The following is a 200823-nucleotide window of genomic DNA, read 5'->3' on the forward strand; positions in this document are numbered from 1 at the left end:
ACCATAAACAGGTTATGACTGCCAATCTTGGTCAGGGATTCATCCTGAACCGTCCCACGATGCACCGTACAACCTTCACGGAACACATTGTGATCGCCAATCTCTAGACGAGTGGCTTCACCAGCGTATTTTTTATCCTGACACTCTTCACCAATGGTGGAAAACTGGAAAATACGATTGTGTTTACCGATAACGGTTGGGCCTTTAATGACGGTATGTGAAGCGATTTCGGTGCCTTCACCGATCTCGACATCGTTACCTATGTAACTCCAAGGCCCAATTTTCACGCCGTCTGCGACTTTAGCACCCAGCTCTACGATGGCTCGTGGATCAATCACATTTACACCTTACGATCTGCACAAAGGATGGTTGCAGAACTAACAGTATCACCATCAACGGTCGCTTTCACAGCAAATTTCCAGATGCCGCGGCGCTCAGAGATGATAGAAGCTTCAAGCTTCAGTTGATCGCCAGGTACGACAGGGCGTTTAAAGCGCAAATCGTCCGCACCAACGAAGTAGTAGATTGAGCCGTCCTGTGGCTTTTTATCCATGGTTTTGAAGCCAAGAATGCCAGCCGCCTGCGCCATTGCTTCTACAATCAGCACGCCAGGCATAACAGGATGATCAGGAAAGTGGCCGTTAAAAAATGGCTCGTTCACCGATACATTTTTGATGGCAACTATGGACTCACCTGCGTTTAATTCCAGTACTCGGTCCACCAGCAAAAAAGGATAGCGGTGAGGGAGGTATTCCCTGATTTCTTTTACATCCATCATTCATCAAAACCTTTTGTCGAAATATCGTCGATCTGTTGTTCTAGTCGTTTAACTCGCCTTGCCATCTCATCCAACTGACGAAAGCGCACGACGTTGCGTTTCCACGTTTGGTGAGATTCTTGACCCGTTCCTGACGAGAAGGCACCACCTGGTTCGGTAATGGACTTGCTGATCAGAGACATCGCGGTGATATGAGTGTGATCTGCGATGGTCAGATGGCCGGTAATGCCACATTGGCCAGCGATGGTACAATGGCGGCCAATTTTAGTGCTTCCTGCGACAGCCGTACAGCCTGCAATTGCGGTTTGTGCACCAATTACCACGTTATGCGCAATTTGGATCTGATTATCTAGCTTAACACCGTCCTCAATGACCGTATTATCCAACGCCCCACGATCAATCGTGGTACTGGCGCCTATCTCCACATCATTACCAATGCGAACACCGCCTAACTGGCAGATCTTGATCCAACCATCACTTGAGGGCGCAAACCCAAACCCATCGGAGCCGATCACAGCACTTGAGTGTATCAAACAGCGCTGTCCCAAATGCACATTCGGGTAAAGCGTCACATTGGCTTCTAAGCGCGTGCGCTCGCCTATGATGCAATCGCGTTCAATGACAGAGTTCGCACCAATGGATACACCCGATTTGATCTCAACGTGATCACCAATCACCACACCTGCTGCAATAGAAGCATCCGCTGCGATGACCGCTGTGGGCGCAATGCTGGCCGAAGGTGAGATATGACCTGTGACGCTGGCGCGCCAATCGAACAGGTGGGTCGCCTTAGCGAACGCTCGGTATGGATGATCCACCACCAGCGCTGCACCACTGACGCTACTTGCTTGATCTTCTCGGACCAGAACCGCACCGGCGTGTGAGCTTGATAATTGGGAAGCGTACTTCGGATTAGCAAGAAAGCTAAGCTCGGATGGCATAGCTTTTTCTAAGGTGTTTAAGCCTTCAATGGTGATGTTAGCATCCCCTTGGACGGTACCGCCCAAGAGTGATGCAATTTCACCTAAGGTGTAGGCTTTTTTTTTCTGCTCGGTCATTACTGTTTGTTCAGAAGCTCAACAACTTGCTTGGTGATATCCACACCTTTGGCTGAGAAAACCGTCGCTTGCTTTGCTAATACCACTTCGTAGCCGTTTTTCTCGATGATCTGGCGGATCACGGTATCCAGTTTCGGACGCATCTCTTCTAAGAACTTCTGTTCACGCTCGATGCGTTTTTGCTGCAATGCTTGACCGTTCTTTTGGAACGCTTCAAACGCTTTTTGGAATTGCAGGCGGCTTTGGTTCAGCTCATCTTGGCTCATTTTAGAGCCGTTTTGACGAATTTTATCTTGCAGTGCTTTGGCTTGCTTCTCGAGCTCAACCACTTTCGCTTCTTCACCACTGAGCTCTTTTTTTAGGTTCTCACGGAAGCTGTTTGCGGCTTTAGAGGTCAACAACGCCTCCTGTACACCCAACACGGCAATTTTTTCAGCAGCTGCAAACGGTGCGAATGCCAGTGCAACAACGGCTAACAGGACTTTCACGGATTTCATACTAATTCGATCCTTATACAATCAATATTTAGAAGCTTAGGCCCAATGAGAATTGGAAGGTTTGGGTATCGTCGCCTTGTTTAGCGTTGAGGGCTTTACCCACAGAGAACGACAATGGCCATCCAACCGGTGATAGCCAGCTCAAACCAACACCCGCTGAATAACGAATCTCGTCAAATTCCACCCCTTCCTGACAGTTAGAGTCGCTCGAGGAGGAGTTGTAACATTCGGTGGTAAAGACGTTACCGGCATCAACGAACAGCAACGAACGCCAGCCGTTTGACTCGGTAAATGGGGTTGGGAATACCAATTCCAATCCACCCACCATCATGATGTTACCGCCAAATGAGTCCCCGTTAGAGTCACGTGGCCCCAACGAGTTATTATCAAAGCCTTTGATGGTTCTTAGGCCACCTGCAAAGAAGTTCTTAAAGAACGGATAGCTCTTATCACCCAATGCATCAGCATAACCTAAACGACCTTTCATACCGAAAGCCCAGCTTTCGTCTTCATCCAGCGGGATGTACCACTTAGATTGATATGTCGCACGGTAGTAACTCAAGTCACTGCCAGGTACCGACACCTCAAGTGCCGCGTTGTGCGAGTAACCGCTGGTTGGGAAGATACCTCGGTTAAGGTGGTTGTTATCCCAGCCAAAGGTCGCTTTAAAGTTTAAGAACTCATCACCGTTTTCGTCGATGTAACTTTCGATCTCTTCAACCGGTGAATACGGGTTGGTATTGATCGATACGTTTTCCAAACCTAACGAGAACGACAAACGCTGATAATCATCAATCGGGTAACCAAACGTGACACCACCGCCGTATTCATCCAGCGAGTAGCTACTCACATCGTCTTCTTCAAAGTCACTGGTGCGGTAGAACACATCAAAACCACGGCTCACGCCATCGACTGTGTAATAGGGGTCTAGGTAGCTAAAGCTCACTTCACGCTGAACAGCACTTCGTGTGATGTTAAAGCCAACCTGCTTACCGGAACCGAAGAAGTTATCTTGCTCGATACCAAAATCGAGGATGATGCCGTCACTTTGCGAGTAACCGATACTGGACGTAAATTGGCCCGATTGTTGCTCTTCCAATGATAGGTTTAAATCGACTTGGTCATCCGTACCTGCAACCGGCGTTGTCTCAAGATTGACAGAGCTGAAGTAACCGGTACGTTCCAGACGCTGTTTACTCTTTTCGATGTTATCGGTTGAAGCGATGGCCGCTTCCATCTGATACATCTCTTGGCGAATAACGCTGTCAGCCGTACGGCTGTTACCCTTAATGTTGATGCGGCGAACATAGGTTTTCTTACCTGGGTCCACATAGAATTTAAGGGATACAGAGTTATCTTCAGCGTGAAGCTCCGGCACAGGGCTTACATTCGCAAACAGGTAACCGGCTTCGCCTAGGCGGTCTGTCAACGCTTTTTGCGCATCCGTCATGGCCTTACGAGAGAAGGTCTCGCCCTCTTTCATATCGACCAGCTCAGTCAGCTCGGCTTCCGGAACGACCAAATCACCAGCTAAATTGATGTCACGCAGCTTATATTGATCACCTTCAGTGACGTTCACGGTAATGAATACATTTTTCTTATCAGGAGTGATCGAAACCTGAGTCGAATCAATCGAGAAGTTAATGTAACCACGATCCATGTAGTAAGAGCGAAGACGCTCTAAGTCACCGGATAATTTCTCACGCGCGTAACGGTCATCTTTCGTGTAGAACGACCAGAAGCTTGGCAGTTTTAGTGCAAACAGATCTTTAAGATCTTCATCTTCAAAGACAGTGTTGCCAATAATGTTGATGTGCTGAATCGAAGCAACACTGCCCTCTTTGATGTTGATGTCCAGAGCAACACGGTTGCTTGGTAACTCTTCGACCTCGGTTTCAATCGAAGCACCGTAACGACCTTGACTCACGTACAAGCGAATCAAATCTAAGCGAATCTGATCCAAAGTTGAGCGTTTAAAGACATCACCTTCTTGAAGGCCTGATTGTTTAAGACCTTTCAGCAGGTCTTCATCTTTAACAACCTTGTTACCGTTAAGGCGAATACGGCTAACCGCAGGGCGCTCTTTGACCTTTAAAACCAAATAGTCGCCGTCGCGCGCTACATTGATGTCGTCGAAATAACCAGACTTGAACAGAGCTCTGACCGCATCTTGAATAGCCGATTCAGTGACTCGATCGCCTGTCGCAATTGGAAAATTACGGAATACGATACCCGGTTCCACTTGCTGAACACCTTCAAGACGAATGTCTTTAACCTGAAAAGGCGCCAGTGCAGCCTGAGCCACTGACGACATCATCGCCAAGCCCAAAGCCCATCCCCATTGTTTATTCATCCAACATCATCCAACTAAATGACTCTGAGGGTTTCTCAGAGCCGCATCACATCGTTTACTAAAGCAAGCGTCATCAATGACAACAGTGCAGCCATACCAAAACGCAGCCCGATATCCTGGACGCGCTCGCTGACTGGTCGGCCTCGTAGCCACTCCAGCGTGTAAAAAAGCAAATGACCGCCATCCAATACTGGAATAGGCAGCAAATTAAGCACACCTAAGCTGATGCTCAGATACGCCAAGAAACTTATAAAGGGCTCAAACCCAGAGGCCGCAGAAGCCCCGGCCACTTTAGCAATGGTGATCGGGCCACTCAAGTTTTTTACTGAGATCGCCCCCTCGATCATTTTCCAGATCGAATCCAAGGTTAATGTGATCATGTTCCAAGTTTTTGTCACCGCTTGGGGGATCGCATCGAACACACCGTACTGAAGAGTACGCTGCATCGACTCTGGCCAAGTCGGCATTTGAACACCCGCACCAATGTAACCTTGGCGCTGATCATTCACCATCCGCTCATTGGGCGTTATGGACATCTCAACAGTATGACCATCACGTTCCACAGTGAGCATTAACGCTTGATTAGGCGAGCTTTGAATCTGTTGGACCAATGCGGTCCACTCAGTAACCGGTTCACCGTTAACGGCGGTGATCTGATCACCCACCATAAGACCTTGCGCTTGTGCGGCTCCGCCATCGACCAACTGACCAATCACAGGTTTCACTTCGGGACGATAAGGCTGAATCCCCATGGCGGTCAGTGGGGTTTCGTTCTCTAAATCAACACCCCAATTATCCAACTGCAGGGAGATCTGCTGTTCGGTGTGACGCCCTTCTGGAATCACACCTAAATGAACGGGACCGCTTTCACCAATATGGGATGCTAAAGCAAGGTTGACCTCTTCCCAACTGCGCGCTGGTTGACCATCAACGGATACAATCTCCGACCCGATTGGGATCATTGCTCGTTCAGCCACACTGTTAGGTGCTAAGCCACCTACGATCGGGGCAACCGTACTGACACCCACCAAGAACATCAGCCAGTACGCAAATACGGCAAACACCAAGTTTACTATGGGGCCTGCGGCCACGATGGCCATGCGCTGACCGACAGGTTTATTGTTAAAAGCTTGGTCTTTTAAAGCATCTGGAACGGGCGCTTCGCGCTCATCCAGCATTTTGACATAACCGCCTAACGGGATCGCTGCCACCGCATACACCGTACCGTCTTTACCAGTACGCGACCAAATGGCCTTACCAAAGCCCACCGAAAAACGCAGCACCTTAACGCCACAACGGCGCGCTACCCAATAATGACCCCATTCATGGATGGTCACTAGGATACCCAATGTAACCAGTGTCGCTAATACGGTGTAAATGAAGCCCATAAGCACCTCAGATAATTGGCATCATCAGCAAGCCCAAATAGAACAGAGGGGTTGCTGCCAAAAGACTATCAATACGATCCAACACACCGCCATGACCTGGCAGCAGATTACCACTGTCTTTTAAACCGGTGTGGCGCTTTAACAGGCTTTCAAAAAGATCACCTAAGACCGACACCAAAGACGTCAACACAGCTAAGATCAGCAAATAGACTGTTGCGACTCCCGACAGTTCATTGAACCTCGAAAAAATCAATGTAATCAATACGACAGTTGCTAGGCCACCGATCAAACCTTCGCGGGTTTTACCCGGGCTCACGTTCGGCGCAAGCTTGGTTTTACCAAAGCGCTTCCCAGCAAAATAAGCACCGCTGTCGGCCCCCCATACAATCAAACACAGCAGCAGCAACCAACCATCACCAAAGGAGAGGCTCTTGATACCCACAAGGCTTAACCAGGTCGATACAAACAAAATCAAACCAATTAGGAGTCGCACAGGCTTGAACGACCACGCCCCTTCCTCGGGGTAGCGCAACACCCAATAAAGAGCCATCAGCCATACAGCAATGGAGATCGACAGAAGAGATAGCGACAAAGAGGCAACCGGCTCAATAAGCCCAAAACCAGCAATTACCACACCCGTCACTAACGCGAACAGGGTTTTCGCCCAAGACTGTGTCGAACAGCTACTGAGCGCCAACCATTCGGTCGATGCCAGCACCATAACCGCGCCCACAAAAAGAGCAAAATAATGAACGGGTAATAAAAAAATCCCCGCTAATGCGAGGGGAATTAAAACTAAAGCGGTTGCTATACGTTGTTTAAGCACGGGCCTCGGCCTCTACCTGCTCACTGGTTTTACCAAAGCGGCGTTCGCGTGTGCAAAAATCGCGAATCGACTCACCCAGTGAGTTCTTATTAAACTCAGGCCAAAAATCGTCAACAAAGTAGAACTCAGTGTAAGCCATCTGCCAAATCAGAAAATTACTGATGCGACTTTCACCCGCGGTGCGGATACACAAATCCGGCGCGGGCTGGCCATGCAACTGAATGTAAGAATCCAATAACTCTTCTGTCAGATCTGATGGCGCAAATCGGCCTTCAACACACTCCGACGCAAAACGCTGCGCCGCCTGCATGATATCCCAACGACCACCGTAGTTCGCAGCCACATTAAGGGTCAGCAAGGTGTTGTCTTTGGTCAGATCTTCAACTTTCTGAATTTTTGCCTGAAGGGATTCGCTGAAACGACGCTTGTCTCCAATCACGTTCAAACGAATATTATTCTTATGCAGCTTTTTTGCCTCTCGGTCCAGAGCCAACATGAATAGATCCATCAGACCTTTCACTTCAAGCTCAGGACGCTTCCAGTTTTCACTGCTAAAGGCAAACAGCGTTAAGGACTCGACGCCAAATTCGACGCAGCCTTCTATGACGCTTCTAACGCTATCAACCCCGGCTTTATGACCCGCTAAGCTTGGCAACTTACGTTGCTTCGCCCAACGGTTATTACCGTCCATGATAATCGCAATGTGCTTAGGAAGAACCTTTTCCGGCGGGATATTGAGTTTCGCGTGTACAGACATAGATATGCTTCAGCGAGCCATGGACGGTCGTCCATGACCCGCGATGAGGATTAGATTTCCATCAAATCGGTTTCTTTCTTTTCAAGCAACGCATCCACTTCAGCTACGTACTTATCCGTTAGCTTCTGGACGGTGTCCTGACCACGACGCTCTTCGTCTTCAGAGATCTCCTTTTCTTTGAGAAGATCTTTGATCTGGCTGTTAGCGTCACGACGGATATTACGTACCGATACACGTGCTGTTTCAGCTTCAGCGCGCGCCTGACGGATGTAACCTTTACGAGTTTCTTCCGTCAAAGGCGGCATAGGTACACGAATAACGCCACCCGTCGTCGCTGGGTTCAGACCCAGGTCAGACTTGTAAATCGCTTTTTCAATGTCCGGTACTAAGTTTTTCTCCCATGGAGAGATCATCAGAGTACGCGCATCTTCTACAGAGATGTTACTGACTTGAGACAGAGGTACATCAGAACCGTAGTAGTTCACTTGCACTGAATCTAAAATGCTTGGATGCGCACGACCTGTACGAATCTTTTTAAAGGTTTCAACCAAAGACTCACAGCTCTTTTTCATACGGCTGTCAGCTTCTTGTGTAATCTCATTCAGCATATTTTTCTCCTTGGGCTTCGCCGTCAATCAGGGTGCCTTCGTCGCCACCGACGAGCAAGTTAACCAGAGCACCTGGGCGATTCATATTGAATACGCGAAGCGGCATACTGTGGTCGCGTGTCAGACAGATCGCAGTTAGATCCATCACGCCAAGTTGTTTTTCAATGGCTTCATCGTACGTCAAATGCAGGTAGCGTTTAGCGGTAGGGTCCTTCATAGGATCGGCGGTGTAAACACCATCCACTTTAGTGGCTTTCAATACAACGTCGGCTTCAATCTCGATACCACGCAAACACGCCGCAGAATCCGTTGTAAAGAAGGGGTTACCGGTACCCGCTGAAAAGATGACGACATCACCTTGGTTTAAATAACGCATCGCATTACGTCGATCGTAATGATCCACCACCCCACTCATGGGGATAGCCGACATAACACGAGTAGGAATATTGGAACGCTCCAGCGCATCACGTAGCGCTAAGGAGTTCATGACGGTGGCCAACATACCCATATGGTCACCTGTAACACGGTCCATACCGGCGGCACTGAGTGCTGCGCCTCGGAACAGGTTACCACCACCGATTACGATACCTACTTGTACACCAATGCCACGTAATTGACCAATTTCAAGCGCCATGCGATTCAGCACTTTGGGATCTATACCAAAATCTTCATCGCCTTGTAGGGCTTCACCGCTGAGTTTTAAAAGAATTCGTTTGTACTGGGCGTGTTTTTTCGTATCGGCAGGCATACTGTTATCTCTCCGCACTGGCGTTGGGAAGACAATGGATAATGTGTGCGTACTGTATCACAGCACGCACACACATGAGCGAGTTTTACTTGTTGTTCAGTTGCGCAGCAACTTCAGCAGCAAAATCTACTTGCTCAACTTCGATACCTTCGCCTACTTCTAGACGTACGAAAGTAACGACTTCACCGCCAGCCGCTTTCACCATGTCACCCACTTTTTGATCTGGGTTTTTAACGAAAGCTTGTTCCAGCAGGCTGTTTTCAGCCAGGAATTTGTTGATACGACCAACAACCATTTTCTCTGCGATTTCAGCAGGCTTGCTTGCCATATCTGGCTGAGCCAGGATGATCTCTTTCTCTTTAGTGATCACTTCTTCTGGCATGTCTTCTTTAGCAACCACTTGTGGGTTAACGGCAGCAACATGCATCGCAACATCGCGAGCCACTTCAGCAGAAGCACCTTTAACTGCAACCAGAACAGCAATACGGTTGTTGCTGTGCACGTATGCACCTACCGCTTCGCCTTCCAGAACAGAGATACGACGAACGCCGATGTTTTCACCGATTTTCTGAACCAGCGCTTCACGCGCAGATTCCAGATCGCCTGCCATCAAAGCAGCAACATCGTCGTTTTTCGCAGCGAAAGCAGCATCCGCTACTTTGCCAGCAAACGCCAAGAAGCCTTCGTCGCGAGCAACGAAGTCAGTTTCAGAGTTAATCTCAACGATTACGCCGTAAGAGTTGTCGTCAGCAGTACGTACAACAACCACACCATCTGCCGCTGTACGACCCGCTTTTTTAGCTGCCTTCATACCAGAAGATTTACGCAGCTCTTCAATCGCCAGCTCAATATCGCCATTGGCGTCAGCCAGAGCTTTTTTACACTCCAGCATACCCAGACCTGTGCGGTCGCGCAGTTCTTTAACCAGCTTCGCTGATACACCTGACATTTCAATTTCCTCTTGCTTTCGCGTTCAATCTAAATTCAAAAAAGGGGAGCGCGGCTCCCCTTCTGTTCGACTTTGTAGACAATAGTCAAAACAGTTGACAGTGTGATTACTCTGCCGCTGCTGCTTCTACTTCAACAAACTCACTTTTACCGCCAGCGGCTTCCAGACCTTCTGCACAAGCAGTAGCAACTGACTGTACGTAGATTTGAATCGCACGCAGAGCGTCGTCGTTACCTGGAATTACGTAATCAACGCCGTCTGGGTTGCTGTTAGTATCAACGATACCGATAACAGGGATGCCCAGTTTGTTAGCTTCGTTGATTGCGATACGCTCGTGATCTACGTCGATTACGAACAGCGCGTCAGGCAGACCGCCCATATCCTTGATACCGCCGATAGAACGCTCAAGCTTTTCCATTTCACGTTGACGCATCAACGCTTCTTTTTTAGTCAGCTTAGCGAACGTACCGTCCTGTGCAGCTGTTTCCAGATCACGCAGGCGACGGATAGATTGACGGATAGTTTTGTAGTTGGTCAGCATACCACCCAACCAGCGGTGGTTCACGAAAGGCATGCTCACGCGAGCTGCTTCTTCTTGAACGATTTTGCTGGCAGCACGCTTTGTACCTACGAACAAGATTTTGTTCTTGTTCTGAGCCATACCTTTAACAACGTCCAGTGCGTTGTTCAGAGCTGGCAGAGTGTGCTCAAGGTTGATGATATGAATCTTGTTACGAGCACCAAAAATGTATTGAGACATTTTTGGGTTCCAGTAACGAGTTTGGTGACCAAAGTGAACGCCTGCTTTCAGCAGGTCGCGCATTGTAACTTGTGCCATGATAGCAATCCTGTATATAAGTTGGGTTTAACCTCCACATATCCCAATAACCAACCGCAAAGCGGCACCCGGCTACCGTGTCGATATGTGTGTGGAATGTTCTCCGATTTGCAACGGCAATTCGGGAGCGCGATTTATACCACAAGGCCAGACAAAATTGAAGGTCAACCTTCGCGAACTGGCGATAATTCGATACAATTGCGCCGTAGTACTACGACTTTTAAAAATTAAGCCGGTTTGAAATAGCCGAGCGATAGGATTGTTATGTCTGTCATCATCAAAACCCCGGAAGAGATCGAAAAGATGCGCGTGGCTGGCCGCTTAGCCGCCGACGTACTGGAAATGATTGAGCCACACGTAAAGCCGGGTGTGACTACCAACGAATTGAATCAGATTTGTCACGACTATATTTTGGAGCACGATGCCATCCCTGCTCCTTTGAACTACCACGGTTTTCCAAAATCGATCTGCACATCGATCAACCACGTTGTGTGCCACGGCATTCCGGATGACAAGCCGCTTAAAAATGGCGACATCGTCAACATCGACATCACGGTAATTAAAGACGGCTACCACGGCGACACCAGCGCTATGTTTGGCGTTGGTAAAGTCGCTGCGCACGCTGAGCGATTGATGAAAATCACGCGTGAGTGCATGATCAAAGGCATCGAGTTAGTAAAACCCGGCGCTTTCTTGGGCGATATCGGTCAAGTCATCCAACAATACGCAGAATCGAATCACTACTCGGTTGTTCGCGAATATTGCGGACACGGCATTGGCGCAGGCTTCCATGAAGAGCCTCAAGTTCTGCACTATGGCCGCGCGGGTACCGGTGTCGAGTTGCAAGCAGGTATGATCTTCACGATCGAGCCGATGATCAACGCCGGTAAGCGTCAGGTGAAACTGAGCAACAAAGATGGCTGGACCGTCACAACTGCTGACCGTCGCCTGTCAGCACAGTGGGAACACACCATTTTGGTAACCGAAACCGGTTACGAAGTGTTAACGCTACGTACGAACGAAACCTTTTAAGCAGTAGGTATTAAATGAGTACACCATTGGAGCACCTTGTGGACATTCATGAATTTATGGATGTTAACGCTTTCGAACAGCGCCTGTTAAACGACGAACCCGCCGTTACTGTTTTTAAAGACACAATCCGCTCCGTCACGAATGAAATGAACCGGCTTTTTAAAGACGGTCATGACATTCGTCAATTGGTGTACGGCCGTGCTGCCGCGATCGACATCATTCTTCGCGCAGCATGGGCCCGGTTTGAATGGCCAAGCCAAGATCACGTCTCGTTGATTGCCGTCGGTGGCTATGGCCGCGGTGAGCTTCATCCTCATTCAGATGTGGATATCCTTCTGCTCTTTAAGAGTGTAAGTCCAGCCGACTACGAAGAGAGCATCAGCGGGTTTCTCACTTTACTTTGGGATATCCAGCTGGAGATCGGCTCAAGCGTTCGCACCATTGATGACTGCTACGCCGAAGCCCGCGAAGACATCACCATCGCCACCAACTTGATCGAGTCCCGCCCACTGTGGGGTGAGCCATCTTTGCATCAAGAGATGTACGATCGAGTTACCTCAGAAGGTGCTTGGACTGATAAAGAGTTCTTCCTCGCTAAATATCAAGAACAACAGCACCGCCACGAAAAAACCAACAACACCGAGTACAACCTAGAACCCAACCTCAAAAACTCCCCAGGTGGACTTCGTGACCTGCAAACCATTGGTTGGGTCGCCAAACGTCACTTTGGTGCCACCTACATCCGCGATTTGGTCGATCATGGTTTTTTAACCGAGTCCGAGCTTGAGACACTGAACAAAGGCGAGCTCTATTTGTGGACAGTGCGCTACGCGCTTCACATGATCACCAAGCGCAAAGAAGACCGCCTACTGTTTGACCACCAGCGCGCCTTAGCGGAGTTTTTTGGGTACGCCGACAAAGATGGCTCACTGGCCGTTGAGCAGTTCATGAGCAAGTATTATCGCGTTGCGATGGCCATGGCCGAGTTCAACGACATGCTGCTGCAGTACTTCGATGAAGCTATCCTACGCATTCATGATGAGCAGATTTTAAAGCCGATCAACAAACGCTTTCGCATCCACAACGATTACCTTGAAGCGACGTACGATTCAGTATTCGAGCACCACCCGTTTGCCTTGATGGAAGCCTTTGTACTGCTTGCTCAGAACGACGATATCAAAGGGGTTCGCGCCTCGACGATTCGCTTGATTCGTGATCATCGCCACCTCATTGATGATGAGTTTCGTAACGATATCCGTAACACCTCGCTGTTTATGGAGTTGTTAAAGTCCCCAAATGGCGTGTCCACCGAACTTAAACGCATGAACCGTTACGGCATTCTCGGTCGATATGTACCAGAGTTTGGGCAAATTGTTGGTCAGATGCAGCACGACCTGTTCCACATATATACGGTGGATGCTCACACTTTGAAAGTGATCCAGAAGATGCGACAGTTTCGCCATCGGGATCACATGGAGCAGTTCCCCATCGCCTACCGTTTAGTTAACCAGATTCCAAAAATTGAGCTCTTGTATCTGGCCGGACTGTTCCACGACATCGGCAAAGGCCGCGGTGGCGATCATTCCGAACTTGGGGCCGTGGATGCACTGGCGTTTTGCGAACAGCATCATCTGGGTAAGTGGGATTCACATCTGGTTTCTTGGTTGGTACACAATCACTTACTGATGTCGATGACCGCGCAACGCAAAGACCTATCCGACCCAGAAGTGATCCACACGTTTGCCAAGCAAGTGCAGGACGGCGTCCATCTGGATTACCTGTATGTCTTGACCGTCGCTGACATCAACGCCACCAACCACTCACTGTGGAACAGCTGGCGCGCGACACTCTTGCGTCAACTCTATATGGAAACCAAACGCGCCCTTCGTCGTGGCCTTGAGAACCCAGGCAACAAAGAAGATCGTATCGAGCAGGTTCAACATGAAGCCTTAATGATCCTGAATCGCTCTGGTGTGCGCTCAGAATCGGCCACCGAGCTTTGGTCCACATTAGGGGATGATTACTTTTTACGGGAAGATGCCAAAAACATCGCGTGGCACACTCAATCGATTCTAGAGCATCTGCCCAGTATTTTGCCCTTGGTACTGATCCAGAAAACCTCGTACCGAGTGTACGAGGGGGCGACTGAGATCTTCATCTATACCGAAGACACTAATAACCTCTTTGCAGCAACGGTGGCTACGCTCGACCAACTGGCCCTGAACATCCAAGATGCACGCATCATCGTGACCGACGACGGTAAAACACTGAACACCTTTACCGTACTGACCGATGAGAATGAGCCACTGTCTGAAAACCCGACGTATTTGGCCAGCATTCGTGACCGACTCATTGAAGAGCTGGACGACCCAGCGGACTTCCCTGAGATCATTCATCGCCGTGTGCCTCGTCAGATGAAGGCCTTTGCCTCCCCAACCCGAGTCAATTTGAGTAACGACCCAAATACTCAACTTACGGTCATGGAAGTGCGCTCACCCGACCGCCCTGGCCTACTGGCACGGATTGGCCGTATCTTCTCGGAGCTTGAGATCTCGGTACGTAAGGCCAAGATCTCCAGCATTGGTGAACTGGTGGAAGACTTTTTCTTCCTGACCGATTCGGAAGGTTTGCCCATCAGCGACCCAGCCCTTTGCGAAACCTTACAAAAGCGGGTGTGCAAAGAGCTGGATGAGCACATTCACTAACCCTGACAAGAATAACAGGATCGATCATGGATAAAGCAACACAAACTGAACTGGAAGCCGCTGCGTTTCGTCGCTTGGTTAAACACCTAGATGAGCGCAAAGATGTTCAAAACATCGACCTGATGAACCTAGCGGGTTTTTGCCGCAACTGCTTATCTAAGTGGTACAAAGCCGCCGCTGAAGAGAAGGGACTCGAAATGGATTACGAAGCGGCTCGCGAAGTCATCTACGGCGAGCCTTACAGCGAATGGAAAAACAAATACCAAAAAGAAGCGACTCAGGAACAGCTGGACGCCTTCAACAAAGGTCAATAAGCCTTTATTGCTGAGATAAAATCCACGCTTGCTGCAGCTGGTTCATATCCACCTCAAGCGTGGTCGCATAGGTGTCATCCTGAACCGGATACGTTTTCACCACACGCGCCCCTCTGACTATCCCTGCCACCGCCGATTTAAAACGATCATTCTGGATCACCATATCCTCGACCGTGGTCGTTCCGTACACATATTGACCATGAACCACCCCAGCAAGCTCTTGATAGGCGCGCAGCTTCGAGGCACGCATGGCGGTTATGACTTTTTGCTGGCGAGTTGCACCAGGCTGAAGACTGATCGGCGCGTAACCTGTGGCCTGAACATAGTTCGGCTTGCCGTTGGGTTCTTCATTCACAAAGGTTGCATCGGGCAGCGCATCGATCAACTCATTGGTTGTAATTCGAATCGTGTCGCATCCGGTTAACAGCCACGCACACAGCACGGCCAAAATGGGTTTCACCACACTTAGGGTCTTCGAGCGCACACACAAAGCCATCATCATTCCATTCCTATTGGGCCGGATCCGTTTTCGATAATATACCCGTTTCTTAAAGCTCGAACAGGGTCATAACCCGGCAATCGTCCCTCTAAGCGACGATTCGGGATGTGCGTTTGAGCACTCGCTAATACTTGTCGGGTGGTGGTATCCAAGATACGGGCGTTCATCACTACACCGTCTTCGTATTTTGCGTAGGTTCCGGTCAAGACAAAATAGATTTTGTACTGATTACGAAGCGCCGACATGTTTTGGCGAGACACAGGCGACTTGAAGGTTGTAGCCAAGCTGACGGCTCGATAATCCACCAAGTTGTAACCGCGTTGCTGCATCGGAAAGATAAAGTTTTCGGAGATACGCTCTCCAAACAGATCATCCGGCACGCTGTTGCGCAAAGACGCAAAGGGCAATACCGCAATCGGGAAGCGCTTGACTCGATTCAGTGTCAGACCACTGATCAGCTGATTGGCCATCTGATCCACCGCTTCACTGACCGGGTCCATATCGGTGAATTGATCTGTCACAAGGTCCGTTGGAACGGTGCTGGCAATTGCTTCCAAACGAGCCCGTTCAATGGCTTTATCCACAATGCGTTGGCTAGCCGCGGGGGTGAGCTGATCCACATCCAGCACGGTTTGTTCCTGCTTTGCACAACCAACAAAGAACATGACAGCCCCCAAGAGCGCCGTAAAACGCAATGCTGAAAACGGAAATGTCCTGATTTTCATCGTTTTTATCCGATCGTTATATTAAAGTCACGGTGATCTACCGCGATAACCTTATTACCTATATCGGTCAGGAAGGACGCATGTTGAGGCTTTTTCGTACATTTTGCATTTTTCAATCTCTGCTGTTGATCTTATTATCCCCTACTGTATTAGCAGGGACATGGGTCGAAGCCACCGGCCAATCCCTTTTGGTGAACGGAGATGTCAAAGCCGCGCGCGCCCGAGCGATCGACTCAGCCAAGGAACAAGCGCTGCTGCAAGTGGCCGCTTACGTGTCCACCACTCAAGAGATCGAGAACGGCGTGCTCTCGCGTGATGAGCTTAGCGTTGCGTCACTTGGGGTTGTAAAACAGGTCGAGGTGGTCGATGAAACCTTAAAAGGCGATTACTTATGGGTTCGGATTAAAGCCGAAGTCATTCCCGAAAGCATGTGCCCAAGTGGCAACGCACCCAACAACCTTAAGAAAACCGTTGCCTTTACCGCCTTTGCAATGACGGACCCATCACAAACCAATTTAGGCGCGCTTTCTCAGATTCAAAGCCGATTAGCGACCGTATTCACTGAGCGCAGCCGAGAAGCACGGGGCATTCGTGCATTAAATGCCGGTCAGTACCAAATGTTTGCCGACCCCGAAACCGCTTCCACACTTCGATTGAACACCGGTGCCTTAACTCAAACCTTATCGCACACCTCGTCACTGGATGTGCAGTACATTGTCTCGGGTGTGATTCGTGATCTCAGCATGACTTCCCCCCAAGCCCTTCGTGAAACCGACTGGCTAAAAGACACTTACAACAAGCTGGATTACAAAAGCGATAAACATCAGCGCCACTTTGTCGTGGATCTTTTCGTGCACGATGCCTTCAGTGGCGGTCTGGTGTATCAAAACCAATACCACACTCAGGGCAAATGGCCTTTGGATCAATCTTTTAGAACCGGTTTTGATACACCAGCGTTTTACAAAACCGATTACGGCCAAGCGGTGAGTACGTTAATCGACACCATGCGCGATGACATTGTCTCTGAGCTTAAATGCCAACCGTTTATGGCCTCTATTGATAAGGCGATGAACGATCAGATCTGGATTAATGCAGGCCAAAACAGCGGCCTTCAATCGGGCGACACTATGACCGTGTACCGAAAGAACATCTATTTTAACCCAACAGCGGAACCGACCACGGAACTGATTGCGACCCCACTGACTCTGACTATTGATGCGGTTCAGACGATGTCAGCGCACGGCACGGTGAATGGTCACGTGACTGAATACAATATTCAGAGTGATGATCTCGTGATCGTGCAATAAGCGGTTTACATGTGCTTTGGCGGCTCTATAATCTGCGCCTCATCACCCGTTTTTTAGTCGCAATACACCAAGGATTCATCATGCAAAACGAACTGTTCAGTCAGTTAGAAAATAAAATCGAAAATTTGATCGAAGAAGTAGAGTTACTTCGCATGGAAGTGACGGAGCTTAAAGAAGCCAAAGAAGGTTTGGAAGCTGAGCGCCAAACGACAGAAGATAACTTGAAGCGCCTGCTGGGTAAGTTTGATTCCCTAGACGCTCAAGCGTAAGTCAGCAGCGGATGACTCCGCTGCTTCAGATACAACATCCGTTACCCTTGGGTGCCGCGGATGTTGATCTCAACCCGACGGTTTAAGGCGCGCCCTGCGTCTGTTGCATTATCCGCTACCGGATAACGCTCACCATAACCGTGTGTACTGATACGGGTTGCTGTTATCCCACCGGTCGCTAAATAATTCGCCACACTTGCAGCACGTTTTTCGGACAAGGTTTGGTTGTACTCAAACGAGCCAGAGCTGTCTGTGAACCCATCCACACTGATCGCCGTATCCTTAAACTTTTGGAACACTTTAATCACGGAGTTCAACACAGGCTGAAAGTCACTGGCTACGTTAAACGAGTTGGTCGCAAAGGTAATATTGCCCGGCATGATCAATCGAATGTCATTACCCGAACGTTCCACACCAACGCCTGTACCTTCAAGCTCTTGACGAAGCAGCATCTCTTGCTGGTCCATGTAATAACCGATACCGCCACCGGTTGCACCACCGACCGCTGCACCAATCAAAGCACCACGTCCACGATCTTTTTTACTTGAAACGGCAGCGCCTAAAACAGCACCGGCCACGGCACCAATGCCCGCGCCCTTGGTCGCGTTGCTGGTTTTCTCCTCGCGGGAGTATGGGTCTAATGTGCTACAACCGGTGACCAATGTCGCGACAGCTAATGTGGCGGCTAATTTTTTCATGACACCTCCGTCAATTATTGTTTGGTTCCTGAACGAATGATGTGTAATCAGTGTTTAGACTACTCTTATTGAGTTAAAAATAAACAGCTTCTGATCACAGACTCTCAAGGTTCACGCTCTGTTTACCAAGACAACATTCCGATACGAATGGTTCAGGTTTTCTTCAAATTGGAAACATTAAAATCCTCTGAAACTTAACGGATTTACCCCTCTGATCACTGGCAAGCAGCGGGGCGAGTAGCTAAAATAGCCCGTTATACACTACATTTTTACATAGGACGGGTAATCCCCGTTTTCACCGCTGTATTTGAGACTCAACCGAGGAGTTTCCTTTTGTCACATTTACCCTTGATCGTCGGTTTTGGCGGTATCAGCCCAGCCGGTCGTAGCTCGTTTCATCACGGGTATCGACGCCTGATCCTCGATCACTTAAGCCATCAGGACCGCCAGCAAACATTATTGAGCTTGGCGACGTTAATGGGATTGGCACAGTACCAAGACGGCAATTATCTGAATGCTCACGGAGAGTCACACCCTCTGGACGATTTGCTATCGTCTATTTTGGATCAAATTCTGGATCACACCCTGATCCGACGCATCGAGCCTGAGTGCTTCGATGTAGATCATGTCATGTTCAATAAGCAGGCCTCGTTGCAACTGGAACAGCCGATTCAGTTCACGCTGAAAAAGCGCCAAATGCCTACGGTGGTGCCTGAGAACTGGCAGGTCGAGTCCGTTAATGCGCACATCGTGCAAGTAACGGTACAAGAAACATTGGAAGCGATTCTTCCGGACACCAAAACCGCGCAGGTTCAGTCAGCTGGTCAACTGCCTTCTGGGTTTAAGCCTGATGATCTGTACCAATCGCGCAACCACCCGCGCAACATTCAGATGACCGTTTACGCGGCCTCTGACGCCGTGAGCTCCACCGGTATCGACTTTACCGAGATCATGAGCAAGGTGGCACCGGATCAAGTTGCGGTCTACGCCAGCAACTCGATCGGCCAGCTGGATGATTTAGGGTTTGGCGGGTTAACCAAATACCCAGCGCTTGGTAAGCGCACCACCTCCAAGCAGATGCCACTGGGTTACGCTCAGATGCCTGCCGATTTTGTAAACGCTTACTTACTTGGCAATGTCGGTAGCACGGGTGGCTCACTCGGTGCGTGCGCTACCTTCTTATACAACCTTCGAAGCGCTGTGGATGATATCCGCACGGGCCGCCGCAAGGTGGTCTTAGTGGGCGGCAGTGATGCCCCAGTGATCCCCGAAGTGATCGAAGGTTTCCGTGCAATGGGCGCCTTGGCCGAAGACAAAGACCTTTTAGCTTTGAACAACGTCGATGCACTGACCAAAGAACACTACCAAAGCGCATGTCGCCCCTTTGGTGATAACTGTGGCTTCACCATTGCCGAAGCCAGCCAGTTCGTTATGCTGATGAGCGATGACTTAGCGCTTGAATTGGGTGCCGAAGTATACGGTGCTGTGCCAGATGTGTTTGTTAATGCCGATGGCCACAAGAAATCAATCTCGGCGCCAGGTGTGGGCAACTACATCACCATGGCGAAGTCTGCGTCTTTAATTCGCGCCATGATGGGTGAAGAATCGCTTAGGACACGCTCCTATGTGCAGGCACACGGCACCAGTACACCGCAAAACCGCGTGACGGAATCCCACGTGATCAACGAAACGGCCAAAGCCTTTGGTATTCAAGATTGGACCGTCAGCGCCATTAAGTGCTTTATCGGCCACTCGCAAGGGACTGCGGCGGGCGATCAATTGGCCTTCTCATTGGGAACTTGGGCACACGGCATCATCCCGGGTATCCGTATGACACCCAACATCGCCGATGATGTGTACACCAGCAATCTGAACTTGGCCATCCAAGATACCGATGTCGGTACCGAGGGAATGGACAGCGTTATCCTAAACTCCAAAGGGTTTGGGGGTAACAACGCCAGTGCGCCCGTGATTGCACCTCACATCGTGGAAGCTTGGTTGGCGCATAAACACGGAGCTTCAGCCGTGTCCGGCTGGAAAGCGAAACGCGAACACACGCGCGAGAAAGCGGCCGCTTATGACCAGCAAGCAACCTTGGGACTCGCCCGTCCAACTTACCTGTACGACCACCAAGTACTGGAAGGTTACGATTTAACCATCACGGACAAAGCGATTCATTTCCCAGGTTATGCACACAACGTCGATATTGATGTTGAAAACCCATTCAGCGACTTTACTCATAAGCCGAACGCCTAAAACGGCGATACATTCATAAGGGCTTCATGAGGCCTTCATGAGAATTTAAAGCAGCAGGCTTCGGCCTGCTTTTTTATGGGTTATCACAACAACTAAGGCTTAAGCCCCGGTAGTACCCGGTACGCATTACGCCGACCTTGCTCGACCCACTCATCCGCCGTGAGAGCGGTTAACGCCGCTAAGGCATTGATCACTTCGATCACCTTAAGGGGATTGTTTCGCTCCCCTTGGTGGCCAAACAAAGGCATATCCGGTGCATCGGTTTCAAAGACGATCGCCTCTTTAGGTAAGGCTTTCACCATACGCTGGACCTTTTGAGCTCTTGGATAGGTAATTGAACCACCTATACCCAAACAAAAGCCTAAATCCAGATAACGTTTGGCTTGTTGCACACTGCCGGTAAAGGCGTGAATAACCCCGCCTTGATCAAAACGCTTCTTAAGTAGGTAGCTTGCCATCTGGTCGTGGGCTTTTCGATTATGAACAATCAAGGGCTTACGATAATGCATGGCAAGCTCAACCTGAGCGTCAAATAAGGTCCACTGCTTATCGCTTTGATGATCCGCTTCGAAGAAATCAAGACCGCACTCCCCAACCGCAATCACAGAGGGACAAGACAACATCGACTCAACCTGAGTTAAGTCCGATGAATGATGTTGATCAAGAAAATAGGGATGTAACCCGACAGCCATCCGAATCAAAGGGAATTGATCGGCCAGTGCCCGTATTTTGGGAAAATCCCGAGCCACTGTGCCTGGGATAACGATGCGCTCAAAACCGAGCGCACGCGCTTTGGAGAGTAACGCCTCACGGTCTTCATCGAACGCACTGAAATCCAGATGGCAATGCGTATCGATGAGGCCAGACAACACCGGATCAGTGTTCGCGAGTCGCTCGGAACTGGACATCCGGCCAACGCTCTTCGGTGAGGCTTAAATTCACGCGTGTTGGTGCAAGATACGTCAGCAAACCACCGCCATCGACCGATAGGTTGTCGTAGGCTTTCTTACGGAAATCTTCGAGCATCTTGTTATCAGAACACTCAACCCAACGCGCGGTTTGAACCGACACAGGCTCGTACAAGCAATCCACCTTGTATTCATCCTGCAGGCGGAACATAACCACCTCAAACTGCAGCTGACCGACCGCGCCCAATACCAAGTCGTTGTTACGCATCGGCTGGAACAACTGCACCGCGCCCTCTTCCGACAACTGCTGAAGCCCTTTTTGCAGCTGCTTCATTTTAAGTGGATCTTTCGGGCGTACTTTCTTGAACAGCTCCGGCGCAAAGTGCGGAATACCGGTAAATTTAAGCGCTTCGCCTTCGGTAAAGGTATCGCCAATCTGGATGGTACCGTGGTTGTGCAAGCCGATGATGTCACCCGACCACGCTTCTTCCACGTTTTCGCGATCCCCCGCTAGGAAGGTCACCGCATCCGCAATTTTGATGTCTTTACCGATGCGCACGTGCTTCATTTTCATACCGCGCGAGTATTTACCCGAACACACCCGCATAAAGGCGATACGGTCGCGGTGTTTTGGGTCCATGTTCGCTTGGATCTTGAAGATAAAGCCCGAGAACTTCTCCTCATCTGATTCAACCGTACGCGTTTCGGTGGCACGATCAATCGGTGAAGGCGCCCACTCAACAAAGTTATCAAGCATTTCGCGCACACCAAAGTTGGCTAACGCAGTACCGAAAAAGACCGGTGTTTGCTGACCACTTAGGAAGGCTTCGGAATCAAACTCGTGTGTCGCGCCGCGCACCAGCTCGATCTCTTCAACGAAATCGTCGTACTCATCTTCCAGCAGTGCTTTTGCTTCATCTGAGTCCAAGCCTTTGATCTGGATATCTTCTGGTACAACCGCGTTTTGGCCGGCTTTAAATACATGAATCGTGTCGGTGTATAAGTTATACACACCTTTAAAGAACTTACCCATGCCAATCGGCCAGCTAATCGGCGCGGCCGCAATTTTGAGGACTTCTTCAATCTCGTCCAGCAGCTCAATCGGATCACGGATATCGCGGTCCATCTTGTTCACAAACGAGAAGATCGGCGTATCACGCAAACGACATACGTCCATCAGTTTAATGGTGCGGTCCTCGACACCTTTCGCACCATCAACCACCATCAGGGCTGAGTCCACGGCAGTCAGTGTGCGGTAGGTATCTTCCGAGAAGTCTTCGTGACCTGGGGTGTCGAGCAGGTTTACAACACGCTCGTTCCAGTAAAACTGCATCACGGATGACGTAATCGAGATACCGCGGTCTTGCTCCATCGTCATCCAGTCGGATGTCGCATGGCGATCGCTTTTCTTGCCTTTAACGGTACCGGCTTTTTGGATCAAGTTACCCAGCAGCAATAGCTTCTCGGTAATCGTGGTTTTACCCGCATCCGGGTGGGAAATGATGGCAAAGGTGCGACGTTTCGCCACTTCGTTATGAACAGCGCTATTGGACATGAGACTTCACTTTAAACTGGATCGACAAACGGCGTGCTCATTGGCACACCGTTTAAGAGAAAACGTTAATTGCTGCTTATTTTCGCTGATCTTGAGGTGTTTAACAATCAAACCGTGCTAAAGCACCGTAATACTCACACCTAAACATCAATAAGCATCACGGTAAGCCGTCATTTGCTCTTCACTCATCTTAATCAGCAGTAGGGTTTCCATCGTTTCGCTGTCTCCCCAAATTTTGGAGTGCTGTAAGACCACATAATGACCATCCTTTTGCCATACCTTCGACACACTGTCCCACGTATCCCATATCGCCTCACCATTCTCTTGCGATAACGGATGACCTAAACGTGTGATGAACACCTTAGCCATTTGATTGTAGATGGCATGGATGCGCTCCTCTTGCTCTTTATATGGAAACCCAGCGATATCAGTTTCTGTGATTCGCTCTTCAGCCAATAAGATCACTTGGCCAAACGGATAGCCCTCATCGCCCAACGCCTCTTTATCCTCTTCTGACCAAGCATTGATGAAAAGAGATTCTCCATCCCATGCGCTGGGATCAAAGAGGCGCGCTGTCGACTTAGACAGTGCATCTAGGAGTGAATCAGGGTTGGATAACCATGCTTCATCAAAACCAATCGCGTCGTTATCCGGCTCTAACCGAAAGGGAAAGTAATCCTCTTCCTGAAAGGGGGTTTTCCAAAGCACATTCCCCTCTGGGCTAACCGCTATCAAATACCCATTATCGTCATTTTTAAGCGAGAAAAGCGCTCTACCCTCAAGGGTAATGTATTCAAGCACGTGATCCTGTCTTACCATGGGGATCAACAACGCATCATCGATACGCCCCCATAGGTAATCACGGCGCAGCGGCTCGTTGTAGCGATCTGGGAACGGAGTAAAGTTTGAGTTTTTCTGATCCCAAATGCCCCACTGCTTATTCAATCGAGCAATTCCTTGGCAGTGTTCGTTCAAACTGGCCAACCAACTGATGGAGGCACCATTGGGCTCCTCATAACCGGCCAAATCAAAATCATACAGCTCTGGGTCGATCTCGGACTTAAGCAAATTGCAGTGTGGATAAAAGCGGACTTCTCGGGTGTAGCTTCTCTCAAGCGGCTCCCCTTTTGTATTAACAATCCAATGCCCATCAGTGGTTTCAGCGACAGCCAGCCCGTTTGTAAAGCTTGATAAGCCTTTAAAAACAGGTTTGATCAGCCATTGCCCTTGCTCATCAATGGCTCCCCATGGGGTATCAGATTTCACATTTTTAAGATCGCCATTAAAAAAATGCCACAAATTTTTAAGCTCCGACGCCGTATTGGGTATTTCGACCGCGGCGATACCGTCTTCATTAAACGGCTTGGCCTCAATAAATTGAGGCTCGATCACCCACTCACCTGTTCGGTTGATGTAGCCAAACAGAGCTTCCCCAACCGGTTTTACCGCCGCAAGGCCCGATGCCGAAAACGCCTCGGCTTCTTGAAAAGGCCCTGCGATGACCACGTTTTCCTGTGTATCGATGTAGGCATATGTACCGTTCTTCTTAACCGCCGCTAAACCGTGTGAAAAGTAAGAGGCATATTGATAAGCAGCCGGAATAACCGACTTGCCTTCTAAGTTGATGTACCCCCATAAAGCGCCTTGTTGATAACGCGCCAGCCCTTCATCAGTAAAGGTTTTAGCAGCCTCAAAGTCGCTCTCAACCAGAGGTTGCCCTTTAGCATCTAAATAACGGTATTGCTGGTTGGGGAGGTGAGCAACATATCGCTTAACATCCGGGTTACCGTGGGATGAGGCGACCAATCGCTGGTAGTTTAGCTCCCCAACCAAATGGCCTTTGCTGTCCACCATCCCCCAGACACTGCCGTAATACCCTTTAGGTACAGAAAACCGATAAACCGAAGGTTCGGCTAATAATGGAGAGGATAAAGAAGCACTTAAAAACGCCGTAAGGACGAGCAAACGGGATGGGCAACATCGCATAACCATCTTCCTTGATGATAAAAGTCGGCCAGTATAACGAAAAGACTCACCTCTGTTGACCTATCATCAAAAAAGAAGCCCGAAGGCTTCTTCTATCTGGAGCTGAACACCGAAGCTTAAACTCTGAAACGCCGGGTAACCGATTCAAGCTGGTTAACTTGCTCTTTAATCCTGGTCGAGATGGATAAGCAGTTTTCAGCCACCTTAGAGGCGTTCAGTGATTGCTGGTTTAGACCATTAAGGCTTCTGCTGATCTCATCGGCCACACTGCTCTGCTCTGTGGTCGCTTGTGCCGTCTGAGTCGACATTTCGTTAACGCGCAAAGAGGAACCTTGAATCGAATCCAGCATGATTGAGATAATTTTAACCGACATCACCAAAGTAAAAATCAGGGTAATGACCAAGATCGCAGGGGGGGTATCGAGCTCTTGGCACGTAAACTTTTCAACTGCATCGTGAACTCTCCAAAGTCATCAGAACTCTTAGCGACCAAATGCGCCATTTCTTAAGTTAAAACCATAAGCTAATTATGGTTTTGTCAGTGAAGTCCCTAATTAGACGATTCAACTTAGATTCATCCACTATTCGCTTTAATGCATCCCCGTTTCGGGTACTGACCGAATCGTTGTTAAAAAATCGGAAAGGAAAAAACGATGATGAAAAAAATCACCCTCTCTTTGGCGTTGGCCTCTACTTTGATCTTATCTGGCCACGCGAGTGCTCAATCGTGCAAAGGAATGTCCGAATCGAGCTGCTCCAGCAACAGCAATAGCTGTTATTGGGTCAAAGGGTATAAGCGAAGCGATGGCGTACAAGTGAAGGCTCATTGCCGAACAAAAGCGAAAAAGAAGAGCTTATCCGACGCCGCTAAGACCAGCAGCAAAACGGCTAAATCCAGCACTGAGAAAGCCAAAGTGAGCTCTACGAAAACATCGGCAACTCAATCGGTTGAAAAAGCGACAAAAAGCAGCACAAAAGTCAGCAGCCAGAAGTCCACCGCGAGTGAGAAATCCAAAAAGAAAGTGGAATCAACCACTAAGAAGTCGTCTTAACGGTTTCGAAAATGAACGTTTGGTTGCCTTTTAAGGCGACCAAACAAAAAAAAGGGCTTACCCAAAGGTAAGCCCAAACAATGACAAGAACCGTGTAATCACCTGATAAGGTTTACCAGATAATTGGGTGAAGCATATCGTTCATTAAGTAAATCCCGATATGACTTGCGAGCCATTTAAGATTAATCAAAATGAGAATTATTATCAATACTATTTTGAAAAAAATTTAATCCTTTTACACATTTTTTTCGGATAAGGCTTGGGGAAAGCTGTGGATAACCTCTTCAAATGCCCTTCTAGGCCTTGCACCATGGGCACTTGAAGAAAGTGATGAGTATCTGACCAGATACTCTTATTGTGCGGCTAGCACCAGTGATGGACGAACCGATTTCCAGTAATGACGTTTCCAGTAAGGGTTGTTCAGCTCAGAAATCATCACACCGTTGCTGGTGGATGCATGCATAAAATGCCCATTACCCATGTAGATGCCCACATGACGGGTACGACGGGACATTTTAAACAGCACCAAATCCCCTTCGGCCAGATCATCCTTATCAATATCAGCGCCAACCTCAGCTTGACCTAGGGTTGTTCTTGGCAACTTCATATTAAACACATCACGAAACGTGACTTGTACAAACGCCGAGCAGTCGATCCCCGACATGGTATTACCACCCAAACGGTAAGGAACCCCCTGCCATTTGGCAAAATGCTTTAAAATTCGGTCATTAAAAGACTCTTGTGGCGTCAGTTCTTCCCCGACGGCATAAGAATCCTGCACGATGACTGGACGCTTTGGTGCAGAACACCCAACTAAAAACAATACGGCACTTAAACAGCTACACACTAACCACGGCTTTACAGGCATGCTTTGAAGTCTCTTTTTTCTTCACCCTAGATTGGTCTAACCCAAATGGATCGAGGTAATTCGACGATATTTAACGATGTATACATGCTTTAACGGCCACATCGGTCACAAACTGTACAATAAACCTACACTATTTGTGGAGTATTTTTATAATTTCATGATATAAGCCTTTCACTTTTTCCCTTCCTGGCAGATAAATGCCTCTTTTTGGACACACATATTGCAGACGAACGCCCTCTCTGAAGAGCAGCTGGCAAACATCACGGAAGCCATTTATCAACACGGCTACGGCATCATTCCAGACTTTTTCGACACCGAATTTATTCAACAACTAACTCAACGGGTCATCGAATCCAACGCACTCAAAAAAGCCGGTATCGGGCGGCAGTTGAATCATCAGCGCAATTCGGACATTCGCCGAGACGCCATTGTTTCGCATCAATACATCGCATTCGGCCAAGGTGGACCCACCACGTTAACGCTTCGATGAAACGATCATGGTGGTACTCGATCAGAAGAAGACATACTATGCAGACATCAGTTCCAAACCAGCGACGAATATTTCGCTGTTGTTCAGCTTAAGCAACTACAATCAGTCAAAAACCAATCAACCGGAGAAACAGCATGGCAAAGCTTACTGATATCAAGGGTCTGTCTGACGCTCAAGCAGAAACACTAAAAGGTGCAGGTGTAACGACTCAGGAGAAAATGCTCGAGATGTGCGGCGACAAGAAAAGCCGCAAAGAGATCGCCTCTTCAACAGGCCTTGATGAGAAAGAGCTGCTGGAATGGTTAAACCGCGCTGATCTTGCGCGCATTAAGGGTGTTAGCACTGCGTACGCAGACCTGTTAGAGCTTGCAGGCGTTGATACCGTACCAGAGCTTGCCCAACGCAATGGCGCAAACTTGCACGCTAAAATGGTTGAAATCAACGATGAGAAATCGTTTGTCCAGCAAATGCCAAGCGCAAGCCAAGTTGAAGGCTGGGTGACTCAGGCTAAAGAGCTACCACGCGCGATCCACTACTGATCATCATTGATTGTGTTTAAGCGGAGCCTTATGGCTCCGTTTCTGTTTTTGTCTCTTAATCATCCCTGTTCTTAACGAAATCTGATAGCATTCAGCTTTGCGTTATCCCCCTTTACGTTCACGCGTTAATTAACCCGAGAGATTCCTGTGTTTAGCGATTTTCCACTTGATGAGCGCTTGCTCAAAGCCCTTGATACGTTGTCCTTCACTCAACCAACCGAGGTACAAGAAAAAACGTTACCACTGGCCCTTGAGGGCAAGGACCTCTTGGTCACCGCCGAAACCGGCAGCGGAAAAACCTTAGCGTTCAGTCTGCCGCTGTTGCAAAAACTCAAAGCGCAGGAAAAGCCAAACGCTCAAGCACGCGCACTGATTTTGGCACCAACGCGTGAGTTGGCCCTACAGATTCAAAAAGAGCTGGTGAAGTTTTCCCAGTTCACCTTTATTACCAGCGATACCGTATGCGGTGGCGAACCATTCAAGCCACAAGCGGCGCGCCTTCGCAAAAACCCAGAAATCTTAATTGCCACACCCGGTCGTTTGGTCGAGCATTTGGATAAAAGCTCCATCAGCTTGGCGGATGTCGAAGTGCTCGTTTTAGACGAAGCAGATCGTATGTTGGAAATGGGCTTCCAAGAGGATATGGAGCGCATTCTAGGCGAGCTTCCCGCAGGCCGACAGTCTCTTTTGTTCTCGGCCACCCTTGGTCATAAAGGGATGTCGTCTGTGATCGCATCATCCCTACAAGAGCCTGTTACGTTAACGCTCAGTAGCCGACGCTCTAGCCACGCGAATATCACACAGCAGGTCATCCCTGCTGCAGATAACGACTTAAAAGATAAGCAAGCTTTATGGCTTTTGAACAACGAAACATTTGATAAAGCAATCGTGTTTGTGAACACCAAAGTTCAGGCGGCACGGTTAAATGGCTATCTTCGCTACCACAAGATCCGAGCTGGGGTGATCCAAGGTGATCTCACTCAGGAGCAACGCAAGCATGTCATCGGCTTATTGAAGCAGGGCAAAATCAATGTGCTGGTCGCTACCGAAGTCGCTGCTCGTGGCTTGGATGTCGAAGGTGTCGACTTGGTGATCAACTATGAGATGGCTCGTAAAGGCGACGAACATACCCACCGCGTAGGCCGTACTGGGCGCGCAGGCAATCAAGGCCTTGCGATCTCTTTGGTAGCGCCACCTGAGTGGAACCTGATGGTCGGTATTGAGCGTTATCTCAAAGCCGCTTTTGAGCGACGCACCATCAAGGGTTTAGAAGGCAGCTTTACAGGGCCTAAGAAAACCAAAGCGTCAGGTAAGGCGGTTGGTAATAAGAAGAAAAAAACCACGACCGGTAAAAACGCTGCCAAGAGCAACAAGCCTAAGGCCAAACATAAAGCGCGTGCGGGTAAGCCATCACGTCCTGCCGCCGAAAAGGTAGTGGATCACGGCTTTGCGCCGTTTAAAAAGAAGACCAGCGAATAGCCGGTCTACTTTAACGTCAGGGAGTGAGGCGGCGTTGGCACACTGTCTGATGATTGGCAAAAAGCGATAACGCGATCCAGCGGCATCGCTTTAGCCAACCAAAAGCCTTGAACATACTCACAACCAAACGCCTTTAAGGTCTGTACCTGATCATCGTTTTCAACCCCTTCTGCGATCACGTGAATGCCCAATGTCATTCCCATTTTGATGATCACTTCCACCAGCGTCCTGTCTTGGTCATCAATCAGTAGATCCGAGATAAAGCTTTTATCGATTTTCAGATACTGGGCCGGATAACTGCGCAGGTAATTGAGTGCCGAGTAACCAGTACCAAAATCATCAATGGCAAACTGGACACCCATTTTTTGCAGAGCATTAACCACATTAACGCGTGATGGGTGCTCATCCATGAAGAGTGATTCGGTAATCTCAAAAATAATGCGATCCGGCGAAACGCCGTTCACTTTGAAGATCCCTTTCCAGCTTTCCAGCGACTGACTCGAATGGAACTCCGAAACCGACCGGTTAATCGAGATCTGCAAGTCCACCCCCTCCTCGGCGAAGGTGCGGATATCTTTACACGCTTGGCTTAAGACCCAATTCCCCAAAGCACGAATAGCGCCCGTGCGCTCCGCCACCGAGATAAAGTAATCAGGATACAAAAGCCCTTTGGTCGGATGATTCCAACGCAGAAGCGCTTCGCAGTGGTGAATCAGGTTATCTTTCAAACTTAAGATGGGCTGGTATTCTAAGAAAAACTCATTCCGCTCCAACCCTTTTAGGATATCGTTATGCACATCCAGGAAGTACTCGGCCTGCTCTTGCATATCTTCGTTAAAGAAGAAGTAACCGTTGCGCCCCGAACCTTTCGCCGCATACATGGCTTGGTCGGCATGCTGCAGGAGCGTCTCGGCGTTATCACCGTCCATCGGGAACAAGGCAATGCCCATACTGGCGGTCATCAAGTACTGACGAGACCCAATAAAGAAGGGCTGCGATAGGCGTTTTTGCATTTTTTCGGCCAGCAAATCCGCTTGAATAACATCACTGATGTTCCGCAGCACCACGATGAACTCGTCACCGGCTAGACGAGCCACAATGTCACTGTCCCGCGCTGATTGACGCAAACGCTGTGAGAACTGAATCAGTAATTCATCGCCTACACTGTGGCCAGAGGTGTCATTAATCTGTTTGAAGTGATCGATATCGATGAAGAACATCGCAAACTCTTGCTCTTCACGCTTCATCTCTGTGATCAAACCACTCAAACGCTGGCTAAAGTGGTAACGATTAGGAAGGCTGGTCAAGGCATCAAAGTTGGCGCGATAGTTCGCGGTGTGAATCGCTTTGACTTTGTCGTTGTAAATCGCGATTAACCAGTAGGCCAAACCGCCAAACACAGCGGTCACCAAGAACGACATCAACCACAAGAACCAGCGTCGTTGAACCTGAGTTTGCGACTCGCTTAAGCTGGAAGCAGCAAGAAACCACTGCGTACCAAATACGGACAAAGGCTCTATGACAGCGCTGTCTTTTACCGCTAAAGGGTTACCCAAAAAAGCCACGGGAGACTGCTCTGGGCCTACGTATTCACCCATCGCGATCAAAGAGTTTAATTCCAACGCTGAATCTTCGATCAGTGATCTAAAGGTACGTATACCTAGGGTCAGAAATAGCAAACCCGGCTTTTCGGTGCGCTCATTAAAGAAAGGGTAGATCAGATAAACTTCATCGGGCTTGGTAGCACGGTGTGATGGCGGTAACAGCACCTCAGGTTTTAAGCGCTCAAAAGCCGATTTGATCAAAGCAAACTGAGTGGGGTTATTTAAAATGGACTGCGCGCGTTGAAAGGCCTGAACATCAGGTGCAGACCAAAGCGGTTCTAGGTGCTCGGTCACGACGACGGTTGATATACTGTCTGAAACTTTCAGCAAATCCTGCATCAGCAGTTTTACCTCTTCGTCTTCCAGCGTTTGATGCGACAGTAAGGCCGATTTAAAACCTTTTACGGCGGTGAGTGTCGATTCGACCTCTTTTTCGAAGTCCGCCTTTAACACCTTAAGTTGAGATTGAAGGCGCAGCTGCTCGGTAAGCTGCATTTGACGCTCTTCGTGACCAATGAACAACGCTGATACGAAAAATACAGAAAGTGCCACACAAGACGCTGAAAGTGAGGGCCGTTGAAGGAATCGGCGTATCCCTGTCTTAATCAAACTCATATCCGTTGAGCCATCCCCTTTATATTGTGTTTATTGCCGCGTTTGGGCGCGCTGTTTTCGTAACTTACATTCGGCAATAATGGCGCGCTTTTGAACCTCAGAGCTGGCTTGCCAGCCTGTGATTTCTGCTAGGGTTCTAAAACACCCTATGCATATGTCCTGATCATCCAGACAACATTTACGGATACAGGGGGATTTTTCGATCACATCCATCTCGTTAAGGATAAAAAAAAGGTGTACAAAAAGCACAACTTTTTAGTTAAAAAGTTGCAAAACACTTATGGGTATTTGCGACTTTAGTAGCAATTTAGACTATTTCTTTAAGAGGTCTCGAATCTCGGTCAAGAGCAATTCTTCTTTAGTCGGTTCTGGCTCTTTCTCTGGTTCAGCCGGAGCCTCTTCCTCTTTACGCTTCATGGAATTCATTACTTTTACCGCCACAAACACAGCTAGAGTAATGATCAAAAAGTCGATCAGCGTTTGGATAAACTTACCGTATTTTAGCAGTACTGCTTCGGTTTCGCCTTGAGCCGGCTGTAACACAACCGCAAGGTCGGTGAAGTTGACTCCGCCTAGTAGCATACCAATCGGCGGCATCACGATATCGCCTACAAACGAGGCAACAATTTTACCGAACGCGGCACCGATAATGATACCGACAGCCATGTCGACCACGTTGCCTTTGACGGCAAATTCTTTAAATTCCTTGGCAAAGCTCACAGTGACATCCTTTATGATTTGAGTAGGGATATCCCTATTCTCACTGTGAGCCATGAACAATCTCTGAACAGTTATCGACCCATCATTCCCCGCAGTGCGGCGGGTAGATCCGCCGGTAGTACCACGGTTTTCGAGTTATCCGACTGGGCTATCTCGGTTAAGGCCTCTACGTATTTTTCACCCAAGATGTAATACACAGGTAGCTCATTACCTTGAATGGCCGAGGTCACCTTTTCGATCGCCGCTTGGCTCGCTTCAGCCAACACCACTTGGGCTTCCGCATCACGACGTGAAGCCTCAAGACGCCCTTCTGCTTCTAGGATAGCGGCCGACTTTTCACCGTCTGCTCGGGTAACACGGGCACGACGTTGACGCTCAGCCGCCGCTTGCTCCTCCATCGCCTGCTGCATGGTGCCAGAAGGGGTAATGTCTTGGATTTCAACCGTTTTAAGCGTAATCCCCCAATCGGAAATATCATCCGAGATGGCTGATTTCAGCTTCGATTTAATCTGATCACGGGAGGAAAGCGCATCATCTAAGCCCATTTCACCAATGATGGAGCGCAAAGAGGTTTGCACTAAGTTTTGAATCGCCACCTCATAATCTTCAACGCCGTATACCGCTTTTTCAGGGGATACGATGTTGATGTACGCCACTGCATTCGCAATGATCACAGCGTTATCTTTGGTGATGACCTCTTGGGATGGAATATCCATCACAATGTCTTTGGTCGTGACGCTGTACGCCACTTTATCGATGTAAGGGATGATGATTTTAAGACCTGGCCCTAACGTGCGTGAGTATTTACCCAAGCGCTGAATGACAAATTTATACCCTTTCGGAACGATTTTAACGCCCGAAAAGATGGTAATAATGACGACCGCAAGGAAAATACCATTCATAGTCTCCCAAAAGGGGCGTTGTAAAACGTACGACCCCACGGTTTTGCCCGGAGGGACGCTTAATCACTTGGCCGACTTCGCCAGCGATCGCCTCTTTCGCCATGCCCGCTTTGGTTTTGTCTTTGATTAAGGGACCAATCAACAAGAACCAGAGCGCCGTAAAGACGATGGACGAAATAGCCCAGATAAGCAGCTGCAAATTTAAGCCAAGATCAGGGAAGATCCACAGCAATGCCGAAACAATCAAACCACCCAACCCAAACCAGAAAATGGTAAAGCTTGGAATAACAATCTCGGCCACCATCAGTAGCATCGCTAAGACCAGCCAATGCCAAGGTTCAATCACAAACACATTTTGCTCCCTAGAGTGTCGTTTGATGTGGCTTTATTTTGGTGCGCTTTACCCAACCAAGCAAGTGAATCTGAAAAAGCCGCTGCGCAGGTTATAGGATCAGCCTAACCTGCGCTGCGGCATCGCTACTCACAGGGGGGCTTACGTAACGTGAGATCCAAAGTAACACTCTGAGTGGTCGCCTTTTGCTGAACAATCGGTGTATCGAGCCCTTGTTGAGCCGTGTTTACATTTTGTAATGACGTCAGCTGACCGTTTTGACGAATAAAACCGATGTCTTTCAATAAGCGATCATCAAGGTGCTCCATAGACTCGTAGGTATACTGCTTGTCTAGGTACTCGTTAAGCTTGCGATACAACCTGGCAATCAAAGGTAAAAAGGTCATTGCTGTTTCTCCTTGTCAGTGAGTCCTTTTGCTGACGGGGAGACTTCGGGTATTTTACGGGGGAAAACAAAATGACCGCGAAGACTCCGCGGCCAGTGAAGAAGATTACTGCTCGCGGACAGGCACCATCATGCGAATTCGATGATGATTCATCGAAGCCACATTGGATGTAAAAGGTTTGTTAAACGCTTTCAACATGATGCTATCTGCTGTTCGTCTTCTAAAAGGGAATATTTGATTGAAAAATGCCGATCAATTACGGCACCGATCCTCGATTAAGCGTGTTTTCGATCATTCTGTCAACAACATTTCAACACGAATGTGAGAAGCGCTGTACACAGGTTGTATGTTCAGCCACACTTACCCTCTTATTCCCGCTTTATAGCCAGCCCTTTAGTTAGTTGATCAATATCATGACGACCTTCGCCGAACTCTCTTTGTGCCCAGAACTTCAATTCACGCTCGCTGAAATGGGTTATCAACGTGCCACACCGATTCAGGAAAAGGCGATCCCACTGATTTTAGAGGGCAAAGACCTGATGGCCGAGGCCGAAACCGGTAGCGGAAAAACCGCGGCGTTTGGCTTACCCATCATTGAGCGACTCAAAGAGGCCCCAACCGACGGTCAGTACCACCCGATTCGAGCATTAGTCCTTGTGCCCACCCGAGAGCTGGCCATCCAAGTGGGGGACAATCTTTTGGAATATGGGATGGCACTTGGCATGCGCGTTGTCTCTATTTACGGCGGCGCCCGCTTTGATAATCAGATTCGTAAGATGAAGCGTGGCGCGGACATATTGATCGCCACCCCTGGGCGCTTATTGGAGATGCTCAAACAGAAAAAACTGTCGATGGAGTCACTGTCGACCCTGGTGTTTGATGAAGCCGACCGCATGTTGGATTTGGGCTTTTTGCCGGACATCAAAGCCATACTGAGCTTTTTACCTCGCGAGCGTCAAACGCTGTTGTTTTCGGCCACGTTTAACAGCTCGATTGATGCCTTGGCCGAGTCACTCTTAAACGCGCCAGAGCGCATTCAAACCGGCGTACGTAACCAAGCGGCGAAAACGGTACAGCAACGCGCCTTTGCGGTGGACAGTCGCGATAAGGCCGATATCCTTTGTTATTTTCTTGAGCGGCTTAATTGGTCTCAAACTCTGGTCTTTACCCGCACCAAACGACGTGCCGATCAAGTATGCGATTACCTAAACCAAGAGGGCATCAGCGCCACAGCACTGCACGGCGACAAGCTTCAGCGGGAGCGAAATGAAGCCTTAGCCAGCTTTGTGGGCAAGCGCGTTCGGGTGCTGGTTGCCACCGATGTGGCCGCCCGTGGTTTGGACATTGAATCGCTTCCGCAAGTGATCAATTACGATATTCCAAACCAAGCCGACGCTTACGTTCACCGTATTGGCCGCACCGGCCGTGCTGGACAAAAAGGCTTGGCGATCTCCTTTGTTGCACCAGATGAGAAGCGCTTTCTCCAAGCGATTGAAGCATTAACTCAGCAATCCCTGCACGCCGAGCCAATCCCAGTGTTGGATTCGGGTGTTTTACCGAAAGCCAGTCAACGCAAAGCGGCAGCGGTTAAAAGCACTCAAAAACCCGCCCAGAAACCCGGCCGCAAAACGGCGCGAAAAAACGATTCGTCCAATAAAACCCAATTGGCCAGAGGCAAAACCGCGAGTAAGGGAAAAGCATCGGGCAAAAAACGCCCAGCGACTGACCAAAAACCAGCGCAAAACCCAAGCAGTAAAGGCGCTTCGGCTAAGCGCTCAACACAGCGTTCTGGTAAACCCTCTTCTAGGCGCTCGCTTTTCGATTAAGATAGGCGTCCCAATCTTCGCCTAATCGGCCTTACCTAGGATAGATCATGGGTCTTTGGATTCCGTTTACCCTCTTTGCTGCGTTTATGCAGTCGTTCCGTAACGCCTTTCAAAAACAACTGAGTAAAGATGTCGATACCGCAGGGGTTACCCTTGCCCGCTTCTTGTATGCCAGCCCCATGACGGCGCTCTACCTGATTGCGTTGTATGCTTATAAGCCGGTTGAGATGCCCCATTTAAGTGGGCAGTTTGGTCTGTACATTTTACTTGCGTCGGTGGCTCAAATTTTTGCGACCGTGTTAATGGTAAGGCTCTTTCATTTGCGCAACTACGCGATTGGTGTGGGGCTTGCAAAGAGTGAGGCGGTGATTGCTGCGATTTTAGGGGCGCTGTTTTTCTCGGCCCCGCTATCGCCCTTGGCATGGTTTGGTGTGTTGGTCGGCGGCATAGCTGTCTGGTTGATGAGTAACCCTGGCAGTATTAAAGACTTGTCTCTATCTACCGTGGCGACTGGGCTTGGCAGCGGCTTATGCTTTGCCTTAACCGTGCTCTGGGTACGTGAGGGAAGCTTAATACTTGAGCTTCCCTTCCCTTACAGTGCGGCATGGGTGCTACTGTTTGTGATCGCCCTGCAAACCCTGATCTTGCTAGTGTGGCTCATGATCAAAAGCCCAAGCACGTTAAAAGCCCTTTGGAGCCGCCCAAAACAGGTATTGATCATCAGTTTGTTCAGCTGTTTAGGGTCACTCGGGTGGTTTACGGCTATGAGCTTGGAAACGGCTGCGATGGTGAAAACCTTGGGGCAAGTCGAAGTCCTTTTCACCTTGATGATCTCTGTTCTGTGGTTTAAAGAAAAGCTCGGTAAAAAGGACGTTCTGGGGTTGATTTGTATTGTTATGGGGGCCGTGTGCGTCATGATCGCTTAGCGATCAAAGCACTCCTTCTGACCATTCAGCATCACGAGCCCTCTGCGTGTAGCTCATCAAATTAGGATGAGCTTTCACAACCGTTTCACCCAATGGGGTTTGCAGTAGGTAATCCAATATCGGGATGAGTATGGCATCGGCCTCACTGAACGTATCCCCTGTTAAAAACGATTGATCTCCTAGTTGATCTCCAAGAATATCCGCCATATTGAGTACATTTGGGGTAGCTGCCTTGAGGCTCTCAAGGTTAACCTGCCCATTGGGACCTGTTGGATTTTTAATCTCCAGTAGATAGTCTTTAACGATCATCTCAAACGCATAAATAGATACAAACTGAGTCCACTGATCCACCAACGCAGCTTGATAAAGATCCTGCTCTTTAGCCTTTTCTACAGCATAAATGGATTTCAGATATCGGCAGATGACCGCCGTTTCAAATAGCACTCTGGAGCCCAGTACCAATACCGGCAGTTTACCAAGAGGGTGAAGCCCCAATGATCGATCGTATCGAAACGGCACGGTTTCTCCTTTGTAGGTTAACCCGTTCTCGTACGGTATGCGGTGGTATTGGCAGTACAAACGCGCTGCACGCACAAAAGTGCTGAACTCAGGGCCAATGATGTATGGAGTTTGAGGTGTCATCGGTGTTGTTCCTATCCTTGAGGTTGTCGTTGCAGGTTAACGCTCAGGACAATATGATCAAGAACATATTTTAAAAGATTGATAGGCTATCTCTTCAACACAGTAGGATTGGATTATGGCTTGGAGTAAAGAGCACAAAGCACAGACGCGAGACGCCATTTTAAAAAGCGCAGCCGAACTCTTTTTAAAACATGGGTACGATCATGTCGGTATTAATGATGTGATGAAACACGCTGATCTCACCCGTGGAGCGTTTTATCACCATTTTGAATCCAAGTCGGATTTGTATGCACAGGCTATTAAAGCTCAAGCCTTATCCATGGTGGATTATTTAAACCCTAACGCCCCAGGCGCTCCACCCTTCAACTCCCTTATTGAGCACTACCTTTGCCAAGAACACAAAGATGGCATGACCATTAATTGCCCACTGGCTTACCTTGTGTCGGACATCAACCAGCGGGATGCTCAAGTACGAAGCACCTACACCCAGTTATTTAAAGGTTTTACCGGCTACTTAGAGGAGCGACTGGAGCAATCCGAACAACCTTTAGATAAGCAGCACCTTCAGCAAGAAAGCTTAATGCGCGCGGTCATGATGATTGGTGGATTGTCGCTGGCTCGCGCCTTGGATGATGAGTCGCTCAGCCACCAAGTACTGGAGGCTTGCCAAGCGAATCTCAAAGCCAGAGACCTCGGATAATGTTCAAGTTTTAATCAGTTTTGCCGCCAGTAAGTTGGGAATATCGCTTGCAGAATGAACTAAACTAACTATAAACTGATCAAAATTGCTGCACTGCAACAAGAACGACAACGACGTTTCAGCAGCATCCACGATAAGAGGCCACGGGGGTTTTACAATGCTGTATCACCTACATCATGCGATCAACCAATCGGTACAACCGATTCACTTATGGGCACAAGCGTGCAGCAAACAGATTAAGCTGCCTTGGATGCTGCCCTACCGATTTAATGTGATGACCAACACGGCTTTGGCCGTGTTAGAGCTGATTGAACGCTGCACCGATAACTATGAAAAACCCGAATTTGGTTTGCATGAGACGGTCATCGATGGCGAGACCATCGGTGTCCGTGAAGAGGTTGTACACTCGCTGCCCTTTTGTGACCTGCTGCACTTTCGCCGAAGCGGTAAATTTAACCACCCCAAGGTATTGATGGTTGCGCCGATGTCGGGCCACTATGCCACCTTGCTTCGTGGCACCGTCGAGAATTTCCTGCCCGACCACGAGGTGTACATCACCGATTGGCAAAACGCGCGTGATGTCCCGACCCGTGAGGGCGGCTTTAGCTTTGACGACTACGTACGCTACCTGATCGAATTTATGGAACACCTTGGCCCAGACACCCACGTGATTGCGGTGTGCCAGCCAAGCGTACCGGCCATTGTTGCGCTCACCATCATGTCCGAGCGCAACAACCCAAACCTACCCAAGACGGTAACCTTGATGGGCGGCCCGATTGATACCCGCTTAAACCCTACCGAGGTTAACGACTACGCCTCCGGTAAGGACCTTGAGTGGTTTGAAACCAAAGTCATCAGCACAGTGCCGGGGGATTTTCCAGGGGCTGGTCAAAAGGTGTACCCTGGGTTTGTGCAATTATCCGGCTTTATGAGCATGAACATGGATAACCACATCAATAAGCACTTCAAATTCTTTGGCGATTTAATCAAAGGTGATGGCGACAGCGCCGAAGCGCACCGCACCTTCTATAACGAATACCTTGCGGTGATGGACCTACCGGCGGAGTTCTACCTCGATACGATTCGTAAAGTATTTTTGGAGCATCGACTGCCCAAGGGCAACATGATGTTTGAAGGCAAGCAGATCAACACCAAAGCGGTGAAAGCACCGGCACTGTTGACGATTGAAGGGGAAAACGACGATATCACGGGCAACGGCCAAACCAAAGCCGCGCACGATGTGTTATCCAACATCCCGAAAAGCCGTAAAAAGCATTACGAACAGCCCGAAGTTGGGCACTACGGCATCTTTAACGGTCGACGTTTTAGGCAGGAAGTCGCGCCAGTCATTAAGTCGTTCATTCAAGAGTTTGCAGAGGATTCGAAACCAAATACCTCTAAAAAGACTCCCGAAAAACCGAGCGTTAAAGAAGATGCTATCTTAGCCGCAAAGTCGACCACTGCTTCTAAAACAACCGCCGCTAAGACGAGTCGATCAAGAAAAGCACCTGCTAAGAAAACCGCATCGACCACGGTAATCCCCCCGAAAATTAATGGTGCTCAAAAGTAGAATTTAATCGCAAAGTCCGCCAGAATCGGCAAAAAGAAAAATAGAATCACAGCGCTGAACTAACCACCAAACAGGTAAGCGGTGATACACACTTTAAGTGCGCGCTCGGCTTCGCCTTTTTGGACCATTGGGTACATCAGCTATAGAAAGCCACCTTATGAATAAGATGGCTTTTTTCGAATAGGATAAATTAAGCCCAACCGAAATTATAGGCCGAGTGCTTCTTTAATCGCTTGCCAGCTCACCATCTTAAAGTTCTGATTTTCAACTTGGTATTCGTTATCAATGTTGTACCAGTCTTGGGCAATAAACATTCCCTGCGGATAATCAGGGCCCAAATTGGTAGATACAATGTGGATACCGTCAGTATCCGAAGCACCGTCAACACCAATTTCATCATCTCCTACAACGGCGAATGTACCTAATACGTTGTACTCATCATGAACATCAAAGACCACATAAGTGTTATTACCTTGGCTTGATGCAATCAAATATTTTTCGCTTCCATTGTCGAATAAGGTAAGACCCTCAACGTCAGCAACAAGAACTTCACCATCAACAGACGCTATATTCGTTGGCTCTGTTAATCCTGTTTCATGAGCATCAAACGCCCATATACCAACATCCTCTTCCCCCAAGTAAAGAATGCCGTTTTCATCATCAGCAACACAGCCCTCTGGTTGACTATTTACTTGAAGGGTTCTGACAATATCCCCTTGTGCACCAGTATTCGTTAAGGTCAGCTTCCACTGCTCTGTTGTGCCATTTTTGCCATTCACAAATACATAAGGCGTACCATCTTCACTTTGATACATGCATAGGCCATATACCTCGTCTACGGTAGAAATTAGTTCTGCCGCTCCTGAATGCACAAAGCTTCCTTCAGCAGGTAACTCTTGTATTGGATCTTGACCATTGCTGGCTGCTTGAATGGTGTAAAGTGCTACGGTGTTTAACTCGCGGTTAGAAACCGCTGCTACAGAAATACGCTCACCATTGGGCTTTATTAAATTCTGTCGAATATCAACGTTGTTGGGCATTCCATTTTCTAAGTACTGGACCTCCTCACCATCAAGGTTATAAGCCATCAGACCACCTTGTTTATTGGTCGCAATGATTAAACTATCTTGCGCGGAGGATTCATTAAGCCAAAACGCAGGGTCATCGGCCGCATCACCATCATCAGCAACTTGATCAGTTTCGGCTGTTGCAGCAACTAAACGGACCCCGTCAACATCCAAATCTCTTGGATCGATAAACGAGGCTAACGTATATCCTTGCTCTTGAATTCGCTGAATAACATCTGATTGGCTCAAACGCTCATAAACCGGAGCATCAAGCTCCGTATTGGCTATCCATAGCTCTTCGGAAGAGGCCGATAAACTTTTAACCTCATCAAAGCCTTCGATAGTGCTTTGGAGAATAAGTGTATAGTCTGATAAGCGATAGCCCAGTAGACCAGCACCTTCATCACCAACTAACAAAACGCCATCACCCGTTTCATCATGGACAAGGTCCATACCTTCAATCTCGATAAGGGCGCCTAAAGGCTCAACGCCATCAACTAAAGCTCGTTCTTTTACATTTTCGGGATCCGCGCCGTAAGCCCAAATGCCAAGATTTTGCTCAGCCAAAAATAGAGTACCTGTAATATCATCGACGGCACATGCACTTAGCTCTCCTCCAACGGAAACGGTCCTAACGGATATAGGTAAACCTTGGTTATCAGTGACTGCGCTGGTGATATTTACTCCATCGTATGACAACTTGTATTGGTACACTTCTCCAGACTCACTGAAGGTAGTTGCAGTGATCTGTCCTGTGGTCGGGTTTTTATATAAACATACACCCGCCGGTTCTACAGGAAGCGTCCAGTAGCCCAGTTCAACTAAAGGGGTTTCATCCGAACTTACGTTGAAGAAGGCAAGTGCCGACTCATTCGGTAAAGCCAGAGCCGCAATATCGATGCGGTTACCGTTACTATCGCTGAGACCATACCTCACATCGCCCCCTATCGACTCATACCCCTCATTTCGCCAAAGCTCGGTTCCTTGAGCGTCAAATACGGCTACTCCATCACCCTCCAGCGATGCAATTAGTACATTCTTACTGGAATCTGTTGGGTGCTGCCAAATAGCGGAATCAGCGATGTCGTCATAACTTGTTTCTGTCGCGGTGGTACTGGATAAAATCGTTTCAGAAGGCGTTTGTTGATCAGAAGATTCATTGCCACAACCAACCAATACAACCACAGAGCAAATGCCCGCTACGTTTTTAAGATTCATGGTTTCCGTCCCTTAAAAAAAGTCGAAAGATCCTACATCTTGTCCATTACAGTGCTGTTAAGAGATTGTGAATGCGGCAAATCGTCGCTGCGGTCGGCCAGCGAAATTCGGTATACTGCCCTTTTTAGTCGAGGGTGCTCAGCCTGTGCCGGTTAAAGAGTTTGTATCCGCTTACCAACAATCGTTACTGCAGCTAACCTACATCCGCTTTGTTATTCTGCTGGCCCAAGCCATTATTTTGCTGTTTACCGTGCGCTACCTCTCTTGGGAGCACTCCCCTTGGCCTGCCACCAGTGCGCTTGGCTTGTTAGCGGTATTAAACTTGGTGACTTACGTACGCCTTCGCGTGGCCTTACCGGTGACCGCTGTGGAGTTGGGCGCTCAGTTAATGGCGGATGTCACCATCTATGCGTTTTTGCTGTACCAAACCGGCGGCGGAACCAACCCGTTTATTTCGCTACTTTTGGTGCCCGTCATCATCAGTGTGATGACACTCAGCACCCGCTTTAGCTGGGCCATTGCGGTGGGGGTGATGCTGCTCTATGCCCTACTGCTGCGTAACTATGTACCATTACCCATGTCGGATCTAGATGCGCGGGCGATGCTCTCTCCCCACGATGGACAAAGTCATTTAGCGCACGACTTTTTTAATCTGCACACCTTGGGGATGTGGCTCAACTTCACATTAACGGTCATCATCGTGACCTACTTTATTCTGGCGATGAATCGATCCATCGCCGAGCACGAGCAAGCCCTACAAGCACAACGGGAGCAATCGGTGCGCGATCAGCAGATTTTGTCGCTCGCCACCCTGGCGGCAGGCACCGCCCACGAGCTCAACACGCCTTTGGCCACCATGCGCGTGTTATTGCACGAACTGTCACTGGATAGCCAGTTGGATACTGCGGTCAAGGAGGATGTGCGTCTTCTCCAGCAGCAAGTGGATTTGTGTTCAGACAAACTCAAAACGATGGCACGTACGGTGTCCGAAGAGCACCAAAACGCACGCATCGTATCCCTCATCGAAGGCGTTAAAGAGGTGATCCACGACTGGACGCTTGAGCGCCCCGAGGTAACCTACACCTTTGAGCACCCGCCAACGCCTGCGCCACAATTACTGCTGACCACCTCCCTTAAGCAGGCGTTATTAAACCTCTTTAATAACGCGGCGGATGCCAACCCCAAGGAGATCCAAATCCACGTAAATTGGGATGAAGATGCCCTATGGTTGCGGATTCGCGATTTTGGCCCGGGCCTTCCGATGGATAAGATGGATCAACTAGGCCAACCTTTCATCACCACGAAAGGCGGCGGATTGGGCATTGGCTTGTTTCTGACCACCACGACCATCGCACGATACGATGGCGATGTGCGTCTGTATAACGCGTCCGATCGCCACAAAGGCACCATCACCGAAGTGCGTTTAAACCGGAAAGAGTTCCATGAACACAACTGAACCCAACACGCCTACCGAACGCTTCTTAGTGGTGGATGATGACCCCACCTTTTGCCAAGTGCTTTCACGCACCCTCTCCCGCCGTGGGTTTGAGGTACGCACCTGCCAAAGCGCTGAAGCCGTCCCAGCGGTGTTAACTGAGTGGCTACCCGACTACGCAACGGTGGATCTCAAAATGGAAGGCGCCAGCGGGCTGACCGTGCTGCCGATCTTAAAAGAAGCCAACCCCGCCATGCGGATTGTGATCTTAACCGGCTATGCCAGCATCAGCACGGCCGTGGAAGCGGTGAAGCTTGGTGCCACCCAGTATCTTCCCAAACCCGCGAACGCCGATGAGATCATCGCCGCGCTTGCTCAAAGCGAGTCTGGCGATGAGTGCATTGATGTCGCCGAAAACCCGATGTCCGTTAACCGCCTGGAGTGGGAGCACATCAATAAAGTGTTGGCTGATCACGAAGGTAATGTGTCTGCTACCGCTCGTGCACTCGGCATGCACAGAAGGACGCTTCAGCGAAAGCTGGCTAAACGTCCGGTCAGGCATTGAGTTATAGGGCCTTCTTACTACTGATCATCGATGTAGGCTTTTGCGTCAAAGGTGCGAATCCAATCGGGGTAAAACACCATCACACCGGTGAGCAGAATGCCGTTTAATAGGGCTTCTGGAAACATAATCAGCGGCAAGTAGTTGATGTACTCGTGGTGGATTTTGGCCCACGGGTAGACGCCATCCAGCCACAAAAACATCACCATACACAGCCCTGACAGCGCCACAACAACCCCCGCCCCTAAAAAGCCACACCCAAAGAGGTACACAAAAAAGTTTTTCGGTAGGTAGTGTTCAACGGTCAGGCGAATCCAGTGCGTTACCAATGCAGGCAGCAAAATCAGACACAAGCCGTTAACGGTAAAACCATCCCAACTCTCTTTGCCGATGACGGTCATTGCCAGCAGTACCAAGGTGGCCGACAAAATGGCCAAATCCCACCCAAGTATCAGTGTCAGCACCGTAAGGCCCAAAAAGTGAATGCTGAGCCCTGGGGAGATCCCCGCCCGCATGCTCCAGAGCAGCATCAGAATCACGGTCACGCCAAAAAAAAGATGCTGCAAAGCACGAGTATTCAACAACACACGCCATGGCGCTTTGACGCAGGCCAAGCCAAAACCGAATGCAAAGATCAGATGCACTGACCACAACCAGACGCCATCCAGTAAACCTGCCGTTAAACTCATTGAGCTATCCTGTAAAGTCGCTTTAACACCTTCACTTTAAGACGCTTTACCCTTTGGCTAGTTGATCTAAATCATGCAAATCGAATACCTGATTTAAATCAACGCCTTTAGGTATTTAAGTAGTGCAGCGGTACCGCCGTGGTGTCCACCACTTTGCGCAACACAAACGAGGAATTAACCCCTGTCACCCCTTTTATACGGGTGATCTTGCCCAATAGGATGTCGTGATAGCTGTCCATGTCCGCCACGGCCACTTTTAATTGGTAATCCGCATCGTGACCGGTGATCAAAAAGCACTCCATCACCTCGGGAAGCTCCGCCACCGCTTGTTCAAACGCTTCGAATCGCTCGGGGATGTGTTTATCCATGCTGATGTGCAAAATCGCGATCAGATTAAGACCCACTTTGCGCTCGTTAACGCGTGCTACGTAGCGATCAATAAAGCCTTTGTCTTGCAGCTGTTTAACCCGGCGCGAGCAAGGCGCGGCCGTTAAACCTATGCGGTCGGCTAAGTCTTGGTTGGACAAGGCACCATCCAGTTGTAGCTCGTGCAATATTTTTAAATCAAAACGGTCTAAATCCACGATAATTTTCTCACTAAAAGGGTTATACGCAATATTCCACAACACTATTCAACATTTCAATAGATTTAATTGCGCACAAAACCCAATACAGGGTGTATTTCGCAACCCTTTTGCGCACCAACCGGCGTAGACTTTTCAATCAGTGGAGACACCCCTTAAGCCTGCTGCTTTATACCCTAAGGGGCGAAAACAATGGTCACTCACGCCATTGGGCTTCGTTGCTGACTTACCCGGTCAGACCAACCTGTCAGATCCACCCGGTCTTTCTGCGTTGGGGTGGTTTCCTTGCCAATAACCGTTTTCTTTTACATCAGGAATCGATCATGTTTGATCATCGCAAATACAAAGCTTTTGCTCCGCTTCGCCTGACTGACCGCACTTGGCCAGATCAAGTCATCACACAAGCACCTGACTGGTGCAGCGTAGACCTACGTGATGGCAACCAGGCGCTGATCAACCCGATGTCTGTTGAAAAGAAAACGCGACTGTTCAAGCTCTTGGTTAAGCTGGGCTTTAAAGAGATCGAAGTGGGTTTTCCTTCGGCCTCGCAGCCGGATTTTGATTTTGTCCGTAAGTTGATCGAAGAAGATTTGATCCCGGCGGATGTCTCGATTCAAATCCTGACCCAAGCCCGTGAAGACTTAATCGCCCGCTCGTACGAAGCCTTAAAAGGCGCGAAACAAGCGGTGGTGCACGTGTACAACTCAACCTCCACAGTGCAACGTGAGCAAGTGTTTGGTTTGGACCGCGACGGCATCAAAAACATCGCCGTACAGGGTGCGCGTTGGGTGCGTGAATACGCCGAACAAAACCCAGAAACCGAATGGTCATTCCAGTACTCGCCAGAGAGCTTTACCGGAACCGAACTCGATTACGCGGTGGAAGTGTGTAATGCCGTGATCCAAGAATGGCAGCCAGAAAACGGCCGCCGCGTGATCATCAACTTGCCCGCGACGGTGGAGATGTCCACACCCAACGTCTACGCCGATCAAATCGAGTACTTCTGCCGTAACGTTGCCCAGCGCGAGAAAATTTCGATCAGCTTGCACACCCACAACGACCGCGGTTGCGGTGTAGCGGCCGCCGAGCTTGGCGTCATGGCCGGTGCCGATCGCATCGAAGGCACCTTGCTGGGCAATGGCGAGCGTACCGGTAACATGGACATTGTGACCATGGGCATGAACCTGTACTCGCAAGGCGTTGACCCTGAGTTGGATTTCTCGGACATCCGCGAGATCATTGATGTGGTGGAATACTGCACCGAGCTGCCGGTTGCTGCGCGTCACCCTTGGGCTGGCGAGCTGGTGTACACGGCGTTTTCGGGCAGTCACCAAGATGCGATCCGTAAATCCATGCAGTACCACGAAACCCACAACTTACCGCACTGGGAAGTGGCTTACTTGCCCATCGACCCACGCGACATTGGCCGTGATTACGAAGCGGTTGTGCGTATCAATAGCCAAAGCGGTAAAGGCGGTGTGGCCTTGGTCTTGGAGCGCGATTACGGCATCAGCTTGCCAAAATGGATGCACGCCGAAATCAGCCGTGTGGTGCAAAAAGCCACCGAGAACAGCGGTGCAGAGATCACCTCGTTGGAGATCAAATCCCTGTTCGAGAAACACTGTAACGAGTTGGCCCAAGACTGGACCCTGAGCGGTTATGATCTGCATACCGACAACGGCAAAGTCGCAGGCACCTTCCGTATTCCGGCGGTACAGCCCCCCCTGAGCGGCGAAGGCAGCGGTGCTGTTGAAGCGTTAGTTCAAGCGCTGGAGCGTAAATTTGGTGTGAGCATCCGTGTTAAACAGCTGGATGAAAGCGCGCTAACCGAAGGCACCGATGCCCAAGCACAAGCCTGTGTGGCCTTGGAGATTGACGGCGAAACTTACTGCAGCGTCACCACCGGGGAAGACACCTCAGCCGCTATTTTGCAGGGCGTGTTAAAAGCCTTCGCTCGATGCCAAGTGGCTGAACAAGCGGCAGCGTAACCGCAAGCATATACGCTTATCCACCAGCAGAGACTCTGTTCTCTGCTGGTTTTCCTGCATTTTTCTAACCATATCCTCGACTTAAGTCGCATCTAGGCATCTAAGACGTCTAAACAGATAAGCACGCGTTCTCGTTTTCAGGTCAGCTAAAGATTCACCCGACCTTTAAGGAGAAGCACATGGCTTGGCGGACGTTATCCAAAGCACTTGGTTTTAAAACAGCAATGGCGGTCGCGGCGGCCACCGGCACGTTTATGATGCCGTATCAGGTTCTCGCTGAAACCAAGATGGACTTCTCTAACGAATACCCGCCCACCTCGATTCACGCCGAAGGCGATGCGTTCTTTATTGAGCAGGTCAAAGCCCTAACCAATGGCGAGGTGGAGATCACGCTGCACACCAGTGGCTCTTTGGGTTTTAAATCAGCCGACCACTTTTATGCTGTGGCGGATGAGGCGGTTCAAATCGCCGATACCTTAGCCGGCACGCTGGCCGGGGTGGATTCGATCTTTCTTTTATCGTCGCTGCCGTTTGTGGCCGATGACGTAGACGAGGCGTTTACCCTCTACACCATCGCCCGCCCTTACTATGAGGCGGTGTTTGAAGATAACAATCAGATTCTCCTGTATGCATCGCCTTGGCCTGCCAGCGGTATTTGGTCGAAAGATGCGGTAACCACCACCGCCGAGTTGGCCGATCTAAAAATGCGTACCTATGATAAAAACGGCACCATCACCTTTAAAGAAGCGGGTGCTGCGCCTGTGAATCTATCTTGGGCGGATGTCGTACCCCAGTTATCCACAGGCGGCATTGAAGCGGTGCTGACCTCAGCCGAGTCCGGCGTTACCGGAAGCTTTTGGGAGAACTTGGGGCACTTTTCTGAGATCCAATACGCGGTGCCACTTAACATGGTCCACATGAATAAAGAGGTGTTCGAAGGCTTGGATGAGGCCACCCAAAAAGCGGTCTTGGAAGCAGCTAAGAAAACCGACGAGCACAACTGGCAAGAGGTACGCACACGCGTCGCGAAAAACTACGACACCATCAAAGAGCATGGCATCACCTTGCACACCAAAATGTCGCCAGAACTGTCTGACTTACTGACTAAATCCGCGCAACCGGCAGTGGCTGAGTGGCTTGAAGCCACCGGCGAAGATGGCCAAGCCATCATGGACGCTTTCAACAAAGCCACTCAATAAGGCGAGCTTATGGCCTTGCTGTTTGAACGTCTTATGCATCGCATCAATCAACTCGCTGGCGCGTTAGCCGGTGTGTTGATTGTCTATATGGTGGGGCACATTCTCTTGGAGATTGTGCTTCGCTTTTTTAGCGAATCCACCTATGTGCTCGATGAGTTCATCGGCTATGCCGTCGCAACCATGACCTTTTTGGGCTTAGGGTACGCCTTAAGCCAAGATGGATTGATTCGGGTCACCTTGCTGCTGGAGCGCCTACCAAAGCCTATCGCCCATGGGTTGGATATCCTAACCACCTTGGCAACGTTAGCCGCGTTTGGCTTCTTTACTTGGTACTGGTCGATCAGCGTGATACGCAGTTTTGATCGAAACACCGTCAGCCAAACCATGACCGAAACGCCCCTTTGGATTCCGCAGGGGATGGTGCTCGTTGGCATGATTGTCTTGTGCCTCACCCTTATCAGTCGTTTATTGGTGCTGTGCACTCAAGGAACCAAGCATGGATAGTCTCTGGATGATGCTGGGCGTGATGGGGTTGATTTTCGTGGTGCTTGGGGCCGGTACGTGGATCTTCGCAGGCCTTATGTTGGTGGCCATGGGGTCACTGGTGATGTTGGGGGATTTTAGTTTTCACCGTGTGGGCGTGATCTTAAGTAAGATTCTGTTTCGTGCGGGTAACTCGTGGGAGCTCTCGGCCATCCCCTTGTTTATCTTGATGGGGGAGCTGATCTTTCGCTCGGATATCTCCGAGCGCTTATTCAAAGGCTTAGAGCCCTTTGCGAATAAAATCCCAGGCGGGATTTTGCACACCAATGTGCTTGGCTGCACCCTCTTTGCGGCGGTCAGTGGTTCAAGTGCCGCCACCACCGCGACCATCGGTAAGATCACTACGCAGGAACTCGCCAACCGCGGGTACGACCGTACTCTGTCCATCGGCTCGCTGGCAGGCGCGGGTAGCCTTGGGTTGTTGATCCCACCTTCGATTGTGATGATCGTTTACGGGGTTCAGGCCGAGGTTTCCATCAGTAAACTCTTTATGGCCGGTGTGATTCCAGGCTTAATTGTCGCCGCCTTGTACATCGGGTACTTGATGCTGCAAGCCTCCTTACACCCGGAAAAAGCACCGTGCACGCCATCCGGCCCAACACAATCGCTGCTGACCTCGCTGCGCTTATTAAGCCCAGTATTGTTGTTGATTGGGATTGTGATCGGCTCGATCTACTCCGGCATCGCCACCCCATCCGAGGCGGCCGCCGTTGGGGTAGCGGCAGCGCTCTTGCTGCTGTTGGTGGAGCGGCAGTTGACCTTTACGCTGTTTAAGGAAGCACTCAACGCCACCGTGATCAGTAGTGTGATTGTGTGTAGCATTTTGGTGTGTGCTGCCCTGTTATCCACCGCCGTTGGTTATTTACACATTCCGCAAGAGCTTGCCGCCGTCATTGCGGATCTGAACTTATCGCCCGGCGCCTTGATTCTGATTTTGGCGGTGTTCTTTGTGATCTTGGGTCTCTTTCTGGATGGGATCTCGATCACTGTGATGGCACTGCCCATCATGTTGCCACTGGTACTGCAGGCGGGGTTTGACCCGATCTGGTTCGGTATCTTTTTGGTGATCATGGTGGAGCTTGGCCAGATCACCCCGCCGGTCGGGTTTAACCTCTTTGTGCTTCAAGGCCTTACTGGCGAAAGCATGGGGCGCGTCGCGGTTGCGGCCTTCCCCTTCTTTGCTTTGATGTGCGTCGCGGCCTTGATCATCACCGTTTGGCCTAACTTAGTCACGTTTCTACCTGAACTGCTAAGTGAGTCGTAAAAAGGGATAAATTGACAACGGATTGTCACCTGAAACGCCCTAATATCTAACTTATTGAACTGCCTCAACTTTATTTTTAGATCACACAATAGACACAAAAGATTCACACAACTGTCATTTCCAGCTTCTACCGTTCGGGTACTTTCCAAGCAACCGTTAGACAAGGAGCGGTACTGTGTCTGTATCTCGATTAATGAAAAAAACGGTGAGCCTCGTCTGCGCAGGACTGTGTGCCACTACTTTGACTGTTTCCTCTGTAGCTTCGGCCGACGACGTTAAGTTGATCGGTTCAGGTGCCAGCTTCCCGTTCCCGCTTTACTCAAAATGGTTTAAGGATTTTAGCCAGCAAACCGACGGTGTGCGTATTGATTACCAAGCCAAAGGCAGTGGCGCAGGTATCCAAGATTTCATCAACGAAACGGTGGATTTTGCCGCCAGCGATGCGGCAATGAAAGACGAAGAGATGGCGCAAGTGAAGCGTGGTGCCATCCTGCTGCCAATGACCGCTGGCGAAGTGGTATTGGCTTACAACTTAGACGGTGTTGATGAGCTAAAACTGCCACGCGATGTATACCCAGAGATCTTCGCGGGCAAGATCACTCAATGGAACGACCCAGCCATCGCCAAAGCCAACCCGGGTGTTGAACTTCCGGATGAGCCGATCACCGTAGTGGTTCGCTCTGACTCGTCTGGTACGACTTACGTGTTCACAGGCCACCTGTCTGAAATCAACGCTGACTTTAAAGACACCATCGGTCAAGCCAAGTCGCCTCAATGGCCTGGCAGCGCTAAATTCGTAAAAGCACCGAAAAACGACGGCATCACAGCCACCATCAAACAAACCCCAGGCGCCATCGGTTACATCGAGTATGGCTATGCGAAGCTGACCAAAGCCAAAACAGCGATGCTGGAAAACAAATCCGGTAAGTTTGTGATGCCAGGTTCTGAATCCGGTGCGGCGGCCTTGGCCAGCGCTGAGTTCCCAGCGGGCAACCTGCCAAACAGCGATGTGCCTAACCTGATCGCATGGGTCAATGATCCAGCCGGTGAAGATGCGTACCCAATCGCAACCTTCACATGGATGCTGCTGTACAAAGATCAAGATGACGAGAAGGCCAAAGTCCTGCGTGATCTGATCGAATACTGCCTAACCGAAGGTCAAAAGAGTGCTGACGCACTGGGTTACATCCCTCTTCCTGAGAATGTAATCGAGAAAGTCCGCGCTGCGGCTCAGATGATCCAATAATGACCTTAGCAGCCGGCCCTCGGTCGGCTGTCTTTCTTACTGGCAGGGATAAGCATGATTCGTAATCCATTTTCTAACGTGCCGACCAAAAGCCCCATTTCGGCACCGCCTAGTCAGCTCGATTACTCCATCGATACGCTGTTTCGCTCACTCGCATGGACATGCGCCTCCCTGATTTTGGTCTTGGTCGCATTCATTTTGTGGCAGATCGGTAAAGAGGCGCTTCCGGCGTTTCAAGCGCACGGCTTAGGCTTTGTGACCGGCACCACATGGAACGTCAACACCGGTGAATTTGGCGTACTGCCAGAGATTTGGGGCACGCTGTACAGTTCTTTTTTAGCCCTTGTGATGGGCGGTTTATTGGGCATCGCGATTGCCCTCTTTTTAACCCAAGATTTTATCCCCGCTAATTTTGCGGTGGTGTTTCGCACCATCATAGAGCTGTTAGCGGCGATCCCATCCGTGGTGTACGGTCTTTGGGGCATCTATGTGTTGATCCCAATGCTGCGCCCAATCGCCGATTACCTACACACCGAGCTTGGTTTTATCCCACTCTTTGGTACGGACCTAAGCGGCCCAGGCATTGCACCGGCGGCCTTGGTGCTGGCCATTATGATTCTGCCCACCGTTGCGGCGATTTCGGTCGATGCGTTTCGTCGCATCCCGTACAAAGTTAAAGAAGCTGCGTACGGCATGGGCACCACAAAGTGGGAAGCCATTTTAAAAGTCATTTTACCGACCGCCTCCTCCGGCATCTTAGCGGCCTTAGTGCTCGGATTTGGCCGTGCTTTGGGCGAAACCATGGCACTGGCGATGTTGATCGGTAATAGCAATCAAATCAGTTTATCGCTGTTCTCCCCAGCCAATACCTTAGCCTCTTTACTGGCCTCTAACTTCCCGGAAGCGGGCGGTATCGAGGTGCAAGCCTTGATGTACGCGGCCATGGTGCTGTTGGCGATCACCTTTATCGTTAACGTGTTGGGCCTTGGCATTCAACAGATGACCATGCGTAAGTTTGAGGGTAAAAAATGAAAGAGCTACCAGAGATCAGCGGCCGTACGGACGCCCTCCCCTTGCCTGAAACCAAAGTACCCAACCTTGAGCGCGAGTTGTTTGAACCTCGCGCGTTAAAAAACGCGACCTTAACCGGCCTCACGTGGTTCGCAGCCTTGCTTGCCAGCGTGCCCTTGCTGTCGGTGATCTACATGCTGATCGTCGAAGGCGGTGCTCGTTTGGATTGGGAAGCCCTGACCGCAACCCCACCAACGGCGTTCGAGATGGGCGGCGGGTTTGGTAACGCCATTGTCGGTACGCTGGTGATGGTCAGTATCGCAAGCTTAATCAGCGTGCCTGTGGGCATCTTTGCTGCCATCTATTTGGCGATTTTAGGCCCAGGCAGCAAACTGGCCAGCACATCGCGCTTTTTGGCCAAAACCTTAACGGGCTTTCCCTCTATTTTGGCAGGCGTCTTCACCTATGCGGTGCTGGTCATCAGCTTTGGTTACTCGGCCTTGGCCGGTGGTGTGGCCTTGGCGGTTTTAATGCTACCAACGGTATTGCTGGCCGCCGAAGAGGCGATGGCGCAAGTACCACAGCGCATGAAAGATGCCGCATACGGTATGGGCTGCACACAGACCCAGGTGATTTTTAAAGTGGTACTGCCAACGGGCTTACCGGGCATCATGACCGGTGTATTGCTAGCGATTGCGGGGGCTGCGGGCGAATCAGCGCCGCTGCTATTTACCGCGCTCTTTAGCAGCTACTACCTATCCGAGGTGTTTGAGCCTACTGCATCGCTCTCCATCTTGATTTACAACTTCTCAGCCATGCCATTTGATAATCAGATCCAGCTTGCCTGGGCGGCTTCGCTCACCTTGGTGGTGATGGTACTGCTGATCAATATTCTGGCTCGCCTACTCGGCCAGCCCAAAGTTTAAGGAGCCCCCATGAGCGTATCTGCCGTACAACTGGCCCATGAGACCGAACACTTTACCCAGAGCAATGCGATGAACGCTGCACACTTTCTGCCGCAAGATGATGTCGTCATCGACTGCAACATCGATAAGATCTACTACGGTCAGTTTCTGGCGGTCAACAACAGCCGTATCCCGATCGAAAAAGGCAAGATCACAGGTTTCATCGGCCCATCCGGTTGCGGCAAAAGTACCGTGTTACGCAGCCTTAACCGCATGAACGATTTGATCAAAAGCTTCCGTTTGCACGGCACAGTCAACTACCACGGCAAAGATATCTACGCCAAACACGTGGACCCTGTGATTGTGCGTCGTTACATCGGCATGGTGTTTCAACAACCTAACCCATTTTCGATGAGCATCTTTGATAACGTCGCGTTTGGTTTACGCCTTAACCGCTTTAAGGGCGATGTTGAGGAGCGCGTTCAAAAAGCCTTAGAAGGTGCAGCGCTCTGGACCGAGGTGAAAGACAAACTCAAACACAGCGGCTTGTCGCTTTCCGGTGGTCAGCAACAGCGCTTGTGCATTGCGCGCGCCATTGCAACCGAACCCGATGTGCTTTTGATGGATGAGCCGTGTTCAGCACTCGACCCAATTGCAACCCGCCAAATCGAAGAGCTGATGCTGCAGCTGCGCGAAGACTACACGGTCGCGATTGTGACGCACAACATGCAGCAAGCGATGCGTGTAGCGGACAACACCTGCTTCTTTGGTGTGGATATCTCCCAAGGTGGCCGCACCGGTTACTTGGTGGAGATGGGCCTCACACAGCAGATCTTTGAAGACCCAGCCGCCGAGTTGACCAAACAGTATGTCAGCGGCGAATTTAGCTGATCTTTCAGCGGTCAAAAGCCAGCTGTTGGCTACCCAGCACTTCTTGGCCATCGACGGCTTAGAGGAGCTGGGTTGCCACGCCTTGCCCACCGACGATGTGATCTCACACTTACTGGCCGGTTATCGATTGATCAATCGATTCTTGGAAGAGGAGATCGATCTCTTCTCGATGGGGCACTCCAACGCCTTATTAGAGATCAACCTGACCGTCTTATATGGCGCCATCGACAGTCCAGAGCGCGAACAACATCGCGTTCAGATCAAGAATACCGAGCGCCATTTTTACGATGCACCGCAAGGTGGTGTACAGGAGCTGATGGAGTTTTATCAGCGCTTACTGGTGAAAGACCCGATTCAGCAAGCCGCCGAATTGTACGTTCAAACCCTGCTGCAGCCTCAGCTCTTTATTGAGGGGAATCACCGTACCGGCACCTTGCTGATGAGCTACGTGCTGCAACGCAATGGTTACCCACCCTTTGTGCTGACCCCGGAAAATGCCCATGCGTATTTTATCAGCACCGACATTGCGCGTTACCGTCGCAACAGCCTTCAGATCTACTTTAAACGCGGCGCGTTGGTTAAACGAGTGATCGCTTTGCTCAACAGCGCGTATGAGCCTGCTAACCAACCTACCGCTGTAGAGCGTTAGTTTTTACACACAACCACGGAGTCCGAACGATGGTCGTTTCGTTTCAATGGAACACTAATGAAGAGCCGATCCACACAGGCCCGACACCGCTTGAGCAAGCCGAGCAACTGTTCAAAACCTTGACCCAGCACTACGGCGAGGGCCAAGACAAGGAGCTTCGCGCCGCCTCCAAGATGCTGTTGGTCGCCTTAGATCAGTTTCGTACCCACGGTGGTCAACATTGGCAGACCTTATTTTACGAATACGTTAATCTGGCGTTGTTCGAACCGGATACGTTTGACCGTATTTTGGATAACAACCGATCCCGGCCAAAGATGTGAGTCCCGTCTCGCTGTCACACAAGACTCAACAAGCTGTCATCTGAATGCCCTACACTCGCGCCTGATCTCATTCAGTGCCACTCATAAATGCATAAGGAAATACGATGAACCGCTCGCTTACTGTGCCTCTGCTAGGCCTTTTAATCGCCTCTGCTGCCCCACAATCGATGGCGGCTGCCGGAATCAAACCGGTCGAAAACGTGCAGCTTGGCCCACGCCCTTACTTTTTGGCCGACGATTTAGAAGAAGGCCCACTCAAAGAGAAACTGCTCTCGTGTCAGGAGGGGCCGTTTAAAAAGTCCACACTTTCGATTGGTCACCGTGGCGCCCCGATGCAGTTCCCAGAACACACCAAAGAGTCTTACATGGCGGCCGCTCGCATGGGTGCAGGTGTTATCGAGTGTGATGTAACCTTTACCAAGGACAAAGAGCTGGTTTGCCGTCACTCCCAGTGCGATCTGCACACCACTACCAATATTTTGGCGACCCCTTTGGCCGAGAAATGCTCTGTGCCATTTGAGCCAGCCAAATTTAACGACAAAGGCGAGTTGGTCCAGCCCGCCCAAGTGCAGTGCTGTACCAGTGACATCACCTTGGCTGAGTTCCAAACCCTAGAGGGCAAAATGGATGCGGGCAACCCGAACGCCACCAGCGTTGCTGAGTACATGGATGCGACACCTGCTTGGCGAACCGACCGCTACAGCAGCCGCGGCACCTTGATGACCCACAAAGAGAGCATCGAGCTGTTCAAAGCCCTAGGCGTACAAATGACCCCAGAGCTTAAAGGCGCAAGCGTGGATATGCCGTTTGATGGCATGTCGCAGGGTGACTATGCACAGAAGATGATCGATGAGTACAAAGCCGCTGGCGTACCCGCGGATCAAGTGTGGCCACAGTCGTTTAACCTTGAAGATGTTAAATACTGGATCGAGCACGAAGCGGATTTTGGTCAGCAAGGTGTGTATTTGGATGACCGAGATGAAACCGCAGGCATGGATTTTCGTGATCCATCCACGTGGAAGCCCAGCATGCAGGAGCTGAAAGACCAAGGCGTACAAGTGCTGGCACCGCCATTGTGGATGTTGGTCGATGTCGAGAACGACAAAATCGTACCCTCGCTGTACGCCAAAGAAGCGAAAAAAGCTGGCCTTAAGCTGATCGCATGGTCACTGGAGCGCTCTGGCGAGCTGAACGAAGGCGGCGGTTGGTACTACCAATCCCTGAACAGCGACAACCCACCAGTCAAAGGCGGCAAAGGTGTGATTGATCGTGAAGGCGATGTCATGACTCTGGTCGATGTACTTGCAAAAGAGGTGGGCGTCATCGGGATCTTCTCCGACTGGCCTGCAACCGTGACCTACTACGACAACTGCATGAACCCATAAAGCGATCGATTAACGCCGCTTTGAACAAGCCGACCTTTGCGTCGGCTTTTTTGATCTCAAGACCCCATACTGCCGTTTTATTTCCGCGACCCCGATGGCAACTTGATCGAGGTTTCGAATTATTGAGGAGTAGCCGCTGCATGATTCGCAGCGGCGATGGCGGCTTTAAACCAGATGCGTTTTGAAAAACTGATCCAGCTTATCGAAGGGGATCTTATCCATCTGATCGTACAGATCCATTTTCGTAGGCTAACGGGAATGAGCCCTTTGCAATCTCAAAAGTGAGATCTCGCGCTTCATCGGCATCCATTCCTTGCTCGGTAAACCAGTCGCTCATCTGCCCCATCCACGCGTACAACCAGCCATTCATGCAAGCCGCCACCGAGGACAGTTCAAACGCCGCTTCGGTATCGTAGGTAACCACTTTGCCTAAAGCGGACAGCAATGTGTGAGCCTTGGTATGAGCTGGGTACAGAGGAACAACCCCCTCGTGAAACTCAGCCGTGGCCAAGGGTAAGGTGCGAACAACGCTCGCAGGCGCAAAGCGCTCAGAGAGTTGATCTAACGACACGCCCGCCAAACAGGACACGAACAAATGCCGAGGCGTGAAAGTAAGGTTTTCGGCTACCGCACCAAGATCATCGGGCCTTACTGCAAGAAACACCACATCGCTTTGATCCACCACCGCTTGGTTATCAGTTGCAATCGAGCATTGGTAATGATCGCTCAAACGTTGGCTCTGTTGTGCCCCCCGCGGCGATAGGATGATGGGGTTATCAATGCCCGCAGATCGTAAGCCCGCTATTACGTAACTGGCTAAGTGCCCAACGCCAATAAAGCCGATAGTGGGAGTTGTCATGTTAACGATTTATTCACTTTCCAAACCCGGCACCCAGGTCGCTGGCATCGCACTGAACCCGGCCAACGCATCATCAGAGCGCTGAGTGTCCAGCAAATCGGCCAGAAGAATCCGCTTGGCATCAATCGACATCACTGCCGTTTGAGCTTGCTTACCGCTGTGGATATCTTGGTACGGTGCTGAAAACACCACTCGGTTGTGCAAGTCGCTTGAGCCTAGTAGCTCAAAGAAATACGGGCGCCAACTCCAGTTAGAGCCAATGGGCGCATCGTTGATAATCCACCCGCGCTCGCTGTTTTCAAAGTTAGGGGAGATTTGATTCCCGGCAACATCGCAGATGTAGTAACGCAGGAAATACTCGCTGGGCACAAACTGGATCAACTCTTCGTTGGTTGGGGTAGTGCGCAGCACTTCGCGAAGGCTTAAGAGTTCGGCTTTGGCTTTATCGGCACGCCAGTGATTACGGGCGATCATCTCGGTGGCCATATCACGATACAGATTGAGCTGGTGCCCCACCTTGTTGATCGTGGTCTCGGGCGTCATCAGATTTTCGGTCGCTTCAGAGAACAGGTAACCTTGGGTATACACCGCTTGGCAACTGAGCGCCAAGAAGAAATCATCTTCCGTCTCGACCCCTTTGCACATCACCTTACTACCCAAGCGCGATGCGATGGCACTTAGTTGCTGCACCAACGAGATACTGCGCTGCTCACCTAAACCGCTGCGCAGATCCTGAATATTGAGCTTCACGTAATCGGGTTTTAGGATGGCGATTCGATCCAACTGGGAGAAGCCCAAACCAAAATCATCCAATGCAATCTGCATCCCTAAATCGCGGTATTTGCCCACCAGCGAAATAAGGCGATCGATTTCCCCTTCGGATTCCGTAAGCTCAATAATTACGCGCGACGGTTCAACACCCGCTTCTTTAATCATCTCTAGGGTCGGAACGGCATCGGACTCATCCAAATACTGCACCCACTCAGGGGAGATATTGATGCTGATAAAGGTGTGTTCGGGTAAGTGATCGAGCTTTTCCATGCTTTGACGGCGGATCTCCCGATCCCATTCGATGCGTTCCAGCAGTGGATAAAGCTGATCTTTAAAGGCATTACCGACCGAGACGACCTCCCCGGAATCGTCTTTCATTCTGGCCAGAGCTTCGTAACCTGCAATGCGGCCTGTGGACGTTTCAATGATGGGTTGATAATAGGGAAAGCGTTCAGATGACATGATCGGTCCTGATCTACAGCAAGGTTATTTGATGTTCAGTGTATACCCCTTTCGGCGATTTGTTTATCCTGATACATCCTTTCGTCGGCTTTTTCGATCAGTTTGGTGGCGTCAGTGCCGTCCAACGGATAGATGGATAAGCCCACACTGCAACCGATGTTGTGCTCGGTATCACGTAGGTAAAATGGCGAGGCAAACAGCTCGATAAGCTTAGCGCGCACCTTCTCGAATTCATGTTTGTGGTGGACATCGTGCACCATGATCACAAACTCATCACCGGCAAAACGCGCCACGGTATCGGTTTCGCGCACACACCCAACCAAACGCTTAGCCACTTGTTTAAGCAACTCATCCCCACCCCCGTGACCTTGGGTATCGTTGATCTGTTTGAATCGATCCAGATCTAAAAAGTAGATCCCCAGTAGAAGGCCAGATCGGCGCGTCCTTAGAATTTCCATATCCAAACGGTCAAAAAACGCCCGTCGATTGACCAAGCCTGTGAGCGTGTCGTGATTGGCCAGATGCGCCAAGCGCTGTTGCTCGCTGGTGTGCTTACTGATGTCCAGCACGGTGATCACCGTAAGGGCTTTATCCTGCATTAGGAAGGGGCGCATGGTTAAATCAATCTGGAACACACTGCCATTGCGGCGCACACCGTAACTGTTACCACGCTCTTTACGGATCAGATTATCGATCCCCGTCATCAAGAAAAGATGCGCCGGATAACCAAATAACTCTTGGCTCATCTTGTTTGCCAATACGATGCGGTTATCATCATCGACCACAATCATAGCTGTGGAGGCGTTATCGAGAAGGTCTAAAAAGTTATCGATCTGAATTTGCGCCTGTCGGGAGCGACTTAAGAACAGCCGGATGATCACCACAAAGTTTACAAACGCCAACAGCAGAGCCACCCCTTGAATCAAGCGAATCATCTGCGTTTTTTGCCCCGATAGCGCCTCCATCCGGGAGGTCAGCAAATTCACTTGCTCCAGCATGGGCAGGTTGGATTGCTCGGCCAAAAGTCGCATTTTCGTATAATCAATGATCTGACCGTCACGCAGCGCTTTGATCTGCTCTGACCAAGGGGTAAACAACTCCTTTGTGTTGATCACGAACTGCAGTGCCAGCTCATCCGTCACTTTTTTGAAGGGTTGAACACTCCCTTCGCTGTCGATCACATAACCGCTTTTTTCAAAGCTATCGAGGGTCGAGGTAAATAAATGATGGGCTTCAAACAGCTCCTCTTTGAGCTGTTCTTCAATGACAAGGGCGGGCTCGACTTCCAACTGATAGGTCACTTTGGCCATTCGTTGGGTCAACATCCGCTCACGACCGGCGATATTGATGGCGAGCGCGTCCCGCTCAAGCTGGTGAGTTAAGTAGAAATTGATACCTAGAATGAAGCAATCCAAGAAGATAAACAGGCAGATGGCGATCACCAAATGCGTGATTTTACTTGTCTTGCGAATAAGTTCCCGTTCCATGCGCCGTATTCTGGGCCCTGCTTAATGACCGAAATCGCACACACCGCACCCATCCTACTGGTGCGGGGCTGTATAAAAGATAGTCTATGTGTTTACAGCGTGCGAATCATTGAAGTGTATCAGTTAACACACACTCTAGGGATGTTTTTGACTTGTAAGGCAACTTATTTAGATCATGGCTGTGTAGGCTTCAAACGGTACAACGCCGACTCTGGGCCATCGCTGGTAAAGTAGATAAAGCCATCTGGGCCAACCGCCACACCCGCTGGGCGCGACCAACGAACCCCTTTCGCACTTTGAAAACCTGTTACCAATGGTTCCACTTGCCCAAAGGTATCTGGATTAAATGAGACTTTGACAAGCGAGGGCGGGCGACGTGACTCCGCCGCGCTGCTTATCGAAAGAGTAGCCTTTACCGATGTACTCATCGCTGCAGTTTCCGGTAATACCAAGGACAACATAGATACGCTTATCAGGACCAACTCGTACGGTACGGCTGCTGTGGCCACTGCCATCGGGCAAATCCGCAATGCGCTGTACATTTTGAAGTTGCTTGCCCTTTACGCCTTGGGCTTTATACACCCCTTCGGTGGAGGCGATGAAGATATCCTTGCCACGAAACGCAACACTGTGGGGGTAATCAAAGGTGGCGGATAGCGCGGTGGGGTTGGATCGATACGGCGGGCTTAAGCGATACACATAACCACTTTGTGACCCCATAAACAGATCCCCTTGCTCATTAAAGCTCAGCATCCTTGGGGATTTAAGGTCGGTGGTGAGCAGCTCCAGCGTGTAACCATCGGCCACCTCCGCGGTAACGGTTTTTCCGCTGATCGTTAACGTCTGAATACCCGCCCACACAGGCAGGGTTACAAAGCACCCGATACTGCCCAATACGACCGCCGTTTTAATACTGACTGGGGTGCTTTTCATGCTCATCCTGCTCTTTGGTCCTGTTTTATCTAAAGATTAAGATACCCTATTTTGTGCTCAGTTCCTTTGGCGTGCCTTTACATAAAAAAGGGGCGCACTTGGCGCCCCAACAGCTCATGCTGAGTAAGAGATCGTTTTAAGCCTTGGCAAGTGCAGCGCGCACGCCTTTGGCGTATTCAGGGTCGCACTGTTCGAACAAGGCGATTTGGCGCTCGATAATCTCATCCGGTACGCCTTGCATGGCCGCTGCAATGTTGCTGAACAAGCGTTGCTTTTGCGCATCATCGAACAAGTTAAACAGCGCCCGCGGCTGACTAAAATCGTCGTTACCTTCGCGGTGATTAAAGCGATCCATGTTGCCATCGATCTTTAGCGGCGGCTCTTTTACATCCGGGTTTTCCACAGGGCCACCAAACGAGCTTGGCTCGTAATACGCATCATCACTGCCATGTTTATGGCCGAAAAAGTTCATCGAACCGTCTTTGTGGTAGTGGTGTACGGGACACTTAGGCTGGTTTACCGGTAACGCTTCGTAATGGGTACCCAAACGGTAACGATGCGCATCGGCATAGCTGAACAAACGCGCCTGCAACACACGGTCAGGCGAGAAGCCAATCCCAGGTACCGCATTCGATGGTGAGAACGCCGCCTGTTCAATTTCAGCAAAGTAGTTATCAGCGTTGCGGTTCAGCTCCATGATGCCAACCTCAATCAACGGATAATCACCGTGCGGCCACACCTTGGTTAAATCAAACGGGTTGTATGCGGTTTTATCGGCATCGGTTTCCGGCATGATCTGCACACAAACACGCCATTGTGGGTACTCACCTTGCTCAATCGAACCGAACAGATCTTCCTGAGTTGATTCGCGGGTTTGACCGACAACACGCTCGGCTTCTTCGTTGGTCCAGTGCTTATGACCTTGCAACGTTTTAAAGTGGAACTTAACCCAGAAACGCTCGCCATCATTGTTCCAAAATGAATAGGTGTGCGAACCGTAGCCATTCATATGGCGAATATCGGTAGGCAAACCACGATCACTCATCAAAATCGTCACTTGGTGCAAAGATTCTGGCGACAAAGACCAGAAATCCCACATGGCCGTTGGCGAGCGCAAGTTGGTGCGCGGGTGACGCTTTTGCGTGTGGATAAAGTCGGGGAATTTTAACGGGTCACGGATAAAGAACACCGGCGTGTTGTTACCGACCAAATCCCAGTTACCCTCTTCGGTGTAAAACTTAAGCGCAAAGCCCCGCACATCTCGCTCGGCATCAGCTGCGCCCATTTCACCGGCCACCGTTGAGAAACGCGCCAGCATGTCGGTTTTTTTGCCCACTTCGGAGAAGATCTTAGCGCGGGTGTATTTGGAAATATCCTGAGTCACCGTGAAGGTCCCGAACGCTCCCCACCCTTTAGCGTGAACGGTACGCTCTGGTATGCGCTCGCGGTTTTGGTGCGCTAACTTCTCTAACAACTGCCAATCTTGCAACATAACAGGGCCGTTAGGGCCTGCAGTTAAACTGTTCTGGTTGTCGGCAACCGGGCTACCGGCTGTGGTCGTATGGAATGGACACTTGCTCATGGTGATTACCCTTTATTTATGCGTTTTATGTTCAAGGCGGTTCGTACTTGATCTGTTTGGATAAGAATAAACAGAGATCATTCATGTTAAAAATTTATTGTTTCTAACAGGTTAATTAATTAAACCAATAACCAAGTTCCCGAGTGTGCGCATGACCCGACACAAAGGGTTGTGCTATGGTTGCTCAAAACTCATCAACGTTAGGGATTCCATCATGAAGGGACTACTACCTGTGGCTGCGCTGTCGCTGGCCTTTTTCAGCAGCCAATCCTACGCACTGACTGGACAGGAGTTTCATGATAAGTGCCAAGGGCTCTACTCCTCCCCTGGTAAAGAAACACCACAAGAAGCCGTTTCGCGTGCTTTAAACGCCGGTTCTTGCTCGGGTTTTGTGGGCGGTATGATTGAAGGCGTCAGCCTGATTGGCCGTATGCTGGAGCACAAAGGCGCGGTTAAGCACAACTTTATCTGCTTACCACAAGGGAAAAAATCGCAACAGCTGCTTGAAGAGGTACTCCTGTATGTCGAGCAAAACCCTGAGGTCGCGAACGAGCCTGTGCAAGTGAGCATTTATAACACCTTTGCGAAAAACTACCCCTGCATTGACACTTCGGCTGAACAGCCCGCTCAATAAATAAACGCCTAGCTAACACGACCCGCTGCCCTGTGGGTCGTGTCCTCTTTTTTTACACCCATGATTAAAACACCTGTTTGACAGGTGAACTTTTCCCTATACTCTGCGACTAAGTTTCTGATTTGTAGTCTTTCATCAATGAAAGGCACATGATTTGCTTAATGGAATATGAACAAAAGCCTTTGTATAGGGAGATCCACCATGGCTAATTCTTCATACAAGGCAGAGATTTTAAAACTCACTAAAATCTGCAGTCTGTCCCTGTTGACCGCAATGACCAGCATCGCCCCTGCCCACAGCGCCCTTATTGGCGTGGATTACACCATTGATTTAGGTTCGGCAGGCCTTTTTGAAAGCGTCACCCTTCCTTCACTTGAGATTGGTTCCTTATACGGCATCTACATGTGGAACGGCAGCGAGTTTATCTACAAAACCGAATTGCCGGCCAACGTGCCTTACTATTTCACCCCAGGCACCGATGTCTTTCGTGTAGTCGGCGTCGAAAACGCCGAAGATTTTGACGAGAACGACCCAACTAATATCGACATTTCGGTTACTTATACTCAAGGCCCTCAAAACACCTACACAGCAACACCGGTGTATGACGACACGCCTGTACCCTTACCCGCCACCTTACCATTGGTGGGGCTTGGCCTAGGTATCATGTGGTTGCGACGCTTACGAAAAAGTCCGCTACAGGCGGCGTAATCCCTTTATTTTTACCCCGTTTAACGCCATGATGAAGACCTCCTTTCTGGTGGTTTCATCATGGCTTCTTCAGACCCTATTTCACCAACCTCTTCTACACAAATATCCTCTACTCTTGTGATCCGTGATGCAAAAAAAGAGGACTTGGACGCACTCGATCACATTGAAAACAAAAGCTTCCAAGGGGACCGACTCTCTCGTCGTCGTTTGCATCATTGGCTAAAAGCAAAGAACCGAGTGATGCTGGTGTGTGAGTGGCAAGGGCGCGTCATCGGTTATGGCTTGGTGCTGCTTCATAAAGGCACCCGACTTGCGCGCCTCTACTCTTTAGCGGTGATTCAAGCAGGCCAACCGAAAGGCTACGGTCGCGCTTTGCTCGAAGCTTTGGAGCTTGCCGCTTCTGAGCACGGTCGCTTTTTTATGCGCCTTGAGGTTTCCCAACATAACGCGCGTGCCATCGCTTTGTACGAATCCTTAGGGTATTGGTGTTTTGATCATTACCATGACTATTACGAAGACCACTCCGATGCGCTTCGTATGCAAAAAAGGATTCGCAAAGGGCCAGAGCACAGTCCGGTCAAAAGTACGCCTTGGTATCAGCAAACCACAGAGTTTACCTGCGGCCCATCCGCCTTGATGATGGCGATGGGAGCCTTAGCGCCCGAAACGCTTAAGCAGCCCACATTGCGGGAGCTAGAACTGGACATATGGCGCGAGGCCACCACCATTTTCATGACCTCTGGTCACGGTGGGTGTCACCCGGTTGGACTAGCCTTGGCCGCAAAACGACGAGGCTTTGAGGCCAGTGTCTGGTTGAGCACCGCAGAGCCACTCTTTACAGAAGGTGTGCGCTCGCCTCAGAAAAAAGAGGTGATCGCTCTGGTGGATCGACAGTTTAATCACCAAGCGTTCGATGCCAATGTGGATATTCACTACCAAGCACCGACACAAGTCTTGTTGGATGAGGCGTTAAGCCAAGGGGATTCAGTGCTGATCTTGATCAGTACTTATCGTTTGGATGGTCGAAAAGCGCCTCATTGGGTAACGGTGACTGCAACCGACCCTGAGTGCATCTACGTGCACGACCCAGACCCGGATGATCTATCGAAAGACCCACTGGATTGCCAGCATGTCCCGATTGCCCGTGAGGCGTTTGATTCGATGTCACAATTTGGCCGTGACAAACTGCGCACGGCCGTGGTGATCAGCGCCCGCGTTTCTCTAGACGATTCGCAAACTCCGTCATGATCAGCATGTAAAGCTCGTTACCCAAGTAAAGATCTTCCACTTTATGATCGATGCTTGGGTTATCGTTTACTTCGATCACAAACACATCGTTACCGCGCTGTTTAATGTCCACGCCGTACAGACCGTTGCCGATCATATCGCACGCTTTAAGGGCCGCTTGCAGCACCGCTCGCGGCACCTCAAAGGTAGGTAAGGTTTCAAAACCACCGGAGTTAAAGCGCTTGGATTCGTGGTTGTAGATCTGCCAATGGTTTCGCGCCATCATGTATTTACAGGCGTAGATCGGTCGGCCGTTCAGTACGCCGATTCGCCAATCGTATTCGGTAAACAGGTATTCCTGCACCAAGACCAGAGCACTCTCGCTGAACAGCTCATCCAAGCGCGCTTTTAACTCAGCACGGTCTTTCACCTTATACACACCACGCGAGAACGACCCTTCAGGCATTTTTAACACCATTGGGTAACCAAACTCGGCTTCTAAGCCATCTAAGTCCGCCTCTTCGGAGTTGATCACCACATGGGTCTTGGGCGATGGTACGCCGTTGTAGGTAAACGCATCATGCAAAAACACCTTGTTGCAGCATCGCAGAATCGAGGTGGCATCATCAATCACCACCAGCCCCTCTTTTTCGGCTTTACGCGCCAAGCGGTAAGTGTGGTGGTCAATCGCCGTCGTTTCACGAATAAACAGTGCATCGTATTGGGACAGTGGCCCTAACTCATCCGCGCTAAGGACATGCGCGTGTATGCCTACTTTTTCAGCGGCTTTTACAAAGCGACTGATCGCCACTTTATCACTCGGTGGCTGCTTCTCTTCTGGGTTAACCAGCAACGCCATGTCCCAGCGGTAACGCTTGCGGTGTTTCGGCGAGCGCCACACATCGGTCACAAACTGATTCAGCTGATCAATAAACTGACGGCGCTCATCCTCGCTCAGTTGGTTTAACGCACCACGTTCAACGTTCACTGGCTGATCGGCTTTGGCCTGAATGCTCAAGCGTAAAATCGGGGAGGCGCTCTGTTCAAACACCCGCTTGCCCATCTCGGCAACCACAGACTTATCGGTAGCATCACCGATAAATTGCCCAAAGAAGAACCAGTAATCGCCGTTGTCCGCTTCGGTTAACGCCGTTAAGTGGTTACCCAGTACGCTGTACAGATACGCTAAATCGCTTTCACGAAGATCATTAATGGCTCGCACACTAGGCAGCACGCGATGCTGACGCGCTTCGGCTAACAAGGAGCAATAATAACCGCGACTTAAGTAATGACGGGTGTCGCACAAGTTGATTAAACGCGTTTTGCGCTCGTTCTTTTTTGGGTAGTCCGCTAAATATTGTTCAAACGTGATGATGTCCGGCAGTTCAGCACCGGCCAGATCATCCGCTTGGTCAACCACAATCAATGTCTTAAACATATCCATTCCTAAACCTGTGCTGCAGGGGGGGTGGTCGACTCAAGACCGCACAAATGCGTTAATACGTGTATAAACCCAACCACCGCCGCTTTGTTCGCAGTCTCGGACATGGTGTGATAGCCCGAGGTTGGGATCTGTAATGTCGTACCGTCCACCAATCCGTTGGACGAAGCAATGATTCGGCCCATCTCGGTCGAACCGATAGAGGCGGGCTCGTCACCGCGCGCGATGGCTTCTTTATTCAGTGCTTCGACGTACTGATCTTTAAATAAATACTTCAAGCCCATTTGACCGCACAACTCGGCCAACCGATCCGTCAACGGCTGATTAAATGCCGCGTTGGCATCGCGGTAGCGCAACACCAACTGCTGACGAGACGCCGCTTCAAAATCCGGAAACGGGCTGGTATCAACCACAATTAATTGGTTGGTCGATGCGCCAAAGCGGCGGAACCACTCCAGCAAGTAACGCCAACTTTTACCGGCCTCCTCTTGGGCGGTAAAAAACGCCGTACCCTGAAAGCCCAGCTCAAACAGGTACACCAACACGGCCGCCGTCAGTACGTTATCCAACTGCCCAACCAGCGCATCCTCGGTAACGGTCAAACGATCCTGAAACGCGACCGGCGTGCCTGCAACCAAGTGGTTTAACCCACTGAGTTCAAAGATCAGGTTATTTCGATGTTCACAGATGTACGCGTTATCGATTTGGCCTTGACCTCGGTAAGCACCGGACCACGGCTCGTAGGCATACACCGACTCATTCGCAAAGCGGTGGACGATCTTTTTCATCAACTGCTCGCTGACCGAGTTGCCCAAAAGGTCCGAGCGCGCGCCAGACACAAACGCCGCATACTGAAACTCATTGGGGCCTGTGCACACCAAACCGTGTCGGTCGATGTGAGCCGAGAACATCTGGCTGGTCGGGTCATTACCTTGCGCAACCAGCACCCCTTCGTACCAACTCACGCGCGCACCGCGCTCTTCCAGCTCACGCTGTAAAACCCGAAAGAAAGAGTGTTCTGCCCCTACAACACACGGACTGCGCACAAGGGATTTTAAGAGATCGATAAAAGCACGCGGCACTTCGGGAGCAGCAGACGTACTGCCCGATCGGTCGACATCGGTCATGTATGATTCAAGCCTCGATCTTAGATGGCGCTGCTAATGATGAGCCCACTAAGACGCTTAAAAAGTGAAGGAAAAATAGGGTGGATCAAAATCGCTAATTATCACGCTTTTTAAAGCGCTGTAAATAAAAAATGGCCGTTGACCCCAATAAAAATACGCAACAGATAATGATGGCTTTTCGATGGTAACTTGGACGAAACCTAGGTAGGGTGAAACGCTTAATTGGGTCTACATTAACCACCGAGACAGGAGGCTGTCATGCAGCTAGTAGGTTCTCAAACATCCCCTTACGTGCGCCGCATTCGCCTTTACACCGAAGGTAAGCCGGTTGAGTTTGTTAACGTCAGCATCATGACACCCGAAGGTCGTGACGCCCTGCGCGAATACACACCGATTATGAAAGTGCCGGTGCTGGTTGCCCAAGATTTAACCCTGTTCGATTCACGCCAAATCCACCGCTATCTTGCGACAACCTTTAACGATGCGCCGCTCAGTTGGGAGCAGGAAAACCTGTTGACCTTGATCGATGCTGTGAACGACTCCTTGGTCACGCTGTTTATCAGTTTCCGCTCGGGGATCAATATCGATGAGCCTGATCTGTTGATTGCCAAGCTGCAAAAAGAGCGGATTGGCCAAACCATGCATGTGCTGAATGATGAGGCCGAGCGCGGGGCCTTCGATGAGTGGCATTACCCCTCCATCGCTCTGTACTGCTTATTGGATTGGGCGGTATTTCGCGGACTATTGGACCTTGAACCTTACACGGCGTTACTTAGGTTTTACGAGACCCACCGCACACACGAGCACTTAAAAGAGTCCGACCCACGTTTGGCTGATGCCTAAACGAAAAAGCCCCGCACGAATGCGGGGCTCCACGATGATGCAGTTGGGCTTATTTAGCCAGTTTCTGCATTTCATCCATGGCTGACTGGCTCGCTTGAGTGGCCAGAGCAGAGAACTGTTCGCCTTGGCTTTTCAGCAGTTCGAACAACTCTTTATTAGCGGTCATGTTGAACTTAACAACGTCTTCTGGCGTTTTCAGCTCTTTCGCTTTATCCATTTCACCTTTAAAGAAAGAAGCCAGCTCTTCGCCCGACTTTTTCTGCAGCTCGATGGACTTGTTCAGCGTAGAAGCTTGCAGCGCCATCAGAGATTTCATTGTTTCCAGCGGTTTTTGAAAATCCATGTTAGTCATGTGAGATACTCCGGTTAGGTTTTGTTGCACTGCACAATTTAAGTTCATTGTAGAGCACCTAACCGGGAAGTCAACGACTTTTTGTGCACTGCACAAAAATATTTTTACGAGGCCTGCTCGGCTTGAGTTCGCTTCTCGGAGCGATACATAATCCACCCCGCCATCAAGACCGCAAAGGACACGACACCCACAATTAAGGTGGCTAACGCGTTGATCTCTGGGCTAATCCCTAAACGCACTTTGGAGTACACCACCATCGGCAGCGTTGTCGACCCTGGGCCTGACACAAAGCTTGCTACGACCAAGTCATCCATCGAAAGCGTAAAGGCCAGCAGCCAGCCCGCCAACAGCGCCGGAGCAATCAAAGGCAGCGTAATCGCCCAAAACACTTTAAGCGGTTTAGCCCCCAAATCCATCGCCGCCTCCTCTAGGGAGACATCCATGTGCGATAAGCGACTTTGCACCACAACCGTGACGTACGCCATCGAGAAGGTGATATGAGCAATGGTAATGGTCATCTGGCCACGACCTGCGGGCCAACCAAAACTTTTCTCCAACGCCACAAAGAGCAGCAGCAACGAAAGGCCGATGATCACCTCTGGCATCACCAACGGCGCTGTCACCATGGTTTCCAGTGCGCCACGACCTTTGAAACGCTTGTAACGCACGAGAGCCATGGCCGCCAGTGTCCCTAAGATCACCGCAAAGGTCGCGTTGGTGGCCGCGATTTTGACACTGAGCCAAGCCGCCTCCAAGATTTGATCGTTCTGGAACAGCTCGCCATACCACTTAGTGCTAAAACCCGACCACACCGTCACCAAACGCCCCTCGTTAAAGGAGTAGACGATCAAGCTCACAATCGGCCCATACAGAAAGGCATAACCAAAGAGTAATACGGTCATCACGACCGGCATTTTACGCCACATCAGATTCCCTCCTCGGCACGACGCTCAAAGTGACGCAGCGCCACAAACGGAATGATCAACACACACAGCAATACCGCGGCCAGTGCCGACGCTAATGGCCAGTCTTTGTTGGAGAAGAACTCGGTCCACAGCAGCTTACCGATCATCAAGGTATCAGGCCCCCCTAACAGATCCGGGATTACAAACTCGCCCATGACGGGGATAAACACCAACATCGCACCGGCCAATACCCCCGGTAGCGAGAGCGGCCAGGTGACTTTCAAAAACTGTTTCCAAGGTGGGCATCCCAAATCCGCCGCTGCTTCAAGAAGGGTGTCGTCCAATCGGATCAGCGTGGCGTACAGTGGCAACACCATAAAGGGCAGATAGCTGTAAACAATACCGATGTAGACCGCTATCGGGGTGTGCAACATCTCGATTGGCGTATCGGTGATACCTATCCACATCAAAAACTGATTGATAAGACCTTCGTTTTTTAAGATACCGATCCAGGCATACACCCGAATTAAAAACGAGGTCCAAAACGGCAGGATGATCAACATCAAAAGCGGCAAACGCAGATGGGAAGGCGCTTTTGCGATGCCGTACGCCATCGGGTAGCCCAGTAACAGACACAAACAGGTAGATATGGCCGCCACCTGCACCGAACTCCACAGCGCATTGATGTAGAGATCATCCTCCAGCAAAAAGAGGTAATTGCCAAAGTTAAGCTGTATGGTCAAAAGACCGTCTTGAAACTCTTGAATCAGATTGGTGTACGGCGGCTGCGCTAATTGTGCTTCGGCCAGACTGATCTTAAGTATGAACAGAAACGGCAACAGAAAAAACAAACCCAGCCAGAGCCAAGGCACGCCGATGATTAGGCTGCGCCCTCTAAAGTACCGTTCTTTAAAGGCGTGCAAACGGGTCATTCGGTCAACACCCCGCAGCTGGCTTCGCTCCAACTTAAGCAGACTTTTTGCTCCCACGTCAGCGGTTGCTCGGCCAGCGCTTGAATGTTCGATTGGGTAAACTGCACACGTTTACCTGAGGCCAAGTCCACGTGGTAAATCGACACATCTCCAAGGTAGGCGATCTCTTTGATCACACCTTCAATTTGGTTGGCATCACCAGTGCGCTCTGGGATAAGACGGCATTTTTCAGGGCGGATCGCGACGGTCACTTCGGTGCCCGCCACCAGCGGTTGACTGTGATGCACTCGCAACAAGGAATCGCACTCATCGCTTTGGATCACCACGGTGTCTTTTTCCTGCTCGACCACATAACCACTCATCAGATTCACGCTTCCGATGAAGGAGGCCGCAAAACGGGTCGACGGGTATTCGTAAAGACGACGAGGAGGGTCGATCTGCTCGATACGTCCATCACGCATCAAGGCGATCCGTGACGACATGGTCATCGCCTCTTCTTGGTCGTGCGTGACGATGATAAACGTCATGCCCAAACGCTCTTGGATGTTCACCAGCTCAAACTGGGTTTTCTCACGCAGCTTTTTATCCAAGGCCCCCAACGGCTCATCCAACAGCAGAATTTTCGGTTGTTTCGCCAAAGAGCGTGCCAAAGCAACCCGTTGACGCTGACCACCCGAAAGCTGATGCGGTTTACGCTTCGCCAACTGAGAGATCTGCACCAGCGCCATCATCTCGTTAACACGTTCTCGACGCTCTGCGGCAGGCATCCCCTCTTGCTTTAAGCCAAAGGCGATGTTGTCTTCAACGCTCATGTGCGGAAACAGCGCATAGGACTGGAACATCATATTGATCGGGCGACGATACGCAGGGACTTGAGTCACATCCACGCCATCGATAAAGATACGACCTGAGGTTGGGGTTTCGAACCCTGCCAACATACGCAACAGTGTGGTTTTACCGCAACCAGAGGAGCCGAGCAGCGAGAAAAACTCGCCCTTATGAATGCTTAGGCTCACGTCATCAACGGCGTACACATTACCGAAGCGTTTAGTGACGTTTTCAATGCGGACAATTGGCTCACCCTCTGGGGCTTGCCACGGTTCTTGCGGGGTAAAGGAACGACTTTGCGTCATGAACTGCATTTGCTCCAAAAAAAGCCTCCAGTGAAGGAGGCTCGGTATTAATTACTGCCCAGTCTTCACTCGCGTCCAGAGGCGTGTCATGGTGCGCGCCTCCCGATCGCTTGGGGTCTTAATCGTGATTAATGATTTCAGTTTATCACCCGTTGGGTAGATACCCGGATCATTACGGATCTCTTCATCCACCAGTTCAGTGGCGGCTTTGTTCGCATTCGCGTATGCCACATAGTTGGTTACGGGTGCGATCACTTCTGGACGCATCAAGTAATTGATAAACACGTGCGCTTCTTTCGTGTTTGGCGCATCTTTTGGCACCACCATCACGTCGTTCCACACCACTGCGCCCTCTTTTGGCACAAGGTACGCAATCTCGACGCCGTTGTTCGCCTCAGCCGCACGGTCACGTGCTTGCAAAACATCACCGCTGTAACCGTGAGCCACACACAGATCGCCGTTGGCCAAATCGTTAATGTACTGAGAGCTGTGGAAGTAACGAATGTTGCCACGCGTTGCGTTGACCACTTCGGCGGCTTTGTCTAAGCCCGCTTTGCTGGTGTCATTCGGATCTTGCCCTGCATACGCTTGTGCCGCTTTGAACACTTCGTTGGGGTCATCCATTAAGGAGACGCCACACGCGCTCAGTTTTTTAGCCACTTCCGGATCAAAGATCAGTGCCCAGGTATCCAGCTCTGCATCGGCACCCAGAATCTCTTTCACTTTAGCAACATTGATACCAATACCGGTTGTGCCCCACATGTATGGCACGGCATATTCGTTACCTGGGTCGATATCGGACAGGGAGTTCAACAGGTCTTCATCCAAATTACCAATGAGCGGTAACTGAGCCTTATCCAGCTTTTGGTAGATGCCCGCTTTGATTTGACGGTCCACAAACGGACGCGCCGTTGGGAACACCACATCGTAGCCACTGTTGCCTGCCAGCAGCTTGGCTTCCAGCACTTCGTTGGAATCGTACACATCGTAGACGACTTTAATGCCCGTTTCGGCTTCAAAGTTCTTCAAAGTATCTTCTGCGATGTAGTCAGACCAGTTATAAACATGAACTTTACCTTCCGCCTGCGCAGTCAAGGCAGTGGCGGTGAGTAGTGCAGTCAGCAGCGCTTTTTTCGGCGAGACACTCAGCGTCATAATTGCAAATCCCCTTATTTGGAAGACAAGTCACTCCGGTATTGGAAATCTCATGATAGAACGATATGAATCGTCCTTCAAAAAACGCAAAATATGACAGGAAACTGAAAAATTACCATCACTTTTTAACCGGATGTCGCTTTTTTATGCGTGTACTGATTCTATCGGCGTACGAAGCTCAAAGTCACCAGCAATGGCACCAAGGCTTGGTCCAACACTGCCCCTATTGGGACTTTACGGTACTGACCTTACCAGCCCGCTTTTTTGCCTGGCGCATCCGCGGTAACAGCCTAAGTTGGGCATTTGGCGAGGCTCGCGCCCAACTTGAAGCCCCGTATGATTTAATCGTTGCCACCAGCATGGTGGATTTAAGCGCGCTAAAGGGCTTCGTCCCTGCGCTCGCCAATACTCCATGTTGGGTCTACTTCCATGAAAATCAGTTTGCTTACCCAACCACTGAGCATCGTCACAAAAGCGTTGAGCCTCAGATGGTTACGCTCTACAGCGCCTTGGCGGCCGATGGTATCTCGTTCAACTCCGAGTTTAATCGCACCACCTTTTTAGATGGGGTAGCCGCGCTTCTCAAAAAGCTGCCCGATCATGTGCCTCAAGGTCTGGTTGAGCGTCTCGCCGCCAGTAGCGATGTATTGCCCGTCCCGATTGATGATGCACTGCGCTTTACTCCGCCGGATACGCCCCCTACATCAAGCAAAAAGGCCGACCGACCTCTCAAGATTGTGTGGGCGGCACGGTGGGAGTACGACAAAGGGCCAGATCGTTTACTGGCTATCCTAAACACCCTTAAGGAACGTCGCGTGCCGTTTCGCTTAGCGGTGTTGGGGGAATCGTTTCGCACAAGCCCCGCTGAGTTTGAAGAGATCAGACACCGCTTTTCCAAAGAGATCGATCAATTTGGTTATGCAGCCAGTAAAGCTGAATATCACGCCTGGCTTCAACAAGCCGATGTGGTGTTATCCACCGCCACACATGAGTTTCAGGGGGTATCGGTGCTGGAAGCGGTAGCACTTGGGTGCACGCCGGTTTTGCCCAATCGCTTAGTCTACCCAGAACTCTTTGGCCCTACGGCATGTTATGCAACCCAAAGCGGTGACGGACTCAGCTTCGATCAAGAGGTCAATGCCGCTTGCGACCGGCTGGCCGCACTTCAACACGCCTTTAACTACGAGGGCAATCCGCCATCAACTGAGTTTGATGTGACGCGCTTTTATTGGCGATCACAGATAGAAAACTACACAGCGCGGATGCAGCAGATTGCTAACATCCGCGCTTAAAACGCGAGGTTATTTCAACAGCGAGCCCAGAATACCGCGCAGTAAGCTTTTACCTACGCTTCGGCCCACGCTACTGCCGATACTGCGCACCACCGATTTCACCAAGGCCTCGGTAACGCTCTGGCGGGAGCTACCGCTTGATCGACGGCTCTCTTTGCGGGCGGCTTTTTCCTCTGCTTCGCGCGCGCGCTCGGCGTTCATCTGCTCCATCTGTTTTTCCACACGTTGCTGCAGCTCTTCGTGGGCCGAATGCGGGTCGTAGCTTTCTTGATAGCGACGATGCATCGGGTCACGCTCGATGATCAACTCGCACTCGGCTTCGCTGGCAGGCCCGATGCGGGACTCAGGCGGGCGAATCAAAGTACGCTCCACCACGCTTGGGATACCGCCCTCTTGAAGGACCGATACTAACGCCTCACCCACGCCCATCTCGGTAATGGTGGATTCCGTATCCAGATTGGGGTTGGCTCTAAATGTCTGAGCCGCCACACGCACGGCTTTCTGATCTTTCGGCGTAAAGGCGCGCAATGCGTGTTGAACACGGTTACCCAACTGGCCCAGTACGTTATCCGGCAAGTCCGCCGGGCTTTGGGTGATGAAGTAGACGCCCACGCCCTTAGAGCGGATCAAACGCACCACTTGTTCGATCTTTTCAATCAAGACTTTAGAGGCGTTGTTAAACAGTAAGTGAGCCTCATCAAAGAAGAACACCATGGTGGGTTTTTCTTGATCGCCGACCTCGGGCAGGTTTTCAAATAGCTCCGACAAAAGCCACAGCAAGAAGGTCGCGTAAACGCGCGGGCTTCGAATCAGTTTTTCCGATTCAAGGATGTTGATGATGCCGCGCCCATCACGATCCACCTGAATAATATCGTCTAACTTAAGTGCAGGCTCACCAAAGAACAGATCCCCGCCTTCGCGCTCCAGCATCAAGAGTTTTCGCAAGATGGCATTAACTGAGGCTTTCGATACGGCTAAGTGCGCATCAATCTCTTTGCCGTGGTCAGCAATGAACGACAAGGTGGTGCGAAGATCATTAAGATCCACCAACAACAAGCCTTCATCGTCGGCAAATTCAAACGTTAACGTGAGGACACCTTCCTGAGTATCGTTAAGGTCCAACAGCTGGGCCAACAACTGCGGCCCCATTTCAGAAATGGTCGAGCGCACAGGCGTGCCCTTTTCGCCGAACACATCCCATAAAGAGATCGGGTAGCCTTGCTGGGTATAGCCATCGATGCCGATTTTTTCAAGACGCTCATCCACCTTAGGGTGCGGCTTACCCGCTTGTGAAAGGCCGGTTAAATCGCCTTTAACATCCGCCATAAAGACGGGGACACCCAACGCCGAAAAGCCTTCGGCCAAACACTGCAATGTGACCGTTTTACCCGTACCGGTCGCACCTGCAATCAAACCGTGACGGTTCGCGTAACGGGGGTTTAAATAGATACGACCCTGATCGTATCCGCCGATTAGAATTCCTTCGGACATTGTGTTCCTCACTGCTGTGGATATCGGGTAAGCCGTCTAGCCTAGTGTGTTAGCTGTTTATAACAGCTTAATCGGTGGATGTCTTGATGGGTGCTCAAAAGTAAAACAGGTGTTTACATTCAGTTTCGGTTAACCTGCTTGAATTGAAAATGAACATCACAATTTTTGAAGCGTACATAGACGTACAATGACAAAGTTCTCAGGTCGTATCATTCAATGGAGTGAAGAGGACGGCCGTGGTGTAATCGAAACTTACCACGAAAGTGCTACCATTCCATTTAATTTCAGCGGTATCGCCGATGGCACCTTTAAGCCCGATACCGGTGAAAAAGTTTTATTTACCCTAAAGCCCGTCTCGGGTGGTCGGTTACAAGCGTTTGATATTCGCCCAAAAGGGCTGAGTGTTGGAGCATACCGATTCTCCCGCGTACCCAGCTCCTTATGGTTTGCGGTTGGCTTTACGTTGGTATTAACCGTCGCCTTAGCCTTGTGCGGTGTGTATCTGCCGTTTGTGCTGTATGTGGTGATGTCGCTGGTGTGCTGGCTGACCATCCATCGCGACAAACAACGCCACCGCTACCGTAATCGTGTACACGGTATTGAGCTTGCGATTGCCGAGTTTCTAGGTGGCTGGGCAGGCAGCCGACTCACCCAGCAAGCGATGAACCACATCAACCTGGACCCAGCTTATCAAAAAGCCACTCGGTTGACGGTTTCTTTGCATATTTTGGCACTGGCCGCCGTTCTGGTGTACGCCGCTACACCGAAGGTCAATGATCTTTTAATGCTATTTTGATGGGGTTTCATGGCTGCGACGTCGCAGCCATATTGTTAAGCGTATTTTAAAGTTGTTCGTATTCAATTTTTGATTCATCAAAGCCTGAATTAAACATCAATTTATTTTCCTTCCATTCATCAAGACCTTTAGATGTATTATTCATCTTGATAAATTCTATTTTAGGAAATTGAGTGAATACAGGATTTTCACGATTACACCAAACTACAGAATAGATATAGCGAAAAACATCCATCAGCTCATCTCTGTCGTAGTCCCAACACTCGCCAGATAGCTCTTCAAGCAATCGATCAGTCACATGAGGGCTTGCTAACACATATTCCAAACTCAACTTTAAGTACAAAAGGTCCTCATGTTTACGAGCATACCTAACCATATCATCTATGTAGTCATCGTACTCATCAAAGCTATCTGCAGGAAAATCATGCTCTGAGAACCACATTGTGGTCACATAAGCTAAACATACTTTAATCATGCCTAAACTAATTTTAGGTATCATCATTAACTCCAATTAGTCATCATAACTTTTTGTAGACTGATTCCAGTTTTTAGCACTGGGATAATGTTGGACAACATCCCAACGACCTTTAGACTTATTCCATGTAACTGTTGTGGTCGTCCTAGTAATTCCCTCAACTTCAGTGTAATCCGGATAGACCTTTCCTACTTTTTGAGTCGCAATATCTCCAACTTTAACAGCTGTCGACTTAACACCCACATATCCATCATCTATAGCTCTTCCATGATCAACTACTTCACTATATCTAGTGGGTTCATCATGTTCAGGTGCTTTCGATAGATCAACAGAATTACGTCTACTTATTTCCGATAATGCGTCATCTCGTGTTCTCTCCCACTCTTGATACGAATTGAATCTAGTGGATGCAGGAGTTGGACTAAAAACATCATCTGAAGCTATACCAGTTTCCACTCTTCTTATTAGGTCGGCATCGGAAACCTCAGGTCCATGGCGTGCAATGCTATGGCCATCATCAAGAGCTTCGTACTTCATAGCATTATTTTTTGCTTGTTCTTCTATTCTATCTCCGAGTTTACTCGCACTCCCGACTTTTGACAGCTTGGTAACCGCACCAACCCCGGCACTTGTGATTAAATTCGCGCCAATTTCAGCTTCGTTTAGCTCGAAGATAGGGTCTATTTTGTATGGCACCGAATTACGGAACGTCTCCGTATCAGTGCCCAAAACAGAATCAGATAATAAAGAGTATCCATCAGCAGCCGTCTTCACGCCATCTGTTGCAAGGTTAAATGCTTCCGGCCCAAAGTTAGCGATACCTTTTGATATACCACTTAAACTTTCCTCAGGGTTATGTACCAGTGCATCTACACTTTGTATTACACCATGCCCTACACCGGCTAAAGCCCCCATTACTTTGCTACCCGCATATTTAGGGAAGCCCAATACGCCACCTTCTTCGACAGCACTATCAGCGGCAGCTTCCCAATAATCTTGGGCAGACTCTTGAGCACCTCTTAACGATTTAGCATTGGGTGATTGATTCACAAAACCTTTAGCTTCTGGCGCTATTTTTGGCTTTTCGACTACCTTTGCAGGCTCAAGCGGTATGGGATACTGATCCTCTAATAAAGCCTTAACCTCGGCAAAATAATCTTGCTCTTGGCGGATGTTCTCCTTCCTCGGCTGCCCCAAGAGATGGCGAACCTTAAATTCGAGCATAGAAGGCAGGAAGTTACGTACCGTTCCTTTTGAATCGACTGCGTAGTGCTGAGCGACATTCAAAATAACGGTGACTCTCCCCTCCTCAATGTCATTAGCACGCACATAGGGAAACTCTATTGAGTGGGTTTTGAACTGCTCATGTAGATGGGAAGAAGCAAAGTCTCGATGATCCGACACGCCATGTTGATGGCGCAGCGTTTGAATCGCTTTCTTAGGGTGCATGATGTAAGGCACATCACGCGCGACTAGCTGTGAAGTACGTTTGATTTTTAGCATCACTCTATCCTTGAGTTAATGCACAGATAGTATGTTTAAATAGATACCACTAACAAGAGTGGTGATTAAGTGACAGATCGACCTCGATTGGTCAGGTAAATGTACAAGCCATGTCTTCGTGCAGTTAAGGCAGCCGAAGCTGCCTTATCTCAATGCCAATTAACCGACATCAAGCCGCGTCGAGCATACCCTGCTTAACAATAAACTCGATGATCTCCGGTAGGCCTTTCCCCTCTTTTAGATTTGAGAACACATAGGGAGAGGTTGGGCGCATACGTTTGGTGTCTTGATCCATCACATTCAGATCCGCACCCACATACGGAGCCAAATCGATCTTATTGATCACCAATAAGTCCGAACGGGTAATACCTGGGCCGCCTTTACGAGGGATTTTCTCGCCTTCGGCCACATCGATCACGTAGATGGTTAAATCCGCAAGCTCTGGGCTAAAGGTGGCGCTTAGGTTATCGCCGCCGCTTTCGACAAACACAAGGTCCAAGGTTTTATGGCGTTTTGCCAGCTCTTCCACGGCGGCTAGGTTCATGGAGGCATCTTCACGGATGGCGGTGTGCGGACAACCGCCGGTTTCGACACCGATGATGCGGTCGGCATCCAGCGCTTCGGCGCGGGTCAGGATTTTGGCATCTTCTTGGGTGTAGATGTCGTTGGTGACGACGGCAATGTTGTAGGTATCGCGCATCGCTTTACAGAGGGCTTCTAGCAAAGCCGTTTTACCGGAACCGACTGGGCCACCAACACCAATGCGCAGGGGTGATTTGTACTCTTCGCTCATGATCTTTCCTTACGCTCTTATGAGCGGAATAAACGTGTGTATTGTGTTTCGTGTCGGCTACTGGCAATCGCCAATGCCGGTGTTGAGCTGCAGATGTCCATATCCTCTATGGTCATGGCACGCTCGATTAACTCTGGAATAGAACCCGAGAGCCTCAGTAACAGTTGCTGACCGGATGTCTGTCCAAGGGGCACCAATTTGACGCCAGCCATTACCGCGTTTTCGAGCCAGCTCCACGCATAGCCAGAGCACGCCGAGGTTGGGTCTATCTCAAACTGGTTCGCCGCCAACGCAAAACCGGCTACCTGCGTGGAAGGGATGGCTTCGCACCACAACTCAGGAATCTGGATATCCAGTTTAGGCAGTAATGCAGCCAAGGCCGCACCGCGCTGTTTTTCCTCTTTGCGCAGCTCTTTTGTCTCGCGCGAGGCTAATAAGCGCTCTACCCAATAAAGACCACTATCGTCCTGATTGGCCAAACTGTTCATCACACGCAGCAAAATCGGCAACTCTAGGGTGGCCAAACTGTGCTGCATCACACTGATCAACCACGCCTCAAGCGAAGCTTCATCGTTCACCCATTTAGCTTCGATCGCCCACTCCAGCCCTTGTGAGTAAGTGAAAGCACCAATGGGTAACGATGGGCTGATCAGTTGATATAAACGAAGATCAGCCAGCATGACTGTGCTCATGGATGTGCGCGTTGTGGTGTTCGTGATTATGCGAATGCCCGTGACCATGACTGCCGCCATATGCACCGGCCTCTGGCTCGAACGGGGCTTGCTCACAGATCACTTGCGCACCAAGGCCTTCGACCATCTCATCCAATACATGATCGTGTAGGTAACGCACATAATCGCCACCGACTTCTAACGGCACATGACGGTTGCCAAGGTGATACGCCACACGGGTCAGCAGGTGGGCATCGTCTGTACGTACCGTCGATACCGATTCATCAGCCGAGACAATCTTTACAACAAAACCATCATCGGTGCTCAGCAAGTCGCCACCGCGCAAGGTAATGCCACGCTGGATAAACAGCCCCGCCTCTTCGCCGTTATCCAACTCGACGCGTAGGCGGCTTTTGATCCGCTTGTGGATCGGTAAGGAAAGCGTTGCCTCATGCGCGGTTTCAGTCGTTAAAATGCGTGTTAACTGTTTCATAAAATCCTTATCACCCAATGCCTAAAACAGGAAGTAACGTTGTGCCATCGGAAGCTCCGTGGCGGGCTCACAGGTAAGCGTGACGCCATCGGCTTTTACTTCGTAGGTTTGTGGGTCTACGGTGATATCGGGCTGATAATCGTTATGGATCATGTCGGCTTTACGCACAGTACGGCAGCCTTTTACTTCACCGATTAAGCTCTTAAGGCTTAAAGATTCTGGGATCTTAGCCTCAATGGCCGCTTTGGATAAAAACAGCATCGAGGTTGCGTGACACGCACCGCCAATCGCACCAAACATGGGGCGGTAATGCACCGGCTGTGGTGTTGGGATGGACGCGTTTGGATCGCCCATCGGCGCTGCCGCAATCATGCCACCTTTTAAAATGGTGCTGGGTTTAATGCCAAAGAAGGCCGGCTTCCAAAGCACGATATCCGCCAACTTACCCACTTCAATGGACCCTACTTCGTGGGATACGCCGTGCGCTATGGCTGGGTTGATCGTGTATTTGGCGATGTAACGCTTAATACGAGTGTTGTCGTGTTGATCGTTATCGCAGGTGAGTGGGCCACGCTGCACTTTCATCTTGTGCGCGGTTTGCCATGTTCGGGTAATCACCTCACCCACACGCCCCATCGCTTGCGAATCCGAGGAGATCATCGAGAACGCGCCTAAGTCATGCAGGATATCCTCTGCGGCGATGGTTTCACGGCGAATACGGGATTCGGCAAACGCTACATCTTCGGCAATGCTTGGGTCTAAGTGGTGGCACACCATCAACATATCCAGATGCTCATCAACGGTGTTGACCGTGTAAGGTCGCGTTGGATTCGTGGAAGATGGCAGTACGTTGTTTAAACCTGCCGCTTTGATGATATCCGGAGCATGACCGCCGCCCGCCCCTTCGGTGTGATAGGTGTGAATCACTCGATCGCCAATGGCGGCCAAGGTGTCCTCAACAAAACCGGATTCGTTCAGGGTATCGGTGTGGATGGCAACCTGTACGTCCATCTCTTCAGCAACGGATAAACAGCAATCAATGGAGGCAGGCGTTGTACCCCAGTCCTCGTGCAGTTTTAAGCCCATCGCACCTGCGGCAATTTGCTCGCGAAGCGATTCGGGCTGGCTGGCGTTCCCTTTACCCAATAATCCGATGTTCATCGGTAGATGATCCACCGCTTGGAGCATACGATGAATGTTCCAAGGCCCCGGTGTACATGTGGTCGCGTTAGTCCCTGTTGCAGGGCCTGTGCCGCCACCAATCATCGTGGTGACACCCGACATCAAAGCATCTTCAACCTGCTGTGGGCAGATAAAGTGGATGTGCGCATCGATACCGCCTGCGGTCACAATCGAGCCTTCGCCCGCGAGAACTTCAGTGCCAGGACCCACTATGATGTTCACATTGGGCTGTACGCCTGGGTTACCGGCTTTACCAATGGCTGCAATGCGCCCATCTTTGATGCCGATATCGGCTTTAACGATACCCCAATGATCAACAATCAAAGCATTGGTAATGACCAAATCGACCGTCTCGGCACTGACACTTTGGCTCTGTCCTTGGCCATCACGAATGACTTTGCCACCACCAAATTTAACCTCATCGCCGTACGTGGTGTAATCGCGTTCCACTTCCAGAATCAGCTCGGTATCGGCAAGACGCAGTCGGTCTCCCGTGGTTGGGCCAAACATCTCTGCATACGCTTGTCGCGTAATCGTAACCATGACTATCTCCTTTACAGTGGGCCCATTATCTTGCCTTGGAATCCAAATACTTCTCGCTCACCAGCGTAGGCCACAAGCTCGACGGTTCGGCTTTGACCGGGTTCAAATCGCACAGCCGTACCCGCGGGGATGTTTAATCGGAAACCGCGGGTTTTATCCCTATCAAAACTCAACGCGTTATTGGCTTCAAAGAAATGGTAATGGGAGCCAATCTGGATAGGACGGTCGCCTGTATTGGCAACCGATACACTGACCGTTTCGCGGCCAACGTTCAGTTCGATCTCTCCGGCTTTGGGCAGTAACTCTCCTGGAATCATCACAGTACTCCTTTACACGATCGGGTCATGGACGGTGACAAGCTTGGTGCCATCCGGGAAGGTCGCTTCCACCTGGACTTCGTGGATCATCTCGGCCACGCCGTCCATCACATCATCAGCACCGAGCAAGGTGCGGCCGTAATCCATTAACTCAGCAACGGTACGACCATCGCGCGCGCCCTCTAAAATGGCCGCACTGATGTAGGCCATCGCCTCGGGGTAGTTGAGCTTAAGCCCTCGATCCTTTCGTCGTTCGGCCAGCAACGCAGCCGTAAAGAGCAGTAACTTGTCTTTCTCGCGCGGGGACAGTTCCATCGAAGTTGGGCCTCCTAAACCTGATCATTAAGTCGCTATTTGTCGATATAGCCTATGTAATTAGTAACCTAAACAGCAAAGAACATACCAGAGATACGTTTTGATCGGGCACAAAAAAGCCCCAGTTAATGGGGCTTTGTATACAATCTAATTTTTTGCCGACACTGCTGATGTTCTATTTTGGTGCTTATGTCCAAATTAGGGATTCATGCGCACCAAAAAAGAGCAATCAATCTTTCGCTTCCGGCGGTGGTGCGCGGTGCTTAGCCGTATCGAGTAAGCGGCGGTTTAAGGAACCTTTTAAAATCTTCACATTGTAGTGCAACGCGGTTTTGGCCATCATCATCGCCGAGACCGGTGCCGTGATGAATAAGAAGATGGTGATCAGCATCTCGTGGGTTCCAACGCCATCGGTTGTGACCGTCGTTAGAATCATAGAAGCCAGCAAGATACACCCCATACCCAGCGTGGTCGCTTTTGTAGGTGCGTGCAGTCGCATGTAAAAGTCAGGTAATCGCACCAAACCAATCGCTCCAAGCAACACAAACGTGCTACCGGCGATGATCAAGGCCGAAATTACAATTTCAATCCAATATGGCATCAGTCAGTCCTATTCGATGATATCGCCGCGAAGCAAGTATTTACACAGAGCCGCCGTACTGACAAAGCCCAACATAGCAATCAACAAAGCCGCCTCAAAATAGAGCGCTGTGCCCATTGCCAAACCAAACAATAAAATCAGGGCGATGCTGTTGATGTATAAGGTATCCAACGCCAAAATCCGGTCGGATTTATCCGGCCCTTTAAATAGGCGATACAGGGTTAACACCAAAGCGAACATCACCATACCGATGCCGATCATCAAACTGAGTTTTAGCATCCGAAAATCTCCATCAGCGGGGCTTCGTAGCGCTTTTTAATTTCACGAATGGCCGCGGTTTCATCCTTTAAATGCAATGCATGAACGTACAACCAAGCCTTATCTTCTGACACCTCGGCACTGAGTGTACCTGGTGTAAGAGAGATGGTGCTGGCTAAAACCGTAATCGGGAAATCACCCTTAATATCCAAGGGAACCGCCATAAACCGAGGTTGCAAAAAGCGCATTGGGCCGATGACTTGAATCGCCACCTGTATGTTGGCCACCACAATGTCTTTGAACACTTTAAGGATGAACAATATCGCTTTGAACGGTCGGCGAATGCGGGTTTGATCCTCAGTTAAACCGCTCACTAACCACGGGATGGTGATCGCAAACAAGGTAGCCAGCACCAAATGCCCAGGCGATACGGATTGGTTAAGCAGCAACCAAACAATGAACAGCACCACAGTAGTGGTTGGCATTGGAAATATCCAGCGCATTACAAGCCCTCCTGATTGGGTGCAACAGGTAACAGCAATTCAGGCTGAATCCCTAATTGACGCAGCTGCACCGCCGTCTGAGACATATATTCAGCTACAGGACCACCTAACGCCACCAATAGCGGGGATGCCAACAATAAGGCCCAGATGCCAACCATACGGGCGGAACCGACGGGCTCCGCCTCGTGACGATCATTACTGACGCGCCAAAATAACGTTGAGCCCGCTCGCGAGGCCGCAACCACGCTCATCAAACTGGCGATGAGGATGGATGGCCATACCCAGATCATCGCGGTTTGCGTTTCGGCACTTTGCAGCACCCAAATTTTACCCACAAACCCAGAAAACGGCGGAAGACCCGTAATCGACAGCGCCGCCACCATAAAGGCGATCCCCAATGGCAGAGGGTTTGGCATCCGACGAGAACGTACGAATCGATCGGTCGCTTTACCCCGTTGACCTGCGATGGCATCAGCGATCAGGAACAAAGCCCCCGAAACAAACGTCGAGTGCACTAAGTAATAGAGTGCAGCGGCCGAAGACTCAGGCGTATTAACCGCGATGGCACACAGGAGAGTCCCTACCGAGATGATCACAAGATAGGACACCAACTGGCGAAGCGATTGGCTCGCCAACGCACCCAAGGTACCCATTAACAGCGTAAGTACAGCCGCAGGCCAGATCCAAGGTTGAACCAAGTTAGCAAGTTCGCCAGCGCCATCACCAAACATCACCACATGGACGCGCAATATGCTGTAGATCCCCACCTTGGTCATGATGGCAAAAATAGCGGCAATCGGTGCCGACGCGCTGGCATAGGTACGTGCCAGCCAAAAGTGCAATGGGAACATCGCCGACTTAAGACCAAACACCACCAACAACATTAACGCGCCAATGCGGGTCAAGTGTTGCTCAGCTTCGGGTAGGTTACGCACTTTCAAGGCCATATCAGCCATGTTGAGCGTACCCAGAGTACCGTACAAAATCCCCAGTGCGATCAAAAAGAGCGATGAACCCACCAAGTTAAGCATCAAGTAATGCACACTGGCTTGGGTTTTCTGCTTACCGCCACCGTGAATCAACAAGGCGTACGAGGCGATCAACAGCACCTCGAAGAATACGAACAGGTTGAAGATATCGCCGGTTAGGAAGGCCCCAACAACCCCCATCACCTGGAACATAAAGAGTGGGTAAAAGAACATCCCTTTACGATCTTCACCGGCCGCCGCATAGATCATCGCACCAAAGGCCAGTAACGCCGTTAAGGTCACCATCATGGCGGACAAGCGATCGACGATCAGGACGATGCCAAACGGTGGCTGCCAATCGCCCAGTTGATACACCGTGAGTGTCCCGGTATCGGCGATTTTCAGCATCTGCACTGCACAGATGATCACCGCAATCAGGGTCACCACACCCAATAGGCGCTGGCGCTCAGTAGAGGATGCAAAGGGCGGCAGCAGCATCAAAATAGCCGCCAGCATCGGAATTAAAACCGGCAGAATCGGCAAATGTGACATCATCGTAAGCGATCCTTATCAGCCAATTGATCATCTCCGTTTTCGCGACCATCCACGTGGTCATTACCCAAATCAGCACGCGCACGCATCGCCAAGATGACGGCAAAAGCGGTCATCGCAAAACCGATAACAATCGCCGTTAGAACCAAGGCTTGCGGTAACGGGTCTGCGTAATTCTCGGATTGGCCCAACACCGCCGCACCGTTCAAGGTCAGGCGGCCGCTTGAGAACAAGAACAAGTTAACGGCGTACGACAACATGGTGAGTCCCATCACTACTGGGAAGGTCCGCGCCCGCAAGGTCAGAAAAATACCGCAGGTGGTTAACACCCCTACACAAAAGGAATACACCAGCTCCATTACAGTTTCTCCAACTCTTTCTGGCCAAGACGGTCTGTGGTGGTCAGCGAGCCCAAGTTCGCCAAAATCAGCATGGTTGCACCGACCACCGTCAGGTACACGCCCAAATCAAACAACATCGCACTGGCCAGCTCGAACTTACCGACCCACGGCAGTTTGAAGTAATCAAACCAGGTGGTCATAAACGGACGCTCGAAGTACCAGCTGCCAACGCCCGTTGCCAAAGCGATTAACAAACCGCAGCCAATCACCCAGATGTAGTTCACACGAAGGCGTTCTTTCATGAAACTCACACCGTTCGCTACGTATTGCTGAATGATCGCCACCGATGTCACCAAGCCTGCGATAAAGCCGCCACCGGGTTCGTTATGGCCGCGTAAGAAGATGTAGATCGATACCAGTATCGCCAACGGCAATAGAATCTGGGAGATAACCGACAAGACCATTGGGTGGGTATCGGTGCTCCAGTGACGGCCGTATTCGTCGCCCGATGGCATGAAGAGGCGCATACGGACGATCAGTTTGTAGATACCTAAGGCCGCAATGCCCAATACGGTGATCTCACCTAGGGTGTCAAAGCCACGGAAGTCGACCAGAATCACGTTAACCACGTTGGTACCGCCACCACCGGTTTTACTGTTGGCGGTAAAGAAGTCCGACATGGTTTCAAGCGGTCGGGTCATCAAGGCGTAGTTGACTGTGCCAACAATACCGCCGATCAAAGAAGCGATGGAGATATCCCGCACCAAACGACGAGGCGTGGACTCTTTCGGGGTTTGCTGGGGCAAGAAAAACAGCGCCAACATCAGCAAAATAACGGTCACTACCTCTACCGCTAATTGAGTCAGCGCAAGGTCTGGTGCCGAATAACGTGCAAAGGCGATCGAAACGATCAAGCCCACAACCGAGAGCATCAGTAGCGAGATCAGACGTTTACGGTGCCATATCACGGTTGCCGCCGCTCCCATCATCATAATGACAGCCGCCGTAACGGACGCTGCATCCAAAGGCGTTTCAGGGCGCAAGCCCGATGCACTTGTCAGCAAGGTTAAAGGCCCTACACTGACGGCAAAGGTCGCCAGCAGCACAAACACCATGTAGCGCTGTAAAGATCCGTTTTCTAGGCGTTTATGCACATAGGCACAGCCTTTCACGATACGTTGCATCCAAGCCTCGAACACTTTTTTAGAGTCCGGCTCCGGGAACTGCATGTGGAAATGGAACAGGGTTTTACGGTTGTAGTAGATGAAAAAGCCACCCAACATGGCCACAAAACTCATCAGCAGCGGCAAGTTAAATCCGTGCCAAATGGCCAAACTGTAATACGGCACAGGCCCCTGCAGTGAGGACGATGATGCGGCACTCAGTAATTCGTTAATGGTGTAACCCGGAATAATACCCACCATCAAACAGCACGCCACCAAGACCTCGACCGGAAGCTTCATGTAGCGTGGCGGCTCGTGAGGCGTTTTAGGTAAGTTGACCGGTTCCCCGTTGAAGAACACATCATGCACAAAGCGCAATGAGTATGCGACTGAGAATAAGGCTCCAAGGGTTGCCAGAATCGGAATAATCCAAGAAAGAGAGCCTAACGTTCCTTGATCGAGAGTTTCAGCGAAAAACATCTCTTTGGATAAGAAACCGTTCAACAGCGGCACCCCCGCCATCGCCAAGGCTGCAATGATCGCCAAGGTGGCCGTGTAGGGCATGTATTTCCACAAACCATTTAGCTGGCGCATATCACGCGAGCCGGATTCGTGATCGATGATACCGGCCGCCATAAAGAGAGACGCTTTAAACGTGGCGTGGTTAATGATGTGGAAAATAGCCGCAACGGTTGCAAGACGTGTATCCAAACCAAACAACAGAGTGATTAAGCCTAAATGACTGATCGTCGAATACGCTAGCAGCCCCTTTAAATCATGCTTAAAGAGCGCTATGTAAGCACCCACTAACAAGGTACATAGACCGGTCAGCGTTACGATCAAGAACCACATCTCGGTACCGGAAAGCACCGGATAAAATCGCGCCAACAGGAAGATACCGGCTTTAACCATGGTCGCCGAGTGCAGATACGCACTGACGGGCGTTGGCGCCGACATCGCTTGTGGCAACCAGAAGTGAAACGGGAACTGAGCAGACTTGGTAAAGGCACCCAACAGCACCAGCACCAGAAGGTATGGGTATAGGCCAGATTCGCGCAGTGTATCTCCACTTGAGAGCACCGTTTGCAGATCAAAACTGCCCACCACAGCACCGATCATCAACACACCGGCTAACAGACATAAGCCACCTGCACCGGTCACGGTTAAGGCCATACGTGCGCCTTTACGCGCATCGCTCTTATCATTCCAGAAACTGATCAACAGGAAGGAGCTGATACTGGTCAGCTCCCAAAAGAGCCACATCTGCAACAAGTTACCGGAGGAGACAATGCCGACCATCGCGGTCATGAACATCATCAAGAAGCAGTAAAAACGCCCCATGGAGTCATTGGGCGAGAGGTAATAACGGGCGTAAAGAATGACCAGTGCGCCAATCCCGAAGATCAGCAGCAGAAACAGAAACGCCAGAGCATCGATCCGAAAGGAGAGATCCAGCCCTACCTCGGGTATCCACTCGTAGTGGGATGAGAGAACCGCACCGTCGATGATCTCGCCAGCATGGCCGAGCAACAGCCCCAAAGCCGCCAGCGGCGCAATCGCGGTTAACGCGGCACACACGCTTCGGTTAAATTGCCCTGCCCATAGCGGTACAAGACTGCCGAACAGCGGCAACAATAAGATGACTAACAGCTCCATTCGTTCATTTCCACTCGTTTGTTACCACATCAATCTGTGTTGGACTCTGATGACTGACTTTACGTTAATTAACAGAGGTCTACATGCTAAAAAAGTGCCGCCCATCTTTCAAGCAATCCTTATTTTAGGAATATTTTTTGCAAAAAGATTTCAGATGCGGGAATTCCCACTATTTTGTACAAAAAACACTCAAACTCATTTTTACATTGCCGATAACTAATATAGACCGTAATAAAGAAGAATAAGGAATTGATCTCAATGCTTTATTACCATGTTCAAAAACCACCGATCATCATGGACTTTGAGGCATCGGGCTTTAGCGATCAGAGCTACCCGATCGAAGTAGGGTATTTTGAGAACAGTGCGCATCTGTATTGCTCGCTGATCAAACCCCTCGATCATTGGGCGCACTGGTCACAAGAAGCAGAACACGTTCACGGCCTACGAAGGGAACTGCTCGTAAAGCGGGGGCGACCGGTCAGAATCGTTGCACAGGAGCTGAATGCTCGACTGTCAGGCCGCACCGTTTTCAGTGATGGCTGGGCCGTCGATTCCAGTTGGTGCCGAAAGCTGTTTAACGAAGCGCGAATCAGCCCAACGTTTCACCTATCCCCCATTGAGATGATCATGACTGAAGGCATGATCGACATCTGGGATGCCACCAAAGCAAATGTCATTGAAGAACTCAAACTCCAACGCCACCGCGCTTCATCCGACGCGCGCATCATTCAAGCCACGTGGATTCGCGCGTACGCGAAGTGTCATGGGGTGTCGGAGAGTGCTTGAGCTAGGGTCGAAATAAGCGCTCAAAAGGTATAAAGTAGGCCGAAATTAATGCAGTAAGGATACTGCAAAGTGATTCAAGGAAGATAGCCAGCTATGTCTGCGAAAAAACCAAGCCATCAAGAAGCATTGAACAACGTAATGCAGAGCCCTAGCATTAAACAATGCCAGTCTATTTCGATACCCAAGGCAACCCCAGCAGGAAAGCCAGAGGTAACTGAACCGGGCTTCACAAGTATGGGTAAAGGATGTTCAGTATACACTCCGCCACCTGAAAATGATTGTTTAGCGATCTTGCCTTTAAGATACACGTTAAGCTTAGATGGTTTGAACAGTATGCAAGAGGCCGCTCAAGCTTTTGAACCGCCGAGCCAACTCTTTTGCCATAACGACTATGAAGTTCTAAGACTTAGACAAGGATACGTTTATATCCTTACCAGCAACAACGACTGGTTAGTATTCTATTTCTTTACAGATGTTGATGATGACAATGGGCCATCCTTAAAATCAGAAAGGCAAACCGCTGTACTGCCTTACAGCTTCACGGAATACATCGTTGACCAAAACTGGAAGAAAACTGATCAAGCCAGTGAGTTTATCTACCTTAAGAAAGATCAATCTAAGTTCTCAATCGCTTATTGTGAAGAACGCTGGCCAGAGCAACTGTTTAAAGATATTGAAGAGGACAGTCAACTAAGAAGTCAGATAATGACCGATGTCGACTTGAATGCTCCTAAAGGACACACTGCATCAATAGGTTTTTTAACAAGTGTAAGCAGAGTATTTAGCGAAAAAGAAGAAAACTTCTATGCTGAAAACTTAGTAAGACATACACTTTGCACCAAGGCTGATAAAAGTTTTATACAGAAAACAAAAAAATTAAATGAACACTATATTGTTGGCTTATTTGACCCTATAGGTGAAAGTTTAGACCTAAACTCTTATATAGAATACTACAACTCAATTTACGTAAAATTTTATGACGATCACCAGCACGCCATCATTACTGGAAAAATGATCGAAGATTTACAAAAAGGGGATTCTAAGTACAAATATACACCAACCACCCACCCTAACGGTCGTGACGAAACGCCTTGGATCGACAAAACAAAACGAGAAAACATTCCAACCATATTGACTCCACCACTACGATATGAATATGACACCTACTATCCTAAATTAAAGGCAGAATTAGAGTCATTAGATAATGACAAACAAGTACTTCATAAAAAGCTTAGCGCTAAACCAAGAAAGACAATCGATAGGGACTAACTATTTCCTATACACTCACTTAAAGAAAAAGACATCAGACTCGCAAGGCGAAGCGCTTAAAAACTATACTCTATTTTATATAGACATTTTCTTCAGATCTTTACAACATCTTCCAGAAAATGCCCCTGGCTCTCATTACATTCAACGTCTATTCGAAGAAGTTGAAAAAGATGATGAAGCTGATTCCAGCATTCTTAGCTTAACCAACATAAAAACAGCGTTATCTTTCTTAAGCAGTGGTCTTAAAGGTTTTATTAGAGCAAGCCTAAGCGCTGGCACTATATCCACTAGGTTTCCAGTTTCAATCGAATGCATGAGTCAAATCATTGGTAAACAAGGGGCTTACCAATACATAAAGTCAATTAAAAACCATCCACCAGGCATAGCGGACAGGAGCAACCTTCACCTATCAAATGTAATAGAAATTTTCACTGAGAAAAGCTCATCTGATTTTGAATCAGAGAGTATTCCTCGGCGTAGATTTGAACATATGATAAAGAAAGGTGATTTCCCCTTAGATAAAGCAAGAACAATTGCTTACGAAAGGCCAGGATCTATATCGGTCGAACTCAATAAAGTTAAAAAGTATCCTGAATCAGAAAACAGAGGTAAATTTCGAGCTTATCAATTAAAAGCAGACTTCACAATCAATGATACTAGCCTTAGAAATCACCGCACAAAAATAAAATGGGACGGTGCAGCTACCTATCTAGGGACAACACTTGCCTTTCTATCTCTATACGACACGCTCAGCAACTTTGATAGCCCGAATCGATACTACTCTAAGTACGGTGAATATATAAACGACCCTCGTAGCAAACTAGCTAAAGCTTTTTCTGACGCGTTTAGTTCTGTTTTTTCAATAAATGATTATTTATATACAAGTTCAATATCAAAGAACGAGCTTATAGCTGACGCCGCCACCAAGATATTTAACAAAAGAAGCCTAATTGAAAAATATATTAAAAGACTCCCAAAGACCATGGATGAGGAGTGGCTCGAACTGCTTACTCCTGAAAAAGGGAAACTGGTAAACATTTCAAAAGCTAGAAAATACACCAGACTGGCAATAAAATGGCTAGGCATTATCGGTGTTATTCTATCTCTATTCTCTGCGTTTGAATCTTACTACAAATCCGATTGGACTGGACTTATCGGGAATTCGTTAACCTTTATTGGCAGTGGTTTTTTACTATGGAGTGCAATTTCATCGACAGGCTTTATGGTTGCTTTAGCATTGGTTGTCATCGGCTCTATCATTAACCTTTTCGCTGATGACGATAAAGACACATGGATAAGAAATTCTTTTTGGGGTACATCATCAGATTATCTATGCCTAGAAAACAGAGACGAGTTCAAAATCGAAGATCTAATTGATATCTTAAAGAAAATAAATACTCGAAAAAATATAGAGGATATCATACCCAAAGAAGATTTAGCAAAAATACCAAAATCCCAACAAGCATCATTATTAGACAACCTAAAGAAATCTTTAGAAACAGAAAAACTTGAATTTATTGATATCACCTCAAATTTTTCTGTTACAAAAAAAATGCAGTGCCCAGAAAAAATAGAAATAAATTGCGAAAAAATCACTACAGAAGAAGTTCTTAACTCTCTCAAAATATCAGCGTACTCATACAAAAAAGTTAAAGTAAATTTTACGGAATTAGAAATACCATTGGAATGTAAACTTAAAATCATACCGCAACTCACAGACAATGGAATTGTCACTTTACACACGAACACGGACGAACTGGAAATGGATGTAAATTCGTACCACAAGGTAATCGTAGAACTACCAAGAATCCCAAATGGTTCGTACAAAGAGACCGTAACATTCAAATGAAAACCCTAAACAGAAACCTAATCATAGATATTAATAAAAGCCAATTAATCTTAAAAAATGGCCTAAACCAACATCATAAATTAAATATACTTATTCTATTCATAGCAGTGATCTTAACCACTGCAGCAGCTCATGAATTTTCTTTACAGAACTACACAAAAGGCTTCGCCAGTAGTCTTCAAAGAATCAGAGGAGCTTCTGATAGTGAAATAAGGTTTGTAATATTAGCTACCGATGACAAACAAGCAACCGCCGAAGACATAGAATTTTACAGAGAGAACCGGCTACTAAAAAAACCTATATCAACCACAATTCTTAATTTTTTTTCTTTTTTATTTTTGTTTTTGCTTGCACCATCGTTACCTATAGTGTTTCTTTTAATTCCAAGAAGCCAGCCTATAGTTTATGATCGAGAAAGAAATGTAGTTTTCACAGTTTATAGAAAAGATCTTTATATCGGTATAATCAACCCATCAGAGACAGATTACCTACTAAAGGGTGATGGCTTAAAATTTAAGACCAGCAACAGCATTCACTATAACTTTACTCTGTATTTGGCCTCCGAGAAAAATCGAGAATATTTCCACCCATTTCGCTGCGGAAGTATACCTATTCAAGATTTAGATTCCACCTATGGTTCTAAAGTCTTGAGGTTACTCTATAGATTCTGGGAAGGAAAACTGACTAAAGAGAAATTAAACACAATCAAACTCAACAATGATGGGCTTGATTTTATTAGAACGTTTTTTGAATTATCGCTAAGACGAACAAAAGATATTACACGCACAAAAGAAACATTGGATCGGGTTGATGAATTTATAAAATCAAATAAACAAGAATCCTCCAGAAAAATCTAGACCCATAAGGATATCAACAAACTATGCTACACATGATATCCAGACAACCAAAAACCACGAAAGCTTAGAGAATGCACAATAGAAACAACCTAATCATAGATATTAATAAAAACCAATTAATCTTAAAAAACGGCCTAAACCAACATCACAAATTGAATATACTTATTTTATTTGTCTCAATGGTGATAGCTACAGCGGCGGCTCACGGACTGTCATTAAAAAACTACACCAGAGAATTTAAAGATAGCTTTCAACAGATTAAGGGAGCATCTGATGGAGAAATAAGCAGTATAATATTAGCGACTGATAATAAACAAGCAACAGCAGAAGACATAGAATTTTACAGAGAGAACCGACAATTAAAAAGGCCTATTTCAACAACAATTCTTAATATTTTTGCTTTTTTATTTTTGTTTCTACTAGCACCATCGCTACCTATAGTGTTTCTTTTAATCCCAAGAAGCCAGCCTATAGTTTATGATCGAGAAAGAAATGCAGTTTTCACAGTTTATCGAAAAGATCTTTATATCGGTATAATCAACCCTTCAGAAATAGATTACCTATTAAAAGGTGATGGTTTAAAATTCAAGAGCAGCAACAGTGCTCACTATAACTTTACGTTATATTTGGCCTCCGAGAGAAATCGAGAATACTTTCACCCTTTTCGCTGCGGAAGCATACCTATTCAAGATTTAGACTCTACCTATGGCCCTAAAGTATTGAGATTAATTTATAGCTTCTGGAGAGGAAAACTGACTAAAGAGAAATTAAATACAATCAAACTCAACAATGATGGGCTTGATTTTATTAGAAAGTTTTTTGAATTATCGCTAAGACAGACAAAAGATATCACACGCACAAAGGAAACATTGGATCGGGTTGATGAATTTATAAAATTGAATAAACAAGAATCCTCTAGGGAAGCTGCGAATAAGCCATTTCCGTAAGCATTCAGCCAAAATATCTTATTGAAAGTAAAGGATTTAATTATTCGTGGTTGTCGAGTGGAGGATTTATTCGCAGCTTCCTTAACTAGTCACCCCTGAAAAACACCCTTTACGCACGGACCAAACTCAGGCTCTGTGCGTTCATTTCTCTTCTTTCCAATAACCCGATCAAATACACTGCCAAAACCCGGTACTTTTTCGGGCCAAAATAAAGCCACCGCAGCAGCTTTCGCAGATTTTGGCCACAGGCGCTTTAATCCCTGCCAAACACCCCGCCGCTCTATCGCTTTGTAGATCGCAACCGAGCAGGAGTCACCGCAAAAGCGGATTCGATGCGCACAAAAAGCCCGCATTGAGTAAGCGGGCTTTATGTTTACGCTACATATAGATAGATGTTTGGCGGTTTTACGAATGCTCAGCCAAAAACTCTTCGCTTAGGTACAGCTCTTTGTTGCTGTTGACCTGAACGCCACGACCAATGATGTTTTGGGCAATCTCTTTTGCTTCTTCAAGCGAGTGCATCGTGTAAGTGCCGCACTGATACTCGTTCAGCTCCGGAATATCTTCTTTGGCCGCTACCGCCAACACGTCTTGCATTGCCGCTTTCCAGCTTTCTGCCACACGCGTCTCATCTGGCGTACCGATCAAGCTCATGTAAAACCCAGTACGACAACCCATTGGGGAGATATCGATGATCTCGACACCGTTACCGTTTAGGTGGTCACGCATAAAGCCTGCAAACAAGTGCTCCAACGTGTGGATGCCCTTTTCAGACAGGATCTCTTCGTTCGGTACGCAAAAGCGCAGATCAAAAACGGTGATCGTATCGCCTTTTGGAGTTTCCATGGTTTTAGCTACACGTACCGCAGGGGCATGCATGCGTGTGTGGTCTACCCGAAAGCTATCTAGCAATGGCATGAGTGTGTTCTCCAATTAGCTTGCTACTTTGATTTTGCTGTAATGGGCTAATTTTGGGCGTTTTGACGGGAAATTGGAAGGCATGAATAGCCGCAAAAACACGCAAAGTTGATTGCAAACGCTACAGCATTTGTTTAAGTTTTAGCAGCAATCTGGATTTTATATGTAATCAAGGAAGAGATCACATGAGTTTTCAATGCAGCACCAACGAGGCCGAGTACCCCAAATGGGGCATTATTGATGTTTTTAAGTGGAAAGTTTTACCTGCGCGGTTTGGTGGGAAAATAGCTTATATTCAAAACTTCAAAGACGCTTGGGTCATACACAACAAATCTAAAATACAATCCTATGCAAAAGAGTTTGACTTACCCGCCCCACTTTTAGCTGGCGTTTGTTGGATTGAGGTTGCCGGTGATCCTACCTTCATAGATAGAGTAGCATTTGAAGTAAGAGCGTTTGACTGGAGCGGCTCAGACTATATTGATAGGCACTTTACTCTGACACGCAGACCGGAAAAGACGTCTTTCGGCTCTGTAAGTATGCAAGTAAGAACTGCTGCGGAAACTCTTGGAGTAGACCCTCGTGAACTAAGTACTTCTGAGATGAGAGAACTTTCGAATTGCTTAGAAAAAGATACGTTTAACATTGCCACTGTTGCCCAACATCTAGACCAACTATCGCAAGTGGATGGTTTAACAAGACCCTTCTCAGACGATGACATCAAGATCATTGGAGCCAGATACAATCGAGGGTCTGGACTGTCTTTAGATAAAATCAAACAAAACACAAGCTACGGCAACTTTATTGTCAAATATTGGCCTAGATTTGTTCGCTTATTAGGAAAATAAAATGGGTAACTTTCTGACCAAAGGGATCTCATACATTATCCTTCTGGCTATTATTCTAACGACATATCTACTCAACAGCGAACCTTACAGTTGGTCTAATGATATGGGAGCGGAGATAATTTCCGATCAAACATCTAATTCAAAAATACTTTCTTACATTTTGATTTTTCCATACATTTTAATTTCTTTATTATTGTATAGAAAATCAAAAAAAACTATAGAAAAAATCACATTAATTTTATTTTCAGCCGTTCTATTTATAGCTTATCTCACATAGAAAACCTAAAAAAACACATCATAATCTAAGAGTCTATAAAGCAAATAAGAGGACTACTATTTCGCCACTCTAATTTATGCGACTTCAAACCCGGAGTTAACTTTTTCACTCTAGCTATATCTTCATCACTTATACTCTCTCCAAAAAAAACTCCAACCAATGATGAACCGTATTGAAGGTATTTATCTCCATTATCCTTTGAATAGACCACCAACCTCCACTCGCTCTCGTTAGACCAATCAGTCATTTTTCAAAGAAAAGCTGATTATGATAATCATAAAAGTGTTGTCTAGAAAAATCTTCCATCCCTAACATACTTAAGGAATCGACATCTACCGAAAAACAATCATTCTTTTTATTCACAGCACCAAAGGTGGGAAGAGCCAGATTGTCAGAATAATCTACGCAACCATAAACAACAGTTCCCAGATTAGAGAACTGTCTTTTTGCTTCCTCTATAATTTTGTTTTTTTCAAAAACCAAACATACTCCTTTGTGAAGATTAGCATACTGTGCCCACATTCTTGGTTTACAAAACCCTCTCAGAAACAAATCTTTAATATAATTCCCTTCAAGACCGTTTTTATCCGAGGAAAAACACAATAATTTTGCACAATCCTTTAGCCTAGAAGATAGCTGAAGTGATATATTTTTCTCATCGAAAGCATCAAGATCACTACCCTTATATGTACAAGGAACAAAATCCCAATCTTTAAATTCCCTAGGATCGTTTGTATTCTTAAACGAAGATAATCTTAAATTTTTATTCTCTAATATAAACTGAATAGCTGTATCAGCCGAAGTGTAGTGGTACACATACTTATCTTGATCGCGTACATAAAGCATCAAATCACCTAAAAATTAGAGAAACCCAACTTATCATCAATAATTTTCTCTTGACGTTCACAACAGTGAGTCAGAACAACTTCGTTATTATCAATTTTAGCTACGCTAAACTTTTTACACTCAGGACAAGGATTTTCGTCAAGCACCTTTTTTATTTCTTCAAGATAGATTTCTAAAGCATCAAACATTTCAATACCTTTCATAATTTTTCTATTTCAAAATTAAATAATATTCAAAAAGAAAGCATACATCACCCTAACTTACAATTACCTTTTAACTAAAATAGCTTAAGTCGCCCAAATTCTCGGCGGGCAGGGCTCAATATTCCACCATTGGCTGCGCAGTGCTTTCCAGACGGGGATCAGCACTTGTTGGATCTGCTCGGTGTTATTGCCCAGCATACGAATCACCAGTAGATCACCCATCCAAGTCGCACCAACGGGTATGGCTGGGTCAAACGCTTCTAATACGGCACGCGCAGTGTCTAAATGCGCTTCTGGGATGGGGCCTGCGATAAAGGTGGCGGCCATGGCATGGCCTTTAAGACCAGCAGCGGCTTTTACCATGCTGTCGCCATCGGTGATCAGATGATCGAGCAGGGCCAACCGGCCATCGATGAGCACTTCCAATCCGGTATGCAGATGACCATGGTCGAACCCCTCTTCAATGGCGGGACGGCCTAGGCACTGAATCTCCCAGCCCATAAAGCGACTATCCGCGCCCAGTTCGATGCGGGTGTGGATTTTTCCATGAGCCCCTGGAAAGGCGATATTCTCTTGCGGGAACCACTCCAAAGTCGCGCCATTAGCCACTTTGAGAGTTTGTTGTTGATACGCCCATTTGCCTTCGGAGCGATAGAACTTGGTCGCACCGGGTGTCGTGATCATAGCGTGCGCGCCATCGGCAACGTTCACTTGGATTTTAAGTTGATCACCGCCAACTACACCACCTGGCGGATGCAGTAAATAGGTGTGGCAAACCGGCCCCTCTGGGTACAGAGGGCGTTGTACGGCCAGCGGCCCGCGCTGTATACGATCGATTAATTTTGTTTTGCCTTGGCGAGATTGGTAACCAAGGTTCAGCTCCGCTTTCCAGCCGGTTTCCGGTGCCACACGTGCATTCATACCGTTAGATACTCTTTTACTAGGGTGTCGTTTAGCTCATCCATGTTGCCTTTCGCGACAGGGCGACCGCGATCCAGTATACAGAAGCGATCCCCCACTTTGCGTGCAAAGGGCAGCTTTTGCTCAACCAGCAATACGGTTAAACCTAAGTCTTGATTGAGTTTACGAATGATATCACCAATTTCGGAGACAACATTGGGCTGAATCCCTTCGGTCGGCTCATCAAGGATCAGCAATTTAGGCTCCACCACCAGCGCACGCCCTATGGCCAACTGCTGTTGCTGACCGCCGGACAAATCCCCACCGCGACGATGTAGCATCTCCTTTAGCACAGGAAAAAGCTCAAATATGTATTCGGGGATCTGTCGATCGCCCCGCTTACGGATCGGCAAACCGATCTCTAAGTTTTCCTGCACGCTTAATAGAGGAAAAATTTGCCGACCTTGCGGCACGTACCCGACGCCCATGCGAGGCCGATCTTCAACGGAAGCACTGCCCAAGTTTTGCCCATCCAGTGTCATGGAGCCGCTCTTGATCGGGTTATGCCCCATAATGCATTGCAACAAGGTGGTTTTGCCCACCCCATTACGGCCCATTAAGACCGTGCATTTGCCCGCCTCGATGGTGAGATCCACATCCCATAAGGTGTGGCTTTGGCCGTAAAACTGATTCAAACCTTCAATTGTTAACATAGCTACCTCAGCCCTACTCGCCCAAATACACTTCGATCACTTTAGGATCGTTCTGCACCTTATCCATACTGCCCTCGGACAGAACACTGCCTTGGTGTAGCACTGTAACGGTACGGTCTTTACCAGCCAGACTTCGAACAAAGTCCATATCATGCTCGACCACCACAACCGAGTGTTGCCCCGCCAGCGAGATTAACAGCTCCGCGGTGCGGTCCATCTCTTGGTGGGTCATGCCTGCGACTGGCTCATCCACCAGCAATAATCGCGGTTGCTGCATCAACAGCATCCCGATCTCCAGCCACTGCTTTTGACCATGCGAGAGCTGTCCAGCCATGGTTTTGGCGTGCTCTTTTAAACCGATCAGCTCAATGGTGCTCATCAGCCGATCGCTTTGCTCCTGATTAAGCGAAGCATAGATCAACGTCATCACCTTGCGATCATTCGCCATCGCCAACTCTAAGTTTTGCCAAACGGTTAAGGCTTCAAACACCGTGGGCTTTTGGAATTTACGCCCGATACCGGCTTGAGCGATGGCGGGTTCATCCATCTCCAGCAAATTGATGGTCTGCCCAAACCAGGCCGAGCCTGAATCAGGTTTGGTTTTACCGGTGATGATGTCCATCATTGTGGTTTTGCCTGCGCCATTTGGCCCGATGATGCAGCGCAGCTCGCCATCGTTGATGTACAAGTTAAGGTCGTTAATCGCTTTAAAACCATCGAAGCTGACCGAGATGCCTTCCAGATACAGGAGGATATTTTTATCCACATTCAGGCGTTCGGTGTGCTTTGGCATCGCAAACGAATAAACCTGATCCCGATCCGTAAATGACGCGAGGGATGATCGAATACTCATGCGGTTGCCTCCTTACGACTGAGTAAGCCAACAATGCCTTTGGGCATAAACAGAGTGACAAGGACAAAGATTCCGCCAAGCGCGAACAGCCACACATCCGGCAGTTCGGCGGTAAAGTAGGTTTTGGCGTAGTTGATGAACAACGCCCCCACAATGGCACCAAACAAGGTGGCTCGACCACCCACTGCGACCCACACCACCACTTCAATCGAGTTAAGCGGCGAGAACTCATTGGGGTTGATGATCCCCACTTGCGGGACATACAAAGCGCCTGCAATACCGGCCAAAATGGCGGAGATGGTAAAGATCCAGAGTTTCACATTCTCGACCCGATACCCCATAAAGCGGGCACGGGATTCGGCATCACGTACCGCCACGCACACACGACCAAGACGCGCATTCATCAAGTAACGGCAGATCAGATAACCGATAATCAACGCTAAGGCCGAAGCCACAAACAACCCGACCCGAGTCGTATCCTCTTGAAGCGAGAAACCGAGCAGGTCTTTAAAGTCTGTGAGGCCATTGTTACCGCCAAAGCCCATCTCGTTGCGGTAGAACGCCAACATCAAGGCATAGGTTAGGGCTTGAGTGATGATCGAGAGATACACCCCCGACACGCGAGAGCGAAACGCCAACCAGCCAAACACAAAGGCTAACAACCCAGGCACTAAAGCGATCATGATTGCGGCAAACCAGAACTGATCAAACCCCATCCAGAACCACGGCAGCTCCTGCCAGTTAAGGAACACCATAAAGTCCGGAAGCTCAGGGTTACCGTAGACACCGCGATCCCCAATTTGGCGCATCAGGTACATACCCATCGCATAGCCACCGAGCGCAAAAAACGCGGCGTGGCCTAGGGTTAAGATGCCCAGATACCCCCACACCAGATCCACCGCGACGGCTAATAAAGCCAAAGTCAGGTATTTACCCAACAGCGTTACGGTGTAGGTTGGAACATGAAACGCACTGCCCTCTGGCACGGCTAAATTTAAAATCGGTACGATGATCGCCATCGCAAGCACCAGCGAAAGGACAATCTGACCACCACGGTCGTTCTGCAAAACAGTCAGTAGTCTCATGGTTTAGCCCTCCGCCGCACGGCCACGCTGCGGGAACAACCCACGCGGACGCTTCTGAATAAAGAGGATAATGAACACCAGCACCAGAATCTTCGCGAGTACCGCACCAGCCCAAGGCTCCAGTACCTTGTTCGCCACACCAAGACTGAGCCCGGCCACTAAGGTGCCCCACAAGTTACCCACACCGCCAAAGACCACCACCATGAAGGAGTCGATGATGTACGCTTGACCAAGGTTAGGCCCCACATTCGTCAGCTGCGATAACGCCACACCGGCAACACCCGCTACACCAGAGCCTAAACCGAAGGTTAAGGCATCCACCCGGTTAGAGCGTACGCCCATCGCTTGTGCCATCGCACGGTTTTGCGAAACGGCTCGTACTTGCAAACCCAGCGGGGTTTTCTTTAACACCAGCAAGAGCGCAAAAAACACCATTAAGCAGAAGATGATGATGTACAAACGGCTTTCGGTCAGTGCAAACACGGGGTTAATCTGGATAAGGCCACTCATCCACTCCGGTGTTTCCACACTTTTATTAAGCGGCGTAAAGATGGTGCGCACCGCTTGCTGAAGGATCAAACTGATACCAAACGTTGCCAACAAGGTTTCCAAAGGGCGGCCGTACAAAAAACGGATCACGCCACGCTCAATCGCAATCCCCACCAAGCCCGATACGATAAAGGCCGCCGGAATCGCCACAATGATCGATAGCCCAATGTGATTAGGCATCAGTTGTTGGATCACATAGGTGGTGTAAGCACCAATCATGATCAACTCGCCATGCGCCATATTGATCACGCCCATCACACCAAAGGTGATGGCAAGGCCGATCCCAGCCAACACCAATACCGACCCCAAACTTAGGCCAAAGTAAAAGGTCTCTAGGTAGGAGAAAATCTGAATCTTATCGTCGATCTGCGCCACCAAGGCTTTGGCTTTTGTGCTGATGGCCGGGGTTGGGTGAGAGGTCAGTTCATTCAGCGCGTTTTTGACCGATGGCTCTAACGAACCACCCACCGTGTCCATCGCCTGCAACACCACCGATTCATCGTCGCTTTTCAGGTCATTAATTGCCAGCGCCACACTGATCACCGCTTTGACGGTACGGTTGTCCTCTTGAACAAAGCGCTCTTTTAACAGTGCAACGGTATCAGGGGAGAGGTCATTCAACAGGTCCCGCACGGCGGATTCTCGCTCGCTGGCGTCTTTGGCATTCAGCGACAACCCCGCCAACACTTTGGAGATCTCTCGACGCAGGTTGTTGTTTATTGTGACTTTTTTGAAGTCCCTTTTGCGCTCGATGGTGACCGTATTGCCCGACAAGTCCGTCGCAACCGCGCCTGTGTCGTGATTAGGGATGATATAGAGGGTGTCGTCTTTACGATGATAGTAAAGCTGGCTGTCCATCAGGAGTGTTAGGATTTCCCGAGTGCGATCATGCTGTTGATCGGCCAATAGGTGAATCGCTTTGGATTTATCATCAAAGGACTTACTTACTAAAAGTGCAGACGCATCACCCAAGGCATCGGCATGGGCATTAACTACCATTCCCATTGCACAGATGAGCATCATCAACACACGAGTAAGCAAGGTACGGAAAGTTGTCAGGCTAGGTACCATACGAGTCTCGCAAATGTTAGGCCATGAAAAGAGGAGGCTTTCACCCCCTCCAAAGAGATTGCCCGATCAGGGCGATCAGCTTAGTAGTTCTGGCCAGAACACTTCGCTGTTTTGACGTTGTAGTTACCGCATGAAAGCGGTGAACGCCAATCGGAGATCAAGTCTTTAGAGCCTTCTAGGTAATCCGACCACGCATCACCGGCCACAGTGCCAGAGGTGTTCCACACCACACTGAACTGACCGTCGTCTTGGATTTCACCAATCAACACAGGTTTGGTGATGTGATGGTTTGGCATCATGGTGGAGTAACCACCGGTTAGGTTAGGTACGCTCACGCCAATGATCGCATCCTGTACGGCATCCGAATCGGTTGTACCGGCTTTCTTCACCGCCTCTACCCACATGTTGAAGCCGATGTAGTGCGCTTCCATTGGGTCGTTGGTAACACGGTCTTCGTTTTTGATGTAGCTGTGCCATGCATCGATGAACTCATCGTTGGATTCAGCATCCACGCTCATGAAGTAGTTCCAAGCAGCCAAGTGACCGACCAGCGGTGCCGTGTCGATACCGGAAAGCTCCTCTTCCCCCACCGAGAAGGCCACAACAGGGATGTCTTCAGCCGATACGCCTTGTGCGCCCAGCTCCTTGTAGAAAGGCACGTTCGCATCACCGTTGATGGTGGACACCACAGCCGTTTTCTTACCTTCGGAGCCGAATTTTTTGATGTCTGATACGATGGACTGCCAATCGGAGTGACCAAACGGCGTGTAGTTGATCATGATGTCGGATTCCGGAACGCCTTTGGCTTTCAGGTACGCTTCCAAAATCTTGTTGGTTGTACGTGGGTAAACGTAGTCGGTACCCGCCAGAACCCAGCGCTCTACGCCTTGATCCATCAAGTAATCAACCGCAGGGACCGCTTGCTGGTTAGGGGCAGCGCCTGTGTAGAAGACGTTTTTAGAGGACTCTTCCCCTTCGTACTGTACTGGGTAAAACAGTAAGCTGTTGGTTTCTTCAAACACCGGCAGAACGGATTTACGTGAAACAGACGTCCAGCAGCCAAACACCGCAGATACTTTGTCTTTTTCGATCAGCTCGCGGGCTTTTTCAGCAAAGAGCGGCCAGTTAGAGGCAGGGTCAACCACAACAGGTTCCAGCTTTTTACCCAGCAAACCACCTTTTTTGTTTTGCTCTTCAATCAGCATCAACATGGTGTCTTTCAGGGTCGTTTCACTGATCGCCATAGTGCCCGACAGCGAGTGAAGAATGCCCACTTTGATGGTTTCTTCTGCCAACGCCGCTTGAGAAGCCGCCGCCATTGCCATCGTACATGCCGCACCTAACAGGGTTTTCTTAAGTACCTTCACCGTAATGCTCCTTACTGTTTTTTTGTCATGTTCGGTCGTGACGCAAGCAGCGACATTAAAGTCGCACCAGAACAACTCACAACCGCGAAAGATACAAAGCACAGGCTATGCCATACCGATAAAAACCATAAAAAACAGCAAGATAAATCAAAACCTGACGAGTAAGACAAGAAACACTCGCGCCATTAACGAGCGTGCCTTTTATCCGCGCACAAGGATGCACCATTACTGCGCATCCAGAAGAATCCTTCGAAAAGTTTAAATAAACAGGAATTTTTATAAGGGAAAACAGTCACACAAGATAATCCTCTACACGGATGTGGGGATCTTTTTCAAACAGAAGGAGGTCACCGCCTTTGAGCATACTACTGAAATGGTTTAGCCGTTTTCGTTGGTTAACAGGCAATGCATTGACCATCATGAAAGCGGTTTGGGATAAACGAAGCCCATGGCAGGCCAAAGCCGCCATGATCGCGATGCTGGTGTATGCCATCAGCCCGTTAGATCTGATTCCTGAGTTTTTGATGCTATTTGGCATCATCGACGATCTGTTCTTATTGACCCTTGGGTTTAACTGGCTGGCTAAACGCCTACCCGAAGAGGTCCGTCGCGATTACGGTCTTATGACTGATCAAGCCTCAGTATAAATCCGTTATACTGCCTGCTTTGTTTTAGGCAAAGCAGGCTTTTTGTGACAACGTCTTCCCCTCACCTTGTAATCATCGGCTATGTTTGGCCAGAACCACGTTCATCCGCCGCGGGCTATCACATGCTCTCGTTTATTCAGTGGTTCTTATCCAAGGGCTGGAAAGTCACCTTCGCAAGCCCAGCCGCCTTAAGCGAGCATCGCTTTGATCTTAATTCGATAGGCGTCAGCGAAGTCCCCATCGCGCTGAATTGCAGCTCGTTTGATGGCTGGATCAAAGCGAAGAACCCGCAAGCCGTGTTGTTTGATCGCTTTATGATGGAGGAGCAGTTCGGCTGGCGCGTCGCCAAGCAATGCCCAACGGCGATCCGATTACTGGATACCGAAGATATCCACGCCCTGCGAGAAGCCCGCCACACCTTAGTGAAAGCACAAAAAGGGGATCTCGACTTTAGCCCCCTCTTAAACCCAAACACTTTATTTACCCAAATGAGCGGGATGGACAGCACACAACGGGAAGTTGCGGCCATCTATCGCTGTGATATCACATTGATGATCTCCTTGTTTGAGATGTCCCTCTTAACGGAGCAATTTCGAGTACCCGAGAGCCTACTGCTGCACTGTCCATTTTTTCGAGCACGCATCACAGCCGATCACTCACAGCAAAGCTTTGAAGAGCGCCAGCACTTTGTCAGCATTGGCAACTTTCGCCATGCGCCCAATTGGGATGCGGTGCTGTGGTTACGCGAATCCCTCTGGCCCAGCATTCGTAAACAGTTGCCAGAGGCTGAGCTGCACATCTACGGGGCGTATCCGCCGCCCAAAGCCACGGCGCTGCATCAACCTAAAATCGGCTTTCATGTAAAAGGCTGGGCGGAGGATGCAGGAGTTGTACTCAGCCAAGCTCGGGTACTTTTAGCGCCCCTTCGCTTTGGTGCGGGGTTAAAAGGCAAATTACTGGATGCGATGGAGTGCGGATTGCCTTCGGTCACAACGCCGATCGGCTACGAAGGGTTTGTGGATAACGAAGCGTCATGGCCTGGGGCCGTAGCCGATAACGATGAGGCGTTTATCCAATCGGCCATCCGCTTGTATCAAGACCAAGACCTCTGGAATAACGCCGCACAACAGGCCGCAGAGTTGCACACACAGCTTCACAACACCACGGCGCTTGAGCACTTCGGGCACCGGTTAGATACGCTGCAATCACCTGATAGGCTAACCGCGCATCGCCTTAATAACTTTACCGGACAGATGTTGATGCACCACCAACACAAGAGCACTCAGTACATGTCGCAGTGGATTGAAGCCAAAAACCGCTTAAAAGACTGATTTAAAAACTGATTTAGAAACCGGGAATACCGATAGGTCCCGGTAAGTCTGGGATGGGTGAACACCCACTAATAAGCACAAAAAGACTCAGCCATACGCCGATTTTTAACACAGATACCATTACAGATTCTCCTTAAAGTCGGCTCGAAGTATAGGCCAAAAATCGGTCGGTTTTATGAAGAACCCGCGTCAAGGGAGTCAGCAAGGCCGGAAGGCATCCCTTCACGCACCACCAACAGATCACATTGGATGTGATCCATCAGCTGCTCCGCCACATTCCCCAACAGCCAACCGCGTAAACCTTTGCGCGCCTTTGTGCCCATCACCACAACTGTGGCCTTGGTATCTTTGGCCGTTTGACTGACCCAAAAATCAGCGGGGCCTTCTCCCACCAACAATTGGGCAGGTTCTGGGTGCCAATCGTGTGTGAAACGCTTTAAAAAGTCAGTTGACTCATCGGCCATCGCTTTGGCCGATTGCTGTTTTTGCTCCGCCCCTAACATGGGTGCAGGGTAGCAGCAGGTCACCATCAGCTCGGCATCGGCTTCTTTGGCGATCAAGCCTGCCAACATACCCACGGTTTGATTCAGGGAGCGGCGGTGCTCAAGGTCGTTTTGATCCGCACGCGGGTCAAGTACCGCCAGCACGCGACCACCATCCCAGAGGCTTTCCTGTTTAACCAACAATACAGGGCATGGCATTTGGCGCAGCAGTTTCCAATCCAGAGGCAGTAGCACCCCTTTGTGATCAGGTTTGCAGCTTTTAACCACCAGCGAAAAGTGATCCTCTTGCCAGGCTTTCAGCAGCACTTCGATCAGATCCTGACCATGGATATAGTGCGACTCAATGGTCACGCCTTGCGCTTCCAGCCGCGTCGCAAACTGCACAAGCGCCGGTTCATTCACCGGGTCATTCAACCAATACAGGTCAAGTGAGCAGCGCATACGCTTTGCGATCAAACTGGCGCGCTCCAGCGCGCGGTCATCCGATTCGGTACCGCCTAAAATCACCACAATGCGTTTATTAAACAGCACGGGATTGCCCTCCTACACCCAGTAAGCGCGCCAGCGCAGGCAGTAATACCAGCGCCCCCAACATGTTCCATAAGAACATAAAGGTCAGCAAAATACCCATATCCGCTTGGAATTTGATCGGCGAGAGCACCCACAAGACCACACCAATCGCAAGCGTTAGCCCTGTAAAGGCAACCGAGGAGCCAGTGGTTTTAAGGGTGGATAGGTACGCCTCGGCCAATGTCTGCCCCTCGACCAGATACGCGTTCAAACGCGAATAGATATAGATGCCATAGTCGACACCAATACCAACGCCTAAGGCGATGACCGGTAAGGTCGCCACTTTCACGCCGATGCCCAACCAAGCCATTAACGCCTGACACAACAGGGAGGTCAAAGCGAGTGGCGCAATGATACAGACAACAGTTTTGATGGATCTAAAGGTCAGTAAACACAGGATACTCACCACACCGTACACCCACGCCAGCATCTTATACTGCGCGGTTTCGATCACTTGGTTGGTCGCCGCCTCAAAACCGCTGTTACCCGCGCCCATTTTGAACGATAGGGCTTCCGTGTTGTGAGCCAAAGCGTATTGATCAATCGCCGCCGTGACCTTCGCTAACGTATCGGCCTTGTGGTCATCCAAAAACAGAATGACCGGTAACAAGGAGCACGATGCGTTCATAAAGCCTGCGGGAACATACCCAAGGCTTGCGTTAATCACATATTGATTGCGGCTGATGGAACGCCATTTCAGGTTGCCTTCGTTTAATCCAGAGGTCACCCGTTTGGACACATCGGCCAAAGACAAAGAGCTTTGCACACCGGCAACGTTTTCCATCGTGCGCTGGAAACGCTCCACCCCTGAGAGGGTTTCGAAGCGAGTGCAGGCCTCATCAGGGGTAACGGCCATCACCACGAAGATATCGGACGAGGTGCTGTAATTAGCGCTGATAAAGGCGTTATCGAGGTTGTAGCGTGAATCAGCCCGAAGCTCGGGCGCACCCGCATCTAAATCGCCAATACTGAGTGAGCGCCCACCCACAATACCGACCACCAAGGCCACCAACGCAAAACAAAGCGCCGCCCACGCACCTTTGCCGGAGGTAAAGACCACTAAGCTGTTCCAGAAACGCCCCGAATTAATTTGAACCTGACGCATCCGCTCCACGGCGGTTTGACCTACACCACAACACGAGAGCAACACTGGCAACAAAAAGAGATTGGTTAAGATGATGACCGCAACACCAATGGACGCCGCCACGGCTAAGTCTTGAATCACCTGAATATCGATCACCATTAAGGTCACAAACCCAAGCCCATCGGAGATAAGCGCGGTTAACCCAGGGATGTAGATCAAGCGAAACGCGCGTCGTGCCGCCAGCAAGGCGGTGGCACCCAAGGCCTGTTCAAGACGGATCGCATTAAATACCTGCACACTGTGACTGACCCCGATGGCAAACACCAAAAAAGGGACCAACATCGAGTATGGGTCGATGCCAAAGCCCAAGAGTTTTAACAAGCCAAGCTGCCAGATCACCGCCACTAAGGAGCACGCGATAGGAATCAGCGTCCCCGCTACACTGCGCGAATATGCAAACAGCAGTAAACAGGTGACGCCAATCGCGATGGCAAAGAACAGCGCGACGGATTTGGCGCCATCGATCAAATCCCCAATGATTTTGGCAAAGCCTGTCACCCTGATGGTGATCTGATCCAACTGGTATTGATCACGAAGCAGGGTCTCAACCCGCTGCGAAAAAAGCGCATAGTCGAGCTTCTCACCCGTGTCTGGGTCTGTATCAAGTAAGGGCAGTTGAATCAGCGCCGATCGAAAATCGTTGGCGACCAAAATACCGACTTGGCCAGAACGCAGCACATTGGTTTTCACCTGATCCAACGCCCGATCACTGCCATCGTAATCAGCGGGGATGACAGGCCCACCGACAAACCCCTCCTCGGTCACTTCGGTCCAGCGCACATTCGGCGTCCAGATCGATTTCACTGCCGAGCGATCCACCCCAGGTATAAAAAAGGCTTCATCCGTCACTTTTTTAAGGGTGTCTTGGAACGCACTCGTGAAGATATCGCCCTCTTTGGCTTCAACCACCACCCGAATGCTGTTCCCTAAACCGGACAAATCATCTCGGTAAGTGAGGTAGTTTTCGACGTAAGGATGCGCAGAGGGGATCATCTTCACAAAACTGGCATCCGGGCGAATCTTCACCGCATTAAAAGCCAGAAACGCTGTGATCAAGGCAAACAGAGCGATCACAAAGAGGCGTTTTTCAAACAGCAATCGCTCTAGGATCTGTTCCGAAAACTTAATGGGGGCTAGCACCAGTGACGCAAAACGACTCATGGTAACTCCTTAGCAGACACCGCTTGAGATGGATCAAACGGGCGCACGCCCATCTCCCCCACCAAGTACCATTGATTGTTCCAACACGCCGCCGAACTGAAAGCTTGGCGTGCTTCGGTATTAAGCGGCGCTAAGCGCGTCTCTTTTAACGCCAACACAGTGCCACCAAAACCTGTGATTAATGTTTGAGTTGGGTTCTGATCACACTGGGCAATGTGGCTTAGGGTGTGCTCACCCGCTTCTCGCGCTTGCCAGTCACCCTCTATGGTTTTTTCAAAGAGGTGCCCACGCAAACCCGCTAACCAAAGACCACCATCGACCACCGCGACATCAAACCATGAGCCATCGTACGGGCTTTCAACACTTTGCCAGTGCTCACCCTGATCCAAAGAGGTAAAGATCAAACCGGCTTCGCCCACCATCCAAAGTGCACCCATCCATTCGGTCATGGCGGTTAAATGGAAGCGATCGGGGTTTGGCACACGGTGCGACAGCACACGCCACGTCGCCCCCGCATCGGTGGTTTTCAGCAACATGCCATAGGCACCCATCAAAAACCCGTTCTGATCATCGGTAAAATAGAGGTTTAGGATCGGTTGGGTGGGGCCCTCTTCCAAAGCGATGCTGGCGTCATCCAATAGATATTCGAACTCTTCAACGGGAAAGTCCGATAGTGCTGGATCCCCCCCTTGATCGAGAAAACCTTGGTAGGTATCCACTTGAAGTTGGTTGATGGCATTGCCATCAAGGATCATTGACCAGTGCGCGCCTGCATCTTCGCTTTTCAGCACCACGCCACCATGCCCCACCGCCAACGCATGGGTTGGGGTGATAAACTGCACAGCGGTTAACAGCTCGCTGGTTGGGATGTCGACTTGCAACCAATCGGCTTTGTTGGTTTTACGAAGTACCGTGCCTTGCTCACCCACGGCAATCACCGCCGTGTCGCTTGCGGCAATGTCCAGTAAGAGGCTGGTTTGTGCCCCTTGTGTCTGGACGGCTGGCGTCGAGAGTCGGTCTGTCGCATGGACAGTGACGTACGCGGCGGCGAGCACTAACGCCCCCGCAGATTGAAACCACGATAAAAAACGGCCCATATTCTTGAGCACACGCCCCCTCTTTTTATGATTATCCGGGCTTTACACCATTTGCCGGAATGACTGACAAGAAAGTGTAACGCATATCAAGCTGATACGCTGAGTGATCTGACCGTTTTAGCCACCTCTTGAGCAAAGCACCATCAAGCGGGACGTTCAGCCACCCAGTCACTTTCTAGATTCGGCTTCGGGCCGAAAAAACGCAATGGCATATCATCCCATCCATAGTGACATTTTCAACCAACGACCACCGAGTTAGTCCCTATATTCCCTCTTGTTCGATGTATCGCACCTGAAAAGGCAAAGTTCGCTTATGCACTTGGAATCGCAAAATTATGCCGTTTGCAGACAAAGAGCGCCGACCTAGATGACGGTGTTGAACTCAAACATCTATGGTACTTTGATTGCTCAGAACGGTTTGCAAGGACCTTTCTACAAGTAAGCACGATGATCTAACCAATCATTGATCAATAAAAAGCCGCATCATTGCACCATTAGGATTGTCTTGATGCGGCTTTTTTGTGCATATTGTTCAGGAATATAGGAGAGATACCTTTGCAAACACGCGAAAAACAAGCCGCGGTCGAGATCTTCACATCCGCCGTTAATGCTGTTGCAGGCTACTACGCCACGTTCCAATGCGTTTCAGGGTTTTCATCGTTCAAACCCGATCAAATCATCGCCGTGGGTAAAGCGGCAAGTGGCATGTGCGCGGGTGCTCTGGCAGCACTTGATAACAACTGTAACGCTTTATTAGTGACCAAATACCATCACACTGACAGCGAAATGGCGAAAGCCGATAACGTAACTGTGATTGAATCGGCACACCCAGTGCCTGATCAAAACTCACTCGAGGCGGGCCAACAGGTGCTGAGCACGGTCGAACAGATGCCAAAAGGCAGCAACCTATTGCTATTGGTCTCTGGTGGCGCATCCGCCTTATCAGAAGCGCTGCCAGAAGAGGTTAGCCTTGATGAATGGCAACAACTGACCAACAACATGTTGGCCGCAGGCTTTAACATTGGCCAGATCAACGCCCGTCGTAAAGAAACCTCTTTGATCAAAGATGGAAAGTTACTCGAACACTTTACAGGCGCGGAAGTTCGTGTTCTGGCGATCTCCGATGTAGAAGGCGATAGCATCAGCGTAATTGGCTCAGGCACTGGCGACATTAAGCGCTGCAAAGCTAAAGCCAGTGTTGATCTGATCGGCACCAACAAAGTAGCTCGCCTTGCCGCGCAAACAAAAGCACAATCGCTCGGCTTCACCGTTAAAGACAACCAAGAGATCATGTATCAAGATGTGGTCACTTTGGCAGATGATCTATACCAACGCTTAGACAACGCTGAATCAGGGGTGTATATCTTTGGTGGCGAGCCCACCGTTCAGTTACCGGAGAACCCAGGATGCGGCGGTCGTAACCAAGCTTTGGCGTTGGAGCTTGCGGTGCGCTTTTCGGGGCGCGATGACATCACCGTACTGGTCGCTGGGACGGACGGCAGTGATGGCCCAACCGACGCCGCAGGCGGTTTAATCGACGGCTCCACCGTGTCAGATAGCCAAAGCAAGCAAGCAGCCACGCAGGCACTATTGGCAGCGAACTCCGGCCACTACCTTCGCGATCACGAGAGCCTGTTTATCACAGGCCCGACCAACACCAACGTGATGGATCTTGTTATCGCCATCATCCATTAAAGCACCATCTACATGGTGGGTGTTCGCTCGCCATGCCTCACTTTTCAGGCGCTTGGGTATTTTCTTGCCCACCCCGTTAAGAAACCTTGTTTCCTATAGTAAACATTGATTTTTTGTTGACTTTATAGTTAATTCTACCCTTTGAATAACAATCACCCCACTAAGCGCTTTACTTAGCGTCATCCTTTGCGTTGGCCTGTGGGTAAAATACGCTCGGAAAAGGTATATAAAACAGATGAAAACATTTACTCGTACCCTGCTTTCTATCGGCACAGCTGTGTGCCTGTACGGCACAGCCGCTCAAGCGGACATCAAAATCGCCCTTGCGGGCCCAGCAACGGGCCCTGTTGCGCAATATGGCGATATGCAGAAAGTCGGCGTTCTGGCTGCGATCGATAAGATCAACGAAGCAGGCGGTGTAAATGGCGAGAAACTCGAAGGCGTTATCTACGACGACGCATGCGATCCAAAACAAGCGGTTGCGGTTGCCAACAAGATCGTTAACGACGAAGTAAAATTCGTTGTCGGTCACCTGTGCTCATCTTCAACGGAACCGGCTTCTGACATCTACGAAGAAGAAGGCATCATGATGATCACAGCGGCATCTACGTCGCCTTCGATCACCGAAAAAGGGTACGGCCTAATCTTCCGCACCATCGGCCTAGACAGCCTGCAAGGCTCTATGGCATCTGACTACATCATTAACGAAGCTAAGCCTAAAACGCTGGCGATCGTTCATGATAAGCAGCAGTACGGTGAAGGTCTTGCGACCGCTGTTAAAGACAGCGTTGAGAAAGCCGGCATCACTCCAGTGATGTTCGAAGGTGTCACTTCGGGTGATAAAGACTTCTCGGCTTTGATTGCGAAACTGCAAAAGAACAACGTTGACTTCGTATACTACGGTGGCTATCACCCAGAGCTTGGCCTGATCTTGCGTCAAACTGCAGAGAAAGGCTTGAACATTCAGTTCATGGGCCCTGAAGGCATCGTCAACTCTGACCTTGCGAAAATCGCAGGCGAAGCGGTAGAAAACGTTTTGGCAACTGCGCCAAAAAGCTTCGACCAAAACCCAGAAAACGCAGCGCTGGTTGATTTCATCAAAGAGCGTGGCGAAGACCCAACGGGTCCTTTCGTATTCCCAGCTTACTCGGCGGTTCAGATCATGACCAACGCGATGACCGCGACAGGTTCGACTGACCCTGAAGAGGTGGCGGAATACGTTCACAACAACGCATTCGACACTACCATTGGTAAAGTCGTATACGATGAGAAAGGCGATCTGACCGAATCTACGTTCATCGTTTACAAGCTGCACGCGGACGGTTCTAAGACACCAGCCGAGTAATACAACACCTTGAACAAGGCCGAAGCTACGACTTCGGCCGCACAGGGAAGTCAGATTCAAGATTCTCTGTCGAGAACACCCTTACTTCGTGATCCGGAGTCGGGGTGTTTGATTATTGAGCTCTTTAGAATTTTAAAACTATGTCTGAAACGCTGCTTTATCTGCTACAGCAGATTATCAATGGCCTGACCATTGGTTCCACCTACGCGCTGATCGCGATCGGATACACCATGGTCTATGGCATCATCGGTATGATCAACTTCGCCCACGGCGAAATCTACATGATCGGCTCTTACATCTCCTTCATTGTGATCGCAGGCTTGATGAGCATGGGCTTTGTCAGCTTACCCATCATTTTGCTGATCGCACTGATTGTCGCCATCATCATGGCCAGTACCTATGGCTGGACCGTTGAGCGGGTCGCCTATCGACCTCTGCGTGGATCAAACCGTCTGATCCCGCTGATCTCGGCGATCGGTATGTCGATCTTCCTACAAAACTACGTGGTTCTGGCGCAAGGTTCGCGCGATGTGGCTTTGCCACCGCAAATTACCGGCGGCTTGAGCTTTGGTGACCCATCCATCTTCGAGGTGACGGTTTCCTACATGCAGTTGATGATCTTCATCGTTACCTTTATTGCGATGACAGGCCTCACTCTGTTTATCTCCCGCTCCCGTATGGGGCGTGCGTGTCGTGCCTGCTCCGAAGACTTAGGCATGACCAATCTGCTAGGCATCGATACTAACCGCATCATCGCTTTAACCTTTATTATCGGTGCGGCACTGGCGGCGATTGCAGGTCTTTTGTTGGGCCTCTACTACGGTATTGTTAACCCGTTCGTAGGCTTTATTGCTGGCCTAAAAGCCTTTACGGCTGCGGTGCTGGGCGGCATTGGTTCAATTCCGGGTGCAATGTTGGGTGGTTTGATTTTGGGTGTTACCGAAGCACTGACCTCCGCCTACTTCCCATCAGAGTACAAAGATGTCGTCTCGTTCGGCCTTCTGGTTCTGATTTTGTTGTTCCGCCCAAGTGGTCTGCTTGGCAAGCCTGAGGTGGAGAAAGTCTGATGGGTCGTACATTTTCTAATGCGTTGTTTGCCGCAGGCGTCACTTTTGTTTTAGCCTGCATGATGCTGGGTATTCGCCTAGAAGCCGAAGGCACTCAGCTGAGTGTTACAGGCGCATCCGCAGAGCGTTGGACGTGGATTGGGATCGGCATTGGTCTGGTATTTTTATCCCAGCTCTTTTCGCATCAAATTGATGCTCTCTTTGGCAAGCTGCCGACTCAGAAGCTTGCTGCGCTGAAACCCTCTGGCGATAAGATGGATCGCGCTAAGCCATGGCTGATCAGCCTGCTGTTTGTCGGCATGGTGATCTGGCCATTTATGGTGTCCCGTGGCTCGGTCGATTTGGCGACATTGACCCTGATCTACATCATGTTGGGCCTTGGCCTAAACATCGTTGTCGGTTTAGCAGGCCTTCTGGACTTAGGTTATGTGGCCTTTTACGCCGTGGGCGCTTACACCTACGCGCTGTGCTCTGAATACTTGGGGCTGTCCTTCTGGGAGTGTTTGCCACTGGCGGCCGGTCTTGCGGCGCTGTTTGGCTTTTTATTAGGCTTCCCGGTGCTGAGGCTTCGGGGGGATTACCTAGCGATTGTAACGCTCGGTTTCGGTGAAATCATCCGAATCCTGCTCAACAACTGGACCTCCGTTACAGGCGGCCCAAGCGGTATCTCTGGCATTGAAAAACCGACCCTGTTCGGGTTGGAGTTCAGCCGCCGCGCCTCCGAAGGGGCGACAACCTTCCACGACTTCTTTGGTATTAAATACGACAGCGGCCTTAAGGTGATCTTCCTATACCTGATCGCTGTAGTGCTGGTGGCGTTTGTTATCTACGTGATCAACCGCCTGATCCGCATGCCGATTGGTCGTGCTTGGGAAGCACTGCGTGAAGATGAGATCGCATGTCGATCATTGGGCCTTAACCGTACGGCCATTAAGCTGTCGGCGTTTACGATTGGTGCTTCCACAGCCGGTTTTGCTGGGTGCTTCTTTGCGGCACGCCAAGGCTTTATCAGCCCAGAGTCGTTTATCTTTATCGAATCGGCCATCATTCTGGCCATTGTTGTACTCGGTGGTATGGGATCACAAGTGGGTGTGATCTTGGCGGCCATTGTTATGACCATCTTGCCGGAAATGGCTCGCGAATTCTCTGAATACCGCATGCTGTTGTTCGGATTGTTGATGGTGGTAATGATGCGCTGGAGACCTGAAGGTCTTGTCCCAATGAAACGACCACACTTGGAGCTTAAACAATGAGTCAGTTACTGTTAGACGTAAACGGGCTGACAATGCAGTTTGGCGGCCTGTTGGCGGTAAATAAAGTTCATCTTGGCGTGAAAAACCGCCAAATCGTATCGGTGATCGGCCCCAATGGCGCGGGCAAGACCACCGTGTTCAACTGCCTGTCCGGTTTTTACATTCCAACCGGCGGCAGCGTTGTCTTCAAAGGCGAAGAGATCGCCGGTAAGCGCGATTTCCAGATCTCCCGCAAAGGCCTTGTGCGGACTTTCCAGCACGTTCGCTTGTTCAAAAAGATGACCGTGATCGAGAACATGCTGGTCGCACAGCATCGTCACTTGAACACAAACTTATTGTCTGGGTTGTTTAAAACCAACTCGTACAAGCGCTTGGAACAAGAGGCGATGGACCGAGCTGCGCACTGGCTTGAAGAGGTTGACCTCCTTGAGTTTGCCAATCGCGAGTCTGGGAACCTCTCTTACGGGCAGCAACGCCGTCTGGAGATTGCCCGTTGCATGGTTACTCAACCAGAGCTTCTGCTTCTGGATGAGCCTGCTGCAGGCCTTAACCCGAACGAAACGAAGCAACTGGATGAGTTGATCATCAAACTGCGTGATGAGCATGAGATCTCCGTGTTGCTGATCGAGCACGATATGGGCTTGGTAATGGGTATTTCGGATCACATCTATGTTATCGCACAGGGCACCCCTCTGGCCGATGGCACCCCAGATCAGATCAAAGAGAACCCAGACGTTATCAAAGCCTACTTGGGAGAAGCCTAATCATGTTGAAGATTGAAAACATCAACACGCACTATGGCCCCATTCAGGCGCTGCACGATGTCTCTTTGGAAGTTAACACCGGCGAGATCGTCACCCTAATCGGTGCTAACGGTGCGGGTAAAACCACGCTGATGATGACCATTTGTGGTGATCCGCACGCCACCAGCGGCCGTATTGTGTTTGACGGTGAAGAGATCACCGTACAGCCAACTTCTAAAATCATGCAAAAAGGCTTGGCGATTGTGCCTGAAGGCCGTCGAGTGTTTTCCCGCCTAACCGTGGAAGAGAACCTGCACATGGGCGCTTACTTTCGTAAGCCTGATGAAGCCAAACAAACACTGGAACACGTACTGGAACTGTTCCCGCGTTTGAAAGAGCGTTTCCATCAACGTGCCGGTACGATGTCAGGTGGTGAGCAGCAAATGCTGGCGATTGGCCGTGCGATGATGAGTAAGCCTCGTATGATCCTGCTGGATGAGCCATCGCTCGGCCTTGCACCGATCATCATCGCTCAGATTTTCGATATCATCGAACAACTGCGCAGTGAAGGTGTGACCATCTTTTTGGTCGAGCAAAACGCCAACCAAGCACTGCGTATCGCTGACCGAGGCTACGTACTTGAAAACGGCCGTGTGGTTTTGACCGACTCTGGTGACGCCCTGCTTACGAACGAAGCGGTACGCCAAGCTTACTTGGGCGGCTAATTAAGGCCTGCTCACTTAGCTAGATAAGATAAGCCCTTCCTTGGAAGGGCTTTTTTTTGGCTCTCCACCCCAAACCCAGATGTCCCGTCCTAATTGAGGAATATTAGGATATGAAAAAGCCGACAATATGCCGGCTTTTAGGCGCTAAGAAGGGTTAAGCGCTTAAGCTTCTTCACACCCTTCGGCACACACACCGTATAAGTACAAGGTACGGTCTGTGATATTGAAGCCGAGTTCTTTAGCAATTTCGTTCTGACGCTGCATCAGGATCGGGTCAGTGAACTCACGTACGCGTCCACATTTCACACAAACGATGTGGTCGTGCTGCTCGTCACGCGCCAGTTCAAATACGGAATGACCACCTTCGAAATGGTGGCGAGACACTAAACCGGCCGCTTCAAACTGAGTCAATACACGATATACAGTGGCAAGACCTACATCTTCCCCCATGTCCATCAGCATTTTGTAAATATCTTCAGCACTGAAGTGATCGCCTTCACCGGCTTTTTCTAAGATTTGATAAATCTTTACACGCGGCAGTGTCACCTTCAGCCCGGCTTTACGGAGTTCTTGGTTTTCAAGGGACATGTCTAAATACTCTGTTGATTACGGCTACTCAATGTTAGACTCTATTATCTTTATTTACACGTCAAAGTGGAAGTCATTTACCCATGCGAAAGCTTTTAATTTCAGTTGCTTTGTTAACAGCACTGACAGGTTGCTCTGAATTTCCGGGTGTTTATAAGATCGATATCCCTCAAGGTAACGAGGTTACACAAGAGCAACTCAACCAACTTGAGAAAGGGATGACCCCTAACCAAGTGCGCTACATTCTAGGCACCCCGCTGGTTACCGACACGTTCAGCAGCAACCGCTGGGACTACGTGAGCACGTTTAGTAAAGCCGGTGGCGACCGAACTCAAACTCATGTATCCATCTATTTCGAGAACGGCGTCCTAAGCCATGTCGACGGGCACGCAACGGATGCTGTGAAAAAGAAACAACAGCAATCGGATAAAGCGCTGTAATTTATTACGTCTTTCCATTAAAAAAGGCCGCAGATGCGGCCTTTTTTGTATCGTTTAATTCTTATATTTGAATGTTAAGCTTGTGAAATAGTAGATTTGGTTCGTTGAATTGCCTGCACCATCACCGGATTCCCAAGCAGCAACAACCAATAGGTAATCGTTCCCGTTAACTAAGTTAACGGAGTTAGGAATAGTGAAAGAAGTGCTTGAACCAGGGATGATTTGCTGCCACAACAACAAGTCATCTGACATTTGAGGGTTTGCTATAAAGTCACCTGCGGCTTCAGCAACTTCCTCATCGGTAGGGTCGCTCGGCAGCGTAGCATATTCGCTAAAAAAGTTAGTGCTGTTAAATGCCGTGGCATCATATAAAGCCAATGTGAAGTGTTTGTTCGAATCACCGCTCGTAGTAAAGTTTTCATAATTCCATGAGATTACTCGCTGATTTGCTTCATTCAGTTCAACATTCACGTCGGACGCACTGTCGGAATAAAACTGAGCATTCACTGGAAAAAGAGCCACTTCACTTTGTAACGCAAGTCGGTACTGCTCTCCGGTACAGGTATTTGAAGCTGATACCCATTCCGCGGCAGCTAGTTGTTGAAGCCCATAATAAGCAAGGCCATCATCATTCCAAGTAACATCGAATTCTTTCAATACGGTAGCGGTACTTTGAGAGTCAATGTTTTCGCTATCTTGGTAAGAGTTCTCCAAGGAACCATCACTAAGCTGGAACCCCTGAAGCAGGAAAGCATTTTTAGGCTGACATTCATTAAACTTGTAGGACAACATCACCTCAAACGGTGCACCTTCCTCCATAGCATCACTTAATGGACTGGCATATGTCTTCATTAAGGCTGTGCCAAGTTTGTAGTTTTCACTTTCCTCGTTAAGTCGCTCAATGAAAAGGCCGACAAAGGAACTTGTGACATAAGTCGTATCGCCAGGCTCTAACGAAGTAATTCCGCTGTCAGAGGTACCAACATTAGACGTATCTTCTTCAACGGTTTCCTCCTCAGTCGAAGTATCCGTATCATCTGCCGTTGTACCCTCAGATTCTTCTGGGTTAAACAGGTTATTGTTACTACCACCACCGCCACCGCAGGCAACTAAACTGGCACTTAACATCAAAGTAACAAGCAAACGCTTCTGAAGAGACATCCAACAACACTCCTTATCTGCACCGACTTCTATGTCCGGCACGTTTATTCAGGGATCAATCCAATAGTGGACACATTAGACCGTTGTCGACCTTAACCGTCAATGTCTAAAGACCTAAATGACAAAAGGTTGGAAAATTTCTTCGGTTTGTCGCGATCGAGAGGCATGATCAATCCAATGATCAGGAATGCCGAGCATCGTCAGATCGCCTTGCCACGCTTGATTTGAGAGATATTCCGCAACTGCGGATCCTGCCCCGCCTCGTTTGGCATGATCCTCAACAGTGATGATATGGCTGCACTCTTTGGTAAGCTGATCGATCACCTTGGTATCAAGCGGCTTAACAAAGCGCATATCAACCAAAGTGGCCTTTAACGAATCAGCCAAACGACGGGATTGCTCAATCAGCGGGCCAAAGTTGAGTACTGCGGTCTTGGAGTCGCGTTTAACAATCGTGTTACTTTGACCAAGCTCGATAGTCTCTTCATGACTAGGAATGCTCTTTAACACACCGCTGCCCCTTGGGTAGCGTACAGCCGCAGGGCCTTGGTGATGAAAGCCTGTGTTTAGCAGGGCCACCAGCTCATGCTCATCCGATGGGGTCATAATCACCATATCGGGGATGCAACGAAGGAAGGCTATATCGAAGCAACCGGCATGGGTTGCGCCATCCTCTCCGACCAGCCCTGCTCGATCCACCGCCAGCAGCACATTGAGCTTTTGAATCGCAATGTCGTGTATCAGTTGATCGTACGCCCGTTGCAGAAACGTGGAATAGATCGCCACCACAGGCTTCAGGCCCGAGCAGGCTAAACCGGCCGCAAAGGTCAGCGCATGCTGTTCAGCAATGGCAACATCAAAATAGCGTTCAGGAAATTGCTCAGAAAACGCGACAAGATCAGAACCTTCACGCATGGCCGGTGTTATGGCGGCTAGCAGAGTGTCTTGTTTCGCTGTTTCTACTACCCAATGACCAAAGACGTTTGCAAACGTCGGTGCTTTCACTTTGGGCGCATCGATTGGTGCTAGTTTAGTAATGGCATGGTAGCCCACAGGGTCTGCTTCGGCGGGTGTAAAGCCTTTGCCTTTTTGGGTAGTGATGTGCAAAAACTGCGGTCCATCGCTGATCAAGGCCTTCTGCAAAGCCGGCAGTAATACCTTAAAATCATGTCCATCCACAGGACCATGGTACTCAAACGCTAAGGCCTCAAAGAGCGCAGCTGTCGTTTGAGATGCGCTTCCTTTGAGTTTTAAGTTCTTAGCAAGATAAGTAGCAAGCCCACCCTCGTTTGGTGAAATCGACATATCATTGTCGTTCAAAATCACCAGCAGATTGGCATGGGTGTGTGCGGCATGATTAAGGGCTTCGAAAGCCATTCCGGCGGTCAACGCGCCATCACCGATCACCGCAACACTTTTACGGCTCAAACCTTGAAGCTGGCCAGCCACTGCCATACCTAAAGCGGCACTGATCGAGGTGCTGGAATGCCCTGTACCAAAGGCATCGAAAGCGCTCTCATCCCGCTTAGGAAAAGGCGCAAGCCCGCCCTCTTGTCGGATGCTCAGCATCTGATCGCGCCGACCTGTCAGAATCTTATGAGGATAACTTTGATGCCCCACATCCCATACAAGGTGATCATCCGGTGTATTCAAAAGATAGTGCAGCGCGATGGTCAGCTCGACAACCCCAAGACCCGCACCGAAGTGCCCGCCGGTTTGACCAACACAATACAGCAGAAACGCACGCAGCTGATGGGCCAGCTCGGGTAACGCATCTTCAGCCAGTTTTTTTAGGTCGGTTGGATCGTTAATAGCATCCAATAAAGGCGTAACTGGGCGTTCAGTGGGGATGTGATCAAACATTAATGCGTCCGGTCTACGATGTAATCGGCCATCGCTTTTAATGCATCTACGTTGTAAGGCAAGGATTCGATCGCAGCGATGGCGCTTTGGTGCAGCTCGGATAGTTTTGCTTTCGCCCCCTCTAACCCAAGTAAGGCTGGGTAGGTTGGCTTATTTTTTTCAAGGTCCGAACCTTGTGGCTTACCCAGAGTTTCAGTATCCGCCTCGATATCGAGGATGTCATCTTTGACCTGAAACGCCAGCCCAATCGCTTTACTGTACTCAACTAACTGAGCGCGCACCTGCACATCTTTACAACCGGATGCCACCCAACCCAGTTCTACCGAGGCGGTGATTAAAGCCCCCGTCTTATGCTGATGCATCGCTTCGAGCTGCGCCAAATTGAGCGGCAAGCCTTCGTGTCGAAGATCAAACGATTGGCCAACGCACATGCCTCGATGCCCACTGGCAAAAGACAGCACACGGATCGCTTCAATAAGATCATCACTTGGCAGGCTCGAGGCACTGACGACTTCAAACGCAAGGCATTGCAGCGCATCCCCAGCTAAAATCGCCGTTGCCTCATCGTAGGCTATGTGACAAGTCGGCTTCCCTCGACGAAGCGCATCGTCATCCATTGCAGGTAAGTCATCGTGAATCAAGGAGTAGCTGTGGATACACTCGATAGCGGCGGCTAAATCATCCACGCGGTTAAGGTCGGCACCTAAGGTATTGGTCACCATGTAGACCAATGCAGGCCTTACCCGTTTTCCACCATTAAAAAGGCCGTACTTCATCGCCTCCTGCAAAACAGGGTCTATACTGCTTACAGTCAAAAGCTGATCAAGGTGAGTATCAACGCGAAGGCGGTACTCGCCCAACTGCTGGGTCAGTGACATGTTGCTTACTCCGCATCAATGGATGGCGCAAAAGGTTCACTGACGATTTGACCGTCAGGTTGTTGGCTGATGAGCTGAATTTTCTGCTCGGCCTGATCGAGAAAAGACTGACACTCACGAACATACTTGACGCCATCTTCATACGCCTGCAAGGACGCATCTAGGGACAACTCGCCTTGTTCCATGCGGTCTACGATGGCTTCCAGTTCGCTTAAAGCCTGTTCAAAGTCGAGTGTTTTCTTTTTGCGGGGCATCAGGTACTCACCAGTCTGACTAAATTTCTCAAAGTTTGGCCGAAACAAGGTCAATTAAAACGCTTGTTGGCCGATACATTGGCTGAATTAGTGAACAACCGTTTTTCGGGCATTATCCCTGAAAACAAGATGAACAAATAGTCATCTAGCGGCAAGAGAGGAGATTTCTGTGGATATAGCAACGCTCGTCGGACTTTTAGGCGGCTTTGGTATTGTAATCGCGGCCATGGTCACCGGTGGTGATGTCGGCGTATTTGTGAACGTACCGTCTCTGCTGATTGTGGTAGGGGGTACCATCCTTGTCGCGATGATGAAATTTACCCTTGGACAATACCTTGGACTTGCGAAAGTCATGGGTAAGTCTTTCATGTTCAAATCGATCGCACCGGACCTAATCATCAGCGAAACCGTCGAATTGGCGGATGCGGCGCGTAAGGGCGGCCTACTCTCTCTTGAAGATAAAACCGTCAGCAGCGATTTTATGCAGCGCGGCATTCAACTTCTGGTCGACGGTCACGACCCAGAAATCGTCAAAGGCCTTCTTAACAAAGAATCCAAACTCACCGCCGATCGACATGATGCCGGAGTCGATATCTTCAAAGCGATGGGGGATGTTGCCCCGGCGATGGGGATGATCGGTACGTTGATTGGTCTGGTACAGATGCTCTCTAACATGAGTGACCCGAAATCCATCGGCCCCGCGATGGCGGTTGCTCTTTTAACAACTCTCTATGGCGCGATGATCGCAACCATGGTGGTGCTTCCTATCGCGGATAAACTGTCCGTTCGTAAAGATGAAGAAGCATTAAACCAAGCAATGATTATTGATGGGCTGCTGGCCATTCAAGCCGGTCAAAACCCACGCGTTATTGAGCAGATGCTACGCAACTACCTGCCTGAGAAAAAACGTGGCACCCCGGATAAATAACGGAGGATAACCGATGAGTGAAGAACTCGAATGTCCACCGTGTCCCGCGGGGTTACCTGGGTGGCTTGCAACCTTTGCTGACTTGATGTCACTGTTGATGTGCTTCTTCGTACTGCTGCTCTCGTTCTCCGAGATGGATGTGTTGAAGTTTAAACAGCTCGCAGGCTCCATGCGCGAGGCGTTTGGTGTACAAAACCAGATCAAAGTTGAAGATATCCCCAAGGGGACCTCGATCATCGCGCAGGAGTTCAGCCCTGGTCGGCCAGAGCCTACCCCCTTGAATGAAGTGCGACAGATGACGGTCAACAACAATATGAACACCTTGGATATTCGATCGATCGAGGGGGACGCCGAGACCAAGGATAAACAAGATGGTGAGGCGACCTTGATGCAGGAGCTCCAAGAGGTTCAGGAGCAAATGAAAGAGGAAGCCAAAGAGCAAGCCGTTCAGTTCGCACAAGCATTAGCCGCAGAGATTGGCGAAGGGGCGGTCGAGGTAGAAACCGATCAAACCAAGGTAATCATTCGAGTTAAAGAAAAGGGCTCTTTCGAGTCTGGATCTGCTGAATTAAAGTACGACTACATTCCAGTAATGGCTAAAATTCGAGACGTGCTTCTGGAAGTCAGTGGAAAAGTGTCAATCGAAGGGCATACCGATAACATCCCATACTCAGGACGCCGCTTCTATTCCAACTGGGATCTATCCGCTGCTCGTGCACTCGCGGTTGCGAACGAGTTGTTCGACGACCCGCGCATTAATCAAAGTCAATATCAGATCATTGGGCATGGCGATACAAGACCGCTTGCGCCTAACAACACCGCGGAGAACCGAGCAACGAACCGTCGAGTGGAGATTGTGATCCAACGAGGCAAAGATAAGGAACTTCTAGAGAAGATCCAAGCACGCGGCTTAGATGATACAGAGGGTGCGCCACTGCCTCAGGATGAGATATTTTAAATTAAACGCTTGAAACGAAAAGGCAGTGATCAACACTGCCTTTTTTGTACATGTACAAAATGTGTTAGCTTACGCTTTGTTCTGCTTACGACGACGGAAGCCGAAACCCGCTGCCAGTGCGCCAGCACCCAGCAAAGCGATAGATGAAGGCTCAGGAACGCCTACAGAATCACCTTGAAGTTCGCCAGAACCGCGCAGCGCTAGGCCACCAGCACCAGCGATATTAGGCTGGAAGCTAGAAGAGAACAGGAAGTCAGCTGTTGTGTAAGCGGTACCTGCAGCATCTAGTTGAATATCTTCGAACGTATCCGTATCGAAGTAATCAGCAGCCAAACCACCAACAACTTCCAAGTAACCGTTACCTGAACCACGCTCATCAGCATCTGGGCTTGAGATAGAGCCAGCTGTCAGTGTACCGAACAAAGAGCCTACAGCGCCGTAAGTGAATTCATAGTAGTCCACTGCAGCAAGCGATAACCAAAGTACACCGTCAGTCGCAGTCGATAGACCACCATCTGCATCCAGGGTTAGTTCGTAATCAGGCGTATCATCAACGTAGAAGTTTAGGTAACCACCGCTGAAGTAAAACTCTGAAGTACCCGCCACTTCTTCAACCAGTGTGTAACCACCAAAAGAGAAGGTCAGTTCACAGCCAGAACAAAATGAGGATTCATTAGGGCCTGTCAGAGAGTTAACCGATGTAATTTTACCGAAACCGGCTAAAACGTCGTTTGTTGTTTGGACAGTGATCTCAGTCAGGGTTGCTTCTGAGAAGAAGTCAGCCGCTGCCTCAGTATCCCATGTCACACCGCCAACATTGACAACCTGCGCTTGAGCTGTCGTGCTCAAAGCCAGCGCTGTTGCCGAAGTAGCAAGTAGCTTTTTAAGTTCCATTTTTGTGCTCCATTTCGAAATTGGATATCAGCATTCTAATAAATGCAAACCCCATGCCTAATACAACAAATAGCTGATATTTAAGAAATTTAATAAAGCTAGGGTTTATATTTATTACTGAAATGTAAGTTTTATTGACGACATCAGACAACAAATAAGTCTCCCTTAAGAGACACCTAATAAAAAACCATGACATCAAATAGATTTTATATAAAACTCGTTTTTAAGGCTAAAATAATATAGATGTAAAATTAAGCCGGTAATAAATAATGTCTTATTTTGACTACAGAAAAGCATTTTCCCGTAACATTGGCTGGGTAACCGAGGAAGAACAAACGCTTCTCTCTACCAAAAAAATAGCCATAGCCGGGTTAGGTGGCGTGGGAGGTACACACCTGCTGACACTATCGAGGTTGGGATGTACTCACTTCCACATCGCGGATTTTGATGAGTTTGAAATACATAACTTTAACCGTCAAAGCGGCGCTTTCTGCTCTACCATAGGCCGAAAAAAACTGGATGTCATGGAAGAGATCGCCCAAGACATCAACCCAAATTCTGCGATTACAACCTTCCCTCAAGGAATTAGCGAAGATAACTTAGATGAGTTTCTTGATGGCGTTGATTTATATGTAGATTCTTTAGACTTCTTTTGCCTGCCCATTCGAAGACGCGTCTTTAAAGCATGCCATGAAAAGGGAGTCCCTGCTGTAACAGCAGCACCGTTGGGTATGGGAACCGCTTTTTTATACTTCAAACCTGGAAAAATGTCTTTTGAACAGTACTTTAATTTCCAAGGCACATTGGATGGACCAATGTTGGAGGATGATTTAATTCGCTTTTTAATCGGCCTTTCACCATCACTTCTGCAAATGGGTTATTTAGTGGATGAGTCACGCGTAGACTTTAAAAAAGGGATCGGGCCATCAACTGTCATGAGCTGCGATATGTGCGCAGGTGTTGTCGGCGTAAATGCACTCAAAATTTTGTTAGGCAGAGGCGACGTGCTTGCGGCCCCCAAAGGCTTACATTTTGATGCTTATAAAAATAAGCTTAAAAAAACACACCGCCTAGGAGGCAACAAACACCCAATACAAAAATTACTGTTTAAAATCGTTAAAAAAGTGGTTTCAGAAAAATCATGATGTGATCAATTCTTCGACAGGATATCGCCCAGAGCGAGGAAGCACTTTCTTAGCGTTACCGATACGAAACATGATGACCGGGTTGTAATTGGGGCAAACCCACTTATGGTAACTGGCTAGTACTTCCCTAGCCTCATCCGCAAAGTCCTTAGGTAACGTCTGTTCGCGATACCTATGAGTGATATCAGTAATTACGTAGTAAGGATGCACTGACAAGCCAAGCTGATTAATACGACTCCAAAGACGGCCAGTCGCTTTACCTGCTTCAATATAATTATCGTCCTCGGTGTAAACTACACCGATTACGCCAGCTTTTTTTAGAAGTTTTACTTCTTCACTTGCCAATAATTTATAAGCACCAATTCGGTTCATTCTTGAGAGATTTTTCCAATCGGAAATCCATCGCACCATCGGCTTAGCGCCACAAGGCAGTCCAAGACTGGCCAAACTTAAGCCACTCTCCGGATTCGAATCATAAGTGATGGCTTTACTGAGTAATTCATGGATCTCACGGACCTGAAAACGAATGCTAGACGCCGCTTGGGTTAAGTCAATCCATGATTGTTTTTGATCATCGGAAACTAATAGAGCAGGTTCTTCAGCGAAGAGGTCTTCCAACCCGATCAAAGTTGCTTGATCTATTGGCAAAAAAGGAGCTCGATTGGTGCAGCGCTGATAAACAAGGCTTTCACTGTTTAGGGCATTTTTAGGCTCCCCCTCAACCGTGAAGGACACCTCTGTTAGATCATCATTAAGCGAATACTCAACATCGACACCAATCTCTTGTCCCCTTTGCTCAACATTCCAGATCATAGCGCCAATGGCAATGCGTATAGCAGGGTTAGTCGCTTCAAACGTCAGTCCAGAAACACGTTTTTCATCATAATAAGCGACAAAGCCTTGGTGAGTAATCCGATAACTTAAAGGCTGAGAGTTATCGGCAGAGGGGTGGTAATGTGCGGCGTTGATGAGTTCTTTTACGATGTTATCCATAACCTGCTCCAAAAAGCTATGTGATCAGTCACATAGCTTTCTTTATAGCAGTTTACTTAGAATTATCCAGCATGTATTGGATAGCTGCGGTCATCTCTTTATCGGTACAATCCATGCAAGTGCCCATTGGTGGCATCGCATTGATCCCTGTTTTCGCCGTTTTTAACAGGCCCTCTATGCCTTTGTCCGCCCGCGAAGACCAAGCTGCGCTGTCACCCAATTTAGGCGCATTCGCAACGCCTGAAGCATGACAAACAAAACACTTAGCGTTGTACACCTCTTCGCCTGAGCGTTCAGCGTAAGCCGCCATAGGCGTTAGCAGGGCTACGGCCATCAATAATACGTTTCTCATCGATTCATCCCTTTATTAGTATGTTTGTGCTCGCAAACAGACACATCATAGGGGGATTGTGGGAGTGACTAAAGCAATATCTAGGAAAAAGAGTGTGGCAGATTGTCGCAAGATGGGTCAGACCCGTTCCGATGAAAACCCAAGGGGTTTCAACGGAGCTGTCTTCGGTAAAGCGGTGAAGGCCTCACAGGCGCATGGCGAATGAGGCTTGGTTTTGCTGGCTATCTTGATAACGCTTTTCGTTAGCCAAGTTGTGTTGGCACGCTTGGATTACTTCATCGATGATGGCGTTCGGTAAGTCGAATGCACGGCGGATCTCTTCTTGTGTCAGTCCGCGTTTAAGTAGATGAGTTACTTGTGCCTGTAGTTGATGTCGTTCCATGTTCATTTCCTCTTTTCTTATAAACGTTATGTATGATCTGAGAAAAATGTGACAAAAAAATGTCACTCCAATAAGACTCTATGAATTTAATTAAGTTCCGATTCATCTTCAAGAGTCTGAAAGGCAACAAGGGTGATCTAGATCAGTGGATACGACATGATTACTGACAGCGACGCAAACGCCAAAAGCAAGAAAACCTACCCCGGAAATCGATCTTGATAAACAACCGATTCAAGATCTTTGCGTTTTTCCCAACGCAGCGTTTCAAGCTCCGGTATGGGGTAAAACTCTTTAACGTACCCAAGGCATAGATAAGCCACCAGTTTGTGATCTTTCGGGGCATTAAGCGCTTTTTTTACATCATCGGGGTTCAGTATGCTGACCCAGCCCATTCCGATGTTCATCGCACGGGACATCAGCCACATGTTTTGGATGGCGCACACCACACTGTACTCGCCAGCTTCCAGCATCGAGTGCTGCCCAAGTACAGGCCCTTCAGAAGGTTTGTAAAACACCGCAATATTCACGGGGGTTTCAAGAATCCCTTCGAGTTTCAGCCGATTGTATTGGGATTGTTTATCGTCACTAAACGTGTCGGCCGCGCTTTGATTCACCGACTGAAAGCTTTGGTGAATGAGCTCTTTGATGGATGGGTCTTTCACAATAACAAACTCCCAAGGCTGGGAGAATCCGACCGAAGGCGCCAAAGAGGCGGCATAAAGAATCTGATCCACCGCCTCGTCAGGCAAAGGATCCGGCAGGAAGTTGTTTCCACGGACATCTCGACGATGCATTAACAAGGCTTCGAGCGTTGCTTGATCATCAAACGTGAAGGTTTTTTGGCTCATGGCGAAATAACATCGATCGTTAAAACGCCAAAGTGTACACCAACCGACCTTCGGCCACGAAGATCGGTTGGCTTAACAGGATTAGCCAAGTGTACGGAATGACTCCATTAACGCCGGAATGCCTGGGAACATACCAATCATGGCCATCACCGAGCATAAGATCACAAAGGTAATACCAGGAATGATCCAGCGGCCAGAATGGCCTAGCTCTTTGCCGCGCTCTTTACAGCCGATCAGCCCTAAATTATCGAGCACCATGGTTAGAGACCAGCCAAATACCGGGTTAACTAAGGCTGATGAGAAGATCACAATCGCAGCCGACTGGGTTGTTTTACCTTCTCGGGTCATCTGCATACCCGCCTCCAGCAGCGGCAAGAAAACACCCACGATCAAGGCCACACTTAAAACGGGTTGCCAGATGGCCAAGTCCATCGGGTAGCCCCAAAGCGCGGCAACCACACACAAGAGGCCTGTTAGGATGGCACCTGCTGGGATAGGACGGCGAGCAATCGCCGCCGGAACAATGTACGTCCCCCATGAAGACGAAAGGTTACCGCCACCCAGTAAACTGCCGACCGCTTGGCGAGCGGAGGTGCTGAGCATGGTGTCATCAATGTTCATCAAGACTTTGTCGGTGTTTTTCGGATAGCTTAACTCCTGAAACACGCGATGGCCTAAAAAGTCAGGTGACCACATGGCCACGGCTAACACCGCAAACGGCGCAACCGCAATAAAGTGTTCTAACTGAGGCAAGCCCAACTGCCAGCCGGTATCCTCACCCCACCAATACGCTGGGTTTAGGTTGGGAATACCAGGCTCTGTGGTGAACTCGAAAGGAGCCCCTAGCGCAAAGGCGATCGCCGCCGCCAGCACAGAGCCCAACGGAATCGCTAACCAACGCATCTGGATGTGCTCAAGCCAGGCGTACATGATGATGGTACAGATGATCACCACAAAGGCGATGTACGCCATATCGAAGCTTTCGGCCCATGCATAGAGCTTTGCCACCTGCCCTGTTACGCCGATAAAGCCCAGATAGAGAAGCAAGCCGCCACAAACCCCTTTACTGGTCAATTTCGCCAGCAAACTCCCCCCTTTGGAGAAGCCCAAGATAAATCCAAAGACCCCAATCAATATCCCTAACGCCATCGGGTGCCCGCCAGAGGCTACGATTAAAGGAATCAGGGGAATCAATGGCCCATGGGTACCGGCAAGGTTACTGGTTGGGTTTAAAAAACCAGAGACCAATACCACAAAGAGCACAGCCGCGATCAACATCTCGAATCGCGCATTCTCAATCACAAATTCAGGGGATAACCCAAGGGGTGCCGCAAAAGCCCCTACCACCGCAGCCACCATCACAATTTTGCCAATGGTCGCGGCCATGGCTGGCACCCAGTCTTCTATTTCGAACCGGTAATCGCGAAACGGTAAATTGGGACGCCAGCGTCGTGGCGACATGGATTGCAGCTCGTGGTCCAAGTATTCTGCACGCGTGGCAAAAGCGGAACGGGGTTTGCGTGATGTCTGATAGTTAGATTTTTTATTATCTTCCATGACGAGTCCGACTGAGTAAAAAAATCCACTCTAAAATGCTCTGAATCAATCAACAATCAGACCTTTGGCATGGGTAGACTAAAGGTTAAGTATTTGAAAAATAAAAGACTACAGAAATCGGTCCGTTAAGAGTGTCCAGCAAGATACCCTTAACGATACAGGGTTCGTTTTTTGAACATTTATTCAAATAGTTTCAGGTAAAGCAATGATTGCTTCTAATTCAATATCGATATCTCGACTGAATAATGACGCTACTTCGACTAATGAACTGGCCGGAAAGCACCCTTCATAATTTGAGGCTAAGGCCTCTCGCAAGGACTCAACGCACTTCATCGAAGAGACATAAAGGGTGACTTTTATGATGTCCTTAATTCCTGCGCCTTCGGTTTTCGCAATAATGTTTAATTGCTCAAAAATCGCTTTTACCTGACTCTTGATATCACTCATAGCCGGAACCCGCCCAAAAGCAGTTAGGCCCGAAACATAAAGAGTATTGTGATGTTTAACCGCATGGGAATAAGGACCAACGGGATCTCCAAGTTCCTTGTAATTGTGTCTTTCAAGCATCTCTGGTGCCCTCATTTTGATGTCAAATAATTAACGAATTAAGCACGGTATTTTCTTTGGCGCTCAATCATCCACCCAGGGTATTCAGCTGGCAATTGACTGACCTCATCCAACGCCTTTAACTCTTCCTCTGTAAATGTAAGGCTGGCGGCAGCGATGTTGTCGTTTAATTGGTCGATTCGCTTCGCACCGATGATCACGCTACTCACCACGGGTTGATGCAAAAGCCAAGCTAGCGCCACCTGCGCCACGCTTACCGACTGTCCGCTCAGTTCTTTGCCAGCGGCAATATCACGCATCACCGCAATCACATTACGACCTCGCTCACGATCGACCGGTGGGAAATCAAACTTAGCTCGGCGATTATCCTCCGAGACATGCTCCCCTTCGTATTTGCCGGATAGATACCCGCCCGCTAGCGGACTCCAGACCATCAAACCGACTTGTTCGGATTCCAGCATCGGAACCACATCGCGCTCCAAATCTCTCCCAACCAAGGTGTAGTGGGCCTGCAACGAAATAATCGGGCAGAGTTGCTTCGCTTGGGTCATACCAACAGCTTTCATAACTTGCCATGCCGCCCAATTGGATAGACCGACTTGATGAACATGCCCCTGCTCGACCAGCGTATTTAAGGCCATTAAGGTTTCTTCCATAGGCGTTGCAGGATCAAAGCCATGGATCTGATACAAGTCGATGTAGTCCGTTTGAAGCCGTTTGAGGCTGGCTTTGCACTCATTGATGATATGCCCACGCGAAGCGCCTCGCGCATTGGGCCCAGCCCTCATAGGACCAAGCACCTTGGTTGCAACCACAACATCCTCGCGATTAACGGCTAAGTTTTTCAGCGACTGGCCAACTATGCGCTCGCTATTGCCATGTCCGTACACATTGGCTGTATCGATAAAGTTAATGCCCGCGTCCAGCGCCGTTCGCACTAACTCATCAGCTTGGTCTTGTTGGAGTTTGCCAATCATCCCCCACATATCGTCACCGCCGCCAAAGGTCATGGTGCCAAGGCACAGCTCGGATACAAATAGGCCCGAGCGGCCTAACGTGCGGTACTTTAGAGTAGATGGTTGGTCCGATGTCGGCAGATTGTTCACAACGTTGGAAGTGGTCATATGAAGTCTCCTTAAGTTCGTGACTCCATGCTATGCCCGTTTAGGGTGGTTGAGAGTGGCAGAAACTCTCAGGTAATTGCACAATCCTATCAAGTGCATTACAAAAGGGTGGTGAGCGCCCTGACACACGGTACACTCAACATCATCGATTCCTTCACTTAATCTTCCTACGAGAGGTCGCGTCAAATGCAGATGACAGACACCCAAGAAGCGAGTGGCCTATCAAGCCTTCGCGATCGCGTTGAGTCCTGTTGGCATCAGCACGGCCCCGACAATGCCATCCAAGGGCTTCGGCTCACACGAGCGATAGAACCCAGTGGCACCATCCGCGCACTGTATCAAACCTCGTTTTGCCTAGTGCTTCAGGGGTCTAAACTGACCTCGGTGGGGGATCTATCGGTCGAGTATCACACGGGTGATTGTTTGTTTGCTTCGGTCAATATGCCTGTGATTTCGCGTATTGTGAAAGCCTCGTTGCAAGACCCATATCTTGCGATCAGCTTAGAGATCGATCCAAGCGCCGTTGCCCAACTGCTAGTTGAGCATCCCGACATGGCGATGCGTCCACCGACTAAACGCGCTTTTCAACAGGCTTTGATGACCGCGAGAGCGCCGACGGACTTGTACGATCCTTTCATGCGTTTACTGAGCCTCTTGGATCAGCCAGAGGATCAAGCCGTGTTGGAGCCATTAATCCGTCGTGAGATTTGCTGGCGCTTGTTGCGCTCCCCACTTGGGGAGGCACTGCAACGAACCGGAAATAAAGACAGCGAAACCGCAAGGATTGGCCAAGTGACCGCTTGGATGCGCACTCACTACCAAGAGACGTTTCAGGTGGCCGATTTGGCCACAATGGCGAATATGAGTCCAGCCTCGTTTCACCGTCACTTTAAAGCCATTACCCAGCTCACACCGGTGCAATTTCAAAAGCTGGTTCGCTTACAGGAAGCGAGACGCTTATTGTTAACGGAGCAAGAGGTCGCGAGTGTCGGCTATCAAGTGGGCTATGAAAGCCCATCCCAATTTAGCCGCGATTACCGAAAACTCTTTGGCGCACCGCCCGGGAAAGACAAAGCAATAATGCGCTCTGAAATCGCGATTGAGAGTCGTGTCTAAGACACACAAGCAACTTATTCAGATGCCGTCTCAGATAGGTTCTTTCTTTTCATCAGCTTGCCCGCATAAACCAGAGCAAACGCGCCTACGATTAACCAAGTGGCGGCTTGTATCGGAGAGGCGAAGACCCATCGATCAAATGAGATCACCGACGAGTAGATGAACAAATCAATGCTTTTGCGCAAGTGCACCAACATCGGCAGAGAAAACACAGCATAAAAAGCCACCGCACACACAAAGGGTTTGCTGGGCGCTAATTTGAAAGCAAGAAAGATCAGTAGGATACAGGTCACACCGGTCTGAAATGCGGTTTTTGTAAAGAAAAATACGTCGTTGCTACTCCCAAAGACACTGAGTATCAGATTCAAGGAATAGCCGCAAAGCAAATACAAGGCAATAACGACGGGAATAAAGAGAATCCACTGCAGGACTCGAGGTAAGGCACCCCAAAGAGGTACTGGGCGAGTGTTTAACGTGCTCAACGACAATCTCCTTTTGTATACATCGTGCTCGCCAGTTAGGCGAAGTCTTCCATTACATTTGGACAAGGCGTGTGTTCATCATCAATGATGAAATGGGTCAGAGCCGACCAGCCTTGAAGCGCCGTAAGAATATCTCAAGCTCAAAAGAGAATCCAGCAAGCAGGCCAAACTGTCAGAAAAAAGTAACAAACGCATTACATTTCGACGTATCGACGCTCGGGTCGGCCCAGTCCACCGTAATTGATTTGCGCCTCTAAAGCGTTAACACTGACAAGATATTCCAAATAACGCCGAGCCGTTGTACGGCTCACACCAATGTGTTCACCTAATTCCTCAGCGTTCCAAGAGGTGTGTTTTTCAGCAAAGGCTGCCATGATTTTGTTGAGGGTGATCTGATCAATTCCCTTTGGTAAGCGCTTTTTCTCACTCTCATCCTTAGGGGCTGTCGTTTGGCGAGGCAGCAAGGTGTCAACATCCGTTTGAGCCAACAACTCGGCATCTTTAAGCTTAGCAAGGTGCGCGGCAAAGTTGTTTAAAGACTCCTGCAAACGCTCAAATACCAGAGGCTTTAGAATGTAATCAAACACTCCTCCACGCATCGCTTGGGTCAGTGTATCGACCTCTTTATCAGCGGTTATGAGGATTACATCGGTCTTTTTATCGTCGGCTCGAATCTCTTTGAGCAGCTCCAAACCGGTACCGGTCGGAAACTGAACATCCAACAGCAGCAACTCAGGTTCTAGGATATCCACAAGATCGGCCGTTTCCGTTAAACCATGCGCAATGCCCACCAGCTCGAACCCGTCAATCCGCTCAAGGAAACGCTTTTGGATCTCCGCGATTTGCGGATCATCTTCTGCAATGACGACGCGTATTTTATCCATCTCGGTTCTGTTCTTTTATGGTTATATTTCGGGTGGCCAAATGCTTGGGTATGTATACCGTAAAGCGTGCCCCACCCTGCTCGCCCGTCTCAAGGGTGATGGACCCATCAAGCTGGTCAATAAACTGCTTCACTAAGTGAAGCCCAAAGCCGTGGCCCATGCTGGTTTTAGTGGTGACGCCTTTTTCAAAAATCTGCTCTTGAAGGGCTTCTGGTACACCTTGGCCTTCGTCTTCGACTTCAAAGATAAGGTCATTACCCAAGTCCGTCATAGAGATCATCACGTTGCCACCGGCTCCTGTATGTTCCAGTGTGGCCTCTAAAGCGTTATCGATCAAATTCCCAAGAATACTGACCAAGTGCTCGCGTGGCAGTTGCTCTGGAATTTCCGACATATCACTTTCAGGGTCTAGGATCAGCTCCAGCCCCATTTCACGGGCACGGTTGTATTTCCCTAAGATACAGCCCGAGATCACAGGGTCTGGTACGGCTCTGACCAATAAGTTGATCAGCTTTTGGTGATCCTGAGTTTCTTGACCGATCAGCGCAAGCGCTTCCTCTTTGGCATCAATCTGTAGCAATCCAGCAATCGTATGGAGTTTATTGGAGTACTCATGGGATTGGCTGTTCAGCGTTTCGGCGTATTTTTGAATCTGCGTCAGCTTGCGGCTGACCAAATCCAACTCATCTTTTAATCGGAAACTGGCCACAACGCCGATGATTTCGTTATCCCGCTTCACCGGCAGTCGGTTAACAATCAGATTGCGATCGTGCAGCCAGACCTCTCGGTCAAACTGAGGCTCTCCGGTTTTCAGGACTTCCAACAACTGGCTTTGCGGTAGGATGTCGTTGATCTGATGTCCGGTTAACGTGATGTCACTCGGCAAGTCGAGTGTTTCGATGGCGGTGCGGTTAAAGGTGGTGATGATCCCCTCTGTGTTGATGGAGATAATCCCCTCTCGTACGGTTTCCAAGGTGGCGTTTCGCTCTTCGAATAGCTGCGCGATCTCTTCAGGCTCTAAGCCAAAAATCGCGCGTTTAAAGTGATTCGCGATCCACAACGCAATCATGACACTGACGGTAAACGCCAGCAGTATCACCACGATTAATGTCACCCGGTAACGGTCGATCACCGACTGCACATTACCCAGCATATAGCCAACCGACACAATCCCGATGATGTGATGGTCATCCGCGTCAAAAATGGGCGCTTTACCTCGCATCGTAGCGCCTAAGCTGCCCATCGCTTTTTGTAAATACGCCTCACCATGGAGCAGGGCTGGCTCGTTAAAATCGCCATCATCATCGTGCATCGGTTTTCCGACTTTGCCCGGGGTTGGGTGTGCTAAACGTACACCTTCGTGATCCCCAATAACGATGAAGCGCGCTTCGGTTTTCTCAGCTAAGTTGACCGCTAAGGAGGCGAGGTTATCGGTGTCACGCCGGGTGACGAAATCAACGATATTGGGCATGGCGGCGATGGTTTTGGCGACATGAATCGCACGCAAGCCGATTTGCTCATCGAGTGAGTGGGATAAGTAATGTAGGGCGAAAAGCCCGATAAAGCCGGTCTGCATCAATGCCATTAGACCGAGAATCAACACCATCCGTGTTTTAAGCTTTAAAGCACGTAGGGAAAAGAACATCGCTGTTTATTGTTGTTGTGTGTTTGATTCAGTATACCCAAGAATCGTAAAAACCACCCGTGAACAAAATGAACTAAATGCACTTAAAGTTTTAAAAGCTCTTTAATTTCATAAACTTCTCAAATCCTCGTTCGCTGCCTATCTTTTGGGGCAGTGAAACCAACAAAAACAATTAGAGGATTTTCATATGTTCTCCAAACTTTTTTCACGTAAGCGTTCTTTCCTGTGTGCAGCGGCCGTTGCTTCTTGCCTAAGTGCAGGTGCGGTTAATGCTCAAGTTGATTCTGTTCACTTTCTGATCCCTGGCGGCGCTGGCGGCGGTTGGGATGGTACAGCTCGTGGTACCGGTGAAGCTCTGACAAAATCAGGCCTTGTGAGCACAGCGTCTTACGAAAACATGTCTGGTGGCGGCGGCGGTAAAGCCATTGCACACCTGATCGAAATCTCAGACCAAGCGGACGATACCTTGCTGGTGAACTCCACACCGATCGTTATCCGCTCACTGTCTAAAGTGTTCCCTCAATCGTTCCGTGACCTGACTCCAGTGGCTGCGACCATCGGTGACTACGCGGCGTTTGTTGTACCAACGGACTCTAAATACACCTCATTCAATGATGTGGTTGCTGAGTACAAAGAAAACCCACGCTCTGTGAAAATCGCAGGTGGCTCGGCTCGTGGCAGCATGGACCACTTGGTTGCAGCGATGGCGTTTAAAGCCGCAGGTGGCGACCCGAAAGCGGTTCGTTATGTCGCTTACGACGCAGGCGGTAAAGCGATGGCTGGTCTTTTGTCTGGCGAGACTCAAATCCTATCAACGGGTTTCAGTGAAGTACTGGCGCTGGCCGAATCTGGCGAAATCCGCATCCTTGCAATGACCGGTGCAGAGCGCTCTGCTGCAGCGCCTGACGTACCGACTCTGAAAGAGCTGGGTTACGATGCGACCTTCGTTAACTGGCGTGGTTTCTTTGGTGCGCCAGGTCTTAGCGATGCCAAAGCACAAGAGTACCAAGACGTACTGAAGAAGATGTACGAAACAGAAGAGTGGGCAACCGTACGTGACCGTAACGGTTGGACTGAGATCTTCAAGCCAGGTGCTGAGTTTACGACCTTCCTGGAAAACCAAGAGAAAGAGATCGGCAGCCTGATGCGTGAACTTGGCTTCCTGAAATAAGTCTCTCCTCCCTAGGGGCAGCGGCGTTCGCACTGCCCCTTTATCTATAAAAAATCAAAATCTGCAAGAACTGGGGATGGTATGGGCATTTCAAAAGATCATATCGGCGGTTTAGTCTTTCTTTGTTTATCGGTGGCCTATGGCTACTACACAACTCAGATACCCATGCTTCCGGGTGATGAATATGAGCCATTCCATGCTCAAACATTACCGATGGCACTGGCCTATTTAGGCGCTGGGTTATCGATTGCTTTACTGGTTACGGCCGATCGCAGCCGTGAGAATCACGTTGACCTTAAGGGACTGGACTTTGCTCTTGTGGCTAAGCTCTTAGCGTGGGTCGTGGTGTTTGCGATCGCTCTAACGTGGGTCGGCTTCTTGTTATCGACCATTATCTTCCTGATCGGCGGCTACTGGATTTTAGGTGAGCGTCGCATCAAAACACTGTTGATCGCTTCTGTGCCGTTCGCAGTATTCATCTGGTTTGCGCTGTCTCAGTTGCTGGATATCTATCTGGCCCCAGGCAAACTCTTCTCGATGGTTGCAGGAGGTTAATCATGTTAGATGGTATTCTCGTAGGCCTTCAAACGGCCACCATGCCTTTCAACATCTTAATGGTGGTTGTAGGCTGTTTCGCCGGTACCTTCATCGGCATGTTACCCGGTCTTGGCCCTATTTCGGCCGTGGCTTTGATGATCCCTGTCACTTACGGGTTGGATCCTTCCTCCGGCATCATTTTGATGGCGGGTGTGTATTACGGTGCGGTCTTTGGCGGTTCGACCTCCTCTATTTTGATTAATGCACCGGGCTGTGCCAGTACCGTTGTAACCTCATTCGATGGCTACCCATTAGCCCAACAAAAACAAGCGGGTAAAGCACTGGCACTGGCGGCGTATTCCTCATTCACAGGCGGTACCATCGGTGCCATCGTCCTGTTGTTTGCCGCGCCAGCTTTAGCGTCTGTGTCTCTTAGTTTCCAATCAGGCGATTACTTCGCTTTGATGATCTTAGGTTTAACCGCCGTAGCCGCCTTTGCAGGCAAAGGTCAGGTACTTAAAGCGATGATCATGACCATTTTCGGTTTGATGATTGCGACCATCGGTACCGATGTGATGTCCGGTGCCCCACGCTTTACCTTTGGCAACATCGACCTAATCGACGGCGTAAGCTTCCTGCTGTTGGCTATGGCCACCTTCGCTTTGGCTGAAGTGGTAATGACCGTGCTCAAAGGTGAGCACAAAGAAGAAGAGCCGGATATGGACATGTCTTCGCTTGGCAGCATGAAGCTGTCCAAGGAAGAGATCAAAGAAGTAGCACCAACGGTTGCCCGCTCCTCTGTGTTCGGCTTCTTGGTCGGTGTGCTGCCAGGTGCGGGCGCGACCATCGCTTCTTTCTTGGCGTACGGTTTGGAACGTAACCTAGCCTCAGCGAAGCAAAAACTGAAATTCGGTAAAGGTGCCCTGCGCGGTTTGGCGGCGCCTGAATCGGCCAACAACGCAGCCTCTACCGGTTCATTCGTACCACTTCTGACACTGGGTATTCCAGGTTCTGGTACAACGGCCATCATGCTGGGCGCGTTAATCGCCTACGGCATTCAGCCAGGTCCACGTTTGTTTGTGGATAACCCAGATGTGTTCTGGTCGGTGATCATCTCCATGTACTTCGGTAACTTGGTGCTCTTGATCCTGAACTTGCCGCTGATTCCGTACATTTCACGCTTGTTGGTGATCCCACGTCCGATCCTGATCCCATTGATCTTGTTCTTCTCGATCACAGGCGTGTACTTGGTGAGCTTTAACACCTTTGATATTCACATGATGGTACTGATCACGGTGATCGCGATCTTCCTGAAGCTGCTCTCGTTCCCGATGGCTCCGATGCTACTGGGCTTCATCTTGGGTGGCATTATGGAAAGCAACCTAAGCCGTGCCCTAACCATCTCCGATGGCAGCTTAGCCTTCCTGTGGGAGCGCCCGCTGACACTGACCATCATGATCATTTCGTTGATTGTTCTGTTCTTGCCACTGTTTAGCACGCTGATTAAGCGTCCGGTGAAAGACAGAGCAGAAACGCCAGGGTCTGTTTCGACTGAAGGCGAGGGTTAATTCGGGGCCTTTCGAACCTAACTGACAGTCAAACATTGGCCAGATACTTTCGGGTATCTGGTCTTTTTTCTTGATCAAAATAAAAAAGCCCTGCTTCAATCACAGAAACAGGGCTTTTTAATGACGCTAAGTTACACCTTAAAACGGATCACTTTATCCGTCAGAGAGCGGGCTTCACGTTTCAGGTTTGTGGCACTTTCATGCAACTTAACGGAGCGATCCTGAGTCGCGGTTGACTCTTGATTGACCTCAACAATGTTGCGGTTAATCACTTCCGATACTTGTTGCTGCTCTTCTGCTGCAGCGGCAATCTGCTGAGCCATATCGCGAATCGTCGACACCGAGTCTTGAATCGATGTGAACACTTGGCGGGTTTGCTCGGTCGCCTTCATACTCTGCTCTGAATACTTCAAGGTATTCTCAAGCTTGCCAGCCACCTCGGCGGTTTGCGAAGTCAAAGATGCGATCATGGAGTCGATCTCGGCCGTGGAGTCGGCAGTACGACCGGCTAGGGTTCGAACCTCGTCCGCAACAACCGCAAAGCCTCGACCTTGATCCCCCGCACGGGCGGCTTCGATGGCGGCGTTAAGGGCAAGTAAGTTGGTTTGCTCGGCGATGCCACGAATCGTCTCCAAGATGGTTGTGATATTTCGAGATTCATTCGCCAAGGCTTCCATTGATCGGTTTGAATCTTCAATACCACGTGTCAGCGATTCAACAGCGGTTACCGAACGATCGATGTATTGCTGCCCTGTATTGACGTATTCCTGACTTTGATCGGCGGAACCGGCCGCATCAGTACAATTACGCGCCACTTCTGCTGCGGTTTGAACCATCTGATTAAAGGCAACCGACACTTGCTCCATGGCATCGGATTGCGATCGCGCGCTGGTTGCCATGGTTTGAGAGATGTTCGCCCCCTCATCCGACTGGTTCGCCACATGCAAAGAGGTAGCACTGATGTCTTTCACCAACTGATGGATCATCGCCACAAAGCGGTTGAAAGCACCGGCCAACTGCGACAGCTCATCGCTGCCGTTTTCGGGTAAGCGTTTGGTTAAGTCCCCTTCGCCGTTGGCAATCTCTTCCATGCTTTGCGCCATGGCATTGATAGGACGACACATCAGGTTACTGAACCAGACCCCTACCGCCCCAAACACTGCAAGCAGCACTAAGCTGATCAGTAAGGCTTTAATCTGGAACGCATCCGCGGCGGCAAACACTTCGCTGGCGGGGATCAGGCCGATCATTTGCCAGCCAGACTTATCCGAGCTGTGCGTCATCACCAACCAGTCTTGGCCGTTGAGCGTCACATGATCCAAGGTACCGTTCGTCATGCCTTGATAATCTGCGCCTAAGTCAGCCACCTTTTTGAAGTTGTTGTCAGTATTAACAGGGTCTGCCAACACCACGCCGGTTTGGTCGATCAAGATCAAATACCCAGAATCACCAAAGGTAACGGTACGCACGATTTCCGTCAGCTTGCCAAGCGAGATGTCCATCGCGATAACGGCATCAAGACCTGAGTCGGTTTTAAACGAGTGCATGTAAGGTACAAGTGGATCACCCGTAGTGAAATCCTCATAAGGAGGCGAAGTGACAGGCTTCCCAGGCTCACTCATCGAAGCTTGGAACCATGGGCGCTTAGTTGGGTTGTACTCACCCAATGGGGTTTTAGGCCACTGGACATAATCACCGTTACCTAAACCTAAGTAGACGTACATCAGGTCAGGATTACTGGTACCGTAGTCCTCCATGAGTCGCCACGCATCACGCTCAACTTGACTGTTTTGCTCAGGCGTCATTGGTCCTTTGGGACCAAAATAGTTGACGACAGAATCATCCAATGCTTTTAAGGCATCGGTTTTCGATAGGAAGGTCACGCCCTGTGTCATTCCGTTTAAGTAGGTCTCAAACGTCTGGTTGATTTGTATCATCTGCTGCTCGGCACCGCGCCGGTACGTTTTCTCGGCACTGGATCGAAACTCCAGTACGGCAATGATCGTGGTTACTGCCATCGGCAAGATAACAGCTGCCAACACAATCAGGATCAATCGTTGCTTAATGGTCATACTCTGCTCCACACAGGGATCGTTGGTCTTACTATAAGATAGTCGATTTTCTGTATAACGAGCCGAATTGGGCTCAATTTAAAGCTATCGGCGGGATATCCCTAACCTACAGAGCAAATGTTTGTTTTTTGATCGCTTATCGATCGCTTCATGCTCACTTCATCTTGCTTGTTCATACTGCGCTGGCCGAACTTTATCTGCCACTGATGCTTTTTAATTGAAAGCGCTTAGGGAAATGCCATGTACGTACTGCTAGTAGAGGATTACGCTTAGGTCAAGTGATCCAAAAGATTGTCTCGGCTCACTATCGGGTGGACTGGGTACGCACACAGGAGCAAGCTAAGCGCCCCAAGGGTTCTATACGCTTGGGGCGTTTTCGTTATGGGGCATACCGGTAGTGACCGGTGATCTCAAATAGAAACAGCATGTCATCAAGCTTGGGGCCGAGCCCTATGTTGTGGACTACTTTAGGGTTGCCCGTCATCCATCCTGTTTGATCCGTCACGATACCAATATGCGGCGCATTATTGGGCAAACGCCACGTGACCAGATCCCCCGGCTTATAATCATCTTTGTTGTCCGTAATCGGCAGCGACTCCCCAAAGCGTTCAAAAAAGACTTGAAGGTTTGGAACTCGGCGATGATCAATATTGGTATCGGTTCGGCTAAGCCCCCAGATACGTTTTGAGGGGTATTTCGAAAAGTGGGCTTTCATGTCTTCGTGCACTTTTTGCTGAAGGTCGATGCCCAGTGCTCGATAGGTTCGAATCACCACATCAGTGCACACACCGATGTTTGCGGGCACATCCCCATTGGGGTACCCAATCTTTATGTATTGACCGTCGTATGTGACATCGTGTTCGGTTCGTTGTAAGGCCGCCTCTACCAACGCTTCTTGAAAGCTTGCGGCAAAACTGGTCTGGGCCATCAAAAGCCCAACCACCATCATTATTGGCTTCATGTTCATCCTTGATCCTGAAATGACAACGTCGATACGGTAACAGATAAACCGATCTAGCGGGTATTAGGAATACACATCAACAAATCCGTCACGCCCACATCGGCGCCGGCTTGGCTCAGCAAGGTCGTTACCTGGCCTCGATGATGGGTTTGATGGTTGAAAAAGTGCTGCACTAAAAAACCCAGCTTACGATCGAACCGGTCACCGCGCGTGTTGCAATATACAAGACTGGATTCCAGTGTTTGATCATCCAATTCGTTACAAAAGGCGCTGATCGTTTCATCCATCGACAATCGAGCGACGGTTAACGAGGCAAGATCCTCATGTAAAATCGTATTCAAGGATGCAGGCGGTACCATTTTTCGAACCTCATCCAAAGCTGCAAACCCTGAAGGATGCTCGGCAAAGCGCTGCAACCAGAGCGTGTCACCGACCAAGATATGATTCAGCGTACCCACTACAGAGCCAAAAAACGCCCCTCGGTTTTCGTGCAGCTCCGCTTCGGATAACGTTGCGGCAGCTTGGTAAAGGTTGCCATTCATCCACTGGTTGTAGTGAGCCATCAGTTGGAAATGATCGGTTAAAGACATCCTAGTCTCCTCTTTATATTCTGTTCATTGCTGCGCGCGTGGCAAAACCAATGATCACAAATCCGATAATCACCATGCCAACCAACAACCACGGATTCATTCGACCTTAAAGACAAAGCAAGCTCAGATCAAATTGCCTAAACCTAACACGGTTAGAAAGCCGTCAAACCAGGTTAAGACGCTTCATTAGGGTTGCTGTGTAAAAAGCATCGGGATTCATCCTACACAATCTCAATTTATGGTCGATACTCTACTGACCGCAAACATTTGTTTAAGCCAGTAAGGGAGAGGTTATGTCACAACTTCAATTTCGCTTAGTTACGCGCAGTGACTTCGATGGTTTGGTGTGCGCTGTGCTACTAAAGCACTTGGATTTGATCAATGACATCAAGTTTGTTCACCCAAAAGATATGCAAGATGGCAAGATCGATATCTCGGATCAGGACATCACCACTAACCTACCGTACGTTGCCTCTGCCTATTTGGCGTTTGATCACCACCTATCCGAAACCATCCGCAATGACGAAGCGGATAATCATGTGATTGACCCCGAAGCACCTTCTGCGGCTCGCGTTGTATGGAAGCACTATGGCGGTCACGCCTCCTTCCCAAAAGCGTGGGATGAGATGATGGAAGCCGTCGACAAAGGGGATTCGGCTCAATACAACCAAGAAGAAGTCCTCAACCCCAAAGGCTGGGAGTTGCTGAATTTCTTGATGGATGCCCGCACCGGTTTAGGCCGTTTTCGTGAGTTTCGAATCTCGAATTACAACTTAATGATGGACCTCATCGATTACTGTAAAAACCACACCATCGGTCAGATTCTGTCCTTACCCGATGTCAAAGAACGTGTCGAACTCTACTTCGACCACGAAGCTAAGTTCAAAGAGCAGATCAAACGCTGCTCCAGCGTGCACGGTAATCTTGTGGTACTGGACTTGCGCAACGAAGAAACCATCTACGCCGGTAACCGTTTTATGGTGTATGCCCTCTACCCTGAGTGCAATATCTCGATCCACGTACTGTGGGGCTTAAAACAACAAAACACGGTATTTGCGATGGGTAAATCGATCTTCGATCGCAACTCACAAACCAATGTGGGCGAATTAATGCTGCGTTACGGTGGCGGTGGTCACCAAGCGGCGGGGACTTGCCAAGTGGATAACGATGACGCTAAAAAGGTGCTTTCTCAATTGATTGAGCAGGTAAACCAGGATGGCTGAAGCCGAACAGCTGGATTTTTTCGCATGTCTTCGCATGTTGGCCGCACACGATGGATCGGACTTGTACCTATCCACCGGTGCGCCGCCTTGCGGTAAGTTTCAAGGGGTACTCAAACCCTTAAGCAAAGCGCGATACCAGCGTGGTGATATCGAAAAGATCGCCCTTGAAGTGATGGATGAAGAGCAACAACAGGCTTTTCACCACGACCTTGAAATGAACTTGGCCATCACGGTCGAGAACGCAGGGCGCTTTCGTTTAAACATATTTAAACAGCGCAATGATGTGGCCATCGTTGCCCGTAACATCAAAATGGACATCCCGCGTATGGAGGATTTGGGCCTACCCGATGTCCTCAAAGAAGTGATCATGTCAAAGCGGGGATTGATCCTCTTTGTGGGCGGGACGGGCTCGGGGAAATCCACCTCGTTGGCGGCCTTGATTGATCATCGTAACGCCAACAGTGGCGGCCACATCATCACCATCGAAGATCCGATTGAGTTTGTCCACCAGCATAAAAAGTCGATCGTGAATCAGCGTGAAGTGGGTGTGGATACGCGCAGTTTCCACAACGCCTTGATCAACACACTGCGACAAGCGCCGGATGTGATCTTGATTGGTGAGATTCGCGACCGCGAAACCATGGAGCACGCCTTGGCGTTTGCTGAAACCGGGCATTTAGCGATCTCCACCTTGCACGCCAACAACGCCAACCAAGCCTTTGATCGGATCATCAACTTCTTCCCTGAGGAGAAGCGCAACCAATTATTGATGGATCTCTCCCTCAATGTGCGTGCCATTGTCTCCCAGCGTTTGGTGCCAACAGTCGATGGTAAACGTGCCGCGGCCATCGAGATTCTTCTGGGCTCCCCCACCATTCAGGAGTTGATCCTGAAAGGCGATATCGAGGGGATTAAAGAGATCATGGAAAAATCCGATGCGATGGGGATGCAAACCTTTGATGGGGCGCTCTTCAAGCTGGCTAAAGAGGGTCGCATCACCGAAGAGGAAGCGATTAAAAACGCCGATTCCGCCAACAACCTGCGTCTCAAACTCAAACTGAGTAAGGATGGCTCATCCGGCTCTGGCATGAGTTTTACCTTAGAGAGCAACCTGCCTAAAGGACAGCAAAGCGACGAAGAGGATGACGACGATATGGAAGAGATCGTCATCGGCTCTCGCCCTCGTCGATAGCACTGGTGTGACTCTGCGTCTTGGGGTAGAGTCGCGCCATCTGCGTATATCCGTTTTGTAAGGGGTGCTACATGAACGACGTCCTATCCGAACTCCGTGAAATGAATCAAGACCGTTTTGGCTCAGTAGAGCTGCCGGACGAAGACTTACTCGTTGAAATCGAAGAAGAAATTCTGATCGGTTTACCGGCGGATCTGAAAGAATTTTTATTAGAAGCCAGCGATGTGGTGGTTGGGACGCTCACCCCTGTTACCGTGTCCGACCCGCAAAGCCACACCCACCTACCAGACGTCACCGCAACCGCTTGGTCAGAAGGCTTACCTCGTGATGTGATCCCGGTTTGCGCGACCGAAGAAGGCTACTACGCCATGTCATCAGAAGGCGCTGTCAGCTTCTGGTCAAAAGAAACCGAAGACTTTGAAGAGCAAGAGTGGGAAACCCTCTGGGATTGGATCAGCGAAGTCTGGATGGAAAGTTAACCACCGCAATTAACCCAGGTTAATTTCATACCCGCTGCGCTTCGATACAGTCACTCCATCGACAACACAGATGGAGTGACACAACATGAGCATTATCCCAGCCTTGAAATGGCGCTATTCACTTAAGCATTTTTCAAACAAAACGGTTTCCGATCAGCATATTGATAACTTGGTCGAAGCGGCACGCTTCTCGGCATCCTCCTATGGGCTGCAACCCTATACACTGCTGGTCATATCGGATCGTGATCTTCTGCAGCAATTATCCAAAGAGGCCTTTGATCAAGCTCAGGTAAGAGAGTGCTCACACTTATTGGTCTTTTTGCCGCTCCAAACCCTTTCTGAACACAACATCGATCAGCATTTCGACCGTGTGTATGAACAAAGCCAAACACCGAAAGGCAGCTTGAACGGTTATGCTGATCACATCAAAAGGGCTCTACTGAATAAAACGGCCGATGAACTCAAAGCTTGGGCCGAACAACAAGCCTATATCGCGTTGGGTTCGGTATTGGCGGAAGCGGCATCATTGGGCATTGATACTTGCCCTATGACCGGGTTTGATCCAGTCGCTTTTAACCGTACGCTCCAACTGGAGGGGTCTAACCAAGGCGCGTGTGTTATTTGCGCGGTAGGCTATCGACAAGACTCGGACATACCGCCAATCAAGGTACGTATCCCTAAAGAGCATTTTTCGGCGTATTTATAAAACAAGGAGTGTTGCATGCCTTTTCAACCTTACCTAAGCGCTTTGGGCCTTGATGCGCCATCATCACCCAACCTTCATTTTTTAACCGAGCTTACCAAGTGCCATTGTGCCGCCTTTACCTTCAACAGCTTGGGCGTATTGCTGCAAGAAGACTTACCCTTAGATACCGAGTCTCTTATCCACAAATTAGTGGGACGTAACGCGGGGGGCTATTGCTTTGAGCACAACAAACTCACCTTTGATCTGCTCACGCATTTAGGCTTTAACACCCGCTTAGTGTTGGGTCGGGTATTAAACAATGTGGTGCGCCCAGTTCCTAGAACCCACCGCATCACCTTAGTGGAGCTAGAAAGTGAATGGTTTTTAGTCGATGTTGGGTTTGGCGGTAACTGCCCTACCACCCCGATTATGCTTCACTCAGATGCGTTACAAACCTCGGGGATGGATCAATACCGAGTTCGAGCGCTCCCCAATAACGAGTTTGACCTGGTGTTAATGAAAGACGGCGAATCTTTCATTCTGTATCGCTTTGATCTGGCCGACTACTCTGAAGCGGATTGTGAATTAGGGCATTTTTATTCACATAAACACCCAAGCGCGGTGTTTGTGAATAACTTAGTGGTGAGCCGCAAAAAAGCGCATGACTACTGTGTGATCACCAACCACCTTTTCCAGCACAGACAGCTTGATCAAACCACACACACCGAGATCGATTCTGCGGATACGCTCCACACCCTGCTAACGAGTGTCTTTGGCCTATCCATTGACCGAGAAGTCTGCCAATTTCTCTTTAACCGTTTTATCGCCCCAAAACTAAAAGCGTCGAAAAACATAGCTGTGGACAAGCTAGGAGTTGCCCCATGAACCCTGTTGTCTTAGCACTTTGCTGGTCATGGTTGATGGCATCCTCGTTTATCGTGTCGGCCTGGATCACCCCTTTTGCCTCGCCGATGGCAACAACGGGGTTACGGTTTGCCCTCGCGTTGTTGATCATGACCCCGATCTATCTGTCACAGCAGCGCACGAGAAGCGAAACCTTAATGCAACTGCTCACCTCCCCCAAACGTTTGTTGCAGTACGGAGTGATCAGCGGGTCGCTGGTGGGCTTTTTCATCGGATTGTTTACCGCGCTGAAAACCACCAGCTCGCTGAATACCTCGGTGATCTACACCTTGGTTCCCTTGATGGGCGCTGTGCTGGCTTTAGTGCTCGGCACCCCGACGCGTCTTAAACAGTGGTGTGGATATCTTTTAGGTTCAGGGGGTGCGGTTACTGTATTACTCTTTACCCGTGAGGGAAGCTTAGCGTGGCACAGTGGCGATGCCATCTACATCGGGGCTTGTCTTCTTTTAGCCCTGCACGTGGTCAGCGTCCAGCTCTGGAGCAAAAACGTGTCCGCGTTTACCGGTGCCTATCGCATTATGTTCTTTGGCACACTGTGGTTGTTACCCATAACCCTCTTGTGGGGGGAATTAGACCGCGTACAGTGGAGTGCCCTACCGTTTTGGTCGATGCTGCTCTATTTAACCGTTTTTACCACGCTACTGACCTTTGTATTACAGCAAGCCGTCGTCAGCCGTGCAGGTGCTAAGCGTTTACTGGCGTTCAGTTACACCATCCCTATTTGGGTCGCCTGTTACTCCGCGTTTTCGCATTCAAGCCTTGCACTCTTGTCCATGGGCTTTATGATCGGGTCTGTTTTTGTGCTCATCGCGCTCGTACTCATCGATGATTCACTGGGGAAATTAGGGACAGTAGATGGATCGGCAACACCTTAAACAACAGCTGGAAGCCTTCTTTGATCAGTTTCAAACCGGTATCCAATGGTCTCGCCTAACCTTGCCCTTTGAGATCCACGCGTTAAAGAAAGGCGAATGTGTGTTTCGACAAGGGGATCACTCCGGGCGCGTGTACTTTTTGATACAAGGGTATGTGCGCTACTACAGCGTGTCAGAGTCGGGAAAGGAGTACACCCAGTCGCTGACTAAAGCCCCGCGCATGATCGGATCAACAAGGGCTATGACCCTCAATTTACCGACCCAATTTAACATTGAGTCCATCGAGGATGGGATCGCGATCTCGTTTGTGTGGGCGGATTTTTATCAACAGATGAGCCAAGACCTTGCGTTCATGCAAGCCTATGCCCGATTTATGGAAAGCATCTTCATCACAAAGGAAAGCAAAGAGTACAGCATGGTCACGGACACCGCGACGCAACGTTACCTGGATTTTTGCACTCAGTTTCCCGAACTTAAAGAGTCGCTACCCAAGCAGCAGATCGCCTCTTATATCGGGATCACACCCGTTGCACTCAGCCGTATTCGTGCTCATTTAAAAGAGGGTCGTTAATCATGGTTCGAAACGTTAAGTTGATACGGGGCGTTAGCACCTTTTTGGTCGGCGGAAGACGATGCAACCAGTGGGTTTGCGTTGTGCCTTTCATGACCAGCAAGCTGCCGTGTTCCAGCACCCACGATACCGTCTCTTTTGTGCGTTTGTGCTTAAACGCAAACGTGCGCTCAGCCCCCAAACTGATGGAGCCAATCGCACCGTCTTTTTTTAACTCTCGCTCGCCATCACTGTGCCAGGCCATCCCCTCGCTGCCATCGTGATACAAATTTAATAAGCACGCATTGTAGGTTTCGCCCGAGTGCTGCTCGGCAATCGCTTTTAGCTCCAGTAATTCGGCCGTCCAAGGCTCGGCCACTTTAGTGGTGCGGGAGTAGGTGTAGGGATAAGGCAGATCCCCATGCCAAGCGACCTTGCGTTTGGTCACGATTTTTTTACCGAAGATGATCGCCTCATCGGCCCGCCAATCAATCTGATCCAACAACGCTTGGTACAAGCGATCCGCATCAGGCTGTTCTATCACATGACCGTAGTAATACACCTCCCCATCAAAGGGTAGGCGATTCTCCTCTTTCAGATCCTGATCAAACAGATCCATTGGATGACTCACCCGCCTCATACTGCGCCGCTTCAAAACCAATCAAGGCGTGTTTGCGTTCAATTCCCCACTTGTACCCCCCCATCTGGCCACTGGTTTGGATCACCCGATGACACGGGATCAGATACGCAACCGGGTTTTTGCCAATGGCCGTCCCCACCGCACGGGACGCTGTGGGTTTATCGATCAGATCCGCAATGTCTCGATAGGTGTACAAGGTACCGTGTGGGATTTTCAATAATGCCTCCCACACTTTCAGCTGAAACGGCGTACCGGCAAGATGCAGCATTAAGGGCTGATCGGGGCAAGAAACACCGTTAAATACCTGCAGGGCTTTCGTGTGCAAAGGGTGGCTTTCACAGCGAAACGCGGCATTGGGGAAGCACGATTGCAGCGCTCTTACCGCGCTTTTTTTATCCGCCTCAAACGCTAAGTGACAGACCCCTTTTTCGGTACTGGCGACAATCACAGGGCCAAACGGCGACTCTTCAAACGCATAAGTAATGGTCAGGCCCTGCCCGCCTAGCTTGTAGTCCCCCGGGGTCATCCCTTCAATCTGTACAAACAGATCATGGATACGGCTGGTGCCCGACAACCCAACATGATGCGCCACCTCGGCTAAGGGTTTGCGCGCCTTTAACAACGCTTTGCACTCTTGAAGGCTAACAAACTGCATAAATTTTTTTGGGCTGACGCCCGCCCACTGAGTAAACACGCGCTGAAAGTGACTAGGGCTCATGCCCACCGCCGCCGCAATGGTCTCAAGCGAGGGCTGCTCGTTGAGGTGCGCCGTGATGAAGTGAATCGCTTGCTCTATGCGTTGATAGTGTCGTTCCGATACGTGACTCATGGGGTGCTCAATGTTTGTAATCTTCAATAGCCCACTCTATACGAGCCAAACGGGAAGCTCGACCCGTTTCTTGCGCTTTTTACGAAGGGGGTGTTTTTAAGATCAACGTGATACCTTAGTGATCGATCCGGTCAATCAAGGTGTGTTATGGACATCAAACAACTGCAGTTTTTGTGCGCTTTGGAAACCCACCAGCATTTTGGGAAAGCGGCCGAATCCTGCTTTATCACCCAGCCAACCCTGTCCATGCGCATTCGCCAACTGGAGGAGGAGCTGGGTGTCTCGCTCATTCGACGAACACAACGCTTTGAAGGGTTTACCCCCGAAGGCGAGCGCTTACTTTTGTGGGCAAAAAAAACCCTGCACGCGTTCGAAGGTTTTAAGCTGGAAGCCGACCGAATCAAGGGGGAGTTGGTTGGAACGCTGCGCATCGGGGCCGTCCCGCTAAGCCAGATTGCACTAATGCCGTGGCTTAAGAAGATGCACGCGGCCGCGCCAAAGTTGTCGTTTCAGGTCAGTGCGTGCAGCTCAGAATCGATCTTATCTCAGCTCGAAAGCAACCAGCTCGACATTGGGATCAGCTACTTGGCCGATCTGGATCATCACTCATTCAATGTTCACCCACTCGGGCGTCCCGGTGTTGGCTTGCTGTTCCACCCCAAAGGCCAGATCGCAAAGGCCCTTGAATCCTACAACGCGCTTGATGCAACAACCCCCATACCGTGGTCGGTGATCAGCGCCTTACCGCTTGGACTGCTGAGCAACGCCATGCGGTTTCGCCAAAGCTTGAATCGTAACGCCCAAATCCAAGGTATTAGCTTAACGCCCTTACTTGAGACCGATTCGGTCGAGCATTTGATCGAAGCGGCGTTTGAAGATTTATGCGCCACCATCATCCCTTTACCGCTGCCCTCGCACCCTGCGATTGGTGAGTTATGCGTACTGCCCATTGAGGAGGTACTGCAACAACCCATGCTGGGGTTAATGGCCCGCCCCCTATCCGAAGGCGGCAATGCGATCAGTCACGCGTTCATGGAACGCATCAGCGCCGAATCGTAAGCCACATTTTCGTAGCCAACGCGACAGTAATCATCAAAGAGTGATAGACCCTATCTATCACTCCATCTAAACAACTCATTAGACGCAAACACGCCCCCACACTACTCTGACTCTAGTAAGAATCCGCGGCACGAACCTTGAGCCAGATCATGAATGCATTCAGAAAGGCAGGCGAAGCCATCACCCAACACTTCGCTGACGCACAGCCCATTAGCGCTATTTCATCCCCCTCTCAATCGCGGGATTACCTCGAATACGGCTATCCTCTGCGCACAGCTCAGCCTGAGCACACCACACTGGTCGAGGAATCGGCCATCGCCATCAGCATCAATGGCATTACACATGCGGTGATGATGGCAACGCCCGAAGCCCTGCAGGAGCTTGCCATTGGTGTCGCGCTTAGCGACGGAATCTTGCAACACCTAAGCGAGCTAAGAGACATCGTTATCGATGATCAGCATGCGCTGACACTCAACCAATACAGTGTCGATATCACGTTAAGTCCTCGGGCAGAGCATCGCTATAAAGGGGTCAGTAAAGCCCGCTTGGGGGCGACGGGTTGTGGCTTATGCGGCGTGGATTCGTTATCTCAAGCCATGCCCGAATTAACGCCGTTGATACCGGCACCGCTGCCTTCGCAACGCGTAATAGACCATGCTCGCGAATGGCTACTCGAGGTTCAGAAAAAAGCCGACATCAGCGGCGGATTGCACGCGGCATGCTTAATTTCCAACGAAGAAGAACCCTTATTGGGTTTTGAGGATATCGGCCGTCACAACGCGCTCGATAAAGTGTTAGGGGCCGCGTTTTTAAAGGAATACGATCTGCACCGCCATAGCGTCATCATGAGCAGCCGGTGCAGCCACGAGCTGGTTCAAAAAGCGATTCGTGCTCAATTATCAACCTTGGTTCATCTGGCTTCGCCCAGCCAATTGGCGGTGGATCGCGCCAACGCCCACGGTTTAAACCTGATCCACATCCCACGCCATTCGGCCGCGCGTATTTATGCGCATTCGCCCGATTTTGATTAACGAGGTGCTCCATGTCCGCGACCGACTTCAAACGCGCTTATTTTAAACCCTACTCCGCGCCAGCCGGCGGCTGGGGGGCCCTCAAAGCCACCACAACCCACTGGATCAAAAGCGACAACATGCGCCGTAACGTGTTTACGATGCTGAAAACTAACCAAGGTAAGGGGTTTGATTGCCCAGGCTGTGCGTGGGGTGAAAAGCACGAACCGCATAAGATCCGTTTTTGCGAAAACGGGGCTAAAGCGGTGAACTGGGAAGCCACCAAGCGCGCGGTTGCGTCCGAGTTTTTCCAACAAAACAGCGTTAGCTATTTGATGACCCAGAGTGATTATTTTCTGGAATACCAAGGCCGTCTAACGCACCCAATGCGGTATAACCGCGACACAGACCACTACGAGCCTATCAGCTGGGACGATGCGTTTACCTTAATCGCCAACACGCTTAACGCCCAAGATACCCCCAATCGAGTGGAGTTTTACACCTCGGGACGGGCCAGTAACGAAGCGGCGTTTTTGTACCAACTGTTTGGCCGCGCTTACGGGACCAATAACTTCCCTGATTGTTCCAACATGTGTCACGAGGCCAGTGGCTACGCTCTTACTAGCAGCATCGGCATTGGGAAAGGTACCGTTCAAATCGATGATTTTGAACACGCCGATGCGGTGTTTGTGTTTGGCCAAAACCCAGGCACCAACCACCCTCGCATGCTGGAAACCCTTCGGGAAGTAGCTGAACGCGGCGCACACGTGGTGAGTTTTAACACGCTTAAAGAGCGGGGGCTTGAGCGTTTTCAACACCCACAAAACCCCATCGAGATGCTCACCAACCAATCCAAGCCAATCAGCGACCATTACTTCACCCCAAAAATCGGGGGCGATATGGCTGCCGTACGCGGTATGGTAAAAGTGCTGATCGATTTAGAAGCCAGCGGCCGAGCCGTGTTTGATCACACCTTTATTGATCAGCACACCCAAGGCATGACCGACTACTTGGATACCGTCAACGCCACCTCTTGGGATCAGATCGAGGCACAATCAGGTTTAACCCAAGCTCAGATTACCGATGCGGCACACCTGTTTGCCGATGCCAAACGGGTGATCTGTACATGGGCGATGGGCATCACGCAGCATAAGCACTCGGTAGCAACCATCCACGAGATCGTCAACCTAATGGCGCTGTGCGGTCACATTGGGCAGCTAGGCGCAGGCCTCTGCCCTGTGCGCGGTCACAGTAACGTGCAGGGCGATCGCACCATGGGCATTAACGAGCGCCCAAGCGCGGCGTTTCTGGAAAAAATAGAAGCGGTGTTTGGTTTTGAACCACCGAAAGAGCACGGTCATGCGGTGGTCGAAGCGATCAACGCCATGCTTAATGGCGACAGCCGAGTATTTATCGGCCTTGGCGGGAATTTTGCGGCCGCAACGCCGGACACAGAGCGCACCTATCAAGCGCTTCGTAACTGCGAGTTAACGGTCCAGATCAGCACCAAACTGAACCGCTCTCACCTTGTCATCGGCCATGATGCACTCATCCTGCCGTGCTTAGGTCGAACCGACATCGACCATCAAGCAGGTGGTGAGCAAAAAGTAACGGTAGAAGATTCTTTCAGCATGGTGCACGCCTCTGGCGGGGTGATCGAACCCTTGTCGGATTTAATGCACTCCGAGCCTGCCATCGTGGCGGGGATCGCCCAAGCAACGCTTGGGAATCGTCCAGTGGATTGGCTAAACTTGATCGAAGACTACGACCGCATTCGTGAGTTGATCGAACAGACCATTCCTGGGTTCTCGCAGTACAACGAGCGCATCCAATCGCCTTATGGCTTTTATCTTGGCAACAGCGCCCGTGATCGACAATGGAATACTCAGGCTCAATCCGTGGTTATCCACAACCACGAACTCCCAACCTCCATCATCCCCGATAAAGCGGCCCGTTTTTTAACGGACAAAAGCCTTGTTTTGCAAACGCTTCGCTCTCACGATCAATACAACACAACGGTGTATGGCTTGAACGATCGATACCGCGGCGTTAAAAACGCCCGAAAAGTAATATTCATCAACCAAGGGGATATAGACCGTTTAGGTTTCAGTGCCGGTCAACGGGTCAAAATCCGAACGCTTTGGGACGATGGCATCGAGCGTCAAGTCGAGGACTTCACTCTAATCCCGTACGAGATTCCGGCCGGAAACATCGCCGCCTACTACCCAGAAACCAACCCGCTGGTTCCACTGGAAAGCGCTGGGGAGTTTAGCCGCACGCCAACCTCCAAAAGCATCGCGGTCGAGCTGATGGCCGATCAAGCCCATCAGGATTTAACCCTGCATGCACTCTGATAAATGGTAAGCACTCAGACAGAGTGCTGTTTTAATTGATGCAGTAATTGGCCTTCCAAGGACGCGGCTTCGCCCTCGCTGAACACCCAAAGGGTAAGATCACGGCCTTGGCAGATCGACTCAACCTGATGCTGATGTTTGAGTTGATCGGTTGAGGCCCGCGGGTCTGAAATCAGCACCACAACGCGATGATCGGGCAGGTAAAGATCCACCTCTAAGGCAGGTTCGCCTTGCAGCCGAGCCCCCACTTGGTGGGCCACACGGTGCAGATACAAGGTGTTCACCGCCACCAGCAAAACCATTCGCTTGCACCAGAGGCCATTAATCGACAAATAACCGTGACCGTGCGAGACGCTCATCCCAATCGAATCACTCAGCGAGCCTTGCCATAAGCGCAACAAGCGCGCCAACGCCGGCTCATCAAGAATGGATGCCGGCCACACCACAAAGGGGATCGACGCCTTTGTCGAGCGCTGCTCGCCACCCAACGCCTCGCCCGCACTCGATACGCGCCACCCTTGCAGATCTCCGGTATTGGGCAGCAAAAAACCCACCTCAAGCAGCAGCCGGTTGAAAGTACCGGCACTTAAAGGACGAGCATTGGGTGACAGCCCCTGATTGATGATCTCCACCAACGCGGTTGCACTGTGCAACGTCTGGCTTTGTAAAGAAGCGCGTTGAACAACACCGTGGGCTTTTTGCCAACGAAGTCCGTTGGGCCAAGTGATGTAGGTACCGAAGCGCTCGGAGCTTTGCATCTGTCCGCCCTGTTCACGCCCGCGGTCCGTCAAAGACCAGTGACCATCAATGCGGACAATCCAGCCTTCGGATTCCATCCACCCGAACAGCTCTGCCGTTTTTAGCTCATCCCGCTTCGCCAGTGCCGAGGTCGATAAGCCTTTTTGACGGCGCTCTTTTGTTGCGTTTTGCTCCACAGTGTTATCGCCTCATGAAACCCATTTTCAATCGAAGAGTCCGATCACAACGTATAAACTGAGTGTGTTATACCATACGTCGTACAACCAAAGGCAGTTCCCATGACCGATGACACCCAAGCTAACCTGACATTGACGCTGGTCCGTCATGCCAAATCCTGCTGGGACAATCCGCAACTGACGGATTACCGTCGTCCACTGAACGCCCGCGGCCAAAACGACCTATCCGGTATCGCGCAGCGCTTTGCAGGGCAATTGGCCTTGGTTGCGCCCATGCGCATTCTCTCAAGTGGCGCCACCCGTACTCAGACTACCGCAAAAGCGCTTCACACAGCGCTACCGACGGCCCCCGAATTGGTGATTGACGATGGCCTATACGAAGCCACACCCGAAACCTTGCTGCGCATTGTGCAGGGGCAATCAGTGGAGTATCGCCACATCGTGCTGGTGGGGCATAACCCAGGGCTAGAATCGTTACTGACTCGGGTCACTGGCGAGAACCTGGCTAAATTCCCGACTGGGGCGATCGCCTCCATGAGTTTGCAGGTGCCCGAGTGGCGCTGGCTCTCCAGCGACAAAGCCACATTGGATTGGTTTGACACACCTAAACAGCACCGCAACAATAACCAGCCACAGCCAAACGAGTCTTGATGATGGGTCTTTTCGATAAACTAAAGCAACGCCACTTTGACAGCGCCATTCAGGCCATCGAAGCGAACGACATAGAACGCTTTAACACTGCCTATCAAAAGCTGGATGACAGCGTAAAGTCGGTCTGGGTAGATCACCCACTGGAGAACGGCCCCCCCTCGCTTTTAATGCTGGCACTTGAGCATCGCCATCCCGATCTGGTCAAACGCATCATCACCTTGGGCGCCAACCCAAACACATTAGAGGCCCCAGTCCTTTCGCTGGCCCTCAAATATGAGGTTCAACGTTTAAGTTTGTTGACCGAGCTGCTCAAAGGTGGCGCTACTCCTAAGCCTTCTGAAACGCTGATTCAAGATTGCTTTGAATACGCCCCTAAAGATCAATGGCTGATCTTAATTAATCGACTGGCGCAGTTTGGGATAGATGTGATTGAAACCGATCAAAACGGACGCTCAGCGCTGCAAAACGCCTTGGAGAGCGATAATCGTGAATTGTTGGCCTTTCTGATCAACTCTGGGGCCAATTTACCCGAGCCTTTACCTGAAAACCTCTCGGATGAGCTGACGGCGTACGTCAAACGCCTAGTAGAGGATCGTAAAATACGTGAGATGTTTTTAGCGTAAACGTTAAGCTGCCCATACCTTACGTATGGGCTTTAAAATGCCAATCCCCTTCTGCCATGTCGTTTCGAACCGACTCGACGATACTCTCGTCAATGGTGGGGTCCTCAACGCTGTACAAGCCACACATGGCTAACGCTTTGCGCACATTCACTTCGGTCCCTAAATACTCCATCACCACCCGCGCGCAACTGGGTGTGCGCATCCCGCTGGCAGGCACACCTAAGCGCAAACCGTTAAGTCGGCCAATGCGGTTTTTATAACTGGGCGTCAGAATGGTTTCAGTTACCTCGTTGGTGGCCAATGATTCATAATCGGCCATAAAGATGCGATCGGTTAAAAACAGTGCGACACCTAGGTATTTACTGTGAAACGGCGCATCTTCGCCAATCTCCCGCAGTCGTTCGGTACGTTGATAAAACACCCCATCACTTTGGCGCTCGATACAGATCAAATTCCGCAAGATTTTGCCAGGGACAGCCATCGACAGGTAATACTCAAAGTAATAACCCAAGTATTTATCGATCTGTTGGTGACTGGCTTTTTGCAGCATCTGCAGATGGGACAGCTCGGCTCGACCCTCACTGACTTTTTGAGTGACTTGCGGTTTCACTTGGATCAGCCGCTCAAACTGAGACGCTGGCATCAACAGCTCGTGCTCCTCGACACCAAAAAAATCACAGATACGGCGAAGCGTACTGGCCGAGGGTTTGTACTGCCCAGTTAGGTAGCGATTGAACTGAGTTCGGTTGATGTTGAGCTCACGACAGACCTGCGCGATCGAATCGTAATAGCTGCATAAGCGCTTTAGATTTTGAGCAAGATCGTGATACATAAGCCAACCTACCATCAAAGAAACATCCAAAGTGATGCTATATGATGCACCAAAAGCACCCATCTGCATATCAAAATCTTTGATAGCGAAATCGAATGACGCTGCGCCCTCGTGATTAAATTTTCATCAAATAAGATCATGGGGATGTTATGACAACGCGTATCGAACACGACCTACACGGTGATGAACGGCTTTCCGACCAAACGTGGTACGGCATTCAGACCCTGCGCGCGTTGCGTCACTTCAACATCACTGGGGTGCCTATTCACCATTTCCCAGATCTGATCAACACCTTAGCGACGGTCAAAGAGGCGGTTGCGTTTACGCGCTTTGAATCAGGCCATTTGAGCGAGCAAAAGTTCAAAGCGATTTCCCAAGCCTGCTTGCGCATCCGTTTGGGCGAGCTGCACGATCAGTTTGTTGTAGACCTGATCCAAGGCAACGCTGCCGAAGCAACCAATACCAACGCTAACGAAGTGATCGCCAACTTAGGTTTATCCATCTTAGGTCAGCAAAAAGGTCAGTATCAGTTTTTGCACCCAAGCTCGGACGTCAACCAAGGTTGCACAGGCACCGCCTTGTACCGCATTGCATCGCGCCTGTCGGTCGCACTCAGCCTTCAAGCACTGCAACATGCACTGGGCTCAATGAGCCGTCGTTTAGCCCAAAAAACCGGCAATGCCGCAAGCGTCATCCCGCTGCATCGCCCAAAGACATCAGCCTTAAATGAGCTTCTCAACAATGTGCATACGCGCTTAAGCGCCGAGCTGGCCACCAGCACAGCGGTGTTTGAACAACTGTGCACACTGCATATCGACGAAGAGCATCTAAGCCTGCAGACCGGTGTGGGGTATTGCCAATCGCCCTCCCAAACCTTTGTTGCCCAGTTAGCTCGCATCAGTGAGCTTGCGGTAACGCATACCGATTCGCCCGATTACAACCCTAATACGGCGTTCCTTGAGCTGTCATCGATTCAAGCAAGAACCGCGATGCTGCTCAGCGAAATGAGCGCAACACTTGAGCCTTACCTCCAACAGAGCGGTTCGGCTCTTACCGCAAGTGCCGCCACTGATGCGATCCATCAGACCGCGTTGCAGATTGCCGGAAGTGAAGCATCCATTAAAATGGCTTCACAGAGCCCTGCACACTTAAGCCGCCAAACAGAGCCGGTGATGGTGTACAACCTGCTGAACGCCACCAAGATGTTAACGGCTGCGATCTACATGCTTGATCACCGTTGTCTGAGAACGCTCGACAACACGGCGCCATCCATCAGCGATCTTCGTATCGCAGGCTTAGACCCACTGATTCAAAGTCAGGCACCGATCTTGCACGATTCTGTTCTGGATAACGCGTACGCTCACCGAGCGCACACTCACCAGAATCAGCCGATGGAAAAAGCACTATGAACTCAAAACTCTTAATCATTTACACGGGCGGCACCATCGGCATGCGCCCCTCTGAGCAAGGCTACGCACCTAACGGTAACTTTGCCGACCTGATGGTCGAATCTCTGAATGCGACGGCGTACTCTGCGCTGGCTCCGTTTGATCTGATTGAGCTACCAAGCCTCATCGACAGCGCCAACATTCAACTGTCCCACTGGGAAGCGTTGGCACAACTCGTGGTGGATCACTACGACGATTACGATGGGTTTGTGATTTTACACGGCACCGACACCATGGCTTACACCGCGTCGGCGCTGTCTTTTATGCTGGAAGGGCTGGATAAGCCGGTTGTCTTCACCGGATCACAAATTCCACTATCCCAACCCCGAAGTGACGCCATCAACAATGTGCTGAATGCGGTTGCCTTTGCGCGTAACCCACAGCTCACTGAGGTGGCGATCCTATTTGATAACTACCTGTTCCGTGGCAACCGGTCCAGCAAAGTCCATACATCGGCTTTACGTGCGTTTAACTCGCCAAACTGCGAACCGATCGGCCATGCCGGAATCGAGGTCAGTTACTTTACGCACTCGGCTCTGCCGGCCACCAATAAAGCGTTTGAGATTCCAACCCTCAAACCGTGCGTCAGCCAATTGCATCTGTACCCTGGCATCAGTAATAACGTGATTGATGCCGCATTATCGGCACCCAACATTCGTGGTGTGATCATGAGCAGCTTCGGCGCAGGCAACCCGCCAGACAGCAACCCACACTTGATGGAAGCGCTTGAAAACGCACGCGCCCGTGGTGTGATCATTGTGAATTTAACGCAGTGTCATGCCGGCGAGGTCATTCAAGGCGCTTACGCAACCGGGGCTCGTTTGAATCAGCTGGGGATTTTACCTGGCAATGATATGACGCTGGAAGCTGCGTACACCAAGTTATTGATTTTGCTCTCGCGTGGATTAAACGAAGAGCAGATCAACACCGCTTTCCTCCATCCATCTCGTGGGGAAATGACACCCTAGTGTGTTTTGCTCGGCTAACCAATTAGCCTTCGGCCGGGGCTTAATCCTCTCTCACTGATTAAGCCCCGGTTTTTTTAAGTTACGCTAAGGCTTTCAGCCTTGGGATCTCGATGGCCGGACACCGATCCATCACTACATCCAATCCGGCTAAATGCGCACGCTGAGCCGCCTCTTCGTTAATCACGCCTAACTGCATCCAAACAGCGCCTGCGCCCACGTGAATGGCTTCATCCACAACGCCACCCGCATCCACAGCGTTTCGAAAGATATCCACAAGGTCGATGGGATGTTCTATCTCATCCAGCGAAGCATACACACGCTGGCCCAGAATCTCAGAACCGGCTTGCGATGGGTTAACCGGGTAAACGGTGTAGCCCTCGTTGATCAAGAAATGCATCACTTGATAGCTCGCACGATGCGGCTTTGGGCTTGCGCCAACCAGTGCGATCGTACGGGTACGCTCGAGCACGGTACGAATGGTGTCTTGATCGCTCATGAGGACTCCTTGAGTGTTGGGTTACAGATTGGACACGCAGGATCACGTTTGAGTTTCAATGTACGCCACTGACCGTATTTCGCGTCATACACCTGCAAGCGTCCCATCAAGGTTTCGCCCAACGGCGCCAAAACTTTAAGCGCTTCAAGCGCCTGCATGGATCCAATCACGCCCACCAAAGGAGACAGGACACCCGCTTCAGAGCACGTGAGCTGCTCCTCTTGATCCGGTGGATACAAACATTGATAACATGGGCTTTGATCATCGGCTGCATTAAACACACTGATGTGGCCTTCCATCCGAATCGCGGCGCCCGACACCAAAGGGGTCTTAGTGCGCACACAGCAGCGGTTTACGATAAAGCGCGTTTCAAAGTTATCGGTGCAATCCAGCACAACATCCGCTTGATCAACCCGCTCTAAAAGCGCGGTCTCATCAAGGCGTTGATCACAGGTTTCAACGTGCGTATCAGGGTTGATCGCCAGAATAGCGGCTTTAACGGAGGCCACTTTACTGGCACCAATGCGATCAGTTGTGTGGGCGATTTGACGCTGAAGGTTACTCAAATCCACATGGTCATCATCAATGATCTCCAGAGTACCCACCCCAGCCGCCGCTAGGTAGAGTGCCGCGGGGCTACCCAAACCACCCGCACCGATGATCAGCGCTCGGCTGTTAAGCCATGCAAGCTGACCTTCAATATCGACATCCCCCAACATGATTTGTCGGCTGTATCGCAGTAATTGCTGATCGTCCAATGTATCCATGCCTGTGCTCTTACTCATGGTGCGGTTGATGATTGCGTGTTATGGCTCCGCTTGCCAACACCCAAAGGTGACCCGATCATTCCCGCCATAATCTTGCTCGGTACGCACCAAGCCAAACCCCGCCGCGACCAGTCGATCTCGTACGACCGCGCCTTGGTCATACCCATGTTCAAACATGAGCCATGCCCCAGAGTGTAAATAGTTTGGCGCATGATCAATGATGGTCTCGATATCGGCCAAACCGTGGCGATCTGCTATCAGTGCGGTTTTCGGCTCAAAGCGTACATCGCCTTGATCCAAATGCGGGTCTTCTGGGTCAATGTACGGCGGATTACTGACAATCAGATCAAAGCGTCCCGACACCTCACTGAACCAGTCGCTTTGGATGACGCACGCGTTAGATAACCCCAAACGCGTACGATTACGTTCTGCCAGCGCAACGGCACCCGGCATAAAATCAACCGCGGCCACCTGCCATTGTGGCTGCTCTGAGGCAAGCGCCAGCGCAATGGCACCGGTGCCCGTGCCTAAATCCAGCACAGTGGCGTTTTTGGGCAACGAAAGCGCTAGGGCCTGCTCGACTAAGCATTCGGTATCGGCTCGGGGGATCAGGGTATCGGGGGACACTTCCAGATCAAAGCTCCAGAACGCGCGATAACCCAGAATATAGGCGATGGGCTCGCCCTGCTTGCGACGCTCAATCATGCGATCCAGCTCGCCCACTTGCGAATCCGTTAACGACTTGTCAGGCCAAGTACGAAGGTAGGTGGACGAGCACGCCAACAAGTGACACAGGCAGTGCTCGATATCCACTTTTGCAGAATCACTGACCGCGCTAAGCTCTGTTGCTCGGCCAAGCGCATCAGCAATCGTTAGACTCATTCCGATAACTGCCCAAGCTGCTCAGCTTGGTATTCTTGCAGCAATGGATTGATCACCTCGCCAAGCTTACCTTCCATCACCTCATCCAACTTGTAGAGGGTAAGGTTGATGCGGTGATCGGTCACACGACCTTGAGGATAGTTGTAGGTACGAATGCGCTCGGAGCGGTCACCACTGCCCACCAAGCTCTTACGCTCAGAGGCTTGTGATTTAGCCAGTTTTTCATCTTCGGCCGCTTGCAGTCGAGAAGCCAACAGCCCCATCGCTTTCGCACGGTTCTTGTGTTGCGAGCGCTCCTCTTGGCACTCGACCACTACACCGGTCGGGATGTGGGTAATCCGAATCGCGGAATCCGTTTTGTTAACGTGCTGACCACCGGCACCTGAGGCGCGGAAAGTATCGATGCGTAAATCGGCTTTATTGATCTCGATCGCTGCAGCTTCGTCCATCTCAGGCATCACTGCAACGGTACACGCCGAGGTGTGGATACGCCCTTGTGATTCGGTTTCAGGGACACGTTGCACACGATGAGCTCCCGACTCAAACTTAAGCTGGCCGTATACACCCTCACCCACCACGCGGGTGATCAACTCTTTATAGCCGCCGTGTTCACCTTCGTTTTCACTGAGGATCTCAATACGCCAGCCTTGTGTTTCGGCGTATTTGGAGTACATGCGGAACAGGTCACCCGAGAAGATCGCCGCCTCATCACCGCCGGTACCCGCACGGATCTCAAGGAAGGCGCTTCGACCATCGTTCGGATCCTTCGGTAAGAGGTGAATTTGCAGCTCGCCTTCCAGACGTTCGATCTCGTCTTTGGCGCTAGCAAGCTCCTCTTTACCCATCTCGCGCATGTCCGGATCGCTGTCTTGCAGCATCATCTCGGCTTCTTCAAGGTTGCTCTCGGCTTGTTCAAATGCTTTAAAGCACTGAATCACCGGCTCAAGCTCGGCGTACTCTTTGGAATATTCACGGAAACGGTTTTGATCTGTGATCACACCCGCATCACTCAGCAGCGCTGATAATTCTTCAAAACGATCGACCAGCTTTTCAAGCTTAGTGCGAATAGACTCTTTCATAGTTATCCGTTATTGGAATCGGTAAGGTTAAATAGCTGCTGAGCGGCCTCTAGAAGATCGTCCCGACCTTCGGCACTGGCTTTGCGTAGCTCAATGGTTGGGTAATGCAGCATTTTGTTGGTTAAGCGCCGAGCCAATTCCGCAATCACCTGCTCTGCGGACTGACCCTTTTCAAGCTGTTTCAGCGCTTGTGCAATTTCATCATCACGTACGGACTCGTACTGACCACGCAGAGCCGTCACGGTATCAACCGCCGCCAACGAACGCAGTTGGCGCATAAATTCATCAGTGCCTTCACCAATGATCTCCTCCGCTTCCCGAGCGGCGTTTTCACGTGAGCGCTGGTTCTCTTCGATCACTTCACGAAGATCATCCACCGTATACAGATAAACATCGTCCAACTCCGCGACTTGCGGCTCGATGTCACGCGGTACCGCGATATCCACCATAAAGATGGGGCGATGTTTGCGTTTTTTCAACGCCGCTTCTACCGCGCCTTTACCCAAGATAGGCAGCTGGCTGGCCGTCGATGCAATCACAATATCCGCTTGCGGCAAGGCGTCTGGAATATCCCCCAGCAGCACCGCATGACCATCAATCTCGTTGGCTAAATCAAGGGCTCGGTTCAGTGTTCGGTTTGCCACGGTAATGGAGCGCACTCCGGCATTTTTAAGGTGACGTGCAACAAGCTCAATGGTTTCGCCCGCGCCGATGAGCAACGCCTTACTGTCTCGAAGGTCTGTAAAGATATGCTGTGCCAAACTTACGGCCGCATACGCAACGGACACCGGATTCTCGCCAATGGCGGTATCGGTTCGTACTTTTTTAGCCACCGAAAACGTCTGCTGAAACAGCCGACCCAATTCAGCGCCCAAACACCCATGCTCTTGAGATAACGTAAACGCCGATTTTAACTGCCCTAAAATTTGCGGCTCGCCCAACACCAACGAATCCAAACCGCTGGCAACACGCATCATGTGCCTTGCGGCATCGTCTTCTTGGTGCATGTACAAACAGGCTTTTAGATCATCCAGGCTGACGTTGTGGTAGCGGCTCAGCCACTGCAGGAGTCCATTAATGGCTTGATCCTGTTGGGTGGCATCCGAAGAGCAATACACTTCCATCCGGTTGCAGGTGGATAAAATCGCGACCTCTTTTAGCGCGGCGTGCTCTTTTGCGGCCGCAAGGGCGTCCACCAATTGCTCAGGCGTAAATGCAACGCGCTCTCGAACGGCGACAGACGCTGTTTTATGATTGATACCCAGAGCAAGGAGAGACATCGACTTCGTTCACTACACGGACAGAGACGGTTTAACGAGCCGCCAATGATACACGCTAATAGGCTAAAACAGAAAACATCCCATGCACTCAACTCTTGATACAGATCTTTCCATTTTCGCTTTCAACGCCGTTTTCCTCTAAAAATTCTGTAATTCAGGATTGGAACCAATCCCTTGTAATCCAGACTAAACTGGTTTGAAAGCCAGTGACATCGTGCGATCAATTACTTATAGTCGAATGATCACCTAAAGGATCGACAGCGGATTGTGTTTAAAAACGCCTTTTTCATCGCCAGCCTAAGCGTTGCGTTACTCTCAGGCTGCAGTGTGGTTCCTAAAAGCAGCGAACCCTCTTTAGATTACCTATCACCGCCAGCTCAATACACCAAGGGCGAGCTGAACGGAGAGACCGTCTTTGATATTTTGGTGGCCGAAATGGCCGGACATCAAAGACGTTTCGACATCGCTTTAGATAAGTATTTAAAACAAGCGGACCTGACGGGCGACCCAGAGATCATTCGCCGCGCAACACGCATCGCCCAATTCAGCAAAGACCAAGCCTCTCTTGAGGAGGCGGCGCGCATCTGGGCAAAACACGAGTCAAACAGCCCTGAGCCTCAAGAACTGCTCGCTGGTTTGTACATCCACCAAGGCCGTTTCGACGATGCGATCCCATACATCACTCAGGCACTTAACCAGCAGGGGCGTCAAATTCTGTTCTTGCTGAACACTCAAGCGCGCGCCATGAGTCCTGAGGTTGCTCAGCAATTTGCCGCACCGGTACAGCAGCATCTGGCCGCAAGCGCAAACGAGCCGGACACTTGGATGACGCTCGGTATTTTGCAACGCCAAGCCCGTCAAAATGAGGCGGCACTTGCAAGCTTTAACCAAGCGCTGCGCTATAAACCCAGCTTTACTGAGGCCAGTGTTCAGAAAGCCGACCTATTACGCGACATGGGCAAAACCCAGCAATCACTGGCGATTTTGGATCAGTTGCTTAAAAAAGACCCTGATAACAAACAACTGTCTTTGTTGAAAATACAGTCCCTTTATAAAGCCGACCGACCTAAGCCTGCGGTAAAACTCAGTCAGACCTTGATCGAAAACCAAGCCGACGATGAGCAACTGCACCTGTACTTGGCTTTGCTGGCATTGGATTACAACCAGCTTGATGACAGCCAAAAAATGCTGCGCGATGTTGTACACCATGGCACAAACACGGCACCTTTCTTCTATTTGGGCCTGATTGCCGAGCAACAAGACCGCAATGAAGATGCGATTCGCCAGTACTTAAAAGTCAGCGAAGGCAAAAACGTGCTTCAAGCCTACACCCGTGCTGCAGCCTTGATGGATACCGATGATGATCAAGAACGCCTAACACTGGCGCTTGAAGAAGGCATCAATCAGCACCCATCCCTTGCACCCGATCTGATTCAGCTGCAAGCCGATTGGCTACGTCAGCACGGCCGACTGAGCGATGCGATCCACATCCTGAATCAGGGGATTGAGCTATACCCAGACGATTTAGGTCTTCGCTACATGCGCGGAATGATCTTACCTCAAGAGCAGTTCCCGCTGGCGGAAACCGACTTTAAGTTCATCATTGATCAAGACCCAGACAACGCCATGGCCTTAAACGCCTACGGCTATACGCTGGTGATTTACACAAACCGCTACGAAGAAGCGTATCAGCTGCTGGACCGAGCCATTAAGCTTAAACCCGAAGAGCCCGCCATCATCGACTCTCTGGGGTGGGTGTTGTACAAACTCAACCGTTTGGATGAAGCCGAAGCTTACCTTAAGAAAGCCTTTGCACTGTACCGCGACCCCGAAGTGGGCAGTCACTTAGTGACGGTACTGGCGGCACAAAACAAATGGCCAGAGGCCAAAGCGCTCTTTACGGCGTTGCAATCTGAATTTCCGGGCGACCCGCACCTGTCGTCCGTACAAGATGCGTTACAAGGACATTAATCGACCATGCTGTTTTCCCGCGTTACCCTTCGTACTTTGCTTGCTGTCCCTACCGCATTGGCTATTTTATTTTTAGCAGGCTGCTCCTCTTTTACTCAAAAAGATGCTTCGGATACCCCTTCAACCAGCTGGGAAAGCTACCAAGCCGAAGCCGAGGCGTTTGATCAGTTCACACTTAACGGCAAAATCGGCATTCGCACCGAGTCTGACTCGCAAACCGCCACCTTTGATTGGCTTCAAGATGATCAGGCTTACACCATCCGTTTCAAAGGCCCACTTGGACAAGGTGCAGCCGAAGTCAGTGGTGACCAATACTACGCAACTCTGCTCATTGCCGGCGAGCCACCCTTGCAAGCCGCCACCCCAGAAGAGTTACTGGCACTGCGCCTTGGTTGGGCACTGCCTGTTCGCCAAGCTACTTACTGGATCAAAGGTTTACCCGCCCCAGACAGCAAGTACAAAGCAGAATATGAAGACAATCGCCTGTCACAGTTAAAACAACTGGGATGGGATATCGAATACAGCCGTTATGTCGACCTTACGCAACAAACGACCGCTGGTGTGCCTAGCACCTTGCCCGGTAAAGTGATCTTCAAACGCGATGATCTGACACTCACCTTGATTCTGCGCCAATGGATGCCAATCGCCCCCTAGCGGACAAATTTCAATTTTGGGTTGACCTCATACCAACTTTTTAAGAAAATACTGGCCTTCTTCAGGGAGCATTCCTGAGTATGCAGGGGTATAGCCAAGCGGTAAGGCAACGGGTTTTGATCCCGTCATGCGTTGGTTCGAATCCAGCTACCCCTGCCAACCTATTTAAAGAACTCCCACATGATCTCCAATGCTGAACAGTCCGAGAAGGTACTTTCCATGTCTAAAATGATGGTATTCACTGGGAATGCTAACCCAGATCTTGGTATGAAGGTCGTAGAACGACTCGACATTCCAATGGGTAAAGCGCATGTTGCACGCTTCAGCGATGGAGAAGTCAGCGTAGAAATCCAAGAAAACGTTCGTGGTAAAGACGTTTTCATCATCCAATCCACGTGCGCACCGACCAACGACAACTTAATGGAGTTGATCGTAATGGCGGACTCTTTGCGTCGTGCATCGGCGGCTCGTATCACAGCGGTTGTACCTTACTTTGGTTACGCCCGTCAGGACCGTCGCCCGCGCTCTGCTCGTGTGCCTATTAGCGCTCGCGTTGTTGCGGACATGATGACAACAGTAGGTTTTGACCGTCTGTTAACGGTTGACTTACACGCTGACCAAATCCAAGGGTTCTTCTCTATCCCTGTGGATAACGTTTATGGCTCACCTGTACTGCTGGACGACATTGTTGATCAGCAATACGAAAACCCGATGATTGTATCCCCGGACGTAGGCGGCGTTGTACGTGCACGTGCGGTGGCAAAACAGCTGGATTGCGATCTGGCCATCATCGATAAGCGTCGTGAGCGCGCCAACGAATCACAGGTAATGAACATCATCGGTGATGTTCAAGACCGTACCTGTATTCTGGTTGATGATATGTGCGATACCGCCGGCACCTTGTGTAAAGCGGCTAAAGCGTTGAAAGACAACGGCGCCGCTCGCGTTATCGCTTACGCTACACACCCTGTACTGTCAGGCCCAGCCATCGATAACGTAATCAACTCTCAATTGGATGAGTTGGTTGTGACAGACACTATTCCTCTGTCACCAGCCGGTCAAAAGTGCGACAAAATCCGCACACTAACCATGGCACCGATGCTGGCTGAAGCCGTACGTCGCGTGTGTAACGAAGAATCCATCAGTGCAATGTTCCGCTAATTGCAGAGCATTCACTGAACACACCCCGAAAGGGAATTGACCGAATCATCGGTCGTAATGATGCTGCAAGGCTCTGGTCGCGGGGTTTTGCAGCTTATTTATTTTTAGAAGGTATTAAACCATGTCAAATTTCGTAGTTAATGCTGCTGCCCGTAACGATCAGGGGAAAGGTGCGAGCCGCCGCCTGCGTCGTGAAGGCCTAGTTCCTGGTGTCGTATACGGCGGTTCTGAGCCAGCTGCGGTTTCTTTAGAAAACCGTGAACTGGTTAAGCAACTGGAAGACGATCGCTTTTACTCTTCTATTCTGAACCTGAAAGTAGGTTCTGAAGAGACTCGCGTAATCCTGAAAGACCTGCAACGTCACCCATCTAAGCCTGTTATCCTGCACGCTGACTTCCAGCGCGTAAACGACGACACTAAGATCAAGATCAAAGTACCTGTTGCTTTCGTAAACTTCGAAAAATCAGCACCTGCTAAAGCAGCGGCTAAATTCGCAGTTGAAGCAAACGTTGTTGAGATCACTTGCTTGCCTAAAGATCTGCCAGAACAAGTAAGCGTTGACCTGTCTCAAGTAGAAGCAGGCCAAATCCTTCACTTGTCTGACATCGCTCTGCCAGAAGGTGTTGAGATCGCAGCTCTGCGTCGCGGTGAAGACCACGACCAAGGCATCGGTTACGTTTACTCTCCTCGCGGTGCTCGCGCGGCTAAGTAAGCCTAAACGACCAGACATACCGGCATGAACGATCGGATTCAGTTAATTGTTGGCCTTGGTAACCCCGGGGCTCAATACGACCAAACCCGCCATAACGCCGGTGCCGAGTTTGTTGAGCAGCTTGCTGCTCAACAACTCACCTCCCTCCAACCGGAAAAGAAGTACTTTGGTCTTTATGGCAAAGCCATGATTAACGGCCAACCGGTTCATTTGCTGATACCCACGACTTTTATGAATCTAAGTGGGCAATCCGTCTCTGCGCTTGCTAATTTTTTTAAGATTCCACCCCAAAGCATTTTGGTCGCTCATGATGAGCTTGACCTACCACCGGGTGTTGCGCGTTTCAAAAAAGGCGGTGGCCATGGCGGTCACAACGGCCTAAGAGACATCATCAGCAAATTGGGAAACAACAAAGATTTTTATCGCCTTCGTTTAGGTATTGGCCATCCAGGCAATGCTAAAGCGGTTGCGAATTTCGTACTCAATAAAGCCCCTATCTCTGAGCGCCAGCGCACTCAAGACGCCATCGACGAATCGTTACGCTACACCTCTTTGGCGATTGAGGGAGAATGGGCGAAAGCCATGAATCAGCTGCACAGCTTCAAAAGCGAATAAAGGTAAAGATATGGGTTTTAAATGCGGTATTGTTGGCCTACCTAACGTCGGCAAATCAACACTCTTCAATGCTCTGACCAAAGCCGGTATCGATGCTGAGAACTTCCCGTTCTGCACCATTGAACCCAACTCTGGCGTCGTACCTATGCCGGACCCGCGCCTAGACGCTTTAGAAGCCATCGTAAAACCAGAGCGCGTTGTGCCAACCGCTATGGAATTCGTTGACATCGCAGGCTTAGTTGCTGGCGCATCAAAAGGTGAAGGTCTGGGTAATAAATTCCTGGCGAACATCCGTGAAACCGACGCCATCGCACACGTTGTACGCTGCTTCGAAAACGAAAACGTCATTCACGTTGCCAACAAAATCGACCCGATTGCTGACATCGAGACCATCAACCTCGAACTCGCACTGGCCGACCTAGACTCCTTGGAAAAACAACTTCAACGCGTTCAGAAATTGGCTAAAGGCGGTGACAAAGAGTCTGTCCGCGCTAAAGAATTAATGGAAAAGCTGATTCCGCATCTGGAAGAAGGCAAGCCTGCTCGCTCTGTGACACTCACCGATGACGAGTTAAAAGTGGTAAAAGGCTTCCACCTGCTGACCATCAAACCAACCATGTACATTGCTAACGTGGATGAAGATGGCTTTGAAGACAACGAACATTTAGAAAAAGTCCAAGCTCTAGCAGCCGAAGAAGGCGCCCAAGTGGTTGCGATCTGCAACAAGCTGGAATCGGAAATCGCCGAGCTGGATGATGAAGAGCGCTTAGAATTCTTGAACGACCTTGGCATGGAAGAACCAGGCCTTGACCGTGTTATCCGCGCTGGCTACCAGTTACTTGGCTTGCAAACTTACTTCACGGCAGGGGTTAAAGAGGTTCGTGCATGGACCGTTCAGATCGGTGCAACGGCGCCTAAAGCAGCCGCTGTTATCCACACCGACTTTGAAAAAGGCTTTATCCGTGCCGAAGTGATCAGCTACGCTGATTTCATCGAATACAACGGCGAACAAGGTGCAAAAGATGCCGGAAAATGGCGTCTAGAAGGCAAAGAATACATCGTCCAAGACGGCGATGTCGTGCACTTCCGCTTCAACGTTTAAGCACATATCCACACTTCAAAAAGCCAGGCACTGACCTGGCTTTTTTCGTTTTCACCTAGCTTGCGCCCTTGGTAAGTCGATTTTCCCCTTTAAGGTTAAAAAACCGTAAGTTAAGGAAAAATCCTGCGTCAAAAGGGTTGACACATTTCTAAAAAAAGAGAATAATTCGCGCCTCGATTGCATGGCAATGTAGCTCAGTTGGTTAGAGCAACGCATTCATAATGCGTGGGTCGCAGGTTCGAGTCCCGCCATTGCCACCATTGCAGGGGTATAGCCAAGCGGTAAGGCAACGGGTTTTGATCCCGTCATGCGTTGGTTCGAATCCAGCTACCCCTGCCAATCGACCTTAATTTTAGGCAATGTAGCTCAGTTGGTTAGAGCAACGCATTCATAATGCGTGGGTCGCAGGTTCGAGTCCCGCCATTGCCACCATTGTAGGGGTATAGCCAAGCGGTAAGGCAACGGGTTTTGATCCCGTCATGCGTTGGTTCGAATCCAGCTACCCCTGCCATCTTCTTCTCTCCTTCTCTGATCTTCCCAAGACTGACAGCCGTATTTAAACAGGTTACACTTAGTCGATTGTTATCCCGGATGGATAAGGAAGTTAAGCATGATAGAGGCAACAACCACATCTGACGCACTGCTCCAGCGCTTGTCGAATCAGCGCCAGCAACGTCTTCGTAAGAATGTGCAAATGTTGTTTCTGGGCCTACGCCCTGAAGAAATGGACCCCATAATTTCACTGCTGCGCGGCGCACGTCTTGCTCCACGCGGTCGTCAAATCATTACCCAGCAAGAGTTTTTGGATGCTTTGTCCGAGCGCTCGTGGGATTTGCTCATCTGCACACAAGACCGAGACGATTTTACGGCGAAACACGCCATTCATCATTTAAAGCGTCTTGATAAAGATATCCCTGTGATCCAGTTAGTGCCGCATGCCGACAGCCGTTTGCTGTTACAAGGCTTAAAAAGCAACATGCAGGCTGTGGTTCCACTGGATGAAAAAGAGCTCCTGTTAATCACCATTCGTCGCGAACTCGATAACCTTGAGAGCCGCCGTCGGATGCGCCAAGCCGAAGCGATGCTCAACGAGGCGGAAAAGCGTTGCCGCACACTGATGGAGAAATCCACACTGGCGATCGCCTACTTTGATCATCAAAAACTCCTGCTGGCCAACAACAGCTTTTCAAGCATTTTCGGCTACGAAGAACCTGAAAAACTTAAAGGCAAACTCCTTGAGCAATTCGTGGTTCAGGAAGATCGTGACGAGCTTAACGAGCAGCTCAAAACCTTTGTTGATAGCAAACTGAAAGAACTGATTTTCCAGCTGACCGCAAGACGCATCGATGATTCGCAATTTAGTGCACACATTGAGCTTCAAGAAGCACGCTATCAAGATCAGGCCTGCATTCAGGTAACGGTACGTGCCGAATCCATTCCGGAGGCCGCTAAAGAGTTTAAAGAGCACGACCCTATTTCCGGTCTGTACAACGCTGAATTCATGTTGCGTCGTCTTGATGAGACGCTACAGTCCGCTCTGGATGGCGGTCATGACTGCAACCTTTTGTACATCAAGGTGGATCATTTCAATAAAGTCCGCTCCGAGATGGGCAACGATGCCAGCAGCCATTTGATTCGTGATCTTGCCGATGTCATCAAAACCGAGATCAACCCCGTCCATATCAAAGGTCGCTTGGTCGATAACGGTTTCTTACTGATTTTCCAAGACCCTAGCACCGAAAAAGCCCAAGCCTTGGGGAAAAAGCTGTGCGATGCGTTTAACGAGATTACCTGTGTGTTCCAGCAACATACGTTGCCAACCAGCTGTTCGGTGGGCATTGCCGCCATCACCGATGGCGCACCCGGTACGCATCAGGTTGTGGAGCGCGCTCGTTTAGCCGCAGAGAGCGTTAAAAACGGCAATGGTGTTATGGTGTTCGTACCTGAGAAAACCGCATCAGGCACCTCTGACAACCGTCAGCTCGCCGCGATGAAACAAGCCGTTGCTAACCAGCAGTTTAAGCTGCTGTTCCAGCCGATTGTACCGCTCTCTCATGGCACCGACCGCAGCCATTACGAAGTGCTACTCCGATTGATCGATGATGAGCAAAACGTGCTCTCACCGGCTCTTTTTTATGAAGCACTGGAAGATCAAGAGCTCAACATTATGATGGACCGCTGGGTCATCTCCGCGTCCATTAAACGTCTGCGTGAAGAGCTGAACCGCAATCTGCAACATCGCCTGTTCATTAGTCTCTCTGAACGCACGTGGCGAGATCCGGAACTGCTCAACTGGCTGGCCACATTGCTTCGGGAATACCGAATCCCAGCGAATCACATCGTCTTCCAGCTCAGCGAAAGTGAATGTTCGACGCACCTCAATCACGCGAAGATGCTGGTTGCGAACCTGAAAAAGATCAGCTGCCAAGTGTGCATCAAGCACCACGGCTCATCTCCCAACTCGGAGCAGACCTTAAAGCAGCTTCCAGCGGATTACATTAAGCTCGATGGTGCCATTATTCAGGACTTAGCAAATGAAGCACCGGAGTCCACCGCGTTTGATGAACAGATCGAAGCCCTTAAAGATCGTGGCTTAATCACCATCGCACCTTTGGTTGAAAACCCCAAAGTGATGGGCCGCTTATGGCGCTCTGGAGTGGGGCTGATTCAAGGCTACTACCTGCAGGAGCCGCGCGAAGAGATGCGTTACGATTTCTTTGAGCACGACCAAGCCAACTAAAGCATCCGTTTTACAGAGTTAAAAAAACCAGCCCTTGGCTGGTTTTTTATGCAACACTCAAACTTACGAGAAGTCGCGGTCGGTAAAGCCGATTAGGTATAAAATGCCATCCAACCCCAGTGTCGAGATCGACTGCTTGGCACTTTGACGCACCAAAGGCTTCGCACGGAACGCGATACCTAGGCCCGCCGTTGAGAGCATCGGCAGGTCGTTCGCACCATCACCCACAGCGATGGTTTGCTCAAGACGAATACCCTCTTTAGCGGCGATCTCTTTAAGTAGTTCCGCCTTACGGTCACCATTCACAATCGTGCCTTTGACTTCACCAGTTACCACGCCATCAACGATGTCCAGCTCATTTGCGTAGACATAATCAAAGCCAAGCTTTCGCTGAAGCCCTTGTGCAAAGTACGTAAAACCGCCCGATAAAATCGCCGTTTTGTAACCCAATGCCCGCAGGTTCGAGACCAGCTTTTCAGCCCCTTCGGTCAATGGCAAACGCTCGGCTATGCGCTCCAGCACGGAGGCATCCAAGCCTTTTAACAAACCAACACGACGCTTAAAGCTCTCGTTAAAGTCGATTTCACCGCGCATGGCCGCTTCGGTGATCTCTACGACTTGATCACCTACGCCTGCTTCTTTTGCCAGCTCATCGATCACTTCCGCCTCGATCAGGGTCGAATCCATATCGAAGACAACCAAGCGGCGGCTGCGACGAAAGACATTATCCTCTTGAAAGGCGATGTCCACGTCCAGCTCACTGGCGGTGTTAAGAAACTCACGACGCAATTGATCCATGTCGCCGCTTGCACCGCGTACCGAAAATTCAACGCAGGCTTTTTGCTGATCGACATCCACATCGTCTTTTAGGGAAACACGGCCAGACAAACGCGTAATCTTATCGATGTTTAAACCGTGCTTGGCAGCAATGTCGGTAACGGTCGCAATGTGAGATGAGGTGATCTTGCGTGCCAAAAGCGTAATGATGTGACGCGATTTACCTTGCGCGTCCACCCACTGCTCGTAGTCCGCCTCCGATACCGGCTGAAACTTCACCTTCATATCCAACTCGTGCGCTTTAAACAGCAGGTCACGCAACAAAGGCGATGCTTCAGACGCCTCTTTAGGCACTTCAACCAAGATGCCTAAGGATAAAGTGTTGTGAATCACCGCTTGGCCAATGTCCAAGATGTTTACTTGAAAACCGGCAAGAATCTGAGTGATTGAGGAGGTAACCCCTGGCTTATCTTCGCCAGAAATGGTCAGCAGGATGATCTCTTTCATCGAAAAACGTATACCACTTGTGATGGATAAAGAATGGGGGCGATTATATCAGACCCCCGATTCATTCGGCACCGATCTATCAACGACGTTTACGCGTCGCAGGCTTGGTGCTTTTACGAGCCGTACGCTTTTTGGCCTTATTGCTTTTCCCTTTGCTGCCACGTCCCGCTAAATTAGCCACCTCTTGCTCGGCCGCAGAAAGCGCACGCTTCAAAGGGTCGGCTTCTGTCGCGGCCGCTTGCGCCTTACCGCGCCCTTTCGGGGCATTTTTGGCCGGTGCCTGAGTACGAGTACCGCCTTTAGCTGGTCGATTACGATCCGCAGCTTGGGATGGTCCAGCCCCTTTGCGTTGACGCGTGCCTTTTTTAGGCGCGTCATCCGATGGGCCGATCTTTCCTTTGGCCAGAAGCTCGCGCTTACTGAGTTTTTTTGCGCTCTCTTTGCGCTTTTCCAGTAACTCGACCAACTCGAAATCGATCTTACGATCATCCAAGTTTACGTTGGCGACTTGAACCCGCAATCGATCACCCAGTTTGAAGACTTTACGCGTACGTTCACCCACCAAGCGCTGCTTAGCCGCATCAAAGTGATAGTAATCGCTTGGTAAGCCGGTAATGTGGATCAGCCCTTCAACGAAAACAGACTCAAGCTCCACAAACAAACCAAAGCCCGTCACGGCCGACACGACACCATCGTACTCGCTGCCCACATGGTTTTGCATGTACTCACATTTGAGCCATGACATCACATCACGCGTCGCATCATCGGCACGACGTTCTGTCATTGAGCAATGCTCGCCCAACTGAACCATCTGCTCTGTGTTGTAGCGGTACGCAAACGCTGGGTTCTTCTCAAAAATATCTGGACGCTTGATGGTGCGCTTTTGACTATCCGAGTGGATCATCGCCCGAATCGCGCGGTGTACCAGCAAGTCAGGGTAACGGCGAATCGGCGAGGTAAAGTGCGTGTACGCCGTGTACGCCAAGCCAAAGTGACCGTTGTTCTCTGGGGTGTAGACCGCTTGCGCCATGGAGCGCAGCATCATGGTCTGGATGATGTGACGATCCGGACGCTCTTCAATGGCTTCAGCCAAGGCTTGGTAGTCCGATGGATCTGGTTCTTCGCCACCTGGCAGATTTAAGCCAAGTTCACCTAAGTAAGCACGTAGATTTTCAAGACGCGCGGCTTTGGGGCCATCGTGAACACGGTACAGCGTCGGGATATCGGCCGTGGATAAGAAGCGCGCCGTCGCGACGTTTGCACACAACATGCACTCTTCAATCAGCTTGTGCGCATCGTTACGCACCACAGGAACGATCTTATCGATCTTACGCTGATCGCTGAACAGAATGCGCGTTTCGGTGGTATCAAAATCGATAGCGCCACGCTGCTCACGCGCGCCACGAAGCGCATGATACAAGTCATGCAAAGTTTCTAAGTGCGGCACAACGGTTTGATATTCACCGCGTAACGCCTGCGCCTCGTCGGTGTCTTTCTCCATCAGCATCTTACCCACTTTGGTGTAGGTCAAACGCGCTTTGGAGTTGATCACCGCCTCGTAAAACTGATGGCCCGACAGGTTACCCGCTTCACTGATGGTCATTTCACAGACCATGGCCAAACGATCCACTTTCGGATTCAATGAGCACAAGCCGTTCGAAAGAAGCTCCGGCAGCATCGGTACCACAAACTCTGGGAAGTACACCGAGTTACCGCGCTTATGCGCTTCGATATCCAAGGCTGAACCTGGGCGAACATACCAAGACACATCGGCAATCGCGACCCATAAACGCCAGCCACCGCTGCGTTTACGCTCGGCAAAGACCGCATCATCAAAGTCTTTCGCATCTTCACCGTCGATGGTCACCAAAGGCAGATCACGAAGGTCCACACGATTGGTTTTCGCCGATTCCTCGACTTCGGGCTTTAGATCGCCGATCTCTTGCTTGACCTCGTCAGGCCACTCGTTCGGGATATCATAATTGTGAATCGCAACGGTGATCTCCATCCCAGGCGCCATATGATCGCCCAGTACTTCAATGACTCGACCCTGTGGCATGTTGCGCTTACCAGGTTGCTGCGTCAGTTCAAGAACGACAAGCTGGTCGTTTTTATACACCAAACCGCTTTCAGGGTCGGCAATCACCATAATCTGTTGCGTGATACGCTGGTTTTCAGGTTGCAGATGCCCAAAGCCATCCTTGCCCTTAAATCGACCCACCAGTTTCGTGGTGCAGTGCTCTAACACCTCTACGATTTTACCTTCTCGGCGACCACGTTGATCCACACCGATCTCTTGCACCACAACACGGTCGCCATCAAAGACCTGACGCATTTGGCGCGGGCTCAAGAAGAGATCATCCCCGCCTTTTTCGGGCTGAACAAAGCCAAAACCATCACGATGGCCAATTACTCGACCCGGGATCAGATCCATCTTACGAAGCAAGCAGAACTCGTTCTTACGATTCGACATCAGCTGTCCGTCACGACACATCGCTTTTAAGCGACGCGATACCGCCTCGACGGAATCCTCACCGGCCACATTCAGCTCTTGGCATAAACGGGCGTGGCTGATCGGTTTACCCCACTGGTGCAAGAAGTCCAGCATGTACTCCCGGCTTGGGACAGGGTTATCGTATTTTTGTGCTTCTCTGATCGCTTCTGGATCTTGATCCTTCCAATCGTTCTTCATCAAATCTTAGTTCCATGCAAACTGCGCTTGAGACACAGTATGGGATAAAAACAAACAGGCCGGCAAGATGCCGGCCTGTGTAAAGCAGGTTAAGGGACTTCGTCCATTGCCTCTGGGTCCTCTTTTGGCGGTGGCATCAGGTCCTCTTTCGAGATACTCAGCATCACCAAAAGGTTTGCCGCAACATAAATGGATGAGTAAGTACCCACGGTAATGCCCACTAGCAAGGCCATCGAGAAGCCTCGAATCATTTCGCCACCAAACACAGCCAGCGCCACCAACACCAACAAGGTGGTTAAGGAGGTCATCAAGGTACGTGCCAACGTCTGCGTCAATGAGATGTTAATGATCTCAGGTGGTTCGCCTTTACGGACTTTACGGAAATTCTCACGAATACGGTCAAACACAACAATGGTATCGTTCAACGAGTAACCGATGACCGCCAAGACGCCTGCCAGTACCGTAAGGTCAAACTCCAAATTAAAGATGGAGAAGAAGCCCAGCGTGATGATCACATCGTGCGCCAGTGCCATTACCGCCCCAAGCGAGAACTTAAACTGGAATCGGAACGCCACGTAAACCATGATCATAAAGAGCGCAAGCAACAGGCCTAAACCGCCCTGTTCACGCAGCTCTTCACCTACCTGGGAGCCGACAAACTCGTTACGACGAAGCTCTACTGTTTGCTCTTCACCTTGTTGAAGCGCGGTAAGAACCTTATCACCCAGTTTCGGATCATGATCGGCGCCTAAGCGGATCAAGACATCGTTTGCCGAACCAAACGTTTGAACAACCGCGTCTTCAAACCCTGCGTCATGCAGCTTATCGCGAATCGACGAGAGATCCGCATCGCTTTGGTACGCGACTTCAACCAAGCTACCGCCGGTGAAGTCCAAACCAAAGCGCAAACCGTTGACTGCCAATGAGGCGATCGAAGCGATCAACATAGCCGCTGACAGGATGAGGGCCAGTTTACGCAGGCCCATGAAGTTATAGATTTTGATGTTCTCAGCCATCTTCATGCACCTTAAATTGATAACTTCTTGATCTTACGACCGCCATACACCAGGTTAACCAGTGCACGCGTGACGACAATCGCTGTGAACATTGAGGTGATAATACCGACCGACAGTGTCACCGCGAACCCTTTTACAGGCCCCGTACCCATCGCAAACAGAATCACCGCCGCCAACAAGGTTGTGATGTTGGCATCGAAGATGGTCGTAAAGGCACGCTCAAAACCGGCATGGATCGCAGACTGCGCTGGCACCCCGTTTTTAAGCTCCTCTTTTATCCTGGCAAAGATCAGTACGTTGGCATCCACCGCCATACCTACTGTTAATACGATACCCGCAATACCCGGTAAGGTCAGAGTCGCCGACAGAATCGACATCACCGCCACCAGCAAGAGTAAGTTAGCGCACAGGGCAATGTTCGCTAAAAGACCGAACATACGGTACACAGCCAACATGAAGACCAGAACCAGTGCAAAACCGATTTGGACAGACAACACACCTTGCTTGATGTTTTCAGCACCCAAGCTTGGACCAACGGTACGTTCTTCTACGAAGTAGATCGGCGCAGCCAAGGCTCCGGCACGCAGTAAGAGCGCCAACTCAGACGATTCACCCGCCCCATCAAGGCCAGTGATTCGGAATTGATTACCCAAAACGGACTGGATTGTCGCCAAAGAGATGATCTTTTTCTCGACGTACGCTATACGTTTTTCGGTCGACTGACCGTCTACGTTTTCTGTGATGGTGCGCTGTTTGTGTTCAACAAACAACACGGCCATACGACGCTTAACCGCATCGCGTGTGGTGCGATTCATCAACTGACCGCCTTTCGCATCCAATGTAATGGACACCTGAGGCTGACCGTTTTCATCAAAGCCTGCTTGCGCATTGGATACGCTGGACCCTGTGATGATGATGTCTTTTTCTAGCGTTGCACGGCGATTTTGCTCACTGCGAAACTCGTACGTTTCGGTGTTTGCACGGTTCTCGCTGGCCGTCGCTTCTAGACGAAACTCAAGGTTAGCCGTTTTACCAATGATACGCTTCGCTGCAGCCGCATCTTGAACACCCGGCAGCTGAACCACAATTCGGTTACGACCCTGGCGCTGCACCAGAGGCTCCGCAACACCCAGCTCGTTCACACGGTTACGCAGAATCGTCAGGTTTTGCTTAATGGCGTAATCTTCAATCTCACGCAGAGTTTGCTCGGTGAGATTGACGACCACAAAGAAGCTGCCGTCTTTATCTTCTGTCGTCACCAAAAACTCGGTGTAATCACGACGCAACAAGTTTTGCGCTTGATCACGCGCTTCGGCATCGACAAATTTAACCGACAGGCTGCCATCATCGTTGTGCTCTACCGCTCGGTAACGCAAGCGCTCTTCACGCAGCTTGGTTTTGATCTCCGAGACATACACATCCAAACGCTGGCCAACTGCTTGCGCCATATCCACTTCCAACAGGAAGTGAACACCGCCACGCAGGTCAAGACCTAACTTCATAGGGCCTGCGCCAACGTCGGTTAACCATTCAGGGGTGGTAGGGGCTAGGTTCAAAGCCACCACGTAATGCTCGCCCAGTAAGTTAGCAATCACTTGCTTGGCTTTAAGCTGCGCATCGGCGTCGTTTAATCGAATTAAGGCGCTGCCTTGTTCGACTTCAGCGGCTTTGAAAGGAATGTTCTCACGTGTCAGTGCGGCCTTTACATTATCCAGTTCGGCCTGATCCACCGTGTAAATATCACGGCTCCCCGATACCTGAACAGCATAGTCTTCTGGAAAGAAGTTGGGTGAGGCATACAAACCTCCCAGCAACAGAACCAGAACAATCAGGATGTTTTTCCACAGAGGATAGCGGTTGAGCATGGTGCCCGTCCTTTATACAAACGAAAACGCCACACTAAGGTGGCGTTGTTAAATCACGGTGACTTAGATGCTTTTTAAAGTGCCTTTCGGCAGTGCAGCAGCAACGTGCACTTTTTGGAAGGTCAGTTCTGAGCCTTCGCTGACTTCCAGTACTACGTAGTCGTCGTTTTGTTTAACAACTTTACCTACGATACCGCCAGCGGTCAGTACTTCGTCGCCTTTTGCTAGGTTGTTCACCAGGTTTTTGTGTTCTTTAGCGCGTTTCGCTTGTGGACGCCACATAAAGAAGTAAAAGATCAGACCGAAGCCCAACAGGAAGATGATATTGAAAATACCCGAATCAACCGGTTGGCCTGCAGCACCTTCAGCAAAGGCTGGTGAAATGAAGAAGCTCATTTTTTCTCCCGAAACAACAATTAATTATCAGTTTTCATTAGTTGCTAAAGGCGGCACTTCAAGCCCCCTTTTGGCGTAGAATTCAGTTACAAAGGCGTCCAATTTACCCTGTTCAATTGCCTCGCGCAAACCGGCCATCAAGCGTTGGTAATAACGCAGATTGTGGATGGTGTTCAGTTGCGATCCGAGGATCTCGTGGCATTTATCCAGATGGTGCAGATAGGCGCGGCTGAAGTTCTGACACGTGTAACAATCACAGGTTTCATCCAATGGACGAGTATCTGTCTTATTGGAGGCATTTCTGAGTTTTACAACCCCAGTGTCGGTGAATAAATGACCGTTTCGTGCATTACGTGTTGGCATAACGCAGTCAAACATATCCACACCACGACGCACGCCTTCCACCAGATCTTCAGGTTTACCCACACCCATCAGGTAACGAGGCTTATCTTCTGGCATTTTGTACGCCAGATGATCCAATACCTTGATCATCTCATCTTTAGGTTCACCTACCGATAAGCCACCGATGGCGTAACCATCGAAATCGATCTCGGTAAGGCCCGCTAAGGACTCGTCACGAAGGTGTTCATACATGCCGCCTTGAACAATACCGAACAAGGCCGAAGGGCTGTCACCATGTGCTTCTTTGGAGCGCTTCGCCCAGCGCAGCGATAGACGCATCGATTTTGCAGCTTCCTGCTCCGTCGCAGGGTATGGCGTGCACTCATCAAAGATCATCACAATATCGGAGCCAAGGTCTTTTTGGACCTGCATCGATCTTTCAGGGTCGATAAAGACTTTTGAGCCGTCCACTGGGGATTGGAAGGTTACGCCCTCTTCGGTGATTTTGCGCATTTTACCCAAGCTGAACACTTGGAAACCGCCCGAGTCCGTTAAGATAGGGCCCTTCCACTGCATAAAGTCGTGCAGATCGCCGTGTTGCTTGATGATGTCGGTGCCTGGGCGCAACATCAAATGAAACGTGTTGCCCAAGATGATGTGTGCACCAATCTCTTCGACATCGCGCGGTAACATTCCCTTCACAGTGCCGTAAGTCCCCACCGGCATAAAGGCCGGTGTCTCAACAACACCACGCGGGAAGGTTAAACGTCCACGACGCGCTTTACCCTGGGTTGCCAGGGTTTCAAATTGCATAAAACAGGTTCGGCTCACACCGCCTCCACAGAATCGGTTTGTCGGGTGATGAACATCGCATCCCCATAACTGAAAAATCGGTATCGCTGATCAACCGCCGCTTGGTAGGCATCCATCGTGTGTTGGTATCCAGCAAAGGCGCTGACCAACATGATGAGCGTAGACTCAGGCAGGTGGAAGTTCGTGATCATCGCATCCACGGACTTAAACTCATAACCTGGGTAAATGAAGATTTGGCTATCGCCATAAAACGGCTCGATCTCACCGGATTGACTTGCACTTTCAAGGGAGCGAACACTGGTCGTACCGACCGCGATCACTCGACCACCCCGCGCCCTTGTGGCTTTAACCGCCTCGACCACTTGAGGACTCACCTCAATGTACTCGGCATGCATGATGTGATCTTCGATGGTATCGACCTTAACCGGCTGAAACGTACCCGCCCCAACGTGCAGTGTCACAAACTCCGTTTGGACGCCTTTGGCTTTTAACTCGGCCAACAGGTCATCATCAAAGTGCAACCCAGCCGTTGGCGCCGCAACAGCACCTGGCTTTTGGTTATACACCGTTTGATACCGCTCGCGGTCTTCAAGCTGATCTTCTCGTTTCATGTAAGGTGGTAACGGCATATGACCATGCTGTTCCAACACCGACAAAACGCCCTCTTGCGTATCAAAGCGAAGCTCAAAGAGGTTCTCGTGTCGGGCCACCATCGTCACCGGCACCTGACCTTCCAAAGTCAGCTGTGTACCCGGTTTTGGCGAGCGGCTAGAGCGCACATGCGCCAATACGCGATGCTCATCCAATACGCGCTCCACCAGCACCTCAACCTTACCGCCACTGGCTTTTTCGCCAAACAAACGTGCCGGTATCACCCGCGTGTTGTTAAAGATCATCAGATCCTTATCCGTCACAAACGATAAGATGTCCGAGAACGTTCGGTGATCCAACGCACCGCTGTTGCCCTCTAGGCACAGCAGTCGACTGGCACTGCGTTTCTCAAGCGGGTAGCTTGCGATCAGTTCTTCAGGAAGATCAAAATGGAAATCTTTAACTTGCATGGGTAAGACAGGTCACGGTTGATCAGAGTTGACTAGGCCGTGCATTGTACCTAAGGATGACATTTCAAGCACGAAAAAATAAGAAAGGTATTGACGCGCAGAAAGACTCGCCTATAATACGCCCCACTTCACATGCCAGTGTGGTGAAATTGGTAGACACAGGGGATTCAAAATCCCCCGCCCTTAAAAGCGTGCCGGTTCGAGTCCGGCCACTGGTACCATGCTTTTTTCCTTGTTCTATTAGGTGCATCTCAAAGCATGGTTTCTCGAATACTTACCTTTATAGCAAGTCTAGCGTTTTCAGATATTCTTTTTCTGGCAACGGTTTACGGAATAAAAATCCTTGCCCCATCTCACAATTCACGCTTCGCAGTTTATCGACTTGTGCTTGTGTTTCGATGCCTTCAGCAATGACCTGAATCCCCAGTTCCGATGCAAGGTAAACGGTCGATTTGACGATCGCATAGTCTTGGCTCTGGCTGCACATGCTCTGAACAAATGAGCGATCAATCTTTAACACATCCACTGGCAGTATTTTTAAATATCGAAGCGCCGAGTAGCCTGTACCGTAATCATCGATGGCGATCGTAATGCCTAACGATTTCAACTCACGCAGCGCTTTAATCGCTTGTGAGGCATTGCGCATCAAGGCGGTTTCCGTGACCTCAAACTGCAGTTTTTCGGGGCGAATCCCATGACTTTCGATGATGGCTTTCACGTTTTGATAAAAGTCATCTTGCTGCAGTTGAAGCGTCGATACGTTCACGGATATTTTTTCAAGCATAGGATGCAGTCGCTGCCACTTGGCAACGGTCGCACAGGCCTGATCGATCACCCAATACCCGATGGGGATGATCTCCCCAGAGGTTTCAGCCGCCGGAATAAAATGCGCCGGTGAGATCACACCATTGGTGGGATGATTCCAACGCAATAGACATTCAGCACCAATGTGCTTTTGGGTTTGCAGGTTCAATATGGGCTGGAAGTAGAGCTCTAGCTGATGTTTAGCAAGCGCATGCGGTAGTTCATTATCCAAAAAAGAGTTGTTGGCTGACTTGCGAAAGCAACCTTTCAGAATAGAAGCAGATGTCCTGAGCACTGTGTTTTGCATGATACATGGCCGTATCGGCACCTCGCATCAAGTCCGCAATATCAGCCCCGTCTCGCGGAAAAATCGCCACACCGATACTGGCCGAGGTCATGATCATTTTGCCCGATATATCAATGGGCTGATTTAGGCACAACAAGAGTTTTTGTCCCACGATGATGATCTCTTCATTCGAAGGGCTTGCCTCCATCAACAGAGTAAACTCATCCCCACCGATGCGCGCTAGCGTATCACTGTCTCTCAGTACTTGGTTAAAACGCCTTGCGACCTCTTGGAGCAGTTGATCCCCCGACTCATGGCCCAGCCCGTCGTTCACCTGCTTAAACCGATTAAGGTCCATAAAAAGCACCGCGACTTGTGTTTCGTTTCGCGCGGCCCGTTTTAGGGCTTGATCGAGCCGGTCGGTAAAGAGTCGTCGGTTCGGCAAACCGGTCAGGGAGTCGTAAAAAGCATAGTGCTCTAGTTCAACGTTAAGGGCTTTCAGCTCCTTAGTCCGCTGATTCACTAAATAACGCAGTTTTTCCTGCCGGCCAAAAATAGATAGCACAACAAAGACCGCCAACATGCCAAACACCATCTCAGCCAGAAGAAAACTGAGGGAGTCTTTGATCTGGAACCCCAGCGCGACGTCTTCATCCACATGCAGGTTAAAGGTCCATTGATGTTCTGCGAAGAACATATCAAAGGTGTAACTAATGCCTTGCTCAGCCCACTTAGACTCCATGATCGCTTCATTACCAAAGACCTTGTCGGACGCGTCATTATTTTCATAAATGTAGATATCGATGAACTGAATCAACTCATCTTGGAAGCTTTCCTTGATGATTTCGGACACCAAGAACACACCGACCGCAAAGCCATCCAATGTTTGCGTGGTATTCAGTGAGCTTTCACCCAGATCCTCCCCCCGAAACACAGGCGAGAAGATCAGAAAACCAGGCTCAGGAGCATTGGATTGAACAAGTTGAATGACATCCGTCGCGGTGGGTACTTGACCGTTTTTCGCATGCAGCATGCTTTCTTTGCGCACAGGGTTCGAATACACGTTGAACCCTTGCGCGGCTCGGTTCTCGGCAAGGGGTTCAATCAGTTTTACGACCACTAACGGGTCATTCGGTTGAAGGGGCGCACCTTTTACCTGAAAGCCTGGATCAATATGAGTGCGTGCATAGGCTTCAAAGTCAGCCACTTCGTAGGGTTCTACAATCGGGTTCCAAGACAGCGCCCGGATACCCGGTAAATCTTGCATCAAGGTGTGGGCCAACGCTTCAAACTCAGCCTTACCTATCGTTGACTGGCGCGACAGCGCTAAATCTAACTGCTCTAGACTCTCAAGGTAACGTCCCATCTGAATTTTAAGGCTGTTCTCGGCCACTTTCGCCTTTAAGGTAAAGTCGGTCAGAGAGTTTCGGGCGATCACCTCTTCGACATACTGTTGTGCCACCTGAAAAGCCAATACGATCAAAAAGAGCGGGATGGCCAAGCCTCGCAGTAACAGTTCTTGGGATTGATCATCTTCTTTTCTTAAAAAGCTCAGCAGTAGCGGTGCCACCAGAATGACACCCAAAAATCCACCGACCCACCAGACAAACACGTTATTCCAATCAAACGCGTTGGTGACAGCTTCCGTAATGGGGATCATCAATGCCGTATTGCCAACCAAAGCACTGATTAAGGAACAGAAAAAAGCGATACCAATAAATAAACCAACGTGTCGATGCGAAGGCGCTTTCAGAATGTCGATCTTAAAATAGGCCAACAGGCGGGCGTTGACCCAAGTTTGAATTACGACACCCAATGCGATCAGTGTCGACGCGTACATCATGGGTGGGGTGATGTGCCCAAACTGCCAAAGCAGAGTCCCTAAGTTAAAGATCAAGGACCCCAGAAAAACCGCTGGGAGAAATCGCGCCTGAAAAACAAGTACGCCAGCCAAGGCAACTCCGGCCGACGGCCAAAGAGAGACGACCTGCGCTTGTGGGCTAAAACTGGAAAAGAGGTAAGCCAGTCCAACGTAGAGTAAGAACAGAGCGGTATAAACACCTTTCGCTGCTAAGTTGAACTGTGTCATTTATAACGACGATCCCCATAGTGTGAACGCATCAAAGCGTTTGTTTAAATGGTTATCGGCTAATGGTGCCGCGACATGATGATACTCATGTCATACTACGGGGTTTTGTTCATTTTTGTACAGCGAAGCAAAAAGAAAAACCGCCTTACCACAACTCGCCAAACTGCGCTTTGTGACACAGGTATACCCGCACGTCGAACTCCAACTGATGATAGTCAGGCTCCATGTAGCAACACAGCTTATAAAACGCTCTGTTGTGCTCTTTCTCTTTGAGGTGCGCCAATTCATGCACCAAAATCATCCTCAGAAAAGGCTCTGGTACCTTTCGAAACAGTGAAGAGATCCGAATTTCATTTTTGGCTTTTAATTTACCGCCTTGCACACGCGACACATAGGTATGCAGCCCAAGCGCGTTATTGATCACGTGGATCTTATCATCGTAAACCACCTTACTGATCGGCGGTGCGCTGCGCATGGATTGGTTTTTGATCGCCATGGCGTAATCGTATAAGGGCTTGGCCCCTGTAAAGTCATGCACGGCAGGGTAGCGACCCGTTAGCCATGCGCCCGTCTTCTTTTGATCCAACAAGGATTGCACCTGCGCTTTAAGATCAGGGCTATAGCCGTTGAGGTATATCAGTACAGGGGGTCGGGTCATGGGCTTCTTCGTTAACCATTTGAATACAAGAAAAGCATAAAAAATGCCTGCATAAGCAGGCATTTGTTGGGTCTAGTGTACGCGAGGCTCAATTACTTTTTAAGCTTATACGCCACTACATAATCCCCGATGGTGGTACCAATGCCTGGAACACCCATTTTAATCGGCAAAGGCAGTGGCGAGAGGTCCTCTATCGTACCGTTGCGATGCTTGTAGGCGACCTTGCCTGTGGCTAGGTCAGCCGCCGCGACATAACCCCATGGTGGTTGCTGACACGGCACGCCTAACGGCGACAAGAATGGCCCCATGCTTACGGCATACGGTGCCCCTGCGTTTTCGTTTAAGCCTTGCTCACCGGTATTGGTTTCGCCCAAATCAGAGCCATCTTTTGGCACTAAGGTTGACGTAAACGCCAAGTAAAGCGGCATACCGAACATCACACCACGGTTAGGATCAACCGCCACACTGCCCCAGTTAAACACACCAAAGTTACCAGGGTAGACAATCGTACCTTGCGTCGACGGTGGCGTGTACTGCCCTTCGTAACGCAGCGACTTAAACTGGATGCGGCAATACAGCTGATCCAAAGGCGTCGCGCCCCACATATCCGCTTCGGTCATTTTGGGCGGTTTAAAGTTAAGCGCTGAGGTCGGCTGAGTGGGCGATGCGTAATCCTCTGGGATCGTGCCTTGCGGTGCTTTTTGCTCCGTGACAGGCACAATCGGCTCGCCAGTCGCACGGTTAAGAACGTAAACATCCTCCTGCTTGGTCGGAACCACTAACGCAGGCTCAACGCCTTTGTCGGTTTTAAGATCCAACAATACAGGTTGTGCTGGCGTGTCCATATCCCATAAATCATGATGAATAAATTGACGAACCCAAGCCACTTGCCCCGTTTCAAGACTGAGTGCTACCACCGAGGTTGCAAACTTCTCTTCAGCGGGCGATCGATACATACCCAGTTGATCAGGCGTACAGTTACCCATTGGGAAGTAAGCCAGCCCCAGTGCCTCATCGGCGCTTGCCACCGACCAACTGTTTGGAGAGCTGGTCGCATAAACCTCATCAGGGCCGATCGGTGCGGTATCATTTGGGTGACCGGAGTCCCAGTTCCACTTAAGCTCGCCGGTTTTCAAATCGTAAGCACGAATCACACCGGAGGGTGATTCCATGGCGTAGTTATCATTGACAGAGCCTGCAACCACTTCGACACCACCAGCCACCAGCCACCAGCGGGGCGATGTGGAGTAGTAAAAGCAGGCTTGTTTGAATGGCATATTGTGCATCAAATCCAACACGCCGTTTTTCGCAAAATTACTGCAACGAGCGCCCGTTTCAGGGCCCACCGCCAGTAAACGTGCATCGGATGTTGGCATAAAGAGCCGTGCATCACAGGCTTTGGCCGGTAAGTTCTCTGCTGGTTGATCCGCTTTTACTGCAACGATCGACTCAGACGTGGCCAAGCCCGAAGGCGGTAAATAAGAGACACCACGGCACGTTTGATGCTGACTCTCGGCAGGCACTTTCGCATCGTATTTCCAAAGCTCTTCACCGGTATCGGATCAACCAGTTGTGAGGGGTACACACGTAAAGCGCATTGCCGATTTTAAGCGGGGTTGCCTCATAGGTGGTTTCGGTCACATCCTCAGGGCGCTTCAAGTCGCAGGTTTGGTATTGCCATGCCAGCTCAAGATCCCTCCCCCTAAAAGAGCCAACCCTATCAGCACAAACAGCGCAGATATGATGATCATTTGATCCTTCCTTTTCAGATTTTTCCGCTCCGGTTACCCAGCTCCGACACCACCGGAATACACATAGGCTGACTCCATGCCCATGGGAATGTTCAAAGAAGGTTAAGATTTGTTAAAGAAAGGCGCTGCAATAAACTATTGCAGCGATTTAGGAGGGTTTAATTAAACTCAGCTTTGAGATCCAACGTAGAAGCGTGTCCGAGTTGATCAAAATGCTGATCAAGAAACGCCTTCGCCGTGTCACGCCCAATCTCTTTTAACGTTTGTAAAAACGCCCAATCGGCATTGAGCTTACTGGAAGCCGACAACGGGTTCAGCGCCTCTGTTGCCTCAATGCGGTGCATGTAAAGACGGGCGTACTGGTTATCATCGACCTTCTCAGAAGCCAGAAGGCGCTGAACAAAATCGATGGCGCGAAGCTCTCGAAGCAATGAGGTGTTGAAGGAGATCTCATTCATTCGATTATCAATTTCACGTGCTGTTTTGGGCGTGCTTTTACGCTCAATCGGATTGATCTGCACGATCACAATGTCTTTGGATTTTCCGCCGTGGAACAGAGGGTACAGCGCAGGGTTACCCACATAGCCACCGTCCCAATATGGCTCACCATCGATCTCCACCGCTTGATACAGCCCCGGCAAACAGGCCGATGCCATGATCTGATCGCAACTGAGTTCATCACGTTCAAACACTTTAATCTTACCGGTGTGCACATTGGTAGCCGAGATAAACAAACGCAGTTTCTCACACGCGCGTACCTGCTCAAAATCCACCTGCTCTTCCAAGATATCTTGAAGCGGGTTGATGTTCAGCGGGTTCGTCTCATACGGCGAGCTAATACGACTTAAAAGATCGTAAAAAAGATAAAAAGGTGAGTTATCCAACGACCAACTTCCCATCCACCTATCCCATAAGGTCGGCTTCATCGGGCTTAAGGCGCCGGCATCCGAGACGGACTTCCAAAACCGTTCCAAGGCATCACGAGCACCTTGTGCGCCACCTTCCATAAACCCATGCGCCAGAACAACGGCGTTCATCGCACCGGCGCTGGTGCCTGAGATTCCCTCGATGCTGATCCGGCCATCTTCCATGAAATAATCAAGCACACCCCAGGTGTATGCCCCGTGTGAGCCGCCACCTTGCAAAGCAAGATTGATCGATTTTTTCTGAACCTTTGCCACATTACCCCCTGCACTTTGTACACACAAAAACGCCAGAACAAAGTCTGGCGTTTCTAAGGCTTAATGGGCGGTCCAGCCGCCATCCACCGGTAGGGTTGTGCCGGTAATGGAGGCCGCAGCATCCGAACAAAGGAACACAGCCAACGCCGAGACCTGCTCTACCGTCACAAACTCCTTGGTCGGCTGTGCTTTTAAGAGCACATCCTCTTTCACCTGCTCCTCGGTGATACCACGGGATTTGGCGGTATCGGCAATTTGAGCTTCGACCAGCGGTGTCCAAACATAACCGGGAGCAATCGCATTCACGGTCACGCCCTTCTCGGCGGCTTCCAGTGCCACCGTTTTGGTTAAGCCTGCAATACCGTGTTTAGCCGCAACATAAGCGGATTTATAAGGAGAAGCCACCAGCGCGTGCGCGGAAGCGGTATTAATGATGCGGCCCCAGCCTTTTCGCTTCATACCCGGCAAAGCCGCTTTAATGGTGTGGAACGCCGAGCTTAGATTGATGCCAATGATGGCATCCCATTTTTCATCCGGAAACTCCTCCACCGGAGCAACGTGCTGGATACCTGCGTTATTGATCAAGATATCCACAGACCCCAGTTCTTTTTCGGCGGTCGCGATCATATCGGTAATTTCGCTCGGCTTAAGCATGTTCGCTGGGCTGTATAACACGGTGACGCCTGTATCGGATGCTAATGAAGCGCGGGTTTTCTCGATCTCGTCGGCATCCCCGAGCCCATTAATCATCACGTTTACGCCTTGTTCAGCCAAGGCTTTCGCATAGGCCAAACCGATACCCGATGTAGAACCAGTAACGACGGCGTTTTTTCCTTTTAATGTACCTTCTGACATGGTGTTACTCCTCTCGATTAGACGTAGAGTGCGTAAAACAGCGCGTCACTCTGTAATTATCTTATTCGTTCTGCAGTGCACAAAAAAGTTCCAAAAGGCCGTTTCATCGATAAGAACAGTGCGTTGCCGAACCGTTTTATAACAGCAACAAAGTACCTAGCCCTAAGAAGGTCACAAAACCGACCACATCGGTCACTGTGGTTAAGATGACGGAACCCGATAAAGCAGGGTCAATTTTGAGCTTATCCAATATCACGGGGATACAGACACCCGAGCAAGCGGCCGCCAAAATGTTGATCGCAATGGCCGAACCAATAACGACACCGATCATAGGATCAGCAAACCACCATGAAGCGATCAAGCCGATCGCACCAGCCCACAACACGCCGTTCAATCCCCCCACGCTGAGCTCTTTGATCAACAAGGGCCCTAAGTTACCGCGTGATATCTGCCCCAAAGCAATACCACGAATGATCAAGGTCAATGTTTGGCTACCTGCGATGCCGCCCATGGACGCGACTATCGGCATTAATACCGCAAGTGCCACCACTTGCTGTAACGTCCCCTCAAAGAGACCAATCGCCCACGACGCCAGAAATGCCGTGATCAAGTTAATACCCAGCCAAGTGGCACGACGTACAGAGCTTCGCAGCACCGGCGAGAACAGATCTTCATCTTCGGACAGACCCGCTTGCGCCATCATCTCCGCTTCGTGCTCTTCACGCAGAATCTGCAAGCCGTCTTTTAATGTCATCCGCCCGATCAACATCCCTTTTTCACTGACGATCGGTAGAAGTACGTACTCACTTTTTTCGATCAAGTCGACGCTGTCCTCCAAGCTGTTTTCCGCCGCCAAAGGCTTAGCTTCCTCATCAGTGAGCTCAGTCAGAGGGATGTGACCCGGTGTGGATAAGGTCGACTGGACGGGCACAGTACCGGCATAGCGTCCTGCCCGGTCGGTCAGAAAAATAGCGTCGGTACATTCTGGGATGTGACGGCGCAGCAAACGCAACGCATCATACACTTTGGCGTTTTGCGGCAAGATCAGCAGATCGTGATCCGCGTAACGACCAATCTGCTTTTCAGTAAATTGATTACTGTCTTCAAAGTATTGACGTTGTTTTTGGTCCATCTGCCGAAGGGCAATCTCGATGAACTCATCCGGTAAGTCATCTGATAGCTCGATCAAATCCTCTGGCGAGAATCCAGAAAACAGTGACTCTAAGGCGTTAAACGGCTGCGCTTTCAGAATGGTTAAACGGGTATCGGCACCCAGCTCAACCAAAACGTCGGAGCGTTCCTCTTCTGGGATACGTTCCCACTGTTGCAAACGCCCCTCAAGAGGCAAAGCTTCCAACAAGAGTGCCTGCTGTTCGGCATCCAAGTGCTCGAGCTGCTCGTTCAACGTTTCGGGGACAGTCGCTTGCTCTTCACGCTCGACTTTTGCGATCTGCTCGACCAGAGCGCCGATCTCTTCACTCATAATGTCCCCACCTTGGATGATTCTTCTGATAGAAAATCACCATACCGTGAGCGTGTGAATTTTGCAGTATCCAAGCGGAAATTTTCCCGCTTTTTCAGCCAGATAGACTAACAACCCTAATGCACCTATGAGACGATGGCAGCACATTTCAATGTGAGTCGTCTTATGAATGAACACAGCTTTTCGGGATTGATCCACGCCGTCGTGTGCTGCTCAGTGTTCAAGACATCCATCAACGACTGCTCGTAGGGCAAGGCCCCAAAAGCCTACCCGAGTTGGTGATAGCACTCAGTAAACGCCTGACCGGCCGCATCGCGGACTTTGTCGATAAAGTCGATGAAGAGATCACCGATATGGAGGAGCAAGTCGATAACGCGCCGCGTCCAGAGCACCGACAACAAGTGTCTGAGGTTAAACGCGAAATCATTGCACTACGGCGATACCTGCTGCCGATGAGCGAAGCCTTCACCGACCTTGAAGAGTCCGACCTTGGTTTTTTGGATGAGCGTTTAAAGATGCTCTTGATCGAAACCGATGGATGTAAATACACCCCCATTCGCCGTGTCCTTGGACTGTTAAGGGGCACGGTAAACCCGTATACTCTGCAAAGCTCTAATGGAAAATTATGTTGGATTGGATTCTGACCCATAATGGATTTTTGATCGAGGCCGTTATCCTAACGATCATCATCATTTACGTTGGCGTAAAAATCTAACCTCGATAAAAAAGTGACAACATGCGACTAAAAACTCAGCTCCCGTTGATCGGGGCCGTGCTGGTTTTGTCACAGGAAGTGTATAGCTACAACGAAACGGATCTTTACAGCCCAATTCCAGAAGTAACTTCGGTTTCACGAACCCCTCAAAATGTGACGGATGTGCCTATTGCCACAACGGTCATCACTCAGGAGTTGATCCGCGCCTCCTCTGCAACAACCGTTACAGACTTGCTGCGCTTAGTTCCAGGCTTTCAAACCTACCACGTTAATGCCAATAAAGAGGCGGTTACCTATCACGGTAACTCAGGCGAGTACCCGAACCGGTTAGAGATTCGCATTAACGGCCGCCCGGTGTATGTACCGATGCTCTCGACAGTCGCGTGGAGCGCGCTTGGCATCAGTATTGAAGATATCCAGTACATAGAAGTAGTACGTGGTTCCAATGTGCCGGCTTATGGCTCTAACGCCTTAATAGGGGCGATCAATATCATCACCCGCTCCGCCGTGCAGCCGGAGCATGCTCATATCTCGGCCACCGTGGGTTCTAACCAAACGCGCACAATCAATACCACATTTAGCCGCCAAGTGGGCGACACTCAAGTGCGTTTTAGCGCAACCCATGATGAGAACGCGGGTTTCAAAAAAGCCGGTGACGGCAAAGACGTGAACATGGCCAACTTAACCTTGACCTACACGCCTAATCTGTTTGATACCTTGACCTTCTCAGCAGGCATCAACCACGGCAAAATTATCATCGGCTCTGGTGACCCAAGCGAACCATACCAATATATGGATCGCGATCAGACCTCTCATTTTGAGCAAGTCACTTGGCAGCGAACCCTATCTGAAAACCAAGAGTTTGAAGCCACCTTCTACAACAATTACTTGAGACTCAGCACCCCAACGGCGCTCGCATCTGAATATCTAGGTGACCCAGACCTAGTCGGCCTTAACACTCAGATCCAAACGCTTGCCGCCTTATGGCCTTATTTGAACCTCCCTTGGGGGGACAGCTACCCGTTCGATACAACATCGGTCAGTGACATGGCCATCTGGCCAATTGGCGAAGATGGCGTTGCAAGAACAACTGGTACTGAAATTCAATACAGCAACAGCGAGCGGGATAATCTGACTTGGGTGATTGGTGCAGGCTTTCGTCGCGATACGCTCGAAAGCGAGGCTATGCTGAGTCAAAAAGAAGAGATCAGCGAAGAAACCGCTTCCTTGTTTGCCCACACTCAGTGGCAATTTATGGACAACTGGAGCATGAACATGGGCACCATGTTTGAGCACGGCTCCTTAACACATCAATCGACGCTCTCAAGCCGCTTGGGGCTCACCTATCAACTGACCCCAACCCTAACCTTGCGTGCTGCAGCCACCCAAGCTTATCGCTCCCCGTCCATTTTGGAGTTGAAAGGCCAAGCCATATATCAATTTCCAGAGGGGGTCGTCTTTGACTACAACCGCTACGCCAACGAGCAGCTAGACCCTGAGAAACTGCGAAGCCAAGAGATCGGCTTCATCTGGCAAATGCCGATCTGGCAAAGCTATTTAGACGTTAAGCTTTACCGTGAGCGTATTTCTAAGGGCATTGGCACCTACTTTGTTGAATCAGATCTGGATTTGAGTTCAATCGATCAATACTTGAATGACATCAATAAAGGGCGCACTGAGCCACGCATCTATGATGAGGTGGGGTACTCAGCCAACCGAACCACCAGTTTATCCAAAGGGGTTGATGTCGAGTGGACTGCGCATCCTACACGAAACGACCTGATACATTTGGCGTACAGCTACATGGATCTATCCGGCATTCAAGAAGGTGGGGTTAAAAAAAGCCACATCCTTGATACTCGTGCGCCTCGGCATACTTTGTCTTTACTGTATAATCGTCGGTTAAATGAGCATTTGGATGCGAGTTTAGTGTATAACTACCTATCGGACGTCGATTGGTTGGATGCGCCAAGTGCTTACAACTACAAAACGGTTGATGCTCAAATTCGCTTAACCACCAAGATGTTAGCGAATCAGACACTCACAACGAAAATTCTGGTCAAAAACCTATTTGACTATAACTTTGTCGAGTTTGAAGAGAACAATCGATACGGTCGCGAAGTCTATTTGACGTTCAGTATGGATTTTTAACTGGATTAAGCAGTGCGAATTACAGGGATGATCAATTTTGCATGTCAGCTTGCACACCGATTAAGGTGTCTTAGCGTCTTTGGCACACTTATTTTGTGTATGTGCCAAACGGCCTTTGCCAAAGAGCTGCCCATTACGATCTTGCTGAGCTCTAACGAGTCGGCTTATCGTCAAGTGGCGGGGTATCTTCAAGAACACCATCTTAACCACGAAGATCTCACTGTCGTCAAAGCCACTAATGAGTATCAATCGAGCGGCCAAGAATCGCTGATCATTGCCGTTGGCACCTACGCACTGTCCGTGGCACTCAGTAAGACCTCTGACATCCCTATTCTGGCGACCTTTATCCCTAGACGCTCCTTTGAACAACTCACGTCCGCGCGGGGTGATCGCCTCCAGAAAATTGCGGCTATCTATGTCGATCAACCTATGGACCGACAAGTAAAGCTGATCCGCACGCTTCTCCCCAAGGCGAATACCATCAGCACCTTATTTGGCGACTCTTCTGTTAAAGAGCAAGTCCACTTAGAACGCGCAGCACTGCGTTTTGGCTTATCCGTTCAATCTGCCACGCTTTCCAGTGAAGACAATCCAGTGAATACCATCAACCCCTTGATCATGAGCAGTGATCTGTTCTTAGCCATCCCGGATCAAGGGGCCTTTAACCGAGCCACCGCCAAGTGGTCCTTGTACTTATCACTGAAACATAAAAAACCGCTCATCGGTTTTTCGGAAAAGTTTGTCGAAGCGGGAGCTTTAGCCGCCGTGTTCTCAACACCAGACCATATTGCACGGCAAACCCACGAGTGGCTGAGCTTATTTCTGAACCAAGAGCCGCTCTTTAACCAAGCCTTTCCCCGCTATTTTGATGTGAAGGTGAACCTCTCGACCGCACGCTCTATTAATATTTTCACGCCCTCTGACGCTAAGATAAAAGCCGCATTAGAAGAGGTCAGTTTATGATACAGCGCAAAGAGAGCCGTTTCGGGATTCGTCAACGCATCCTCGTGCTAACGCTGCTGCCTTTGCTCGCCATCTCGATCGTTTTGGGTGGTTTTTTTATCTACACTCGCTTCCAAGATGCCGAAATGATCTTGGTAGAACGTGGCCAACTGTTAGCACGCTTGGTTGCCTCCTCGTCAGAATTTGCGTTGATCACTGGTAACGCTGAGCTATTAAAGTCGATCAGCAAAGGTCCTTTTCAAGAGAAAGATGTCGCGGATGTGCTCTTTTTGAATGGACAATACGAGCTCATTCAGCGCTCCGCGCAGTTCCCTGTCGATTTAAAAGTGGCTGCGCCTTCGGCCTACATGAATGAACACTACTGGTATTTTACTCAACCGGTCAGTACCACCGGCATACCGTTTTTGGACAACCCAGAATTTCAAGAGAGCGAAAACGTCACCGAGACCGTCGGCTGGGTGATCGTGATCATGTCGGAAAACACGAAAATAGAACAAGAGCAACGCATTCTGATCGCCAGTGGCAGCTTGCTCTCTTTTACCTTTGCAATCACCTTCTTCTTGGCATTCCGTTTTGGTAAGCGGATCTCCCAGCCCATACTGGGCCTTACTCAGGTGATGAATCGCATGCAAGTAGGTAATTTGGATACGCGTGTATCCCAAACCTACACAGGGGAGTTTAACCAGCTGGCCAACGGTTTGAATGGACTGGCCGATACCATCCAAAAACTGGTCACCAATCAGCAGAACCGCATTTCGAACGCTACTCGAAAACTCGAAGCAGCCCTCCACCACCTTGAAGAACAAAACGATGCCCTGAACCGCGCCAGACGCCGTGCGGATGATGCCAACTTAGCAAAAGATGAGTTCTTAGCAAGGATGAGCCATGAGCTAAGAACGCCACTCACCTCCGTTGTGGGGTTTGCAAAGCTCCTCAATCAAACAGAATGCTCCCCAGAGCAACACGAACACATCCGTATCATCAACCAAACATCGATGATGCTACTATCGATCATTGACGATATTTTGGATTTCTCGAAGCTGCAGCAGGATGCCATCACGCTAGAGGAGATCGATTTCAATCTAGAGGAGATCATCTACGATATCCTTGAGATGCAAGCGCCAAAAGCGCACGAGAAAGGTTTGGAGTTAATCCCACATCTCCCATCCACCGAATCCTTGAACGTGCTGGGTGACCCGACACGACTTCGCCAGATCATTGCCAACCTTGTGGGAAATGCGGTTAAGTTTACTCACAAAGGCAGCGTAGAAATTCACGTTGAAACCAACTACGTCAATCGCCACAAACAACTCTTTACCATTAAGGTCATTGATACCGGTATCGGTATCCATGCTGCGCATATGGCTCAGCTGTTTCAGGCATTCACCCAAGCGGACACATCCATCACACGTCGTTTCGGTGGCTCAGGCTTAGGTCTTGTTATCTCCAAGAAACTGACCGAATTGATGGGCGGCCGCCTGGATATGATCAGTGAGGAAAACATCGGCACGACCGTAACGCTCAGCATTCCTTTCATGGAAGGCAAAGCCGACTCACCGGTTATCATTGATTCCAACAACGCCCCTCACTCGGTATTGGTCTTCGAGCCGAATGTGTCATATCGTCGAAGCTTGATCGATATGATCCGCAACCACCCTAAAGGGGAAGTCAGCAGTCTATCGATTGCCCGCACTTTAGATGAGTGCATGGTTAAACACACCAACCACGACATTACGGTGCTGAGCCTCCCTAGTGCGCTTTCGCCCGATGAGGAAACACTTTACCAGTCCTTCATCACCTTGCTCTCAAATAAGAGCACGCCTAGTCTGGTGCTTTCTCCAACATCTCTGGGTATTACGTGCCATGGCAGTGTCGCGCTTCTGCACAAGCCAGTAAGACCGGCAACCCTTTACAGGCATTTGGGGTTAAGTTACCAATTACCGAAAGCAGACGATCATATTGATACTAGCCAGCTTTCTCACACGGTGGTTCTTGCAGAAGATAACGAGTTTAACCGCCTATTGATTACTAAAATATTGGAATCGACGGGCATTAAGGTTATACCGGCAGGCACGGGCCTTGAAGCGGTCGAGTACACCCGAGAGCATGAGCCTCATGTGGTCATTATGGATGTGCATATGCCGATTATGGATGGTTTAGAAGCCACACAGCACATTAAAGAGACGCATCCGCATATCCCTGTGATCGCATTAACGGCCAACATCATCGCGCATGAACACGAAGCTTTGATGGAAGCTGGCATTGATCAGATCCTGTTGAAGCCTGTGAATGATAAGGAGTTGATTCAAGCAATCTCTCTTATCTCCGCTCATCAACAAACGGTGTCCTTACCACCACCGCAAAATCCAGTCTTTGAGACCGAACCCGAAGCTGACTCAAACACGACCTGTCTTGAGCGTTACAATATTGATAATCAGGATTTGCAAGATGAGGTACGCCGCCTTACCGATGCATTGCTAGCAGCATTCAAAGAGCGAGATCTTGAGAAAATGGCTGAGATCAACCATCAACTGGCCGGTCTAGCGAGTTTCTATGAAATGCCTGAAGTTGAGATATGCTCGTCCGAGATTCATGAGCAAGTGAGATCAGAAACCTGTAATTGGCGTCTATTATGGAAATCATTATGGCAGCTTAAACGCTCTATCGAAGATGAACCGATTGAACTCAACGATGAATGATGACTAAAAAGCGCGATAAACTGGGGTGTCTTTAATCAGGGTTTCGAGTGATTCACGAATATTGACCAGCTTAGCCATACCGCGTTCATCAAACCGATACCGCCCTGGTGAGTAACTGCATTCATCCCCTTGCTCAGCCATCCACTCCAAAAACTGACAAGATTGGCGGATGGTTTCTAACTCAGGGTCGTGCAAAATGGGCAATCCTACCGTGACGCTCCATCGCTCCACTTCTAAATTAGTCATTCTGCCCTTCTCTACTCTCTGGATTTGCTCGAGTATTTCATCACGAGAAGGGCGGTACACCGGAGGTCTTCCGAAAGTCAGTGCTAATGTCAGTACAAGCAGCACTACTAAGCACACTAGGAAGACCGCGATGAACTCCATGTCAGTGGGCGGCCACTAACAAAGTGTGCAGAGATCGAGCACCTTCTTTGATTCGGCCTTGTTCTTTGCTGGAAAGGCTCAACATGTACTGCTCATGCTTACGTTTCGCTTTCTTATCCAACGCCTTCCAGGCCTCTTTGATAGGGATGTGTTCTGTTTGATTGTGCACATCCGTAAAGACTTGGTACACAGCATCTTTATGCAACTCTGGATCAAAATAGTCGACCAGAGCCTTGATGCGGATAGCACCTTCAATTAAATCCATCTGGTCATTCATCACAGCATCGCTGATCACCACTAAACTGTGTTTGATGTATTCGTAACGTTCTCTCTGTATTTTCTCAAGCTTAGCGAGGTTCTCTTGATCCTTTTTTTTCTTATTCTGGATAAAGCGCGCTTTTTGGATAATAAATACGATCAGCCCTAACGCAACCAAAGACCCGATTGCGCTTAACAGATATAAAACGTTATCACTCATTCACACCTACCTCTCATACGTCTTAACAAAGCCTTTAAAGAGTACTTAGCCACGCCCGTGCTTAACACCCCTTTCTTTTAAAAAAGGCATAAAAAAACCCCGATCACAGAGTGACCGGGGTTCCGTATAAAAGCTTGGCGATGACCTACTCTCACATGGGGAGACCCCACACTACCATCGGCGCTAAGGCGTTTCACTTCTGAGTTCGGGAAGGGATCAGGTGGTTCCACCTCGCTATTGTCGCCAAGCATAAACTGTCACAATCTGGATCGATGAAGCGTTCTTAATTCGTAAATTCTTAAGTATTGTTTTCAAGTCTTAGTCACTACTCATTAGTTACTAAGCCCTGATCTTAACTCTACAAGCACACAGTGATTTCTATCTAACTGTCTCATA

Annotated in this window: 195 protein-coding genes, 6 tRNA genes and 1 rRNA gene (1 of these 202 cut by a window edge); 86 read left to right on the top strand and 116 right to left on the bottom strand. The window is 49.8% G+C overall.

The genetic code is table 11. The features are described 5' to 3' along the window. The 12 genes from lpxA to rpsB form a co-directional block, all read right to left on the bottom strand. Positions 1-338: the start of an acyl-ACP--UDP-N-acetylglucosamine O-acyltransferase gene (gene lpxA, locus ACXAF9_RS03840; protein WP_475070622.1), read on the bottom strand. The gene continues 433 nt to the left of window position 1, outside the view; 338 of the gene's 771 nt are visible here — the first part of the coding sequence; the start codon lies at positions 336-338; the stop codon falls past the left edge of the window. Between the two features lie 2 nt (positions 339-340). Beyond that, positions 341-778, bottom strand: a complete 438-nt coding sequence (fabZ, locus tag ACXAF9_RS03845) for a 3-hydroxyacyl-ACP dehydratase FabZ (protein WP_475070625.1) — start codon at positions 776-778, stop codon at positions 341-343. Next, positions 775-1836: a UDP-3-O-(3-hydroxymyristoyl)glucosamine N-acyltransferase gene (lpxD, locus tag ACXAF9_RS03850; RefSeq protein WP_475070629.1), complete on the bottom strand. Its 1062-nt coding sequence runs from the start codon at positions 1834-1836 to the stop codon at positions 775-777. The genes fabZ and lpxD overlap by 4 nt, the downstream gene beginning before the upstream one ends. Next, positions 1836-2333 (bottom strand): OmpH/Skp family outer membrane protein, encoded by a 498-nt coding sequence (locus ACXAF9_RS03855; protein ID WP_475070632.1) that lies wholly within the window; start codon positions 2331-2333, stop codon positions 1836-1838. The genes lpxD and ACXAF9_RS03855 overlap by 1 nt, the downstream gene beginning before the upstream one ends. A 28-nt stretch (positions 2334-2361) precedes the next feature. After that, positions 2362-4686 (bottom strand): outer membrane protein assembly factor BamA, encoded by a 2325-nt coding sequence (bamA, locus tag ACXAF9_RS03860; protein WP_475070634.1) that lies wholly within the window; start codon positions 4684-4686, stop codon positions 2362-2364. A gap of 35 nt (positions 4687-4721) precedes the next feature. Then, positions 4722-6074: a sigma E protease regulator RseP gene (gene rseP, locus ACXAF9_RS03865; RefSeq protein ID WP_475070636.1), complete on the bottom strand. Its 1353-nt coding sequence runs from the start codon at positions 6072-6074 to the stop codon at positions 4722-4724. A gap of 7 nt (positions 6075-6081) precedes the next feature. Continuing rightward, entirely contained in the window at positions 6082-6900 is an 819-nt protein-coding gene (locus ACXAF9_RS03870; protein ID WP_475070639.1) for a phosphatidate cytidylyltransferase, read from the bottom strand. Next, positions 6893-7657: a polyprenyl diphosphate synthase gene (uppS, locus tag ACXAF9_RS03875; protein WP_475070641.1), complete on the bottom strand. Its 765-nt coding sequence runs from the start codon at positions 7655-7657 to the stop codon at positions 6893-6895. The genes ACXAF9_RS03870 and uppS overlap by 8 nt, the downstream gene beginning before the upstream one ends. A gap of 50 nt (positions 7658-7707) precedes the next feature. Next, positions 7708-8265 carry a ribosome recycling factor gene (frr, locus tag ACXAF9_RS03880; protein ID WP_475070642.1) on the bottom strand — a complete coding sequence of 186 codons (558 nt, stop codon included), beginning with the start codon at positions 8263-8265 and terminating at the stop codon, positions 7708-7710. Beyond that, on the bottom strand, positions 8255-9013 hold the full coding sequence (pyrH, locus tag ACXAF9_RS03885; protein WP_475070646.1) for a UMP kinase: 759 nt from the start codon (positions 9011-9013) through the stop codon (positions 8255-8257). Before pyrH ends, frr begins: the two co-directional genes overlap by 11 nt. An 85-nt stretch (positions 9014-9098) precedes the next feature. Next, positions 9099-9962, bottom strand: a complete 864-nt coding sequence (tsf, locus tag ACXAF9_RS03890) for a translation elongation factor Ts (protein WP_475070648.1) — start codon at positions 9960-9962, stop codon at positions 9099-9101. A gap of 106 nt (positions 9963-10068) precedes the next feature. Next, positions 10069-10800, bottom strand: a complete 732-nt coding sequence (gene rpsB / locus ACXAF9_RS03895; protein WP_475070650.1) for a 30S ribosomal protein S2 — start codon at positions 10798-10800, stop codon at positions 10069-10071. 264 nt (positions 10801-11064) lie between these two features. On the opposite strand from rpsB, the gene map reads away from it, so the two are divergent. Genes map through ACXAF9_RS03910 form a run of 3 tightly spaced genes read left to right on the top strand, consistent with a single transcriptional unit; the run spans position 11065 to position 14851 of the window. Further along, on the top strand, positions 11065-11832 hold the full coding sequence (gene map, locus ACXAF9_RS03900) for a type I methionyl aminopeptidase (protein WP_475070652.1): 768 nt from the start codon (positions 11065-11067) through the stop codon (positions 11830-11832). A gap of 14 nt (positions 11833-11846) precedes the next feature. Next, positions 11847-14537, top strand: coding sequence for a [protein-PII] uridylyltransferase (locus ACXAF9_RS03905; protein WP_475070655.1), 2691 nt, complete (start codon positions 11847-11849; stop codon positions 14535-14537). 26 nt (positions 14538-14563) lie between these two features. Beyond that, complete coding sequence (locus ACXAF9_RS03910) at positions 14564-14851, top strand: DUF1244 domain-containing protein (RefSeq protein ID WP_475070657.1); 288 nt, start codon at positions 14564-14566, stop codon at positions 14849-14851. A 4-nt stretch (positions 14852-14855) separates the two neighbouring features. Here the strand turns inward: ACXAF9_RS03910 and ACXAF9_RS03915 are convergent, their stop codons facing one another. After that, positions 14856-15353 carry an LPP20 family lipoprotein gene (locus ACXAF9_RS03915; RefSeq protein ID WP_475070660.1) on the bottom strand — a complete coding sequence of 166 codons (498 nt, stop codon included), beginning with the start codon at positions 15351-15353 and terminating at the stop codon, positions 14856-14858. Continuing rightward, positions 15350-16075, bottom strand: coding sequence for a FlgO family outer membrane protein (locus ACXAF9_RS03920; protein WP_475070662.1), 726 nt, complete (start codon positions 16073-16075; stop codon positions 15350-15352). The genes ACXAF9_RS03915 and ACXAF9_RS03920 overlap by 4 nt, the downstream gene beginning before the upstream one ends. Positions 16076-16155: 80 nt before the next feature. Here ACXAF9_RS03920 and ACXAF9_RS03925 point away from each other — a divergent pair, with 80 nt between their 5' ends. Then, positions 16156-17382, top strand: a complete 1227-nt coding sequence (locus ACXAF9_RS03925) for a flagellar assembly protein T N-terminal domain-containing protein (protein ID WP_475070664.1) — start codon at positions 16156-16158, stop codon at positions 17380-17382. A gap of 80 nt (positions 17383-17462) precedes the next feature. Beyond that, entirely contained in the window at positions 17463-17651 is a 189-nt protein-coding gene (gene zapB, locus ACXAF9_RS03930; RefSeq protein ID WP_475070666.1) for a cell division protein ZapB, read from the top strand. 41 nt (positions 17652-17692) lie between these two features. Here the strand turns inward: zapB and ACXAF9_RS03935 are convergent, their stop codons facing one another. After that, positions 17693-18349, bottom strand: a complete 657-nt coding sequence (locus tag ACXAF9_RS03935; RefSeq protein WP_475070668.1) for a YiaD family glycine zipper/OmpA-like lipoprotein — start codon at positions 18347-18349, stop codon at positions 17693-17695. Positions 18350-18682: 333 nt separating this feature from the next. On the opposite strand from ACXAF9_RS03935, the gene ACXAF9_RS03940 reads away from it, so the two are divergent. Beyond that, complete coding sequence (locus tag ACXAF9_RS03940) at positions 18683-20605, top strand: beta-ketoacyl synthase (RefSeq protein ID WP_475070670.1); 1923 nt, start codon at positions 18683-18685, stop codon at positions 20603-20605. A gap of 92 nt (positions 20606-20697) precedes the next feature. Here ACXAF9_RS03940 and ACXAF9_RS03945 read toward each other — a convergent pair whose 3' ends face one another. The 4 genes from ACXAF9_RS03945 to ACXAF9_RS03960 form a co-directional block, all read right to left on the bottom strand. Continuing rightward, a complete protein-coding gene (locus tag ACXAF9_RS03945) occupies positions 20698-21513 on the bottom strand; it encodes a TatD family hydrolase (protein ID WP_475070672.1) in 816 nt (271 codons plus the stop codon). Beyond that, the gene (locus ACXAF9_RS03950; protein ID WP_475070674.1) at positions 21482-23068 is read right to left on the bottom strand and encodes a peptide chain release factor 3; all 1587 of its coding nucleotides are present in this window, start codon (positions 23066-23068) and stop codon (positions 21482-21484) included. The genes ACXAF9_RS03945 and ACXAF9_RS03950 overlap by 32 nt, the downstream gene beginning before the upstream one ends. A 147-nt stretch (positions 23069-23215) precedes the next feature. After that, positions 23216-25054 (bottom strand): WG repeat-containing protein, encoded by a 1839-nt coding sequence (locus ACXAF9_RS03955; RefSeq protein WP_475070676.1) that lies wholly within the window; start codon positions 25052-25054, stop codon positions 23216-23218. A gap of 116 nt (positions 25055-25170) precedes the next feature. Continuing rightward, positions 25171-25404, bottom strand: coding sequence for a hypothetical protein (locus tag ACXAF9_RS03960; RefSeq protein ID WP_475070678.1), 234 nt, complete (start codon positions 25402-25404; stop codon positions 25171-25173). 303 nt (positions 25405-25707) lie between these two features. Between ACXAF9_RS03960 and ACXAF9_RS03965 the strand changes: the two genes are divergently transcribed. Then, complete coding sequence (locus ACXAF9_RS03965; RefSeq protein ID WP_475070680.1) at positions 25708-26106, top strand: hypothetical protein; 399 nt, start codon at positions 25708-25710, stop codon at positions 26104-26106. A 352-nt stretch (positions 26107-26458) separates the two neighbouring features. On the opposite strand, the gene ACXAF9_RS03970 is transcribed toward ACXAF9_RS03965, so the two are convergent. Continuing rightward, the gene (locus ACXAF9_RS03970; RefSeq protein ID WP_475070682.1) at positions 26459-26974 is read right to left on the bottom strand and encodes an NlpC/P60 family protein; all 516 of its coding nucleotides are present in this window, start codon (positions 26972-26974) and stop codon (positions 26459-26461) included. Positions 26975-27194: 220 nt separating this feature from the next. Between ACXAF9_RS03970 and ACXAF9_RS03975 the strand changes: the two genes are divergently transcribed. From ACXAF9_RS03975 to ACXAF9_RS03985, 3 genes are all read left to right on the top strand, one after another. Further along, positions 27195-27464, top strand: coding sequence for a hypothetical protein (locus tag ACXAF9_RS03975; RefSeq protein ID WP_475070684.1), 270 nt, complete (start codon positions 27195-27197; stop codon positions 27462-27464). A 134-nt stretch (positions 27465-27598) separates the two neighbouring features. Beyond that, entirely contained in the window at positions 27599-28003 is a 405-nt protein-coding gene (locus ACXAF9_RS03980; RefSeq protein WP_475070686.1) for a DUF4332 domain-containing protein, read from the top strand. Between the two features lie 147 nt (positions 28004-28150). After that, complete coding sequence (locus tag ACXAF9_RS03985; protein ID WP_475070689.1) at positions 28151-29482, top strand: DEAD/DEAH box helicase; 1332 nt, start codon at positions 28151-28153, stop codon at positions 29480-29482. A gap of 5 nt (positions 29483-29487) precedes the next feature. Here the strand turns inward: ACXAF9_RS03985 and ACXAF9_RS03990 are convergent, their stop codons facing one another. The 6 genes from ACXAF9_RS03990 to ACXAF9_RS04015 form a co-directional block, all read right to left on the bottom strand. Continuing rightward, positions 29488-31638, bottom strand: coding sequence for a putative bifunctional diguanylate cyclase/phosphodiesterase (locus ACXAF9_RS03990; RefSeq protein ID WP_475070694.1), 2151 nt, complete (start codon positions 31636-31638; stop codon positions 29488-29490). Between the two features lie 93 nt (positions 31639-31731). Next, complete coding sequence (locus ACXAF9_RS03995; protein WP_475070699.1) at positions 31732-31914, bottom strand: DUF1289 domain-containing protein; 183 nt, start codon at positions 31912-31914, stop codon at positions 31732-31734. 99 nt (positions 31915-32013) lie between these two features. Further along, positions 32014-32421 carry a large-conductance mechanosensitive channel protein MscL gene (gene mscL, locus ACXAF9_RS04000; RefSeq protein ID WP_475070703.1) on the bottom strand — a complete coding sequence of 136 codons (408 nt, stop codon included), beginning with the start codon at positions 32419-32421 and terminating at the stop codon, positions 32014-32016. Between the two features lie 71 nt (positions 32422-32492). After that, the gene (locus tag ACXAF9_RS04005; RefSeq protein WP_475070707.1) at positions 32493-33323 is read right to left on the bottom strand and encodes an SPFH domain-containing protein; all 831 of its coding nucleotides are present in this window, start codon (positions 33321-33323) and stop codon (positions 32493-32495) included. Next, a complete protein-coding gene (locus ACXAF9_RS04010; protein ID WP_475070711.1) occupies positions 33271-33675 on the bottom strand; it encodes an NfeD family protein in 405 nt (134 codons plus the stop codon). Before ACXAF9_RS04010 ends, ACXAF9_RS04005 begins: the two co-directional genes overlap by 53 nt. A gap of 125 nt (positions 33676-33800) precedes the next feature. Continuing rightward, complete coding sequence (locus ACXAF9_RS04015) at positions 33801-34061, bottom strand: DUF1127 domain-containing protein (RefSeq protein ID WP_475070714.1); 261 nt, start codon at positions 34059-34061, stop codon at positions 33801-33803. A gap of 413 nt (positions 34062-34474) precedes the next feature. Here ACXAF9_RS04015 and ACXAF9_RS04020 point away from each other — a divergent pair, with 413 nt between their 5' ends. Together ACXAF9_RS04020 and ACXAF9_RS04025 are read left to right on the top strand one after the other, a co-directional pair. Beyond that, positions 34475-35887, top strand: coding sequence for a DEAD/DEAH box helicase (locus ACXAF9_RS04020; RefSeq protein ID WP_475070715.1), 1413 nt, complete (start codon positions 34475-34477; stop codon positions 35885-35887). A gap of 47 nt (positions 35888-35934) precedes the next feature. Continuing rightward, the gene (locus ACXAF9_RS04025; RefSeq protein ID WP_475070716.1) at positions 35935-36813 is read left to right on the top strand and encodes a DMT family transporter; all 879 of its coding nucleotides are present in this window, start codon (positions 35935-35937) and stop codon (positions 36811-36813) included. A 3-nt stretch (positions 36814-36816) separates the two neighbouring features. Here the strand turns inward: ACXAF9_RS04025 and ACXAF9_RS04030 are convergent, their stop codons facing one another. Beyond that, positions 36817-37455, bottom strand: coding sequence for a glutathione S-transferase family protein (locus tag ACXAF9_RS04030; protein WP_475070719.1), 639 nt, complete (start codon positions 37453-37455; stop codon positions 36817-36819). Positions 37456-37570: 115 nt separating this feature from the next. Here ACXAF9_RS04030 and ACXAF9_RS04035 point away from each other — a divergent pair, with 115 nt between their 5' ends. Then, positions 37571-38155, top strand: coding sequence for a TetR/AcrR family transcriptional regulator (locus tag ACXAF9_RS04035; protein ID WP_475070723.1), 585 nt, complete (start codon positions 37571-37573; stop codon positions 38153-38155). 157 nt (positions 38156-38312) lie between these two features. Beyond that, positions 38313-39725: a polyhydroxyalkanoate depolymerase gene (locus ACXAF9_RS04040; protein WP_475070725.1), complete on the top strand. Its 1413-nt coding sequence runs from the start codon at positions 38313-38315 to the stop codon at positions 39723-39725. A gap of 206 nt (positions 39726-39931) precedes the next feature. On the opposite strand, the gene ACXAF9_RS04045 is transcribed toward ACXAF9_RS04040, so the two are convergent. After that, positions 39932-42010, bottom strand: a complete 2079-nt coding sequence (locus tag ACXAF9_RS04045; protein ID WP_475070727.1) for a phytase — start codon at positions 42008-42010, stop codon at positions 39932-39934. A gap of 67 nt (positions 42011-42077) precedes the next feature. On the opposite strand from ACXAF9_RS04045, the gene ACXAF9_RS04050 reads away from it, so the two are divergent. Both ACXAF9_RS04050 and ACXAF9_RS04055 read left to right on the top strand, forming a co-directional pair. Then, a complete protein-coding gene (locus tag ACXAF9_RS04050; RefSeq protein WP_475070731.1) occupies positions 42078-43466 on the top strand; it encodes an ATP-binding protein in 1389 nt (462 codons plus the stop codon). Beyond that, complete coding sequence (locus tag ACXAF9_RS04055; RefSeq protein WP_475070734.1) at positions 43453-44010, top strand: response regulator transcription factor; 558 nt, start codon at positions 43453-43455, stop codon at positions 44008-44010. The genes ACXAF9_RS04050 and ACXAF9_RS04055 overlap by 14 nt, the downstream gene beginning before the upstream one ends. Before the next feature lie 17 nt (positions 44011-44027). On the opposite strand, the gene ACXAF9_RS04060 is transcribed toward ACXAF9_RS04055, so the two are convergent. Beyond that, positions 44028-44696, bottom strand: coding sequence for an energy-coupling factor ABC transporter permease (locus ACXAF9_RS04060; RefSeq protein WP_475070740.1), 669 nt, complete (start codon positions 44694-44696; stop codon positions 44028-44030). 107 nt (positions 44697-44803) lie between these two features. Next, positions 44804-45280 carry an Lrp/AsnC family transcriptional regulator gene (locus ACXAF9_RS04065; RefSeq protein ID WP_475070744.1) on the bottom strand — a complete coding sequence of 159 codons (477 nt, stop codon included), beginning with the start codon at positions 45278-45280 and terminating at the stop codon, positions 44804-44806. Positions 45281-45603: 323 nt separating this feature from the next. On the opposite strand from ACXAF9_RS04065, the gene leuA reads away from it, so the two are divergent. The 11 genes from leuA to ACXAF9_RS04120 all read left to right on the top strand — a co-directional run bounded on the left by leuA (position 45604) and on the right by ACXAF9_RS04120 (position 56681). Beyond that, positions 45604-47268 carry a 2-isopropylmalate synthase gene (gene leuA / locus ACXAF9_RS04070; RefSeq protein WP_475070746.1) on the top strand — a complete coding sequence of 555 codons (1665 nt, stop codon included), beginning with the start codon at positions 45604-45606 and terminating at the stop codon, positions 47266-47268. A 179-nt stretch (positions 47269-47447) separates the two neighbouring features. Beyond that, complete coding sequence (locus ACXAF9_RS04075) at positions 47448-48467, top strand: TRAP transporter substrate-binding protein (protein ID WP_475070751.1); 1020 nt, start codon at positions 47448-47450, stop codon at positions 48465-48467. A 9-nt stretch (positions 48468-48476) separates the two neighbouring features. Beyond that, positions 48477-48971 (top strand): TRAP transporter small permease subunit, encoded by a 495-nt coding sequence (locus tag ACXAF9_RS04080; RefSeq protein ID WP_475070753.1) that lies wholly within the window; start codon positions 48477-48479, stop codon positions 48969-48971. Next, complete coding sequence (locus ACXAF9_RS04085; protein ID WP_475070756.1) at positions 48964-50274, top strand: TRAP transporter large permease; 1311 nt, start codon at positions 48964-48966, stop codon at positions 50272-50274. Before ACXAF9_RS04080 ends, ACXAF9_RS04085 begins: the two co-directional genes overlap by 8 nt. A 175-nt stretch (positions 50275-50449) precedes the next feature. Beyond that, positions 50450-51520, top strand: a complete 1071-nt coding sequence (gene pstS, locus ACXAF9_RS04090; protein WP_475070759.1) for a phosphate ABC transporter substrate-binding protein PstS — start codon at positions 50450-50452, stop codon at positions 51518-51520. A 54-nt stretch (positions 51521-51574) separates the two neighbouring features. Then, positions 51575-52552 carry a phosphate ABC transporter permease subunit PstC gene (gene pstC / locus ACXAF9_RS04095; RefSeq protein ID WP_475070761.1) on the top strand — a complete coding sequence of 326 codons (978 nt, stop codon included), beginning with the start codon at positions 51575-51577 and terminating at the stop codon, positions 52550-52552. Next, a complete protein-coding gene (pstA, locus tag ACXAF9_RS04100; RefSeq protein WP_475070766.1) occupies positions 52549-53457 on the top strand; it encodes a phosphate ABC transporter permease PstA in 909 nt (302 codons plus the stop codon). Before pstC ends, pstA begins: the two co-directional genes overlap by 4 nt. A gap of 9 nt (positions 53458-53466) precedes the next feature. Next, positions 53467-54327, top strand: a complete 861-nt coding sequence (gene pstB, locus ACXAF9_RS04105) for a phosphate ABC transporter ATP-binding protein PstB (protein WP_475070769.1) — start codon at positions 53467-53469, stop codon at positions 54325-54327. Next, positions 54305-54976, top strand: coding sequence for a hypothetical protein (locus ACXAF9_RS04110; RefSeq protein ID WP_475070771.1), 672 nt, complete (start codon positions 54305-54307; stop codon positions 54974-54976). The genes pstB and ACXAF9_RS04110 overlap by 23 nt, the downstream gene beginning before the upstream one ends. A gap of 29 nt (positions 54977-55005) precedes the next feature. After that, the gene (locus ACXAF9_RS04115; protein ID WP_475070773.1) at positions 55006-55296 is read left to right on the top strand and encodes a hypothetical protein; all 291 of its coding nucleotides are present in this window, start codon (positions 55006-55008) and stop codon (positions 55294-55296) included. Between the two features lie 104 nt (positions 55297-55400). After that, complete coding sequence (locus ACXAF9_RS04120) at positions 55401-56681, top strand: glycerophosphodiester phosphodiesterase family protein (protein WP_475070777.1); 1281 nt, start codon at positions 55401-55403, stop codon at positions 56679-56681. Between the two features lie 214 nt (positions 56682-56895). Here the strand turns inward: ACXAF9_RS04120 and ACXAF9_RS04125 are convergent, their stop codons facing one another. From ACXAF9_RS04125 to ACXAF9_RS04150, 6 genes are all read right to left on the bottom strand, one after another. Next, positions 56896-57540 carry an NAD(P)-binding domain-containing protein gene (locus ACXAF9_RS04125; RefSeq protein WP_475070780.1) on the bottom strand — a complete coding sequence of 215 codons (645 nt, stop codon included), beginning with the start codon at positions 57538-57540 and terminating at the stop codon, positions 56896-56898. Between the two features lie 9 nt (positions 57541-57549). Continuing rightward, positions 57550-58773: an EAL domain-containing protein gene (locus ACXAF9_RS04130; protein WP_475070782.1), complete on the bottom strand. Its 1224-nt coding sequence runs from the start codon at positions 58771-58773 to the stop codon at positions 57550-57552. A gap of 35 nt (positions 58774-58808) precedes the next feature. Continuing rightward, positions 58809-60260, bottom strand: a complete 1452-nt coding sequence (locus tag ACXAF9_RS04135; RefSeq protein ID WP_475070784.1) for a diguanylate cyclase domain-containing protein — start codon at positions 60258-60260, stop codon at positions 58809-58811. A gap of 173 nt (positions 60261-60433) precedes the next feature. Next, a complete protein-coding gene (locus tag ACXAF9_RS04140; RefSeq protein ID WP_475070786.1) occupies positions 60434-60574 on the bottom strand; it encodes a hypothetical protein in 141 nt (46 codons plus the stop codon). Between the two features lie 28 nt (positions 60575-60602). Continuing rightward, positions 60603-61193: a PQQ-dependent sugar dehydrogenase family protein gene (locus tag ACXAF9_RS04145; RefSeq protein ID WP_475070789.1), complete on the bottom strand. Its 591-nt coding sequence runs from the start codon at positions 61191-61193 to the stop codon at positions 60603-60605. Between the two features lie 136 nt (positions 61194-61329). Next, a complete protein-coding gene (locus ACXAF9_RS04150; protein WP_475070791.1) occupies positions 61330-62775 on the bottom strand; it encodes a catalase in 1446 nt (481 codons plus the stop codon). A 214-nt stretch (positions 62776-62989) separates the two neighbouring features. Here ACXAF9_RS04150 and ACXAF9_RS04155 point away from each other — a divergent pair, with 214 nt between their 5' ends. The 3 genes from ACXAF9_RS04155 to ACXAF9_RS04165 all read left to right on the top strand — a co-directional run bounded on the left by ACXAF9_RS04155 (position 62990) and on the right by ACXAF9_RS04165 (position 65365). Then, positions 62990-63409, top strand: a complete 420-nt coding sequence (locus ACXAF9_RS04155) for a Rap1a/Tai family immunity protein (protein ID WP_475070793.1) — start codon at positions 62990-62992, stop codon at positions 63407-63409. A gap of 201 nt (positions 63410-63610) precedes the next feature. Further along, positions 63611-64117, top strand: a complete 507-nt coding sequence (locus ACXAF9_RS04160; RefSeq protein ID WP_475070796.1) for a hypothetical protein — start codon at positions 63611-63613, stop codon at positions 64115-64117. Positions 64118-64177: 60 nt separating this feature from the next. Continuing rightward, the gene (locus ACXAF9_RS04165; RefSeq protein WP_475070799.1) at positions 64178-65365 is read left to right on the top strand and encodes a peptidase C39 family protein; all 1188 of its coding nucleotides are present in this window, start codon (positions 64178-64180) and stop codon (positions 65363-65365) included. Here ACXAF9_RS04165 and ACXAF9_RS04170 read toward each other — a convergent pair. Beyond that, a complete protein-coding gene (locus ACXAF9_RS04170; protein ID WP_475070803.1) occupies positions 65322-66782 on the bottom strand; it encodes a RimK family protein in 1461 nt (486 codons plus the stop codon). The two genes, ACXAF9_RS04165 and ACXAF9_RS04170, sit on opposite strands and share 44 nt — an antisense overlap. An 8-nt stretch (positions 66783-66790) precedes the next feature. Continuing rightward, positions 66791-67912, bottom strand: coding sequence for a peptidase M42 (locus ACXAF9_RS04175; RefSeq protein ID WP_475070806.1), 1122 nt, complete (start codon positions 67910-67912; stop codon positions 66791-66793). A 258-nt stretch (positions 67913-68170) separates the two neighbouring features. Between ACXAF9_RS04175 and ACXAF9_RS04180 the strand changes: the two genes are divergently transcribed. Further along, the gene (locus tag ACXAF9_RS04180; RefSeq protein WP_475070810.1) at positions 68171-68755 is read left to right on the top strand and encodes a glutathione S-transferase family protein; all 585 of its coding nucleotides are present in this window, start codon (positions 68171-68173) and stop codon (positions 68753-68755) included. Between the two features lie 49 nt (positions 68756-68804). Here ACXAF9_RS04180 and ACXAF9_RS04185 read toward each other — a convergent pair whose 3' ends face one another. Genes ACXAF9_RS04185 through ACXAF9_RS04205 form a run of 5 tightly spaced genes read right to left on the bottom strand, consistent with a single transcriptional unit; the run spans position 68805 to position 73232 of the window. Next, positions 68805-69155: a hypothetical protein gene (locus ACXAF9_RS04185; protein ID WP_475070815.1), complete on the bottom strand. Its 351-nt coding sequence runs from the start codon at positions 69153-69155 to the stop codon at positions 68805-68807. Positions 69156-69211: 56 nt separating this feature from the next. Next, positions 69212-70033, bottom strand: a complete 822-nt coding sequence (locus ACXAF9_RS04190; RefSeq protein WP_475070817.1) for an ABC transporter permease subunit — start codon at positions 70031-70033, stop codon at positions 69212-69214. After that, positions 70033-70944: an ABC transporter permease subunit gene (locus tag ACXAF9_RS04195; RefSeq protein ID WP_475070819.1), complete on the bottom strand. Its 912-nt coding sequence runs from the start codon at positions 70942-70944 to the stop codon at positions 70033-70035. The genes ACXAF9_RS04190 and ACXAF9_RS04195 overlap by 1 nt, the downstream gene beginning before the upstream one ends. Further along, on the bottom strand, positions 70941-72077 hold the full coding sequence (locus ACXAF9_RS04200) for an ABC transporter ATP-binding protein (protein ID WP_475070822.1): 1137 nt from the start codon (positions 72075-72077) through the stop codon (positions 70941-70943). Before ACXAF9_RS04200 ends, ACXAF9_RS04195 begins: the two co-directional genes overlap by 4 nt. Before the next feature lie 51 nt (positions 72078-72128). After that, on the bottom strand, positions 72129-73232 hold the full coding sequence (locus ACXAF9_RS04205; protein ID WP_475070825.1) for a polyamine ABC transporter substrate-binding protein: 1104 nt from the start codon (positions 73230-73232) through the stop codon (positions 72129-72131). A gap of 146 nt (positions 73233-73378) precedes the next feature. Between ACXAF9_RS04205 and ACXAF9_RS04210 the strand changes: the two genes are divergently transcribed. Beyond that, positions 73379-74524 (top strand): tRNA-queuosine alpha-mannosyltransferase domain-containing protein, encoded by a 1146-nt coding sequence (locus ACXAF9_RS04210; RefSeq protein ID WP_475070828.1) that lies wholly within the window; start codon positions 73379-73381, stop codon positions 74522-74524. A 9-nt stretch (positions 74525-74533) separates the two neighbouring features. Here ACXAF9_RS04210 and ACXAF9_RS04215 read toward each other — a convergent pair whose 3' ends face one another. Continuing rightward, complete coding sequence (locus tag ACXAF9_RS04215) at positions 74534-76015, bottom strand: helicase HerA-like domain-containing protein (protein ID WP_475070831.1); 1482 nt, start codon at positions 76013-76015, stop codon at positions 74534-74536. A 187-nt stretch (positions 76016-76202) separates the two neighbouring features. Between ACXAF9_RS04215 and ACXAF9_RS04220 the strand changes: the two genes are divergently transcribed. Continuing rightward, positions 76203-76811, top strand: coding sequence for a hypothetical protein (locus tag ACXAF9_RS04220; RefSeq protein WP_475070834.1), 609 nt, complete (start codon positions 76203-76205; stop codon positions 76809-76811). A 46-nt stretch (positions 76812-76857) separates the two neighbouring features. On the opposite strand, the gene ACXAF9_RS04225 is transcribed toward ACXAF9_RS04220, so the two are convergent. The 14 genes from ACXAF9_RS04225 to ACXAF9_RS04290 form a co-directional block, all read right to left on the bottom strand. Continuing rightward, the gene (locus tag ACXAF9_RS04225) at positions 76858-77313 is read right to left on the bottom strand and encodes a hypothetical protein (protein ID WP_475070837.1); all 456 of its coding nucleotides are present in this window, start codon (positions 77311-77313) and stop codon (positions 76858-76860) included. Between the two features lie 9 nt (positions 77314-77322). Beyond that, a complete protein-coding gene (locus tag ACXAF9_RS04230; RefSeq protein WP_475070841.1) occupies positions 77323-78789 on the bottom strand; it encodes a hypothetical protein in 1467 nt (488 codons plus the stop codon). 169 nt (positions 78790-78958) lie between these two features. Continuing rightward, positions 78959-79582 carry an urease accessory protein UreG gene (gene ureG, locus ACXAF9_RS04235; RefSeq protein WP_475070843.1) on the bottom strand — a complete coding sequence of 208 codons (624 nt, stop codon included), beginning with the start codon at positions 79580-79582 and terminating at the stop codon, positions 78959-78961. A gap of 17 nt (positions 79583-79599) precedes the next feature. Beyond that, a complete protein-coding gene (locus ACXAF9_RS04240; RefSeq protein ID WP_475070845.1) occupies positions 79600-80274 on the bottom strand; it encodes an urease accessory protein UreF in 675 nt (224 codons plus the stop codon). After that, positions 80252-80746, bottom strand: a complete 495-nt coding sequence (ureE, locus tag ACXAF9_RS04245) for an urease accessory protein UreE (RefSeq protein WP_475070847.1) — start codon at positions 80744-80746, stop codon at positions 80252-80254. Before ureE ends, ACXAF9_RS04240 begins: the two co-directional genes overlap by 23 nt. 21 nt (positions 80747-80767) lie before the next feature. Continuing rightward, positions 80768-82471, bottom strand: a complete 1704-nt coding sequence (gene ureC, locus ACXAF9_RS04250) for an urease subunit alpha (protein WP_475070850.1) — start codon at positions 82469-82471, stop codon at positions 80768-80770. An 11-nt stretch (positions 82472-82482) separates the two neighbouring features. Then, positions 82483-82788, bottom strand: a complete 306-nt coding sequence (locus tag ACXAF9_RS04255; protein ID WP_475071126.1) for an urease subunit beta — start codon at positions 82786-82788, stop codon at positions 82483-82485. A gap of 12 nt (positions 82789-82800) precedes the next feature. Further along, entirely contained in the window at positions 82801-83103 is a 303-nt protein-coding gene (gene ureA, locus ACXAF9_RS04260; RefSeq protein WP_475070852.1) for an urease subunit gamma, read from the bottom strand. Positions 83104-83332: 229 nt separating this feature from the next. Then, positions 83333-83704 (bottom strand): Na+/H+ antiporter subunit G, encoded by a 372-nt coding sequence (locus ACXAF9_RS04265; protein ID WP_475070854.1) that lies wholly within the window; start codon positions 83702-83704, stop codon positions 83333-83335. Between the two features lie 9 nt (positions 83705-83713). Beyond that, entirely contained in the window at positions 83714-83983 is a 270-nt protein-coding gene (locus ACXAF9_RS04270) for a K+/H+ antiporter subunit F (RefSeq protein ID WP_475070857.1), read from the bottom strand. Beyond that, on the bottom strand, positions 83977-84465 hold the full coding sequence (locus ACXAF9_RS04275; protein WP_475070859.1) for a Na+/H+ antiporter subunit E: 489 nt from the start codon (positions 84463-84465) through the stop codon (positions 83977-83979). The genes ACXAF9_RS04270 and ACXAF9_RS04275 overlap by 7 nt, the downstream gene beginning before the upstream one ends. Continuing rightward, a complete protein-coding gene (locus ACXAF9_RS04280) occupies positions 84465-85988 on the bottom strand; it encodes a monovalent cation/H+ antiporter subunit D (protein ID WP_475070862.1) in 1524 nt (507 codons plus the stop codon). The genes ACXAF9_RS04275 and ACXAF9_RS04280 overlap by 1 nt, the downstream gene beginning before the upstream one ends. After that, a complete protein-coding gene (locus ACXAF9_RS04285; RefSeq protein WP_475070864.1) occupies positions 85985-86344 on the bottom strand; it encodes a Na+/H+ antiporter subunit C in 360 nt (119 codons plus the stop codon). The genes ACXAF9_RS04280 and ACXAF9_RS04285 overlap by 4 nt, the downstream gene beginning before the upstream one ends. Continuing rightward, positions 86344-89145 carry a monovalent cation/H+ antiporter subunit A gene (locus ACXAF9_RS04290; protein ID WP_475070866.1) on the bottom strand — a complete coding sequence of 934 codons (2802 nt, stop codon included), beginning with the start codon at positions 89143-89145 and terminating at the stop codon, positions 86344-86346. The genes ACXAF9_RS04285 and ACXAF9_RS04290 overlap by 1 nt, the downstream gene beginning before the upstream one ends. 258 nt (positions 89146-89403) lie before the next feature. Between ACXAF9_RS04290 and ACXAF9_RS04295 the strand changes: the two genes are divergently transcribed. The 5 genes from ACXAF9_RS04295 (at position 89404) to ACXAF9_RS04315 (ending at position 94853) form a co-directional block, all read left to right on the top strand. Next, entirely contained in the window at positions 89404-89931 is a 528-nt protein-coding gene (locus ACXAF9_RS04295; RefSeq protein WP_475070867.1) for a hypothetical protein, read from the top strand. A 93-nt stretch (positions 89932-90024) separates the two neighbouring features. Continuing rightward, positions 90025-91200: a toxin VasX gene (locus ACXAF9_RS04300; RefSeq protein WP_475070869.1), complete on the top strand. Its 1176-nt coding sequence runs from the start codon at positions 90025-90027 to the stop codon at positions 91198-91200. Further along, positions 91136-93049 (top strand): hypothetical protein, encoded by a 1914-nt coding sequence (locus ACXAF9_RS04305; RefSeq protein ID WP_475070871.1) that lies wholly within the window; start codon positions 91136-91138, stop codon positions 93047-93049. Before ACXAF9_RS04300 ends, ACXAF9_RS04305 begins: the two co-directional genes overlap by 65 nt. Then, a complete protein-coding gene (locus ACXAF9_RS04310) occupies positions 93046-93906 on the top strand; it encodes a hypothetical protein (RefSeq protein ID WP_475070874.1) in 861 nt (286 codons plus the stop codon). The genes ACXAF9_RS04305 and ACXAF9_RS04310 overlap by 4 nt, the downstream gene beginning before the upstream one ends. A 71-nt stretch (positions 93907-93977) precedes the next feature. Then, positions 93978-94853, top strand: a complete 876-nt coding sequence (locus ACXAF9_RS04315) for a hypothetical protein (RefSeq protein WP_475070877.1) — start codon at positions 93978-93980, stop codon at positions 94851-94853. A gap of 405 nt (positions 94854-95258) precedes the next feature. Here ACXAF9_RS04315 and luxS read toward each other — a convergent pair whose 3' ends face one another. After that, the gene (gene luxS / locus ACXAF9_RS04320; RefSeq protein ID WP_475070880.1) at positions 95259-95771 is read right to left on the bottom strand and encodes an S-ribosylhomocysteine lyase; all 513 of its coding nucleotides are present in this window, start codon (positions 95769-95771) and stop codon (positions 95259-95261) included. Positions 95772-95956: 185 nt separating this feature from the next. Between luxS and ACXAF9_RS04325 the strand changes: the two genes are divergently transcribed. Then, positions 95957-96619 (top strand): hypothetical protein, encoded by a 663-nt coding sequence (locus tag ACXAF9_RS04325; RefSeq protein WP_475070882.1) that lies wholly within the window; start codon positions 95957-95959, stop codon positions 96617-96619. A 520-nt stretch (positions 96620-97139) separates the two neighbouring features. Here ACXAF9_RS04325 and ACXAF9_RS04330 read toward each other — a convergent pair. The 8 genes from ACXAF9_RS04330 to urtA form a co-directional block, all read right to left on the bottom strand. Beyond that, positions 97140-97742, bottom strand: coding sequence for a DUF2971 domain-containing protein (locus tag ACXAF9_RS04330; RefSeq protein ID WP_475070886.1), 603 nt, complete (start codon positions 97740-97742; stop codon positions 97140-97142). Positions 97743-97750: 8 nt separating this feature from the next. Beyond that, positions 97751-97945 carry a hypothetical protein gene (locus ACXAF9_RS04335; RefSeq protein WP_475070889.1) on the bottom strand — a complete coding sequence of 65 codons (195 nt, stop codon included), beginning with the start codon at positions 97943-97945 and terminating at the stop codon, positions 97751-97753. Between the two features lie 84 nt (positions 97946-98029). Next, a complete protein-coding gene (locus tag ACXAF9_RS04340) occupies positions 98030-98866 on the bottom strand; it encodes an urease accessory protein UreD (protein WP_475070891.1) in 837 nt (278 codons plus the stop codon). Next, the gene (gene urtE / locus ACXAF9_RS04345; RefSeq protein WP_475070894.1) at positions 98863-99558 is read right to left on the bottom strand and encodes an urea ABC transporter ATP-binding subunit UrtE; all 696 of its coding nucleotides are present in this window, start codon (positions 99556-99558) and stop codon (positions 98863-98865) included. Before urtE ends, ACXAF9_RS04340 begins: the two co-directional genes overlap by 4 nt. A 13-nt stretch (positions 99559-99571) precedes the next feature. Next, complete coding sequence (gene urtD, locus ACXAF9_RS04350) at positions 99572-100411, bottom strand: urea ABC transporter ATP-binding protein UrtD (RefSeq protein WP_475070896.1); 840 nt, start codon at positions 100409-100411, stop codon at positions 99572-99574. Next, complete coding sequence (gene urtC / locus ACXAF9_RS04355; RefSeq protein WP_475070899.1) at positions 100408-101496, bottom strand: urea ABC transporter permease subunit UrtC; 1089 nt, start codon at positions 101494-101496, stop codon at positions 100408-100410. The genes urtD and urtC overlap by 4 nt, the downstream gene beginning before the upstream one ends. 3 nt (positions 101497-101499) lie before the next feature. Next, the gene (gene urtB / locus ACXAF9_RS04360; RefSeq protein WP_475070901.1) at positions 101500-103116 is read right to left on the bottom strand and encodes an urea ABC transporter permease subunit UrtB; all 1617 of its coding nucleotides are present in this window, start codon (positions 103114-103116) and stop codon (positions 101500-101502) included. Between the two features lie 80 nt (positions 103117-103196). Further along, complete coding sequence (gene urtA / locus ACXAF9_RS04365) at positions 103197-104441, bottom strand: urea ABC transporter substrate-binding protein (RefSeq protein WP_475071127.1); 1245 nt, start codon at positions 104439-104441, stop codon at positions 103197-103199. Positions 104442-104839: 398 nt separating this feature from the next. On the opposite strand from urtA, the gene ACXAF9_RS04370 reads away from it, so the two are divergent. Continuing rightward, complete coding sequence (locus ACXAF9_RS04370) at positions 104840-105130, top strand: YkvA family protein (protein WP_475070904.1); 291 nt, start codon at positions 104840-104842, stop codon at positions 105128-105130. 44 nt (positions 105131-105174) lie between these two features. Then, entirely contained in the window at positions 105175-106461 is a 1287-nt protein-coding gene (locus ACXAF9_RS04375; protein ID WP_475070907.1) for a glycosyltransferase, read from the top strand. A gap of 173 nt (positions 106462-106634) precedes the next feature. Here the strand turns inward: ACXAF9_RS04375 and ACXAF9_RS04380 are convergent, their stop codons facing one another. Genes ACXAF9_RS04380 through ACXAF9_RS04390 form a run of 3 tightly spaced genes read right to left on the bottom strand, consistent with a single transcriptional unit; the run spans position 106635 to position 110948 of the window. Further along, positions 106635-107495, bottom strand: a complete 861-nt coding sequence (locus ACXAF9_RS04380; protein ID WP_475070909.1) for a universal stress protein — start codon at positions 107493-107495, stop codon at positions 106635-106637. Then, a complete protein-coding gene (locus ACXAF9_RS04385) occupies positions 107485-109839 on the bottom strand; it encodes an efflux RND transporter permease subunit (protein WP_475070911.1) in 2355 nt (784 codons plus the stop codon). The genes ACXAF9_RS04380 and ACXAF9_RS04385 overlap by 11 nt, the downstream gene beginning before the upstream one ends. After that, positions 109836-110948 (bottom strand): WD40/YVTN/BNR-like repeat-containing protein, encoded by a 1113-nt coding sequence (locus ACXAF9_RS04390; protein ID WP_475070916.1) that lies wholly within the window; start codon positions 110946-110948, stop codon positions 109836-109838. The genes ACXAF9_RS04385 and ACXAF9_RS04390 overlap by 4 nt, the downstream gene beginning before the upstream one ends. Positions 110949-111491: 543 nt before the next feature. On the opposite strand from ACXAF9_RS04390, the gene ACXAF9_RS04395 reads away from it, so the two are divergent. The 6 genes from ACXAF9_RS04395 to ACXAF9_RS04420 all read left to right on the top strand — a co-directional run bounded on the left by ACXAF9_RS04395 (position 111492) and on the right by ACXAF9_RS04420 (position 117764). Next, a complete protein-coding gene (locus ACXAF9_RS04395; RefSeq protein WP_475070919.1) occupies positions 111492-112631 on the top strand; it encodes a glycerate kinase type-2 family protein in 1140 nt (379 codons plus the stop codon). A gap of 235 nt (positions 112632-112866) precedes the next feature. Continuing rightward, the gene (locus ACXAF9_RS04400) at positions 112867-113976 is read left to right on the top strand and encodes a high-affinity branched-chain amino acid ABC transporter substrate-binding protein (RefSeq protein WP_475070921.1); all 1110 of its coding nucleotides are present in this window, start codon (positions 112867-112869) and stop codon (positions 113974-113976) included. A 140-nt stretch (positions 113977-114116) separates the two neighbouring features. Then, entirely contained in the window at positions 114117-115043 is a 927-nt protein-coding gene (gene livH, locus ACXAF9_RS04405) for a high-affinity branched-chain amino acid ABC transporter permease LivH (protein ID WP_475070924.1), read from the top strand. After that, positions 115043-116296, top strand: coding sequence for a high-affinity branched-chain amino acid ABC transporter permease LivM (locus tag ACXAF9_RS04410; protein WP_475070927.1), 1254 nt, complete (start codon positions 115043-115045; stop codon positions 116294-116296). Before livH ends, ACXAF9_RS04410 begins: the two co-directional genes overlap by 1 nt. Continuing rightward, positions 116293-117060, top strand: coding sequence for a high-affinity branched-chain amino acid ABC transporter ATP-binding protein LivG (gene livG / locus ACXAF9_RS04415; protein WP_475070929.1), 768 nt, complete (start codon positions 116293-116295; stop codon positions 117058-117060). The genes ACXAF9_RS04410 and livG overlap by 4 nt, the downstream gene beginning before the upstream one ends. 2 nt (positions 117061-117062) lie before the next feature. Next, the gene (locus ACXAF9_RS04420) at positions 117063-117764 is read left to right on the top strand and encodes an ABC transporter ATP-binding protein (protein ID WP_475070933.1); all 702 of its coding nucleotides are present in this window, start codon (positions 117063-117065) and stop codon (positions 117762-117764) included. Between the two features lie 162 nt (positions 117765-117926). Here the strand turns inward: ACXAF9_RS04420 and fur are convergent, their stop codons facing one another. Then, positions 117927-118352: a ferric iron uptake transcriptional regulator gene (gene fur, locus ACXAF9_RS04425; RefSeq protein WP_475070937.1), complete on the bottom strand. Its 426-nt coding sequence runs from the start codon at positions 118350-118352 to the stop codon at positions 117927-117929. Positions 118353-118435: 83 nt separating this feature from the next. Between fur and ACXAF9_RS04430 the strand changes: the two genes are divergently transcribed. Beyond that, entirely contained in the window at positions 118436-118792 is a 357-nt protein-coding gene (locus ACXAF9_RS04430) for an outer membrane protein assembly factor BamE (RefSeq protein ID WP_475070941.1), read from the top strand. Positions 118793-118846: 54 nt separating this feature from the next. Here ACXAF9_RS04430 and ACXAF9_RS04435 read toward each other — a convergent pair whose 3' ends face one another. The 4 genes from ACXAF9_RS04435 to ACXAF9_RS04450 all read right to left on the bottom strand — a co-directional run bounded on the left by ACXAF9_RS04435 (position 118847) and on the right by ACXAF9_RS04450 (position 122948). Further along, complete coding sequence (locus tag ACXAF9_RS04435) at positions 118847-119953, bottom strand: hypothetical protein (protein WP_475070943.1); 1107 nt, start codon at positions 119951-119953, stop codon at positions 118847-118849. Between the two features lie 114 nt (positions 119954-120067). After that, positions 120068-121816, bottom strand: a complete 1749-nt coding sequence (gene dxs / locus ACXAF9_RS04440; RefSeq protein WP_475070946.1) for a 1-deoxy-D-xylulose-5-phosphate synthase — start codon at positions 121814-121816, stop codon at positions 120068-120070. Continuing rightward, a complete protein-coding gene (locus tag ACXAF9_RS04445; protein ID WP_475070947.1) occupies positions 121816-122694 on the bottom strand; it encodes a polyprenyl synthetase family protein in 879 nt (292 codons plus the stop codon). Before ACXAF9_RS04445 ends, dxs begins: the two co-directional genes overlap by 1 nt. A 5-nt stretch (positions 122695-122699) precedes the next feature. Beyond that, entirely contained in the window at positions 122700-122948 is a 249-nt protein-coding gene (locus tag ACXAF9_RS04450) for an exodeoxyribonuclease VII small subunit (RefSeq protein ID WP_475070951.1), read from the bottom strand. A 169-nt stretch (positions 122949-123117) separates the two neighbouring features. Here ACXAF9_RS04450 and pomA point away from each other — a divergent pair, with 169 nt between their 5' ends. Both pomA and ACXAF9_RS04460 read left to right on the top strand, forming a co-directional pair. Continuing rightward, complete coding sequence (gene pomA / locus ACXAF9_RS04455) at positions 123118-123876, top strand: flagellar motor protein PomA (protein WP_475070953.1); 759 nt, start codon at positions 123118-123120, stop codon at positions 123874-123876. 13 nt (positions 123877-123889) lie between these two features. Continuing rightward, complete coding sequence (locus ACXAF9_RS04460) at positions 123890-124834, top strand: flagellar motor protein MotB (protein WP_475070956.1); 945 nt, start codon at positions 123890-123892, stop codon at positions 124832-124834. A 69-nt stretch (positions 124835-124903) separates the two neighbouring features. Here ACXAF9_RS04460 and ACXAF9_RS04465 read toward each other — a convergent pair whose 3' ends face one another. After that, positions 124904-125728 (bottom strand): PEP-CTERM sorting domain-containing protein, encoded by an 825-nt coding sequence (locus ACXAF9_RS04465; protein ID WP_475070958.1) that lies wholly within the window; start codon positions 125726-125728, stop codon positions 124904-124906. A gap of 269 nt (positions 125729-125997) precedes the next feature. Here ACXAF9_RS04465 and ACXAF9_RS04470 point away from each other — a divergent pair, with 269 nt between their 5' ends. Next, complete coding sequence (locus tag ACXAF9_RS04470) at positions 125998-126873, top strand: ThiF family adenylyltransferase (RefSeq protein WP_475070960.1); 876 nt, start codon at positions 125998-126000, stop codon at positions 126871-126873. Here ACXAF9_RS04470 and ACXAF9_RS04475 read toward each other — a convergent pair. From ACXAF9_RS04475 to ACXAF9_RS04505, 7 genes are all read right to left on the bottom strand, one after another. Continuing rightward, positions 126868-127866 carry a nitroreductase family protein gene (locus ACXAF9_RS04475; protein ID WP_475070962.1) on the bottom strand — a complete coding sequence of 333 codons (999 nt, stop codon included), beginning with the start codon at positions 127864-127866 and terminating at the stop codon, positions 126868-126870. The two genes, ACXAF9_RS04470 and ACXAF9_RS04475, sit on opposite strands and share 6 nt — an antisense overlap. A gap of 52 nt (positions 127867-127918) precedes the next feature. Further along, a complete protein-coding gene (locus ACXAF9_RS04480; protein ID WP_475070964.1) occupies positions 127919-128218 on the bottom strand; it encodes a c-type cytochrome in 300 nt (99 codons plus the stop codon). Positions 128219-128402: 184 nt separating this feature from the next. Further along, positions 128403-128600, bottom strand: coding sequence for a hypothetical protein (locus tag ACXAF9_RS04485; RefSeq protein ID WP_475070967.1), 198 nt, complete (start codon positions 128598-128600; stop codon positions 128403-128405). Between the two features lie 197 nt (positions 128601-128797). After that, complete coding sequence (gene bluB, locus ACXAF9_RS04490) at positions 128798-129448, bottom strand: 5,6-dimethylbenzimidazole synthase (RefSeq protein ID WP_475070970.1); 651 nt, start codon at positions 129446-129448, stop codon at positions 128798-128800. Positions 129449-129529: 81 nt separating this feature from the next. Further along, entirely contained in the window at positions 129530-131005 is a 1476-nt protein-coding gene (locus ACXAF9_RS04495; protein ID WP_475070972.1) for a DUF3360 family protein, read from the bottom strand. Positions 131006-131188: 183 nt separating this feature from the next. Then, positions 131189-131572: a RidA family protein gene (locus ACXAF9_RS04500; RefSeq protein ID WP_475070974.1), complete on the bottom strand. Its 384-nt coding sequence runs from the start codon at positions 131570-131572 to the stop codon at positions 131189-131191. 38 nt (positions 131573-131610) lie between these two features. Next, a complete protein-coding gene (locus tag ACXAF9_RS04505; protein ID WP_475070976.1) occupies positions 131611-132696 on the bottom strand; it encodes an aldo/keto reductase in 1086 nt (361 codons plus the stop codon). Between the two features lie 186 nt (positions 132697-132882). Here ACXAF9_RS04505 and ACXAF9_RS04510 point away from each other — a divergent pair, with 186 nt between their 5' ends. Beyond that, a complete protein-coding gene (locus ACXAF9_RS04510; RefSeq protein WP_475070978.1) occupies positions 132883-133812 on the top strand; it encodes an AraC family transcriptional regulator in 930 nt (309 codons plus the stop codon). 14 nt (positions 133813-133826) lie between these two features. On the opposite strand, the gene ACXAF9_RS04515 is transcribed toward ACXAF9_RS04510, so the two are convergent. From ACXAF9_RS04515 to ACXAF9_RS04525, 3 genes are all read right to left on the bottom strand, one after another. Next, positions 133827-134294, bottom strand: a complete 468-nt coding sequence (locus ACXAF9_RS04515) for a hypothetical protein (protein WP_475070981.1) — start codon at positions 134292-134294, stop codon at positions 133827-133829. A gap of 194 nt (positions 134295-134488) precedes the next feature. Then, a complete protein-coding gene (locus ACXAF9_RS04520; RefSeq protein ID WP_475070983.1) occupies positions 134489-135178 on the bottom strand; it encodes a response regulator in 690 nt (229 codons plus the stop codon). Further along, positions 135171-136784, bottom strand: coding sequence for an ATP-binding protein (locus ACXAF9_RS04525; RefSeq protein ID WP_475070985.1), 1614 nt, complete (start codon positions 136782-136784; stop codon positions 135171-135173). The genes ACXAF9_RS04520 and ACXAF9_RS04525 overlap by 8 nt, the downstream gene beginning before the upstream one ends. A gap of 226 nt (positions 136785-137010) precedes the next feature. On the opposite strand from ACXAF9_RS04525, the gene ACXAF9_RS04530 reads away from it, so the two are divergent. The 3 genes from ACXAF9_RS04530 to ACXAF9_RS04540 all read left to right on the top strand — a co-directional run bounded on the left by ACXAF9_RS04530 (position 137011) and on the right by ACXAF9_RS04540 (position 140099). Next, on the top strand, positions 137011-137994 hold the full coding sequence (locus ACXAF9_RS04530) for a tripartite tricarboxylate transporter substrate binding protein (RefSeq protein ID WP_475070987.1): 984 nt from the start codon (positions 137011-137013) through the stop codon (positions 137992-137994). 81 nt (positions 137995-138075) lie between these two features. Next, positions 138076-138549: a tripartite tricarboxylate transporter TctB family protein gene (locus tag ACXAF9_RS04535; RefSeq protein WP_475070989.1), complete on the top strand. Its 474-nt coding sequence runs from the start codon at positions 138076-138078 to the stop codon at positions 138547-138549. Between the two features lie 2 nt (positions 138550-138551). Next, positions 138552-140099 (top strand): tripartite tricarboxylate transporter permease, encoded by a 1548-nt coding sequence (locus ACXAF9_RS04540; RefSeq protein WP_475070991.1) that lies wholly within the window; start codon positions 138552-138554, stop codon positions 140097-140099. A gap of 131 nt (positions 140100-140230) precedes the next feature. Here the strand turns inward: ACXAF9_RS04540 and ACXAF9_RS04545 are convergent, their stop codons facing one another. The 3 genes from ACXAF9_RS04545 to ACXAF9_RS04555 form a co-directional block, all read right to left on the bottom strand. After that, positions 140231-142171 (bottom strand): methyl-accepting chemotaxis protein, encoded by a 1941-nt coding sequence (locus tag ACXAF9_RS04545; protein WP_475070994.1) that lies wholly within the window; start codon positions 142169-142171, stop codon positions 140231-140233. Between the two features lie 379 nt (positions 142172-142550). Then, positions 142551-143132 carry a DUF1287 domain-containing protein gene (locus tag ACXAF9_RS04550; RefSeq protein WP_475070996.1) on the bottom strand — a complete coding sequence of 194 codons (582 nt, stop codon included), beginning with the start codon at positions 143130-143132 and terminating at the stop codon, positions 142551-142553. 53 nt (positions 143133-143185) lie between these two features. Next, on the bottom strand, positions 143186-143722 hold the full coding sequence (locus ACXAF9_RS04555; RefSeq protein WP_475071000.1) for a DinB family protein: 537 nt from the start codon (positions 143720-143722) through the stop codon (positions 143186-143188). 293 nt (positions 143723-144015) lie between these two features. Between ACXAF9_RS04555 and ACXAF9_RS04560 the strand changes: the two genes are divergently transcribed. From ACXAF9_RS04560 to ACXAF9_RS04590, 7 genes are all read left to right on the top strand, one after another. Further along, positions 144016-144945, top strand: coding sequence for an exopolyphosphatase (locus ACXAF9_RS04560; RefSeq protein WP_475071003.1), 930 nt, complete (start codon positions 144016-144018; stop codon positions 144943-144945). Further along, entirely contained in the window at positions 144938-146137 is a 1200-nt protein-coding gene (locus ACXAF9_RS04565; protein ID WP_475071005.1) for a PilT/PilU family type 4a pilus ATPase, read from the top strand. The genes ACXAF9_RS04560 and ACXAF9_RS04565 overlap by 8 nt, the downstream gene beginning before the upstream one ends. 71 nt (positions 146138-146208) lie before the next feature. After that, on the top strand, positions 146209-146616 hold the full coding sequence (locus ACXAF9_RS04570; protein WP_475071006.1) for an SMI1/KNR4 family protein: 408 nt from the start codon (positions 146209-146211) through the stop codon (positions 146614-146616). An 85-nt stretch (positions 146617-146701) separates the two neighbouring features. Continuing rightward, positions 146702-147322 carry an NAD(P)H-dependent oxidoreductase gene (locus ACXAF9_RS04575; protein ID WP_475071008.1) on the top strand — a complete coding sequence of 207 codons (621 nt, stop codon included), beginning with the start codon at positions 146702-146704 and terminating at the stop codon, positions 147320-147322. A gap of 15 nt (positions 147323-147337) precedes the next feature. Continuing rightward, the gene (locus ACXAF9_RS04580; protein WP_475071010.1) at positions 147338-148186 is read left to right on the top strand and encodes an arylamine N-acetyltransferase family protein; all 849 of its coding nucleotides are present in this window, start codon (positions 147338-147340) and stop codon (positions 148184-148186) included. After that, positions 148183-149100 (top strand): DMT family transporter, encoded by a 918-nt coding sequence (locus ACXAF9_RS04585; protein ID WP_475071012.1) that lies wholly within the window; start codon positions 148183-148185, stop codon positions 149098-149100. The genes ACXAF9_RS04580 and ACXAF9_RS04585 overlap by 4 nt, the downstream gene beginning before the upstream one ends. Further along, positions 149081-149671, top strand: coding sequence for a Crp/Fnr family transcriptional regulator (locus ACXAF9_RS04590; protein ID WP_475071014.1), 591 nt, complete (start codon positions 149081-149083; stop codon positions 149669-149671). Before ACXAF9_RS04585 ends, ACXAF9_RS04590 begins: the two co-directional genes overlap by 20 nt. Here the strand turns inward: ACXAF9_RS04590 and ACXAF9_RS04595 are convergent. Together ACXAF9_RS04595 and ACXAF9_RS04600 are read right to left on the bottom strand one after the other, a co-directional pair. Then, complete coding sequence (locus ACXAF9_RS04595) at positions 149634-150269, bottom strand: alpha-ketoglutarate-dependent dioxygenase AlkB family protein (protein WP_475071016.1); 636 nt, start codon at positions 150267-150269, stop codon at positions 149634-149636. The two genes, ACXAF9_RS04590 and ACXAF9_RS04595, sit on opposite strands and share 38 nt — an antisense overlap. After that, entirely contained in the window at positions 150256-151119 is an 864-nt protein-coding gene (locus ACXAF9_RS04600) for a bifunctional transcriptional activator/DNA repair enzyme AdaA (protein ID WP_475071019.1), read from the bottom strand. The genes ACXAF9_RS04595 and ACXAF9_RS04600 overlap by 14 nt, the downstream gene beginning before the upstream one ends. 147 nt (positions 151120-151266) lie before the next feature. Between ACXAF9_RS04600 and ACXAF9_RS04605 the strand changes: the two genes are divergently transcribed. The 3 genes from ACXAF9_RS04605 to ACXAF9_RS04615 all read left to right on the top strand — a co-directional run bounded on the left by ACXAF9_RS04605 (position 151267) and on the right by ACXAF9_RS04615 (position 155542). Further along, positions 151267-152178 carry a LysR family transcriptional regulator gene (locus ACXAF9_RS04605; RefSeq protein WP_475071021.1) on the top strand — a complete coding sequence of 304 codons (912 nt, stop codon included), beginning with the start codon at positions 151267-151269 and terminating at the stop codon, positions 152176-152178. A gap of 149 nt (positions 152179-152327) precedes the next feature. Beyond that, on the top strand, positions 152328-153209 hold the full coding sequence (gene fdhD, locus ACXAF9_RS04610) for a formate dehydrogenase accessory sulfurtransferase FdhD (protein ID WP_475071023.1): 882 nt from the start codon (positions 152328-152330) through the stop codon (positions 153207-153209). Between the two features lie 11 nt (positions 153210-153220). Continuing rightward, positions 153221-155542, top strand: a complete 2322-nt coding sequence (locus ACXAF9_RS04615) for an FdhF/YdeP family oxidoreductase (protein ID WP_475071025.1) — start codon at positions 153221-153223, stop codon at positions 155540-155542. Between the two features lie 14 nt (positions 155543-155556). Here the strand turns inward: ACXAF9_RS04615 and ACXAF9_RS04620 are convergent, their stop codons facing one another. Then, complete coding sequence (locus ACXAF9_RS04620; RefSeq protein WP_475071027.1) at positions 155557-156477, bottom strand: hypothetical protein; 921 nt, start codon at positions 156475-156477, stop codon at positions 155557-155559. A gap of 102 nt (positions 156478-156579) precedes the next feature. Here ACXAF9_RS04620 and ACXAF9_RS04625 point away from each other — a divergent pair, with 102 nt between their 5' ends. Both ACXAF9_RS04625 and ACXAF9_RS04630 read left to right on the top strand, forming a co-directional pair. After that, complete coding sequence (locus ACXAF9_RS04625) at positions 156580-157128, top strand: SixA phosphatase family protein (RefSeq protein ID WP_475071029.1); 549 nt, start codon at positions 156580-156582, stop codon at positions 157126-157128. Further along, positions 157128-157751 carry a hypothetical protein gene (locus tag ACXAF9_RS04630; RefSeq protein ID WP_475071031.1) on the top strand — a complete coding sequence of 208 codons (624 nt, stop codon included), beginning with the start codon at positions 157128-157130 and terminating at the stop codon, positions 157749-157751. Before ACXAF9_RS04625 ends, ACXAF9_RS04630 begins: the two co-directional genes overlap by 1 nt. 19 nt (positions 157752-157770) lie before the next feature. Here the strand turns inward: ACXAF9_RS04630 and ACXAF9_RS04635 are convergent, their stop codons facing one another. Then, positions 157771-158652 carry a helix-turn-helix transcriptional regulator gene (locus ACXAF9_RS04635; protein ID WP_475071033.1) on the bottom strand — a complete coding sequence of 294 codons (882 nt, stop codon included), beginning with the start codon at positions 158650-158652 and terminating at the stop codon, positions 157771-157773. A gap of 80 nt (positions 158653-158732) precedes the next feature. Between ACXAF9_RS04635 and ACXAF9_RS04640 the strand changes: the two genes are divergently transcribed. Next, on the top strand, positions 158733-159992 hold the full coding sequence (locus ACXAF9_RS04640; protein ID WP_475071035.1) for a lyase family protein: 1260 nt from the start codon (positions 158733-158735) through the stop codon (positions 159990-159992). Beyond that, positions 159989-160999 carry an asparaginase gene (locus ACXAF9_RS04645; protein WP_475071036.1) on the top strand — a complete coding sequence of 337 codons (1011 nt, stop codon included), beginning with the start codon at positions 159989-159991 and terminating at the stop codon, positions 160997-160999. The genes ACXAF9_RS04640 and ACXAF9_RS04645 overlap by 4 nt, the downstream gene beginning before the upstream one ends. A 79-nt stretch (positions 161000-161078) precedes the next feature. On the opposite strand, the gene ACXAF9_RS04650 is transcribed toward ACXAF9_RS04645, so the two are convergent. Genes ACXAF9_RS04650 through hemA form a run of 5 tightly spaced genes read right to left on the bottom strand, consistent with a single transcriptional unit; the run spans position 161079 to position 165503 of the window. Further along, positions 161079-161495 carry a CoA-binding protein gene (locus ACXAF9_RS04650; RefSeq protein WP_475071038.1) on the bottom strand — a complete coding sequence of 139 codons (417 nt, stop codon included), beginning with the start codon at positions 161493-161495 and terminating at the stop codon, positions 161079-161081. Further along, the gene (locus ACXAF9_RS04655) at positions 161492-162262 is read right to left on the bottom strand and encodes a HesA/MoeB/ThiF family protein (protein ID WP_475071041.1); all 771 of its coding nucleotides are present in this window, start codon (positions 162260-162262) and stop codon (positions 161492-161494) included. The genes ACXAF9_RS04650 and ACXAF9_RS04655 overlap by 4 nt, the downstream gene beginning before the upstream one ends. Before the next feature lie 39 nt (positions 162263-162301). After that, positions 162302-163144, bottom strand: a complete 843-nt coding sequence (prmC, locus tag ACXAF9_RS04660; protein WP_475071043.1) for a peptide chain release factor N(5)-glutamine methyltransferase — start codon at positions 163142-163144, stop codon at positions 162302-162304. Beyond that, positions 163141-164223, bottom strand: coding sequence for a peptide chain release factor 1 (prfA, locus tag ACXAF9_RS04665; RefSeq protein ID WP_475071045.1), 1083 nt, complete (start codon positions 164221-164223; stop codon positions 163141-163143). The genes prmC and prfA overlap by 4 nt, the downstream gene beginning before the upstream one ends. Positions 164224-164225: 2 nt before the next feature. Beyond that, on the bottom strand, positions 164226-165503 hold the full coding sequence (hemA, locus tag ACXAF9_RS04670) for a glutamyl-tRNA reductase (protein ID WP_475071047.1): 1278 nt from the start codon (positions 165501-165503) through the stop codon (positions 164226-164228). 267 nt (positions 165504-165770) lie between these two features. Between hemA and ACXAF9_RS04675 the strand changes: the two genes are divergently transcribed. The 12 genes from ACXAF9_RS04675 to ACXAF9_RS04730 all read left to right on the top strand — a co-directional run bounded on the left by ACXAF9_RS04675 (position 165771) and on the right by ACXAF9_RS04730 (position 174458). Further along, positions 165771-167474 (top strand): tetratricopeptide repeat protein, encoded by a 1704-nt coding sequence (locus tag ACXAF9_RS04675; protein ID WP_475071050.1) that lies wholly within the window; start codon positions 165771-165773, stop codon positions 167472-167474. 6 nt (positions 167475-167480) lie between these two features. Continuing rightward, complete coding sequence (lolB, locus tag ACXAF9_RS04680; RefSeq protein ID WP_475071054.1) at positions 167481-168128, top strand: lipoprotein insertase outer membrane protein LolB; 648 nt, start codon at positions 167481-167483, stop codon at positions 168126-168128. Positions 168129-168212: 84 nt separating this feature from the next. After that, positions 168213-168287 (top strand) — tRNA-Gln (locus ACXAF9_RS04685). A gap of 60 nt (positions 168288-168347) precedes the next feature. Next, on the top strand, positions 168348-169289 hold the full coding sequence (locus tag ACXAF9_RS04690; protein ID WP_475071058.1) for a ribose-phosphate pyrophosphokinase: 942 nt from the start codon (positions 168348-168350) through the stop codon (positions 169287-169289). A gap of 121 nt (positions 169290-169410) precedes the next feature. Continuing rightward, positions 169411-170001, top strand: coding sequence for a 50S ribosomal protein L25/general stress protein Ctc (locus ACXAF9_RS04695; RefSeq protein ID WP_475071060.1), 591 nt, complete (start codon positions 169411-169413; stop codon positions 169999-170001). A 24-nt stretch (positions 170002-170025) separates the two neighbouring features. Then, positions 170026-170616: an aminoacyl-tRNA hydrolase gene (pth, locus tag ACXAF9_RS04700; protein ID WP_475071062.1), complete on the top strand. Its 591-nt coding sequence runs from the start codon at positions 170026-170028 to the stop codon at positions 170614-170616. A gap of 10 nt (positions 170617-170626) precedes the next feature. Then, positions 170627-171718 (top strand): redox-regulated ATPase YchF, encoded by a 1092-nt coding sequence (gene ychF / locus ACXAF9_RS04705; protein ID WP_475071064.1) that lies wholly within the window; start codon positions 170627-170629, stop codon positions 171716-171718. A gap of 183 nt (positions 171719-171901) precedes the next feature. Continuing rightward, positions 171902-171978, top strand: a tRNA-Met gene (locus ACXAF9_RS04710). Positions 171979-171982: 4 nt separating this feature from the next. Further along, positions 171983-172057 (top strand) — tRNA-Gln (locus tag ACXAF9_RS04715). Between the two features lie 16 nt (positions 172058-172073). Next, a tRNA-Met gene (locus tag ACXAF9_RS04720) sits at positions 172074-172150 on the top strand. Positions 172151-172154: 4 nt separating this feature from the next. Next, positions 172155-172229: transfer RNA gene (locus tag ACXAF9_RS04725), tRNA-Gln, on the top strand. 99 nt (positions 172230-172328) lie between these two features. Next, a complete protein-coding gene (locus ACXAF9_RS04730; protein ID WP_475071067.1) occupies positions 172329-174458 on the top strand; it encodes an EAL domain-containing protein in 2130 nt (709 codons plus the stop codon). A 63-nt stretch (positions 174459-174521) separates the two neighbouring features. Here the strand turns inward: ACXAF9_RS04730 and serB are convergent, their stop codons facing one another. The 7 genes from serB to queA all read right to left on the bottom strand — a co-directional run bounded on the left by serB (position 174522) and on the right by queA (position 183927). After that, a complete protein-coding gene (serB, locus tag ACXAF9_RS04735; protein WP_475071069.1) occupies positions 174522-175742 on the bottom strand; it encodes a phosphoserine phosphatase SerB in 1221 nt (406 codons plus the stop codon). A gap of 79 nt (positions 175743-175821) precedes the next feature. Continuing rightward, on the bottom strand, positions 175822-178434 hold the full coding sequence (rnr, locus tag ACXAF9_RS04740; RefSeq protein ID WP_475071071.1) for a ribonuclease R: 2613 nt from the start codon (positions 178432-178434) through the stop codon (positions 175822-175824). Between the two features lie 89 nt (positions 178435-178523). Continuing rightward, positions 178524-179450: a protein translocase subunit SecF gene (gene secF / locus ACXAF9_RS04745; protein ID WP_475071075.1), complete on the bottom strand. Its 927-nt coding sequence runs from the start codon at positions 179448-179450 to the stop codon at positions 178524-178526. Between the two features lie 11 nt (positions 179451-179461). Then, positions 179462-181315, bottom strand: a complete 1854-nt coding sequence (gene secD / locus ACXAF9_RS04750) for a protein translocase subunit SecD (protein WP_475071077.1) — start codon at positions 181313-181315, stop codon at positions 179462-179464. A 63-nt stretch (positions 181316-181378) separates the two neighbouring features. After that, positions 181379-181711, bottom strand: a complete 333-nt coding sequence (yajC, locus tag ACXAF9_RS04755; protein WP_475071079.1) for a preprotein translocase subunit YajC — start codon at positions 181709-181711, stop codon at positions 181379-181381. A gap of 27 nt (positions 181712-181738) precedes the next feature. Then, positions 181739-182866, bottom strand: a complete 1128-nt coding sequence (gene tgt / locus ACXAF9_RS04760; RefSeq protein WP_475071129.1) for a tRNA guanosine(34) transglycosylase Tgt — start codon at positions 182864-182866, stop codon at positions 181739-181741. 14 nt (positions 182867-182880) lie between these two features. Next, a complete protein-coding gene (queA, locus tag ACXAF9_RS04765) occupies positions 182881-183927 on the bottom strand; it encodes a tRNA preQ1(34) S-adenosylmethionine ribosyltransferase-isomerase QueA (protein ID WP_475071081.1) in 1047 nt (348 codons plus the stop codon). A gap of 134 nt (positions 183928-184061) precedes the next feature. Between queA and ACXAF9_RS04770 the strand changes: the two genes are divergently transcribed. Beyond that, positions 184062-184148: transfer RNA gene (locus ACXAF9_RS04770), tRNA-Leu, on the top strand. A 59-nt stretch (positions 184149-184207) separates the two neighbouring features. On the opposite strand, the gene ACXAF9_RS04775 is transcribed toward ACXAF9_RS04770, so the two are convergent. The 8 genes from ACXAF9_RS04775 to ACXAF9_RS04810 form a co-directional block, all read right to left on the bottom strand. Continuing rightward, positions 184208-184963, bottom strand: coding sequence for a putative bifunctional diguanylate cyclase/phosphodiesterase (locus ACXAF9_RS04775; RefSeq protein ID WP_475071083.1), 756 nt, complete (start codon positions 184961-184963; stop codon positions 184208-184210). Next, the gene (locus ACXAF9_RS04780; protein ID WP_475071085.1) at positions 184956-187106 is read right to left on the bottom strand and encodes a CHASE domain-containing protein; all 2151 of its coding nucleotides are present in this window, start codon (positions 187104-187106) and stop codon (positions 184956-184958) included. Before ACXAF9_RS04780 ends, ACXAF9_RS04775 begins: the two co-directional genes overlap by 8 nt. A gap of 145 nt (positions 187107-187251) precedes the next feature. Continuing rightward, complete coding sequence (locus tag ACXAF9_RS04785) at positions 187252-187764, bottom strand: M48 metallopeptidase family protein (RefSeq protein ID WP_475071087.1); 513 nt, start codon at positions 187762-187764, stop codon at positions 187252-187254. A gap of 92 nt (positions 187765-187856) precedes the next feature. Next, positions 187857-189287, bottom strand: coding sequence for a PQQ-binding-like beta-propeller repeat protein (locus ACXAF9_RS04790; protein ID WP_475071089.1), 1431 nt, complete (start codon positions 189285-189287; stop codon positions 187857-187859). A gap of 25 nt (positions 189288-189312) precedes the next feature. Next, positions 189313-189405: a hypothetical protein gene (locus ACXAF9_RS04795; protein WP_475071131.1), complete on the bottom strand. Its 93-nt coding sequence runs from the start codon at positions 189403-189405 to the stop codon at positions 189313-189315. Positions 189406-189673: 268 nt separating this feature from the next. Beyond that, positions 189674-190696, bottom strand: a complete 1023-nt coding sequence (locus tag ACXAF9_RS04800) for a patatin-like phospholipase family protein (protein ID WP_475071091.1) — start codon at positions 190694-190696, stop codon at positions 189674-189676. Between the two features lie 60 nt (positions 190697-190756). Next, positions 190757-191551, bottom strand: a complete 795-nt coding sequence (locus tag ACXAF9_RS04805; RefSeq protein ID WP_475071093.1) for a 3-hydroxybutyrate dehydrogenase — start codon at positions 191549-191551, stop codon at positions 190757-190759. A 136-nt stretch (positions 191552-191687) separates the two neighbouring features. Further along, positions 191688-193034 carry a magnesium transporter gene (locus ACXAF9_RS04810; RefSeq protein WP_475071096.1) on the bottom strand — a complete coding sequence of 449 codons (1347 nt, stop codon included), beginning with the start codon at positions 193032-193034 and terminating at the stop codon, positions 191688-191690. Between the two features lie 206 nt (positions 193035-193240). Between ACXAF9_RS04810 and ACXAF9_RS04815 the strand changes: the two genes are divergently transcribed. From ACXAF9_RS04815 to ACXAF9_RS04830, 4 genes are all read left to right on the top strand, one after another. Then, positions 193241-193678 carry a CorA family divalent cation transporter gene (locus ACXAF9_RS04815; RefSeq protein ID WP_475071099.1) on the top strand — a complete coding sequence of 146 codons (438 nt, stop codon included), beginning with the start codon at positions 193241-193243 and terminating at the stop codon, positions 193676-193678. A 92-nt stretch (positions 193679-193770) separates the two neighbouring features. Beyond that, positions 193771-195900 (top strand): TonB-dependent receptor plug domain-containing protein, encoded by a 2130-nt coding sequence (locus ACXAF9_RS04820; protein WP_475071101.1) that lies wholly within the window; start codon positions 193771-193773, stop codon positions 195898-195900. Between the two features lie 27 nt (positions 195901-195927). Next, positions 195928-196863, top strand: coding sequence for an ABC transporter substrate-binding protein (locus tag ACXAF9_RS04825; protein WP_475071103.1), 936 nt, complete (start codon positions 195928-195930; stop codon positions 196861-196863). Further along, positions 196860-199562, top strand: a complete 2703-nt coding sequence (locus ACXAF9_RS04830; RefSeq protein WP_475071105.1) for an ATP-binding protein — start codon at positions 196860-196862, stop codon at positions 199560-199562. The genes ACXAF9_RS04825 and ACXAF9_RS04830 overlap by 4 nt, the downstream gene beginning before the upstream one ends. Before the next feature lie 3 nt (positions 199563-199565). On the opposite strand, the gene ACXAF9_RS04835 is transcribed toward ACXAF9_RS04830, so the two are convergent. The 3 genes from ACXAF9_RS04835 to rrf all read right to left on the bottom strand — a co-directional run bounded on the left by ACXAF9_RS04835 (position 199566) and on the right by rrf (position 200675). After that, the gene (locus tag ACXAF9_RS04835) at positions 199566-199808 is read right to left on the bottom strand and encodes a hypothetical protein (protein ID WP_475071107.1); all 243 of its coding nucleotides are present in this window, start codon (positions 199806-199808) and stop codon (positions 199566-199568) included. Between the two features lie 142 nt (positions 199809-199950). After that, positions 199951-200427: a DUF2489 domain-containing protein gene (locus ACXAF9_RS04840; protein ID WP_475071108.1), complete on the bottom strand. Its 477-nt coding sequence runs from the start codon at positions 200425-200427 to the stop codon at positions 199951-199953. A 132-nt stretch (positions 200428-200559) separates the two neighbouring features. Continuing rightward, positions 200560-200675: ribosomal RNA gene (gene rrf, locus ACXAF9_RS04845) — 5S ribosomal RNA — on the bottom strand. Positions 200676-200823 lie beyond the last annotated feature (148 nt).

It is taken from the genome of Neptunomonas sp. ABH4_499 (assembly GCF_056160565.1).

Coding starts and splice junctions, on each gene's coding strand:
- ureG (WP_475070843.1), bottom strand. CDS start 79,582: ATGAGCGAAGAGTACAAATCACCCCTGCGCATTGGTGTTGGTGGCCCA.
- ACXAF9_RS04730 (WP_475071067.1), top strand. CDS start 172,329: ATGATAGAGGCAACAACCACATCTGACGCACTGCTCCAGCGCTTGTCG.
- ACXAF9_RS04690 (WP_475071058.1), top strand. CDS start 168,348: ATGTCTAAAATGATGGTATTCACTGGGAATGCTAACCCAGATCTTGGT.
- ACXAF9_RS04335 (WP_475070889.1), bottom strand. CDS start 97,945: ATGAAAGGTATTGAAATGTTTGATGCTTTAGAAATCTATCTTGAAGAA.
- ACXAF9_RS04275 (WP_475070859.1), bottom strand. CDS start 84,465: ATGCGCTGGATATTTCCAATGCCAACCACTACTGTGGTGCTGTTCATT.
- ACXAF9_RS04230 (WP_475070841.1), bottom strand. CDS start 78,789: ATGCTAAAAATCAAACGTACTTCACAGCTAGTCGCGCGTGATGTGCCT.
- ACXAF9_RS03905 (WP_475070655.1), top strand. CDS start 11,847: ATGAGTACACCATTGGAGCACCTTGTGGACATTCATGAATTTATGGAT.
- ACXAF9_RS03945 (WP_475070672.1), bottom strand. CDS start 21,513: ATGTCCAGTTCCGAGCGACTCGCGAACACTGATCCGGTGTTGTCTGGC.
- ACXAF9_RS04510 (WP_475070978.1), top strand. CDS start 132,883: ATGCAGATGACAGACACCCAAGAAGCGAGTGGCCTATCAAGCCTTCGC.
- ACXAF9_RS04120 (WP_475070777.1), top strand. CDS start 55,401: ATGAACCGCTCGCTTACTGTGCCTCTGCTAGGCCTTTTAATCGCCTCT.
- ACXAF9_RS04420 (WP_475070933.1), top strand. CDS start 117,063: ATGTTGAAGATTGAAAACATCAACACGCACTATGGCCCCATTCAGGCG.
- ACXAF9_RS04630 (WP_475071031.1), top strand. CDS start 157,128: ATGATGGGTCTTTTCGATAAACTAAAGCAACGCCACTTTGACAGCGCC.
- ACXAF9_RS04190 (WP_475070817.1), bottom strand. CDS start 70,033: ATGTGGCGTAAAATGCCGGTCGTGATGACCGTATTACTCTTTGGTTAT.
- ACXAF9_RS04430 (WP_475070941.1), top strand. CDS start 118,436: ATGCGAAAGCTTTTAATTTCAGTTGCTTTGTTAACAGCACTGACAGGT.
- ACXAF9_RS04150 (WP_475070791.1), bottom strand. CDS start 62,775: ATGAGCAAGTGTCCATTCCATACGACCACAGCCGGTAGCCCGGTTGCC.
- ACXAF9_RS03960 (WP_475070678.1), bottom strand. CDS start 25,404: ATGCTGGATTCGATTCAAGGTTCCTCTTTGCGCGTTAACGAAATGTCG.
- ACXAF9_RS04075 (WP_475070751.1), top strand. CDS start 47,448: ATGGCTTGGCGGACGTTATCCAAAGCACTTGGTTTTAAAACAGCAATG.
- ACXAF9_RS04110 (WP_475070771.1), top strand. CDS start 54,305: ATGTCAGCGGCGAATTTAGCTGATCTTTCAGCGGTCAAAAGCCAGCTG.
- ureE (WP_475070847.1), bottom strand. CDS start 80,746: ATGAAACAGTTAACACGCATTTTAACGACTGAAACCGCGCATGAGGCA.
- ACXAF9_RS04820 (WP_475071101.1), top strand. CDS start 193,771: ATGCGACTAAAAACTCAGCTCCCGTTGATCGGGGCCGTGCTGGTTTTG.
- urtE (WP_475070894.1), bottom strand. CDS start 99,558: ATGTTAACAATTGAAGGTTTGAATCAGTTTTACGGCCAAAGCCACACC.
- ACXAF9_RS04220 (WP_475070834.1), top strand. CDS start 76,203: ATGACAAAGTTCTCAGGTCGTATCATTCAATGGAGTGAAGAGGACGGC.
- ACXAF9_RS03855 (WP_475070632.1), bottom strand. CDS start 2,333: ATGAAATCCGTGAAAGTCCTGTTAGCCGTTGTTGCACTGGCATTCGCA.
- ACXAF9_RS04265 (WP_475070854.1), bottom strand. CDS start 83,704: ATGCCATATTGGATTGAAATTGTAATTTCGGCCTTGATCATCGCCGGT.
- ACXAF9_RS04035 (WP_475070723.1), top strand. CDS start 37,571: ATGGCTTGGAGTAAAGAGCACAAAGCACAGACGCGAGACGCCATTTTA.
- ACXAF9_RS04215 (WP_475070831.1), bottom strand. CDS start 76,015: ATGTCCGAAGGAATTCTAATCGGCGGATACGATCAGGGTCGTATCTAT.
- ACXAF9_RS04180 (WP_475070810.1), top strand. CDS start 68,171: ATGCAGCTAGTAGGTTCTCAAACATCCCCTTACGTGCGCCGCATTCGC.
- ACXAF9_RS04555 (WP_475071000.1), bottom strand. CDS start 143,722: ATGTCTTTAACCGATCATTTCCAACTGATGGCTCACTACAACCAGTGG.
- ACXAF9_RS04475 (WP_475070962.1), bottom strand. CDS start 127,866: ATGGATAACATCGTAAAAGAACTCATCAACGCCGCACATTACCACCCC.
- ACXAF9_RS04160 (WP_475070796.1), top strand. CDS start 63,611: ATGGCTAATTCTTCATACAAGGCAGAGATTTTAAAACTCACTAAAATC.
- ACXAF9_RS04115 (WP_475070773.1), top strand. CDS start 55,006: ATGGTCGTTTCGTTTCAATGGAACACTAATGAAGAGCCGATCCACACA.
- tgt (WP_475071129.1), bottom strand. CDS start 182,866: ATGCAATTTGAAACCCTGGCAACCCAGGGTAAAGCGCGTCGTGGACGT.
- ACXAF9_RS04590 (WP_475071014.1), top strand. CDS start 149,081: ATGGATCGGCAACACCTTAAACAACAGCTGGAAGCCTTCTTTGATCAG.
- pyrH (WP_475070646.1), bottom strand. CDS start 9,013: ATGCCTGCCGATACGAAAAAACACGCCCAGTACAAACGAATTCTTTTA.
- ACXAF9_RS04025 (WP_475070716.1), top strand. CDS start 35,935: ATGGGTCTTTGGATTCCGTTTACCCTCTTTGCTGCGTTTATGCAGTCG.
- ACXAF9_RS03915 (WP_475070660.1), bottom strand. CDS start 15,353: ATGATGATGGCTTTGTGTGTGCGCTCGAAGACCCTAAGTGTGGTGAAA.
- ACXAF9_RS04480 (WP_475070964.1), bottom strand. CDS start 128,218: ATGAGAAACGTATTATTGATGGCCGTAGCCCTGCTAACGCCTATGGCG.
- ACXAF9_RS04530 (WP_475070987.1), top strand. CDS start 137,011: ATGTTCTCCAAACTTTTTTCACGTAAGCGTTCTTTCCTGTGTGCAGCG.
- uppS (WP_475070641.1), bottom strand. CDS start 7,657: ATGTCTGTACACGCGAAACTCAATATCCCGCCGGAAAAGGTTCTTCCT.
- ACXAF9_RS04165 (WP_475070799.1), top strand. CDS start 64,178: ATGGCTTCTTCAGACCCTATTTCACCAACCTCTTCTACACAAATATCC.
- ureC (WP_475070850.1), bottom strand. CDS start 82,471: ATGGTTACGATTACGCGACAAGCGTATGCAGAGATGTTTGGCCCAACC.
- ACXAF9_RS04805 (WP_475071093.1), bottom strand. CDS start 191,551: ATGTCAGAAGGTACATTAAAAGGAAAAAACGCCGTCGTTACTGGTTCT.
- ACXAF9_RS04295 (WP_475070867.1), top strand. CDS start 89,404: ATGCTTTATTACCATGTTCAAAAACCACCGATCATCATGGACTTTGAG.
- livG (WP_475070929.1), top strand. CDS start 116,293: ATGAGTCAGTTACTGTTAGACGTAAACGGGCTGACAATGCAGTTTGGC.
- ACXAF9_RS04550 (WP_475070996.1), bottom strand. CDS start 143,132: ATGAAGCCAATAATGATGGTGGTTGGGCTTTTGATGGCCCAGACCAGT.
- ACXAF9_RS04780 (WP_475071085.1), bottom strand. CDS start 187,106: ATGACACAGTTCAACTTAGCAGCGAAAGGTGTTTATACCGCTCTGTTC.
- pth (WP_475071062.1), top strand. CDS start 170,026: ATGAACGATCGGATTCAGTTAATTGTTGGCCTTGGTAACCCCGGGGCT.
- ACXAF9_RS04170 (WP_475070803.1), bottom strand. CDS start 66,782: ATGTTTAAGACATTGATTGTGGTTGACCAAGCGGATGATCTGGCCGGT.
- ACXAF9_RS04830 (WP_475071105.1), top strand. CDS start 196,860: ATGATACAGCGCAAAGAGAGCCGTTTCGGGATTCGTCAACGCATCCTC.
- map (WP_475070652.1), top strand. CDS start 11,065: ATGTCTGTCATCATCAAAACCCCGGAAGAGATCGAAAAGATGCGCGTG.
- ACXAF9_RS04300 (WP_475070869.1), top strand. CDS start 90,025: ATGTCTGCGAAAAAACCAAGCCATCAAGAAGCATTGAACAACGTAATG.
- ACXAF9_RS04240 (WP_475070845.1), bottom strand. CDS start 80,274: ATGAGCACAGTCATGCTGGCTGATCTTCGTTTATATCAACTGATCAGC.
- ACXAF9_RS04835 (WP_475071107.1), bottom strand. CDS start 199,808: ATGACTAATTTAGAAGTGGAGCGATGGAGCGTCACGGTAGGATTGCCC.
- ACXAF9_RS04325 (WP_475070882.1), top strand. CDS start 95,957: ATGAGTTTTCAATGCAGCACCAACGAGGCCGAGTACCCCAAATGGGGC.
- ACXAF9_RS04465 (WP_475070958.1), bottom strand. CDS start 125,728: ATGGAACTTAAAAAGCTACTTGCTACTTCGGCAACAGCGCTGGCTTTG.
- ACXAF9_RS04045 (WP_475070727.1), bottom strand. CDS start 42,010: ATGAATCTTAAAAACGTAGCGGGCATTTGCTCTGTGGTTGTATTGGTT.
- ACXAF9_RS04525 (WP_475070985.1), bottom strand. CDS start 136,784: ATGGTGTTGATTCTCGGTCTAATGGCATTGATGCAGACCGGCTTTATC.
- ACXAF9_RS03970 (WP_475070682.1), bottom strand. CDS start 26,974: ATGCCTGTAAAGCCGTGGTTAGTGTGTAGCTGTTTAAGTGCCGTATTG.
- queA (WP_475071081.1), bottom strand. CDS start 183,927: ATGCAAGTTAAAGATTTCCATTTTGATCTTCCTGAAGAACTGATCGCA.
- dxs (WP_475070946.1), bottom strand. CDS start 121,816: ATGTTTGATCACATCCCCACTGAACGCCCAGTTACGCCTTTATTGGAT.
- ACXAF9_RS04290 (WP_475070866.1), bottom strand. CDS start 89,145: ATGGAGCTGTTAGTCATCTTATTGTTGCCGCTGTTCGGCAGTCTTGTA.
- ACXAF9_RS03910 (WP_475070657.1), top strand. CDS start 14,564: ATGGATAAAGCAACACAAACTGAACTGGAAGCCGCTGCGTTTCGTCGC.
- pstB (WP_475070769.1), top strand. CDS start 53,467: ATGAGCGTATCTGCCGTACAACTGGCCCATGAGACCGAACACTTTACC.
- ACXAF9_RS04015 (WP_475070714.1), bottom strand. CDS start 34,061: ATGACCTTTTTACCTTTGATTGCCAGGTTGTATCGCAAGCTTAACGAG.
- urtB (WP_475070901.1), bottom strand. CDS start 103,116: ATGGTACCTAGCCTGACAACTTTCCGTACCTTGCTTACTCGTGTGTTG.
- ACXAF9_RS04570 (WP_475071006.1), top strand. CDS start 146,209: ATGAACGACGTCCTATCCGAACTCCGTGAAATGAATCAAGACCGTTTT.
- frr (WP_475070642.1), bottom strand. CDS start 8,265: ATGCTGAATGAGATTACACAAGAAGCTGACAGCCGTATGAAAAAGAGC.
- lpxD (WP_475070629.1), bottom strand. CDS start 1,836: ATGACCGAGCAGAAAAAAAAAGCCTACACCTTAGGTGAAATTGCATCA.
- ACXAF9_RS04030 (WP_475070719.1), bottom strand. CDS start 37,455: ATGACACCTCAAACTCCATACATCATTGGCCCTGAGTTCAGCACTTTT.
- bamA (WP_475070634.1), bottom strand. CDS start 4,686: ATGAATAAACAATGGGGATGGGCTTTGGGCTTGGCGATGATGTCGTCA.
- ACXAF9_RS04810 (WP_475071096.1), bottom strand. CDS start 193,034: ATGAGTGAAGAGATCGGCGCTCTGGTCGAGCAGATCGCAAAAGTCGAG.
- ACXAF9_RS03920 (WP_475070662.1), bottom strand. CDS start 16,075: ATGAAAATCAGGACATTTCCGTTTTCAGCATTGCGTTTTACGGCGCTC.
- ACXAF9_RS04225 (WP_475070837.1), bottom strand. CDS start 77,313: ATGATGATACCTAAAATTAGTTTAGGCATGATTAAAGTATGTTTAGCT.
- ACXAF9_RS04005 (WP_475070707.1), bottom strand. CDS start 33,323: ATGAATGGTATTTTCCTTGCGGTCGTCATTATTACCATCTTTTCGGGC.
- fur (WP_475070937.1), bottom strand. CDS start 118,352: ATGTCCCTTGAAAACCAAGAACTCCGTAAAGCCGGGCTGAAGGTGACA.
- urtD (WP_475070896.1), bottom strand. CDS start 100,411: ATGAGTATTCGATCATCCCTCGCGTCATTTACGGATCGGGATCAGGTT.
- ACXAF9_RS04605 (WP_475071021.1), top strand. CDS start 151,267: ATGGACATCAAACAACTGCAGTTTTTGTGCGCTTTGGAAACCCACCAG.
- tsf (WP_475070648.1), bottom strand. CDS start 9,962: ATGTCAGGTGTATCAGCGAAGCTGGTTAAAGAACTGCGCGACCGCACA.
- ACXAF9_RS04060 (WP_475070740.1), bottom strand. CDS start 44,696: ATGAGTTTAACGGCAGGTTTACTGGATGGCGTCTGGTTGTGGTCAGTG.
- pstA (WP_475070766.1), top strand. CDS start 52,549: ATGAAAGAGCTACCAGAGATCAGCGGCCGTACGGACGCCCTCCCCTTG.
- ACXAF9_RS04625 (WP_475071029.1), top strand. CDS start 156,580: ATGACCGATGACACCCAAGCTAACCTGACATTGACGCTGGTCCGTCAT.
- ACXAF9_RS04565 (WP_475071005.1), top strand. CDS start 144,938: ATGGCTGAAGCCGAACAGCTGGATTTTTTCGCATGTCTTCGCATGTTG.
- ACXAF9_RS04580 (WP_475071010.1), top strand. CDS start 147,338: ATGCCTTTTCAACCTTACCTAAGCGCTTTGGGCCTTGATGCGCCATCA.
- ACXAF9_RS04195 (WP_475070819.1), bottom strand. CDS start 70,944: ATGACCCGTTTGCACGCCTTTAAAGAACGGTACTTTAGAGGGCGCAGC.
- ACXAF9_RS04305 (WP_475070871.1), top strand. CDS start 91,136: ATGACAAACAAGTACTTCATAAAAAGCTTAGCGCTAAACCAAGAAAGA.
- ACXAF9_RS04270 (WP_475070857.1), bottom strand. CDS start 83,983: ATGCTAAAACTCAGTTTGATGATCGGCATCGGTATGGTGATGTTCGCT.
- ACXAF9_RS04145 (WP_475070789.1), bottom strand. CDS start 61,193: ATGAAAAGCACCCCAGTCAGTATTAAAACGGCGGTCGTATTGGGCAGT.
- ACXAF9_RS04445 (WP_475070947.1), bottom strand. CDS start 122,694: ATGTCACTGACCCAGCAGTTGGGCGAGTACCGCCTTCGCGTTGATACT.
- ACXAF9_RS04310 (WP_475070874.1), top strand. CDS start 93,046: ATGAAAACCCTAAACAGAAACCTAATCATAGATATTAATAAAAGCCAA.
- ACXAF9_RS04210 (WP_475070828.1), top strand. CDS start 73,379: ATGCGTGTACTGATTCTATCGGCGTACGAAGCTCAAAGTCACCAGCAA.
- ACXAF9_RS04080 (WP_475070753.1), top strand. CDS start 48,477: ATGGCCTTGCTGTTTGAACGTCTTATGCATCGCATCAATCAACTCGCT.
- ACXAF9_RS04615 (WP_475071025.1), top strand. CDS start 153,221: ATGTCCGCGACCGACTTCAAACGCGCTTATTTTAAACCCTACTCCGCG.
- ACXAF9_RS03950 (WP_475070674.1), bottom strand. CDS start 23,068: ATGTCCAATAGCGCTGTTCATAACGAAGTGGCGAAACGTCGCACCTTT.
- ACXAF9_RS04085 (WP_475070756.1), top strand. CDS start 48,964: ATGGATAGTCTCTGGATGATGCTGGGCGTGATGGGGTTGATTTTCGTG.
- ACXAF9_RS04655 (WP_475071041.1), bottom strand. CDS start 162,262: ATGGATACATTGGACGATCAGCAATTACTGCGATACAGCCGACAAATC.
- urtA (WP_475071127.1), bottom strand. CDS start 104,441: ATGGCAATGGCGGCGGCTTCTCAAGCGGCGTTGGCAGAAGAAACCATC.
- ACXAF9_RS04175 (WP_475070806.1), bottom strand. CDS start 67,912: ATGACCGATGTCGACCGATCGGGCAGTACGTCTGCTGCTCCCGAAGTG.
- ACXAF9_RS04435 (WP_475070943.1), bottom strand. CDS start 119,953: ATGTCTCTTCAGAAGCGTTTGCTTGTTACTTTGATGTTAAGTGCCAGT.
- prfA (WP_475071045.1), bottom strand. CDS start 164,223: ATGAAAGAGTCTATTCGCACTAAGCTTGAAAAGCTGGTCGATCGTTTT.
- ACXAF9_RS04540 (WP_475070991.1), top strand. CDS start 138,552: ATGTTAGATGGTATTCTCGTAGGCCTTCAAACGGCCACCATGCCTTTC.
- ACXAF9_RS04535 (WP_475070989.1), top strand. CDS start 138,076: ATGGGCATTTCAAAAGATCATATCGGCGGTTTAGTCTTTCTTTGTTTA.
- ACXAF9_RS04545 (WP_475070994.1), bottom strand. CDS start 142,171: ATGACCATTAAGCAACGATTGATCCTGATTGTGTTGGCAGCTGTTATC.
- ACXAF9_RS04130 (WP_475070782.1), bottom strand. CDS start 58,773: ATGTCATCTGAACGCTTTCCCTATTATCAACCCATCATTGAAACGTCC.
- ACXAF9_RS04385 (WP_475070911.1), bottom strand. CDS start 109,839: ATGAGTCGTTTTGCGTCACTGGTGCTAGCCCCCATTAAGTTTTCGGAA.
- ACXAF9_RS04495 (WP_475070972.1), bottom strand. CDS start 131,005: ATGGAAGATAATAAAAAATCTAACTATCAGACATCACGCAAACCCCGT.
- ACXAF9_RS04450 (WP_475070951.1), bottom strand. CDS start 122,948: ATGCCCCGCAAAAAGAAAACACTCGACTTTGAACAGGCTTTAAGCGAA.
- ACXAF9_RS04330 (WP_475070886.1), bottom strand. CDS start 97,742: ATGCTTTATGTACGCGATCAAGATAAGTATGTGTACCACTACACTTCG.
- yajC (WP_475071079.1), bottom strand. CDS start 181,711: ATGAGCTTCTTCATTTCACCAGCCTTTGCTGAAGGTGCTGCAGGCCAA.
- luxS (WP_475070880.1), bottom strand. CDS start 95,771: ATGCCATTGCTAGATAGCTTTCGGGTAGACCACACACGCATGCATGCC.
- ACXAF9_RS04135 (WP_475070784.1), bottom strand. CDS start 60,260: ATGGAACGGGAACTTATTCGCAAGACAAGTAAAATCACGCATTTGGTG.
- ACXAF9_RS04840 (WP_475071108.1), bottom strand. CDS start 200,427: ATGAGTGATAACGTTTTATATCTGTTAAGCGCAATCGGGTCTTTGGTT.
- prmC (WP_475071043.1), bottom strand. CDS start 163,144: ATGAGTCTAACGATTGCTGATGCGCTTGGCCGAGCAACAGAGCTTAGC.
- lolB (WP_475071054.1), top strand. CDS start 167,481: ATGCTGTTTTCCCGCGTTACCCTTCGTACTTTGCTTGCTGTCCCTACC.
- ACXAF9_RS04635 (WP_475071033.1), bottom strand. CDS start 158,652: ATGCAGATGGGTGCTTTTGGTGCATCATATAGCATCACTTTGGATGTT.
- ACXAF9_RS03955 (WP_475070676.1), bottom strand. CDS start 25,054: ATGCGATGTTGCCCATCCCGTTTGCTCGTCCTTACGGCGTTTTTAAGT.
- ACXAF9_RS04315 (WP_475070877.1), top strand. CDS start 93,978: ATGCACAATAGAAACAACCTAATCATAGATATTAATAAAAACCAATTA.
- ACXAF9_RS03965 (WP_475070680.1), top strand. CDS start 25,708: ATGATGAAAAAAATCACCCTCTCTTTGGCGTTGGCCTCTACTTTGATC.
- urtC (WP_475070899.1), bottom strand. CDS start 101,496: ATGAGACTACTGACTGTTTTGCAGAACGACCGTGGTGGTCAGATTGTC.
- zapB (WP_475070666.1), top strand. CDS start 17,463: ATGCAAAACGAACTGTTCAGTCAGTTAGAAAATAAAATCGAAAATTTG.
- ACXAF9_RS04695 (WP_475071060.1), top strand. CDS start 169,411: ATGTCAAATTTCGTAGTTAATGCTGCTGCCCGTAACGATCAGGGGAAA.
- fdhD (WP_475071023.1), top strand. CDS start 152,328: ATGAATGCATTCAGAAAGGCAGGCGAAGCCATCACCCAACACTTCGCT.
- ACXAF9_RS04460 (WP_475070956.1), top strand. CDS start 123,890: ATGAGTGAAGAACTCGAATGTCCACCGTGTCCCGCGGGGTTACCTGGG.
- hemA (WP_475071047.1), bottom strand. CDS start 165,503: ATGTCTCTCCTTGCTCTGGGTATCAATCATAAAACAGCGTCTGTCGCC.
- ACXAF9_RS04560 (WP_475071003.1), top strand. CDS start 144,016: ATGTCACAACTTCAATTTCGCTTAGTTACGCGCAGTGACTTCGATGGT.
- rpsB (WP_475070650.1), bottom strand. CDS start 10,800: ATGGCACAAGTTACAATGCGCGACCTGCTGAAAGCAGGCGTTCACTTT.
- ACXAF9_RS04585 (WP_475071012.1), top strand. CDS start 148,183: ATGAACCCTGTTGTCTTAGCACTTTGCTGGTCATGGTTGATGGCATCC.
- ACXAF9_RS04485 (WP_475070967.1), bottom strand. CDS start 128,600: ATGGAACGACATCAACTACAGGCACAAGTAACTCATCTACTTAAACGC.
- ACXAF9_RS03935 (WP_475070668.1), bottom strand. CDS start 18,349: ATGAAAAAATTAGCCGCCACATTAGCTGTCGCGACATTGGTCACCGGT.
- ACXAF9_RS04205 (WP_475070825.1), bottom strand. CDS start 73,232: ATGACGCTGAGTGTCTCGCCGAAAAAAGCGCTGCTGACTGCACTACTC.
- ACXAF9_RS03980 (WP_475070686.1), top strand. CDS start 27,599: ATGGCAAAGCTTACTGATATCAAGGGTCTGTCTGACGCTCAAGCAGAA.
- ACXAF9_RS03925 (WP_475070664.1), top strand. CDS start 16,156: ATGTTGAGGCTTTTTCGTACATTTTGCATTTTTCAATCTCTGCTGTTG.
- ACXAF9_RS04055 (WP_475070734.1), top strand. CDS start 43,453: ATGAACACAACTGAACCCAACACGCCTACCGAACGCTTCTTAGTGGTG.
- ACXAF9_RS04020 (WP_475070715.1), top strand. CDS start 34,475: ATGACGACCTTCGCCGAACTCTCTTTGTGCCCAGAACTTCAATTCACG.
- ACXAF9_RS04600 (WP_475071019.1), bottom strand. CDS start 151,119: ATGAGTCACGTATCGGAACGACACTATCAACGCATAGAGCAAGCGATT.
- ureA (WP_475070852.1), bottom strand. CDS start 83,103: ATGGAACTGTCCCCGCGCGAGAAAGACAAGTTACTGCTCTTTACGGCT.
- secF (WP_475071075.1), bottom strand. CDS start 179,450: ATGGCTGAGAACATCAAAATCTATAACTTCATGGGCCTGCGTAAACTG.
- ACXAF9_RS03995 (WP_475070699.1), bottom strand. CDS start 31,914: ATGGATGTGATCGAAAAATCCCCCTGTATCCGTAAATGTTGTCTGGAT.
- bluB (WP_475070970.1), bottom strand. CDS start 129,448: ATGAGCCAAAAAACCTTCACGTTTGATGATCAAGCAACGCTCGAAGCC.
- ACXAF9_RS04595 (WP_475071016.1), bottom strand. CDS start 150,269: ATGGATCTGTTTGATCAGGATCTGAAAGAGGAGAATCGCCTACCCTTT.
- secD (WP_475071077.1), bottom strand. CDS start 181,315: ATGCTCAACCGCTATCCTCTGTGGAAAAACATCCTGATTGTTCTGGTT.
- rnr (WP_475071071.1), bottom strand. CDS start 178,434: ATGAAGAACGATTGGAAGGATCAAGATCCAGAAGCGATCAGAGAAGCA.
- ACXAF9_RS04825 (WP_475071103.1), top strand. CDS start 195,928: ATGATCAATTTTGCATGTCAGCTTGCACACCGATTAAGGTGTCTTAGC.
- ACXAF9_RS04470 (WP_475070960.1), top strand. CDS start 125,998: ATGTCTTATTTTGACTACAGAAAAGCATTTTCCCGTAACATTGGCTGG.
- ACXAF9_RS04185 (WP_475070815.1), bottom strand. CDS start 69,155: ATGAACTTAAATTGTGCAGTGCAACAAAACCTAACCGGAGTATCTCAC.
- ACXAF9_RS04280 (WP_475070862.1), bottom strand. CDS start 85,988: ATGATGTCACATTTGCCGATTCTGCCGGTTTTAATTCCGATGCTGGCG.
- rseP (WP_475070636.1), bottom strand. CDS start 6,074: ATGGGCTTCATTTACACCGTATTAGCGACACTGGTTACATTGGGTATC.
- ACXAF9_RS04505 (WP_475070976.1), bottom strand. CDS start 132,696: ATGACCACTTCCAACGTTGTGAACAATCTGCCGACATCGGACCAACCA.
- ACXAF9_RS04340 (WP_475070891.1), bottom strand. CDS start 98,866: ATGAATGCACGTGTGGCACCGGAAACCGGCTGGAAAGCGGAGCTGAAC.
- ACXAF9_RS04785 (WP_475071087.1), bottom strand. CDS start 187,764: ATGACCCGACCCCCTGTACTGATATACCTCAACGGCTATAGCCCTGAT.
- ACXAF9_RS04200 (WP_475070822.1), bottom strand. CDS start 72,077: ATGACGCAAAGTCGTTCCTTTACCCCGCAAGAACCGTGGCAAGCCCCA.
- ACXAF9_RS04410 (WP_475070927.1), top strand. CDS start 115,043: ATGGGTCGTACATTTTCTAATGCGTTGTTTGCCGCAGGCGTCACTTTT.
- serB (WP_475071069.1), bottom strand. CDS start 175,742: ATGAAAGAGATCATCCTGCTGACCATTTCTGGCGAAGATAAGCCAGGG.
- leuA (WP_475070746.1), top strand. CDS start 45,604: ATGTTTGATCATCGCAAATACAAAGCTTTTGCTCCGCTTCGCCTGACT.
- ACXAF9_RS04640 (WP_475071035.1), top strand. CDS start 158,733: ATGACAACGCGTATCGAACACGACCTACACGGTGATGAACGGCTTTCC.
- ACXAF9_RS04255 (WP_475071126.1), bottom strand. CDS start 82,788: ATGATTCCAGGAGAGTTACTGCCCAAAGCCGGAGAGATCGAACTGAAC.
- ACXAF9_RS04645 (WP_475071036.1), top strand. CDS start 159,989: ATGAACTCAAAACTCTTAATCATTTACACGGGCGGCACCATCGGCATG.
- ACXAF9_RS04500 (WP_475070974.1), bottom strand. CDS start 131,572: ATGCTTGAAAGACACAATTACAAGGAACTTGGAGATCCCGTTGGTCCT.
- fabZ (WP_475070625.1), bottom strand. CDS start 778: ATGATGGATGTAAAAGAAATCAGGGAATACCTCCCTCACCGCTATCCT.
- ACXAF9_RS04040 (WP_475070725.1), top strand. CDS start 38,313: ATGCTGTATCACCTACATCATGCGATCAACCAATCGGTACAACCGATT.
- ACXAF9_RS04575 (WP_475071008.1), top strand. CDS start 146,702: ATGAGCATTATCCCAGCCTTGAAATGGCGCTATTCACTTAAGCATTTT.
- ACXAF9_RS04520 (WP_475070983.1), bottom strand. CDS start 135,178: ATGGATAAAATACGCGTCGTCATTGCAGAAGATGATCCGCAAATCGCG.
- livH (WP_475070924.1), top strand. CDS start 114,117: ATGTCTGAAACGCTGCTTTATCTGCTACAGCAGATTATCAATGGCCTG.
- ychF (WP_475071064.1), top strand. CDS start 170,627: ATGGGTTTTAAATGCGGTATTGTTGGCCTACCTAACGTCGGCAAATCA.
- ACXAF9_RS04155 (WP_475070793.1), top strand. CDS start 62,990: ATGAAGGGACTACTACCTGTGGCTGCGCTGTCGCTGGCCTTTTTCAGC.
- ACXAF9_RS04650 (WP_475071038.1), bottom strand. CDS start 161,495: ATGAGCGATCAAGACACCATTCGTACCGTGCTCGAGCGTACCCGTACG.
- pstC (WP_475070761.1), top strand. CDS start 51,575: ATGATTCGTAATCCATTTTCTAACGTGCCGACCAAAAGCCCCATTTCG.
- ACXAF9_RS04400 (WP_475070921.1), top strand. CDS start 112,867: ATGAAAACATTTACTCGTACCCTGCTTTCTATCGGCACAGCTGTGTGC.
- ACXAF9_RS04125 (WP_475070780.1), bottom strand. CDS start 57,540: ATGACAACTCCCACTATCGGCTTTATTGGCGTTGGGCACTTAGCCAGT.
- ACXAF9_RS04285 (WP_475070864.1), bottom strand. CDS start 86,344: ATGGAGCTGGTGTATTCCTTTTGTGTAGGGGTGTTAACCACCTGCGGT.